Below are 230,686 nucleotides of genomic sequence, written 5' to 3'. Positions count from 1 at the left end.
TTCCTGAATTTTCGTTAATACTTTCATGATCTATACTTGGTTTTAATGTTAATATGAATTTACGAAAATGTTATTTGATTTGCAAACAATAATATTAGCATCATTTAATCGTTTTGGCACGCAATTTCGTAGATCAGTACATGTTCACTAAACTTTCGCTGTCATTCCTGGTTTTCTGCTTTTGCGGCATCACGCTCCGCGCACAGGAAACCGATTCAATAAAAATAAAAAAGGATACATCAGATCACCAGGATAGTATTCATCATAAAAATCGTGGACAGGCCAGATTGAGGGACCAGGGCAAGCTTAAACTGTATGCTTTCATTCCTGCAACTGCAGCAGTAGCTTACGGCTTTACTGCACTCAATGCTGATTTTTTGCGCAGTGCTGATAATCAGATCTATAAATCCATCAAACATGATAACCGTAATTTCTATACCAACGCAGATGATTATCTCCGATATGTGCCGGCAGTGGCAGTATACGGACTGGATCTGTTTGGCGTAAAAGGCAAGAACAATTTCCGCGACAAGACTTCCATTTTGCTGATATCCAGCGCCTTTACCGGGATCACGATCAATGTGCTCAAGAAAAGCAGTAACAGGTTGAGACCCAACAGGCTCAACGATTATTCATTTCCCTCCGGCCATGCCGCTACCGCCTTTGCTTCTGCGGAGTTCCTTCGCCAGGAATACGGAGAAATATCACCATGGTATACTGCAGCTGGTTACAGCGTGGCAACTACAACCGCCGTGCTTAGATTATATAAGAGCTATCACTGGTTTAGTGATGTGGTGGCAGGAGCAGGGATTGGTATTCTGTCCACCAAATTTGCCTACCTGGTGTATCCATCAGTAAAACGTGCAGTGTGGGGCAGGAAAAAATCCAATACCGTGATGATGCCTTCATATCAGAATGGCGTTCCCGGATTGTTTATTTCAGGCAAGTTTTAACTACAAAGGGAGAAAATCCGCGCAACATTCCTTATTATTGGAGTATGAACTCCAGTAGTCAACTCAATCCTGAACAGCAGCGTATCCAAAACAATTATGGAGGAAAAACCAACTGGCTGAAGTGGGGTCCATATGTGACTGACCGTCAGTGGGGAACCGTGAGAGAAGACTACAGCAGCAATGGGGATGTCTGGAACCATGTTACGCATGATATGGCCAGAAGCAAAGCCTACCGCTGGGGAGAGGAAGGTATTGGTGGTTTTAGTGACGATAAACAGTTCCTTTGCGTAGCACTTGCGCTCTGGAACGGTAAAGACCCCATCCTTAAGGAAAGACTATTCGGCCTCACTAATGAACAGGGCAATCACGGCGAAGATGTAAAGGAAATCTATTACCATCTGGATAGCAGTCCTACCCACAGCTACATGAAAATGCTGTACAAGTATCCCTTAAACGCGTTTCCATACCAGGACCTGATTGATGAAAATGCCCGTCGCGACAAAACCAAACCAGAATACGAACTGATAGATACCGGCTTGTTTGACAATGATGAATATGCCGACGTTTTTATAGAATATGCTAAAAATGATATAGAAGACCTGCTCATCAGGTACACGGTATGGAACAGGAGCGCCGGAACAGCTTCCATTGAGGTGATCCCGCAACTCTGGTTCAGAAATACATGGTTTAATGGCGCAGCAAAACCTGAGATCCTCAATCACGGCCATAACACGCTTTTACTTCGCTCCGCTGATATCGGAGACTATCATTGCTGTGCGGACGGAAACCCGGATTTTCTGTTTACAGAAAACGAAAGCAACAACAGGCGTTTATATAATTTCCCCAATGCCACTCCATATGTGAAGGATGGCATTAATGAAGCCATCGTAAATGGCCGTCATTCTGCAGTGAACCCTGACCAGAGCGGTACTAAGGTAGGGCTGCGTTACCAGTTGGAAATTCCGCCGGGGGAAAGCCGGCAAATCAGGCTCAGGTTGTCAAAAGACAAGCAGGCCCTGGCTTTTAAAGATTTCGACCAGATTTTTATACAACGTATTACAGAAACTGATGAGTTTTACAACAGCTGCCAGATGACTGCAGTTGAGGTTGAAGAGAAAAGCATGCAGCGCCAGGCCTGGGCAGGTATGTTCTGGAACAAACAGTTTTATAGTTATGATATCAACCGCTGGCTTAAGGGAGATTCAGGCCAGCCCCGTCCCGATGAAAAAAGGAAAAAGGGACGCAACTCACATTGGAAACACTTTGTTGCAAATGACATCTTATCCATGCCAGATAAATGGGAATACCCCTGGTTTGCGGCATGGGACCTTGCCTTTCACTGCATCAGCTTTGCTGCTGTAGACCCCGACTTTGCGAAAGCGCAGCTCAGGCTGATGGTAAGTGCGAATTATATGCACCCAAGCGGACAGCTGCCTGCATACGAATGGGATTTTGGAGATGTAAACCCACCCGTGCACGCAATGGCTACATGGCATGTTTACCAAATTGATAAAAAAGCCAAGGGCAGGGGCGATGTGACGTTTCTGATCGACCTGTTTAATAAGTTGCTGCTCAACTTCACCTGGTGGGTAAATCAAAAGGACAGTGAGGGCAACAATATCTTTGAAGGAGGATTCCTTGGCCTGGATAATATCGGCGTCTTTAACAGGAGCCAGCCGGTACCGGGAGGAGGATTTCTGGAACAGGCAGACGGCACCAGCTGGATGGCCATGTATGCACTGAATATGCTGGAAATTAGCCTGGAACTGGCATCACATCACCGCGTTTTTGAAGCAATGGCCATTAAGTTTTTTGAACATTTTCTATATATCGCCGGCTCCATCTCTGCAATGGGAGAAGATTCTGCCGGATTATGGGACGAGCAGGATGGATTTTTCTATGACATGCTGAGAAAACCGGACGGAACTGCCGACAGTCTGCGTTTGAGAAGCCTTGTCGGACTGATTCCTTTGTTCTCACAAGTTGTTTTTGAAGAAGCCAAATGGGACAAGCTGCCAAAATTGAAAGAGCAGATGGACTTGTTTACGGAAAAACGGCCCGACCTGGTTAAACTGGTGAGCCACTGGACAGATACTAAAGGCAATAACCAGCATTTGCTATCCCTTTTGCGGGGGCACAGGATGAAACTGCTGCTGAAGAGAATGCTGGATGCCAATGAGTTCCTGTCGGATCACGGCATACGTTCCGTATCTAAAGCCTATTGTGAAAATCCATTTCGGTATCAGCTGGATGGATTTGATTATTCAGTAAGTTACCTTCCGGCAGAAAGTGATTCCAATATGTTTGGTGGCAACAGCAACTGGCGCGGCCCTGTCTGGATGCCGATGAATTACCTGATTATCGAATCGCTGAAGAATTTCCAGGATTACTATACAGATGACTTCAAGGTAGAATTCCCTACCGGGTCCGGTGAATACTTTAGTCTTGCTGAGATTGCAGCCCTGTTGAGCAAACGTTTAAAATCGTTGTTCCTTAAAGACGAAGCGGGAGAACGACCCGTATCGGGTGGTCACCCCAAATTTAACCATGATCCGCATTTTAAAGATTATATACAGTTTTATGAGTATTTTAACGGCGATAACGGAAAAGGGTTGGGAGCGGGCCACCAGACGGGCTGGACAGGATTGATCGCCCTCCTGTAGCAATTAAATACTTTTTTGAAATTTTTACTTTTATCATATGATGGCCGCTGCCTATAAAAGAATCGTTGTAAAAATCGGTTCTAATGTACTTACCCAACCAAATGGTTTTCCGGACGAAGCAAGGATCGCGCACCTCGTAGATCAGATTGTAACCCTTAAAAAACAGGGGAAAACCGTAGTGGTGATCTCTTCCGGTGCTGTAGCCGCCGGAAGGAGCATGATCAGTATCTCTGAGAAACATGACGCTGTAGCAGCGCGTCAGCTGTTGGCCTCCATCGGTCAGATCAAACTGATCAACACCTATTTGTCGCTCTTTGAAAAACATCAGATGTTATGCTCGCAGGTGCTGGTTACCAAAGAAGATTTCCGCGACCGGAAACATTACCTCAATATCAAAAGCTGTCTGTCGATCCTGCTGAAACACCAGGTAATTCCGATAGTTAACGAGAATGACGTGGTTTCAGTGACCGAACTGATGTTTACGGATAACGATGAGCTGGCCGGATTAGTGGCGTCAATGCTGGACGCTGATGCACTGATCATCCTTTCCAACGTGGATGGAATCTATAACGGCGACCCGAAATCCGCCTCCTCGTCGGTCATCAGGGAAATTAAAAGGGATAACGACAGCATCAGCTCTTTCATCAGCACTGCAAAATCAGGCTCAGGTCGTGGTGGCATGGTTACCAAGCTTGGAATGGCCCAGAAAGTTGCCAAACTGGGCATCCCTGTACACATTGCCAATGGCACACGTGCCAACGTATTAACCGACCTGGTAGAAGGAAAGGTGCTGAACACATTTTTTGTGCCCGAAAAGAATACCTCCGGAAAGAAAAAGTGGATCGCACATTCTGAGGATTCTGCAACGGGCATCGTAAAACTGAATGAGGGCGCCGCCAAAGCACTGATCTCCGGACAGGCCAGGAGCTTGTTGCCGGTAGGGCTGCTCGATATATCATCTGATTTTAAAAAAGGCGATATTATTCGTCTGGTAGATGAGAACGGGGTATTAATTGGCTTGGGAATTGCTGAATACGGTTCAGACAAAGCCAGAGAAAGAATAGGACAAAAAGGGGAAAAACCTTTAGTCCATTATAATTATTTTTATGCAGTAGGCTAAAAGGAAATGGAAAAAGATTATAGTATATATTTTGAAAATGCAGTAAAGGCGAGCCGTACCATCCACCGTTTAGCAAAAGAGACCGTAAACACAGTTTTAAATGAGGTTGCTGACCAGGTTGTAGCCAGGGCTGAAAGTATCCTTGCGGCAAACCAAAAGGACCTGGCCAGGATGTCTGCCGATGATCCCAAATATGACAGGCTGCAGCTGACTGCTGCAAGACTAGGCGATATGGCCCTGGAAATGAGAAATGTTGCAGCACTGGACAGTCCGCTGGGTGAACAGATTTCTGCAGACACACTCCCGAATGGGCTTGATCTGACCAAAATCCGCGTCCCTCTGGGGGTAATCGGAGTAATATACGAGGCAAGGCCCAACGTTACCCTCGATGTATTTTCTTTATGTTTTAAAACCGGTAATATTGCAGTGCTGAAGGGCGGGAGCGATGCCGAATTTTCAAATATCGCCCTCACTAAAGTCATTCACGATGTCTTGGAATCGCGTCATATAGATGTCAGTGTAGCAACATTACTTCCTGCAGAAAGGGAAGCAACTGCGGCGCTGCTCAACGCCGTTGGTTTTGTGGATGTACTGATCCCGAGAGGGAGCCAGTCGCTCATTACCTATGTCCGTAACAACAGTAAAATTCCCGTAATTGAGACGGGTGCAGGTATAGTACATACCTATTTTGATCAGTCAGGGGATAAAGAAAAGGGCAAAGGGATTATCTTCAATTCCAAAACCAGACGGGTAAGCGTATGCAATTCGCTGGACTGCCTGCTGGTCCATTCAGCCAGGCTTTCTGATTTGGCTGAACTCATCCTGCCGCTCGCTGATAAATCTGTACAGATCTTTGCTGATGATGCGGCTTTTGCAGCAGTTGAAGGCTCATATCCCCGGGAACTGCTTTATCATGCCAGTCCCGAAGATTATGGCACGGAATTCCTCGATTATAAGATGGCAATCAAAACTGTTGACGGCCTGGAAACCGCTTTGGCACATATATCTGACCACAGTTCCCGGCACAGCGAAGCGATTGTTGCCGAAGATGAGGATATCATCAATACCTTCCTTAACGCAGTTGATGCAGCAGCAGTTTATGCCAATGCTTCCACTGCTTTTACCGATGGCGGGCAGTTTGGCCTGGGTGCAGAAATAGGAATCAGCACGCAGAAACTTCATGCCCGCGGACCAATGGGACTGGCAGAACTGACCAGTTATAAGTGGGTGGTGAGGGGAAATGGACAGATCAGATAATTATATCTCACTTTTATCAGAAATCTTCAAAATATGACGCATAAAATAGAAAATTTAGGCCTAACTATGCGTCATTATATTAATTTTGTGGCCAATATATAAGAATAACCTATCTACCGTTCATGATCAGTAAAAATATTAATTCAAATAAAGTAGTTGATGTAGTGTTAATTGGCGCAGGCATTATGAGTGCGACCCTTGGTGTGCTCTTAAAAGAGCTTGATCCGGAATTAAGCATCGAGATCTTTGAACGGCTGGATGTTGCCGCCGCAGAAAGCTCAGACGCCTGGAATAACGCCGGAACAGGACACTCAGCATTTTGTGAGTTAAATTATACACCACAGCTGGAAGATGGTTCTGTGGAGACTAAAAAGGCTGTAGCAATTGCAGAGTCTTTTGAAATATCCAAACAGTTTTGGTCTTTTCTTGTACAGAATAACCTGGTAGATACACCTGAGACTTTTATCAAGAGCATCCCGCATATGAGTTTTGTATGGGGCCAGGACAATGTGAATTTCCTGAAAGAACGGTATGCAAAATTACAGGAATGTGAGCTGTTTAAGGGGATGACTTACTCTGACGATGCCAAACAATTATCTGAATGGATGCCGCTGGTAATGGCCGGCAGGAATCCTGAAGAAAAGGTTGCGGCAACCAGAATGATGCTGGGCACGGATGTAAACTTTGGTGCACTCACCAGGATGATGTTCAATTCACTGATGACCAAACCTGACGTGGATATGGAATTCAATAAGGAGGTTCGTAAACTGAAACAAAAAGACGGCATCTGGGAAGTGAAAATTAAAGACCAGGAGACCGGTGATAAAAGAACGGTTAAAGCAAAGTTTGTATTTATTGGTGCAGGTGGTGGATCTTTGCCATTACTTGAAAAATCCGATATCCCCGAAGGTAAAGGATTTGGCGGCTTTCCCGTAAGCGGCCAGTGGCTGAAATGTGTAAATCCCGAAGTGATTGAACGCCACAATGCAAAAGTATATGGCAAAGCATCTGTTGGTGCCCCGCCAATGTCTGTTCCTCACCTGGATACCAGGATGATTGATGGAAAGAAAGCTTTGTTATTTGGTCCATACGCCGGATTTTCTACACGTTTCCTGAAAAACGGATCGCTGCTTGACCTACCAATGTCTATCAAAGTAAATAATATCAGGCCAATGATCGCTGCCGGCCTGGATAATATACCATTAACCAAATACCTGATCGACCAGGTAAGACAGTCGCCTGAAGACCGTTTGGACGCACTGAGGGAATATCTTCCTGCTGCCGTAATGGAAGACTGGGAACTGGAAACTGCAGGTCAGCGTGTGCAGGTAATTAAAAAGAGTGCAGAACACGGCGGCATACTGGAGTTTGGTACAGAAGTAGTTACTGCTGCCGATGGATCTATTGCTGCTTTGCTGGGTGCTTCTCCGGGCGCATCTACCGCGGTTTCTATCATGGTAACCCTGATGGAGCGCTGCTTTAAAGATCAAATGAAAACACCTGAATGGACATCCAAACTGAAAGCAATGATCCCTTCATACGGTAAGGCCTTAAGCGACGATGCCGCATTGGCTGCATCCATCAGAAGTCAGACAACAGAAGTATTAAATCTTCAGGTTACTGAATAGGCAGGCTTAACAATCAGTTTTTAAAGAAAAACGGAAACATTAGCCCGGCTGATGTTTCCATCTTTTGTGGCTCCACAGCCAATATTCCGGCCGTTCCCGGATGATCTCTTCGAGCAGGCTGGTGTGAAGCGCCGTGATTTCCTGTTGCGAACTTGCTGCAGGATTAAGACAAATCGGAATACATTCTACCTGGTAATATCCCTTTCTGAGAACTGACAGCTTAAGATAAAACACTGGTCTGTTAGTTTTTATTGCAATCTTCTCCATTCCTTGTTGAACTGACGTATGCTGGTTCAGAAAAGTGATCCATTGATGGGATTCCTCTTTTGGTGGCGCCTGATCATTGCCAAAAAGGTAAAGGCTGGGAATATTTTTAGTTTCGGCCAGCGACCTGTAAGTTTGCCTCATGGCAATCAGCTGATTTCCAAATCTTGTTCTGATATGGTTAAACCACTGATCAAATGCTTTACTGGATAGAGGCTTGTAGATTGGATAGGTATTTCCTTTGAAACTAAGCCCTATAGACAAGGTTCCCCATTCCCAGTTCCCATAGTGCGCAGAACAGGCCAGCACACCAATTCCCTGGTCTGCGTACGCATTCATCTGTTCAATATTTTTCCAGATGAAACGCCGCTTTAATTGTGCTTTAGAGATCGTAGACATTTTAATTATTTCAAAAATCAGTGCTGAAAGATACTTGTAGTAGCGCTTTTCAATCAGCTTGATTTCTTCACTACTCTTTTCCGGAAATGACTTTTTAAGGTTTGTGCTCACCACTGCTCTCCGGTACCCGGTAATGTAATATAAGACGAGGTAGAGCAATGACGCGAAAAGATAGAGTACCCGCAATGGCAGCAGAGAAAGCGCATAAATGAAAAACAAGCCAATATAGGAAGGTATCCTTTTTAACATCACCAAAAATTAAGATGCAAACTTAATTGTTTTTAGCTAGTATATCGGTGTTTTTTGATACGCTGACAGTTTTTATTGGGTTAAACTTCCCGTAACAGGTTATCTGTTACAGGAAGTTTGACCAATCAGCATATCAGAAATCCAGGCCTTTATCCGGTATGATCACCTCCACTTCCATATCGCCATTTAAAACGGTAACATTTGGAATACTCGCAATGGTATCCCTTACATGGTTAAAACTCTTCATGTTCTTAACCGCAATTTCAACCTTGATACTGGCCTGTCCGGTAATGCTCGTACAGGAAACCACACCTTTGATCTTGTTCAGTTCGGATGCCAGTAACTTTTTAGTTTTGCCCGACTGGCGGTCTACACTCAGATATATGCAGCCAATTGCTTCAATACCAAGGGCAGATAAATCAAGCTGAAGCCTGGAACCCCGTATCACCCCCATTTTTTCCATCTTCTTAATGCGGGTACATATGGTAGCTACAGCCTTGTTTAAAATGGCCGCAACTTGCTTGAGAGGCATCCTTGCATCCAGTTGCATCAATCTCAGAATTTTCAGGTCTAAGTCGTCTAATCTGTTTTTCATTTGTTTTTTATTTAAAGTTTTACCTCTAAATTAATTAACATCTATGTTGCGGTTAAATATATGCGATTTATTTAGGTGACAGGTATTGTTGTAAATTTATTATGTAATAAATTTAACTAAATACAGAAATATCTGAAATTTTTTCACGATTAGCCCTATTCACTTTTTTTTCAGATCATAAATACAAAGCTTTGTGTAACTATTATTACCGATGAGAGAATTAAAAATAAATCCATCAATAACAGAAAGAGATGCAGACTCTGTAAACAGGTACCTAGCTGATATCTCACGGATACCGCTGCTCAATATGGAAGAAGAGGTATGGCTGGCAAAAAAGATCCGCGAAGGTGATCAGGCTGCCCTGGACCTTTTGGTGAATGCTAATCTGCGGTTCGTGGTATCTGTGGCTAAAAATTATCAGGGAAGGGGACTGAGTTTGGGCGACCTGATCAACGAAGGCAATATGGGATTGATCAAAGCGGCGGTGAAATTTGATCATACCAAAGGGTTCAAATTTATTTCATTTGCAGTATGGTGGATCAGGCAGACTATTATACTAGCTATATCTGAGCAAAGCCGTGTGATCCGTTTACCGCTTAACCTGATTAATTCCATTTCAAAGATCAACAAGACTTTGTCTAAACTTGAGCAACGTTTGCAACGGCACCCAACGCATGAAGAAATCGCAGCAGAAATCAGCCTTACTGAAATTAAAGTAAAGGACAGTCTCAACCATGCCGCCAGGCCGCTATCCCTTGATGATGCCCTCCATGATGACACAAAAACAACCGTAATCAGTACGCTGGCTGACCGGCATGCCTCTTCAGACCAGCAGCTTACTCATTCAGATAAAATTTATGAAGTTGCTGAAATGCTGAAGCTCCTGTCAGCCAGGGAGGAAACGGTTTTAAAGCTCCACTTCGGCTTATCTGGTGCCTTGCCCATGTCACTGGAGGAGATTGCGTTTCTGTATCATCTGAGCAAGGAAAGAATCAGACAAATCAGGGACCGCGGACTAAAGAAGCTCAGGAGCAAAATCCGGAACAGGAAATATTAAATAAATGCTAACCATTTTATTAAATCAAGACCATGCTATATTATGATCTGGCCGAAAGTTTAAGTGAGCTCGATATGCTGACTTATCTGATCAAGGAACTGCAGGTGATCAGGACACCAATGGCGGAACTAATTGACGACACACGAATAAAGAATGAAATATGGAGGATCAAGACCAGGGCCTCAATGGATATCCTCATTTTTGGACAGTATACAGAAATATATTTCTTCAAAAACGTGAACGAAATTAATATGATGATCCTTACGCTGCTTGAAATGCTGTCCAAACTTCCGGAGCTCAGTTATATGAATGACAGAGAAAGGTACCTGCACAAATATGGAACAATGCTTCGTGCAGAACTGGCGGATTTGTCGGCTTTCTTCTACCGGCTGAAGGACAGCATTTAGGCGAATACTGAACCGGGAACAGCGCGCAAAAAGAAAGAGCAGTATAATTCATAAGCCTGAGGCCGTCTGAACAATACTGCTCTTGTTAATGATATAATTTATCTGCCCCTAAGCTACACAAAGGCAGGTACGGCGCTTGAGGGATCATTACCCTGGATCTGGTTCCTGCGTATCTGTGAAGGTTCCTTAGGCTGTTGCGGATAGGTTTCCTTAATCGTATGGACTGCATCATAAATAAGAAAAATACCGAGAACTGCCTCCTGGATACTTGTTACCGGATGCCTGGCCACACTTCTGATCCCCCTCTGCAAAATATAAGCACCGGCAGCGATAGACAGCAGTCGTTTCGCGGTGCTTAAGGTCTCCTTTTTATTTGTATCCAACAATCTCTTTGCTGCTGAGATAGTTATATTATGTGATATTCTGCTAAACATATTTTTTCAACTTGGTCTGTAAACTGAACATCTGCCCGCATTTTTTGTTTGCTGTTTTTTAATAATGTATGAACTTTTTAAGGGCAAATTCGTTATAAATTGATAACATTCCGACGTAATCAAGGACTCAGAAAGACATTATGAAAGCAGCTACCCCAGACCGCACACTACAATTTTATGATAAAGCTTTTAACTGGATCATCGATAAGGGACCAAATATCCTGATCGGTATTGCAATCCTTTTAACCGGATTATGGCTGATCAGGTTATTCTCCGGATGGATGCAAAGAGGTTTGCACAAAAAAAACGTGGACGATTCTGTAAAGCCCTTTTTTATCAGTGTAGCGGTAGTGGTGCTCCGCATATTGCTTTTTTTTACGGTGATGCAATTTGTAGGTATTCAGATGACCATCTTTGCCGCTCTGATCGGGGCCCTGGGTGTGGCCGCCGGACTGGCGCTTTCAGGAACACTGCAGAATTTTGCCAGCGGCGTTTTAATACTGATGCTTAAACCCTTCAAAGTTGGTGACAATATCATCGCACAGGGCCAGGAGGGGACAGTAACCAATATCGAGATCTTCTATACCACCGTTACTACATTTGATAACAGGTTAGTGATCGTGCCAAACGGCAAATTATCCAATGAAATCATCATCAATATCAGTACACAAGGAAGCAGGCGCCTCGATATCGAAATGAAATTCAGCTATGGTATCGCCTATGATGATGTTTTGAAACTTACCGAACAGGCTATCAGCCTTTCAAAAGACATTCTTAAAACTCCTGAACACCGCATTGGTATTTCAGTTCTTGAAGAGAGCGGTTATAAAGTGATGATCAGTGTATGGCTCAACTCTCACGGTTTTAATGATGCAAGGCTGATTTTCCAGGAAAAACTGATGCAGTCGCTCAAAGAAGGCGGCATTCCTCTGCCCGGTATGCCCGCGAAACAATAATGCCCTAATGAAATGCTACGGCACCGTCCTTGTCTGCTTCTACTTTATTTTTGATAGTCTTTCTTCCAAAATACAGGATCGTTAGTGCCAGTAATGATGTTGATGCCATAATAGATACCAGCGGCAGGGAAGAGCGTGTATCAAACATACTCACCCCAATAGAGGCCAAAGTTCCCAAACCCATTTGGATAGCGCCCATCAGTGCAGAAGCACTCCCTGCATTTTTTGTAAACGGAGTGAGCGATAATGCGGAGGTATTTGGATTGGCCACCCCAAGGCAGCTTAAAAATATAAACAGCAGAAATATAGTTTCCGGAAGGCCAAACCATCCGTTAAAGCTGCCCAGCAGAAAAACGAGGCCGGTAATCGCCTGGCAGATCAGTGCAGCAAATATGAGTTGTTCGCTGCTGTATTTCCTTAGCAACAGGGTATTTACCTGACTTGAGCCAATTAGCCCGATAGACAAAAAGGCAAAGATCCACCCATAAGTTTCTTCTTTCACAGCAAAGATGTCCATAAAAAGCAGCGGGGAGCCCGCCACATAGGCAAACAGACCGGAGAAAGCAACTGCACCGGTTAGGGCATAGGTATAGAATTGAGGTTCGGTAAGTACCGTTAAAAAGTTTTTGAGTATCGGTTTTGGTTTTAAAGAGATGGTACTGTCTGGTTTGTAGCTGTCCGGCAAACCAAAAATACTGGCCAGCAGGTTAATCAGGCCCAACACCATCAATACGATAAACACAGAATGCCATCCAAATGCAGTAGTCACATATCCGCCAACCGTTGGGGCTATCATTGGAGAAACGCCTACAACCAGCATCAGCAAAGCAAATACTTTAGCATTCTCCGACACAGGGAACAGATCTCTTACCATGGCTATCGAAGCCACTGCGGCAGCACAACTGCCTATAGCCTGTACACATCTGAGTATAATCAGCATATTGATCGTTGAGGCATAAGCACAGCCCACGGAGGCAAGAATATAAATCATCAGCCCGATATAAAGTGGTTTCTTTCTGCCAAAACGATCCAGCAAAGGGCCATACAATAGCTGTCCAGCAGAGATCCCGATAAAAAATCCGGACAGAGAGAGGGAAACTTTGGCAACCGTTGTATGCAGATCGGAAGCTATGGCCGGAAAACCGGGAAGATACATGTCAATCGAAAAAGGGCCAAGTGCGGTAAGTGAACCTAGTAGAAGTATAAGGAAAAAGTGTCTTTTCTTAGTCATTGAGGAAGATGGGAAATGAAGCTGCAAAGGTAGATCAATAAATATAAAAATCAGTCTGGCAACTGTACAATTCGTTCAAGAACGAGTTTGATTGCCTGATCTACGATCACGTCGGGCTGCGTACTGAACTGAAAATTTAACCTGCTGGCCAAAATTGCATTGATAGAAATAGCCTGGTGCCCCAGCAGTTTTGCAAGTGCGTAAATACCGGCAGTTTCCATCTCTAGATTGGTAATCCGGAGATTCTGATGGCCAAAGCTGTTCAGCATGCCGATCAGGTCGGGCACACCATTTGCGGCTCTAACCTGCCTTCCCTGCGGCCCGTAAAATCCTGGTGCAGTAGCAGTTATTCCCTGTACCATGCCACGTCCTATGGTGGCCAGTAACCCTGCATCAGCAGAAGTCAAATACGGTTCAATTCCCTGAACATCTGCAAAGTGTTTCTTGATATGACGTAAGATAACTGAATCTTCCAGAGTAGATTGCTGATTATAATAGTGCATCAGTGAATCCATTCCCAGGCCATGAGAAGAAGCAAGAATGGTCCCCAGCGGCAGATCGCTCTGAATCGCACCGGAAGTACCGATCCTGATCAGTTTGAGCGAAGTCAGCTGATCTTTTACCAGCCTGGTTTCAAAGTCGATATTTACCAGGGCATCAAGTTCATTGAAAACAATATCAATGTTATCTGTTCCTATTCCAGTAGATATCACTGTAATCCTCTTTGATCCAATGTAACCCGTCTGTGTTAGAAATTCCCTTTTCCCTTTCCTGAGTTCAATCCGGTCAAAGTATTTGGTCACTGAGGAGATACGGTCAGGATCGCCTACAGTGATCACTGTATCTGCGAGATCGCCGGGCTGTAAGTTTAAATGGTAAATGCTGCCATCAGGATTGATGATCAGGTCCGCTTCCGATAATTTTGACATGACAGGTAATGGTTTTTAAGAGCTAATATTTTGTTGTTGCTGATGGTTGAACGCTCAGCTTGTCCCCAGGTACTTTACTTCAATTCCGTTTTGCTTTTCGATCCTTTGCAGCACCTTGTTCAATTGTGATTTCCTTACTTCAAAGCTTATGCGGCAGTTAGTGTCAAACTGCTGCTCAAGTATATGCAGTTGTTCGTCTTTTACCAGGCGCATGACATCGTTCATCACAAGGTAATCAAACTTTAGTTCATATCTGTCATTCACAGTTCGTTCAACAATCTCAGCTGCGCCGAGCGCTTCTGCAGCAGCCAGCTTGTAAGCGTTGATTAACCCGGGAACACCAAGCAGCGTTCCACCAAAATAGCGAACTACTACAATCAGGATATTTGTAACGTCAGCAGAGAGCAGTGTGTTGAGTATAGGTCTGCCGGCCGTTCCTGAAGGTTCGCCATCATCATTTACACGGTACACATTCCTGTCCGGGCTAAGCCGCCAGGCATAACAAAAATGGTTTGCTTTGGTATGTTCTGTTCGCAGGGATATCAGGATCGGTTTGATATCGGCCTCAGAAAGTATAGGCCGGGCAAATGCAATAAACTTACTGCCCTTATCCCTGAAGAGGCCCTCAGAGGGGTGAATGATGGTTCTGTAGGTGTCATCGAACAGCATTGGCCTGGGATAAGGTGATCAGAAGGATTGCCGCAAGGGCCAGTGTGATCCCGATATAATTGATCCTGGTTACTTTTTCTTTGAACATGATAATGCCTACCAGGCTTCCCAGCAATATTACGCCCATGTTCATCGCTGCGAATACTGTAGAGGGACTATCTGCCAGCGCACGGTGCGCCTTCATATAAAACAGGATATTGCCAAAATTAAAACACCCCAGTACAATTCCGCAGGCAAAATTGATGAGCTGGACTTTCTGCTTCTTTACAACAATGGTGTACAAAAGTATCACCATCGCTACAATAAATGATATACAAAAAACGATCATCAGTGTACTGGTATAGGGAATCAGTTCAATTTTGGATAGCTTTTTAAAAATCACGTCTATCACACCAAATCCGATGAAAACCAGCACAGGGTAGAGGTAGCTGAACTTTTCCTGTTTGCCACTGGATTTGCGGAACAGGGTTAAAAATATGGCGATAAATCCTACGATAAGGCCCGCAATACGCATATTACTGAACTTCTCGCCAAAAATAAATAAGGCTGCGAGGATTGGAATAAAAAGAGAGAGCCGCTGGGCGATATCCGTTTTAACAATACCGATGTTCCTCACCGAAGCTGCAAGTACAAGAAACAGCACCGGCAGAAGGATGCCCAGCACCACTGTCAGTGTTGAAGGCATAACTGCTATGGTCCCGATGGCCGGCCTGAAAAACACAAAACTCAGCAGAATAGCGGCAAGGTAATTCCACATCACTGCCTGTAAAACATTGATCTGATATCTTCTTGCCAGTTTTAACAGCACTGCCACGGTCACACTGCAGCAGATACTTAAAAATATATAAATCATTAGTTTCTGATGTTTTCGTAAATTGTTAAATGGTCCTGATCAACCTCTGTCACGGAAGTGATCTTTCCGTTGATCTGGGGAGAATAGATACCTGTGTCCCAGTTGTTTTTTGAATTAAAAACTCTCGCCTCATCCCATAAGCCGGCAGAGATAAACTGATTCAGGATATTTGCTCCCCCTTCAATAATAATGGACTGTACGTCCATCAGGTATAACTGATAAGCAATCTTTTGCGGAAGATAATACTGCATGTCTTCCATTGATATAAAATGCAGATTATTGATAACATCAGTCTTTAGCTCGTTGAGAATAACCGTCTTCGCACCAGCATCATATAAGTTAATACTTTCCGGAAGCTGAAGTTTGCGGTCTAGCACAATCCTCATAGGGTCTTTGCCTGTCCATTCCCGGACACTCAGCCTGGGATTATCCGCGAAGGCTGTTTGCCTGCCAACCAGCACAGCATCTTCTTCAGTACGCCATTTATGTACCAGTTTTTTTGCCAGTGGTCCGCTGATCCATTGTTGTGTGGTATTCTTTGGGGCAAAGTAGCCATTTGCCGTTCTTGCCCACTTTAATATAATATATGGCCGGTGTTCCGCTATCCTGGTAAAAAAACGGCGGTTAAGATGCCGGCATTCATGATCCATTATTCCATGAACAACTTCGGTTCCGGCAGCTTCCAGCTTTTCAATGCCTTTACCGTTCACATCCGGGAAAGGATCCCTGTTGCCGATAACTACCTTCCGCACCTGGTGACGGATCAACAGATCCGCACATGGAGGTGTTTTTCCAAAGTGCGCACAGGGTTCAAGGCTTACGTAAACAGTGGATTTACGGAGCATTTCTGCAGCTGAATCTCCATATGCGGCCAGCACAACGTTCACAGCATTCACTTCAGCATGTGCTTTTCCATACTGCTGATGATATCCTTCACCGATGATTTTTCCCTCGCTAACAATCACACAGCCAACCATCGGATTCGGGCTCACGCTGCCATTTCCCATTTCTGCTAATTCCAGGCAGCGCTTCATGAATAATTCATCGTTCATACAAGCAAAAGTACCTTCAATTTATGAGATGTTGAAATATTTCAACCATTGACATGCAACATTATTAATTACTTTTGCCTTAATGACACTAAAGCAACTGGAACTATATTTTATTGATGAGCTAAAATTACTGTACGGCACAGAAGAAGCAGCACAATTGTTTTACCTTACGGCAGAACACCTTTCGGCATTAAGCCGCACACAGGTGATGCTGCAAAGTGATTCGCTGGTTGATCATGAGCTGAAGGAGAGTTATCAAAAAATATTATCTGCGCTGAAAGATGGCAGGCCCCTGCAGTATGTTTTTGCTGAAGCCTGGTTTTACGGCTTAAAATTTAAGGTCAGCGGAGCTGTGCTGATCCCGCGCCAGGAAACCGAAGAACTGGTGCACTGGATTTTAGAGACTGCAGAACAGCAAGCTGTTCAAAACTTCCTGGATGTGGGCACAGGAAGTGGCTGTATTGCCGTTGCACTGAAGAAAAACCTGCCGGCGGCAAAGGCCGAGGCCCTTGATATTTCCTCAGAAGCTTTGGAGATAGCCATAGAAAATGCCGCAACCAACCAAACTGTTATTAATTTTATACAGGGGGATATACTGGGTTATGAGAGCATAGCTATGTATGACCTGATAGTCAGCAATCCACCATACATTACACCGAAAGAACGTGCTGACATGCACCAGAACGTACTGGAACATGAACCTGAACTGGCACTGTTTGTTACCGAAGAAGATCCGCTGATTTTTTATCAAAGCATTGCCGAATTTGCCTTGAAGAACCTGAACCCTCAGGGATTTTTGTTTTTTGAGATCAACGAATATCTGGGGAAAGAAATGATAGAGATGTTATCGGTCAAAGGATTTGCAGAGATACAGTTAAGAAAGGATATGCAGGGCAAAGACAGGATGATCAGGTGTGCTGTACCTGAGATCAGATCCTTGGATGAAATTCAGTGATTACACCTTTTAGATAATCGCGGTCGAGATGCGTATAGACCTCTGTAGTAGTGATACTGGAATGCCCCAACATCTCCTGAACAGCCCTCAGATCGGCACCGCCTTCAATCAGGTGGGTAGCAAAGGAATGCCTGAAAGTGTGGGGACTGATACTCTTTTTTAAACCGATTTGATTGGCCAGTGCTTTAATCATCGTAAAAACCGATATCCTGGAGAGTTGGGTGCCGAGCCGGTTTAGAAATATAAAATCCTCATTACCTTTTTTGATATCCTGATGCGCCCGGATCTGGCTGAGATAAATATCGATAAATTTGAGCGCGCTTTCGCCGATAGGAACGATACGTTCTTTATTTCCTTTTCCCGTCACTATGATATACCCCTGTGAAGCATGCAGGTTAGAAATCCTTAAAGTAATCAGCTCGGTGACCCTCAAGCCACAACCATACAATACCTCAATAATCGCTTTACTGCGCATACCTTCCGGTTTGGAGGCATCAATGCCGGCAATCAGATCATTGATCTCTGCCACGTTGAGCACATCGGGCAGTTTCCTGCTTAGCCTTGGTGTTTCCAGCTGTGCAGAAGGATCAATGTCAATCAGACCTTCAAGCATCAGAAAACCAAAAAATGATTTGAGGCCCGATATCACCCTTGCCTGGCTGTTCGGCAGCATGCCCAGCTCGCTCAGCCAAATCACAAAACTATATAAATCCTTATCTTCTATCTCTTTAACCACGAATGGCTTTTGCTGTACTTCATAATACTGGGCCAGTTTCTCTACATCGTTCAGATAGGCTTCTATTGAATTTGCAGATAGTCCGCGCTCCAGTTTCAGAAAGTTTTTAAAGGAGATATGATAGGGGTAATTATTCACACAAAAATTTTAATTGTTGTTTTTTAAAGATTATGTTTGGATGGATGAAGATACAAATTATTAACGGACCAAACCTAAACCTGCTGGGCAGGAGAGAACCAGGCATCTATGGCAGCAGGAGTTTTGAAGAATATTTCAGTGAATTAAAAGATAAATATGCCGGAGTGGCAGAACTGGAATATTATCAAAGCAACGTAGAGGGCGAGCTGATCAATAAACTTCATGAGGTAGGTTTTTCATATGAGGGCATCGTCATCAATATGGGTGCCTATACCCACACTTCGGTAGCCATCGCTGATGCTATTGCAGGCATCAAAGCCCCCGTTATAGAAGTGCATATCTCCAATATTTATGCCCGCGAAGAATTCCGTCATGTTTCGCTGAGCGGCAGGAACTGTAAGGGTGTACTGACAGGTTTTGGCCTTGACGGTTACCGTTTGGCTATCGAAAATCTTTTAGCTGGCTAAAGTACCTGATACCTTTTACAAAAAAAGCCCATACAATACTTGAAGGGTATACCCCGGCGAGTTTGTGATAAGGAGTTTGTGTTTTGCCTCTTTTCAGTGCAGTTTTGCGCAAATTCCTGATGAACTGATAATGGGCCTTGTTCACGGCCGAGGCAAACTTGGTTTCACCTTTCAGTAAAAACTGCAGCAGAGCGATAAAGTCGATGCACATCCGCAGGCTGAGCCCCCAAACGGCTTCCCAAAACGGAAGATTCTTCTGCATGATCATCAGGTTATTTCTGAAATTGAGATAAACTTTGAAAGGACTATTCATTGCCAGCGTGCCTCCGCCAACATGATAGACCTCTGCCGCGGGGCAATAAATAATTTGATAACCAAGGTTTTGCAGGCGCCAGCAGAGATCAATCTCCTCCATATGCGCGAACAATTCGGCATCAAAGCCACCGCTCTCTTCCCAATGCCTGCGTTTGATGAAAAACGCGGCACCACTGGCCCAGAACACTGCAGCTTGGTCGTCATACTGACCATGATCTTCCTCAAGGGTATCAAATATTCTTCCCCTGCAGAAGGGGAATGCATTTCTGTCCATAAAGCCACCGGCACCGCCGGCATGTTCAAATCTGGATTTATCACTGTAACATTTGATTTTCGGCTGTGCAGCAGCAATGCCTGCATCGGCCTCCATAGCCTGAATCACAGGTCTGATCCAGTTTTCAGGCACCTCAACGTCAGAGTTCAATAAAATGTAATAGTCTGCAGTTACTTGGGCAATAATCCGATTATACCCTTCGGCAAAGCCGTAGTTGCGGTCGTTCTCTATAATACGGACAGAAGGGAAGTGGCCCCGAACAAAGCTGACAGAGTCGTCCGTTGACGCATTATCACCCACAATAATCTCCAGATGCCCGTAATCAGACTGAACAATACCCGGCAGGAAACGGGATAACAGTTCTTTACCATTCCAGTTGAGGATAACAACGGCTACATTAGGTTCAGACATCAGGATTGAAAGACGGGATTAAGACATATAAAAACATTTAACACTAGGAGATAGCCTTTTTTTATCATTATTTTGCCTGCATTGAAAATGCAAACATAAATTAACCAATGCACAATTCTGCTATATTTCCACTTTTTTATCTTCCGCCGGTCAGTTATTTCTCTGCCCTCAATGAGGTTGGCTATGATTTCCTGATCGAAAGGGAAGAACATTTTCCCAAACAAACTTACCGCAACAGAACCAGAATATATTCTCCAAACGGGCCTCTCGACCTTTTTCTGCCCGTAATAAAAGGATCCAAGTACCATACGAGGGTGAAAGACGTAAAGATCAGCTACGATTTTAAATGGCAGCGCTTACACTGGCTGAGCCTGGAGAGCTGTTACAGAAACTCGCCTTATTTTGAATACTATGAGGACGAGCTTGCACCGTTTTATCAGAAGAAATTTGAGTTCCTGTTCGATTACAATCTGGAGATCCTGCAATGGATATTCAAACAACTTAAAAAAAGCCCTGAACTGCATTTCACCTCAGAATATATTAAAGAGCTGCCAGCCGAACTGGATTACAGAACAAAACTTCATTTCAAAACCCCGGAGCTGATTTTGCCTGCAAAACCGTATCATCAGGTATTTGAAGACAGGGCGGGATTTTTACCAAACATGAGTATCGTTGATTTGTTATTCAACCAGGGGCCACAGGCAAAAAACTACCTCTAGTTTATGAATAAAAAAAACCGGTTACGGAGAAAAAAACAAAATTACACAGTTCGCGAGGCAGGGACCAGTCCCGGATTGGTATATATTGACGAAAATGCGCTGGAACCGGTTATCACCCTCCACCAGCTCAACGACAAAAGTTATGAGAGCAAAAAGCTGGAGAGTTTAAAAGATATCGCAAAGATACTTGAAGATAAGAGTTATACATTTTGGGTGGACATCAAGGGATTTGGATCTGAGGAAATGTTCGAAATTCTGGGCCGTGATTTGAATATCAATAAGCTGGTACTGGAAGACATTACCGTCACCTATCAGCGGCCTAAAGTGGAAGAGTATGACGGTTATGTTTTCGCCGTCAGCAGGATGCTGCTGCTGGATGAAGACAAACACCTGGACAACTCCCAGCTGTCATTTATTTTAACCGATAACGCGCTGTTTACCTTTAAGGAGAGTTACTCGGACTGCCTGGAGCCTGTAAGACAACGATTAAAAGCCGGCAAGGGAAATATCCGTACTGCAGGCAGCAGCTATATCATGTACGCCATTATGGATATTATCGTAGATACCTATTTTGAAATACTGGGCACCTGGAGCGAGGAGCTCGATGAGATAGAAGACCGCCTGCTGGACAAACCTGATAAGTCTATCATGTATGATACGCAGCTGATCAAAAGAAACCTGATCAATATCAGGAGGGTATCGTGGCCAGAGAGGGATAAGCTCAATGATATACTCCGGAGCGACAGCCCGCTGATTACCGATCAGACTAAACTCTATATCAGGGACGCATATGATCATTGTATACAGATTATTGATATCGTAGAATCACTCAAAGAGATCTCTGCCAGCAATATTGATATGTATTTGTCGCTGATCAGCAACAGGATGAATGAAATTATGAAAGTGCTGACGATCATTTCTTCGATCTTCATTCCGCTAACGTTTATTGCGGGGATTTACGGGATGAATTTCGCCGACAGAGACCCGGTTAGCGGTAAACTCATGCCCGAAAATATGCCGGAATTATATGAACCTCACGGATATTTGTATACCATGCTCATTATGGGACTAATTGCCGTGCTGCAGGTGATCTATTTTTGGCGCAGGGGCTGGTTTAAGTAAAAGCAGGGCGGGTTAAAACCGAAAATATGCTTATCTTAGCCACACATGCAATCCTATGAACTAAACCGAACAGATGTTACGAAGTTAAAATCTGCACTAGCCGGAAGCGACAGCCAGCTGGCTGTAATTTTGGACGAATATCATGCGTCTGAAATTGCGATCCTGTTCGAAAGCCTTACCAAAGAAGACCGTCAGCGGATTATCAACCTGCTCCCTGTAGAAATTGCTTCTGAGATTATCTCCGAAATGCACGAAGAAGCGCATCCGGAAGAACTTTTACTGCAGCTCCATCCTGATAAACGTACTGAAATCGTTGAGGAACTCGATTACGATGATGCTACAGATATTATCTCACAACTCGATGAACATGAGCAGAAGGAGATTCTGGGCGATCTGAGCGAGGATGATGCATCACATATCAGGAACCTGCTCAGTTATGATGAGGATACGGCAGGGGGACTGATGAATACGGAGTTTATCCGCATTCATTTAAATCTGACAAAAAAAGATGCTATAGACGAGATCATCCGCCAAAGTGAAGAGATCGAAGAGTTTTACACCATATTTGTGATTGATGATGACAATGTTTTTCAGGGTATCGTATCCTTAAAAGATATTATCAAAGCAAAAGGCAATGTACAGATCACCGAACTGGTGAAATCTGATGTGGCCTGGGTAAGCCCTGATACGGATCAGGAAGAGGTGGCACGCTTGATTTCCCAATATAATATTACGAGTATTCCGGTTCTGGATACACAGATGAAACTGCTGGGCAGGGTAACATTTGATGATGTGATTGATGTTCTTGAAGATGAAAACACGGAAGATATCCTGAAAATATCAGGGGTGTCTGAAGATGAGGAACTGAGCGGTAACTGGGTGGAGGCTGTTAAATCGCGTTTGCCCTGGCTGATCATTAACCTGGCAACTGCCTTTGCGGCATCAGCGGTAGTACGTCATTTTGAACCTACCATCGCAAAAATAGCAGTGCTGTCCGCCTACATGACCATTATTGCAGGGATGGGCGGAAACGCGGCTACACAGGCCCTTGCCGTTACTGTCCGCAGGATCTCGCTCTATGACCTGACAGACAATCAGGCATACCGTACGGTTTTGAAAGAGTTTACCGTAGGATTAATCAATGGTGCCGTTACCGGTCTTATTGTTTTTATTTTCGCCCTGGTATTTGATAACAACCCATTACTGGGTGTAGTGATCTTTCTGGCAATGACAGGAAACCTGCTGATTGCGGGGATAACAGGAGCGGGGATACCGCTGATACTTAAAGGAGTAGGCATAGACCCTGCGATCGCTTCATCCATCATCATCACTACATTTACAGATGTTTTTGGATTTATGCTGCTGCTTGGCCTGGCCAGCAGATTATTATTGTAAATGACGACGGAGTCTACCAGCACTTCATGCGTACATTCAGGCTGTTACATCTTGAAGAAGTTAAAGCTTGATTTTTTCCGTTAGTTTATAAATGTCATAGGCAACCTTCTGGATCAGATCAAACTGCTCAATGATCAAAGCTTCATTACTATTCAACAATTTCTTATCATCATTTACACTTTTAATCAAAGGAACATTACTTTGATCGTCATTGTGTTTAAGGAGAAATTCTGCAGAGAGGTTCAAAAGATATAAGGTATTGTTCGCAACAGGTTTGAGTTCATCCGGCGTGGAAAACACAAACGCATGTTCTTTACTATACAAAGATAAGGTAGCAATATAGGAAGAAAGTAAATGGTTCAGGGCTGTGAACTGATGCATTTCTTTCATCAGTTTCTGTTTGCTTTTAGGCTCGGAGAACATTCTCTGAAAGATGGAGGCGAGATTGGCGGATGTAACATATACTTCCTTGCGGGCCAGCTTATAATTGGTGAGGTTTTGCTCCGAAGCAAAATACAGCAAAGTGACCTCTTCAAAATAGGCCATATTTGCCTTGAGCGTATTCAGCATTGCTTCCTTAAGGTTCTGGTGCTCCCAGTTAGGGAAAAGTGTATAACTCCCCAGTAAAGCAATTCCTGAGCCGATCAGTGTATCGTAGATCCGTTCCTTTGCTATCGACATACTTCCCATTCCCAGAAAATCAAACAGAACCAGAATGTACGGAGTCATGAACAGAACGCTTACCACATAGTTCTTACGCTGGAAGCTATATGCACCGATCATGCAGAACAACAGGATAAAAAACAGGGTATGTTTGTCATGAATGTATAGTAGAATGCCCATTCCGGCAAATGCCCCGATAATGGTACCGAAGAGCCTTTCATAATTACGCTGTTTGGTTAAACTGAACCCGGGCTTTGATATCACAAGTATGGTTAGCAATATCCAGTAGCTATGGGAAGAATCCAGGAAACGGGCTACAAGAAATCCGATGATCATCACAATGGCCACCCGGAGGGAGTGCCTGAAGGTAGCAGAGCTGAAGGTGAGGTTGTCAAAAAATAATTTGATATCGATGGGCTGTCGCGTCACAAAACGCTCTGTTTCGATTTCCCTTTTCTTCAGGTTCTTTTTCTCAGTTTTATTAAAATAGCTGTTGATGGTTTTAACCCTGCTGAGGATATTTTCTATATTGACTTCTATATTTTTGAGTGCAATGATGCCGAGTGTATTGTATTTACCATCGGTGTTATCCTTCTCCAAATCCAGAATCGCATCTTTGAGGCGTTTGACCTCATCGACCAATACAATTGGTGGGAGAGGGGTTCCACCGGTTTTCAGCGAAAAAGCGATTTCATCCAGTTCAGAGGCAATCCTGTTGATCACTTTTTCATAGTGTAACAAAATCCCGGAAGCATCAAATTGGTCGTGCAGATGCTGATAATCATAATAGGTTGACATCACCTGCTCATACAGGTCAACCGTATCAACAAATACCAGCAATAAAAACCTGCCTTCGGGTGTAGATTCCTTTACGATTTCCCTGGTTTTAAAAAGCAACTCACGTACTGCATCCTGTTTTTCATGCACCTGGACCTGGTGCTGCAGCAAGTCCGCATAATTGGAGTCGTAATCAGTATTCTGATGATAAAATTTTGCTTTTGCACGCAGAAATCCGCTAATCTCATGAATGGATTCGCTAAGTGCCTGCTGCACCACACGGTATGGCCTTAGCTGGTAAAAGAAGAAACTCAGGAACGAATACCAGATACTGCCTGCAAATACCAGTGCAGAATAAACCAGCACATCTCTCCAGGGCCTTACATCATCAATACTTAGGACCATGATCAGCAATACCGCCGTACCAATAGACGCCGCACGCGTACCATACAGGAAAAACATGGAGAAAATAAAACTGCAGGTGACGAGTAACACACCAATGAAATAAGGATTTTTGTTGGTAACGCCAACAATCACAGAGAGCAGTGTGATTAGCACAGATGTTACCAGCATGGCATTTCTGCGGTGCACACTTGGCCCGGGGGTATCAACTACACTGACACATAACGCACCAAGTGACAAAGTCATTCCGAACTTGAGCATATCAAACTGCGCCAGGATCAGGGAAGGAAACAGGACACCGATCGTAATACGTAAACCGTCAGCAAAGTAGGTACTGAGGAGAAAATCTTGTATTGTTCGGATCTGACGGTTACTCATTGTTCGGGCGCTCAAAAAAATATTTATGTAATGGTTTCTGGTATGAACTATGATCATCTCTGATCAATAATCTGACCGAATATTGTGTTTTGTAAAAAACAATTTTAAGAATGGTATTTCCTTAAGGACCTTGTACAGATGATCAGGCCTGCAATCGTAAGCAGAGCAGACAGGATAAAAGGCGCTCCTGGAAAATAGATGGAATTTTTATGATTTGTAAAATGGGCGAAAAGATTGGTCATAATCAGCGGGCCGATGATCGCCGACAGACTCATCAATCCCGCAGTCACTCCCTGTAATTCACCTTGCTCGTTCGCAGGTACATCATTGGAAAGCAATCCCTGCATTGCCGGGCCAAAGATACCTGCCAGACAATAGGGAATTGTAAAAGCAAACATCATCCAGCTCTGGGTAGCAAATGCAAACAAAAGGAAACCAGCTATATACAGCACCAGTCCGTAAAATACAGCTTTTACCTGACCAATCTTTGGGATGATCACCCTAATCAGAACGCCCTGAACAATACCGACCAGCACGCCCACGAATCCCAATGAATAACCAACCCAGGCTTCATTCCAGTGGAATTTCTCCATCGTGTAGTAAGTCCAGCTTGATTGCACAGAGTGACTCGCGATATACAACAGGAAAAGCGCGACCAGCAGTCCGGCAAGCGCAGGATATTTCCTGATATGCAATAGCGCACCAAGAGGATTTGCACGTTTCCAGTCGAAAGCCCGGCGGTTTTCTTTCGCCAGGGATTCCGGCAGAACAAAGTAACCGTAAAGCCAGTTGATCAATGCTAATCCTGCAGAAATCAGAAAAGGAATCCGAAGTCCGAACTGACTAAATAAACCACCGACTACAGGGCCAACAATAAAACCGATCCCAAATGCCGCACCAACCAGTCCGAAATTCTGAGCGCGTTTTTCGGGCTCGCTGACATCAGCAATATAAGCCATCGCAGTAGTGAAGCTGGCACCAGTAATTCCGGCGATAATTCTGCCAACAAAAAGCCATGCAATTGTTGGTGCAAATGCAAGGAACACATAATCCAGTCCCAATCCCAGTAGAGAGGCCAATAATATTGGCCTGCGGCCAAACCTGTCGCTTAGGCCACCAAGGATGGGTGCACCGATAAACTGCATCGCCGAATACGAGATCGTCAGCCAACCACCATAAACTGCCGCAACACTGATACCACCACCGGTAAGTTCTTCAATTAACCTGGGCAATACAGGAATAATAATTCCAAACCCGGTAAAATCTATCAATAACGTGATAAAGATAAATCCAATCGCTGATTTTTTCTGAGAGGCCATATTTAGTTTAAACTGCAAATCTAGTTTTATTTTGACAGAATTATTAAATTAGAGGTATAATTCTCCCGGTTAGCATGTCTTTTAAACTACAGCCTGAAATCATGCCTTCATTCATCCATTCTTCGTATATCGTTCGGTAACAGTCCTGTACAAAGATATGCCCCGGATAGTTTTCGTATAGTTTTAGTATGCTGCTCACAGGCTATTGACAGGCTGTTAACACGGTGTTGACTCGCTCAAATCTGCATTTTAGCCTGTCAACACGCTATTAATAGCTTATCACACGCATTCCAATAGCGAATGAAAATGCTACCAGTATACTACGAAGGGTGAACTTGGACCGAAGACATACAGAAGACAGCATGCACGGTGATTAAAGATGAAGTTTACAAATATAGCGATTTAAAATATTACCGGTGTACCAGACTGGCTGAACTTCTGCGAATACACAGGTATATCAGATTAGCCGAACTTATACAAAACAAACTGCACAGAATTTACAATATTAAAGCCTAAAAAATACAAATAAAATATAGTTACATAATTAATATTATGTTAAGTACGATTTTATAGTGTTTAACCTCTTCCCCTTATTAGACATTAACAGTTCTGTTTCATCCAGGTTGTAAACGAATGAACCGATACTTTCATTGTTGTTAAGTTCGTCTTGATATGCGCAAATGGAATCTCTCTTTCTGCTCCTCTGAATATAATTGACTGAATACAATTTGGACAGCGCCATTTATCATGATATGTGCCATTTTTACTTTTAAAAGCACAACCTTGGGAAGTTAGAAATTTCTCCCAACATCTAACTTTAACAGGCCGATCAATTCCCATTTTATAGTTCCAGTGACCTTTCTTTGATTTTGGTATCTGCCGGGAGATTAAAATTCTTTAAAATGCCCTCTGTATCGATGTGTACTTGGTTACTCAACTCTCCCGAACCGGCCTGGCTTTGTTGCCAGCCCAGAATCCTCAGATGATTGTAAATGACATTTTCAGGCTGATCCAGCAAGTTGTCAAAAAAGTCTTCGATCACAATGTCACTCATCATCTGCAAGGCTTCATCATAGTTGTTTCCGTACGCAGACAGATTCAATGAAGGCACATATACGATGAAGTGTCCGTTATCTTCGAATTCAACGAGTCTGATTATTCCTTTTCCCCGTTTGAATGCAAACGAAATACTTAAGGTATCTTCTGTTTCTTTCATCCTGAAGCCTCTGTATATTTGATCCCTGATCAAATATATTACAAAAAAATAATTACTAAAAGTTTGTTTTTGTTTGGGACCCAGGTCTCGCGGCTGTTTTTACGCGCCGGGAATTTACTTGCTGCTGCAACCATAATTTATATTAAAAAGATTAACAATGATTGGTTAACCAAATATAAGCAATATATCTTAATTAGCAAGTTATTTTACATAATAAACACTAAGGAGTAGTAATAGTGATTATTTCAGCGATAATCGACCCACCATCATTCACATTACACCTTCAGTTAAAACTCGTCTAGTTGTGCTTTAAGTTCCTGTACCCTGTCAAACCTGTTCTTGCGGGTATAGATTTCAATTAGTAAATTAATGGTAGCCTTGTCCTTTGGCTTGGCTTCATGAGCCTGTACGAGAATTACTTCGGCACGGTTAATAAAGGAAGAGTATTTGGCTACGTCCTTATGCTCAGGCACCAATGCATCATTGCCCTGGTTGAGGTAAACCAAACCCAGCTGGTACATGGCATCAAAATAATTTTTGTCGATAGCCAGTGATTTATTATAAGCCAGTTCTGCTGTGCCCATATTTGTGCTTTTCTGGTGCAGGTACCCGTACAGATAATATAGCAGTTTGCTTCGGGTTTCAACTTTTAAAGTTCCTTCCAGAACCTGTTTTGCTTCCGTATATTTTTCAGTATCCAGTAAAATGTTGATGTAATCGTTATTCAGCATCGTATTATACGGATTTGCGCTTAATCCTTCTTCGAGTGTCCTGATTGCTTTATCGGTATCCTGTCTGTTTTTGTAGATCACTGCCAGGCGCTGAAAAACCACAGGGTTTCTTACGCCATTATCTTTGGCACGCTGGTAATAATCAAAAGCTGCGTTATCATTCTTGTTGCCTTCAGCACTTAGTGCTGCATTGATCGCAAGGATGGTATCCTTCGGAAAGAAATCGCTCACTTCCTTCAGATAGTTGTAGGCAGCACCAAAGTCTTTGTTGGCATATGCAACATTACCTTTCTGCTGCTTTTTGATATTAACGTTATAATTTGCGGCAGCAATCAGCCCTGAATTGTCTTCGTAGTTCTCAAATCTTTTTGCAGTATCAATGGCCTTTAGCGTGAGGTCATAATATTTGTTTGAATTATTCTGATCAGAGTCCAGAAGCGCAATGTATGAGCTCAGATAAGATTTAATTGCCCATGTTTCAGGATATTTCCTGGTTTTGGAATCGGCAGCGGTGAGCTCACTGGCTTTTATCCCCTCATTCAGGATCGACATCTTCGCTTTCTGATCTTTCTTGTTAGCGATTGCAGCCTGAAGTTTTCCGACGCTGTTCCGAGCGATCAGCAGTTGTGTTTTTTGTGCAAACACTTGCTGAGAACTCACTATCATAAAAAATGCGGCAGAAAATACAAGTCTTTTATCAATCATATGCTTTAGGGCTTAGCTACAAATTTATACAAAAAAAAAGAGGGATAAAATTTATCCCTCTTTTAATATCGCTGTTTTAACGATTATTTTTTAGCAGCATCTAATAATTTCTTAGTTGCCTCATAGTTTGGCGTGTCATTTTTGAACGCGTAAATGATTTTCAGGTTTTCTAAAGCCGAAGTCATTTTTGTTGGATCAAGCTCATACGCTTTTTTGTAGTAAGGCAATGCCTGATCGATAAAACCGGTCATTTTTGCAGTGATTGCATCAAATTCCTTTTTCTTTTTAGCATCAATTGCATTTCTTTTCCCCTGAAGGTCTAAGGCCTGTTTGTAATAGGTATCCCCCATTGCATACTGGTAAGCCGCATTTTTAGGATCTTTAGCGATCAGTTTGTTCAACATTTCCTGTGATTTCACAATGTCTCCCTTTTTGATGTAAAGGTCTGTCTGCATACCTACGAAATATGGATTTTCAGGATATTTGGCTACCGCTTTTTCTAATAAAGCTGTACCACCTACTGTATCCTTAACCTTTTCGAAAGTTGTAGAGATGACTTCACTGTACAGTGACTCACTGTCTTTGTAGCCCAGATCAATTGCCTTGCTGAAATTTCTAACCATTTCCGGATAGTTTTCAACTTGTTTGGCAGTTACACCAGCATTTACATAAGTAGATGTATCCTGAGGATTTTTGGCAGTTACCTCATTGAAAAATGTTAATGCAGATTTAAAATCTTTTTTATTGTATGCAAAGATTGCCCTGTTTCTCAACGCATTGGACAAAGTAGTTTCTGCTTCAAGGATATTTTCTTTCTCCCCCCCTTTTGTATCTAAAGCTTTGGCTTTTGTAATTGCCTCTTCAGCAATTTTCTCATTAGCTACTGCATTTGGTACGTTCAGTGAATCTACAAAAGCAATTCTTGAGGCAAATAAAGCCCTGTAAGACCAAGCTTCAGGCATATCCTTGGATTTTTCGTTGGCGATAGCGTTATCAGTTGCCTTTAAGCCTTCTCCTAGCGATTTCAAGGTAGCATCAAGCGGGGTTGTTGCAGTAGCAAATTTTGCTAATGCCCAGGCATTTTTAGCTTTTGAAACTTCACTCTTTTGAGCATTCGCAGCATAGGTGGCAGCACCTATAAATAACATACTTAAAAGTACTTTTTTCATATGGGTTGGTTTTTTAATTAATTATAAAACCTGCCTGAGCTGAGAATTGTTTTGATTTTTCTCTTCTCCTGCAGGTTTTACGGGTTCTGTATTTACTATTTAACTCTATTCTTCTTCGTCGCCGCTGTCCTCATCTTCAGCATCTTCATCCCCTTCTTCTTCCTCTTCCTCCTCTGCTTCAGCGTCTTCAGTTTCAGCTGCTGCTCCTTCTTCAGGAAGGGCCGCCGCTTCGCCGGTGATCAGTACATCCTCAGAAACTTCTTCTTCAGGATCATCCTCATGTTCAATTTTAGCAACCGAAGCAATAGCGTCGTTTCCTTTTAAATTGATGAGGCGTACACCCTGTGTAGCTCTTCCGATAACCCTCAGGTGGCTCAGTACAATACGGATTACGATACCCGATTTGTTAATAATCATCAGGTCATCATCGTCAGTAACGCTCTTTATCGCAATCAGGTCACCGGTTTTCTCTGTGATAGTGATGGTTTTTACACCTTTACCACCACGGTTGGTCACTCGGTAATCTTCGATATCGGTACGTTTACCATAACCTTTTTCAGAAACGACCATGACTGTTGCAGTTGGATCATCAACGGCGATCATACCTACCACTTCATCTTTATCATGCGCCAGGGTTACGCCTCTCACACCTGTAGCGGTCCTTCCCATCGGACGGACAGTGCTTTCATTGAACCTGATCGCACGGCCTGAGCGCAATGCCATCACAATTTCACTTGATCCACTGGTTAAACTTGCTTCAAGCAGCTGATCGCCTTCGTTGATGTTGATTGCATTGATACCGTTTACCCTTGGTCTCGAATAAGCTTCAAGTGAAGTTTTCTTAATCGTTCCCTTTTTGGTACACATGATAATGTAATTGTTTTCCAGGTATTCCTGATCTTTCAGATTTTTAACTTTAATATAAGCTTTGATCTTCTCTTCTTTTGGAATATTAATGATATTCTGGATTGCTCTTCCCTTGCTTAAACGTGATCCTTCAGGGATCTCGTAAACCCTGAGCCAGAAACAACGTCCTGTTTCAGTGAAGAACAACATATAATTGTGGTTGCTGGCAATCAGGAGGTGCTCAATAAAATCTTCGTTCCTTGAATCACTTCCTTTAGAGCCTTTTCCGCCCCTGGCCTGCGTACGGTATTCTGTTGCAGGGGTACGTTTGATATAACCTTCATGAGAGATCGTGATCACTACTTCTTCATCTTCGATGAAGTCTTCCATGCTCATGTCTTCTGCAGAGTGTACGATCTGAGTTCTGCGCTCATCACCATACTTCTCTACCATCTCTGCCAGCTCATCTTTGATGATCTGCATTCTCAATCCCTGGTCGGCCAGGATCGAGTTCAGATAGTCAATAGTTTTCATCAGCTCATTGTACTCATCTTTGATCTTGTCTCTTTCCAGACCTGTTAAACGGCGCAGCGTCATGTCCAGGATAGCCCTCGACTGAATATCGCTCAGGCCAAACTGTTCCATCAAACCTAATCTCGCTTCGTCTGGTGTACTTGAGCCCCTGATCAGTTTGATTACTTCGTCAAGGTGATCTAAAGCAATCAGTAAACCTTCCAGGATATGTGCACGTTTCTGCGCTTCGTTCAGTTCAAATTTTGTACGTCGGACAATTACATCATGTCTGTGGTCAACAAAATGCCTGATCAGATCTTTCAGGTTCAGCATCTGCGGCCTGCCGTTTACCAGTGCAATATTATTTACACTGAATGAAGTCTGCAGTGCAGTTTGCTTAAACAGGTTGTTGAGCACGATAGAAGCATTGGCATCTCGTTTAATTTCATAAACGATACGGATACCATCTTTATTGGACTCATCTTTAATATTTGAAATCCCTTCAATTTTCTTCTCTCCGATCAATTCAGCAGTACGCTCAATCATCATTGCTTTGTTCACCTGGTAAGGAATTTCGGTAACAATAATCACCTCCCTGTCCTTCACGGCTTCGATCTCAGCTTTCGCACGCATCACGATACGTCCACGGCCGGTTTCAAAAGCTTCCTGAACACCATTATAACCATAGATCAGAGCACCGGTAGGAAAATCCGGGCCTTTCACAAACTTTGTCAATTCAGGTATGGTGATTTCGTTGTTTTCAATATAAGCTATTGTAGCATTGATCACCTCAGTGATATTGTGAGGCGGCATATTTGTTGCCATACCTACTGCAATACCTGATGCCCCGTTAATTAACAGATTGGGCACTTTAGCAGGCAATACCGTTGGCTCCTGCAGGGAATCATCAAAGTTAAGCTGGAAATCTACCGTATCTTTATTGATATCGGCAAGCATATCTTCAGCGATCTTCTGGAATCTCGCCTCTGTATAACGCATCGCAGCCGGAGAGTCACCGTCAATAGATCCAAAGTTACCCTGGCCATCCACCATCAGGTAACGTAAACTCCATTCCTGGGCCATCCTTACCATGGTCATATAAACCGAGGAATCGCCATGCGGGTGGTACTTACCCAGTACCTCTCCAACAATACGGGCTGATTTCTTGAAGGGTTTGTTATTTGCCAAACCGAGATCAAGCATCCCGTAAAGTACACGACGGTGCACTGGTTTCAATCCATCGCGTACATCAGGTAACGCCCTTGATACGATAACAGACATCGAATAATCGATGTAAGCAGACTTCATCTGCTCATCTATATCAATCTTTATAATCTTGTCGTTTTCCTGATTTTCTAAATCTTCTGCCATAAAAAATTAATGTTCGTTTAAAAACGATTTAAATAAGGTAATGTTATAACCTTGCGAATTTAAGAAAATATTGCTGTTTAAGCGTATTGTGGAAAAAAATTAAGCCCAGTCTATACCTTTTATTAACTTGCTGAGAGTTTCAGCTTCTGGACTGCTTTCTGCGGGTTTGTGATTATAAGCCCACTTTACTGTTGGTGGTAAGCTCATTAGGATGGATTCTATCCTTCCGTTTGTCTCCAGACCGAATTTTGTACCGGAATCATAAACAAGGTTAAATTCTACATAGCGGCTTCTCCTGAGGTATTGCCACTCCTGTTCTTCGGCTGTAAAAGCGGTATCCCTGTTCCTGTCGATCAGTTCTGTATATATAGGTATAAAAGTATTTCCTACACCTAAAGAAAAGTTAAAAAGCTGCTCCCAGTCAAGCCCCGTATTTTCAGGTTTCAGCCGGTCGTAAAAAATGCCGCCGATCCCCCGTGTTTCTTCCCTGTGTTTGATAAAGAAGTAATCATCAGCCTGCTTTTTAAATTTCTGATAAAAAGAAGCGTCAAATTCGTCACAGGTCTGTTTCAGTAAATGATGAAAGAACCTTGCATCTGTGTCGATCACGTAATGAGGGGTAAGATCGATGCCTCCGCCAAACCAGCGGGTCTGCTCATCCATTTCAAAATAGCGGATGTTCATATGAATAATTGGCACAAAAGGATTTGATGGGTGGATCACGATAGAAACACCGGTAGCAAAAAACTCGTCGTTTTCTACTTTAAACGCTTTCTTTACCGCATCAGGCAGCTTGCCATAAACGGCAGAAAAGTTAACGCCGCCTTTTTCAATCACGTTGCCGTTCTGAAAGATGCGTGTGCGTCCTCCGCCCCCGCCGTCCCTGCTCCAAATTTCTTCTTCAAACCTGCCATTCCCATCTGCCAATGCAAGGGCCTGGCAAATTTCATCCTGTATTTTCTTGTATCCTTCTACTACCTGATCTTTAAACATGATTACCGAATATATGCCCAAAGTTAGGTTTTATAAAATTTAATGTCGGATGGATTCAGATTTAAGTGTTTCAATTTTACACTAAAACAAGAAAGGCTATCCGCAGACAGCCTTTCTTATTATACTTTAAACTACATTTTTGGAGTTTTTGTAGTATCAGGTGGCATTGTTTTGGAAGTATCCTTCATTGCGGTGTCAGTTGGAGGTGTAGTTACTGCTGCAGTGTCTGTAGCAGTGCTGTCAGATGAACCTGACACATTTTTTGTTGAATTGCATGCTGATGCGGCTAATAACATTGAACCTGCAAAAACAAGACTTAAAAACGCTTTTTTCATAATGAGTTCTATTTGTTCTGCGTAATCAACAATCTCTTAACTGTATTGTTTTATTTTTGTTACACGCAAGTAACCTAACCGTGGTGCATCTTTAATTTGTCCAGCAATTCAGGTGAAACATTTTCTGCATACACCCCATAGGCATCAATAACCACTCCCTTAAGGTTCCCGACAGGGGAAGATACAGCATAGATAACAGCACTGTCATCCGGGTCAGTCATACCTTCAAACCTGTAAAATTCGTCGATCTCGAACTCCTCGGGCATCAAAAATAAATCAAGGGATTTACACTCAAGCCCATCAGCTGTGAGGTTTAAATCGTATTCGTAGCCCCTCATCTCCAGATCGGCTACTGCTTCCGTTATGGTTTCGTATATATGCATATACTAATTTAAGAAAAAATATTAAAGACATGACGGTGATGAATATTCAAATAATCTTTCTGATATTTAAACGTCATGATCGTATCAGAAAAAACTTTGAAATGGGCACTCTGTCTCTATCCGCCACTTTTCTTTCAGCGCATCCGGGTAAAAAAGTTCCATAAAGGGTTCAGGGGCGTTGATGTAAAAATCAGCAAAAGTATTTTCAACAGGAATTATAACGGCTCCATATTTGGGGGCACCATCTATTCAGCAACAGATCCGTTCTACGCAGTGCTATACTACTATCTGCTGAAGCAACATGGTTTTAAGACCCGGGTATGGCTCAAGAGTGCAAGTATACAGTATCTCAAACCTGGCCGTTCATCCCTTTATTTCACGATTTTAATTACGGATGAGATGCTGAACGAAGCTACAGGCACTTTGAAAAGCAATGGTAAATTTGTTAAAGCGTATCCAATGGAGATTACAGATGAGCACGGCGAGATTTGTGCTACTGCCATGAATGAAGTTTATATCAGAAACCTGCACAGCGGAGAAAATGGGCCGGTAGCTTATTAATGATGCCCGCATAAACCCAGAAAAATGAACATCAGGAAACTAATTTTGCAAGGCGAAGGAACTACACTGGATTTTAAAAAGACCATTACCAATAATGAGAAAATTGCAAAGAGCCTTGTTGCTTTTGCAAATAACAGGGGCGGTCAGTTATTGATCGGTGTGGCAGATGACGGGAGTATTAAAGGTGTGAAATCTGAAGAGGAAGAGAAATACATGATCCTGAAATCAGCACATCAGTTTTGTAAACCAGCCCTGGAACCTGAGTTTGAAGAGGTATATGTAGACAGCAAGCTTGTACTTGTAGCCAAAATTGCAAAGAGCGATATAAAACCCCATTACGCACTGGATGAAAATAAAAAATGGTGGGTATATTTCCGGGTAAAGGATAAAAGCATCTTAGCCAGCAAGATCATTGTGGATGTGCTTAAAAATGAGCATACCCAAACCGGGCAGCTGATCAGCTATACCGAACAGGAAAAGAAATTACTGGAATATCTTGGGGAACAGGGCCGTATCACGTTAAAACAGTTTAGCAAACTCACCAGAAGTTCTTATAAACAGGCGCAAAAAATCCTGGTAAGCTTTATTCTGGCCGACCTGATCCAGCCGCATACTTCTGAGAAAGAAGAATATTTCACCAGGATTGAATCAAAATAGGTTACCTTTGCAGGTTCATTACCTAATCATGCTGCACGCTTTCTACACAAAATACAAGCCTTACTATGCTGATAATTTAAGGCTCGCACTGCCTATAGTGGTGTCGCAACTCGGGCACACTCTTGTCCATCTGGCCGACAGCGTAATCGTTGGTCATTTTGCGGGAACCATACAACTTGCAGCAGTTTCTCTGGTAAACAGTATCTTTATGTTGATCCTGGTGCTTGGACTGGGTATTTCATACGGCCTCACTCCTCTTATTGCCCGTGAAAATGGCAGCGACAATCCTGAAGAATGCGGCAAGCTTTTATCAAACAGTTTGTTGCTGAATATATTTATGGGCGTGCTGCTGTATATTTTTGTAAACTATGGCACACTGCTGATTATAGATCACATGGGGCAATCGCCAGAGGTTGTGGCCTACGCAAAACCTTACCTGCAGTATCTGGGCATCTCAATTATCCCCCTGATGATCTTTCAGACCTTTAAGCAGTTTACTGAAGGCCTGGGATTTACAAAACAGGCGATGTATATTTCGATATGGGGCAACCTGATCAATATCATCGTTGGGATCATCTTTGTAAAAGGGATGTTCGGCATTGCGCCCATGGGCGTAAAGGGCGTAGGATTAAGTACACTGATCGACAGGATCCTGATGTGTGCAGTGATGTCTTACTATGTTTTCCATTCAAAAAACTTTAAGTCTTATCTGAAAGGTTTCAGGTTTGGCTTTTTTGATCAGGTGAGAAGCCTGAAAATCTTGAAGATAGGCGCACCGGTTTCACTCCAGTATTCATTTGAGATCAGTGCCTTTAGCGGGGCTGCAATACTGATCGGAACGATTGGCGCGGTTGAACAGGCTGCCCATCAGGTAGCCATCAACCTGGCATCCATCACTTATATGATTTCCAGTGGTATTGCTTCTGCTGCGACAATCAAAACCGGAAATAACCTGGGCAAAAATAACTTCGGCGATTTAAGAAAGGCTGCGCTTGCAAGCTACCATGTTATTCTGCTGTTTATGGCAGTTACCGCACTCGGGTTTGTCCTGGCCAGTAATGTGCTCCCCTATATCTATACAGAAGACCTGTCCGTAATCCGTATAGCCGCACAGTTACTAATTATTGCCGGATTCTTCCAACTGTTTGACGGTACACAGGTAGTTGGGCTTGGGGTGCTGCGCGGAATGGGCGATGTAAATTACCCAACGATCATTACTTTTGTAGCTTACTGGATTATTGGTATCCCTTTAGGTTATTTTCTTGGTATCAGGCTTGGTCTCGGTGTAAACGGCATATGGTACGGCCTCACTTTTGGATTACTGACAGCCTCCATACTACTTTTCTTCAGGTTTCAAAGCCGCACAAAAAACCTGCTGCTGCAGGTTTAACGATATTTTACTTTGTGAATAAAAAAACATACAGCGCTGTGTATAATTTTCCTGTACATAGGTGTCGATTTTCGTCTGTATTCCGGATTCGCAGAGCTATCTGGAATAGATCAGTGATTAGGCTTGAATTTTGACGTAATCATGACAGACCTAAACACGCTCTTATGTTAACTGTCTTACCTAAGCCTAAAACAAGCCGGCACTTTATTTCCAGCAACCAACCGGAAGGAAATTTAGTTGCATCATTGGTTGCCCGTGACTGTAAAGCACTGGAATTTTTATACTCATCCTATTCTGCCTCGCTTCTTGGAATTGTTTCGAAGGTAGTGAAACAAGATGAAGTTGCGCAGGACGTGCTCCAGGAGTCATTTATCAAAATATGGAATTCTATCGGCCAGTATGATTCCTCAAAAGGCCGGTTATTTACCTGGATGTCAAGACTGGTAAGGAATACCGCGATTGATCATTTGAGAAGCCGCGGAGAAATCAACAGCCACAGGAACGATGACCTTGCAGAATTCACAGTCGAAATCAATGAACGCTACCAGATTATGTATCATCCGGAATTTATTGGGCTGAAACAGTTATTTGACGTGCTTACTCCTGAACAGAAGCTCATTCTGGATATGGTGTATTTTCAGGGTTATACGCAGCTTGAGGTATCTGTGGCACTGAATATTCCCGTGGGCACGATCAAAACACGGATCAGGATGTCGATCAAAGTGCTCCGTTCTTTTTTTATCTAAAATAGAAAATTACCGGTTAAATCGTTTTTAAAAGTAATTTCAGCGATTGTGGTATGCAGTTTGTCCCTTCGCTGTAATTATCACTTATGGCCTCATCCAACAGATCTATTTATAGTGCCCTTGCGGCAAACCTACTTATTGCGATTACAAAATTTGCCGCAGGTGCTTTCAGCAACAGTGCCGCGATGATTTCAGAAGGTATCCACTCACTGGTTGATACCGTAAACCAGATTTTATTGTTGTTTGGGCTCAGGAGAAGCAGAAAGCCTGCGGATGCGCTCAGGCCCTTCGGCTATGGAAGAGAATTGTATTTTTATTCTTTTATCGTCTCCATACTGATCTTTGGACTTGGCGGAGGAATTTCCATCTATCAGGGAATCATTCATATCATCACACCTGAGCCACTGGGGAATCCTACATGGAATTATGCAGTACTGGCGCTGTCTGTAGTTTTTGAAGGTACTTCGCTGATCATTGCGGCTAAAGAGTTTAACAAAACCCGTGATGGTGAGACCTGGTGGAACGCGATCGTGAAAAGTAAAGATCCTTCTACTTTCCTTGTGCTTTTTGAAGATGGTGCAGCGGTACTGGGCCTTTTCATTGTAATGATCTGCATGTTCATCGGGCATAATTACAATATCCCGCAACTCGATGGTTTAGCTTCAATGCTTGTCGGATTACTGCTGGTAGGTGTTTCAATGATCCTGGCCCGGGAAAGCAGAAGCCTGCTGATGGGAGAAGGAATTTCTGACGAGTCAAAAAAGAGAATCATGGAAATCTGTGAAAGTGACCCTGCTGTTTTAAAAGTAATGAAAATTATCTCTACGTATCAATCGCCGGAGGATGTGATGCTGATGCTGATCATCGCTTTTAAAGACGATCTGGATACGCAGGAAATTAATGAAGGTATTGAGCGCGTGCGCTCGGAAATACGAAATGAATTTACGCTGATCCATTTTGTAATTATCCAGCCGGAGGTGATCACCCACAAATTCAGATATTAGCTGTCTTTAAAGCCGGTACCTTCTGCTGCGCAGCGGAAGGTACCGATCAGGTCTATACCGCGTAGATATATAATTTAGCGTTTCTAACCGGCTGTCCTTTTATCGCCAGGTATTCTGCGGCATTGTCTCTTACCGTTTTAATCACAAAGGGATCATTTCCTTTCTCAAACTCCGCAAAAGCAAGTTTCAGACGGTCGATATGGGTGTCAGCATTTACTTTCCATTTTTTGTCCTGGTACATGAAATAGGTAAAAATCACTCTTGTATCGCCTTTCAGTTTGCCGTCAAGGCGTATGTATGATACATTTTCCGCTTTTAAGGGTTCTACGGCTTTTGTATAAAATTCTTTAAAATCCGGGTATGTCTGTTTTGTATTGGTCATTGTGATATTCGTTCTTATTATAATATGATGAGTTATTGTGTATTTATACTTCCTGTTCCTTTACATTACCGGTACGCTTGAGCGCTCCCCATCCTTCCAGCTCACCTTTAAGGGCTTTACGGATAGACCTGAACAGCACCAGGTACATCAGTTGCCTCCAGTAAAAACGTTGCGGGATGATATAGATCAGCTTCCTGAAAGATTCTTTCTCCATTCTGAATGCGATGCCTGCAAACAGGAGATCCACAAGAATAAAGATACAATAATAAAAGAAAACCTGGCCAAATCCATTGTGCAGGCTCAGGAGGCTACTGATCCCTGCCATGTTCAGTGAATGGGCTGAAGAGAGCGAGAACAGCCCGGTGATCATTGACAATACCATAAAGAAATCTGCCAGCGGCGAGAACAGCGGAAGGATAATCTGGTAGATCAGGATGTTGGGCATCCCTACCATTCCAAAGTACCCGTATTTTTTGTTGAACAATGTTTTCCTGTTTTTCCAGAAACTCTGCATCACCCCAAAACTCCATCTGAAACGTTGTTTTAGCAGCATATTTACAGATTCCGGTGCTTCTGTATAAGCAATGGCACGGTCGCAGTTTCTCACCGCATAACCTGCCCGCAGAATGCGCATGGTGAGGTCACAATCTTCGGCAAGGGTGTCTGTGGTAAAACCTCCTACTTCGAGGATTACTTTTTTCCTGAATGCACCGATTGCCCCCGGTACTACAGTAATGGTATTGAGCAGATCAAATGCACGCCTGTCCATATTCTGCGCCGTAATGTATTCGATAGATTGCCAGTTAGTGATCAGATTGGTTTTGTTGCCCACTTTTACCGTGCCGGCCACAGCAGCGGTTTCCTCTTCATAGAAGTAACGCATCAGTTCTGTAATGGCATCGGTCTTCAGTTGCGTATCCGCATCAATACAGATCACAAAATCTGCCGTTGAATGCCCTATACCAAAGTTTAAGGCTGAAGCTTTGCCGCCGTTGGGCTTGGCAAAGATCTTAATGTTCTCCAGATGGCCAAAGTTCTCTTTCACCAGTTCAACGGTACGGTCTTTGGAACCGTCATCTACAAAGATGAATTCTACATTTTTGTATGTGGTTTTCAGCAGGCTCCTGAGAGTTTGCACCACGGTTACTTCTTCATTATATGCCGGAATGATAATGCTCACTTTCATTTCCGGATTTTTCAGCAGGAGTTCCTCTTCATCTTTGGCCAGGCTTTTATGCCTGATCGCAAGAATGGCGATAAAAATGCTTCTGAGCATCGCAAGTATGATGGCGATGATAAAAATAAAGTTCAGCGCCAGTGTACCATATGAAAATGTCCTGAGGAACAGATCATCCCCGGAACTGATAAAATCACTGCTGCTGAGTTGTACCGGGGGCATCAGTTGATCCCGTTTTTTTCCGATCAGCTGACCAACGGTAGCAAACTCATATCCTTTGCTTTTAAAATACTTAATAATCCTTGGCAGGGCCTCCACCGTAGCCTGACGGTTCCCTCCCGCATCATGAAGCAACAGGATATTGCCCAGGTTCTGCTGCTTTACCACGGCATTAAAGATCTCGTCTGCCGTGATTCCGGGCTGCCAGTCTTCGGGGTCAATTGATTCACCGATGTTGATGTAATTTTCTTTCCTGCTCTGCATTACCGGCAGGATCTCAGCAGAAGTTGTAGGTTCTGCATCGGCGTTGTACGGAGGCCTGAACAAAATGGTACTGTGACCGGTTACAGATTCAATAATCTTCCTGGTGGCATTGAGTTCAAAATTGACACGCTCAACCCCCATCTTGGACATATCCGGGTGGAAAAAGGTATGGTTACCGATTTCGTGCCCAAGGTTGTATTCCCTGAGCAGCAAGCCCATATTTTGCTCGGCCATAATGCCGACAACAAAGAAACTTCCCGGCACTTTTTCTTCCTGCAGGATATCCAGAATCTGAGGCGTATATACCGGATCGGGCCCGTCATCGAAGGTGAGCACAATCTTTTTTTCTGCATGTCCGTATCTGCGGATACTGTATTTTGTTGGCAATACCACATATTTCTGGTCTGCAATTTCGTAATTGCTGGTGTCCAGTTTTACATCAATTTCTCCTGCTTTTGGCGTAGATACCAAATCCAGGATTTCTCCGTCACCGGAATAGTCAATTCTGTCGTTTAACCCGATATGGGTAAGTCTTTTAAGGTCTACCCCTGTCTTTTTCACAGAATCAAGGCTCAGGTCTTTGGAGATGAATGTCCATACCCTTGGGTCTTCTGCACCCATTCTCCAGAGCGCCACTCCCGCTACCCCCCAGTCGTCGGCCTTCCTGATCAGGTTAAAGTTCGTAGCCGCATCCGTGAAGAACACCTGGTGATCCACGGATGATTCGTCAGTGTAGGAATAATTCAGGTTGGCAGAGATGGGGTTATATTTTACTTTACCATTGTACCTGTTTGCCGTGGCGATGGACTGCTGATAGGTAATCGTTTTGCCTACATCGCCGTCCGGCCAGTCGTAACCGTAACAGGCAAGGGCAAGAATAACCTTATCGGATGATATTTTTGCGCAGATCTTGTCCAGCTGCTCTTCTACCCATTGCTGGTGCGAAACATCGCCTGCATTGCTGTTCTCACTGTGCTGGTCGTAGGCCATCACAAAAATATAATCATTATATTTTTCGAGCATGCTCAGGTTATAATCGTCATTATCAGGAGATATATCCTGGGAAACGATCAATTTCTGTGCATGAAGTTTTTCATAGAGATTTTTCTGGAAAGCTGCGAGAGGCGCATCAGATGTTTCTTTTATTTCTTCGAAATCTATGTTTACACCATTAAAACCATAGCTTTTTAAAGATTTGATCAGGTTATCGATAAACCTGTTCTGCAGCGACTGGTCCTGCAGCAGTTTATGGATGGCATTACCGTCAAACGTATCGCCGCTGAAATTGGAAACCATCGCAATGGCAGTTTTTTTATTTTTCCTGATCAGTTTCATGGCGTCATCGTCTACCTGATCGATCAGCGTATCTGCACCATTCTTAATAAAAAAAGATTCCGTTACCACCATATCCAGCTGTTTGATATGGTCCTGCAGATCTACCAGCGACTGAGGGTCCCAGTTGACATAGAAACCGGCATTGATCCTTGCTTTATTGTTGGGGTGCTTTAAGCGGTGCACCTGCTGATCGTGCCTGATCTTTTCCAGTTTCTTCTTTGATATCTTAAATTCTTTATAGGGCGTCGACTTCTTGATCTGTTCTATCTGCTTTTTACTCAGTGTAGAGGCAGAACTGATGATCGGCAGGGCCGGATAATGATTGGAGATCAGCGTGTAAGCCACACAGGCCGTAGCCACAATAAAGGTGAAGACCAATAATCTTGTTACCCACTGAAAGGTAATCCAGCGGCTTTTCCCTGAAGTTTGAAAAATTTGTTTTTCTGGCATTTTTAGGATAAAGTTCAAATATAGGTATAGAATTTGATAAAAAAACGGGGTTTAATGAGGAGATTTGCAGACAGCTACCGATATGACAACACCAGAAATCCCGGCCCCTCTTCAGCGCAAGATCATTCATATCGATATGGATGCATTTTATGCTGCCGTGGAGCAGCGCGATTTCCCTCAGTACAAGGGCAAACCCATTGTTGTGGGTGGTTCTCCTGATGGCCGCGGGGTTGTAGCCACCGCAAGTTATGAAGCCAGAAAATTTGGGATACATTCTGCCATGTCTGCCAGAAGGGCCATTCAGTTATGCCCCCAGGCCATCTTTGTGCGCCCGCGGTTTGATGCGTACAAAAGTGTATCCGTGTATATCCGTGAGATATTTAACCGGTACACGGATCTGATTGAGCCGCTGTCGCTGGATGAGGCTTACCTGGATGTAACCGAAGATAAGCTCAATATCGGCTCTGCCCTGGAGATTGCCAAACAGATCAAGGATGCGATCAGGGACGAGCTCAACCTCTCCGCTTCAGCCGGGGTCTCCAGCAATAAATTTATTGCCAAGATTGCTTCTGACATGAACAAGCCCAATGGGCTCACCTTCATCGGCCCTTCCAAAATTGAACGCTTTATGGAGAAGCTCCCGGTAGAGAAGTTCTTTGGCGTGGGAAAGGTAACGGCCGACAGGATGAAGAAAATGGGGCTGCATACCGGGGCAGATCTGAAGCAGCTTTCTGAGCAGGACCTGGTGATGCGCTTTGGCAAGACGGGAAAATTCTATTATAAAATTGTGCGCGGCATAGACGAAAGGCCTGTGCAACCGCACCGTGAAACAAAATCACTGGGTGCCGAAGATACTTTTGAAGAAGACCTCTCCACACAGGAAGAGATGATCACAGAATTGGAGCAGATTGCAGAAAAGGTGACCGCAAGGCTGGAAAAAAACCAGATGAAAGGTAAAACCCTGACGCTCAAGGTCAAATTTCACGATTTTACCCAGATCACCAGAAACCAGTCCTTCGTTACCCCTATCGGAGATTATCTTTCTATTATGGCTGCCGCAAAGGAACTGCTGACCCGTGCCGACCTGGAGAACAGTAAGGTCCGGCTGCTCGGACTCTCGCTCAGTAATTTTGGCAACCTCCCTCCTTCAGCTAAAGTTACCGACCCTGATCAGCTTGAATTATTTTAAATTTTATCGGTTAGTGACTCGATAAAAGCCACAATCTTTTTGACCTCATCATCTGATAAATGCAGCGGCTTTGCGGAGAGCGTTTGCTGCGGCTGGTTGAGGTGAAGGCCTGCACCACCGCCCTGATTGTAAAATTCTACAACTTTATTGAGATCCTTAAACACACCGTTGTGCATATAGGGTGCTGTCATGGCCGCATTGCGAACAGTTGGCGTTTTAAATGCCTCCTGATAATACTCAATCGGAAAAAATCCAAACCTGCCGGAATCTGTGTCCTTTTTAGGATGCTCAAAATCATCATTTGCAGGTGTTCCCAAAATTTCATACTCCGTGCGTTTATACAATGGAGGGATCAGTCCGTTAAATAATGGTGCAAAGTGGCAGCTTCCGCACTGGGCTTTTCCCATAAACAGGTTAAAGCCTTCTACCTCACTGGCGTTCATCGCTTTTTTATCACCGGCAATATAGCGGTCAAAGGATGAGTTCATGGGTGCGAGTTCCATAAGATAGGCTGCCAGTGCATCTGAAAGATTCTTCATACTGACAGGATCAGCCCCTGATGCAGGAAAAGCTTTAAGAAACTCAGCTTTGTATATATTGCTCTTATTCAGCCCGGCAAGCACTACAGCATGGTTTCCGTTCATTTCCAACGGATTGGCGATCACGGCCTTAATCTGTTCTGTAAGGGTCTTCACTCTTCCATCCCAGAACTGGGCATATTGAAATCCCGCATAGAGCAGTGTTGGTGCATTGCGCTGTACAAAAGTTTTGGCATCAAAAGCAAGGCTGGTTTTTAATCCATCACAAAAGTATTGATCAGGCCGGTGGCAGCTGGAGCAGTTCCTTTTCAGGTTTCCTGATAAGGCATTCTCAAAAAAGAGTTTTTTTCCCAGTGCAGCTTTCAGAGGCTTAGATGTTCCCATCGCTGTAAAAGCTTCGGCAGGTATGGCCTCTTTACTGAAAATATGCTTTGCCCCGTAATTTAAACTGCTTTTCTGATTGAAGGATAATGAGAGTGCTGTAATGAACTTGCCCAGCTGTTCCTGCAGCGGTAAGGCATATGTGCTCAGAAACTCCATCCGGTTGAAACTGTCAAAATCAGGATGGGCCTTGAGGTAATCAAGCGTTTTTCCAAGGTTTTCGGATAGTTGTGAGGATAAATCTGATTGTCCATATGCCAGATATGGCTGCAGCACCTGCCGGATAGCAAATACAGACTGATAAGATTCTTCGATCCCGCTCTTCAGTTCGGGCGCATCGTATCCGGTAATACTCAATGTGATCACTTTGACCAGCTCCAGCCGTATGCTCTCCAGCAGCTCTTTGTCTGTACCTTCAAAACCGTAAAGCAAGGCATCCAGATCGGCGGCAGATGAGGCCAACAGTTCTGCCTGTTCCATCAAGGCCTTTTTGTGCGAAAAGGGATCATCATCAAACAGCATCGCCTCCATCACCTGAAAGCCGGAAGGTTCCTGGTATTCCATATAAGGCTCATCCACTTCTACCTTTGCAGGCCGGTTATAGATCAGTGACGAACTTTCAAAGAAATAGTCCATAAAAAACTCAATTCTTTTATAATCCATCCGGCTCTGCTTCAAGTCAAGCCTGGCCTTTAACACAGCAGCGGTATCTTTACCTGACAATAAAGATACAGCTGTTTTTAAAGCTACAGAAGAACTGCCAAAGGCAGCATTATTTTCTTTGAATGCGCTGAGGGCATTGGCTACGCCGATATTGCGCGTGTCTGTTTTTAAGCCCAGCACAATCCCAAGGCAGGTTAGCCAGAGGCTGGCAACAATAAATAGTTTAGTTGGATTTCGCAGCATTTTTGTCCAGCTCCTTTATCATTGTGAACTGGTCGCGCACTACCCCGTCGGCACAGATCCACTTTAGTTCAAGCTTATTATCCTGAATATCCAGTACGCAGGAACCACCATGGTCTGCATCCGAGAAATACATCGCATCATGCGGGTAGGAAGCCTGCTTGCCACCCAGTTTCCCTGCAGATCCGCTCAGCACATATACTGTCCCCTTATCTTTTTTTGCCGTCTTTTTATAGGGTGCAGAATCTTTGCTGCCATCATTCTTTCCGGATGAAGTGCTCAGGTTATGTTTTTTGGGATCAAAGGTTTTTTCCATACCGTAATGCCCCATCATCAGCCTGCTGCGCTCATACCCGTGGCTGTGGCCGTTAAGCACCACATCAACCCCTGCACGTTCAATGATCTGAATAAAGTTTTCCCTGATTTTTACCAGTTCTTCCTCCTGGTCTGAATTGTGGGAGCCCATCGTATATGGCGGATGATGCCAGAAAGCAATTACCCAACCCTTATTTTTATTTGCTGCCAGGTCTTTTTTGATCCATTGTACCTGGGGGCCTATCGTATCATATAAACGGTACGCATTTTCTTCCTTACCATAAGAATCCAGTGAAAGAAAATGAATGTTACCAATATCAAAAGAATAAAATGCCTGTGTATGAGAAGCCACACCGCCTGATTCTCCGTTGGTTGGCATAGAGAAATTCTGATAATATGCAGTCTCGTGCGTTTCCTGTGCATGTTTGGCGCTCAGGTCGGTATCGTGGTAATCATGGTTTCCCGGTGCCGGGAACATCGGGTACTTCTTTAACAGGTCATTCTTGTAGATATTGAAGAACTTGCTCTGGAATTCCGAATCTGTGCCATCCTGGTAGGCATTGTCTCCGAGAAGAATCCATGCGTTCAGTTCATTCGGCCCCAGGTATTTCAGCAGCTGCTCTTTTACATGACGCTGATTAATGGAGTTGTCGCCACAATCGCCCAAAGCAGCAATGCGGTAATGCCCTGGTTTTCCGGGTTCAGGAAGTGTGGTAAAAGAATTGTTTTCATCGCCCTGCAGTGTATCTCTTAAACCACCAATACTGTAATAGTATTTGGTATAAGGTTTTAAACCGCTCAGGCTGACCTTGTGCTCAGTAAGCAGTTTGATATCTTCGGCAGCCTGGTCAAGTTTCCCAGGGGCAGTCCCATAACGTACCCTGCTGCGTGAAGAAACGTCGGTCCTCCAGCGGATCTGTATGCCTGTGCTGCTGGCTACCTGCAAATAAGGGCCACGGATCAGTCTTACCGGTTCAGTAGCGGCGCCCGGTTCTTTTTTATCCTGTGCTAGGGACACCTGCGTACAAAACAGCAGGGCCGAAAAACATAGTAGAAGAGATTTCTTTATCATTGTTTACTATTTTACTGTTAGTTCTGATCCTGCAATATCTTCCCATCGGTAATAATGGAAAGTCCTGTCATCACTCATTACCACAAACAAACCGTGTTTAAAAGTATCGTTCAAAGGTACATTGACCACGTCAGACCCATCACTGTGACCGGCAGTTACCTTCACGATCTTCAGCAGCTGGTGATGAAAGGGATCTTTCGCGCTTCCCTCGCGGCTGAAGACCTGAAAGCGGTTGGCTCCCTGGTCAGACACTAAGATATAACCTTTACGCGAAGAAGTTTTGTAAATTGAGATTCCCTCGTGATCTTCTGTAAATCCGGTAGTACCAAACTGCGCAAGCTGCTGATTTCCTTTTTCCGGGTCAGCATAATACTGGCGAACTCCAAACTGTTCATCAGAATAATAGATATATCCCAGCTCATTATCCACCGCGATAGATTCGATCTCTTTTTTGCCGCTGTAAACACCAAATTTGCGCACCAGCGTAGCTTTCACCTGCCCGGCACCATTGTCAGACAGCAGGTACTGCCAAAGATAAGATCCAGCTGTAGGGCCGGTTTTACGGCCAACAATAGCATACATTTTACCGGATTTAGCGGTGTAAATGGATATGCCCATAAGGTCACGGTATTCTGCTCCCGTTTCCCCTTCAAATACAGGAATGCCGCCGCCATCTACCGCTTTCATGTCTGGTAAAGAATAGATGCGGAGTTTATGTGTGAAGCGTTCTGTGGCAACTGCGATGTCTGTTGAATGGCCATTGAGCTTAAGGCCATAGGCGATATCCACGTTATTTGGTCTTTTCAGCCCCTTTACCACCAGGTTTTGCTGGATTTTGCCTTTCAGGTCAAAAACGTACAATGCACCTGTTGCAGATTTGTCTGTGCCGATGACCAGGCTTTTGGAAGCATCTTTCGGGTTCAGCCAGATCGCAGGATCATCTGAGTCGAAGCCTACCTTTTCCGTGATATACACAGGTTTGACGGCTACGGTATTTTCGGTTACTGCTCCCGGAGCTGCAGGAGAAATATGCTGGCTGCAGGAGGATAAAAGCAATGGAACAGCCAGGTAAAGTATTGATTTATGCTTTAACATGATATAGATTGAAATACAAAAGCATGTCTGTACAAAAAGTTGCACAGACATGCTTAAAAAAGATAAACTAGTTAGTACCAAAAGCGCCGATATACGAAGCTGGCTCCGGTGATGCGTAAACTATATTGTTGATGGTTATTCCATCAGGGAAATTACGTGTAAAAGTTTTGATTCCTTTCCCCAGGGCGGCAGATCCTGTTGATAAATGGAAATCCCAGTTATCATCAAATGTATAGTTTGCCGTTGAGGTGCTCAAAGGATAATTTACAAATTGAGGATCATTGGCGCCAACAACGGTGCTGATCACATCATTAGTGCCTCCAACGATATCTGTTGCCGGCTGGAACTGAGTTACGGTAGCCTGTGCATAACCGTAGTACAGGTTGTTGCTGAATTTTGACCTTGCATCCTGTGGTGCTTTGGTGTCTTTCTTGATACCGAAACGGGTATTGGCAAACAGGTTGTTATACAGCTCAGCGTAAACCGTTGCTTCCAGCCATACCGAACCACCTTTTGCAGTTGGCCTTCTCCATCCTGTGTTCAGCATTGTATTGTTATACACCACCACGTGTGCCTGTGGCGTACGGTCGCCAGTGTTTGACAATTTGAAAGCATTGGTATTGTTAGAGTAAAAGAGGTTGTAAGACAAATCTGCCAGACATCCCGATTTAATATTGATACCTTCGCCACCTACGAGCCCGGTATTGTAAAACTTATTGCCGGTAAAAATAATTTTACCGCCTTCAATATAAGTACAGTCATCCTGAAAATGCCTGAATGTGCTGTTTGCAACTACCAGTTTACCGTTTACATTGGAGAACCAGATTGCCGGTGTATTTTCACCGCTGACAGCCTTATACAAACCCAGTTTTACCGAGGTCGAAGCTTCTGTGGTAGTGGCACCGCCATATTCTACAATCGTATTGTCCAGCAAAAGTTCTGTACATGTTTTTGAAGCCAGGATCCCGCCCCACATTTTTCCAAAAGTGTGGGCTGTATTTCTGTAGTTCTCTTCGATGGTAATCTTCACCGGGCTTGCTGCTGTGCCCATTGAATAAAGGTTCCCGTTTACGATGATCTCCGGTCTCGCCAGTGTATCCATAATCACCAGCACACCTTCTTCTATCGTCAGCGATTTATTTACCGGGATAATGATATCGCCCGTTACACGGATTACACTTCCTTTTGTCCAGATGCCGGAAACTTCACCGGAAACACCGCTGGTGTTGGTTGGTACCGGTGATGTGTCTACATCAACATTTGCCTTTTCGCAACCTGCGAATACTGCCGCACCAAGGGCCACAGATAGTAATAATGCTTTAATCTTCATAGCGTTTATATTTGCTTATATTATAGTTTGTAGCGTACACCTAATAAATAGGTCTGTTCGTAAAAATCTTTTCTGATCAGTGTTTCGTTGCTGTTCAGGTCCTGCTTAGGCAGTCCGGTATTTTCTGTATTGGTACCCTTGATGAATAACTCCGTTGGCGTATTCAGCAAGTTTCCTGCTTTAATAAAGATGCTCAGGTTATTTTTGAACTTTTTCTCCACCGAAGCGTCCATCTGGATAAATCCTTTTTGCCAGATGTCGTTGTCCACAAACTGCGAGACGGTGTTGATCCTTTCACCTGTATAAGATCCTGCGAGCTGTGCGTCCCAGCCATGTTTGGTATCTTTATATAACAATGATAAGTTTCCGATATGTGCGGCCTGGCCGTATAATGGCCTCGACTGCTGTACGATGATCGTTTCCACATCACCCGAAACTGCATTTCTGATCCGCTGTGTTTTATCAGTCGTAATTTTAGAGTGCGTATAGGTGTAGTTGGCCTTGAAACCGAATTTGTTAAAGAATTTGATGTAATCAAGCTCTAAACCGTAGTTTTTTGCATTTCCGAAGTTGCCCGGAGAATAATACTGATCCTGTCCCCTGGTGGCATCGGCCTGAATGGTATACTCGATAGGATCCTTGATGTTTTTGAAGAAGGCGCCTACCAGCAACTGATCAGAGCTGTTAGGGAAGAGCTCATAACGCAAATCAAAGTTATCAGCAATGGCACGTTTCAGATCCGGGTTTCCGCGTTCCTGATACTCTTCAGTCACTACTTTGGAAGGTACAACCTCGTAAAATCCAGGGCGGTTAAGCGAGCGGAAATAACTTGCCCTCAGGTTCTGCTTGTCGGTTAAACCATATTTTAAGTTTAAACTTGGCAGCAGGTCTGTATACACCTGGCTTCCAACAGGGTTGGCCTCTCCTGCCGGAAACAGCAGCTCGTATCCCTGGTTGGTATGCTCTACGCGGGCACCACCGATTACTTCCAGTTTGTTTACCTTGAAGTTGAACATACCGTAACCGGCTGTTGTCTTTTCAGAGGCATTGTAGGTCAGTGAATTTGCAATAGCTCCCTGTGGGTTCTGAACATCCCAGGCGATATCATAATAGTTGTTAAAAACTACGCCATACAATGATGCCGGGACAGATGGTTTAAAGGTATAGTTGTTATAGAAACTGCTTCTTTGTTTATCCCTGTATAAACCACCACCTGTAAAATCAACCTTTGTACCGGCGATTTCAGCAGTGTAGGTAAGGTTAAGGTAACCAGCTTTATCTTCATCGGTATTGCGGGACCACCTGTGGGTCATAGACGAGGCGGTAGTTCTTGTTTCGTTGAAATTGGTACGTAAACCGTTCAGCGTAACCGAAGTTTCATCCGGAACGTCATTCTTTGCAGATGAATAAACGGCCGACCAGTCAACTTTCAGCTTACCCGGGATCATCTTGTGCTCACCATGCAGCGTACTGTTATAGATCTGCTGTTCGGTTAATCTTGAACGGGTATTATAAGTGATCTGCGCATTACCTGCCGCTGCGTTATAGTCTGCATTGGAGAAGTTGGTTGTCAGTACATCACGTGTCTGGATGTTGGTCAGGTTCACATAAGAGTTTACCCATGAGAGCTTATTATTTTCATTGAGGGTGTAATCTACCTTGCCGTGCAAACCGTAACGTTTCTGCTGCTCACTGTATTGTCTGTAATCCATTGACGTGATCCTTGAAATCTTATCGTCATCCACAACAGAGGTATTAAAGAATGTACTGTTTGTGCCCCTGTAGGTATTCTGGTAACTGCCAGCGATCAGCACACCCAGCTTGTTGTTTAAAAAGCGCTGGCCGATTGATAGTCCGCCTACCAGATTTGGTGCAGGCTGTTTAGCTTTGTAGTCTACCACTCCTGTAGAAAAATCTGAGGTCTTGGCATTATAGCTTCGGCCGTTGAGCTCGTACGGGGATTTATAATTTACCGAGCCGGCATCAAAACCAAGGAACTTACGGTCGAAGAACATCTGGCTGTAACCTGAAGCCAGGTTGGCATTGATCTGCAGCTTGGCAGGTGCATCCTTCATTACCATATTTACGACGCCGCCCACGGCATCGCCCTCCATATTTGGCGTAAGCGATTTGTAGATCTCCAGTCTTTCCAGCAATTCTACCGGGAAGATATCGAGAGGTACATACCTGAACTTATTGTCAGGACTCGGGATTTTTATGCCGTTAACCAATGTATAATTGTAACGTTTGTCCATACCCCTCAGGATCGCATATTGTCCGTCCCCGTTGTTACTTCTTTCTACTGAAACACCAGAAACACGTTGTATCGCGTTGGCAACGGTAAGATCCGGAGATATTTCCATCGCACGGCCGGATACCACGTTCATAACGGTCATCGACTTCTGTTCAAGCCTTCTGGCTGTATTTTCTGTTGCACCATCATGCTTTGCAGAAATAGAAATCTCGTTCAGGTCACTGCCGCCCTGTTCTACCAGATAAACATTGATCGAAGGATTATCTTCCTTCAGGATGGCGATCTGTTTCGAAAAAGTTTTGTAGCTGATGTAAGAGACTCTCAGTGTTGCAGGACCGGCATTAACTTTCTTGAACTCGAATGATCCGTCAAGACCAGTCAGTATTGCTCTGTCAGTATTTTCCAGTCTCACCGACGCGCCGATCATCGGCTCACCTGTTTTCTGATCATACACATGCCCTTTGATATTACTTGCTTTTGCAACAGTAACACTTAAGAACAGGCAAAAAATAGTTTTTAGAATTGGCTTCATTTTTTAATTATTTTTTTGGCGCAGATTGTTTTTTAATACGCTGCTGCAAATGTGCGTCACCAGATTTTTGCAGTCAATTTTTTGGCGTGTACAAAACGTAAACACCGTTACAGCAACTGTATACAAAGCGCGTACAGCGTATACAATATTTATCCATCTATTTGAAATACAGATTTTTACGGAGAACATATTCGCGATTATCATTCAGTTAGCGTAACATTAACAAATTGTTAAGCCCTCAGAACTTGCTAGATTGTCTGAATAAAGGATGTCAGGTTGTCCCCTTCTGCGATGTTTAATTTCTTTCTGAGCCTGTACCGTGCAACCCTGAGGCTATCCTGCGAGATGCCAAAGATGGCGGCCATATCCTTAGAGCTCATATTCATCTTCAGCAATGCAATCAAACGGATATCATTCACCGTCAGGTCTTCGCAGTAAGATTTAAGGTTATCAAAAAATGACTGGTGCAGCTGTTCAAAAACCATCGTAAATTCTTTCCATTGCTGGTCATGATTGATGTTCTGGTTGATCTGTTTCACCAGCTGCTGAAGTTGCTTTTTCTGGTCGCGCTTATCGTCACTGATCATGTCATCCAGTTTGCTGCGCATGCTTTCCAGAAACTGGTTATGCTGAATGACCTGTAAGGTATGGGTGGTCAGTTCCCTGCTTTTCAGTTCAAGCTGTTCCTGCTGTGCACGGTTAAGCTGTTCATTTTTTTCCACGATAGCCACATTTTCCCTCAGTTTAAGCCGCTGCCTGGAGATGGTGAGCAATCCCATTACCACCAGTAATCCAATCACCACTACAACCGCTATACTAATGATCATATTTACCTTATGCCCGTTTTCCAAACGTGCGATCTCATCATTTTTCTTATCCGTATCGTAAATGATCTGAAGGAAAGACATCTGCCTGTTATTCTGGTCTGAATAGATGTTTAACAGGTATTTCCTGCTGAGCTCCATATAGTGATAGGCGCTGTCGTTCTTGCCCAGCAGGTTCATTGATTTGGCAATATCCCTGTAGGCAGAAGCCTGCTGGTATTCATTTTTGGTGTTGACAGACATCTGGAGGGCTTTTCTTGAGTATACCAGCCCGGCGCGGTAATCTCCGGTTTTCCTGAGGATATCACCGATATTATTGATTACCTCTATGCTGGACACCTGATTGTTGACCGCTTTATACAGAACGAGCGACTTGTCAAAATATACCCTTGCAGAATCATAGCGTTCCAGATCTTCGAAAATACTGCCCAGGTTCTCATAGATCTTGCCCATTCCGCCCTTATGGTCAGCATTGCTATACGCTGCCAAAGCCTTGCGCTGGTAATAAAAAGCACTGTCATAACGCTGCTGTTTTTCATATAAGTGGCCGATATTTCCATAGGTTTCGCCCAAGCCAACCTTATTGTTCAGTACCTGATACAGGCGCATGGCCTGGTCATACTGTTTGCGGGAAGCTTGCCTGTCCATGTTCTGGTAATAGATAATCCCCAGGTCATTGTAGTTATCGGCAAGCAGGCTTTTGTCATTCAGCTGGCTAAAAATGCGGTTGGCCTGTTGATGGTATTCCAGGGCCTGTGAGTAATGACCCTGTGTATAGCATATTTCTCCCATCTGTTTGAGGCAAATGCCGATGGTACGTTTATCATTCCCGAGCAGGGCATCATGATGCAGGCGCTTAAGAATCAGAAAAGCAGAATCAGGATAACTTTTACTCAGTTCAAGCGTATGCCGCAGTACAGCCGCCGGATCCCCGGATGCACAGAACCCCGATAAGGGGCTGATCAGCAATAAAACCGCGAGGATAAATTTGCCGTAAATGTTTTGGTAAACCGATGTCATTGTAAATGATGGCAGAAAATTGATCAGTTCTGCCTGTTGCAAAGGACGATTTCCTGTATTAACACAATGTTAAGTCAATATTGTCTCAAAGCACATTTCGGTTTTTTATTTTAACAAAAAAATAATATATTAGGAATAGTAAAACGATAAACTATCCGCTACATTTAGGCATAAGTATTGTTATCATAAATTAATAAAACCATTTAACATTTATTGACTATGCTCAGACACACCTATTACGAGAGAGATGAAATGAGAATGACCGACAGGAAATGGATTAACCTGCAGGAATATTACGATGTAGAATATTGGGCTAAAAAGTTTGGTGTAACTCCTGAACTGCTGCAGATGGCGGTAAAGAATTCGGGAACAAATTCGGCTGATGAAGTTGAACAATATCTGACAAGTAAATACCCCTTTAAATAATGAACGAATTAAAACTCAGCGGCATTCTTATATTAGCAGTGCTGCTGATTCTTGTCTTCTATGCGATCAAGTATATCGTCTTTCCACTGCTGCACCTGGCGCTGGGCCTTGCTGCGGGCATTCTCAGTGCTGTGTTTACTGTCCTGATTATTGTGGTGTTGTACTTATGGATCAAACAAGCTTTTGACAGGAAATAAAACCTAATTCCAGCGTATTGCGTAAGCTGAAGTTCAGATCCCGGCGAGCAGAACAAGCTTCCTTAAAAATCTCTTTTGAAAAATTTCTTTAAAGCATAGGAGATAACAACCTAGCTAATTTTTCGGGCAGCTGTTTGTACAACGGGCGTTTTTCCCATTCCACCGGATCAATTTTCCGCGAATCCTTCAGGTCCTGATGAAAAATGCGCGTCATTTCTTCTGCGGTATCAGTATCATAGATCACTGCATTTACTTCAAAGTTGAGTTCGAAGCTTCGGTTGTCCATGTTAGCTGTACCGATCACAGAGAGCTGCTGGTCGGATACCATAGTTTTTGCATGTATGAATCCTTTTTCATATTGATAGATTTCTACCCCTGCGTTCAGCAGTTCTCCATAATAAGAGCGTGCTGCAGCAGCCACCATTGTTGAATCAGATTTATCTGGTACCAGCAGGACCACTTTCACTCCGCTCAATGCCGCAACTACCATCGCATCCAGCAGGCTTTCACCAGGGATAAAGTAAGGAGTAGTAATCAATATCTCCTCTTCGGCCATACCAATTGCCTGGATCAGGGAAAATAAAATCGTAGGATTATCTGAATCCGGCCCGCTTGCCGAGATCTGTACTACTGCATCACCTGCATTTTCCTTGAGTTCATGGAAAAAGCTGGTTTGAGGCGTCAGTGGTTGATCTGCACAGAAGTTCCAGTCGCAAATAAACAGATATTGCAGGTAGAACGCGCCGGTACCCGTGATTTTTACGTGTGTATCCCGCCAGAATACCTGATCTGTATTGTAGCCATTATTGATGTACCTGTCACTTACATTAATACCTCCGGTAAAACCGATACATCCATCAATTACAATGATCTTGCGGTGATTCCTGTAGTTGAGCCGGTTGGCCAGTGCAATAAACAATACCCTGTAAAAGGGATAAGCCTCCACTCCTGCTTCCTTTAACTCCGGAATCACATTTTTCCTGATGCTCCGGCTGCCGAAATCATCATATATCAACCTTACGCTTACTCCCGCCTTTGCCTTTTCAATCAGGATATCCTTGATCGCATTTCCAATGTGGTCATCCTCAAAAATATAATACTCAATATGGATGTGGTGCTTTGCTTCCTTTAGTGCACGGAGCACCTCAGGGAATTTCTGCTCCCCGTTCAGCAGGATATCCACCTTGTTATTGCCGGTAAGGTAACTCATGCCATCGTTGAGCAGCAGTTGTGCAAGCTTCTGGTATTTAAGTATTTCCTCCGGAACGGTATCCCATATTTTTTTTGATTCCAGGTAGATCTGTTCACGTACCCTAAGCTGCATCTGTTCATCCTTGATGATCTTTTTACTGTACAGTTTACGTTTGCGGTAATTGGTACCGATACAGAAGTAGATGATGATTCCCACTACCGGCAGAAAGATTGTGAGCATCAGGTAAGCCAGGGTTTTGGTGGTAGAGCGGGTATCGTAAATAATACGCAGGCAGGTAGCGATAATGGCAAGCGTATATATGATTTCGAGTAAAAGTATCCAGCGTATCTCCTGCATCAGGTTTATAAGGTAAATGATAAATATAGTACATCTGTACCGTCCGCGCAAAAAAGCGGCCCCTGTAATATCACCAAAAGTCACAAAATACGCGAAAAGGGCTTGTTGATCACCGTATTGGCATAGTATTAGTTATCAAAATCAAAAAAATAAGCAAAGTACAATGAATAAGAAAATAGTGATTTTTGATGATGATCAGGAAATTTTAACAGCGTTGGAGTCGGTACTGGATTTTGTAGACTGGGACCTTATGACTTTTTCAAGCGGACTTGATGCCATCAGCGTGATCAGCCGGGAAAAGCCAGACCTAATTTTGATGGATGTATTGCTTGATGGCTTTGACGGCAGGGAAATTTGCAGGTCTATCAAAGAAAACAGCGATTTGAAACATATTCCAATCATCCTGATCTCAGGTGAGCAGGGAGCAGAAAATGCACAACACCAGGATTTTGGCCCGAATGACTTTCTCCCTAAACCATTTAATATTGGCGACCTGATTGATAAAGTGTACTTTCAGCTGGCATCGTAGGGACTAATGACTATAAGGAATCGAGTGCCCGGAGGATAACGGCGCAGGCGGTACTGATTTCCTGTTCAGTAATGATCAGCGGCGGAGCTATCCGCAATGCTGTTTCACAGTGGAGGAACCAGTCGATAATTACCCCTTCAGCAGCACAAAGCTTACTCACCTTTTCGACCTGTTCAAAGGCATCTAGCTGTATGCACATCATCAGTCCTATGCCGCGGACTTCCTTGATCAGCGGGTGCACAAGCAATGATCTGAAGAGTTCCCCTTTGGCAGTGACGTCTTTCACCAGGTTTTCTTCCAGGATTAAGTTCAAACTGGCCAGCCCGGCAACACTTGAAACAGGGTGGCCGCCAAATGTAGTGATATGTCCGAGGATCGGATTTTCTTTTAAAACCCCCATCACGTCCCTGTTGGCTATAAATGCGCCAATGGGCATGCCACCGCCTAAAGCTTTGGCCAGCAGCAATACATCAGGTACAATATTGTAATGTTCAAATGCGAATAATTTACCCGTACGGCCAAAAGCTGCCTGGATCTCATCAAGGATCAGTAAAGTACCTGTCTGCGTACATTTGGCCCTCAGTTTCTGCATGTAATCAGCAGAAGCTACCCTGATTCCTGCTTCGCCCTGTACAGTTTCCATAATCACACAGGCGGTACTGGCATTAATCAGCTCCAGGTCTTCCAACCTGCCGAAAGTTATAAAGCTAACGTCAGGAAGAAGCGGACGGTATTTTTGTTTGAAATCTTCATTGCCCATCACGCTGAGCGCACCATGGGTACTGCCGTGATAAGCATGATGGCAGGAGATGATACCCGATCTGCCGGTATAGCGCTTTGCAAGTTTGAGGGCGCCCTCTGTTGCTTCGGCGCCTGAATTTGTAAAATATACGTTATTGAGCTGCTCAGGCAGTACTGAGAGCAGTTTCTGTGCAAAAAGTACCATGGGCGACTGCACAAACTCTCCGTAAACGGTAAGGTGAAGATATTTATCCAGCTGTTCCCTGATCGCATCCAGTACCCTGGGATGCCTGTGCCCGATATTGCTCACGGCAAAGCCGGACACCAGGTCCATATAACTTTTTCCGCTTTTGTCAAACAAGTACAGGCCTTCGGCGCGTTCTATCTCCAGCATATTCGGACTGGTAGATGTCTGGGCATTGTTGAGCAGAAAAAGTTCTTTATGGCTGATCATAGTTTTTAATTAGGCCACAAAACTATCTATAATTTATTTAAATTTTGTGGAGACAGGTTCGATTCTTCCAAAGGCTCGGCGTCAACGCTCGGGAGGTTAACTGGCCTGATAATCATGCGCAGGCTCTGGTCTCTTGAAAAATAAGCCACTGTCCAGTGATAAAACGTATTGATCCTGTTTCTGTAGGAGATCAGTGACAGCAGGTGGATAAACAACCAGGCACACCAGGCAATAAAGCCCTTCAGGTGAATCTTTGGTTTAGGCAGATCCACTACGGCCTGATTCCTGCCGATGATGGCCATACTGCCTCTGTCGCTATAGGTAAACGCATGCAGCTCTTTATTTTCTGCCAGGCGCTTAAAGTTTGCAGCCAGGTTTTTTCCCTGCTGGATAGCCACCTGTGCCACCTGGGGGTGCCCCTCCGGATACGCGTCATCACCTGACTGGATACAGGTATCGCCAATAGCGTAAATATCTGTTAGCCCTTCTATCTGATGATAAGGGTTCACCATCAGCCTTTTGCCTCTGCCATAACTGGTAATGGGTATTCCTTCAAACTGCATGGCACTTACACCAGCAGCCCAGATCAGGTTTTTTGTCTGGATCTTTGTACCATCAGAAAAGATAACTTCATCATTCACATAATCACTTACATGGCTGTTGAGAATAACTTTTACACCTAATTCGGTAAGCTCTTCGAGGGTGTGCTTCTGAGACTTCACGCTCATCGGCTTTAGCAGGGCAGCTCCGCCATCAACCAGATAAATGTTGGCCCCGGTGTTTTTCAATTCAGGATAATCTTTTCTCATGATCCTGTAGCGCATTTCGGCAAACATTCCTGAGATCTCCACTCCCGTTGGCCCGCCCCCGGCGATCACAATCGTCAGCATTTTTCTGGCTTCGTCCTTATCCTGGGTAATCGTTGCTTCTTCAAAATGAGTGAGTATCCTGTTGCGCATCTGTATGGCATCGCTCAGCGTTTTCATCGGTATGGCATGCTTGCGTACATTTTCCATCCCAAAGTAATTGGTTTCTGCCCCTGTGGCAAAAACAAGCATATCATAATCTACCGTGCCATTGTTCAGGACAATCTGTTTTGCTTCAGGTACAACTTTTAACAGTTCGCCCAGCCTGAAATGCAGGTTGTCTTTACTTCTGAAAAGCTTTCTGATCGGATAACTGATACTTGATGGTTCAAGATAGGCTGTTGCTACCTGGTAAATCAGCGGCGGAAAGAAGTTATAATTGTTTTTGTCTACAAGCGTAACCTGATAATATTTATTTTTTCCAAGTTCAAGGGCCAGGTTGATACCAGCAAATCCCCCGCCTATGATAACTATTCTTTTTTGCATAATTCAATATTTATTCGCATCTTCTAACCTTAGCTAACCTCACGTATGTAGTTAAGGACAGTTAAAAGTAAAGAATGTTTTAAAACCTGAATGTAAAAATATAAGATGATGCAAATCATTGCAAATTGGGCGTTCCTGTTTTAGATATATTTGAGTAAATAAATTTCAGTTCCGCATGCTAAAAGACGAAAGACAGGCTTATATCATTAAACAAATCAACATTCACAATAAAGTGCTTTCTGCTGATCTGAGCAGGCAGCTTGATGTTTCTGAAGATACGATCCGGCGCGACTTAAACGAGATGGCCGAAACCGGAAAAATCTTAAAAGTTTACGGTGGGGCCATCTCCAAATCGTTCCATTATCCCTTCCAGCAGAACGAAGTTTATGCCCGGGATGCCAAAAAAGAAATTGCCCGTAAAGCACTCAAACTGATACAGAACGGCATGGTGATCCTCACCGGCGGCGGAACAACGATGATCGAAATGGCAAGGATGGTGCCCGAAAACATGAGCTGTACGCTCTTTACTGTAAGCCCCCTGCTGGCGCTTGAACTGACGGAACATTCCAATCTCGACGTACACCTGATTGGCGGCCAGCTGGCTAAAAATTCACAGATCTGTGTAGGTGCACAGGTGATCAACCAGTTGTCTGATATCAAAGCCGACCTCTGCTTTATGGGAACCAATGGGATCTCGCTGCAGGATGGGATCACGGATTCAGACTGGGAGGTGATCCAGATCAAAAAGGCAATGATCAATTGTGCAGAAAAAACAGCAGTCATGAGCATTGCCGAAAAAATGAATTCTATACATAAAATGAAGGTCTGCAACCTCAATGCGATCAATTATGTGATCACAGACCTTGAGCCCAAACATCCGCAGTTGAGCCAGTATGCCAAAGCAGTTACGCTGATTTAGTTATTTCCTTTTTTTATCGCCCTGTAGATCACATCCTGGATCCTGCTCCTGATATTCAGGCTCAGCAGTGCATTTCTTTTCGCATCAGGGTAAACCCTGTTTGACAGGAAAATATAGACCAGGTTACAGGATGGGTCTACCCATACACAGGTACCGGTATAACCGGTGTGACCAAAAACCTGCGGTGATGCCAGATATGAAGGATAACCTTTAGACTGGTCGGGATCTTTACGGTCGAACCCATAACCCCTGCGGCTCACCTTAGACTGTCCGGAGGTAAAAGTAGTCACAGTTTCAGGCTTATAATATTGCTGTCCGCCGTAGCTGCCTTTATTCAATAGCATCTGATACAGTATTGCCATATCGTTGGCCGAAGCAAAAAAGCCGGCGTGGCCGCTTACGCCGCCAGCCATTGCGGCGCCGGGGTCATCCACAAAACCCTGCACCAGCATATCCCTGAACCAGCTGTCATTTTCGGTGGTAGGCACAATCCTGTCTTTAGGGAAATGGTCCCTAGGCAGAAAACCTGCACTTTGCATGCCAAGGGGTTTATAGAAATTCAGATCCGTATACACATTGAGCGGTGTGGCAGCAACTTTTTCGACGATCTCCTTCATATAGTACATACTCAGGTCACTATAGATAAACCTGCCGCGGGTAAGGGCTTTATCGGCCAGCATCTGCGGCCACATCACATCCTGATAATAGTTAGCGCGGATGTAGTAATTATCCGCTACCTCAGTTGGGTACTGGTCAGATTTCAGGGTGCTCATGTCACCAGGTTTAAGCTGGGTATAAAAAGGGATAAAAGGCGTAAACCCTGCCTGGTGCAGCATCACTTCCTTCACCATAATATCTTTTTTATCCGGCATACTGCGTGTCCTGGCAATATATTTACTGATCGTGCTGTCCAGTCCCAGTTTTCCCTGTTCCACCAGGCGCATCACTTCCAGTGTGGTGGCCGATGTTTTGGTGAGCGAAGCCATATCAAAAATATCCGTCGTCAGCGTTTTGCGGTTTCCGGTATAGGTATGTTTGCCAAAAGCTTCGTTATAGATCACCTTGCCATCTTTCAGCACCATCACTACGCCTCCGGGCGCAGCGGTGGCCGCAATGGCCTCTTTCATTATAAGGGCAATACTGTCCAGGTTAGCCCGGTTTACTCCGGCATCTTCTGCAACACTATATTTCAAACGAATGGGCTTTTTATCCAGGCTGATCCCGCCAAATATGATTTGTGCAAGTACAGCAGCCCCTTCAGGAATGTCATTTTTACACCACAGTACCGGGGCCTTTAATCCTTTAAAAAAGCCGCTGTGGTCAGTTTTTCCGGAAATAGCCAGAATAACTGTTTTGGTTTTCTCCATTTCCATTAAAAATGCCAGCAGATGCTGATCGTAAACCGTTGCATCTGAAAGCTGAAAGATTGCCGTTCTGCAAAGTTTAAGATCGTCGTTGAGATGCGCATAACCGGTCGGGTCTGAGACAGGATATCCCGGCATGGTGTCCACCTTTACATATTTGCTGAGCATGGCATTGAAGGCCGCACTATTGGCCGCGCCCAGGCTGACACTTGCAGCATCCAGGCCTTCTAGGCTAATGATGGGTATCAAGCCCCTGTCATTATTGATAATAGCCGTATTCTTCTCGGCATTACGCTCCTTTTGAAGCCACAACAGGTTGCCTTGGTGCGTCTCCTGTGCGGCTAAAGTTCCGGTACAGCAGAAAACTGCGTATAAAATAAAACGAGCTGTTTTTTTGTTCATCTGTGTAGTTAAATCGCCGGATCTGCCGGAGTGTTTGGATTATTTAATCTTTCCTGATCAGGATAAGGGTAGAAATTCCTGTTTCGCTCTGTGAAGTTGGTCAGCGAAAACGGGCGCCCGAAACGGCGTGAATCTTCCCATCGCTGACCACTAAGAAACAGCTCTGCACAACGCTGACGATATACTTCTGTCAGCAGATCTGCCTGTGTAACTGCTCCGCTGTACGCAGGCAATCCTGCATTTACCCCGAAGAGATCTCCTGCAGCCTGTGTTCTCACCAGATTAATCTGCGTCAGGGCATCAGTTAACGCACCACCGCTCCTCAGGATCGCTTCTGCCTTGATCAGCTTAATTTCATCCGGCAGGTACACGGGCACATTGCCTGTTTGCGTAATGCCAAAACCTGTAAGCGTTCGTGTGCTGGTATTCACATAAAAATTCAGCCGCTGGTCGGCCGTCTCAAATAAATCTGCAGGCAAGCCAAAACCTGTCCTCGGCGTATAATATTTTAGTGTGTTGATATTATTCCAGATTGGGTTTACGCTTTGGGCATTATACTGATAAGCATTTGCCTTTGTCTGGTCTACCAGATTGGCACTCGCCAGGGCAGCTGCGTAATTTCCTGCCATCAGGTTGTATCTTGCGCTAAAGGCGTACAGCACACTCTTAAGGTCAAAAGTAGATCCTGCCACCAATGTAGTAAACTCTGCAGTAGCGGGCGTAGTATTGGTCCTGGCAATCGCATCATCCAGCAGGCGCACTGCTTCGGCAAGTACCTGTGCCCGCGGTATAAATTTAACTTTCTCCGTAGTACTGGTATTGATATTCGACTGTTCAAAAGACCCGGCAAGCGTAGCCAGTGAGATGGCCTTGAACAGTTCGGCATTGGCCATAATTCCCGAAAGAAGCCCTCCTGTTAAGGTAGTTACCTTGGGTGCATTGTCTATCACATTCTGGCTCATCGTCATCAGGCGCTGCATGTTAGACCAGAGGGTTAAAATGTTTCCGTTGGCCGTAGGCAAGGCTGTGCCGCCCGCTTCCAGTTCAAGTACATTGGTAAAAGTAGCTACGCCCTGTAATTCCCGTGCTGTTACCGCAGGATAAAAATACGCCGCATTGATACCGCTGGTAGATTCAAATTGTCTGAGGCCCACGCTTAAGCCGATAATTCCTTCCCTGGTGGTCAGTACATCCTCTTCTGCCGGTGCGTTCAGGTTCACGGTCTCCATTTTACAGCTTCCTGCAAAAAGCAGCATTCCTGCCAGCAATGTGATTTTGATCGGGTTATATATCTTGTTCATGTTGTTTCGATTGAAGAATTCTTAAAAAGTAATATTTAAACCTGCGATGATCATTCTTGGGATAGGTACCTCCACAAAATCAAAGCCGCGTACCGCAGAACTTTGTCCGGCAGCGTTAACTTCAGGATCATACCCGCTGTACTTATCAAATGATAACAGGTTGCGTCCCGACAGGCTAAACCTCATATTACCGGTTTTTAAGAAGTTAGGTTTAAATTCATAACTCACCGAAGCTTCTCTCAGTTTGACATAGGATCCGTCTTCTATCCAGTTTTCAAAGATGGAGAACAAGGCGGCCGAGGTACCTTTTGGCACTTCGCCCCTCAGTTCCGGCTCATAGCCTTTAAGCCCGCCGTACAGGTCGCGGTCGCCCACACGTTTGGTGAAATTGAATACATCGCCACCAATGGAAGCATCAAACTGTGTGCGGAACGACCAGTGTTTACCGATGCTGATCTCATTGATCAGGGAACCGATCCAGTCCGGATTAGGGTCGCCAATAACCTTTTTCAGTGTTGCACCAGAGGGCTGTCCGCTGGCATCCCTGCCTACTTTTTCTGTTTGAGGCAAACCGCCCGCCGTCAGTAATAATGATCCGTCTGCCTTGCGTGCAAAATAGGTAGAATAAAAAGTTCCCAGGGGCTCTCCGTTCACGGCTGCCACCTGACTAAATCCACCCGCAAACAGCAGTACTCCTCCTGGAATGTTGTTCACCTGGTTGCGGTTTCTTGAATAGGTTGCAGAAATATTCCATCTGAAATTATCCTTCAGGATGGGCACCGCCCTTACCATCAGCTCTATACCTTTATTGGTCATGGTTCCGATATTCAGGTATTGGCTCAGGTATCCCTCAGATGGGGCAAGACTGGCCAGTAAGATCAGGTCTTTGACGTCCTTTTTGTAATAACTAAATTCAAAACTCAGCCTGTCCTTCAGAAAGCTCATATCTGCGCCCAGTTCAAACTCTGTCTGGCGCTCGGGTTTGATATCAGGATTACCGAGCAGGGTTGGCGAGGTAACAGATGGCTGGCCTGATATGTTTACAGGCACATAAGAGGTGGTTTTATCATAGGCACCGATTGCAGTTAAATTTCCGGCCTGTCCGTAGGACGAACGGATCTTAAAGCTGGAGATGATATCGGAAATTTTTGAATCATTCCAGAATTTCTCATTCGAAACCACATAACTACCGCTTACTTTTGGATAGAACTGGCCCCTGAATTTTTCTCCAAAAACCGATGATTCATCATAACGGGCAGCGCCGGTGATGTAAAACTTATTTAAGATGCCGACGGTCTGCTGTACAAACGCGCCCATGATATTGACATCACTGCGGTACTCGGAAGCTACAGAAACCCCGTTATTGATGGTCTGCCCGATCGGGCCAAGCAAGGTTGCCGTGATACCTGTCTGATAAGTCTTCTGGCTTTGCGCTGTGCCCCCGATACCGGAAGTAGATTCCAGCCAGTCGTTGATTTTAGTCTGATACGAGATGTTCAGGTCATTATTCACCAGGAAAGTAGTCTGATCTGCCCTTCTGGAATATCCTGTATTGTAACTTGGAGTGGTATTCCCCACAGGAATGTAGCCTGTACCTATCTGTGTAGCATTGTCGTAACCCAGCACATAGTTGATGTTTAAACCTTTTACCGGATTGGCCATTAACTGGAAATCACCGATAAAACGGCTGGTACGCTGCTGAAAATCAAACCTGTTAATTGCTTCGAGCGGATTAGTCCTGGCTACTGCGGTGGCCAGTGCCGGATACACACCATTAACAGGATTAGGATTGATATAGTTATTGGCGAAGATAAAACCTGTCAGGGCACCGTAAGCCTCGTTGATACCACCGTTTGGCACTTCGTGACTGGTGCTTAAAATATAATTGGTACCGATAGACATCTTTAACCAGTTATTCAGTTTCTGATCGATTTTAGCCCGCACACCTGCCCTTCTGAAGTTTGTAGCATCGATAATTCCCTGGTTGTCCAGGAAGTTGCCGCTTACATAATATTGGGTATTCTCGGTACCACCGGATACAGACATATTGTTTTCTGTTCCGATAGCTGTTCTGAAAATATCATCCTGGTAATCGTAGCGCGTTACCGGTGTCTGGCTCAAATCCGTTACCGTAGTATTGTTATAACGGAAGGGATATTCGTTGATCTCCAGTTTTTTTCTCAGCTGACTCACTTTCAGTTGTGAAGAGAAAGCAAACTGTGTTTTACCGGCTTTGCCTTTTTTCGTGAAAATCTGCACTACCCCATTACTTGCCCTCGATCCATAAATCGCAGCCGCGGCAGCACCCTTGATGATCTCCATATGGTCTATATCATTTGGGTTGATATCTACCATACGGTTCTGGGAATAGCCGCCCAGATCCAATAGCTCTGTAGAGTTGTTATTTACAATCACACCGTCTACGATATACAGCGGATCACCTGATCCGGCTACTGTACTGGTACCTCGCAGCCTTACACTGATACCGCCTGCAGGGTTTCCGGAGTTTTGTGTGATCTGTGCGCCGGAGATTTTTCCGGCCAGAGCCTGATCAATTGATGTTGCAGAACTGTTGGCAATATCGCCCGCATTTACCGTAGAAATGGCATTCCCCAATGTTTTACGGCTTGTTGCTACAGAGGTACCGGTAACAACCACTTCGTTTAAGCGCAGATAATCTTCACTGATCTTTGCGTCAAGCGTTATTGCAGGGCTGCCGCCAAGTACAACATCCTTTAGCAGCGGCGAATAGCCGATGAAACTAAAAGTAAGCTGATACTTGCCCGGTTTGAGCGTAGTGCTCAGCTGATAAGCACCATTACTGCCGGCTACGGCGCCGCCGGCGGCATTACTGATCCTTACCGTGGCACCCGGTATAGTTTGATTTGTACGGGCATCTGTAATTACGCCTTTGATGATGTAGCCCTGGGTTTGGGCCATTCCCATACCTGCGTAACACAGGAACAGGAACACCAGTGCGACAGACCACTGGCAGGGTCGGTTGAGTAAAGTTTTTTTCATACTTCAGGATTGGATAGGTTGGTTTTGTTGATTTATTATATTTGGTAAGCCTTCTTCTTAGGGAAGGCTTATTTTTCCCATGGTTACACTTGGTATTCCCTGCCGCGAGCCATAATCAGTATCACCGCCGGCTACACATTCATTGGCAAGAAGGGCAAAAAGAACGGCCTCTTTGGCATCCGGATCTATACCCAGGTCTGCCGTATCTTTAAGCTTAAGCCCAAGTCCGCCGGCTAGTTTTTCTGCCAGAAGAGGATTGTGCATTCCACCGCCGCTCAGGTATACTTCAAAAGACTGGTCCTGGATCGAATTCCTGATTGCGCCAATGATACTCCTGGCCGTAAATTCACATAAGGAGGCAAGCACATCTTCCGGAGGCAGGGCCTGCTGTGAGGATGCTTTCTGGGCGGCACGGAGATAAGCCATATTGAAAAGCTCCGGCCCTGTGGTTCTCGGGAAGGGGTCATCAAAAAACTCATTTGCCATCAGTGCGGTCACCAGCGCCTCGTTTGCCTTGCCCGTTTTTGCAATTGCCGCATCCTCGTCATAGTACTTACCGGGATAATGCAATTGTATAAACTGGTCCATCATCGTATTGCCCGGACCCACATCTGTAGAAAAAACAAGATCCGCGTGGCGCCCTGCCGGCAGGTAGGTAAAGTTGGAAATACCACCTATATTGAGCAGTATCCTGTTTTCATCCAGACTGGAGAACAACAGATAATCGCCGTATACGGCCAGTGGTGCACCCTCGCCCCCTGCGGCAATATGTTTCTGCCTGAAATCACTCAGGGTAATGATACCGGTTTTTACTGCAATATGGTCGCCATCACCAATCTGCAGTGTAGCATCGGGATACGATATCTTCTGATGAAAGGAAAAGGGCGCATGAAAAATCGTTTGTCCATGACTGGCGATCAGGTCTACAGCATCCACCGGGAAGTCCCATTTTTTTAAGGCTTCCAGTATCAGTTCTGCAGAATATGTTCCAATAACCGCATTGAGCAGGGTTACTTCCTGCAGGCTCACCTCTTTTTTAAAAGATATTGATTTCAGTTGTTCCTTATACGCCTCCTTATAGGGAAAAGTGATAAAGTGCAGCAACTTTACGCGGGTACCAAATCCTGATCCGCTAAATTCACAGAGCGCAATATCAAGTCCGTCCAATGAAGTTCCGGACATTAAACCAGCAATAACCCGCTTAGCAGCACCTGATATATCCGCTAACTTTGAGATTTGATTGTTCATTGTATAAATCCTTTGAGTAAATCAGTAATGCTGCCGGGGTCACGACAAAAAGAACCGCACAGAACAGCAATAAAACCTTTTAATCGTTGATATTTTAAATATATGGATTTATAAATGACAATTCTTGCATACTCTACATAAAAAAATGCAAAAAAACGCAGATTATTTTACAGAATTGGGGAAACGGACAATCAGGGCTTGATCACCTTTGATAAAACGGCAGGAACCTGGATCAGATCGTAATCCTGATCGTATACCAGGTATTTGTTATACCATACAGGCGAAAATTTATCTTTGGCGTCGCGCAGGCCTTTGTAGTGCGAAAAAGACCGGATCTTTTCATAGGCAAACTTCATGGAGCGCTCGGTCAGGTTTTTTGGATCTTCAAGACCGGATAGTGGTGCAAAACCAATATTAACAGAAGTACAGCCGCTATCTTTCAGGTGCTTAAATAATTCTACGAGGATAAAATCGATCACACCGTTTGGAGCATCCTGGGTTTTCCTGATCAGGTCATACGTTCCTTCACCTTCCGCATAATCGGGTATAACATTGAGGAACGCTACGATTTTCTCCTCTGCGTTTTCAACTGTGATAATTGTCTGGTTCTTCAGTTCATCCCAGTCAAACATCCCCTGCGAAAATACAATTTCTTCCCGCTCGGTATCTTCCAGCCATTCATCTGAAACGGATTTGATCTTTTGCAGCAGCCCGTCTTTGATCGGGGCAGTATAAATTTTGCTTTGAAAACCTTTTTCAGCCACCTTTTTCAGCGCATTACGGATAGATTTCCTGCTGCCGCCTTCCAAAGTGAAGGTGCTGAGGTCTACTACTCCCTCCTGTCCAAGGTAAATGCTTTTTTTTCCGCAGGCGGCAAAATGTCCCAGTGTTTCTTCCGCTACGCGATAATAAAAGCTCTTTACACCACTTTCAAAACAATATTGATCAAAGGATTTGATAAAAGGCTTCACGTTTTCCTCTGCAGCAACAGGAGATTCCAGTACTACGGCAAAGTTGCCGGAAATCCGGTATGAAATAAAGCCCTCAAATTCTTCTGAACGGTAAATCAGTTTATCCTGGTAGGTTTTGAAGTAATCCATTGCAGAGTTACCATATTTTGCAAGTTGTGTTTTAGCCCATTCAAACTCTGCCTCCTCGGTAACGTCTTTCAGGATATAGGGACGGATCAGCGTATACACCAGAAAAGCGAGGGAAAGAAATCCGCTGAAATTGATGGAATATAAAAATCCCTGTGCAAAGGAATCCTGCGCGATGAGGTCTTCGCTTTCTACCAGCACAAAGTTCTCAAGGGTATACCTAACCGATTGGAGAAAGCTGAAATCTACATTGAAATGTCTGGCATCCAGAAAATAAAAGCCAATCGTACCATACAGTACAACTGCTGCCACACTCAGTAAGGTAGTCTGTATGCCCAGGTACCGCAGCCTGGAATTGTGTTTAACATAATATTCCTTTCTGGAAGCGATCAGCGCGATAATCACGATTACAGAGAAAGTGGCTTCCTCATAGTCGATAGCCTTGGTCAGGTTACCTATCAGCGATAACAGACACAATGCCAGGGCAAAGTACCATGCCATGCGTAAGCCCTTCAGCATAAATGCGGCCGTTACCAGCAGGAACAGCCCGGCTACCAGCACAAAGTAATTTGAAGCCGCAATCGCGGATACAGGCAGGAAATTTTTGAGAAATACCAGTCTTTCATGAATGGCCGGGGTGAGCACCGAGACAATATTTACGATCCCTAGTGCAAGGATCAGCAATGCCGGAACAATACGCATCAGCAATTTATTGATCTTCAGCAAAAAGCTAAGCGCTCCCAATAGCAAAGGGATCCAGAATTCCATAAAACGGTAAAGGAAGGTGACCGACACAGCTGCAGCCTCAGAATAGCCCATCCTGATCAGCATGAAAGTCATGGATGCCTCTACCGCCCCCAGACCGCGCAAAAAAGGTGAGATAATCAGGAAAACTACGCCCACAACATAACTTACCGTTGCAATCAGCAGTGAAGGCTGGATGTTGAGGGCAACCATGGCGATATAGATATGCACTATCCCGAAAACCTCGATCAGCATGCTCCATAAAAATGTCCTGATGAAACTATTGCGTTCGATCTGATTGTTTTTGAACTCCCCCAGAAAAACATCTGCGATCGGGATATACCTCACCAGCAGCACATACAGCCTTCCGTTAGTGGCTACCGATCTGTAGAGCAGATATATAGCCCCAATCAGTACAAACACTGCAACCAGCCCAAACCATTCTCCTGCGCCAATGCTGCCTTCGAAAATAGCATAGATAAATACAGGGATAGCTATGACTACCACTGATAGTATGCCCACAAAACCATATATAGAGGAAGCAAAATTTACCTGCGACTTGCTCACACCCTTTTTCTCAATATTTCCACTGAAAAATGCCAGTGATGAAACACCGCCTGCGGGCAGAAAAACGCTGACAAAATTTCGTTTCATGTACAGCATGGTGGCATCGCTGAGGCCCACCTGGCTTCCTACAGCTGCAAATGATGCCTTGTACATCTCTCCATGCACAAATACATAGACGATACTCAATATAACCCCCAAAGTAATCCAGTCCCACCTGGAAGTGACTACCAGATGCCTTACCTGCTGAAGTTCTGCTCTTTCATGCTGGATAAACCAGATGCCCAAACCCACAAAAAACAGGGTAAAGACATAACTGAACATGATTTTGTAGTTTTCCCTGATAAAGGGAACAGGATTATATTTTACAGGTAATTTCATTGTGTTATTTCAGCGAGGAAAGATACGCTATAAAAGGCTCATATTCCCAATCGCCGTCATATCTGCTGCCGTTCACAAAGAAAGATGGAGTTCCGTTCACACCGCTCTCCACACCGCTCAGAAAACTCTTTTGTACCTTATCCCTGAATTCTTCATTTTCAAGACTACCGGAAAATTCTGCTGCAGCGATACCAAACTGCTCAGCGTATGCCTGCAGGCTTGCATCATCCAGTGCTTCCTGGTGCTCATATAAATGATCATGATACTCCCAGAACTTACCGGCCTGATCCGCAATTTCCGAAGCCTCTGCCGCGTGCTGGGCATGTGGATGTGATTGCCCAAGCGGAAAATTCCTGAACACAAAACAAAGATCATCTCCAAGGTGGCGCTGTAGTTTCTTAATCACCGGGTATGCGCGCCTGCAATGGATACATTCATAATCACCATATTCTACCAGAACTAACGGAGCATCCGGATTTCCCTGGATATGATCATTTTCATTTACAGGGATGCTTAAATCATTGCCGTTATCAGTCATGCTGCACGCCCTCCTTAATCTCTTTTAATGCTTCGAGGATATGATTTGCCCCGGGATTAACATCCATAGGTGAAAGATAGCTCCAGCGGATCGTGCCTTCCGCATCAATCACAAAAAGTGCCCGTTCTGTAAATCCATCCTGATCGCGGTATACACCATATTGCCTGGCTACCTCTCCCTTTGGTTCAAAATCTGCCAGGAGGCTGATCTTATAATTACGGTCTTCGCGGAAAGCCTGATGGCAGAAAGCACTGTCTACAGAGATGCCGATCAGTTGCGCATCCAGCTGATCAAACATTGGGATCAGCTCATTGTACAAAGCAAGCTGGTCGCCGCAAACAGCACTCCAGTCTGCCGGATAAAACGCCAGAACTACGTTCTTTCCTCTTAAATCACTTAGTTTAATCATTTCACCAGCGTCGCCTGCAGATGTCCCTGCAGTGCTCTGCAGGTTAAAATCGGGTGCTTTGGTACCTGCTGTCAATATATTGCTCATCGGAATATTGTTTAAATTTTACTCTTTCAGAACACCGCGTCCAAAGCAATTGTTTCGCTGAAAAAATTACTTTTTGGAAAAGAAGACAATTCCCAGGGCAATGAAAGACCAGATCAGCATCTGCCAGGTAGACAATTCCCAGCCGCCATGTTTCCAGCAGAGCAAACCAAAAAATGTACCTATGCCCCCACCAATAAAATAGGTAGTCATATAAATCGTGTTGAGCCGGCTGTGTGAATTTTCATCGAGGGAGTATATCTTCGCAAAGTTGGTAATCTGCGTAGCCTGCACACCAATATCCAGTACAAAGATGGCTGCAACCATCGCGATTACCGAAAGCGGAAACACTTTGAGTAAAACCAAACTGCAGATGATCATCGCAACAGTCATCAGCAGTGAACTGCGTGTATTGCCATTGTCGGCAAGCTTGCCAAACCAGGGCGCCACCAAAGCACCGCCTATGGCTACAAGGCCGAATAGTCCGATGGTGTCTGCATGATAGTTAAAGGCAGGGCCACTCAAATAAAATGTGACCGTAGTCCAGAACGAACAGAATATACCAAAAGTGAAAGCACCGAGAATGGCCGATTCGCGCAGGATCCTGTGCTCGCCTACCAGCTTCAGCGTTGATTTAAGCAGCTCCAGGTAATTGCCTGTAAACTTATGCTTAACATCCGGGAGGTATAACTTTAGCAGTATCGTAACAGAAACTACCATTACAGCAGAAATACCGTACACTGCTCTCCAGCCAAACCAGTCGGTAATAAACCCGCTGATCACCCTGGAGCCCAGTATGCCTACCAGGATCCCGCTGAAAACGATCCCCACGGTTTTACCGCGGTTGACCTTATCCAGGCTTGCCGCCATAGGGAGGATAATCTGTGCCGGTGCAGAACAGATCCCAATCAGCAAACTCAGTATCCATACAAAAAAGACGCCTTTTGAAAGCACCATCAGTATCAGCACAAATGCCAGGGCGGCCATCAGCAGCAAAATCAGCTTTTTACGGTTCAGCATATCCCCCATCGGGATCAGGAAGAACATCCCTAAACCATACCCCAGTTGTGAGAACATGGAAACCCGGCCGATTTCCACATCTGTAGCATGCAGCGATATGGCCATTTCCTTCAGGATAGGCTGGTTGTAATAAATATTAGCAACAGTGATCCCTGCAGCAATGGCCATTAATAAGATTGTACCTGATTTTAATGGGGCACCATCCTGGTGAAAGTTTGTGTTTTCCGCTGTCATTGAAAGTATGATTAGTAATACGAAGAATTGAGATTCTTATTGGCTTTTTCGGCTTTTTCAATTGGTGCAAAATCAGAGAGCACCCAGGCCTTCTCCGGCCTGATCACCACGTTGTGTTCAAAATGTACCGACACCGATCCGTCTGCCGTTCTGTAAGAACCGTCTTTCTCTTCGATGGTACCCTGTTTGCCCAGATTTACCATGGGCTCAAGGGCCAGCACCAGGTTCTGCCTCATCTCTATGCCGCTGGCTTTTCTGCCAAAATTAGCTACCTGTGGCATTTCGTACAGGGCCCGTCCAATTCCGTGCCCTCCAATGTCCCTTACCACGCCAAAGCCCTGCTTTTCATTGTAGTGCTGTATGGCACTGGAGATCTCTCCGAGAAAATTTCCCGCTACGGCCATCTCGATGCCGGCAAACAGGGATTCTTTGGCGATCTTTACCAGCCTCAGGATCTCGGGAGATGTTTCGCCCAGGATAAAGGTATAGGCGTGGTCGCCGTGGAATTCATTCATCAGCACTCCCGCAGCAATTGAAACTACGTCCCCCTCGCGCAAAACTCTGCCTGAAGGCCGCCCCTGCGCAATCACATCATTCAATGAGGTACAGATATGAAAGGGATAGCTTTCGAAATTATAAAAAGCAGGTATGCCCTTATTGTCCCTGATATAGGTACCGGCCAGCTCATCCAGGCTAAGCGTAGTGATGCCTGGTTTTATTGCCTGGGCAATTTCTGCAATGGTGCGGCTCACCAGCATGGCGCTGAGGCGCATTAATTCTAATTCTTCTTCTGTTTTAAAAAAAATCATGAGTTTAAAATCTGGTTATTCAATCTTTAAACTGCGGTCGGCAAAGCCGAGAGTTTCCTGTGCATGATGACTTACTATAATGGTGCTGGCTTCAAATTCTTTTAATATTACCTTCAGGTCTGTGATCAGTTCTTCGCGCAGTTCATCGTCCAGCGCAGAAAATGCTTCATCCATCAGCAGCAGCTTTGGGCGCAAAGCCAGGGCACGGAGTATCGCCAGCCGCTGCTGCTGCCCGCCGGACAGCTGCTGTGGTTTGTGACCGGCAAAGGCTTCCATTTTACCGATCTGCAGCAGCCTTTCGATTAAGGGCTGGTCAGCGGTGGCATACCTGAGATGCTCCATCGCTGTCATGTTTGGAAACAGGGCATAATCCTGAAATACAAACCCTGCCCGCCTTTCCTGCGGGGAAAGGTTGAGCTTTACTGCAGCGTCAAACCAAAGCTGGTCGCCCGCTTTTATTCTTCCTCTCTCTGGGCTAACCAAGCCTGCAATCATCCTGAGGAATGTGGTTTTTCCTGCACCCGAAGGCCCGTAAACTTTTGTGACAGATCCCTGCGGGATTTTATCCTTCACTACCAATTCTTTTACGCCCTGGTAGGTCTTTATTTTTTTATATATCTCGATATCGATCATTCCAGTGGCCCTCTTGCAGCATTTCGGTTAAATATAAAGACAAGGATCACAATGACAAAGGTAATGGCAAACAAGACCATCGAATACAGATTTGCCTCATGATACTGGTTGTTGTCTACAGCATCATAAATTGCGATCGATGCTACTTTGGTTGAACCTTCCAGCCTGCCTCCGATCATCAATACCACACCAAATTCACCAAGCGTATGCGCAAAGGTAAGCACTATGGCAGTCCACAGCGATGATTGAATATTAGGCAGCTGTACCCTGAAAAAGGTTTCAAGCTTTGATTTACCCATGGTATAGGATGCCTCTGTGAGTGAGAGCGGTAAATGAGCGAGGGCCGACTTCAGGGGGCTTACCATAAACGGAAGACTATAGATCACTGAGGCCAGTACTAGGCCCTGAAAGGAGAACACCAGGCTAAGGTTGAAATGTTCCTGCAGCCAGTGGCCGGGAAAACCATTGGGACTAAAACTGATCAGCAGGTAAAAACCCAGGACCGAGGGCGGCAGCACAAGCGGCATGGTGAGAATAGCTTCTATAAACACCTTGAACAGCGAACTGCGCCTTGACAGCCAGTATGCCAGAGGGATACTGAGGATTAAAAGTATGATTGTTGTTATGGCCGCAAGCTTTAGGCTTAGCCATATCGGAGTCCATTCCATTAATGTTACGCTATAGTGTAGCCAAACTGCCTGAAAATAGCCTTAGCACCAGCAGAGAAAAGGTAATCAAAAAATTTTTTATTATTCAGATAATTCTTGTTTTTTGAATACTTCAGCAGTACTGCCCCCTGCTCAATCGGAGCATAGGCCAGAGGATTCACTTTTTGCCATTGAAAGCGCTGTGAAGCCGGCAGTTCATACACCAGCGATTGTGTAGTAAAGCCCAGTGAAACAACTCCCTGCAGCACATAGGTATTTACCTGGCTGATACTTTCTGCAAATACCAGTCTTTCGGATGCCTGCTGATAGACTTTATAATAGTTGAGCGCTTCTTCGGCGGCCTTGCCATAAGGGGCCACCTTAGGATTGCCAATCGCAATTTTACCGGGAGATTTGGCTGTGATCAAGGATGTCCAGTTTTTCAAATCTGTACCTGTGGAAGAACAAACAATAAGGCTTCCAAGTGCATAGATCCTGGGCTTGCTGAGGGTAAATCCTTCAGTATACAGGTTTTCTGCAAAATCCATGTCTGCCGATAAAAAAATGTCATAGGGAGCACCATTTTTGATCTGCACAGCCAGTTTACCGGAAGCACCGCTAATTACTTCCACCGATATACCTGTTCGTTTTTTAAAGTCATCTGCCAGTTTTTTGAGTACAAATTGTGCATTTGCCGCTACAGCAACACGCACAGGCTGGGCGTAGGAAGATATACCTGCAAGAGTGATGACTGCGCAAAGGAGGAGTTTTTTAAACATAGCCGGGCTTTTAACGGGCTAAATGTAAACAAAAAGCCGGATATCCATTTGTCACATGAATATCCGGCTTTGCTAAATGAACCTGTTGTTTGATAGCAGGTGTATTATTTTACTTTTCTGATTTCTACACGGCGGTTTAAAACTTTACCTTCTTCGGTATCGTTGGAAGTCATAGGCTGTGTTGCGCCAAAACCCTTGATCGTCATGTTTGCAGCTGGAATACCAGCATTAACCAGGTATGATTTTACAGAATTGGCCCTGTCTACAGACAATGACATGTTATGCTCAGGAGTTCCTTCTGCAGATGAATGGCCGTTTAATACAAATTTAACCGACTCGTCTTTTTTCATCTCAGTTGCAACCTGATCCAGCACGGCAAAGGATGCTGTTTTCAATACTCCTGAATTAAATTCGAACTGGATATTATCAAAAGTATAATTAGATTTTTCAGGTGCCGGAGCTGGCTCTTCTTTCTTTTCTACCGGTGCTGGTTCTGGTGCCTTCGCCGGTTCTTCAACCGCTTTGGTTACCGGTGGTACAGGTTTGGCAGCTAATTTTTTAGTTTTACACGCCTGCAGCGAGATCGTCATTAACCCGATCAGGGCTAATAGTAAATGGGGTCTTAAAATCTTCATTCGTAATTTGTTTTTGTAAACGTATAAAATATCCTTCATATCTATAAAATGATAGATATATTGCATAATTAATAAATTAAACGGATTAGTTTACGGAATAGTGTAAAAAACTATAGCCGGATATTGTAACTGACTATGGCAATGAGAGTTATTCATACCGATGTATTAACAGAAAAACAGAAAAAAGCGATTCTGAAGCTCTGGAATAACGAATATCCCGACCAGCTAAACTATAAAGACCTGACGGATTTAGACTCATATCTGTCAAACCTACCGGGTGCGCAACACTTTTTATGTATGAAAAACACGAAAGTAATGGGCTGGGCATTTAAGTTTTCAAGGGATACTGAAACCTGGTTCGCGATCATCCTTGATGGAAGTATCCAAAAACAGGGCGTCGGCACGATGATGCTGGACCAGCTGAAGACAGGCGAAAAGGCACTTACAGGCTGGGTAGTTGACCATGACCAGTATTTAAAAACAAATGGCGAAACCTATCAGTCGCCGCTCAGCTTCTACCTTAAAAATGGTTTTGGCGTAAACAGGCAGTTGCGCTTGGAATCCCCGAAACTATCTGCCGCCATGGTCAAATGGCAATCACGCCAGGTTTTCACAGAATGCTAAATTATATCGGATAAGCCGTATCACTTTTAGTCTCTGAGAGCACAAAGAAACTTTGCACAGTGCTGATATTGGGCAGTGTGGCCAGTTTATTTCGCAGAAACAGGTGGTATGTATCCATATCGCTGGTAGCAATCCTTAGAATAAAGTCAGACGAGCCGGTGAGCTGGAAACACTCCATTACTTCACTGAATTTTGCAACTTCCTTCTCAAATTCTATCAGTGCCTCTGCCGTATGTTCCTTTAGAAGTACCTGGGGAAATGCAATCAGGCCCTTATCTATCTTTTTGCGGTCCAGTATCGCCACGATCCTCTTGATATACCCCTGCTCCTTCAGTTTTTTTATGCGTTCATGAACTGTAGCTATAGATTTGTTCAGTTTAAACGCCAGCTCTTTATTGGTGAGAGTGGCATCCTTTTGCAGAATGCGTAAAATCTCTTTGTCTGTGGGGTCCAATGCTGTACTCATGACTGTAAAATAAATTTCAAAACGTAAAAAGATTAATAAGCGTTATCAATTGTTCCATGTAACCGAAATTAATGACATCAAAATCACCACTTACCATAAAATTTCTGGTTTTAAAGGTAAGTATTGTTATTATAATTTGCATTATGGAGTTTTACCAAATAATTATACAGCAGGTTTAAGCTGTATTTTGTATTCACGTTAAATAATTCTCAGCAATGATTGCAATTAATATACAGCCTGAAACAGGACTGAGCGAAGCTCTCGCCAGCAAATTTGAACATCTGTGGCATCTGGTAGGAAATACGCCGATGCTGGCGCTGCACTACAGGTACAAAGGTAAGGGAGGCAGGATCTATGTTAAGTGCGAACACTATAACCTCACGGGAAGCATCAAAGACCGCATTGCACTTTTTACGCTGTACAATGCTTACAAAAACAACAAGATCAAACCGGGGGATGAAATCATAGAAGCCACCAGCGGCAATACCGGGATTGCATTTGCTGCAATAGGTAAAGCAATGGGCCATCCAGTAAAAATCATCATGCCCAACTGGCTCAGTAAAGAACGGATAGATATCATCAGGAGCCTTGGCGCCGAAGTTGTCCTGATCAGCAAAGAGGAAGGCGGCTTTCTTGGCAGCATCAGGCTCGCAGAAAAGATGGCCGCTGAGCACAGTAATATCTTTCTTCCGCAGCAGTTTGAGAACGTAGACAATCCCCTCGCGCACCAGCAGACAACGGGCTTTGAAATATGGGAACAGTTGAGGCTCAATAACCTCAGTCCTGAAGCCTTTGTGGCAGGTGTGGGAACAGGAGGAACAATCATGGGTGTTGGCAGATATTTACGCTCAAAAAATCCGGATATCCGGGTTCATCCCCTGGAACCTGCAGAATCCCCAACCCTCACTACCGGGTATAAAGTTGGCAGTCACAGGATTCAGGGCATATCTGATGAATTTATTCCGGAGATCGTCAAACTGAACGAACTGGATCAGGTGCTGCAGGCAAATGATGGCGATTCTATCCTGATGGCACAGAAATTAGCCGCACAGCTTGGCCTGGCGGTAGGTATTTCTTCTGGTGCCAATGTCATCGGTGCGATCAGATTGCAGCAGGAAATGGGAATGGACAGTTGTGTGGTTACGATTTTCTCAGACAGCAACAAGAAATATTTAAGTACGGATCTGATGAAGGAAGAACCTGTTAAGGAAGGTTATATCAGTCCGGATACAGAATTCCTCGATTATCACCCTATTTGCAGGCTAAAATAAGCATTCCGCAACCGACATGAAAACATTCAAAACCAGCATCTATATCCTTATACTTGGATTTTTACTGATAGTATTGCCACAGCAGCATTCCTTTGCGCAGGCTGCCGATACCGCCGGCATTACTTTTACTGAGATTACCGACCCCTCACAGGAAGCTGCCGGGAGCGCTGCGGCAGCAGCAAAGTCGCCCGCTGCAGTAAATTTGCCCGCTGCGGTACAAGCGAAAAAAGCAGTGCATGCTACTGCTTCAAAAACCGGAGATGGTAACGGAACAAAACTGAACATGGAAAAACCAGCTCAGCAATCATTATGGGGTATCTTTATAACTGGATTTGTTGGTGGACTTGCCGCTATACTGATGCCCTGTATTTTTCCCATGCTTCCCCTAACCGTAAGCTTTTTCACCAAGGGAAGCGAGAAAGGACAAGCGTTTGGCAGGGCCGCCTTGTATGGTGTATTCATCATTCTGATTTACGTGGTGCTGGGGCTGCTTGTGACCATATTATTTGGGGCCGATGCACTAAACAGCCTGTCTACAAACGGCATATTCAATTTCTTTTTCTTCCTGATGCTGGTTGCGTTTGCAACATCATTTCTGGGTGCTTTTGAAATCACGCTCCCTTCTTCCTGGGTAAATAAAATGGATGCCAACTCAGATAAAGGTGGCATCGCAGGATTATTCTTTATGGCGGGAACACTGGCACTGGTTTCCTTTTCCTGCACAGGCCCCATCATTGGGACCTTGCTGGTACAGGCAGCTACCAGCGGCGCATTGCTGGGACCGGCCACAGGCATGTTTGGTTTCTCTCTTGCACTGGCCATACCTTTTGTGTTATTTGCCTTATTCCCTTCTACTTTAAATGCATTACCAAAATCGGGTGGCTGGCTCAATAGTGTAAAGGTAGTCCTTGGTTTTCTTGAACTTGCCTTTGCGCTGAAATTTCTGAGCAATGTAGATCTGGCCTATCACTGGGAATGGTTTGACCGGGAACTCTTTTTAGTGCTTTGGATTGTGATCTTCGCTATGATGGGCTTTTACCTGCTAGGCAAACTTAGGTTTTCACACGATAGTACCCTTCCATTTATTTCTGTACCCAGATTATTATTGGCAATCATTGTGCTTGCGTTTACAGTATATATGATTCCCGGCTTATGGGGGGCACCGCTCAAATCAATTTCAGCATTTCTGCCCCCACAGGACACCCAGGATTTTGACCTTTACACTCCAACCCTGATCCCCGGCGCAGGAAATACAGGCTTAAACCCTGCCAGCACGAATTCAGGCCCGCACAAATATGCTGATATCTTTCATGCCCCGCTAAAGCTGGATGCTTTCTTTGATTATGATGAAGGCATGGCCTACGCCAAAAAGGTAAACAAACCTGTGCTGATTGATTTTACGGGCCATGCCTGCGTAAACTGCAGGCAAATGGAAGCCAATGTCTGGCCGGATAAGGAAGTGTATCAAATGCTCAGCAATGATTTTGTACTGATACAACTGTATGTGGACGACAAAACTGAACTGGCACAGGAAGATATCGTTACCACACCGCAAGGAAAAGTATTGAACACCATTGGAAAAAAATGGAGCGACCTTCAGGCATCTAAATTCCAGGCCAATTCACAGCCATTTTATGTACTGCTGCATCCCCTGACTGCCCGGTTGCTCGCAGCACCGCAGGGCGCAGATGATGAAGCTGCAAATTATATCACATTTTTAAAAAGTGGATTAAAAGCCTTTCATCAATAAAATAGAATAAATATCAAAACTGCAAACCCATTCTGACCACCTCCCGGAATGGGTTTTATTTTTTTTGTAAAATAAATAATGTCAATACAAATCAATAAATGCTTTTAGCAACAAAAGCATTGAAATTCCAATCAGAACATGCCTAATATTTGATAATTATTTTTTTTATAATTGTAATAACTAGTGCTCACCTAAACCAAATATGCAGTCAAAATGACCTCATTCTCAGGAGCAAGCGATACTGAATTGATCATTTCAATGAAAGGCGGCAACAGAGCCGCTTACAGTGAAATTTATGAACGCTACTGGAAAAGACTTTATAATGAGACTTTTAAGCGGGTAAAGGACGCAGCACGCGTGGAGGAACTGGTACAGGATGTCTTTATTGATCTTTGGATTAGCCGGGAGCGTAAAAATATTGAACATCTCGGAAAATACCTGGTTGTATCGATGCGGTATACCGTGTACAAGGATTACAGGAGAACCAGGAATGTTCCCAGTTTTGTAGAACCGCTTGAACACATGGCCTTATCGGACCTGGATGCGGATGCACTGCTCAATATTAAAGATATCAAAGGCTGCATCGCCGTATGGTTATCTATGCAGCCGCAAAAACGCGCGGAGATATTCCGACTCAAATATATGGAAGATTTTAGCACCCGGGAGATTGGCACTATGCTGGGGATTTCACAAAAAACGGTACAAAATCAGCTCATCACCTCATTTACAAGCTTGCGTGATTTTCTAAAAAAAATAATGATTCTGCTGGCCATGATTTAGCCATTTATTTCTCTGGATGATGCTATTTTTTGAAAAGATAGTTGGCCACGATCACCACCAGGCCCAGAACATTTGCCGTTGTTGTGGTCAGCAACGTGATAATAACGCTGTCAGAGTAAATCAGTATGCCTTTGCCAACTGAAATAAAGATTCCCAGCACAAGGAAAAGCCAGATGATCGTAACGGTAAAAAGTACATTGGCATAGTCTTTTCTTTCGTTTTTATCCTGTTCAATGATGTCATTCTGAAGACGCTGAGACCGGATGTTCTCAGCTCTCATCTCGTCCACCGCCCTGTCTGCTACCTCCCGTGACGAATTATTGGTATCACCTACAATCGTATCCTCAATACTCATCAGTCTTTTATAAAATTTTCAAAATAACTTTTTATATCATCATCAGAGATGTAGACAGATTTTGGCTGCGCATGAAAAGCTTTGTCCCAGGGCGAATTCTGATTATGTGACCATTTGGAAAGCGTAAGGCCATCCAGATTTTTGGCATTGTCCCAGGCTTCCCTGATGATGGAAAGGTCTTCATCATTTACATTGATTGCTGAGGAATTGACCAGCGTTTTGCCGCCAACAAATACAGGGACATTTTTGGGCTGCGGGATCGTATCTCCGCGGTATTCTTTAAACTCGTGATATACGCTTTCGATGACCGGGCCGTAATCCCAGGCTTCAAAACGCTCATCTATCAGTTTCTGGCCTTTGCGCTTATATGCAATCCCATTGGCCAGATACAACATTTTTTGAAGTTTCATGGGCGTAACAGGAATTTCTTCTGATAATGAAAGTTTGATCAGTTCGTTTGCAATTGTTATAGCTGGATATGACATTGTGCTGCTGTTATAAGATCTTTCTCATACAAAAATACTAAATTATTTAGTTAATAAAAAAACAAAAAAAAAGCCGGATTTTTCCGGCTGTAACAGATAACAATTTGCGTATAAGATCTTGCCCGCTGTTATTTTTGTATTAAGGCTTCTTCAATGCGTAAACTTTCTTTATGCAGCGCATTTAAAAATTCTGTCACAAATTCTTCAGATAACCCTTCTTTTTTTCCGGCGGCAATTGCCCTGTCTAGGACTTGCTGAAAACGCGATGCCTGCAAGGCAGGGATATTGTTTTTGGCTTTATAAATTCCGATTTCTTTAACAATTCTCTCTCTTTCTCCCAGAACTTTTATCAGTGTCTGATCTAAAGAATCGATCTTTTTACGATGCATTTCAAGGGTCATATCTTTGGTTTCTGCTTTTTTCACGGGGACGGATTGCGCGTAAGTACCTAAACAACAAATCATTATTAGAGCTAAAATATACTTAGATTTTTTCATTTTTTAAATTGGTTTAATATAACTGAACACTTATTATACGAAAAACACATAATATTATTGTCAGAGATATACAGTTTAACACTGATGAGATGACTGCGATGTATATTACACTTATGCGTAATATACAGGCCCCTTAACGGATTGACGAAGCGCCATATTTCTGTCCGTATTATTTTTAAGCTATCTTTAAAATTTAATGGATATCAAAGAAATGCTGCCTTTATGGGAAAGGTTCACATTTCTAAAAAATAGCAGTTAATTTATAAACATGGAATTTACGGAATTATGTAAGCCTTTTGAAGCGCTCACACCAAAGGAGCTTTATGCCATACTCAGATTGAGAAGTGAAATATTCGTGGTAGAACAAAACTGTATCTTCCTGGATATGGATAATAAGGATCAGGAATGCCAGCATCTAATGTTATACCAAAACAAGGAACTGATGGCCTACGCCAGGATTGCTCCTGCAGGCCTTACCTTTGTACAGGCTTCCATTGGAAGGATTGTTAGCAGCCAGGCTGCAAGAGGCAAAGGTTTTGGCAAACAGCTGGTACAACTGGCAATCGAAAACTGCATTCGCCTTAATGGCAATAACCCGATCAAAATAGGTGCTCAGTTATATCTGAAAGCTTTTTATGAGTCGTTCGGTTTTGTAAGCGAGGAAGATTTTTATGATGAAGATGGTATTGATCATGTGCACATGATCAGGCCAGCAAACTAATTTACAGATGATGATACAGGGAAATATATTCCAGATTGCAGCAGAAACAGCCTGGCAGGATCTGGGCAATGGTATTCAGCGTCAGGTATTCGGCTATGACGACCGGATCATGATGGTGAAAGTTAAATTTGAGCAAGGCGCCATCGGTGTACTCCACCAGCACCACCATACTCAGATCAGTTATGTTGAAAGCGGGGTTTTTGAAGCCAGTATTGCCGGTGAACAAAAGACGCTGCAGCAGGGCGATGGTTTCTATGTACCACCAAATGCAGAACATGGTGTAATTTGCAAAGAAGCGGGAATTTTAGTGGATGTATTTAGCCCGCACCGGGAAGACTTTTTATAGCAGCAGGTAAAATTCACAGCGGCGGCATCAGGCATTTTCCAGCAGAAAATCGCCGCTGATTCCCAACTTGCCATGAACTGCTTTTAAAAATGGTAGATCAGGCTCTCTCTTGCCACTCAGTATCTGAGAAAGCTTTGAGGTCCCTAAACCCAGCATTTCTGCCATCTTTGCCTGGGTGACGTTTAGTTCACTGATCTTATGCAACACCAGCGAATTGATAGACAATGGTAAGGGCATTAATTTAAGAACGTCATCTTCGTACTGCTCTGCGAGTACGCTCAGCTGCTGCAGTTCATTAGCGTCTGATTCTGAAAGAGAGCTAAAACCCCCGCCTTCTGTTGCTTTTTTGATAAAAGCTTCAATCAGGACCATGATCTGATTGTATTGGGCTTCATTTCTAATTTTATTAATCATCTTTTTTTGAAATTAAATAGTTGAACAATTAATTTGATCATATTGCTTGTGCGTTCCTATAAAACGAATAAACAAGGTGCGTTCGTCAAAAAATATCATCGTAACCAGCCTGTATATATTTCCTTTAATATTAAAGACATACCTGTCATTCCCTACATAATCAACCGTGTTAAAATGCTTTCGTATATCCGACATTTTGCTCCAGTCAGCTGCGCTGACTTCTTTATACCAGTTATTCAAAGATTTTGCGGAGCCCGATAACGGGAGGCAAAATCACTTAATGTCCCTTTCTTAATAATTACCATACAAATTTAAAGCTTAATTTCAATAAATAAAACAAATTTTAAAATATGAAACATGTGGATGAATTCATATCTGCAGGCAACTTAATACCATTCCGACAAAAACTGGTTGAACATTAGGTTTTTCTAAACAGCATCAACTTAAGAATTACATTGGAGTATTGCTTTTCGGATAAAAAGAAGAAAATATTCCAGAAATATATTCACAAGAAGCAATAAAGTGGAATAAACACTTTTTATTTCACTATTTATTCATTAAAGTTACAAAGTAAGGCCTTTTCTATTGCTTCATTAAAACAATTCCTCTCTATATTTACGATTATCTGCAAGATTACGGACCTAATCAACACATAACCTAACCAGTAACGCTTACAATGAAATTATCGCTCACATTTTTGATGGGATTGCTTATTATTGGCAAATTTTCCATCGCACAGGTAAAAAGCCAGGGCAATTCCCCGTCTTCATCTCTCTCCTCGGCAACACAGGGACTAAAAAAGTACGAAGGATACTTTAATTTTTATTATGATGAAAAATCCTCTCGTATCCTCCTTGAGGTTGACAAGCTGGACCAGGAGTTCCTATATGTAAATACGCTGCCTGCAGGTGGCGGAGGTGCTGGCGACAGAGGTAATATCGGTGGCTACCGGATTGCCAAATTCATCCGCGTTGAAAATAAGATCATGCTCACGCTGCCCAATTATGACTACCGTGCAATCAGCAAAAATCCATACGAAACCAAACTTGTTGAAGAATCCTTTCCACAATCCATTATCTGGGGCTTTACGCCTCTGGCCATTGAAGGCAGCAAAGTATTGATAGATATCACGCCCTTTCTGATGCGGGACAGCCATAAGGTTGCAGACAGGATTGGAAAGAACACTTCGGCTTTCTTTCCCGGTGCCCCGAGAACTGCGGCAGCAGCGGGAAGCGCATACCGGATAGATGAATCAAGATCCTCTCTGTATATGGCCAATACAAAAAACTTCCCTAAAAACACCGAATTCGAAGCTATGCTCACTTTTAGCGGTAATGGCGCAGCGGAAAGAAGTTATTTTAGCGGCGGACCAGGAACGCCACAAACGGCGCCAGACCCTTCATCAGTAACGATCAGAACACACCAGTCCTTTATTGAACTGCCAGACAATAATTATAAACCAAGGGTGTATGACCCCCGGTCTGGTTTCAACTCCATGGACTACTTTGATTTTGCTACGCCGCTTGACCAGCCCCTGGTGAAAAAGTTTGTGAGAAGATGGCGCCTGGAGAAAAAGAACCCAAATGAAGCGATAAGTGAAGTGGTAAAGCCCATCGTGTATTATGTTGACCGGGGAGCACCTGACGATATCAAAAAAGCTTTAATAGAAGGGGGCTCCTGGTGGAACCAGGCCTTTGAAGCAGCGGGTTTTAAAAATGCGTTCCAGGTGAAGGAAATGCCTGAAGGTGCCGACCCAATGGACATCCGGTACAGCGTTGTCAACTGGGTACACCGCCCCACGCGAGGGTATTCAAATGGTGTAGGGATCTTTGACCCCCGCACCGGCGAGATCATTAAAGGTGAAGTTTCACTGGGATCGATGCGCGACCGTCAGGATTTCCTGATCTTTCAGGGACTTACACAGATCTATGGCGATGACAAAAATGCCCCTCAGCTGGCCGTAGATATGGCATTGGCCAGGATCAGACAGCTGTCGGCCCATGAAATTGCACATACACTTGGGTTTTACCATAACCACCTTGCCAGCGTGAACAACAGGGCATCTGTTACTGATTACCCCTTTCCAAAAGTAACCCTCAAGGCAGATGGAAAAGTTGATATTTCTGATGCCTATGCAAAAAATATCGGCAGCTGGGACAAACGTGCGGTCATGTGGGCATATGCTCAGTTCCCTGAAGGCACTGATGAAAAGGCCGGTTTGGAGAAAATCATGCAGGAATCCCTCAAGCAAAACCAGGTTTTCATGTTTGACCTCACCGTACATCCGCAGACTGCACAATGGGACAACGGTGCCGACCCTACGGCAGAGCTGACCCGGTTAATGGCAGTGCGCAAAAAAGTACTGGCAGATTTTTCTGAGAAAGCAATTCCTGCAGGTACACCGATGGCTACCATGGAAGAAGTGCTGGTCCCCGTTTATTTGCTGCACCGCTACCAGATCGATGCCACCGCCCATATATTAGGCGGGCTCGATTTCAGGTATGCCCTGCGCGGCGACGGACAAACGCCTACGCAACTGATTGCACCTGCAGCGCAGTGGAAAGCTTTTGATGCGCTGATGAGCACGATTGCTCCGGATGCCCTGGCCCTGCCTGAAAAGCTCATCCGCCAGCTGGCACCTTATCCTGAAGGATATTCGCGCACGAAAGAAAACTTTCAGGGATATACAGGGGTCACCTTTGATCCGATTGGCGCTGCGGAATCTATCGCGGGCGTAACACTCTCCTATCTGCTTGATGCCGAACGTGCGGCGCGCCTGGTAGAATATCACGCAAGAGATGCCGCTCAGCCGGGATTGCTTGCGGTGATCGATAAACTTACAGCTCAGACCTGGAAAGCAACACCTGCCACAGGATATAAGGGTGAATTACAGAAAATGGTGAAAATGACCATGCTCAAGAAATTGCTGACGCTCGCAGCAGATGCGCAGGCGCCCGACTATGTACGGGCACAGGCATTGGCAGAAGTAAATGCGCTGAAAAAATGGATGGGCACAGCAGAAGCAGGCGCAACTGATCTATCTCTTAAGGGCGACTATCTTTTTGGTTTACAGCAGATCGCACAGTTTGAACAAAACCCCGATAAATTTCAGCCCGCCCCGGTAGAAACCATGCCGGCAGGTGCCCCTATCGGTTAATGTAAATCTTACCTGATTACAAAAGGCGCCATTTAGCGCTTTTTGTGTTTAAAATCTGCAGCTGGCTCAGTTTGCGCATCCGGTAGCCATTCATAGCAGTGTCACCTAACTGTGCAATCAGCTTATAGTTGGCAATTGCCCCTACAGCAGCTCCGATGAAGGGAAGAAGCTGCGCCATCTTGGAAAGATCTATATAATCACGGTATTCCTGCTGGAACTTCCGCCAGTCAAACTCTTCAACATTTTCGGGCAGCGACTGGCTATACCCCTGCCAACCCGAGACAAGCTGGTACACGTCATTTCTGTGATGCTGACTTGAAAATGCCAGCTGGAACAAATACAAAAGATAAAGCCTTTCCCTGTAATCTTGAACGTCATAACCATAAGTGGCGGCAATGTCAAACAGCAATTTGAGCTTTAGCGTAAGCAGCAGCGGAAAATCTGCCAGTCCAAGCAATATACCTCCCGCACCGGTTATTGCACCTTCAAGGCTTGCTGTTTTCTGATAAAAACTTATCTGTTTTTTTATCCGGGATTCCCGGAATTGTAAGGAAGCAGTAGGTTCAGGAGAACTGGAAGTGGAATATTTTGCACCAAATAATACTGCTTTGATCATATTCTCAATCGTCGAGGTAATCACTTCATGAACCTTTTCAGGTATAACACTATTGAATTTATCCTGCACAGTTTTAGATACCGTATCTGTAAAAGATGGCTTTTTCAGCATTTTTAGCTGCCAAAACTGTAGCTGCATATAGGCCTGATTTTCATATGGCGTCATACAACCGAACCAGCAAAAACCAAGCCCTATTTTTGCTTAGGTATAGTTTGAGATCCTGAAATATATGCTCCAATTTTTCCGGCAATAGGTTTCAGGATATTATACTCGGTTCGCCAGATCAGCAAGCCATCTTCATCACGCACAGGTTTGATCGAACCCAGAAAATCGGCATCCCAGAATACACGGTATTCCTGCCCTTCATTTAGCAGCAGTACGAGTAATTTTCTTGGCTTGCCTTTGTAGTGATCTTCGTATATATATTGCATGGTTTTTATGCTGTGCTTTTTCATCGCAAAGCTATCACAAAATCCGGGCATGCAATGCAACCTGCTTAATTCTGAGAACCAATATGATCTTTTATGCGTAAGTGAACTTTGAATTAACTATAAACCTGAAAAACATATGTTAAATACAACAATCGCTGCCCTGCTTGGCGGCCCCGAACTGATTATCGTAGCAGTAGCTGTCCTCTTTTTATTTGGGGGAAAGAAAATACCTGAACTGATGAGAGGCCTTGGAAAAGGAATGAAAGAATTTAAAGACGGACAGGAAGGTACCGAAGAACCCAAAGTTCAAAAAGAGGTTTAAAATATTGCCCTGCATCAGGCTGTTCCAGGTTTGATGCAGGGCTCAATAATCTTAGAAATGCCTTTTTTATTAGAATCGGATGATTTTAAATGTTTTCATTTACATTTTAGCGCCGTACCTTTACTGAAACTAAAATGAAAAATATGAGTACTGAAAAAGCCATTCTTGCCGGCGGTTGTTTTTGGGGTGTAGAAGATTTGTTCCGTCATTATCCGGGCGTACTTTCAACTGTTGTTGGATATACTGGTGGTGATGTGCCCAATGCAACCTACCGTAACCATGGAACGCATGCTGAAGGCATTGAAATCACATTTGATCCCGCAATTTTATCATACCGTGGATTGCTGGAATATTTCTTCCAGATCCACGACCCAACTACAAGAAACAGACAAGGCAACGATATAGGCACGTCCTACCGTTCTGCCATTTTCTTTGCTGACGAAACGCAGAAGGAAACTGCAGAAACACTGATTGCTGATATGGAAGCATCAGGTAAGTGGCCGGGTAAAATCGTTACTGAAGTGGTTCCTGTATCAGATTTCTGGAATGCCGAACAGGAACATCAGGATTATCTGCAAAAAAATCCATACGGCTATACCTGCCATTTCGAAAGGCCTGAGTGGACACTGAGCTAAATAACCAACATCTGAATGTGATATAAGTATGAAGCCAAAACGCATACTTATATCACACTCCTAAAGTTGCAAACCTATCATCATGCCTGATATTGCAATTTAAACTGCCAGCACCGCCCTGAACCCTCTTGCAGCATAATACGATTGTGCGCCATTATGATAAACGAAGACCTGTCCATAACGAAATTCTGCAAACAGCCCGCCCCCCAATTTCCTGATATCTGCCGGTGCTTTTATCCAGCTTGAAGTTTTGGTGTCAAATTTCCCCATTTTCTGCAGGTTACGGTATTGCTCCTCAGACAAAACTTCAATCCCCATCGCGGTTGCCATGTCCATAGCGTTATTTTCAGGCCGGTGCTCTTTCCTGGATTCCAGTCCTTCTCTGTCATAACAAACGCTTCTGCGTCCGGCAGGGCTTTTTGCTGAACAGTCACAGAAAATAAAGTCACCCGTTTTCTGATCATAGTCAACAACATCAGGCTCACCACCTGTTTGTTCCATTTCATTCAGTGACCACAGTTTTGAGGGATTTGCTTCAAGCTTTGCCTCAACTTTGTCCCATTCATAGCCTTCATGACGGTGCTGATTTTTTTCAAAACGTGCTTTTAATATACTCAGCAGTTCTTCACGCTGTTTCGCAGATAATTCTGTTGTTTTACTATTGTTCATACCCTGACGGTTTACATGGTTTGTTACATAAATGTATTTATTTCAAATTTGAAAATAAACTGAAAAGTTTTTCAAGATCTTGGTTCACTAAAATTATTAGTATAGATTTGCATGCTGCTGAATTTTGGCGGCTGATCTTATGGAGCCAATTCTATCCCTGTTCATAGACAATACATCCTCCCCTGCGCAATCCGCTCCTGAAAAAAAGATAGTTCTAAGAAATTATCCGGGAGAAACAGAGTGGCATAAAAGCTGGAAAGCTGCCTTTCCGCCAGAATTCAGAGAGGTAAGCTTCTCTGATACAATACTGGGAGAGCTGCACCGTGCAGATGTGCACACCCCATGCGGCACTACGCTGGAATTTCAGAATTCTCCGCTTTGCCTGGAAGAGTTAAAGAGCAGGGAAGCATTTTATCCCAGGCTGATCTGGATTCTGAACGGTAAGAAATTCAAAGGCTTTCGGGTACTTAAAAATTTACCTGATGTGGATGATCCCAGAATTGCAGATTATGATTTTTGCCACACAGACCATTTATCGATGATCAGAAAATCAGATTTTCTGCAGGGAACGCCAAAAGTACTTAACTTTCACCATCCTGAGTTAAGAAAGCTGCCCATTACCTCCTGCTATTATTCCTTCTGCTGGAAACATCCGCACCGGGTGTGGTACCAGGCTCAGAACCCAATCATTGTTGATCTTGGCGGGCATTTTATTTACCAGCTGAAACAACGCCGGCAGTTGTCTGGTGATTATCCTTATCTACATATTATGACAAGGAAATCTTTCATAGCGCAATATACCCGCTGAGATTTTAACCTTTTCCTTCAGACAGTCCTTTGATCGTTCTGTTCAGTGCCCTCAAAGTAATGCCCAGATAGTCTGCCGTATCCTGCTTTGAAAGCACTTGATCCAGATCCGGAAATTTCACTTTCAATCGCCTTAGCTTGTCTTCGATCGTATGTGATTGATTATAGGAATGCCGGGTTGCCTTATACCGTAATTTTAAGATCAGCGCTTCAATAAAAAGGCGGTTGAATTTCTTATCCTGTTCCAGCAAATCAAGGAAATCGTTTTTTTGAATTTTATAGACTTTTACCTCGTCAATAGCTTCAATGGTACAATAACCGGAACTGTCATCCATTAATTCTATCTCACCAAAAATCTCTCCTTCTCCAAAAAACTCCTGTATAAATGTACTCCCCGTATCAGTAGTGAGATAACATTTTACAATTCCGCTCTTCATGATATATACAGAAAATACTTTTTTGCCTTCTATCAGAATTTGCTCTGCCGGCGCAAAAGAGTGCTCGCTAAATAAACTGTCAGATCCGGACTTCACCAGCCTGGTAATATAATTGAATAGTTCTTTATTGGTTCTTATCATTTTCTCATCGGACAAATGTCCTTTACGGTATCATTAAAGAATGCTTTCTTTGCAATACTACAAAGTTAGAATATAATGGAAAAATTGAGCAGGCTGCTGATGCAAATGGAGTTTATTAAAGAAATAGATAAGCTCAAGTATATACAACGTAAAACAAAACTATTTAACAGCGAAAGGCATGAAAATGATGCCGAACACAGCTGGCACCTGGCGATGATGGTAATGGTCTTGTCTGAATATTCCAATGCGCCTGTTGATGTGCTCAAAGTTTTGAAAATGGTATTGATACATGATATTGTGGAGATCGATGCCGGAGACACTTTTCTTTATGATACCACGAAGAACCACACCAATACCGATGAGGAACTCATTGCTGCACACCGTATTTTCGGCATCCTGCCCGAAGAACAGGCCAAAGATTTTTTAGAGATCTGGACGGAGTTTGAAAATGGAGAAACCAGCGATGCTAAATTTGCAAAAGCAATTGACAGGCTGGAGCCTATTCTTCAGAATATCTCCAACCAGGGCGGAACATGGACCGAATATAATGTTCCTTTTGAAGTTGTTTATGAAAAAATTGACAAGATCAAAGATGGATCAGGATTTTTATGGGACCATGTGGATGAGCTGATTGAAGAATTCAGGAAAAAGGTATAGAAAATACTTCGGGTTTATTCGCCCGAAATATTTTCTGCATGGCTAAAGCAGACCTTCCTGTACAGCCTGATAAACTGTCCTCAACGCTGGCTGAAAGCCAAGGCTGCGGGCAACCGAACCGTCAACTTGCAAATACCAGGGTTTAACGAGCGGTTCAGCCGAGGGTTCCATTTCCACACCAACCATGCGGAGGAGCTCATAGATGGATATGGGTGCATCGTCACAGAGATTAACCCTGCGGCCATCCATTGTGCCTTCTAAAGCCATCTGTAAGGCCCTGAAAATATCCAGATGGTGGATAGTGCTCATTCTCGTTGCGGGGTGCCACTTTGCCGGGATCACATGCTTTGGTAAGTCTTCAAGATGTCCGTCGCCATCGCCATACACAAACGGGAACCTCAGTACCGACCAGTTGAGCCCGCTTTGGCTCAGTTCCAGTTCCGCTGCCGCTTTACTCGCGGGATAAGCATGTTCCGGATGAATAGCATCATCTTCCCGGCCGGGATGATTACCATACGCATCATATACATGTGCAGTGCCCGCCATGATGAACCGTGCATCCGGCGACTGCGCTTTTACCGCCTCTATCAGATTTTTAGTACCGTCGAGATTGCTTTTCCAGATCAGGTCCATATCCGGGGAACGAAAAACCGCGGCCAGGTGAATAATAGCCGAAAAAACTGTTACCACCCCTGTGAGTGTTTCCGCATCAAGCAAATCGCCTTCAACTGCAGTAACACCATCAGGTAAATCTTTGGGCCCGCGTACTAAGGCATAGCAGTCGAAACCCGCGGCAACAAGCCTGGGCAATACTCTGGAACCTACAAGTCCTGTGGCACCGGTGACCAATATTTTTTTTGATTCTCTGTTCATATCTTAAAGATTTGTGATTGAACAAAGCTCGGGATGTATTCACAGACAGTGCCGGACTAAAGCCGGTAAATTCAGGACAAATCCTGAAAAGATTCAGCTACGGTTTTCCCCGTGACCTTTTTAAAAACCCGGTTAAAGTAGTCGGGATCATTAAAACCGAGCTCAAAAGCCAGTTCTTTTACTGATGAATGTTCGCCATAATACAGGCGTCGCCTGGCTTCAAGAATCAGCCGGTTTGTAATAAATTCTTTAGGGCTGCATCCGGAATATTGCTTCACTATGTGCTGTAAACTCTCAGTGCTGATGGCAAGTTCTTCTGCAATAGCCTTAATAGAAGGATGATCTGTCAGATTGTTCTCTAAAAATAATTTAAAGGATATAAATTTCTCAAGCTGTGCATCTCCTGGCCTCTTTGCATTGCCAAAATAGGCGCTATCAATTTCAGTCAGCAAACCGTGCAGATGAGCCAGGATCAATTCAGGATCCGTATCGCTGGTTTTTAACAAACTCTTCAGTGTTAAAAAGATGGCCTTCAGCCTGGAGCCGGCAGATTCGGAAATTTTGATTTTAGGCTGGTTAAGTGGGTTCAGGAGAAATGAATATTGCTTTGGAAGTTTTGAAAGGCATTCCTGATCGAAACCCAGTTTAAAATAATCTTTGCCATGAAATGATTCCGGCAAATGCACAATCTGATACGGCAGGGAAAATATCAATTCGTTATCTTCAAGATCAAAGCTTTCCAGATCAACTCTGCGATGGCCGGATCCCTTTAGTACAAACAGAAAAAAATAATATGGCAGCTGGTTAGAGACACCATAGGCGGCTTCAGATTGCGTACCGATGTGCCCAAAATCTGGCGATACGATACGGATCGGTAATTTTTCGTTCTGACTGAGACCTTCAGGAAATAAACTGGCTTTGTACATGCAGATATAATCACCTAAATATAGTTAAAATTCCTTTCTCTATAAACCGGAATAATAGTCATATCCCTTTCTGCCCAATAGTCTCTGAGAAGGATAAACGAAAAAAGCTTGCAATCATGAGATTTGCAAGCTTTTTCTAGTATTGAAACTATACTCTGTGATCCCGCTGGGATTCGAACCCAGGACCACTACATTAAAAGTGTAATGCTCTACCAGCTGAGCTACGGAATCAGTACCCTTTTTGAAGGACTGCAAAGGTAGAAAATTAAATTCTTTATGCAAATCCTCGCATAAATAAAATGCACTTAATCCCCCAACAGGCTGTTTTTCAATAGAATTATTTTTAACGCAAACAAAAAAAGGGCAGGTTGAACAATTCCCCCTGCCCTGATATTATTATTTTGAAGCTTTACTGCTCATATAAAAAGTAAGCTTGCCGCCAGCAATGATATCAGCGTGTTTAATTGTTTGGTTTGTAACAGGTGTACCATTCAACAATACTTTCTGTACATAAACATTTTTGTCACTCTGATTAATGGCTTCGACCGTAAAGGTCTTTCCGTTTTCCAGTTTAACTACTGCAGATTTAACCGCCGGGCTTCCCAGTGAGTATTCGTCAGACCCTGGCGCTACGGGGTAAAAACCCAGTGATGAGAAGATGTACCAGGCACTCATCTGTCCGCAATCATCATTTCCCCCAAGACCGTCAGGTGTATCCTTATACTGCATTTTCAGGATCATCCGCACGCGCGACTGCGTTTTGGAAGGTTGCCCCGCCCAGTTATAAAGATACGCGACATGATGTGCAGGTTCGTTGCCGTGTACATATCCGCCGATAATACCTTCACGGGTAATATCTTCAGTTTCCGCGAAAAACTCATCGGGCAGGTGCATGGTGAATAGTGTATCCAGTTTGCTGGCGAACTTCTTTTTGCCACCCATATGTTCAATCAGGGAATTTGGATCCTGAGGCACAAAAAAGCTGTAATTCCATGAATTTCCTTCAATAAATCCCTGTCCCTGTGTACTCATGATATCAAATTTCTGCTGAAACTTACCGTCAGCCATCTTTGCGCGCATAAAACCAATTGCAGGATCAAAGTTATTCACCCAGTTACCAGACCTTTTCATATACTCCTGATAAACATCCTGTTTATTCAGTTTCTTTGCCAATTGTGCGATGCACCAGTCGTCATAGGCATATTCCAGAGTATTTGAAATTGACGTTCCGCTTTTCTCGGCCGGGATATATCCTTTATCAATGTAATAGCCGATGCCGTCATAGTCCCTGTGGTTAGACGTTACGATACAGGCCTGCAGCGCTGCTTCTGCATCGCCATTGTAAACACCTTTGATGATTGCATCTGTGATGACCGATACACTGTGATATCCGCTCATACACCAGTTGTCGTTGGCAGAGTTAGACCATACCGGCAGCATTTTCAACGAACTCTGATCATAATGAGCCATCATGGATTTTACCATATCATTGTTCCGCGAAGGCTGTATCAGGTTAAAGAAAGGATGCAAAGCCCTATAGGTATCCCAAAGGGAAAATGTTGTATAGTTGGTGAAGCCGCTGGCTTTATGTACACCCTGGTCCAGTCCTTTGTATTCACCATTCACATCGTTATAAGTGGTTGGATTGATAAACGCATGGTACATTGCAGTGTAGAAATTCACTTTATCATCCTCGTCAGTATTAACGGTGATCTTGTTCAGTTCTTTATTCCATTCTCCCCTCGCCTGCTTTCTTACCTGTTCAAAATCCCAGCCCGGGATTTCTGCCTGCATATTCTCCAGTGCATTTTCCTGGCTTACCGGTGAAATCGCCAGTTTGATCTTTATCTTTTCCTGCTCGGCAGTATTGAAATCAAAATACATCCTCAGCTGTTTGCCAGCCAGTTCAGGGAAATTCTTGGTTTGATCAAACTTGCCCCAGAAACCACGATAAGCCTGTTTACGGTCATAGTTCTTCGATCCGTAGGATTTAAACGCTTTGGAAAAGGACATGGCGAAATAAACCGTTCTTGTTCTTGCCCAGCCATTGGTCTGACGGTAACCCGTGATCAGGCTGTCATTTACCACACGAACGTAAGTCCACACATTTTTATCAGGATAATTGTAAATCCCGGACATCAGGTCCAGGATTACATGTGATTCATCCGACTTCTTAAAAGTATACTGATGCATACCTACCCTCTTTGAAGCAGTTAGTTCGGCAGTAATTTGATCATCATCCAGTTTTACCTTGTAATATCCTGCTTCAGCTGTTTCATTCTGATGAGAGAAGGCTGATCTGTAACCGCTCTTTGGATCGGCCGCCGTTCCCGGGTTCATCTGAAGTTTGCCCTGAGTTGGCATCACCAGGAAGTCTCCAAGATCGGAGTGTCCTGTGCCGCTAAAGTGTGTATGGCTAAAACCCACAATTGTACGGTCCTCATATTTGTAACCTGCGCAGTATTTGTACACATCTCCATTATATTTACCGTTCTGCTCGTATGAGAGTGTATCCGTCTCGGGACTCAGCTGTACAGATCCAAATGGTAAGGTAGCCCCGGGATAAGTATGCCCCATCTTTTGAGTACCAATAATAGGCTTCACATATTTTGCCAGATCCTGCTGTGCTGCGGCAATAAATGGAATAAATAACAAACTGCAAATTAATTTTCTCTTCATTTATCCTACGTTTCGTATATTTTTTTAAGCCCCTAATATATTACATTAAGTTTAAAATAGTTAAAGACATCTGCTATATCATTTAAGCGTTACATAAAAGCGCCTTTTTACAAGTATCTGACCGCACAAAAACATAATGTTTCAAAAAATAAGTATTTTTGCACCTTATTAAATTGAAATGAGTAAAAGGGGCAGAATTCTGGTAGCCATGAGTGGCGGTGTTGACAGTTCAGTTGCAGCAGTGATGTTACATGAACAAGGGTACGAGGTGATTGGGTTAACCATGAAGACCTGGGACTATGCTACATCGGGCAGCAGTAGTAAAGAAACGGGATGTTGCAGTCTTGACAGCATCAATGATGCCCGTACTTTAGCTGTAAACTATGGCTTCCCACATTATATATTAGATATCAGGGACGAGTTTGGAGATTATGTAATCGATAATTTCGTAGATGAATACCTTGCAGGGCGCACACCAAATCCGTGTGTACTTTGTAATACGCACATTAAATGGGAAGCCCTGCTGAAACGTGCAAATAAACTGGATTGTGAGTTTATTGCAACAGGACATTATGCAAATATCAGACAGCATACCAATGGCAGACACGTGATATCCAAGGGCCTGGACGAAAATAAAGATCAGTCGTATGTACTGTGGGGCGTTTCTCAGGAAAATCTTGCACGTACCCAATTCCCATTGGGCTCTTTCGCCAAATCTGAGATCAGACAAATGGCAATGGACATGGGACAGGAAGAACTGGCCAAGAAAAGTGAAAGCTATGAGATCTGCTTTGTACCTGAAAATGATTACCGTTCATTCCTGAAACATAAGGTTGAAAACCTGGAAGAACGTGTTGCGGGGGGTAATTTTATCACCAGTGACGGAATGATTGTAGGGCAGCACAAGGGATATCCGTTTTACACTATCGGACAACGCAAGGGATTGGGAATTGCTTTTGGCGAACCCATGTTTGTGACACAAATCCTTCCTGAAAGCAATACTGTGATGCTTGGCAGGGCCGAAGAACTGGAAAGAGGCGAAGCTATGGTACGAAACCTCAACCTGATTAAATACGACAGCATTACAGAACCTATGGACAATGTGATTACCAAAATCAGGTATAAGGACGCAGGAATGCTGAGCACTATTGTTCAGGAAAAAGATAAAATGCGTGTGGTATTTGACCACAACGTTTCTGCCATTGCTCCTGGTCAGTCAGCCGTGTTTTATGAAGGAAATGACCTGCTGGGTGGAGGGTTCCTGATCTAAAAGAAGATTCTTAATACAAAAAAAAGAGAAGCCGCGAAATGCGGCTTCTCTTTTTTTTGCCCCCCTTTGGAGAAGTGTTTTCTTATTACAGGTTCTTTGTAATATCCGGACTCATCGGTACTACCTTAGAGCGGAAACGGTGAACCAGCTGTCCCTTTTCATTGATCAGGAACTTTTCAAAATTCCAGTTGATGTCACCGGTAAAGTCAGGATTGCTGGCAGTAGTCAGATATTTGAAGATCGGATTAATGTCATTTCCTTTCACACTTACTTTTTCGCTTAATAAAAAAGTAACCCCAAAATTCTTTTTACAAAAATCCTGGATTTCTGTGTTTGTAGCTAACTCCTGGCCACCAAAGTTACCTGCCGGGAAGCCAATCAATACAACATCATTGCCGTACTGTTTGTGCAGCTTTTCCAGGTCTTCATACTGTGGAGTATAACCACATTTGGACGCCGTGTTTACAATAAGAATCTTTTTGCCCTTAAATTTCGACAACTTAACCTCTTTACCATCAATCGTTTTCATGGTAAAATCATAAATGCTGGTCGGTGGTGCCGGCGGGGTAAATAATAAACTAAACAGGATAATTAATAGGTTCATAGTTTTTAATTTTTTTGATATAACGAATATATGTACAAATATTTTATCCATATATAATAATATAGTAAACTTATGATTTGTTATGCCGGTTTGTAAGCAGATAGAGCCTTCAGTTTTGAATGATCCTCATTTTTTCTGAAAGGTCAAATGACCCTTTTTCATATTTATTCTCGATAGAATTTGGATTATAGGCTTATTTATAGTTTTATTTGCAGAAAAACGTTCTGAATGGCCAAAAATTTATTAATAGTTGAATCACCGGCGAAAGCTAAAACAATAGAAGGGTATTTGGGTAAAGATTTTCTCGTTAAATCCAGCTATGGCCACATACGTGACCTGGTAAAGGGCGATATGGGTATCGATACCGCAAATGATTTTGCCCAAACCTATGAGGTGCCTGCTGATAAAAAGCAAGTCGTAGCGGAACTTAAAAAACTAGCCAAGGAAGCCGAAATGGTATGGCTCGCATCCGATGAAGACCGTGAAGGGGAAGCTATTTCATGGCACCTTTACGAAACACTGGGATTAAAAGAAAGCAAAACCAAACGCATCGTTTTCCATGAGATCACAAAGCCCGCAATATTAAAAGCGATTGAATCTCCGAGAACAATAGATTATAACCTGGTAAATGCACAACAGGCAAGACGTGTGCTGGACAGACTGGTGGGCTTTGAGCTTTCTCCGGTATTGTGGAAGAAGGTTAAACCATCTTTATCCGCAGGCCGTGTCCAGTCTGTAGCGGTAAGACTGATCGTAGACAGAGAGCGTGAGGTAAATAAATTTAATGCAGCTGCAGCCTTTAGGATCACAGCCAGGTTCAGTACCGGCAAGGGAAAAGAAATCGTGAAAGCAGAATTACCGCAACGCTTTGAAAAGGAAGCCGACGCAGAAAAGTTCCTGAACGACTGTATCAGTGCAAGCTTTAAGGTCAGCAGCCTTGAAACAAAACCTGCCAAACGTAATCCTGCAGCACCTTTTACCACCTCTACCCTGCAGCAGGAAGCGTCAAGGAAACTCGGTTTTCCCGTATCCCGTACAATGCAGGTAGCACAGCGTTTGTATGAAAGCGGAAAGATCACGTACATGAGAACAGACTCTGTAAACCTGTCCGAGACCGCACTTACTGCAGCAGCAAATGAAATCAATTCTGCCTATGGCCAGAAATATCATCAGCCAAGAACTTATAAAACTAAATCCGCAGGCGCTCAGGAAGCACATGAGGCCATCAGACCTACGTACTTTGATCAGCATACCGTAACCGGCGATAGTTCGGAACAGCGCCTCTATGAGCTGATTTGGAAAAGAGCCATCGCATCGCAGATGAGCGAAGCGCTTTTTGAAAAAACCACTGCACATATTACTGTGAGTTCAAGGCCTGAACATCTGGTGGCTGAAGGCGAAGTAATGAAGTTTGACGGTTTTCTTAAAGTTTACCTGGAATCCAGTGACGATGAGGAAACAGAAGAAAGTGACAATGAAAATATCCTGCCCCCTTTAAGCAACGGACAGGAACTTACGCTGAGGGCAATGAACGCCACGGAGCGTTTTTCACGCCCGCCGGCAAGATATACTGAAGCCAGCCTGGTAAAGAAACTGGAAGAACTGGGCATTGGCCGTCCTTCTACCTATGCACCAACGATATCGACCATCCAGAACCGCGGATATGTGGTAAAAGAGGACCGCGACGGAAGAAACCGTTCATTCGGATCTATCGTGCTGGAAGATGGTATGGTTACCAAATCTACTAAAGTTGAAATTACCGGGGCAGAAAAAGCAAAGCTCTTCCCTACTGATATAGGCGAAGTAGTCAATGACTTCCTGGTAGAGCACTTTAAGGGTATTGTAGATTTTAATTTTACGGCCAACGTAGAGAAAGAATTTGATGAGATTGCCCAGGGCCTGCAAAACTGGACTAAAATGCTGCATGCCTTCTACACTCCTTTCCATAAAGAGGTTGAGGTAACTACCGAAACGGCAGACAGGGCAAATGGTGAACGCCTTTTGGGCGTAGATCCGGTGACTGGCAGAAACGTATACGCCAAAGTAGGTAAATTTGGCCCGCTGGTTCAGATCGGCCAGGTAGATGACGAAGAAAAGCCGAAATACGCCAGCCTGATGAAATCTCAGTCGGTAGGAACAGTAACGCTCGAAGATGCACTGGAACAATTCAGGTTACCTTTTCATTTGGACAATTACAAAGATATGGAAGTGTCTGTTGGCGTGGGACGTTTTGGGCCATATGTAAAATGGGGCGAAACCTATATATCAATTCCAAAAAATGAAGATCCTCTCACAGTAGACCAGTCACGTGCGGAAGCGATTATCAATGAAAAAATTACTGCTGATGCTCCTGTAGCACATTATGATGGTTTGCCGGTTACCAAAGGAACGGGCCGTTTTGGTCCTTTTATCAAATGGAACAACTTGTTTATCAATGTGCCAAAGGCCTATAACTTTGATAATCTTTCTGATAACGACATCAGAGAACTGATTGCCAAAAAGGTTGAAAAAGAATCCAACCGTTTTATCCAGCAATGGCCTGATGATAAAATCGCTATTGAAAACGGCAGATGGGGAGCATTTATACGCTTTGGTAAAGACATGCTGAAATTAGGCAGAAACCCTTCAACCAATGAGAAATACACACCTGAAGAGCTTGCCGTGCTTCCTCTGGATGAAGTAAAGAAATTAATTGTGGAACAGGTACCAAATGCCTTTGAGCCAAAAGCAAAAAAGAAAGCTGCTAATGGTACCAAAGTTGCAGGAACAAAGGCGGCAGTTAAAAAAGCACCTGCAAAAAAGAAGGCGGTTGCCAAAAAGAAATAAATTATGAAGAAGGACCTGCCTGAAAATATTGTTGAAGACATGGCCATGGCAGTGGTACTAATGAGCGAAACCCCAGAAGTTAAAAACTGGACAGTATACCTGGTAAACCTTAAAAACGTGCAGATCGAGAATGTGCTCATCAGTTCTAAAGGTTACGGAGAAAAAGATGGCCGGATGGTAAAAACCTCTGTGCTGCGCCATTTCCTGGGAGATATCCCGGCAAATTCCTTTAAAGGCGTAGAGGCAATTGATACAGAAGTTTTTGGCTTAACTAACGAATACTGGTTAAGCTACTATTTAGATGGTACGATATACGACAAGAAATTTATCTTTCTTCCGGAAAGTATAGTAGATGATAACCTGATCCGGATTCCCCTGGTAAATAAACCGGGGGTAATGATCAAATAAATTATACCGGGGTTTGGGTATGAATGAGTTTTCTTTCTACCCCTCCGGTAACGATCAGTCCCTGTGCAATCATGTAGGTTGCACTGATGACCATATCGGCATATGAGAATGCCTTCACAAAGTGCAGCTGTGCCATCAGGGCATCAGTTAAAATAAAGCACAGCACTCCGGCCAGTACGAGCCCGAAACTCAGTTTGTTTACACGCTGATTTCTAAAAACGGCCATCATTACCATCAGTGCCCCCACAAATATACAGATCAGTACAGGGAATTTCATCAGGGGCAGATGAGGCCTCAAATAGAGATAAAAAGCCGTAAAAATAACTGCACAGGCTCCGATTCCTATCCTTGCCCCTCTTTTATCCAGCTCTTTTGCAGAAAGAAAATCAAGATAAAAGGCACTGATATAAAAAATATGGCAGATCAAAAAAGCGCTTAGTCCATAAAGGAAATAAGATGGATTATAATCCATTAACATCAATAATGTATCGCCCGTTAAGGCAAATACCAGTCCTGTAAACAATCTTTGATGAAAACGCCCTTTCAGCTTTGTAGATAAACAAAGAAAAGTGAGGAGTACAAGAGAAATGCAAGGCTTAATCACAAAGTTCAATCTGGACCAGTGCCAGTATTCAGCAGCCAGCACAAGAATGAAAACCAGTGCATAAGCCAGTTTAAATACCGGGTATTTTTTCAGCATAAAAACTAAGCTATAGTACAATGATATCATCATGATGAAATAAGAACAAGGAATTTTTGATTAAATCATTCCTTGTTCTCTATGTGATGATAGAAAATTCAATCCATAAAAAAAGCTAATTAATAGCTTCTTTCTCTGTTATTGTTGTTGCGCTTAAAACCGCCACCACCAGCGTTGCCGCCACCAGTACCTGGTTTTTCCTGTGCTTCAGCAACTTTGATCCGGTTACCGTTGTAATCACCACCATTCATTCTCTTGATCGCTTCTTTAGCCTCTTCGTCAACCGGCATCTCTACGAAACCAAATCCACGGCTCTGACCAGTTTCACGATCTTTGATAATCCTAAGTGATTTTACCTGACCGAAATCGCCGAAAACGGCTGTTAATTCATCTTCCCCTACTTCTAAAGGAAGGCCTGTAATAAATATCTTCATTAATGTCTAAAAGTTTTCCTCAAAGGTACAAAAACCGGACCTCTTATTTACTATGGATTGTAAGGAATCCGTAAAATTAGCTGAATTTAATTTCTTTTCCCACGCTGGGAACTTCAAAATTTCTCTCCATGCAGAAATCCCTGCCTTCATACGTCCATTCCAGCATTACTTTCCACGCGCCTTCCGGGATATCCTCAGCCGGGATCACCAAAGAACCATCTTCGCTGCTGCGCAGGAATTGAATTTCATGCTTTATTCCCGGATCAGAGATACAGTTAAAAAAAACTTTTACTGCTACCGGGTGGTCGAAACAAAAAGTCAGGCTTTTCATACTGGTTAGGTTTTAATGTATTGATAACAAAGCACCTGACCCAATGTTTTAAAATTATTCTCTGCCCGCCATCTTGACCAGTCTGCCCGCCAGATCTTTCCCAAGATAGCTGTCAATGATCGCATGTGCAACATACAAAACAGGTGTCATGATAATGGCAACCAGAAATTTATAGGTATAATTCACTAGTCCTATCGCGGCAACCATTTGCCAGCTCCAGTGATACTGCGGATTCAAATAAAATGCAATAAAGATCACTACAAAGCTGTCAATCAGCTGTGATACCAGTGTAGAGCCGGTTGATCTCAGCCACAAAGCCCGCTCACCCGTGATCCGCTTGATGCGGTGGAAAATAACCACATCTGCAATCTGACCTATCAGAAACGCCACAATAGAACCTACGATGATCCACATTCCCTGACCAAAAATTCCCGCAAAAGCAGCGTTCATATTCAGGTCCTGTCCGTTTATCGTCTGGTGCACCCAGAAATCTGATGCCCTTAAACCCATAGCCCCCCAGATCACCAGAAATGCAAAGGCGATCAAAACAGACGTCAGTACAGACAGAAAACGAACTTGTTTTACCCCAAAATATTCGTTAATGATATCGGTCATGATAAAAATAATAGGCCAGGTTAAAACTCCTGCGGACATATTAAATGATAAATTAGGGACACCCAGTAAATTGATATCAAAATGCTTTATTCCAAGTGTGCCTTCCACACTAAAGATCTTTACACCAATGAATTCAGAAAGAATAGCGTTGGCAACAAAAAAGGTTGCTAAAACGAGCAGCAGCCTGCTCTCTTTTGTTTTAAAAGTCATAGTCCATGAAATTATCAAATAAATCGTAATATCCGGTACGATTTTTTATAATTTCGTATAACATGATAGCTACTTCTTCTAAACTCCCGGGCACATCCACCAGTATTTTTTCCGTGATGTCCCAGTTAGCGGCAGAACACAATGCCATTAACCTTTCTCAGGGATTTCCTGATTACGACTGCGACCCCCGGCTGATCAGTCTTGTTGCAGATGCAATGAAGCAGGGTCATAATCAATATGCCCCGATGACAGGTATCCCTTCCTTAAGAAACCTGGTAGCCGACAAAGTAAATTTGCAATATGGCTCTGATTACCACCCTGATACAGAAGTGACCATTACAGCAGGCGGCACACAGGCAATTTTTACGGTATTAACAGCCTGTATACAGCCTGGTGATGAAGTGATCATCTTTGAACCCGCCTACGATGCCTACGCCCCGATTATCAGGTCACTGGGCGGACTGGTTAAATCGTATGAAATGGCACCGCCGGATTACAGCATTGATTGGGAGATGGTTAAAAAACTGTTTACCTCAAGCACAAAAATGCTGATCCTGAACAGCCCGCACAACCCTACCGGAACCACATTGAAGGAAGAGGATATCCAGGCGATGATCAAACTGGTTAAAAGTAATGATGTGCTGATCCTGAGCGATGAAGTTTATGAACATCTGGTATTTGACGGAGAGCAGCACCGTTCACTGGCCATGTATCCTGAACTGAAAGAACGTACTTTCATTGCAGCTTCATTTGGTAAACTCCTGCACGCAACAGGGTGGAAAACTGGATATTGCCTGGCACCGGAAAATCTTATGAAGGAATTCAGGAAGATCCATCAGTTTAATGTGTTCAGTGTGAACACCCCGATGCAGGTTGGGATTGCCAATTATCTGAAAGATCCTTCTGTTTATCTGGGGCTGGCCGATTTTTTTCAGCAGAAACGCGACTTGTTCCGTAGCCTGATGGCCCAGACGCGATTTAAATTATTACCTTGTAAAGGTTCATACTTTCAATGCGTCAGCTATGATCATTTTAGTGAGGAGACTGATACGGCAATCGCTATGCGCCTGATCACTGATTTTGGTGTGGCTTCGATACCGGTGTCCGCATTTTATATGAGAAATACGGATCATCATGTGCTGCGTTTTTGTTTTGCGAAGAAGCAAGATACACTGGAAAAATCCGTTGAAAGATTAATGAAAGTATAATTTTACACGACCCTTACCTATATAATATATGGAAAGTCCAAGTTATCTCAATATCAATAATCTCAAAATTACCATTTTTCAGGCTTATTTATTTTGGGAAAATGTTGACAAAAACCTGCAGAACATTTCCCTGCGTTTATCAATGGGCGTAAAGGAGAAAACAGACCTGATCGTACTACCCGAAATGTTCAATACCGGGTTTAGTATGAATGCTGACGCGCTCGCAGAAGAGATGGGCGGAAAAACAATGACCTGGATGGCACAGGCTGCTACAAGATATGAATGTGCGGTAACAGGGAGCCTGATTATCAAAGAAAACGGTAACTTTTATAACCGTATGATCTGGATGCTGCCCTCAGGAGAATATCAATACTACGACAAGAGGCATCTTTTTGGTATGGGTCAGGAAGACCAAACCTATTCGGCGGGTCAGGACGAGGTGATCGTAGAGCTGAAAGGCTGGAAAATCAGGCTCGCAATCTGTTACGACCTCAGGTTTCCAGTGTATCTACGCAACCATGATACCAGTTATGATATCCTGCTGATCATTGCCAGCTGGCCCGACAAAAGGATTGCCCACTGGAAAGCACTGATTCCTGCAAGGGCCATAGAAAATCAGAGCTATGTAGTGGCAGTAAACCGGGTGGGACATGATGGAAATGAAGTTTACCATAGTGGCCACTCGATGTGCATCGATGCCTATGGCAATACCGTTTATTACAAGCCTGAAGATGAAGACCTCTATACCTTCAGCGTCAGCTATGAAGAGATGGTCAAGATCAGGCAGAGCTTCCCCTTTCTAAAGGATGCCGATGAATTTTCTATTGATAATTAAATTTATCCTGTCCGGCCACCGAGCCGGATTTTTCTTATAATCGCTTTTAACAACAGATATTTTTGGGTATTCTTGTGCCCAGAAACAACACAAACCTTTTATGTTCGACCGTAGAAAATTTATTAAATCCTCCGCGATTTCTGCTTCGCTGCTGGCAATCGGCAAAAGCAGCATAGCCAATATTATACCCGCTCCCCTTGCTGCTCCTGCTGCAAAACCTCTGGTCATTTCTACATGGGATTTTGGGATCGCTGCAAACCATGCTGCCTGGGGAGTACTTTCTGCGGGAGGCCGCGCCCTTGATGCCGTAGAAAAAGGTGTGCAGGTGCCTGAGTCTGATGTTAAAAACCAGTCGGTTGGCCTCGGCGGACTGCCAGACCGTGACGGAATAGTTACGCTCGACGCCTGTATCATGGACGAAGAAGGAAACTGCGGTTCTGTTGCCGGCCTGGAACATATTGAACATGCCATCTCGGTAGCCAGAATGGTTATGGAGAAAACGCCACATGTGATGCTGGTAGGTGACGGCGCTTTACAGTTTGCACTGGAGAATGGGTTTAAGAAAATCAACCTGCTTACTCCTGAAAGTGAAAAAGCCTGGAAAGAATGGTTAAAAACGGCAAAGTATGCGCCGGTGATGAACATAGAAAATAAATTATACGATAAGGCTTCCCCTACCCGTTTACCGGGCAATCAGTATAACCATGATACAATCGGGATGCTGGCACTTGATGCAAAAGGAAATCTTTCAGGCGCCTGCACCACCAGCGGCATGGCTTATAAACTGCATGGCCGCGTGGGCGACAGTCCTATCATTGGCGCAGGATTATATATTGATAACGAGATTGGCGGCGCTACCTCAACCGGCGTAGGCGAAGAAGTGATACGTAATGTAGGCAGTTTTCTGGTAGTTGAACTGATGCGCCAGGGCTATCCGCCTGAAGAGGCATGCAAGGAAGCAGTGATGAGGATCATCAAGAAGAAACCGGCAAAAGCCAAAGAGATCCAGGTTGGTTTCCTGGCATTGAGTAAAAAAGGACAATATGGTGCCTATGCCATTCAAAAAGGCTTCAGCTATGCCGTATGCAATGAAGAAAACCAGAGCCTGCTGATTCCCGGAAAAAGTTATTACTAAATTCAGCTTATGATAGAAATGGAAGTTTGCGCCAACTCTGTAACCTCAGCGATTGAGGCACAGCTGGGTGGTGCTAAACGTGTTGAACTTTGCGCCAGCCTCACTGAAGGAGGCACTACGCCGAGTTATTCAGAAATTGTAATGGCCAAAAAGATGCTGGATATCGAGGTTTATCCAATTATCAGGCCGCGGGGCGGCGATTTTCTCTACTCCGCTCTGGAATTTGAGCTGATGAAGGAAGATGTAAGACTGTGCAAATCACTCAATTGTGAAGGCATCAGCACCGGCATCCTCACCACTGAGGGAAAAGTGGATAAAGTCCGCTGTGCGGAACTGTTTGAACTGGCCAGTCCGATGAAAGTGACATTCCACCGCGCTTTTGATATGACAGACAACCTTGAAGAGGCACTGGAGGATCTTATTTCTTTAGGCGCCGTACGTGTGCTGACCTCCGGGGGGAAGTCTTCTGCGCTCGTGGGATCTGCGGTACTTGAAAAATTGATACAACAGGCAGCTGGCAGGATCAGTATCATGCCTGGTGCCGGTGTGAATACAGGCAATATCGCAGACATTATCAGTTTAACGGGCGCCAAAGAATTCCATGCTTCGGCAAGGCTGGCCGTAAGCAGCGCAATGACTTACAGGAATGAAGAACTGAACATGGGCGCAGATGCAGATGAGTACAGCACAACGCTAACCAACGCCGCATTGGTCAAAAAATTATTGGAACTGGCAAACAGTGCGGAATAATCAAGCGAATATTCTATATTTGCGGCACTGATGAAGCACATACGTAATTTTTGCATAATTGCACATATTGACCACGGGAAGAGCACTTTGGCCGACCGTTTATTAGAATATACAAATACGATCACTCAGCGCGAGTCTCAGGCTCAGTTGCTGGATGATATGGACCTGGAGCGTGAAAGAGGCATTACCATTAAAAGTCACGCCATCCAGATGGATTATATTCAGGATGGCCAGCCCTATATCTTAAACCTGATCGATACTCCCGGCCACGTGGATTTTTCTTACGAAGTTTCCCGTTCCATTGCGGCCTGTGAAGGTGCTTTACTGATCGTAGATGCTTCGCAGGGTATCCAGGCACAAACCATTTCCAACCTTTATCTTGCTTTAGAGCACGATCTGGAGATTATCCCGATCTTAAATAAAATGGATCTTCCGGGTGCGATGCCCGAGGAAGTGAAAGACCAGATCATTGAACTGATCGGATGTAAAAGAGAAGACATTATTCCGGCATCCGGAAAAACCGGGCTGGGTGTTCATGACATTCTGCGCGCAATTGTAGAACGTGTCCCTGAACCGGTAGGTAATCCTGACGGGGAGCTGCAGGCATTGATCTTCGATTCCGTGTTTGATTCATTCCGCGGTATCGTAGCCTACTTTAAAGTACTTAACGGCGAAATCCGCAAAAAAGATAAAGTTAAATTTGTAGCTACCGGTAAAGAATATATTGCTGAAGAAGTAGGTACATTAAAACTGAAACAGTCTCCTAAAGACGTGATCAGAACCGGCGACGTAGGATATATTATTTCTGGTATCAAAGAAGCCAGGGAAGTAAAAGTTGGAGATACCATCACCCATAAAGACCGCCCGAGCCTTGAACCTATCAAAGGATTTGAAGAGGTAAAACCAATGGTATTTGCGGGTATCTACCCCGTGGATACAGATGAATTTGAGGAACTGAGAGAAGCCATGCACAAGCTGCAGCTGAATGATGCCTCGATCGTTTTCGAACCTGAATCTTCTGCTGCTTTAGGTTTTGGTTTCCGTTGCGGATTCCTCGGAATGCTGCATATGGAGATCATCCAGGAGCGTCTGGAGCGTGAATTTGATATGACGGTGATCACTACCGTGCCCAACGTATCCTATCAGGCAATGACTACCAAAGGCGAACTGATCATCGTAAATAATCCTTCAGATTTGCCTGATCCAAGTAAAATGGAATATGTGGAAGAACCATATATCAAGGCCAACATCATTACCAAATCGGAGTTTGTTGGCCCGGTGATGTCATTGTGTATCCAAAAAAGGGGAACGATCGTAAACCAGTCCTATTTAACATCAGACCGTGTAGAGCTGGTGTTTGAAATTCCGATGGGAGAAATTGTATTTGATTTCTACGACCGCCTGAAAACGATCTCAAAAGGTTATGCCTCTTTTGATTACCACCAGATCGGTTACCGTAAATCTGACCTGGTAAGATTGGACATCCTGCTGAATGCAGAGCCGGTTGATGCTTTATCATCACTGATCCACCGTAGCAATTCATATGATTTTGGCAAAAAGATCTGTGAAAAACTAAGGGAATTGATTCCGCGTCAGCAGTTTGAAATTATTATCCAGGCTTCTATCGGTGCAAAAATCATCGCGCGCGAAACAGTCAAGGCCCTGCGTAAGGACGTTACCGCCAAATGTTATGGTGGTGATATTTCCCGTAAACGCAAGCTGCTGGAGAAACAGAAAAAAGGTAAGAAGCGTATGCGCCAGGTAGGAAATGTGGAAATTCCGCAAACTGCATTTATGGCAGTACTGAAATTAGATTAATCGATAGCAATAAAATATAGCATTGATATGCAATTACTGGACGGAAAATTCGCATCAGAAAAGATTAAGCTGGAAATAGCGGCAGAAGCTGCAGAATTTTTTCAGCAAACAGGCAGAAAACCTCATTTACTGGCCATACTGGTTGGAAATGATGGTGGAAGTGAAACATACGTGGCCAGCAAGATGAAAAACTGCGAAAAAGTAGGTTTTGAATCTTCACTGGTCAGATATGATAATGATGTTACCGAAGAGGAGCTGATCAAAAAGGTTTTGGAAATTAATGCCGACGCAGGTGTTGATGGAATGATCGTTCAGCTTCCGCTTCCAAAACATATCGATCCTGAGAAAATTACAGAAGCAATAGACTACCGCAAGGATGTGGATGGTTTCCACCCTGTTAACCTTGGGCGCATGATGCGCAACCAGCCATGTTTTATTCCTGCCACCCCATATGGTATTTTACTGATGCTGCAGGCTTATGGAATAGATACTACCGGTAAACACTGTGTAGTTGTTGGCCGCAGTAACATTGTGGGCAGCCCGATGAGTATCCTGATGGCACGCAATGCCAATCCAGGAAACTGTACAGTAACCCTTACGCACAGCAGGACCGCAAATCTTAAAGAAATGGTACTGCAGGGAGACATTGTTGTAGCTGCAATTGGCAAAAAGAACTTCGTTACTGCCGATATGGTAAAACCAGGTGCAATCATCATTGATGTGGGTATCAACAGGGAAACTTCTGAGACCACAAAATCAGGCTACAAGCTGTATGGTGATGTAGATTTTGAGAATGTAGCTCCTTTGGCTTCCTGGATCACCCCTGTTCCTGGTGGCGTTGGGTTAATGACGATCGTTGGTTTGCTGAAAAATACATTGGCATCCGCTAAAAAAGAGATTTACAAGTAAAGCTTTTCAAGATAACATAAGCCTTCTCAGTAATGAGAGGGCTTTTTTTTTGGACCTACATTCCAAAATTGTAATAATTTAGAATACATATACCATAATATTATCGTTTAGCTATAAATTTCCAATTTAAATATCATCATCGGGATAATAACAAAAATCAAAGTTAATGTTCTCATTTAGAGAACTATTACTTACCTTTACTTTTAATTACATGAGCGTTTATTTAATAAGAAAACAAACACTTGAAAATTATGTAAGATTCAATGCGCGGAGCGCGGGTTCTCTGCAAGAATAGTTTACAAAGATCAACCGCTCAGACTGGAACGTGCCCGGTGTTATCAAAAGAACATTCAATTCTGCTGATCTTCTGGGGAAAGGCAGCAATAGGGTGATCTTCGATCTTGGGGAAAACAATTACAGGATGATTTGTAAATATGCCTTTGGCAAAAAGCAGGTGCACCTTTTTATTTCCTGGATCGGAACGCACGCGGAATACGATAAAGTATGTAAAGAGAAAATGCAGTTCACAATTGATATATATTAACATGGAAAAACTAAAATACACGCTTATTAAAAACCAAAAACAGTATTTTGACTACTGCAATGCGCTTGAATCACTGGTAGATGTGAAAGATAAAACCGTAGCTATCGACGATGAAATTGACCTGCTTAGCCTCCTCATTGAAAAATATGATGAAGAGCATAATAATTTTGATGCATTGGATCCAATTTCTTTGCTGAGATCGCTGATGACTGATCACCATTTAACAGCGACTGCGCTGGCAGATATGCTTCAGGTGAGCAAAGGTTATGTCTCTGATATTTTAAACTATAAGAAAGGCTTGTCAAAAGATATGATCCGAAAACTTGCTGAATACTTTAAGCTACGTCAGGATGCGTTTAACAGACCATATCCGCTTAACAATGTCATGAAACAAAGCCTGATGAATGCAGGCTAATTTGAGTTATTGCCAAAGAACCTGCTGAAGAGACTCCGCCTGAATCCGGCATACAGGCCATCGCTCTCCTCACGTACAGGATAGATATTTACATAATCTCCCTGTCCTTCCGCCCCCCTGCCATTTTCAAGGCTATAGCCATACCTGTGAATGGGGCAAATGATCATTCCATTACTGCACCAGCCTCCGCTCAGGATCCCTCCCGCATGAGGACAGGTATTTTGCAGCAGATAGATTTTCCCCTCATTCCTTAGCAGGCATAGCTTCTTCCCGGCAACAACTACCTGACGGATGAAATCATCCTCCGGAATTTCTTCCTCTATTTTATACCATTGCAGATCGCCCATTTAGATGAATGTTATTCACAGATTAGTCATATATACAACTCCAATATACAGTAATTCCCCTTTTCCGTTCATATTTTATTTAACTTCGCGGATTAATATGGCACACAATATTCCAGCTGACGGCACATTGCTTCCTTTAATGGAAGAATTTTACACTATACAGGGTGAAGGTTTTAATACGGGCAAAGCAGCCTACTTTATCCGTTTGGGAGGATGTGACGTAGGTTGCCACTGGTGTGACGTGAAGGAAAGCTGGGATGCTGAACTTCATCCCCTGACTGCTGCTGATGCCATTGCTGAAAAAGCGGATACTTTTCCGGGAAAGGCTGTGGTGATTACCGGGGGTGAACCGCTGATCTATAATATGGATTACCTGACGAAAAAACTGCACGAAAGAAATATCCTCACATTTATCGAAACTTCCGGCGCATATCCTTTATCGGGCGACTGGGACTGGATCTGCCTTTCTCCCAAAAAGTTTAAAGCACCGCGCCCGGATATTACACCTTTTGCCAATGAGCTCAAAGTAATCGTGTTCAATAAAAGTGATTTTGAATGGGCAGAGCGGTATGCAGAAACCGTTTCTCCGACCTGTAAATTATACCTGCAGCCGGAATGGTCTAAATCTAGGGAGATGACTCCCCTGATTATCGATTATGTAATGGCAAACCCTAAATGGGAAATCTCACTGCAAACGCATAAGTACCTGAATATTCCTTAGTAACCATTCTTTTTCCTTAAGTTTATCCATCAGAAGATCTCAGCCTCATCATGGAAAAACGTACGCTACTCATCTGCTGCCTCATGCTCCTATTTGCAGCATTTGCGGCTGCGCAGGAATCTGCAGTAAAAAAAGCACAGCAAAATTTTGACTCTGCACAAAAATCCCTGCAGAACCGTGAATATGATGCTGCCATAAAATCTCTCGCTGAAGCAACAGCGGCAGACCCTGCATTTCAACTGGCCTTTGTTCAGTTAGGCGATGTTTACAGGTTGAAAAAAGATTTTGAGCAAGCGAAATCAAGTTATCATAAAGCTATCGCATTATCCGGTACCGGAACAGACGCCCGGGTGTATTATTCGCTGGGCGATGTTGAACTGAAAAGCGGTGATTATGAAAATGCCGGAAAAGATTTCAGGACTTTTAAAAACAACTATAAAGGCAAGGATCAGGACCTGCTGATCAGGACTGACAAGTATATCAGGGACTGTGATTTTTCAGTACTCGCCATCAAAAACCCGGAAAAATATCAGCCGCTAAACCTTGGCAATGCGGTCAATACAAAAGACAGGGAATATTTCCCTGCACTAACGGCCGACGGATCAAGTTTAATCTTCAGCCGCACGGTAGATGGGAATGAAGATTTCTATGTGTCCCATCAGTCTGCAGACAGGAAATGGACAGCTGCCGCCCCACTCAGTACGAGTATCAATACGGCACTGAATGAAGGTGCCCAATCTATTTCACCGGATGGAATGTACCTGTTCTTCACAGGATGCAATCGTGAAGATGGATTAGGAAGCTGTGATCTCTATGTGAGCCATAAAAACGGTAAAGACTGGGACAAACCTTTCAACCTTGGTGCAGCCGTGAATTCTGCTGCCTGGGATTCGCAGCCGGCTGTTACACCAGATGGCAGCACACTCTATTTTGTAAGCAACCGTCCGGGCGGCCTCGGCGGATATGATATCTGGAAAACGATGCTAAACGCTGAAGGCGAATGGAGCAAGCCGGTGAATCTGGGCCCTGAGATCAATACGGCGTTCGATGAAATGACCCCTTTCGTCCATCCTGACGGCAGGACGCTTTATTTTTCTTCAAACGGATGGCCCGGACTGGGCAATATGGATATTTACTATTCAAGGGCGCAGGAAAATGGCAGCTGGGGAAAGCCCGTGAATATCGGGTATCCTATCAATACTTTTAGCGAAGAAACCGGTTTGATCGTCACTCCCGACGGCAGCACAGGGATGTTTTCGTCCGTCCTGAAAGATGGATTTGGCGATATGGACATCTACCGGTTTGATCTTCCCACAGCAGCCAAACCGCTTCCAATCACCTATGTAAAAGGAATTGTCAGGGATAAAGAGACAAAGAATTTCCTGGAGGCAAAAGTGCAGGTAGTGAATCTGAAGACAAAGGAAATGAAGTTCAATGATTTTACATCCAAAGATAACGGAGAATTTCTGGCAGTAATGCCTTTAGGCAGTTCCTATGCATTCAATGCAATTTCAGATGGATACCTGTTTTATTCTGATAATTTTGAACTGACTACCACTGCGGCCGGTCGCCCCTATGTACTGGAGATCTTTCTGGATAAACTCAAACCTGGCGGAAATGTAATCCTAAAAAACATTTTTTTTGATACCAATAAATACGAGTTGCTGACAGCTTCGGTCACAGAACTGACCAGCTTGCTGGAACTGCTGCAGGCAAATCAAACAATAGGTATAGAGATTCAGGGACATACTGACAATGTCGGAAATGCCGCAGATAACCAGAAATTATCTCTTCAGCGTGCAGAAGCAGTATACGATTACCTCATAAACAATAAGATCGAAGCCGACCGTTTAAGCTTTAAAGGATTCGGAGCTACAGTACCGATAGCTAAAAATGATACTGCAGAAGGCCGTCAGAAAAACCGCAGGACCTCCTTCCTCATCACAAAAATTTAGAGGGAGGCGCTGTTGCCAGAAATATGCCAGGGAACTGGGAAAGTTAAATTATCGCTTGTCTGATTCTCAGTAGTTTTACCATTAAATCCTCCAGCAGGTCAATCTGCAGCATGTTCGCACCATCAGACTTTGCATTTGCAGGATCGGGATGTGTTTCGATAAACAAGCCATCAGCCCCAACAGCAATTGCAGCTTTGGCGATCGTTTCTATCAGCTGTGGTTTTCCGCCCGTTACTCCTGAACTCTGGTTAGGTTGCTGTAATGAATGCGTCACATCCATCACCACAGGTACGCCAAAACCCTGCATTTCGGGTAAGCCCCTGTAATCCACAATCAAATCCTGATATCCAAAAGTATTGCCTCTGTCGGTAAGAATTACCTTCTTATTGCCTGAATCATAGATCTTTTCTACAGCAAACTTCATTGAACCTGCAGACAGAAACTGTCCTTTTTTAACGTTCACTACTTTTCCCGTTTTTGCAGCTGCAATCAGCAAATCGGTTTGACGGCATAAAAACGCGGGAATCTGTAAAACATCCACATATGCTGCAGCCATCGCGGCTTCGTCACTTTCATGGATATCTGTTACGGTAGGCACACCAAATGTGTTCCCAACTTTCTCCAGGATTTTCAATGCCTTTTCATCACCAATACCCGTAAAGCTGTCCCCTTTAGAACGGTTGGCTTTTCGGTAAGAACCTTTAAAGATAAAAGGGATTTCAAGTTTATTGGTAATAGTTACGAGTTTTTCCGCAATTCTTAAGGCAATCTCCTCCCCTTCAATTGCACAGGGGCCAGCCATTAAAAAGAAATTTCCGGATGTTGTATATTTTAGTTTTTCTAATTCGAAATTAATCATTCTTAGCTTTAGTTTCCAAGTTCAGACATGAACTTGATACGCATTAATTGTATTTCTTCACGGGTGTAGTCCGTTTCGCCCAAATCCTTCAGTGCCTCGTCGATAGAGTCGTTCTCTGCCGAGCGGAAGTAATCAAATACTTCGTCCTGCCGGTCGTCATCCATGATTTCATCTACAAAATAGTTCAGGTTAAGTTTCGTGCCTGAATTCACAATTGCCTCGATTTCCTTCAGGATCTCAAAATAAGTGATCCCCTTGGACTTGGCAATATCTTCCAGTCCGATCTGCCTGTCTACATTCTGAATGATAGACACTTTCAGCTGCGATTTATTGGCCTGTGTTTTAATGATCAGGTCAATCGGCCTTTCAATATCATTATCAGCCACATATTTTTTAATCAGCTCCAGAAATGGCGTACCAAATTTAAGCGCTTTACCATTTCCAACACCAGAGATCTGTTTCAGCTCATCCATAGCAATCGGATAATGCGTACACATCTCTTCGAGGGAAGGATCCTGGAATACCACAAAGGGAGGGACATTCTTTTGCTTGGCGATCTTTTTACGCAGATCTTTCAGCAATTGAAGCAGCTGCGTGTCTAAAGTTCCGCTGCCATGTTTCACATCATCTTCATCATCATCAGAGGCGCTGTCGATAGGCTCATTCAGAATGAATTTCAGTGCATAGGGATTTGCAATAAAGTCTGCACCAGAATTGGTGAGCCTAAGCAAACCATAGTTATCGATATCCTTGGAGAGAAAATTATTGAGCACGGCCTGCCTTACCAGTGATTTCCAAAGGTTTTCACCTTCTACCTTGCCTAAGCCAAATTCAGGCAGTTTGCTGTGTTCGTAGGCAATAGTCTGTGCGGTTTCCGAACCCATGAGTACATTCAGGATATGGGCATCATCAAACTTCTCTCCGATATCCCTGATCATCAGCAGTAAAGTTTTCAGGTGCTCTTCGGCCTCAAAAAGCTGTTTGGGCTTCTTGCAGTTATCACACATGCAGTTACAGCCGGCTTCATTAAAGTTCTCACCAAAATAATGCAGGATCTGCTTTCTGCGGCATACGCCGGATTCGGCATAATCGATCACTTCCTTGAGGATCTGCGTACCGATCTCACGTTCGGCCACAGGTTTATCCTTCATGAATTTCGCCAGCTTATCTACATCCTTTTGCGCATAAAATGCAATACATACCCCTTCACCGCCATCACGCCCGGCCCTGCCTGTTTCCTGATAGTAGCCCTCCATACTTTTGGGAATATCATGGTGGATCACAAAACGCACATCAGGTTTATCGATCCCCATACCAAAAGCGATAGTTGCAACGATGACTTCAGCATCTTCCATCAGGAATTTATCCTGGGTGTCAGCACGCACCTTCGGTTCAAGCCCGGCGTGGTAAGGAAGGGCTTTGATCCCGTTCAGGTTCAATGCTTCTGCTACCTCCTCAACCTTTTTGCGGCTGAGGCAGTAAATGATACCTGATTTGCCTGTATTGTATTTGATATACCGGATAATTTCTTTGAGCACGTCCCTCTTGGGGCGGATCTCATAAAACAGGTTTGGCCTGTTAAATGAAGATTTGAACAGTGTGGCATCATTCATCTGCAGGTTCTTGATAATGTCCTGCTGTACTTTAGGTGTAGCTGTTGCCGTTAAGGCAATAATTGGAATATCAGGGCCAAGGCCACTGATCACCTGTCTGATCCGCCGGTACTCCGGGCGAAAATCATGTCCCCATTCCGAAATACAATGGGCTTCATCAACCGCAACAAAAGAAATAGTAATGAGCTTAAGGAATTCAATATTATCCGCTTTGGACAAAGATTCTGGTGCCACATATAATAACTTAGTCTGTCCACTCAGAAGGTCATTTTTTACCTGTGTAATTTCTGATTTGTTCAGAGAAGAATTCAGAAAATGTGCTATGCTGTCACTACCGCCAAATGCCCTGAGCTGGTCCACCTGATTTTTCATCAGCGCAATCAGCGGCGATATCACGATGGCAGTACCCTCAGACATGAGTGCCGGTAATTGATAACAGATAGATTTACCTCCACCTGTGGGCATAATCACGAAGGTGTTTTTGCGCTCAAGAACATTAGTAATAATTGATTCCTGATCGCCTTTAAAGTTGTCGAAACCAAAGAAGGTTTGCAAGTTGTCAAACAACGACTTTTTCACGTCCATTTTGTGTATAAAATATTCAGTGCTATTTTTGATTCAAAATAACATAATTTTGCGTCAATTAAAGCATCAATATACTAATAATTTCTCTTTGAAAAGTAAAAAATCGATTATTGAGGCGGGGATCAACACTTTACACGCCGAGGCCCAGGCCATTCTTGGGCTAATTCCATACATAAATGATGATTTCGTGTCCATCGTGGAGCAGATTCTTGCCGGAAAAGGGCGCGTGATTGTCACAGGAATTGGTAAAAGCGCTATAATTGCTCAAAAAATTGTGGCTACTTTTAATTCTACGGGCACACCTGCAAGCTATATGCACGCCTCAGACGCAGTGCACGGAGACCTGGGAATGATCCAGAAAAACGACATCATTATCTGCATCTCCAAGAGCGGGAACACACCCGAAATTAAGGTGCTCACTCCCCTGCTGAAGCATGCCGGGAACCTCCTGATCGGTATGGTTGGGCAGATGGAATCTGAACTGGCAAAACATGCCGATCTGATCCTCAATACATCCATCGACAAAGAGGCCTGCCCCAATAATCTGGCTCCAACCACAAGCACTACAGCACAGCTTGCCATGGGCGATGCGCTTGCAGTAAGTCTGCTGATGGCACGCGATTTCAATGCCGACGATTTTGCACGTTTTCATCCCGGCGGCTCGCTGGGCAAAAAGCTTTACCTCAAAGTATCTGAACTGGCAGAACGCAATGCCAAACCCAGCGTTTCCGGGGATGCCTCAGTAAAAGACGTGATTATTGCAATTAGTAAAAACCGTTTGGGCGCCGTGGTTGTTGTTGATGAAAATCATCAGGTAAAAGGTATCATTACCGACGGCGATATCAGAAGGATGCTGGAAAAATATACGAGCCTGACTGATCTCACAGCGAGTGACATTATGAACAACAATCCTAAAAAAATAGACAAAGATACCCTAGCTGTTACTGCTTTTGAGCTGATCCGTGAATATAATATTACCCAATTATTAGTTACAGATGCTGAAAATTACTTTGGTATTGTACATTTGCACGACCTTTTACATGAAGGTTTAATATAATTATGTCTAACCCCATTATGAACAAAGATAATTTTGTCTTAATTATGGCAGGCGGCGTTGGAAGCCGTTTCTGGCCCGTAAGCAGAATAGAACACCCTAAGCAGTTCATTGATTTTTTTGGTGTCGGAAAAACACTGATCCAAAGTACGTACGACAGATTTTTAAAGATCTGTCCCCCGGAAAATATATTTGTAGTGACCAATGAGATCTATACTGATCTTGTCAGAAAGCAGTTGCCCGGCCTTTCTGAAAATCAGATCCTGGCCGAACCGATCATGCGCAATACGGCACCATGCATTGCATATGGTTCGATGAAAATTGCGGAGATCAACCCCAATGCCACAATTATTGTAGCACCCTCCGATCATACAATAGCCAATCTCGACAGTTTTATCGCTTCTGTAGAAGAAGCAATAGTTGCTGCCCGGGAAAACGACTGTCTTATTACCCTCGGGATTAAGCCAAGCCGTCCGGACACCAGTTACGGATACATTCAGTTTATGGACAATACGCTTCCTGGTGACGACCGTATACATAAAGTGAAACTGATCACAGAAAAGCCTAATCTGGATCTGGCCAAGTCATTTGTACAGAGTGGTGACTTTCTCTGGAATGCAGGGATCTTTATTTGGTCTGTCAATGCGATAAGCGATGCATTCAGTACCCATCTGCCTGAAATGTATGATATCTTCCACCTGGGCGCCTCTTCTTACAATACATCCGATGAGAAAGATTTCATCGCCAACGCTTATACACAGTGCACCAATATCTCCATTGATTTGGGAATTATGGAAAAAGCCGATAATGTTTATGTGCTCCCAACTGATTTCGGCTGGTCTGATCTTGGCACCTGGGCTTCCGTGTATGACATGGCCGATAAAGATTATGTGGGCAATGCCGTTATGCCTTCAGAGCAGGTGATGATGTTCAACTCTTCCAACTGTATGGTAAACGTACCGGAAGATAAACTGGTTATCCTTCAGGGCTTACACGATTATATCGTAGTTGAATCCAATAATACACTGCTGATCTGTCCCAGAACAGAAGAACAGAGCGTCAAGCAGATTGTAGCAGATGTAAAATCCAATTTCGGAATAAAGTTCATCTAAAAATGCGAGTTGCTGTTTAAGGCTTAATTGATAAGCCTTAAACAGCAACTCGCATTTTTAGATTGTACGTTGTCTGATCGCCTCATACAGGATTACCCCTGTAGACACAGAAACATTCAGGGAACCAATCTCTCCGAACATCGGGATCTTTGCCAGATGATTGGCCATCCGCATAATATCATTTGAAATACCCTCATCCTCTGCTCCCATCACAATTGCCGTAGGTGCGGTATAATCTGGTGCATAGATTAAATCACTTGTTTTTTCTGTACAGGCAACAATCTGAAGGCCGCATTCCTGCAGGTATAAAGCTGTTTTGTGGAGGTTCTGATGGCGGCAAACCGGGATTGTAAACAAAGCACCGGCAGAAGTTTTGATTGCATCAGCATTGATCTGCGCAGAATTTTTAGCCGGAACAACAATCGCATGTACACCCGTGCAGGCCGCAGTTCTTGCTATGGCGCCCATATTTCTTACATCAGTGATACCATCCAGGATCAGGATCAGGGGAACCTCTCCTTTTTCGTAAATCAGCGGGATGATATCTTCAATTTTCTGAAAGGTGATGGATGATATCACAGCAATCACGCCCTGGTGATTTTTCTGAGTCATCCTGTTTAGTTTTTCTACAGGTACATTGTGAACCGGGATATCTGTATCTTTTAATAAGCCTTTTAATTCAGGAATAATCTCACCTGTAAGGCCCCTTTGCATATATAAGCTCTCTATATCTTTCCCCGCCTTAATCGCCTCAATTACAGCGCGGATACCAAAAACGAATTCATTATTTTCTTTAGGTCTGGGAGACCTTCTAAAGTTTTCCATTTATTTTATTTTACGTGCAAAAATAGCTGAAATAATGGGAACTGAAGCATTGATCATGCAAATGATAGAATGTTCAAAAACAATTCTTAACTGGACTGTATTTTTGCATATTTTTGTATATATGAATATGGATAACGGATCACAAGGTCAGGAGAGACAAAATTATACATCTTCCAAAAAAAACAGACTGGCACTGCCAACCATGGGCCAGGGTAAGATTCCGCCGCAGGCGCTGGATCTGGAACAAGCCGTGCTTGGTGCACTGATGCTGGAAAAAGATGCCTTGTCTACCGTAATTGATATCCTGAAGCCTGATGTTTTTTATGATGAAGCACATAAAAAGATTTTTGAGGCCATCGCGCTCCTTTTTCAGAAGTCTAAGCCGGTAGATATTTTAACCGTCACTTCAGAACTGAGAACACTTGGTACACTGGAAATGGTAGGCGGTGCCTATTATGTAACCAATCTCACCAACCGTGTTGCTTCGGCAGCAAATATAGAGTACCATGCCAGGATTATATCCCAGAAATATATTCAGCGCGAGCTGATCCGCATCTCTTCAGAGATCATCCAGAATGCCTACGAAGATACCACAGATATATTTGACCTGCTGGATACGGCAGAAAAAGGTCTGTTTGATATCGCCCAGAATAACCTTCGCAGGGATACCCAGAAGATGGACGAGATTATTAAACAGTCTCTGGCCACCCTTGAAGAGCTCAGGACCAAATCTGATGGCTTAACCGGCGTACCATCCGGCTTTACCGCCCTGGACAGGATCACAGGCGGCTGGCAGCCTTCAGATCTTGTGATCATTGCTGCCCGTCCGGCGATGGGTAAAACAGCCTTTGTCCTAACCTGTGCCAGAAACGCATCGGTAGATTTTAAAAGACCGGTTGTGGTTTTCTCACTCGAGATGTCTTCAGTACAGCTGGTCAATCGTTTGATCTCAGGAGAAACAGAAATTGAGCAGGAGAAGATCAGAAAGGGAAACCTTGCAGAATGGGAATGGCAGCAGCTCCACAGTAAAATTGGCACGCTCACAGAAGCCCCATTGCTGATTGATGATACACCGGCGCTGAACATCTTTGAATTCAGGGCTAAATGCAGAAGATTAAAATCACAATACGACATACAGATGATCATCATCGATTACCTGCAGCTGATGCACGGTAAAGGTGAAGGCCAAAGCGGTGGCGGTAACCGTGAGCAGGAAATCGGTAGTATCTCAAGGGCACTGAAATCAGTAGCCAAAGAGCTCAATATCCCGGTACTCGCACTCTCGCAGTTAAGCCGTGCCGTAGAATCCAGGCCGGGTGTAAACGGTAAACGTCCGCTCCTATCCGATTTGAGGGAATCCGGTTCCATCGAGCAGGATGCGGATATGGTACTTTTCCTTTACCGCCCGGAATATTATGGTATCACAGAAGATGAACAGGGAAGGTCGCAGGCCGGTGTTGGTGAGGTAATTATCGCCAAGCACAGGAATGGTGAAACCGGTATTGTTCCATTAAGGTTCATCGGTAAGTATGTGAAATTTACAGATCTGGAGGAAGACTTTATGCCACCAAATTCATTCTCTATGGATAGTCCTAGTGCAGGAATGCTGCCTTCAGCAGATTTTGACAAACCATCCGGCAACGTGATCATCAAACCTTCGCGTATGGATGATTTCAATGATGATGACGCACCATTCTAATATCATGATGATTGTATTGTTAGGTTAAATAAAATAACCTAACAATATACCTGCAAGCACGATAAACGGGGGACTGATCTTTGTAAAATTCAGGATCAGGAAAGTAAGCACAATCAGCGCGATCTCCAGCAGATCAAACCCGATAGGTTTTGCCAGTAAAATAAATGCGGCAATAATAAATCCTACGCTGACAGCACTGATACCTGAGAGTGAATGTTTAATCCTGGTGATTTTTTTCAGGTCTTCCCAAAAAGGAACGATAAATAAGACCAGGATCAGCCCGGGCAGATTAATCCCGATTACACCGATCACACCTCCCACGATCTGCCCGTAAATACCATAACCAAAATTCTTCATGCTCAGCGTTCCCAGATAGCTGGTGAAAGAGAATGTTGGTCCGGGAAGGGCCTGCTGCAGCGCAAAACCCGACAAAAATCCACTTGAAGTAAGATAATGCTTCATCTGCACAAACTCCGTGAACATCAGCGGCACCAGCACCTGCCCACCGCCAAAAATCAGGATGCCGTTCCTGTAAAAGTTTTCAAAAAGCCTGATGGGCAAACTAAAGGGCGAAGTCCTGTTGATAATCGCCCCCAGCATCGCCATCACCAGCAAAACGCCAAGGTAATACGAAAGTTTTTTGGGGTTGATATTGGCAAACAGTTTGGTCCTGATCTCGGTTTCCTCCTTTGGCGTTTCCAGTGCCGAAGAGATCATTCCCCCTACCAGAATGGCCAGTGGGAATACATAGGCATTTCTGAGTACCAGCGTCACGATTACAGCGGCAATAGCCAGGAAAACCGCCGTCTGTGAAACCAACACCTTGCGCGACAGATTGTAGGCCCCAAAGGCAACGATGCCAAGGGCAATCGGCTGAATATATTTTAAGATCTCAATAAACTTTTCCTTCTGATCAAGCTGCGCAAAGCTGATGCCGGCAAAGGTCATCACAGCTGCCGAAGGAATGATCCAGATCAGAAAAGTGATCAGTGCCAGTTTTAAACCACCAACTTTATGCGCTATGCCTACAAGCGTCTGTGTTGACGCAGGCCCTGGCAGGATCTGTGCCAGAGCATTCAGTTCCAGCAGCTCTTCTTCCGAAATAAACGGCAGGTCTTTCACAAAATATTTCAGCAAAAGGGATATGTGTGCCTGTGCGCCCCCAAATGCTGTAAAAGTAAAGAGGAAAACATTCCTGATAAATAATAACTGACGGTTTGCCATTACAATAGGTTAGTCATCTTCATAATCCAGTCCGGCAGCCATATTGTAGGCACCCTGCAATTCAGAAAACGCATGCCCGTCGCCTTTTTCCCGCGCGCGCTTCATGCCCAGCTGATAAATGGCTATGGCTTTTTCTGTTTCAGCCTGTTTCTGGTACAATTTACCCAAATGATAGTATGTTCCTACATAGGAAGGGTGTTCTTCAACAAGTTTCAAATAATAATGAAAAGCCTGTTCCGTATCATTAAGCGAGTTATATTCGGTCGCCAGGGCATATAATATAAAGGGGTCATTAGGTTCTGTGGTTAAAAACGCCAATAACTTGTTTAATCGGGTACTTTGCATTTTAATTCCCTGCTTTTTTAATTAGATTTGCAAAAAGACATTTTGAAGAAGCTGTATAATAATTGCCGGACTTAAGCATAACATGCAGACAGCAAATCAAAATTCATTATCAATCAGACCTTTAAAAATCAATATATAAATTATGAAAATATTAGTTTGTATCAGTAACGTGCCCGACACCACCACAAAAATAACTTTTACTAACGATAATACACAATTCAATACCGCAGGCGTACAATTTATTGTAAACCCTTACGATGAGATCGCCCTGTCTAAAGCTATTGAACTTTGTGAAGGCGGTAAAGGAACCGTAACTGTTCTGAACGTTGGCGAAGCTGCAACTGACCCTACCATCAGAAAGGCGCTGGCTATTGGTGCCGATGATGCAGTTAGGATCAATGCCGTACCGCGCGATGCTTATTTTACAGCATACCAGATTGCCGAATACGCCAGGACTGCTGATTTTGATATCATCCTGACCGGCCGTGAGTCGATTGATTACAATGGTAACCAGGTAGCTGCCATGATTGGCGAGTTTCTGGAAATCCCTTCTATATCCATCATCAAAAAATTAGAATATGATGGTACCACAGCCACTATCGAGCGTGAAATCGAAGGCGGTAAGGAAATCGTAACTGTAAGCGGTAAATTTGTAGCCAGTTGTGCCGAAGGCGTTGCTGAACCAAAGATACCTAATATGAGGGGCATTATGTCTGCCAGAACAAAACCCCTGACCGTTGTTGAAGCCAAAGATATTGCAGAAGTAGCAAAGGTAGTGTCCTTTGAGACCCCTGCCCCGCGCGGTGCCGTGAAGTTAATTCCGGCTGATGATGCAACAAGCCTGATCGGATTATTGCACACAGAAGCAAAAGTGATCTAAATACATTGATAAACCAATTGAATTAAACAGCAGTAAAAGCCGGGAGAACCAGATGATCCGCCCTAAAGAGGTGATCAGCACCGGCTGGAACTATATAAAAGAAGAAAGAAATATGTCAGTTTTAGTATATGTAGAACAAGTAGATGGCAAGTTTAAGAAATCTGTATTTGAAGCGGTTTCTTATGCAAAAGCCATTGCCGCTCAAACAGGAACAAACCTAACCGCTATTGCAATAGGAGACGTTGCCGAAAGCGAACTTCAGGAATTGGGAAAATACGGCGCAGAAAAAATACTGAGCGTAAACAATACTGAATTAAAGAATTTTGTGAACCAGGCCTATGCTGCCGTAGTTACAGAAGCTGCGCAAAAAGAAGCTGCGGATGTAATTGTGCTGTCCAACTCCTTTTCAGGAAAGGGCCTTGCTCCGCGTATCGCCGTAAAACTTAAAGCCGGACTGGTAGATGGTGCTATAGAACTTCCAAAGCTGGACGGCGGAAAATTCCTGGTGAAGAAAAATGCGTTTTCAGGAAAAGCCTTTGCTGTAACTGAATTAACCTCAGACATCAAGGTAATTGCTTTAAACCCGAATGCATTTGGCGTGAAAGAGAACTCGGTTAGCCCGGCAATTGAAGCCTTCTCTCCTGCTGTACAGTCTACAGACCTGGCAGCGATCGTGAAAGAAATCGTCAGAGCTACAGACAAGGTATCCCTTCCTGATGCAGAACTGGTAGTTTCAGCAGGACGTGGGTTAAAAGGCCCTGAAAACTGGGGCATGATCGAAGAACTTGCAGGCCTGCTGGGCGCTGCAACAGCTTGTTCAAAACCTGTTTCTGATGCCGACTGGAGACCACATTCAGAACACGTAGGTCAAACCGGTATTGCCATCAGCCCAAACTTATATATCGCGATCGGCATATCAGGAGCTATCCAGCATCTTGCTGGTGTGAGCTCGTCAAAAGTAATCGTAGTGATCAACAAAGACCCCGAAGCACCTTTCTTTAAGGTTGCGGATTATGGGATTGTTGGCGATGCCTTTGAAGTAGTTCCAAAATTAATTGAGGCATTAAAAGCACACCAAGCTTAAAAATATCCGGCGGAGATTCCTTCTCCGCCAGGTATTCCAATATATGAAAAAAGTAAAACTAGATATTGTTGGCTTGTCTTACAGCCAAACCCAATCCGGAGCCTATGCGCTGGTGCTCGGAGAAGTAAATGGCAGAAGACGCTTACCGATCATCATCGGTGCGTTCGAAGCCCAGGCTATCGCTATAGAGATCGAAAAGATGACTCCAAGCCGGCCATTAACGCACGACCTCTTCAAAACATTTGCCCAAACCTATAATATAGAGATCAAGGAAATCCTGATTTATAACCTGGTAGACGGCGTATTTTTTGCCAAGCTGATTTGTACTGACGGTGAAAAAACACAGGAAATTGATGCCAGGACATCTGATGCAATAGCATTGGCCGTCCGTTTCAATTCTTCTATTTATACCTACGAGTTTATCCTGTCATCAGCAGGCATCGTAATTGAAGGAAACGATTTTGTATTTCTTGAAAACATGGACAACCTGAGCAAAGAACAGGGACAGGAAGATATCGATACTTCTATACCTGGGACCGGTTACAGCAATCTGAGCGTAGAAGAACTCAACCAGAAATTACAGGAGGCCATTACTGATGAGGCCTATGAAAAAGCAGCCAGGATCAGGGATGAACTCAACAAAAGAAATTCATCACAATAGCAGTTTTCTGCAAGTTTATACACATCTTTATTACCTCAACACCTAACAAATCTTATCTGATCAATTTTTATGGAGCGTTTTCACGGAATCATTGGTATCCTTTTTATATTGGGCCTCGCATATCTGTTTTCTAATAACAGAAAAAAGATAAATTACAGGCTTGTTGCCAGTGGTCTTACGCTCCAGGTACTGATCGCCGTTCTGATCCTAAGGGTAAGTCCGGTACAGCATTTCTTTGAGTTTTTGGGTAAGGGAATGCAGAAAATCGAGCAGTTTGCCAAAAAAGGTGTGGATTTTGTCTACGGCGGCATTGCCGTAATCGGTTATGATGGTCAGCCACATGCCTACGCAGCCCCTGAAGGTTTTGTTTTTGCCTTTAACGTTACTGCAACAATTATTCTGGTCTGCGTACTGGTAGCCATATTCTACCATTTTGGGATCATGCAAAAAATTGTGGCTGTGATTGCCAAAGGGATGAATTTTGTGATGCGTGTGAGTGGTGCCGAAGCCTTAAGTAATGTAGCCAGTGCATTTGTAGGACAGGTTGAAGCGCAGGTAATGATCAAGCCATATCTGAAAGGGATGACAAAAAGTGAGCTGCTGGCCTCCATGAGCGGTAGTTTGGCCTGTATTGCGGGCGGAATCCTGATTGTATACGCCAACATGGGCGCACAGGCAGGAATGAACCTTGCACCAAAACTAATTATGGCAAGTCTGATGGCAGCACCCGGTGCACTGATCATCGCCAAGATTGTTTTTCCAGAAACCGAAGTCTCACAAACGATGGGCAAAGTAAAACTGGAAGTGAAGAGCGAATATACCAACCTGATCGACGCCATCTCTCATGGTGCCGGTGAAGGGTTTAAAATTGCAATGAATGTAATTGCTATGCTGATTGGGTTTATTGCCCTGATTGCCCTTGTAGATTATATTTTTATCCATATCGGGCACTTGTTTAATCCTGATTTTAACCTTTCGCTCGACTGGATATTTGGTAAATTGTTTTACCCTTTCGCCTGGTCTATGGGTATCCCTGATGCCGATGTAAACAATGCAGCAACCCTGCTCGGACAAAAACTAACGGTCAATGAATTTCTGGCCTTTAAAAACCTCACCACCAAAGCTGTGCCTATTGTTACTGAAAAAGGTATCCTGATTATCAGTATAGCGATCTGCGGATTTGCAAATTTCAGCAGTGTGGGCATGCAGATTGGCGGAATTGGTGAACTTGCACCGGAACGTCGCGCCGATTTGGCCAAACTGGGACTTAAAGCGCTGATGTGCGGTACACTTGCCTCTTATCTTTCGGCATCTATAGCCGGAATTTTGATGTAATTCATAATAATTAGTTTTTTATTGGCATCAGTCCCATTTTCCCATGGGATAGTGATTACATTTTATCAGAAATTTAATATCTTTCAGCAGAAATCTATTGCTCTTATAGCTGATGAAGCGTGGATGAGCTTTCGGTGTCGCCCGGGAGTATAAACTCATGAAGATTCATCAGATATTTTACTAATTAACTATGTCAGGACATTATCGGAAAGAAAAAAACTGTCTCAATTGCGGGCATCATGTTGAGGAACACTATTGCACGCACTGCGGTCAACCAAATCTGGAATTAAAAGAGCCTTTCTGGCACTTTATCGGCCATAGCATTGGTCACTATTTTCATTTTGATTCCAAATTTTTTCATACACTGGTTCCGCTGCTGAGTAAACCGGGGCAAATTACGCTGGATTACCTTGCCGGCAAAAGGGCACGTTATATTCATCCGGTTAGTCTGTACATCTTTGTATCTATCGTTTATTTTATCATCGTTCCCCATTCGCTGAAAGAAAAGACAAAACCCGCAGAACTATCGACAGCACAGAAAGACAGTGCTGCTACAGCCATAAGAAAAAGCAAAACGACACTCAATTCCATATCACCGGGTTTAGGCGATGCGGTCAGAGTTAACTTAAATACAGACTCACAGTTCAATTCGCTGGATCTTAAATCGCAGGTACATTATGTAGACAGCTTAAAAAAGATCTATCAGGCAAAGCCGAGTGACAACCTTGAAAACAGAATAGATGATTATCAGGATATCATTGACGACAGGCAGGATACTTCTTACGCTACCTATCTGGCCAGGCAAAAAATACTGCCGGCAGATCAACAGGATTCCTGGTGGGTAAGACGTGTACAGAAACTGAAGTATGACAAAAGAGCAAAAAAACATGCTGTCAAATCTTCTGAGCGTGAAGAAGATGGTCACAAAGTAAATATCGAAGAAGAAGTGAAGAAATACCAGCCGAAGCAATATTTTCTGCTGATGCCACTGCTTGCCCTGTTTATCATGATCAACTTCAGAAAAAACAGGATCTATTATATCGACCATCTGGTTTTTACCATTCATGGGATGACGGCTTACTTTATCGTATCGATCATTACCAAGCCTATTGAGAAATATATCTTCGGTATAGATTCCTATATCAGCCAACTGATGGAATTTGTTGTGTTTATAGGGATAGTCTGGTATCTCTATTCAGGGTTAAAATTATTCTACCAGCGTTCAAGGGCTGTAACCATACGTAAAACAATAGCGGTTATGCTCATGTACTCCATTACTTTTTATATTTCCGAAGAAATTATCAGACAGATCATTATACTGATCATGACCTGATACTGTTAAAACATTATTAACCCTACCTGCAATAATGTCGTACATTATGTTAAGTTTTATAAAATAACATATTTTAACATTTTTTAAGAGTAAAATATTTTTATGACTAATGATTTAGTTTTATATTAGGCTTACCAAAGTCAATGTATGAAACTAAACTGTCTCTCCCTGCTCCTGCTTTTCCTGCTTTCTGTTAATGCTTCTGCACAAAGTCCGCATACAATCAAAGGTACTGTGGTTGATACCCTGGGCAATAAAAAATTATTGAACACATCTGTCAGTGTGCTGCGCAGCAAGGACTCTACCCTGGTGAGGTTTACCCGTGCCGGCGAAAATGGTTCCTTTTCTGTCAGCGGTCTTCCCCGCGGAAAATTGTTCCTGCTGGTAACGTACCCTGGTTATGCAGACTATGTGGAACCCTTTACGCTCGACAGCTCCAAGAAAGACATAGACTTTGGCAATATCAAGCTTACACTTAAGGCTAGGTTGCTTGCTGATGTAATTATCAAAGGCAAAGCAGCCGCCATCAGGTTAAAAGGCGACACAACAGAGTTTGATGCTGCTGCCTATACCATCCAGCCCAATTCCAAAGTAGAAGATCTGCTTAAACAGTTGCCAGGCATTCAGATCGATAAGGATGGCAATATTACCGCACAAGGGCAAAAAGTAAGCAAGGTACTGGTAGACGGAGAAGAGTTTTTCGGGGACGATCCTACCCTGGTCACCAAAAATATCCGTGGCGATATGGTAGATAAAGTTCAGCTGTTTGATAAAAAAAGTGATCAGGCTGCTTTTACCGGTGTAGATGATGGCAAAACCAGTAAAACGATCAACCTTAAACTAAAGGACGACAAAAAAGACGGATATTTTGGAAAGCTGGATGCCGGAGGCGCCACAGACAGTTATTACCAGGCACAGGGAATGTTCAATGCCTTTAAAGGAAAGAAAAAATTCTCTGCCTATGGTACCGTTGCCAATACCGGAAAAATTGGACTTGGCTGGCAGGACAATTCCAAATACGGCTCATCGGACAATGTTGAAGTTGGGGACGGCTATATTTATATCAATAACGATGGCAGTGATGACCTGTCAAGCTTCAATGGGCAGTACAACAATCAGGGAATTCCTGTTGCAAGAACCGGCGGCACGCATTATGACGCAAAATGGAACAGCGATAAACAGGCAATCAATGCCAACTATAAGATTGGCTCCCTTAATGTTGAAGGTGATAACTCTACAGAAACACAGAATAACCTGCCTGCCGGTACAATCGTGAGCAGCTCTAACGAGCATTTTGATAATTATATGTTCCGCCAAAAACTGGATGGAACCTACACCATTAAACTGGATACCAATACCACCCTGAAAATTTCTGCCGACGGCATGCTTAAGAACAGTGAGGCAAAAAGTGATTTTTATACCCGCGGTGTTCGCGGAAATGGTATCCTGCTCAATGAAACGGAGCGGAATGTTTCCAATGATGTCCATAATAAGGTGTTTAATGCCAAAGCATTATGGACAAAGAAACTGAATAAACCACGCCGTACGCTATCGGTAGATCTCAGGGAGTCTGTCAGCCAGACTGAAAGCAAGGGCTTCCTCAGATCGGCCAGTGAATTCTATACTCCAGAAGCTGTGCTTGAAAGCGATACACTGACAGATCAGTATAAGACCAGCCTGGTCAAAACTTCAGCATTCAATGCTAATATTGCCTATACAGAACCTCTCGCCAAATATCTGGCGCTGGTGATCAATTACGGTTTTGGCAGCAACAACAGCAGGGCCGACAGGAGATCTTTTAACGCCTCCGGCAATGGGCAGTACAATACGCTGGATAGTTTGTTCAGTAATAACTATCAGTTCAATCAGCTCTCCAACCAGGGAGGTGCCATATTTAATTTCAAAAAAGCCAAAACTACCCTTAATTTCGGTACCAGGATTGCCAGTGTCAATTTCAGGCAGAAAGACCTCAATCATAATTCGGTATTCAAACGGGATTTTGTCAACTGGTCGCCACAGCTTAAGTACAGTTACAAGATCTCTAATCAGGGGGAATTCGGTATCGATTATGACGGAACAAATGTGCAGCCCACGATAGATCAGATTCAGCCTGTCAGGGTAAATAATGATCCCTTAAATGTTATACTTGGTAATCCGGATTTAAAACCATCTTTCAGACATTCTGTTCAGGGCCACTATTACTCCTACAAAGTGATCAGCGGAACAAGTTTTTCGGCCTTTGGCCATTATTCTACAGCTTCCAATCCGATCGTGAGCAATGTTACCACTGATTCTGCTGGTAAAAGCACCTATCAGTCGTTCAACCTTTCCGGTAAAAGGGCAACCTCCTTCGGACTTTACTTTTCCGGAGGCCAGAAGATAAAGCCGATAGACGTCACGGTGGGAATGAATGCCAATGTAAGCAATAATGTCTCTTATAATTATGTCAATAACGAGCTGAACAAAATCCGCTCTACCGTCTATTCTGCCCAGATTTATGCCTATAAGTTTAAGGAGAAAAAATATGATACCTATTTCACTGCCGGCCCTACTTATACTACAAATCAATCATCCCTGCAAAAGACCATCAATGATAACGGCTGGGGGGGTAAAGGAGAAGGCAATGTCAATGTAATGCTTCCCGGGAAATTTGAAATCGGGACCAGCGGTCAGTATGAGTACAGGGCAAAAACACAATCCTTTGATACCAACTTCCACCGCTTTATATGGAACGCCAGCATCAGCAGGAAGTTCCTCAAATCTGACGGACTAAAACTATCCCTTACTGCAAACGACCTGCTCAACCAGAACGTAGGCTTTAACAGGTCTGCTTATGGAAATGTGATCACACAAAGCAATTACACTACAATAAAAAGATATTTTATGGGCTCAATTTCATGGGATTTTAACAAAATGGGCGGAACCGCAAAAAAATAAAAGGATGATGAAAAAACTAATCAAAATGCTGCTGGTGTTGCAGGCGATCAGTTACACTGTAGCTGCACAGAATGCAAGGTTCCCCGCTGAGGGGGTAATAGAATTTGAGCGCAACACAAACATGTATGCGGTCATCCAGAAGAAAATCAAATCAGATAATGAATTTGGGGCACGGATATTTGAAGAATATAAAAAGGCCAATCCCCAGTTTAAGATATTGAAAAGCACTTTGTATTTTTCAAAAGACAAAACACTATTTAAACCAACCGAAGATGCCAATCCAACAAGCTCATATTACGGATCGGGACCGGATGTTACACAAATCAATACCATTTATGCCGACCTGAAAACCAAGCAGCAGACCACCAGGAAAACGGTATTTGAAGATAACTTCCTGGTTAAGGACAGTATCAGGGCAATCAACTGGAAGATCACCAGTGAAACACGTGAAATTGCCGGTTACATGTGCAGGAGAGCTAATGCGATCGTGATGGATTCTATTTATGTAGTCGCGTTTTACACAGATCAGATCCCGGTATCCGGCGGGCCTGAATCTTTCACGGGACTGCCCGGAATGATTTTGGGTGTGGCCCTGCCCCACGACAACATCTCCTGGTTTGCAAAAACGGTAACGGATAAACCAATAGATGCTCCTGTGATCATTCCCCCGTCAAAGGGTAAACCTACAGACAATAAAGGCCTGCTCGTAATTATTAATAATGCGATGAAAGATTGGGGCGAATACGGAAAAGCATATCTGAAGGCCCTTATGTTCTAGTGTATAGGATGTACTGGATAAATCGCTATGATTTATCCAGTACATCTTCCGCCTGATCCGAAACCGGGTGATCAGGTAAATTTTTCTTGGGAAAATTGAAAAGCAGAGAGCTCAGCACCGGAAGCACAAAAATTGCAACGGTAAATATGGAAACAAACAGATCTGTTTTTTCCCCTTCTATCGCCTGCGATATGGGCGACTCAGGATAAAAATGCGTGATCACCGAGGAAGTAAGTTTTACGCCCAGCACCCCTATTACGATGAAAGCCACGGTTTCAAGAAATGTAAATTTCTCCATCAGCTTTACAAAAGCCTGAGCAACAAATCTCATCGCCAGGATTCCGATAAATACCCCGATATAAATCAGCCAGATATGATCAGTAAATGCTACTGCCGCAAAAACATTGTCAATAGAAAAGGCAAGGTCCATCACCTCCACCAGGGCAACAGTGGCCCAAAAGTTGCCTACCAAACCTACTGTTGATTTATAAATCCAGCTTTTGCTTTTGTCTATTTCTTCTTCCTCAGGATTATCCTTGGCATTCTTTTTCCTGAAATAGTCAAAGGCCAGATATAAGAGATAAAGGCCTCCCAGTGGTTTAAGCCACCAGATCTTTACCAGCCATGCCGCCAGGAATAAACAAATCCCACGAAATACATAAGCGCCGATAATTCCATATTTTAGGGCTTTATCCCGCTGGCTTTTAGGTAAATCCATTACCATCGTAGCTAATACAGCTGCATTGTCTACAGACAGCAAGCTCTCAATTACGATCAGGTTTAGAATAATAAGGAGACCTGCCTGTATATCATCTCCCAGAATAGTGTGTAAAAAATCCATTTATATAGCGTTGTTTGGCTTCTAATTTACTAAAAAATTAATGAAAGGGAATTAGAACGACATTAGAATCTTAGGTTTGCGATCATATTGTATATGGGTCATGCTGTGTTTGGATCATGCTACAGATCATATCAAAAAAAAATGATACCCTGTATGGTGCAGTGCCCCCAAAAAGTGTCTAACTTTTTGGGGGCAGTCCATCGATACAGGGTATCATTTTTTTTTGAAGCCAGGAGACACTCAACCTGCCTTGTCAAGGCAGCATTCTCAAGACAATTATCTGTTTTCAGCCTCTACGAAAGTCCTGTTGGTATGGCCAACATAAATCTGGCGCGGACGGCCAATTGGCTCTTTATTTTCGTGCATTTCTTTCCACTGTGCAATCCATCCCGGTAAGCGTCCCAGTGCAAACAGCACTGTAAACATGTCTGTAGGGAACCCTAAAGCACGATAGATAATTCCTGAATAAAAATCTACATTCGGATATAACTTACGTTCTACAAAGTAAGGATCGCTTAAAGCTGCTTCTTCAAGTTTCTTTGCAATTTCCAGCACAGGGTCATTGATACCTAATTTCTCCAGGATATCATCACATGCTTTCTTAATAATCTTTGCACGCGGATCAAAGTTTTTATAAACGCGGTGACCAAAACCCATCATACGGAAAGGGTCATTCTTATCTTTTGCCTTATTGATCCACTTCTCGGTATCACCACCATCTTCCTTGATACGCTCAAGCATCTCGATTACAGCCTGGTTGGCACCACCATGCAGCGGGCCCCACAGCGCAGCAATACCTGCTGATACTGAAGCATAGATATTACAGTCTGATGATCCCACCATTCTCACTGTTGAAGCTGAACAATTCTGCTCATGATCAGCGTGAAGGATCAGCAGCGTGTTCATTGCTTTTACAACAACAGGGTCTATTTCAATTTCTTCTGTACGCTGACCAAAAGTCATGTTCAGATAATTGCTTACATAGTCATATTTATTTTTTGGATAGATCAGCGGGTGACCTAAAGATTTCTTGTAGATAAAAGATACGATCGTCGGGAATTTAGCAAGCAGCTTGATCATCTCACGGTTCATCGTTTCTGTAGATGAATTTGCATCCAGTGATTCAGGATAGAAAGTAGAGAGTGAGCAAACCAGCGAGGCCAATTGCGCCATTGGGTGCGATTTTGAAGGATATCCGTCAAGGAATTTTTTCATATCCTCATGGATCAGCGTATGCTTGGTAATCTGTGCCTGAAAATTTTCAAGCTGCTCCGATTTAGGAAGATCACCGTAAATCAGCAGATATGCAACTTCAAGAAAAGTAGATTTTTCAGCAAGTTCTTCAATCGGATAGCCCCTGTATTTTAAAATCCCTTTTTCACCATCTAAAAAGGTAATTGCACTTTTTGTAGATCCTGTATTCTTATATCCGAAATCCAGCGTAATGTGGCCTGTTAAATCCCGTAATTTTGAAATATCAATTGACTTTTCTCCTTCAGTACCAGTTACAATGGGAAATTCATATACTTTTCCATCAATCTTAATCTCTGCAATATCTGACATATATCTTCTAATTTATAAATAACAAAAATAACTATTCTACTGATAATAGCCTATAAACAATCATAACAATGCTGTTAAATTATTGTTAACCGCTAATTATCACCCTTAAAAAATTAACTTACTTTTTGGGTTTAATTTCTTCAACAACTCCACCACATTCCAGCATCTCTTTTCCGTAATACGGATTTTTGATTGTTTTGTCTGAAGAAAGCCAGTCACCACCGTCACCATTATTGGACATAGGGCAATGCTGCACGTATATCGTGCCTTTCTGCAGGTCTACATGTTTAAACAGGGCAATCACATCAGAACTCAATGAAGTGAATTCCTTGCGCTGTACCTTAATATCTTCTGTGCCGGCAATCTTATCAGCGATCAAAGCTGTGTTTTCACAACCTGAAAAGGCAGAAAGTGATTTAGACAAATCCGCAGCCGTCTGATGTGCAGCAGCGGCATTACCTGCCACCAGCGTATTTTTCAGGCTGATATACCCATTGTATATATTCGCAATTTTGGGATCGGCCAGCTGCACCTCAGCGGAGGAAGTGCCAGTCTCTTTGACAACAGTACTGTCTGCAGTTGTATCTTCTTTTTTGGCAGCGTTTGTACAGGCAACCAGGGCCGACAAAATCACTATTCCAATATATTTTTTCATTTAATTATATTTATTTTTAAAGATCACCGCAGCAGTATAAAATTAGCTGTAAGTTTTACAGGATACATCCTGATACGGATTTCATCAATTTCGTTTTTTGCTCAAAATACTATTTTAATTCTAAATAAGTAAAAAAGCACAACATAATTGACCTTCCTTTTTGAAAATATTGCAATTCATATAGATGTCGCATTGCAGCGCATAAAAAAGCAGCCCTGATCAAGACCAGAGCTGCTCTCAACATTCCCCTGAAGGGAACGCCTATGCTTTATTAAAGTTTAAATCCGTAGGCAATACGCAGGGCGATTTGTCCTGTACGGTTTTTGTCGTCAACCAGGCGCAGGGCATCACCTTTACCTGCATTTTCATATTTCAGGCCAAGGTCAAGACCATTGCTCCATGAATAACCAATAGTTGGGGCGTAAAGGAAAGTTGTTTTTGCATTATCAGTTACACCAAAAGCTGCACCTACTTCGCCCATCGCATATACACCTGATCCAGACGGATCAAGAAAATACTTCAAACCTGTTTTCAAAGGAATATAGCCGTAATCAGGAACGTCTGTAATTGCGTTACCATTAAAATACGATCTGTCTTTTGCAAAAAAGTTTGTATAACCTGTAGCAACAGGAACTGATAATTGTTTTGTCACATCAAATTGCATACGTACATCAAGTCCTGCTGCAAAGCTGTAAGCATCATCGGTAGGCAAACCTAAGTTGGCGCCTATACCAATTTTTTGTGCACTTACATTTGTTGAGAAGAAGATTGCTACCGCAGCTACTGCTGAAGCAAAAAGTTTAGTAGATTTTTTCATTGCTGTGTTTAATTTGTTATAAAATTCCAGAACAGGTCTGTTATGGCCACATTTACAAACAGCATGCCAATAGCAAAAAAAGATTTTTTATATCTCCTGAAACAACAGCTGTACAGCCAGACAGTACAGAATTTCTAAAAAATAAAAAGAGCCCGTGTCCGGCGTAATCCCAGAGGATTCCGGAATACAGCAATCACGATTATTCAATTATCCCACAGGGCTTTACAACCGGTATTTTTCCGCGTGCAATTTCAATACCTCTTCCCTTAAAAGCCCCTGGTCAAGATCAGAATCCAACCAGTTTATCATGATACCGTCCTTTTCCATTTTCCTGAAAAAAGTCATCTGTCTTTTGGCAAACTGTCGTATCGCAATGTATAGTTTCTCCTTCATATCTTCCATGCTGAGCTCCTTTTGAAGGTAAGAGGTTACAAATTTATATTCCATACCGTAGAAAATCAGCGTTTCTGCGGGCACTCCCTGCTGTAAAAGGCTTTGTACTTCTTCGATCAGGCCTTCCTTAAACCTGTCTTCCAGCCTTTTGCGGATGTGCTCCCGGCGGGTCTCCACCTCTCCGCCCAGGCCCAGGATCAGCGGATCAAATTGCGGGCGCGGTTCTTCCCGGAAAGCGTTAAACTGCAGGAACTCCGCAATTTCTATTGCCCTTACCAGCCTTTTTGCAGACGAAAGATCTGCCTGGGCAGTTAGCTCCGGCGGATAAGCCGCCAGCATACGCCTAAGCTCCACAATATCATGATGCGGAAGGCCTGCCCTCAGCTGCTCATTTACAGGAACCGCGGTATACTGATGATTTTGCAAAACACTATGGATGTACATCCCTGTGCCCCCGCACAGTACCGGAAGCTTGCCGAGCTGAATGATTTTATCATATGCTTCATAAAAATCATCCTTAAAAGCATTCACGTTATACTGGTCACCGGCGTCCCTGATATTGATCAGATGATAAGGTATCTGTTTTCCCGCAGCAGCGTATTCCTGCAGGTCTTTGCCCGTACCGATATCCATCCCCCTGAAAACCTGTCTGCTATCCGCACTGATGATCTCCCCGTTGAGCGCAGCGGCAACAGCAACTGCAAGCCTCGTTTTACCGGAAGCCGTAGGGCCAAGAATAATGAGCAGAGGATGAGAAGACATGTTATGGGGACTTATAATGGGAGAATATATTTGAGATTGCCTGTATTAAAGATGCGGATATAGTTTTTCGATTTCATATAGGCCGCCGCTTCATCAGGGCTTAATAGACTAAGGGCAGACCTGAGCTCATCCGGCAGGCGGTGCGGAAAATACCTTGTCATGTTCGCTGTATCCAGCCAGATTTCAGCAGGTGCAGAAGTGTCAGCGAGTTCAAAACCCAGCTTCACATAACCTTTTCCAGACGACCAGTCCATATCAGTATAGGTCATCACATCATTTGGGGCTATTGTTTTTACCAAATGCCTGATCAGCTTGCTCAGCCCACCCTGCACCGTTATACCATCAATAGTGGCAAACCTGATCAGTTCTACGGATGTGTATCCCTCCCGGGCCCTTCTTGTCATTTTTCTTTTCGCGCTGAACGAAGCCATGGCCACAACCTCCTCTCCCAGCGTTAAAGCATATTTGTACCTGGCACTGGCTGATCCCTGCAGATGAAAATGATCAAAGAAATGATCAGCATCAGTCTGTGTTACTGATTTCACTTTGGTTTTACGTCCGTGTACCGTACTGTTCCTGCCCAGCATAGACGAGATTCTGCTGAGAACCTGCAAAGGCCGGTTCAGCCAGATATCTTCCCAAAGCTGTACCAGCATAACACCTTCAGTAAGATAAACAGATTGCAATTGCTTCAGGTCTTCGGGCGTTAACCCGGGCAAAAGAGGTATCAGGTTCAGCACCAGCTGTTCATGACCTTTGAATCTGATAAAACAAGCATTGCCGGCATAGTAAAGCGCTGCGTCTATACCCTTCAGCATTAAACTGTCCAGTAAATTTTCCTGCCAGGCGGCAACCTTTATACCCACTCCTGCTCTTTAAAGATTTTGTATCCCGATGCTACCTTGTTTTCAATGAGGTCCATGCCAGGTTCATCCAGTTCTTTGATCACCATTGTTTCTTCATGTTGCGGCAAACCTTCCGGCAGAAGTTCCAGCGCTACATGATCATCGTTAATACTTACCGAAACAAAAAATGTCTCCGTTCGCTTTTCTCCGTCAATTTCAAGATTTTTTTCAGACCACAGATCGTATTTTTCTTCGCTGCTGGTCCTGTTGTTAAAACCTAGAGCAGCATAGGGCTGTAATGCTGCCCTAATGGTTTGAAATATTTCTATCAGATCAGTCTTCATACATTTATAATTTTATAGATAACACTGCCGGAAAATTATTGTTTAACTGCAGCTACATTTAGCCACCATTTGCTGTCCGGATAACTTTCACCCAAAACTACTGTTTCTCCAAGCTGAGGCGTGGTAATCTTTTGCTGCTGCTCTTCTGCGCTCTTCACCACCCGGCGTATAGAATCGTCCCAGTCATGCAGGGCCAGAGAAAACTTGCCCCAGTGCACAGGCAACAGCACTTTTGCTTCCAGATCTTTCGCCGCCTGTACCACTTGCTCAGGGAACATGTGTATATACGGCCAGTACGCATTGTATTGACCGCATTCCAGTATGGCAAGATCAAATGAGCCATATTTATCATGGATCATTTTGAAATGACTTCCATAGCCCGAATCACCGCCTAAAAATATTTTATATGATGGCGTTTGAATAATAAAAGCCGACCAGAGGGTTTGGCCCCTTTTGAATTTACGGCCGCTAAAATGCCTGGCGATAGTGCCTGTGAAATTCAGCCCCAGCAGGCTCGTGCTCTCCGCCCATGAAAGCTCAGTAATTTTTTCTGCGGGAACTCCCCAGCGCTCAAGATGGGCACCAACCCCCAGAGAGGTAACAAAGTGCCCTGCCTTGTCTTTTAACTTCAGGATACTGTCCATATCGAGGTGATCGTAATGATCGTGTGTAATCAGAATGATATCAATCTTTCCAAAGTCTTCTGCATGGATAAAATCAGTTCCGTCGTAACTTTTGTTGCCAACAAAAGAAAAGGGCGAGGTACTCCGGCTGAATACCGGGTCTACCAGGATTTTAATTTTGTCTATCTGCAGCAAATAGCTGGAATGTCCAAACCAGGTTACCTTGGTACCTTCAACAGAATCAATCTCAGGCTTAACAAAAGGCAGTGGTGCCGGTGGTTTTGTATGGGCATTCCCTTTGATCATTGCCTTCATGATATCAAGGTAAGTAACCCCCTCGCCAAGGTCGGGCGTATTGGCAAAATTTCTGATCTGCCCATTGTTGTAGGTAGGAAGTATTTTGATCCTGTCACGTCTTGCGCCACCCGGAAGGCGACCAAATGCCGGGATATTGAGTATCAGATAGATAATCAATACGGAAATTAATATGATGGTAAAGCTGATATACATAATATACGTTAAAGATGAAATAATACGCAGATGTAGCGAATATAGGTATTGCGGCATATAGCGCGCGTAAAATTTTTATTATTATTGCAAATCTTAAACTAACAGGTAATGGCACCTAAATACGTATATATCAATGATACCTTTGTAGCCGCGGATCAAGCATCCCTGCTGATCACAGATCTCGCTATCCAGCGCGGTTATGGGATATTTGATTTCTTCAAAACTATTGGCGGAAAACCAATCTTTTTGCAGGACCATATAGAACGCTTTTACAACTCTGCACGCAAAATGCATATGGAAATTCCGTATACACACGAAGAACTGAAAGCGATACTGGCCCAACTGATGGAGAAAAATGACCTGCCGGATTCCGGGATCAGGCTCACACTGTGCGGCGGATATTCTCCTGACGGATTTACGATGCCGGCAAAACAGAACCTGATCATCACCCAATTGCCCTTCAAGATGGATCTCAGCCTGAATACCAAGGGGATTAAAATTGTGACCCGCAACTACCAGCGCCAGTTATCTGGTATGAAAACCATAGATTATTCCATGGCCATCTGGCTACAACCTTTTATCAAAGAAAATAACGCTGATGATGTGCTTTACCATGACAACGGACAGGTGAAAGAAGTACCAAGGGCAAACTTCTTCATGGTCAGTCAGGCAAACGAAATCATCACCGCAAAAACGAATATCCTGCCAGGTGTGATCAGGAAAAACCTGCTTGCGCTAAAAAACCATGATTTTAACATCATAGAACGTGATTTTAGCCTGGAGGAACTGTATCATGCCAATGAAGCCTTTATTACCAGTACCACAAAGCATATTATGCCTGTGGTCCAGATAGACGGCAAAGCGGTTGGAGATGGCAAAGCAGGAAAAATTTCTGCTGCACTGCTTGATTTGCTGGTACAAAAAGTGAGAGAGCACCAGGCTTAAATCAAAGCATATCTGTATTCAGCATTGTCTTTAGTATATTAGCCTGAACGTCAAAATTATTCAGGTTATTAAGGAAATGAATATCTGATATCTTCAGATAGTTTTCTTCAAGGAGTTTAATGATCTCAGCAGGTATGTATGTTCTTACTGACGCTGCATTACTTTGCAGTTTATCATTTTTATAGGCCATTTCCTGGATCAGCTTTGCTTTCTCTGAAGAAGTGCCTGAAAATTCCATTCCTGCAAGATCTTCCGGATGGTAAAAGAGGAAAAGGTTCCTCGAAGGATAAAACAGAAAGTGCTGATCAGTATCCAGGAATTTATAGACTTCGATAATGAGTGTGCCCGACTTTAGCCCGTACAAAAATTCGGTTTTAAAATCATGCTTGCAAAGCAGCCCCATTAGCCTGCGCTCAATCGTAGCATATTGATTTGTATAAACTTTATCAGCATCATAATCAACCATCTGCGCCAGCTGTTCTGAAGAAACAGTATAATAAAAATCCTTAGCGAAGCGTGCGCTGAACTGGGTAATATTTCGTACAAAAGGGAAATCAGAAGTCAGGTCAGAAAGCACCTCATACAGGTTACGGAGCGAATTATTGATCTTCAAAGCCTGGCGCTGCTTGCCTGCGATAAAACTCTGTTCAGTAACCAGCGTTTCATTCAGTTTGGCAATCACCTCCCTGTTCAGCCGGATCTCATCATCGATCAGCGATACATTCTTCTCATTGTTTTTCTTGATCTTCTTCAGCAGTTCTACCACGCTTGCCGTAAACTGCAGATGAAAAAGCTCCAGCTTATCAATAGAGAGATCAGCGTTATCAGCAAATAACTGATGGATGACCTGGCTGCGCAGAAAGATTTTATAAACTACCTCTTCCTGAAAAAACACCGACAGGAGCTGCAGGCGGCTAATCATCTGATCAGATTCCTTCAAAATACTTGCAGCATGTTCATCCATCCTTTACTATTTAACCTGCGTAACGTTTTTCTTGAGCTCAGTTTCCAGGTTTTTCAATTCAGTATCCAGTACCCTTCTGCTCTTCTCTCCCTCTTCATGAATCTTTTTCACTTCATCCAATGTGGAAATCAGCGAAGCGGTAGTCATTTTAAGCGTTTCCAAAGATACGACAGTTTTTTCATTCTCCTTAGCCACATCGATACTGTTTTGTTTCAGCATATCGGCGTTTTTTTGCAGAATTGTATTAGTGGTATCGCTCACCTTTTTCTGCATCTCTACATTTGCTTTCTGGCGCTGTAAGGCTACAGCGATCGTCAGCTGGTTTTTCCAGACAGGAATAGTTGTAGAAATGATAGACTGTGCTTTCTCTGCTACAGAAGTATTGTTGTTTTGTACCAGGCGGATCTGGGCAAGGGACTGCATCATGATAAAACGTACAATCTTCATATCAGCCAGCCTCTTATCCAGCCTGCTTACAAAATCGCGCAGATCGGCAATCTCATAATCTTCAAAGTCGGCCGGTCTCCCTTCCATTTCTGCAAGCTGTATACTCAGCTCATTGTATTTCAGCTGACCCGAAATAATCAGCTCTTCCATCTGATGAATATAGTTTACATTGCTCTCAAACATGGTCTGCAGAGAGCTGTTATCCTTCAGTGAGTTTAGTCGCCCTGCCTTGATCTTATTGGTGATCTTATCAATATTGTTTACCACTACATCATACTTCTGGAACAGCTTTTTTACATCCACCACCAGGTTCTTCAGGAACGGGATTTTGGCAATAAAGGATTTGAAGCCGCCCTGCTCCAGTTCAGACACATCAATATAATTCAGTTCCGTCAGCAGTTCATTGATCAGCCCGCCTACATCGCCGCTGTTATAAGTGCGTACAGAGGCCAGAAATTCATTGCTGTATTTTTCCATGGAATTCTGCGCATCCGCTCCATAATTCAGAATAGAATTTACATCAGAGGGCTGCAGTGACTTATTGAGATCATTATACTTTGATATCTCCTGCGGAGAAAGATTGGTTATATCTACATTTCCTTCTTTATCCAGCTTTGCCGGAACATTTTCAGGGATATTGTTGGATGGCTCCAGAGCGTTTGTTTCCATAATACTAATTTAATATGCTAAACTATAAATAGCTTTGTGTAACCGTCTGCACAGTTTGTTCAAGCTTTCTGTCTTTGGTAGGTTCCCCGATGGCATTGAACTTCCATTCCCCGTTCTTTTTGTAAAACACGCCCAGTACCATTGATACATGTCCCGCAAAACCTGCGCCATGAGCAATGTCGTACGTAGCAAACACCTCATTTACCCGGGTTGCTGATCCTTCATAGATCCGGATCGAGGCAAATGGGATCGAAGCAAAATCCTGTCCCTGGAAGCTGTTCAGCACAAAAGCCACATAACCTGCCGTAGCCGGAAGCCTTGATAAATCTACCGTAATCACTTCATTATCCAAACCGTCATCACCGCCGGTATCGCCGGTACGGTCGTCACCACTGTGTTTGATCGAGCCGTCTTTGGAAGCCAGGTTACCAAAGTAAACTACCTCCATCAACTGTTTGCTTTCACTGTATACTGCACAACTAGCGTCGAGGTCTACCGCAACTTTCGAAGAGCCAAAACCAAAGAGGCCTTTCTTTTCAATTGCGCCCCAGTTGATCCCTACACAAACCTGCTGTAATTTGGTGCCGTTAGTCTTTTCAAGACTGATCCGTTGACCTTTTTGAAGATTAATTGCCATAACAACTTATTGATATTTATTTAAATAATCCTGCAGGCCACCTTTCATTCCCACGCCTACAGCTTCAAATTTCCATTTTCCTTCGCGTTTGTAAATCCTGCCAAACTCTACCGCAGTTTCAATAGAAAAGTCTTCTTCCAGTTCGTATTTCAGGATCTCCTGATTGGTTAGGGCATCAAAAATACGGATGAACGAATTTCTCACCTGTCCAAAGTTCTGTCTGCGCGCTTCAGCTTCGTGTATCGTTACCACAATACAGATCTCAGCAACTTTGGCATCAATCTTTGACAGGTCTACCTTTACCTGTTCATCATCCCCGTCGCCGTCACCGGTTAAGTTATCACCGGTATGTTCTACTGAACCGTCCGGGGATATCAGGTTATTATAAAACACGAAATGTTCATCAGATACAATCTTTTTGTTATCGCCCAGTAAAAACAGGGAAGCATCAAGGTCAAAATCGGTGCCTGTAGAAGAGCTGTTTGTGTCCCATCCCAGTCCTATCGTAAATTTAGGGGCATCCAGATTTTCACGCTGCCCTTTTTGCAAGTTTATAGCCATTTTTATATCAATTTATATTTTTTAGTATTGATCTTATTTTTAATGTAATTCAGGTTGAGTATATAGGCATCAATCGTATGGTACCCATTTCCTAACGCCAAATTATATAACATATTGATAAATTCTTCTGTTTGATTTGCAATAAATATAGAAAAACTGTTAAAATCAGCATTCAGTATGTATTTAACAATCCTGGTATTGAAACAGAAAGAACCACTTTTGACAATCCCGTCAAGATCAAATATAGATTTTACCTGGTGATAATTAAGCAAATTTTCTACGTTTGGGTGAATATCCTTATTAGCAAGTTCAGCAAAATAAAGTAAATGGATATCGTTCTTCATCTGAAACTCTTCTACCATTCTGAGGATCATGCGTTCATGACTACCCGTGATCCTGATATCGTCCAGAAAAAGCAGTGTTTTGTGATCCAGAAAGTGTTTGTCAATGTGAAATGAATCGTTCCCAATCAGGTTCATCCGTTCTTCGGCGCTTAGTGCCCCGTAATCTTCCTTATAGGTAATCGTCCGGTGCACCTTTGCTTCCTGCACCACCAATCCGCCCTGATCTGCCAGCCAGCGGTTCAACTGATGAACAAAGTAGTTCTTCATGGCAAATGTTGCGGTAGGAATAAAAGAATACGGACTGGATATCACCACGATCTGATTAGCTATAAAATGATCCTGCAGATAGCCGGAGATAAAACCCTCCGCCAGCTGTTCCCCAAATTCCTTTGCCACCTGGTCGTCGCCAAACTTAAACCTTGAATAAGCGTTGGGATCAAATCCAAATACTTCTGCATGATGGATCTGATGTAGTGCATATGATTTTGTTAAATTCATTGTAAACAAGTTATAGTTTGATGATTTGAGTTAATAAGTATACTGTGTATACCCAGCAGGCTGGCACCATGGATATCTGCCACCGGATTGTCGCCTACGTGGACAATCTCATGCAGTTCCAGTTCATTGTGCTGCCGCCCCCTGTTTACCTGATCCAGCATCAGCCGGAAAAACTCAGTATTGGGTTTAGACAGCCGCACTTCGTCTGAATACAGCTGAAAATCAAGGTACTGGTCTAATTCCAGCGCTGTCAGTACTTTTCGCAGCGTTCCTCCCCTGATAAAACCTGTATTGCTCAGAAGGCTTACTGTTGACGCATTCTCTTTCAGCGTATGCAAAATACCGGCTGTGTTTCCGCAATAGATCTGCGGCATATAATTGAATAACAACTCCTCCATTTCCATGTATAACGCTTCTGTATCAACAGCAGCAAATCCCGGATGATAATCGTTCAGGATGCTGATCACCATCAGGTACATTTCGTCTGCATCGATATTCTTACCGGTTCTTTCATTGATACTGTTGCACATTAGATCTACGTTCCGGAAAATTGTAACAACTTCTGCAAAAGATTTATTCCGGGGGTTATACCGGGCATGAAAGATCCTGGCCCTTTCCTGTTTAAAATCGGGGTTGGATTTGATTAAAGTGAGCCAAAGATCGAAGGAATAATGTTTATAGCGGTTCATTAATTTAGTTTTAGAGTATACAAAATACAAAAAATTAAGAGAAGATGAACAAGGCAGATAAAACTTAACTTATTCTTTATAAGAAGTTTATTTTGGGATTTTTTCACCGCAACAAAACCCGTGTTTTTGAAGATGTTAAAACGCGGTAGCCGGAAAGTTATTGTGAAATAATGTCGTTACACGGTCGCGGTATCCTCTTTTTTAGGTTCCAGACGTGCAGCAAGGCCTGCTCCTGCGGCAAGCAGCTCATTGGTGATCGCGCGTGTATATTCTGAGATCTCAGCCTTGAAATCTGTAACAGAAGCACCTGAACGGATTTCTTCCAGCCGTTTCTCCCAGGAGCCCGTCAGCTCTGCCTGTGCAATCTTTTGGTCCTTTACCACATCATACACAGCGAGGCCTTTGTGTGTGGGCACCAGGTTCCTTTTTTCCCTTTGTATATATTCCCTGGTAATCAGGGTTTCAATAATCGAAGCCCGTGTAGCCGGAGTGCCCAGTCCACTGTCTTTCATGGCATAACGAAGCTCTTCATCTTCAATTTCTTTGCCCGAAGTTTCGAGGGCCTTCAGCAATGAAGCCTCATTGTATAATGATTTTGGTTTGGTCTGTTTTTCAAGGAAAACCTTTTCCACAATCGGCAGTTCCTCCCCTTTTTTTACCTTTGGCAGCGAGGGGTTGTCCTCGTCCTTTTTCTCTTCATCCTTATCATTCAGCACAGAACGCCATCCCGCAGATCGGATCACTGTTCCATTGGCAATAAATACAGAGCCTGATTCAATCGTGATTTTCGTTACTTCCTTTACGCATTCCTGGTGAAACGCTTCCAGCATCCGTGCAACCACCATATCATAAACGGCCTGCCGGTCTGAACTCAGTCCCTGAGGGCTAACTCCGGTGGGCAGTATAGCGTGGTGATCTGTCACCTTCTTTGCATTTACACTTCTTTTGTTCAGCGGAACGGTCTGTAGAAACTCGGCCGACTTCCCAAAATCGGGATGCGAGGCCAGTTGGGCAATCAGCTGTGGCACGCCCGCAAAAACATCGTCTCCGATATACCTGCTTCCGGTACGCGGATAGGATACCAGCTTGCTCTCATACAGGTTCTGTAACAGGTTCAGCGTCTGGTCGGCCGTGTACCCCTTGCGTTTATTGGCCTCCTGCTGCAAACTGCTCAGGTCGTGCAGCAGTGGCGGCGGTTCTTTTCTGGGCTTGGCTTCCACATCAAGAATCCTCCCGCCCCTGGGAAATCCGGAAGGAACATCTTCGATTTTATCAAATAGGGCCTGCGCTTCTTCCTTTACGTTAAAATTTGCAACAGATACCGCTTTAAAAAGCTGTCCGTCTTTATCAAGCTGAATGCCCAGCTGATAATACAGCTGTGGAACAAAGTTTTTGATTTCTATATACCTGGAGCAGATCATGGCCAGCGTTGGGGTCTGTACCCTGCCCAGCGACAATACCGAGCGTGAACCCGCAGAAATACTTAGAGCCTGCGTGGCATTCATCCCTACCAGCCAGTCAGATTCCGACCTGCAATGTGCGGAGTTGAACAAAGTGTCGTAATCAGTGCCGGGTTTAAGGTTTCTGAAGCCTTCTTTGATTGCTTCATCAGTTTGTGATGAGATCCACAGCCGTTTGAAAGGTTTTTTACATTTCAGGAAGTAATAGATGTAACGGAAAATCAGTTCACCTTCCCTCCCGGCATCCGTTGCTACGATGATCTCCGTAGATTCATCAAAAAGCTTTTTGATAATATCCAGCTGTTTCCTTACCCCGGGATCCTCTACAAAGCCATCTTTGGTTTTGATCTTGCGGATTGCCAGTTTGAATTTCGCAGGCAACATAGGCAAATGTTGTCTTCTCCAACCGATAAAGCCATATTCCTGCGGAGGTGCCAGTTGCAGCAGATGGCCAAATGCCCAGGTAAAAGAATATCCTTTACCCTCGATATATCCATCTTTTTTGGCCGTTGCGCCAAATACTTTGGCAAGTTCCCGTGCAACGGATGGTTTTTCTGCAATAACAATCTTCATCAGCAATCATTCAGTTTGGAACCGATAAATCTCATCAAAATTATCTGGATAAGGAACAAATGTGTAAAACTAACAGCACGTGTTTAATCACCGAGCAGATCAATACCCACCTTATAGGTATTGCAATGCGCATCCACAATATCCCTGATTTCTGGGGAATACCCTCCGCCCATACTCACCTGCACCGGCAGTGCATGATCTTTACAAAACTGGAAAACCATCCTGTCCCTCTCCCTGCAGCCGGCTTTGCTGAGGGCAAGTTTTCCAAGTTTGTCTGTAGCCAGAACATCCACGCCAGAAAGATAAAAGACAAATTCCGGCTGGTGCAGTTCATATAAATGTGGTAATGTTTCTTCCAGGATAGAAAGATAACGGGCATCTTCAATACCTTCGTCCAGGCCAATATCCAGATCAGAAATTTCCTTTCTGAAGGGGAAGTTCTTCTCGCCATGCATCGAAAATGTAAAAATGCGCGGTTCATTCTGCAGCATCTCCGCCGTACCGTTGCCCTGGTGCACATCTAAATCGATAATTAATATACGATCATATATGTGATTAGCTATCAAATGATTGGCGGCAATAGCCTGGTCGTTCAGAATGCAGAAACCTTCGCCCCAGTCAGACCCTGCATGATGTGTGCCGCCAGCTACATTAAAAGCAATCCCGTGCTGACTTGCATACATCGCGCCGTCGATCGTGCCCTGCGCAATCCTCAGCTCCCTTTCCAGCAATTGCGCATTCAGCGGAAAGCCTATCCTCCGCTGTTCCCTTGCCGGCAATGTAAAGTCTTTCAGCTGCTGCCAGTAGGCAGGATCATGTGAACGCAGTACTTCTGCTTCGGGCAGCAGTTCCGGGGCAAATAAATTATCCTGCGTAATCACCCCCTCATGCAGCAGCTGCGCCGGGATCAGTTCATACTTAAGCATAGGGAAGCGGTGCCCTTCGGGCAGCGGATGCGCGTACAGATCATGATAGGCAATCTTTACCATCAGCCCAGGATCTCCCCGATGTGTTTCTCGATATTGTTGCAGATGTCATCCACCGGAAGGTCATTTGCATCATGTCCAAAGGGATCTTCTATTTCTTCAGCTATCAGCTCCAAACTCGCTAATACATAGAGGATAAAAGGTACAATCAGCACCACAAAAAACCCCAGACTGAACACCCATCCAAAAGGAAGAGTGATCACATAAAGGAAGAGGAATTTTTTGATAAAGGCACTGTATGAAAATGGAATCGGTGTTTTCTTTATCCGCTCACAGCCTCCGCAGATATCTGTAAAGCGGCTCAGGTCGGCACTGAGAATAATCAGCTGTTCACCTGATAGCTTGCCTGCGGCAGCTAAGTCGTAAATTCTGGCCGACAAACTTGCTGCGATCTGATTGGGGATATGCTTACCGCCATCTACTTCAATCAGGAAACTGTTTTTGCCAAAGTATTGCTTCTCGCGGAGATGCTCCTTTAAAGCAAAGGCATATTTGGGAATGCCATAGGTAAAAAACTCATGTTCTTCATGATCCAGTTTAAGGGATTTAATCTTGATGGCCAGATTTCTGCTCACATTGGTAAGCTCTCCAAGCAGGCGCCTTCCTTCCCACCACCTGTCGTATGATGTATTGGTGCGGAAAACCAGCAGCAGTGAGATCACAAAGCCCAGAATACTGTGCATCATATTGATATTGCTTACTGAATTGCTTTCAGAAAGTTTAAAGAAATGCAGTTCCAGAAAGGCAACAAGACCAGAAAACACTCCCACACTCAGCATGAGGGGCCATAATTTTCTAAAAGTATCTGCCTTATGGATATGAAAGATAAAGGTAAACCAGGCTTTGGGATTGTAGTTGATCATATTGCTGCTGCTTTGCTCAGCTGCAGCAGCAGCTCGCCGGTATGGTAAATATCCTCAAAAGAATTGTATAATGGTGCAGGGCCAAAACGAATTACATTGGGTTCGCGCCAGTCGCCCAGCACATTGTTCTCCACCAGCTTGTTAAATATGGCTTTGGCATCCCCTTTTGCGATAACAGAGAGCTGCGCACCATGGGCATCATCATTTTCTGGCGTAATCACCTGATATTGCTCGTCGCCAATGGCCAGGTTAACCTCCCTGATCACGTATCGCAGATAAGCCGTTAAGGTCAGGCTTTTACGGCGCAGGGGCTCCATAAAGCCGGCTTTTTCAAAGATTTGCAGCGAAGCATGATAGAGCGCCATCGGGATCACCTGTGTGCAGCTTACCTGCCAGCCATCCGCTCCCGGTTCGGCAATAAAGCCTTTCTCCATTTTAAAACGGATAGATTCCTGGTATCCCCACCATCCGGCAAAACGACTCATGTCTTGATCGCCAAAATGTTTTTCATGGACAAAAATTGCACCTATGCCACCCGGGCCGCTGTTCTGGTATTTATAGGTGCACCAGCAGGCAAAATCCACCTGCCAGTCGTGCAGTTGTAAGGGAACATTGCCGGCAGCATGTGCAAGGTCAAAACCTACAATGGCACCTGCCGCATGTCCTGCCCTGGTAATTGCCTCCATATCAAACCACTGACCGGAAAAATAATTGATACCTCCAAACAGCACCATTGCCAGTTCATCTTTATTGTCTGCAATTGCCCGCGTAATATCCTCTGTCCGCAGTGTATACTCTCCGGCTCTGGGCGCAATTTCTATAATGGCCTCTGCAGGATCAAATCCATGAAAGCGGACCTGGCTTTCCAGCGCGTACTGATCTGAAGGAAAAGCCCCGGCCTCCATTATAATCTTGTATTTTTTTTCATCAGGGCGGTAAAAGCTCACCATGAGTAAATGAAGATTTACGGTAAGCGTATTCATCGGGCAAACTTCTTCTGCCCTGGCACCGACGATGGGCGCCATCAGTTTTTTCAGTTCCTTATGATAGTACATCCATGGCGTTTCGCCTTCAAACCATCCCTCTACTGCCAGATCCTGCCAGTTATCGAGCTGCTTGTTAAGTACTGCTCTCGCCGATTTGGGCTGTAAGCCCAGGGAATTGCCGCAGAGATAAATAAAAGGTTTACCGTTTTGTTGCGGGAATAAAAATTCATCCCGGAACGATCGCAGCGGATCCTGTGCATCCAGTTCCTTTGCAAAATTGAGGCTGTTTTGAAACTCCATAGATTTCAAATATCTAAAAAAATCAGCAGGATTACGGAAGACAGCCGGAAATTACAGGGGCCATCACCAGGAGTTGTACATCTTCAGTTGATATTTTAGTAATTTTGCGGAATGAAGATCTACCAGCAACAGATACGCCTGCATGAAAGGCGGCGGGGCTTTCACCTGATCACCGCGGATATCATCCATTCATTTCCGCAGATCAGCGATATACAAACAGGCATATGCCAGGTTTTTATCCAGCATACTTCCGCCTCGCTGAGCATCAATGAAAATGCCGATCCAACAGTAAGACATGATTTTGAAATGTTTTTTAATAAGGCCGTTCCTGAAAACGATCCTGATTACCTGCATGACGACGAAGGGTCGGACGACATGCCCGCCCATCTCAAAGCATCCCTGCTGGATACATCCCTGATGATCCCGATCCGTAACGGAAGACTGGCACTGGGAATGTGGCAGGGTATTTACCTTTGCGAGCACCGTAATCATGGAGGTGCCAGAAATCTGATGCTCACGGCATGGGGCCAGTAAATGCAGGACCGAAAAGTATAAATTAAGAACATCCCTAATTTAGGGGATAGACCATACAAGATATAGCTGATTTGAATATATTTGAAGCTATAATTAAAAAGGCCTTTATTTAGGCTACACCATCCTTGCTCAAAACATATATGAAGACAATAGTTGAGGTTAAATCAAAAAAGGAACTCGCAGCGTTTATTGATTTCCCGCATGATCTGTACAAAAACGATCCCATGTACGTCCCTGAAATATTCATCGGACAGCGGGATCTCCTGACCACACATCCATTCCATAAACATTCACCGTTACAATGCTTTTTATTGTATGAAGATGGCAAAATAACAGGCCGCATTGCTGCGATCCTTAACAACCGTCATAATGAATTCAATAACGTTAAAGACGGTTTCTTTGGTTTCTTTGATGTGATCAATGATGCAGAAAGTGCAAAACTGCTGATTGATACCGCAGTAAACTGGCTTAAAACAAAAGACAGCCTGGTGAATAACCTTGTGGGCCCGGTAAACCTCACTACCAATGATACCTCGGGGCTCCTTGTTAAAGGTTATGATTATCCGCCTGTAATCCTTACGCCCTATAATGCTCCCTATTACGAGCAACTGCTCGAAAACACAGGGCTTAAAAAACAGGTAGACCTTATTTCCTGGAGATGGGACAAAACCTCATACGATGACAGGTCTGTAAGAATTTCTGATAAATTGGAAGAAAGGATAAATACGCGCGGGGTAACGATACGGAAGCTGAACATGAAGAAATTCAAGGAAGAAGCAGAAAAACTTAAACACGTATATAATAGTGCCTGGGATAAAAACATGGGTTTTGTACCTCCAACTGATGAGGAGTTCGATTTTATTGCAAAAGACCTGAAGCTGATTGCAGATCCTGATTTTGTATATATCGCAGAAAAGGACGGCAAATTTGTAGGTGTGGCAGTAGCGCTTCCTGATGTGAACCAGATACAAAAAAAGATTTCAAGGGGACGGCTCTTCCCCACAGGTATTTTTAAATTGCTTCTCGGCCTGAAAAAAATCAGGGGTATCAGGATTTTTATGCTTGGTGTAATCGAGGGATACCGTCATATGGGGATTGAAGCGGTATTGTACGCTAAAATTATCAAAACTTATAGAGAAAAGGATTACGATTATGCTGAGGCCGGATGGACATTGGAACATAACCATGCCGTTAACAATGCCATCAAAGCGATCAAAGGCGATCCTTATAAAATCCACAGGATCTACGAGAAAGCAATATAAAATATATTGTATGCGTTTTGTTACATTTGTAGCATAATCCTACCTAAACTTAAATGAAGATAAAAAACCCTTTTGCGATTGGCCGGTTCCAGTTTTTATTGTTACTGCTCAGCACGCTCTGTTTTTACAGTTTAAATGTAACTGCACAAAGTGCAAGGTCACAGCAAAAGGCAAGGGATAAAGCTGCTGATGTATCCTATCTTTCTGATTCAACAGTGCTCACCAGGGGGGATTATCTGGCGCGGCTACAAAAAGTATTTGAGGCCATCAATAAAGTAAAGGTAACTACTGCCTCTTTCTACAAGATGGCCCCGATCTCGGGCTATTTAACACAGGATGAAGCGGCAATAGCGCTGATCAAAGAAAGGCTTAACCAAAGCGACCGGACGCTCAACCTGCAGAATGTACAGATGTACCAAACGCTGCTGGACGAACTTGAAAGCAGCAATACAGAGTGCCTGGCAGACCTTAGCCATTATGAACAAAAATTAAACGGGCTGAAAACTGAAATCCTCAGTCTCCGCAAAGATACCGTACTGCTCAAAATCTTTACTGTCGATTCCCTTAAGCGGATCTTCAAACCTCAGCTGATCGAACTCAGAAATAAAAAGCTGGTGATGGACAGCCTCATCAAGAGCAATACCAACCTCATTAATTCCCTGCAAGCCAGGACTTCGGCAAATATCATCAACGTAAAAGAACTCCAGTACACCACAGACAGCCAGCTGAAAACAGTCGGCATCAAGGCATTCGGAAAAGAAAGACGGTACCTCTGGGAAAGCGTAAACAAGTCGGCCAACCGCAGTATGGGCTTCAAACGCTTTATGCAGAGTGAACAGCAGATCTCCAAATATTACTTTGTGTATACAAGAAGCAGCCGTGCCTTACTGATCTTTCTCGGTGCAGTGTTCTTCTTCTGGGTCTTTTTCAATTTCAAAAGCCTGATTAACCGTAAAAAGCTGGATGCCGTAGAATCATTCAACTTCATATTCATCAGGCCCAGGCCCTATCAGATCTCCATCATCTTTATTTTAACCCTTGCTCCTGTTTTCGACCTGCTGGCACCGGCCCTATATATCGAGGCGGTACATATCTTTTTGGCACTAAGCCTCACTACACTACTTTATAAAAGATTGCCCCGGGAAGTCTTTGTACAGTGGTGCATCTTTGTGGTTCTGCTGATGGCACCTGTTGTGCTCAGGTTACTGGGCATTCCGCCGCGTTACCAGCGCTGGAACCTTTTGGTGTTCAGCATTGCGTCCACGGCCTTCGGTATGCTCAGTTACCTCAAGCTGAGAACAAAAACAGGCAAGTACAGGATCCTGCTGCCGGTGGCAGTTATCTTTATCATTTTTAACCTCCTGGCTATTTTCTGTAATCTGTTCGGGCGTTTTACGCTCACCCAAATATTTTACACTACAGCAGTGAGTGCTTTTCTGCATGCCCTTTCCCTGATTATCCTCGCGGGCATGATCACAGAGGCCTTCCTGTTACAAATCAAAAGCAGCAGGATCCGCAAGCATTACCCGGAGCATTTTGACTGGGAGCCGGTTGTAAAAAGCATCCGCGGGCTGCTTAATATTGTTGCATTTCTGATCTGGCTTACGTTATTTCTGGTAAACCTCAATATATTCAATGAACTCTATACTACCATTCTAACCGTCCTTACGGAAAAAAGAAAAATAGGTACGCTTGCATTCACCCTGGGCGGTATCGTCCTGTTCCTGCTGATCATCTGGACGGCCAACTTCCTCCAAAAATACATTGCCTATTTCTTTGGGGATACCGGTGATGATTCACTGGACGACAATAAGGGCGAGCGCTCAAAACTGATTGTTACCCGACTGGTTTTACTGATCGGAGGATTTCTCCTTGCTGTAGCAGCTTCAGGTTTGCCGATCGACAAGATTACGGTGGTACTGGGTGCTCTGGGCGTTGGTATCGGTCTCGGTCTTCAGAACATCGTCAGCAATTTTGTATCAGGTATCATCCTGATTTTCGATAAAACTTTGCGCATAGGTGATGTTGTGGAACTCAGCGATAAAAAAGGCAGGGTAAAAGAGATTGGTATCCGTGCCAGCACACTGTTAACAGATGAAGGTGCAGAGATCATCATTCCCAATGGAAACATTTTGTCCAATAACATTATCAACTGGACCCTCAGCAATAACCAGATGAGGATCACTATTTCCTTTACTTTAGCCAAACCTTTTGTGAGAGAAGAGGTAGAAAAGCTGATCAAAGACGCAATTGCCTCTAATGATAACATAATGCTTAATAAAGAAGCAAAGCTGATCATGACCCCAAAAACTAAAACCAGCACAACAGTAAACATCTATTTCTGGTGCAAAGATATTTCGGTTGCCGAAAGCACCCGGAGCAGCATTAATGCGATGATCTATGACCAGTTGGAGGAAAAGGGAATTGAAGTCCTTTAATGGATAAAATGAACATGCATATCTGTCAAATAAAACATACATTAGTAGGATAGTAATCCCCTACAACTGTTATAATGCGTGTTGCCCACTTAATTCTTACGTATACCAATCCTGCACAGACTGAACGAATGATCAGAGCCATGTGGCATAAAGATTTTGATTTTTATATCCATGTAGATAAAAAATTTGATATCACTCCGCATCTGATCCTGGCCAATATACCCAATGTCTATTTTATACAGAACAGGATTAAGGTTAACTGGGGCGGATTTAGCACCATCGCCACAGAATTTGAAGGTATTAAGGAGATTATAGCCAGCGGGACCAGGTATAGCTTTATTAATCTGCTGAGCGGACAAGGCTATCCCCTGCGCAGCCCCGATCATCTGGCGCGTTTCTTCAGCGACAATGCAGGCAAGGAATTCCTAAGTTTCTACGACTATAAAAATCAATGGCCGGAAGGAATGCTAAGGATTGAGCAATACTGCTTTTCCGATTATTCTTTCAAAGGCAAATATACGCTTGAAAGGCTACTTACCGCAGTTCTGCCGAAACGAAAGCTTCCATACCATATGCATCCCTATGGAAAATCGATGTTCTGGATGCTCAGTCCGGAGGCCGCCATGTATGTTGTGAAGCAGATTGAAGGTGATACCAGATTAAAGCGCTTTTTTGCCTGGAGCTGGGCAAGTGATGAATTTCTGTTTCCCACGATCCTGATGAATTCACCTTACCGGGATAAGATTGTCAACAACAATTACAGATATATCGACTGGTCTGAGGGAGGTGCCAACCCCCGGGTTTTAGACCTCGGAGATTTCGATGCAATGATGCGTTCCGATAACTGGTGGGCGCGTAAATTTGATGCTGTGAAAAGCGCCGGGCTGATGGATAAAATTGATGAGGTCATCAGTACAGGTATTTCGGCTAACTCTCTTTAACTGCCTGGCTCAGGATACTCACGGCTTCCTCAAGCTCTGCCGTGCTCAGGTTGCCAAAGCCCAGCCGCATTGCTGTAAAGCTTTCATTCTGGTACAGCAGTTCCTGTGGCAAATGCAGGTTTCTTTTCATACAGCCTTTGCTGATTCGCATCAGGTTTAACCGCGGGTTCCAGTGCGTCCACACTGACAACCCTCCCGGCGGAGAAACAAAAGTAAGCTCCCCGCCCAGCTGCTCAGTCAATAATCCCGTAAAAACATCCCTTCGCTCCTGGTAGATCTTTACCGCTTTTTTTAAATGCCGCTGGATCTCTCTTTCTTCCAGCAACTCTGCCAGCGCCTGCTCCATCAGCATATCGCCCTGCCGGTCTACCAGCCGGCGGAACTTTGCCATTTCTGTGATCAGGTTTTCAGGTGCGATCAGGTAACCCGACCTGAAACCCGGTGCCAGCGACTTACAAAACGATCCGATATAAACCACCATGCCGCTTGTATCTGCACTTGCCAGCGGCAGTACAGAGTTGCCATTGTAATGGAAATCATAGTCATAATCATCTTCAAGAATAATAAAACCATAGGTTGATGCCAGCTGCAGCAAGGCCACCCTCCGCTCGGCACTCAGCGTTACCGTTGTAGGATAGTGATGATGAGGAGTTAAATATAACATCCTGATCTTTTTAGTCTTACAGAGCTCACGTATAGCATCTACAGAGATCCCGTCCTGGTGTACAGGTACAGAAATGATCTTGCCACCGCACTGCTGAAAACACATGTTGGCCAGGTAATAGCTCAGGTCGCCCACAATCACCAGATCTCCGGCCTCAATCAGCATACTGGATGCCATATAAATACTCATGTGAATTCCCCTTGTAGTAAGGATATTGCTTTTGTTGATATGAAGCCCCCGGGTATTGTTCAGGTAAGAAGCCAGGGTCTCTCTGAAATACTCATTTCCTTCTACATGTGAGTATCCGAAATGCCGGTAGTTCGTTTTACTTTTCAGAATTCCGCCATACACTTTAGATAATCTTTCCAATGGCAGCAGCCTTATGTCAGGCAGTCCGTCATTAAATTCCAGCCCCGTACCGGCCGTTACCGGCAGTACATCCAGAAGAATGCTTTGTTTAAACCCATAGCCGGTCTTAGCCGGATAACTGTTCAGGAATTTATCATGATTATGTTCGCCGGCATCCCCGGAAGGTACAGCTTTATTTGTACCATATCCTGGCAGCGAAATCACTGCCTGGGGCACTTTATTGCGCACAAAAGTTCCCTTATTGGGCCTGATCTCTGTCCAGCCCTGCGCATCGAGCTCGTCGTAAGCAGCAATAACAGTTTTGCGGTGCACTTCAAGGTCTTCAGAAAGACTTCTGGTGCCGGGCAGCTGTATACCGTTTAGCAGTACCCCCCGCTGTATCGCATTGATCATCTGATGGGCAATCTGCAGATATACCGGCCTGTCCAGCGACTTGTCAATGCGGATCACACTTTTAAAAGGAATTCTAACCGGACTACTCATAAACTACAAACTGGTACCGTTAAACTATCCGGCAAGATAATACTTTTGGATAAACAATCTATCATATGAAATTAGAAGAGCTCATCAAAAACATTGTGAATGATGACCAGATACACGCACGTTTTCTCAACACGCTGTCTTTACAGGAGAACATCGGGGCCAGGAAAATCTCTGCAAATGAATTGCCCGAGACCTCTACGTATATGGTCCTCAAGCATGCCGCAGAAGAGCACCGTCATGCTTTTTACCTGAAAAAACAGATTGGCAAACTCAGCAGCAGCGCCTGCCCTACATATGAACCGGACTACCTGCTCGCCCCTTACAGCAGCAAATACTATCTGAACAAGCTCGATGTAGCAACGAGCCGCTATTTAATGGAGCAACTGGGGCTGAAAGGTGCAAAGCTCAAGTTTGGCGCCTATCTCCTGGTTACCTACGCCATTGAAGTGAGGGCAGATGAAATTTATCCCATTTATCAGGATGTACTCAACAGCGCGGGCAGTAAAGTGAGTGTCAGATCGATCATTCTTGAAGAACAGGGCCATCTGGAGGAAATGACAGCGCAGCTGAAAAGCTTCTCTCCGGACTGGGAATTCCATGCCGGCAATATCGTCTCCATAGAAAAGGACCTGTATCAGAACTGGATCAATGATCTTGCCATAGCAATACAGCAGGAACATCAGGTATCATAGAAATGAATACAGCTATACAGCATATATTATCTGATAAACTGGAGGTCAGAACTTTGTCTGAAACCAGACGTAAGCTACAGTACGAAAACAGTTTATATGATTTCAGCTCAAATGATTATTTAGGTTTTGCAAGATCTCCGGAGCTTAAAAAAGCGATTAATGAACAATTGGAGAAACACCCGCTGAGCTTGCTGGGATCTACCGGCTCAAGGCTGCTGAGCGGCAATACTGAGTTTGCAGAACAGCTTGAAGAAGATCTTGCCCTTATTCACCAGGCGGAGCACGGGCTGATCTTTAATTCCGGATATACCGCAAATCTGGCCTTAATTTCCAGCCTTCCTCAAAAAAACGATACGATTATCTGTGATGAACTGATCCATGCTTCGGTAATCGACGGGGCCAGGCTCAGCCACGCAAAAAGATTAAAATTCAGGCACAATGACCTCGAAGACCTGGAGAAGAAAATCAGGATAGGTACTGGGCAGTGCTATGTAGCTGTTGAAAGTGTTTATTCAATGGATGGTGACCTTGCGGATCTGATCCATATCGCCATTCTCTGCAGAGATCTTAATGCGCATCTGATTGTCGACGAAGCCCATGCCTTTGGTGTGTTTGGTACCGGGCTCGTCGACCTTCTGCATCTTCACCATGCTGTTTTTGCCAGGGTAATTACCTTTGGTAAAGCCCTGGGACTGCATGGCGCAATCATATTGGGCAGCAGCCTGCTCAGAGATTACCTGATTAACTTCGCGCGGCCTTTTATTTATACTACCGCCCCATCTTTTGCACAGCTCCTGGCTGTCTGGCTTGCCTATCAGCATCTTTTGAGCCGTCCGCATGACCAGTTGGCCCTGCAGCGTAAATCATCGCTGCTGAAGGACAATATGCCGGCAAGGACAATACTCCCCAGCAGCCTTAATCCTTCGGCCATCCAATGTGTTTATCCTGGCACCAATGCCGCTGTTGTGCATTTGAGCAGCCAGCTGCAAAAAAGGGGCTTTGATGTAAGAGCGATCCGCAGCCCCACAGTGGCCGCTGGCACTGAACGCTTAAGAATATGTGTTCACCTACACAATACAGACGAAGAGATTCTTGCGCTCTGTGACCATTTCCATCAACTTACCCATAAAATTTATGCAGACTAAACCCCTGTTTGTTACCGGCATAGGAACTTACGTTGGCAAAACAATTGTTTCTGCAGTCCTTTGCGAACAGCTGAAAGCTGATTACTGGAAACCTGTACAATCAGGAGATCTTGACAATACAGACAGCGATCAGGTAAAAAAAATGCTCAGCAATACACGCACAGTGATCCACCCTGAAACATTCAGGCTCGATCTTGCCGCATCTCCGCATCAGTCGGCAAAAGCGCAGGGCCTTGAAATTACGCCTGCGGCATTCAGCCTGCCCCAAACTGAAAACCAGCTGCTGGTAGAAGGCGCAGGTGGATTGTTTGTGCCCCTTTCCACGTCTTTTCTGATGACCGACCTGATCCGGCAGTTGGGTGCAGAGGTTGTACTCGTAGTCCGCAATTATCTCGGCTGCATCAACCATACCTTACTGAGCCTTCAGACACTCGCCGGTTTACAGATCCCGCTAAAGCATGTGATCCTCAACGGTGATTTTAATACAGATACCAGAGATGTAATCATCCACCATATACCAGAGGGCGTCACCTGGAGCGAGCTCCCGGAATTAAGCACCCTCAACAGATGGTCAGTAGCAGAAGCGCCGGTACAAATTCCTTTACAGTCAACATTCTAACACCATTTATATGAACAATTACTCAACAATAAGAAACGACTGGAGCATCCAGGAAATAGAAAACATTTATCATTTGCCTTTGCTGGAACTGGTATATCAGGCTGCTACCGTGCACAGGTTATTTCATCAGCCAGACGAAGTACAGGTGTGCACACTGCTCTCAGTTAAAACCGGTGGCTGTCCTGAGGACTGTTCCTACTGCGGTCAGGCTGCACGCTATCATACTGGCATTACAGTAAAATCCCTGATGTCTAAAGAAGATGTAGTTGCGATCGCGCAGCGCGCAAAAGACGCAGGCTCTTCCCGATTCTGTATGGCCGCTGCCTGGCGTGAAGTGCGCGACAACCGCGACTTCGACAATATCCTGGAAATGGTGGAAGGCGTGAATGAGCTGGGACTGGAAGTTTGCTGTACGCTGGGCATGCTTACCGAAAGCCAGGCACAAAGACTGCAGGAAGCCGGTTTATACGCCTACAACCACAATCTCGATTCTTCCAAGGAATATTATGAAGAAATCATCACTACCCGCACATACGATAACAGGCTTGACACCTTAAAAAATGTCCGTAAGGCAGGAATTACGGTGTGCTCAGGCGGGATTATAGGACTGGGAGAAACTCATGCCGACCGGATCAATATGCTGCATACCCTGTCAACCCTGCCCAAACACCCCGAGTCTGTACCTGTCAATGCCCTGGCACGGGTTAAAGGTACGCCGCTGGCCGACCTGCCAAAAGTAGATTCCTGGGAAATGGTAAGGATGATTGCAACGGCAAGGATCCTGATGCCTGAGTCGATGGTAAGGCTCAGTGCCGGGCGTGCAGAAATGAGTACCGAGGAACAGTCATGGTGTTTCATGGCCGGCGCAAACTCGATCTTCACCAGTGAAAGCGAAGAGCTGCTGGTTACACCAAATCCAAGGCTTGACGACGACAGAAAAATGTTTAACCTCCTCGGCTTAAAACCGATGGTAAAAGAAAAATCAGTACAGATAATCCCAGCAGTATGACCTTAATAAACAGAGATGCCCAGGTAATATGGCATCCTTATACACAGCAATTTATGGCGAGGCCTCCACTCCCGGTTGTACGCGGTGAAGGGGCATCTCTTTATGATGAAGACGGCCACCGGTACATCGATGCGATCTCCTCCTGGTGGGTTACCCTGCATGGTCACTCACATCCTTACATCGTTGCAAAGGTTGTTGCCCAACTGGAAAAGCTGGACCAGGTCATATTTGCAGGCTTCACCCATGAACCGGCAATTGCACTGGCAGAAAGCCTCCTTGCGATCCTGCCTGATACGCAGCAAAAGGTTTTTTATACAGACAATGGATCTACTGCGGTAGAAGTGGCTTTAAAGATGTGCGTTCAGTACTGGTTTAACAAAGGCAGACCAAAGAAAAAAGTCCTGGCCTTCAATAACGGCTATCACGGTGATACCTTTGGGGCGATGTCAGTAAGCGGCAGAAGCGCATGGACTGCGCCTTTTGACAATCTGCTGTTCGAGGTGATCTTTATAGATACGCCAACAGCAGAAAATCTGGCATCCATCAAAAGGAGTGTCTCAGCACATGCTGCTGACCTTGCCTGCTTCGTATATGAACCCCTGGTGCAGGGATCTGCAGGCATGCTGATGTATGAAGCCGCCGATCTGGATGAGTTGCTGGCACACTGCCGCCACGAAGGCGTGCTGATGATACAGGACGAAGTATTCACCGGTTTTGGCCGTACCGGTAAAAATTTCGCTGCTGATCATCTTCAGGTAAAACCGGATGTCATGTGTTTCTCAAAGGGGCTCACGGGCGGCGCGATGCCTCTGGGTGCAACAACCTGCTCGCTGGAGATTTATAATGCCTTTGTGTCGCAGGATAAAATGAAGACATTGTTCCATGGCCACTCCTTCACCGCCAATCCACTCGCCTGTACCGCAGCACTGGCCAGCATCGAACTTTTACTGCAGGTACCAGCGCAGGAAAATATCCGGAGAATTTGCCAGAGGCATGAGGCATTTTTAGAGGAGATTAAAGATCACCGTAAAGTAGCGGCAGTAAGACAGACAGGGACAATCATTGCTGTAGAATGGAAAACCGGAACAGGCACGTCTTATTTTTCCGACTTGAGAAACCAGTTATATGACTATTTCATGGATAAAAGAATCCTGATGAGGCCATTGGGCAATATCATTTACATCCTGCCGCCATATTGTATCAGCGACGAGGATCTTGATAAAATCTACACAGAGATCATTAATGCGCTGGAGATTTTTTAAATTAGTAATAACGTTCAGGCTGTCTGCACATTTACCATGTTGGAAGAGATGGTAACTGTTTCGTATGCTTGCAGGGGTAATTAGCAATCGGGTACGGCTCATATGCCAACCGTATTTTAGCCGTATGCCGTTCGTATACTGGTCGTATACTGCTTTGTAATGGGCCGGGAGTAAAAGGGCACTGGAAGCCCTTTTAATACAAAACGGTACACGAACAGTGTACGGACAGTCTACGAACAGTATAAAGATCATACGACCATATATTAAGGATGGCTGAGACCCGTAGCCCAGAATGGGAAAGTATCGCACTCCCTGATGAAGTCAAAGAAATATTCCTTCATGGGAACGATATCAACCCCATAGATCTTACGGATCACACTAAATATACTCTGATCATATCTGTGGGCAATAAAGTCGTTATCCTGTGGTAAAATTCGCAATTCATCAGTAAATAAAAAAGGATAAAAACAAGCGGTATCAAACCATTTATCAACCATACTGCAGGTATGGCTGCATTTTCTTAACATTACAATAGTTGCCATCAGCTGATTCGACCGGATAATTTCTTCAGAACAGTTGAAATGGCTAAATACTTCCAGCTTGGTATACTCACTTTCTTTATGGGGCAGCTCAAAAGCCAGCGCACCAGTTCTGCAGTCAATCAGCCGGTCAATATATCCATCAAATCTGGGTTTGCCCCAGGGATTTACAATGCAGTTTGCCCCGCAGTAAATTAACAGATCTCCTTCGTCAATACAGTCCAGCATCTTTTTGATAAAGTATGGTTTCCATAACCAAAAACCCCCACCCTTTGCCAGGTTCAGCGTATTTCTCATTTTTGATGCAAATTCCGCATCAAAATCCTCCGGTGTAAATACCGTCACTTCATCAAAAAATTCTGATGATGAGGCAATAGCTTTAAACAATTCTCTTTGCAGAGAATACTTTTCGCAGCCATAGCTGATTAAATGTTTCTTCATGGATTCGTTGCTCAGCTTAAAAGCTGCTTCGTAGATATTTGGTTGAACGAATATATAGAGATAAATCCCGAAAAAAAAAGAGGCAGAACACTATAAACATGAGTCATCAGGATTAAACTGATTTAGCGTTATCAGAAATTGTGTTAAAATTATTAAGATAAATAAATTAAAGGTTCACGTCACAGGCAGATTCTGCCTTAGCATTGTATTACTCACCCTCAGCACTGTTTTTCATTTTCATCAGGATGGCATAAGCATTCTTTACGACCAAAAGACCGATCTTCTGTTTCGCTTTTATTTCGGTAAAGCCATCAACACTGGTACCGGTTTCTACCGGGATCATTTTATAGCGGTTGTCGCTAACCGGTGAAAAAACGTAATGTTTATTCTCCCATTTCACAATGGATTCATCGGGCACAGCTTCCGTATGCTTTGGGGCTACAGCAATAGCTGCATTCAGAAAAGTTCCCGGCAGCAGATCGGTCCCGTTCTCCAGGTCACAATGTACACTTGTAGTGCGATCGTCTTCAATACTACGTTTGATCAGTTCAACTCTTGCAATATATTTGTGATCAGGATCTGCTGTTGTAGTGCAAACAATCTTTTGTCCCACTTTAAGATTAACCGCATCTCCTTCAAAGACAGTGAGCGCTACATGTAGTGCGCCAGGGCTGATCAGTTCAAAGAGAATATCAGCAGCACTCACGTACTTTCCGCGGTTTACATTGACTTTGGTTATATACCCACTGATCGGGGCATACACTTTGATTGTTCTGCTGATAGTATTCTCATTCAGGTTATCCGGACTGATCCCTATTAATCTCAACTTTTCTGCAAGCGCATTTACCATCACTTTTTGATTGTTAAACTCGCTTTCTGTCTGCTGGAAAATCTTGTCACTGGTTGCCTTGGTCTGGTTTAAACCCTTCTGCCTGTGGTAATCATCGGACGCGAATTTTAGTTTGTTCTTTGCGGTAAGATAATCCTGTTGCAGTTGTATGTACTGCTGATCCTCAGCTGTGGCCAAAACGCTTCCTTTTCTAACGCTCATTCCCGGGATCAGCATCATTTGTTTGATGTAACCGCCCATGGGCACACTTACTGAGTAGGTATTCTCCGGCGGGACATCTACAACACCGTTCACATTGATCGTACTGTGCATACCTTTTGATTCTGGTTTGCCGATCAGTATACCTGCATTTTTAACCTGTTCTGTACTCAGCTGTACCTCATCACTACTGATAACCCTTACGTTGTCAGTATTTGCTCCTTCTTCCTTTTTATCGGGCTGGTTGCAGGCAGCAAACAAAGCCAGACAGATCATTCCGCATGTTAGTATATTTTTCATTTGTTTATTTCTATAGTTTATCCTTGGCTGTAATTCTTTCTATTTCAAATGCGGCTTCATTTAACTGCATTACTTTATCATAATATTCGCTTCGAAGCTGTATGGACTGGTTGATTAAAATCACCCAGTCCAGGTAAGCAATTTCTCCTGCGCCGAGTTTCAGGGTTGCCGTTTTAACGATATCACTCGCATTGCTCAGTGTCACTGTCCGGTAAGACCGGATCAGCTTTTCCAGTTGCTGATACCTATCCGTGGCATTCACCAGGTCATTATACAGTGTTTTTTGCTGAAGTTCCAGCTCACGCTCTTTCTGTTGTACTGCGATAGCAGCAGCTTTGACGCGGGACTGCTGGGCACCGTAGAAGAGCGGAATACCCAATCCTATGCTAACAGACGAAAATCTCTTGCTGCCATCATAATATTGAGAAACTCCCGCCTTGTTTGCCTGTGCCCCGATTATACTCATATTGTTATAACCAAAGATCAGAGATGGCAACAGCTTGGTTCTCTCCAGCAATTTTTCCTGTTTAGCCAATAAAACCTGACCTGCACCCTGTTTCAATAAAGGGTTTTCAGCGGTTTCAGCCATCGGATTGCCCTCAGCTTGTCCTGCGGAAATATGAAATAAGGTATAAACAATGCTGTCTGCAGCAGGTTCCATCAAGCTGCTTCCGTTGATTAGGAAGTTGAAACGGTTTAAAACCTGTTTATAATCCGTCTTCAACAATTCCAGCTGATTGTTTACCTGCTGTTTTTGATTCTCTGCCGTACGCAGTTCCAGTACATCCACATCGCCGGATTTGAACCTTTGGGAAGATTTTTCGAGAAAAGCACCATAAATACTGTCAGCCCAGACGAGCAGCTTTCGCTTTTCACTGAGTAAAAGCAAAGTATAATAACTGACCTTTACCTCAGCCCTTAGATTCAACTGCTCAGTATTCGTTTGCATTTCGCTGATGTGTATACTGGTTTTCAAGACCTGCTTTTGCCGGGAATATACGGCGGGGAAGTCCATGCTTTGCACGATGGAAAACTTGTTATCATTCGCAAGGCTATTGAGCTTACCGTAATCAAAAGCTAGCGATGTTTTAGGCAAATCAAATGCAGTCTTTGATAATTGCTCACGGTATTTAGTCTGGTTTTTGGAGATCTGCATCGCCAGGTTATTCTTAAATGCAGAATCCAGGGCCGCTTTTAGCGCAACCTGCTGCTGTGCTTTGGCAGGAAACGTTGCAGCGATCAGCAGCAAAGCGATCATAGCGAGCTGCTTTTTAGGACGGAAATAACCGAATCCCTTTTCAAATAATATATATAGCATTGGTAAAACAAATAAGGTAAGTAGTGTAGATACCAGTAAGCCTCCGATAACTACGGTAGCCAGCGGTTTTTGCACTGCCCCACCTGCTCCTGTACTGATGGCCATTGGGATAAATCCGAGTGAGGGAACCAGGGCAGTCATGAGCACGGCCCGGAGCTTGGATTTGGTCGCATGGATCACGATTCTTTTGACATCTGTCCAGCCTGCCTGTTTTAAACGGTTAAACTCGGTCACCAACAGGATTCCGTTCAGTACTGCCACGCCGAAAAGTGCAATAAAACCTACTCCGGCAGAAATACTGAAAGGCAGGCCCCGGATCCAGAGCGCCAGGATCCCACCGATGGCGGATAAGGGAATGGCCGAGTAAATCAGCAATCCCTGTTTGACAGAACTGAAAGCGAAATAAAGCAGCAGGAAAATCAGCAGCAATGCTATGGGTACAACAATAGTCAAACGCGCTTTGGCAGCCGTCATATTTTCAAAGGATCCACCATAAGAAATGGTATAACCTCTGGAAAGGTTCAGTTGCTGTCCTGCTTTCAACTGCAGCTCTTCCACAATCGACTGCACATCGCGGTCTTTCACATTAAAACCTACAATGATCCTTCTTTTCGTATCCTCCCGCTGGATTTGGTTTACGCCCTCAACTTCCGCAATCGTTGCAACCATCTTCAGAGGGATCTGGTTGCCCGATTTAGTCAGTATCATCAGCTCTTCCACATCGCCGATATTTCTCCGGGCTTTTTCATCAAGTCTTACCACCATATCGAAACGTTTCTCCCCTTCATACACCTGTCCGGCAACCTGACCGGCGAAAGCAGTATTGACTACACGGTTAACATCACCCACGTTCAAACCATATTTTGCCATCCCGTCCCGGTTGTATTGAATCACTACCTGCGGCATACCTGTTACCTGCTCTTCGTAAATATTGACAGCACCTTTTACATTACCAATAATACTACCTAGCTTCTTGGCGTAAACAGCAAGAGAATCCAGGTCTTCCCCGAAGATCTTGCACACCACATCCTGCCTTGCCCCTGTCATCAGTTCATTGAAACGCATTTGTACCGGGAACTGAAACCCTACGGTAATACCAGGTACAGCTTCAAGAGCTTTGGTCATTTTGGCGCTGAGCTCCGGAAAGGTTCTGGCAGATACCCATTCTTTTTTCGGCTTCAGGATCACCATCATGTCGCCTGCTTCAAAAGGCATAGGATCAGTGGGCACTTCAGCGCTGCCTATTTTGGTAACGATCTTCTGCACCTCAGGAAATTTCGCCAGCAGGATTTTTGACGCTTTCTGCGTCGTTTCAATCGTATTGTTCAGGTTACTGCCTGTCAGCAATCGTGTCTCTACCGCAAAATCACCCTCTTCCAGCTGCGGAATAAACTCCCCTCCAAGTGTGCCCATCAACAATAGGGCGATAACAAACAAGGAAAGTGTAACAGCCAGGATCATCTTCGGGAAGTTAAGCACCTTATTTAAAGCGGGTTGATAACGTCGCTCGATCCAGGCCATCAGCCTGTCGGTTAAGTTCTTTTGATGACTGATCTTCTTGTTCAGACACAATGCAGACATCATTGGGACGTAGGTAATCGACATGATGAACGCTCCGAGGATCGCAAATGCGATTGTCCAGGCCATTGGTTTAAACATTTTGCCTTCAACCCCTTCCAGTGAGAGGATCGGGAGATAAACAATCAGGATAATAATCTGGCTGAAAACAGCTGACTTGATCATTGATCCTGTGGATTTTTCAACTTCATTGTCCATTTGTTCCTGGTCGATACCATCCAGTTTCCTGAAATGCTTGCTATGTGAAAAGCGGTGCAGAATCGCTTCAACGATAATGACAGAACCATCTACGATCAAACCAAAATCGATAGCACCCAAAGACATCAGATTGCCGCCGACACCAAATTTATTCATCAGAATGATCGCAAACAGCATCGATAACGGGATTACTGAAGATACAATGAGTCCTGCACGAAGGTTTCCGAGGAAAAATACGAGTACAAAGATTACGATCAGGGCACCTTCCATCAGATTGGTTTCTACCGTACTGATGGCATTGTCAACCATCTTGGTACGGTCTAGGAATGGCTCAATTACTACCCCTTCGGGAACCATCTTCTGAATTTCTGCAATCTTTTCTTTTACCCTTTTCACTACCACAGAGGAGTTTTCACCCTTGAGCATCATCACTACTGCTCCGGCAACTTCACCCTGTGCATTATAGGTCATTGCCCCGTACCGTATCGCGGCACCATACTGCACTTTTGCAATCTGGCCCATCAGCACCGGCATTCCGTTGTCAAGAGTTTTAACTACAATCTTTTCGATGTCGGCCAGACTGGTAGTCAGTCCTTCACTGCGGATGTACAATACGGTGGGCCCTTTTTCAATATAAGCACCTCCGGTATTCTCATTGTTGTTTTCCAGGGCTGTAAAAATATCTCCTATTGTCAGTCCGTAAGCCTTCAGCTGATCTTGTCTGACAGCTACCTCATACTGTTTCAGCTTACCACCAAAGCTGGAAACCTCTGCAACACCCGGTGTTCCCAGCAGCTGACGACGGACAATCCAGTCCTGAATGGTACGAAGCTCGCGTTCATCATACTTGTCTTCGTAGCCTCTTTTAGGCCGCACCACATACTGGTAAATTTCACCAAGGCCAGTGGATACTGGCGCCATGGCAGGTGTTCCGATGCCATCCGGGATTTCCTGCTGCACCTGCTGCAGGCGTTCGGCAATCTGCTGCCTGGCCCAGTATACATCAGTTTCCTCATTAAAAACAATGGTAACAAGTGAAAGTCCGAAACGGGAGAAACTGCGGATCTGTTTCAGTCCGGAGATACTACTGCAGGCCTGTTCAATGGGAAAAGTAATTAACCGCTCTATATCCGGCGCACCCAGCGAAGGCGAAACCGTAATCACCTGCACCTGGTTGTCCGTAATATCCGGCAGGGCATCAATAGGTAGTCTGGTAACTTCATAAGCACCCCAGCCAACGAGCGAAAGCACAAATAAAGCAATGATCAGCTTATTCCGGATGGAAAAGCCAATAATTTGATTTAACATAATCAGTAAATTAAAGCGTAGACATAAAACTCCGTACCCGACGGCATGTCAGGCAGGAAATAAACTAGAATTAAGATTTATGCCAGGGAAATGGGAGGACGGAAGAGGTTCCCGCATATCGGGTTGACATGGGAACGGTGGAAATCGAATAGCAAAGTGTGTAGTAAACTAATGCTTACAGCCTTTATCATTACCAGTTTTTCGGCAGGAACACCAATGGAGATGTGCAGATGCCCATCCATCTTTTTAAAGGGCAGCTTCATGTCCTCGTCGTCATCGTTATCGTCCAGATCATGCCCAAAATAATGCATATCCAGAAATTCTATAAACCCAATTTCGGCGTCAAGCTGATGGTGATGTATAAAATGCAGGAATATCTGAGGCGTTTTCAATATTTCACGAACAGACGTGTTAAAGAAAAGTATGGGAAGCATGAAGAAGAGTACAGCTTTGCTCACCTGCCAAATATAACAAAGTGTGCAATTAAATCAAACAGTACACTTTATCATGTCTGTTACGTTGAACTTTTAAACAATGTTTAGGTATGAGGCAATCTTTCGGCCTGCTTCAGTCTGAATTGTTGGATGTTTATGTACTGTGAATGCATCCAAGGCCATTTGCAGATTAAATGTTGTTCAAATTAAAAAAACATGGGTTACCTTTTTCACTTTAGGGCATTAATCTGTGAACAAAAGATATATATAAACATAGATTATGAAAAACGGATTCAAATTTGGCTTTTTAGCTCTGGCAATTTCTCTTTCAGTTGCAGCATGTGGTGGTAACAAAGAAACTTCAAGCACTGATTCAACTTCAACTACTGTTGATTCTACAATCACTACTGTTGATACTACTGCAAAAGACACAACTGTAAAAGATACAACTGTAAAAGATACTACTGTAAAAATGTAATCCTGGTATAACCAGATATAAAAAGCGCCCTGATGATTTATCAGGGCGCTTTTTTTGTGTGAATAGTATGGTGCGGCAGTTGACCGGTTTACTGTCTCCCTCCTCCTCCCGATTCCTCGGTAATTCCACGTTTATTCTTTTTAATTTCGCTATTGAGCCTTCCAAATTTGTAGTTAAAGCTGATATTGAACTTGCGGGAGTAGATGTCGAAGTAATTGCTTTGCCTGAAATCCGGCGTATTACTATAAAAATCAAGTCTTTTATATTTCCTGAATGGCATATCCGTATTAAACGAAATACTGCCTTTTTTATTAAGGATTTCTTTCTGCACACTGCCCGAATAAAAGAAGAATTCATTATCACGCCCCTGCAGCATCACATAACGGCTGTCATAACCAAGATTAAGGCCAACGGTATAGCCTCTCTCAAACTTATAGGTAGTATAAGTAAAGGCATGGCCCTGATAACCTTTGGTGTTATAAAATTCTCCCGCATACGTTCCGGATAACCAGACCCTGATCAGCTCAAGATTTAAATTGATACTCATCTTTTTGGTAAGCTGCAGATTTGTATTTGCATCTATACCCACCCTGCGGTTCTTGCCAACATTGGCAAAGGTAGTAGTGGTTACCGTATCCGGGCTTAAGGTCATCAGGCTTTCTACAGTTTTATTGGCAAAAGCATAATTTAACCCAATGTTGATCGCGCTTTTTTTAAATGTACTGTAATTCAATTCGAAAGTATGATTGGTCACAGGTTGAAGATCCGGATTTCCAGTAGTCACATATTTTGGATTGGTCCGGTTAATAAATGGATTTAGTTGATAAAGCCCCGGGCGCTGTATTCGGTTTGTAAAACCCAGTGTCAGGTTATTGGTACTGTCCAGTTTACGCTGTACCGATACAGAGGGCACAAAGTTATTATACCGCTGGTTCAGTGGGATCCCACCGAAATCAGCATCAATTGTCGTCCGCTCTGCACGCAACCCACTCTTCATTACCCAGTTTTTTAGTTTCAGCTGATACGTATTATAGATACCATACACATTCTGCTGATAGTTAAAATGGTTGGATTGTGAAGGGTCTATGAGGTAATCACTCGTGGTACGGTCCTGGTTAAGACTTTCAAAATCACTGTAACTGTGCCTCAGAACACTTTTTGCACCAGCTTCTATCGTCAATGACTTAACAGGATGGACGTAATCCAGCTGCATCGTGTGCGCCTTGCTGCCAGAGTTGTTGTATTGTTTATAGTTACTGGCGAGCACGTCAGGATAATTGTAATTAACGTCCTGCAGATAATCAGCAGCATTATCCCGGCGTTGCGACCAAACGGTATATTTATATGAAGCCGTTAAGAGCTGCTCTTTATTCCTCTTAAACCCGCGCTGATAATTTGTGCCCAGGTCAAATCCTCTGTTGCCTGATTCCTGATGACTGAGGAGGTTGTAATATCGTGATGCAGACTGATCGCCGTTCAGTTCAGTGGAGAAAAGATCAGACTGCTCGTAGTTTTTGTTGGTATAGCCACTAAACATACCTGTAATCAGGTCAAGGGTATCAATCTCGTAGCTAAGTTCTGCATTACCATAAGAGTTCCTCCAATTATTTTCTTCCGTTCCATTCTGGAATAAACTGGAAACCACCGGATTTGTAATGATATTCTGATTGCCAAAAGCGGTAGATTGTTTGTCACGCCTGCTGGTCCCGATATAGCCGTTCATCCCGAACTTACCTTGTTTTACCGTTCCGTTCAGATTTGTGCCATAGCCATTACGTGTATTATAACGGGTATTTATGCCCACATTATAACCCTGGTCGAGATCCTTTTTTGTAATGATATTGATAATCCCGGCTAAACCTTCAGCATCATATTTTGCCGGTGGTGTAGTAATGACTTCAATTTTCTGAATGTTGCTTGCAGGCATTGATTTAAAAACATCGGCCGGATTGATAGCCACCAGAGCAGATTCTTTCCCATTGATCAATATTTTATAATTACCGGTTCCCTTCAGTTTAATATTGTCGCTGGCATCTACAGAAACCATGGGTACCTTTCTCAGCATATCCAGCACGGTAAGCACTTTACTTTCCGCATCGCTCTGCACATCATAACTGATTCTGTCTACCTCCTGCTTGATCACAGACCTGTTGGCTGTTACGGCAACTTCAGTAAGCTGGTTGGCTGTAGCTTTCAGCTTGATCCTGCCCAGGTCACCCGCCGCCTTAAGTGGATTAATAATTTTGTTCTGATAACCTATAGAACCAACAACAAGTTTGTAAGTGCCGCTCCGGATCGCCGTAATTTCAAATGAACCGTCATCTTTGCTGATCGTACTTTTAACTTGTGTGCCCGTGGATGCATCCTGTAAGGATATCGTAACATAACCTACCGGTACATTTTTTAAGGAATCTATGATAACTCCCTTAATTGCAGATGGTTCTTTGGTTTGGGCAGAAGAAAAATAGACAGTGTTAACCGATAAAAAGAACACTAAAATTAAGGATAGTTGCTTCATATGAAGATTGATTTTCATATAGGACACAATCCAATCTGAATTGTTGCAGCAAAACTTATTTTTTAAAAGAAATGATGAAGGTACTGCCCTCATTTACGTTGCTTTCTACACTGATGTGGCCGCCCATGGCAGTTACATGCGTATAAACCAGGTGCAGGCCAATCCCTTTACTGTCAGGGCGGTTATGGAAGACATGGTACAGGCCAAATATTTTATCTTTTACTTTGTCCATATCAAAGCCCAGTCCGTTATCCGAGATCATCAGCTGCTTTGTGCCATCTAGGGTTCTTGTAGAAATTGAGATAACCGGTTTTCTGTCAGGATGGGTATATTTGATGGCATTGGTTATCAGATTGAGAAATATACTTTCCAGATAAAGCGTATTAAAAACTACCTGGTCAAACGCCGAAAAATCTTCGCTGATCGTTGCGCCGGCATCAGAAATAATTGAGCTCTCCGAGTTTTTTACGGTAGACAGCGCGGCACTCAGCATCAATTTTTCTACCGGGACATTCAATTTGTCGCCCTTTATCATCACATCCACAAAGTTATCCAGGGTTGCGTGCAGGCGTTCACTGGTGCTCTTCAACAATTTTACCAGTTCTACTGTTTCAGCATCATCGATTTTAGAGAGGTCCAGGAGATTAAATATGGCCAGGAGGTTACTTACCGGCGATCTCATATCATGTGAGGTCATTCTCGTAAACTGCTTGAGGTCTTCATTAATTTTAGTCAGGTTATCGATAAAAATATTCCTTTCCTCTTCCTGCAGTTTTTTCTCGGTGACATTTTTTGCAATAGCAATCACCAGCTTTTGATCCAGTAAGGGCATCGAAGTCCAGGACAGCCAGACAATTTCGCCGGCCTTTGTTAAATACCGGTTTTCAAAGTTGCGCAAAGGCTTTCCGCTGTATACGTGGTGCCTGGAATCGATCGTCGAGTTTTTATCATCTGCAAATACAAATTCATTGATCGGCTTTGAAAACAACTCCTCTTCGGTGTAGCCCAGCAACTGGGAAACCGCCGGGTTTATTCTTTTAAAGTAACCATCAAAACCTGCAATGCACAGCAAATCCCCCGAAAGCATAAAAAATTCATTTAACTGCTTGTACTCAAGAAACTGTTTCTTTAAAATATTGACAAACTCCGGACCATTCTCCATACCCCTCTAATGTAGCAGTTTTAAATTATTATCCGGCATTCCAGTGCTTCTAAAGGAAACCGCAATTTAAAGGCTCAAAATAAGGATTTTTCTCTACTTTATGATTTTATCTTTTTATAGATTACTGAAAGATTACTGCAGGTGTCAGGGTAAGTGCTGATCTGGGTACTATCAATCTTAACAAAACTATTTACCGGCCCCGGGCATGATCCGTTGTCATATATTACACGTTCAGCAGCGCCTTTTTTTGAATGTGCGGCACATGGCTGTATGGAATATTTACCGCATTTGATGAATTTTTCATGAGAATAAAATTCATAATCAGTGCCCGTAAATTTTATGATCGTGCCGTTCCCGGGAAGATAATTTGTAGATGCGCCTGTTTTTCTGTTGAGTTCAGTCCTTAATTCCCACTCGCCATTTAAAGCAGATACAGGACTGCCCCTGTGACAGCCTGCAATAAAGAAGGTGGTGATCAGCAGTGCCAGGCAAAAGTTATTTGTCATATCGTAGAGCTAAAACGTTTAAAGTAATGATTACGCTACAAGCCCAACCGAAATTTATTAACAAATGATCATACGCATCATTTAATCTGCAGATGAAAAAATAAAAACCTGATCAATAACACCGTATTTGGGGATATATGATTTAAAGTCAGATCGTCAACTTTGTCATATTCGGGCGCTGAATGACAGCCTGTTCAAAGTATTAATCTCATATGTTATGATCGAGGCCCTTTACGGAAAGAAAATATTATTTGCTACGGTACCCAATGAAGCACACTTCAACCCGCTTACAGGCCTGGCAAAATATTTGCAGGACGCAGGTTGCGACGTGCGCTGGTATACATCGAGGATATTCGAAAATCAGCTCCGGAGGTTATCGATCCCTCATTATGTTTTCACTAAAGCGCTTGACATCAACCCGGTAAACATAGATTATATGTTCCCGGAGCGGATGTATATTTCCGATCAGCCTGAAAAACTGAATTTCGACCTGGTAAACGTTTTTGCAAAACGTTCTCCGGAATATTTTGCAGACATCAAAAAGATCTGCAAATCATTTCCTTTCGACCTGATGGTGTCCGACTGTATGTTCTCTGCCGTTCCATTTGTAAAAGCCAAACTAAAGGTTCCCGTGGTAACGGTTGGCGTAGTGCCGCTTGCCTCAGATTCAGTAGATCTCGGTTCATATGGAATGGCGCTTAAACCTGCAGTTACTGCAGATCAGCACGATGAATATGCCAGATTGCGCGATTTTGTATCTTCGGTACTTTTTAAACGGTCTATAGAGGTTTATGATGCAATTCTAAAAGAGAACAACATCTTCATCAAACCTTCCATTCTTTTCGACCTGCTGATCAGGCAGTCTGATCTGCATCTGCAGATCGGGACAAAGGATTTTGAGTTTAAGCGCAGTGATCTTGGAAATAATATTCGTTTTGCAGGCGCATTACTGCCATATGCAGAGAGGATCAAACCATGGTTTGATCCCCGTTTAACAAAATATAACAAAATTGTATTGCTGAGCCAGGGAAATGCAGAAACTGATACCAAAAAGATATTGGAGCCCACCCTTGAAGCTTTTAAAGATACCGATACACTTGTGATTGCTTCCACAGGCGGAAGCGGGACTGTGGCATTACGCGAAAAATATCCGGCAGAAAACCTGATCATTGAAAGTTTTATTCCTTTTGAACAGGTAATGCCCTATGCCTCGGTGTGTATCACCAACGGAGGTTACATGACTACGCTTCTGAGTATCCGCCATAAGCTGCCGGTAGTTTCGGCCGGTATCTATCATGGCAAAAATGAAGTCGGTGCCAGGGTAGCCTATTTTAATTGCGGGGTAAACCTCAATACGGAATCACCCTCCCCGCAGGAGATCAGGGATGCCGTAAACGAAGTAATTGCCAATGAGGAGTACAGGAACAGTATCCAGCGGATCAGTGAAGGATTTAAGCATAAAGATGCAAATAAGCTATGTGCAAATCATATCGCCAGTCTGATCAACGGTAAAGTATCGCTGCAGGCCAATGAAAATTGAGCGGCCGCACAAAATGATAAAAGGCTCAATTCATCTTTAACCAGCCGGTGATACTCATTCGTGGCTGGTTGGTCACCAGCACTTCATGTTCCAGTTCACTGCTCTTAAAAAAAACACTTTTGCCATTTACAGGCGAGATATTCTGTAAATTATCCCTGTGGTGAATACAGAGTTCACCCCCATCTTCTTTCTGCCAGTCGGTATTGAGGTACATAATCATGGAATACTGTCTGCTGGCATTGTTGCCGAACTGGTCTACGTGTTTAGTGTAAAAGCTTCCTTTTTCATATAAAGTATAGTGAAACTCATACCCCGTGATACCCGTATAACAACTGCTGTTTAGATAACTTACAAAGCTGTCCATCAGGTCAAAGAAGTCATTTTCCCAGATATTGTTGTTTTTACGGTCCAGCCAGTAGATCATGTCGCTTCTCACCAGTTTATTGTGGACGATCAGTGCGTCATTTCCTGTGCCCGCAGCGCGCATGAGTTTTTCACGGAACAGGCTGATCAGGTTTTCTTTCAAATGAGCGGCGAGCGATTCATTTAAAAAATTTTCGGCGATGCCTACTTTATCATTTATAAAACTATCAATGAGCGTATTAAATATTTTTTCCAAAAGGAATGTTGATCAGATACTGGCGGATTGCCAGTATCCTGTCAAGGTAGCTTTAAATAACGGGGGATTTCCCGAAACAGGAACTTATTTGTTTTCCGGATGTGCATTCCCGTTGTGGCAGGTATAACAACTCACTGCAAGAACAGCTTTTGTATCGTCAGCATCTTTAATATGAAAATATTTTTTGTTGATCTTCGCCGTCATCCGCATCATATCCCTGGCAATCTCTTTTTCATGTTTGGCGTCACTTGCAAAATCCAGGCGCTTGGGATCTGTTTCACTGGCCGCATGGCAAAAATTACATTTCACCCCCAGCGCAACTTTAAATCCGTCCATGATCTTATCCAGATCCTCATGGCTGATATTTTTGGGCAGGACTTTCAGGTTACTGGCCTTTTTTGGTGCCTGGGGCATAAAGGCACTAAGCCCTATAACGGTGATGATCAAGGTTGAAAGCGTGATTAAAGTTCTGAAACGCATGTGGTCTGGATTAAGTTTATCTAATGTACTCTGCAAATAACAATATTGTCTTGCCAATGTCATACAAAAAAGCAATTTGTAATTGGTCTTAACATATATACAAATCCTGATGAGTTTATTGTTGCTGTACGTCCTGCTATTGATTGCCGCGGCCTAATCAGGCTAATGATCAGAAACGATCACATTCCCTCCTTTCCGTTTTCCTCTGCCAACGACCAGCAATAACAAAGGAAGTGTGATGGCAAAGAAAATACCTACCAGGAAATACGCGTCCTTATAACTGAGCAGCGCTGATTGTTTTACAACTACTGTGTCTATGACCTTCAATGCTTTTATTTTGGCATCAAATAAGCCGATGCCCCTGCGCTGGAAATATTCCGTATAGTTCCTGATCCGCTCTGTAAATGCCGGATTATACAGCGTAATATTGGAGATCAGATCCGTCCTGTGCGAAGCCGTTCGTCTTGCGAGATAGGTATTGACGATGGAGATCCCGAAGGAGCCGCCCAACTGACGCATCATATTGTTGAGTGCTGCGCCCTGGGGAATATCTTTGGCATCCAGCGAAGAAACTGCCAGCGCCGTGAGCGGAACCGTCAGCAATGACAGACCCAGACCCCGGAACAGCAATGCCATGGTAATTTCACTTGCAGATGTATCCAGCGAGATACCAGACATCCGGTAATTGAAATAGATAAAAAATAGAAATCCTGCAGTAATAATGATGAGTGGCGATACACCGCTCTGCAGCAGCTTCCCCGAAACTACCAATGCAAACAGGGCGAGGATTGCGCCAGGGAGCAACAACATTCCTGTCTGTGAAGGTGTCAGGCCCAGCAGGCGCTGGGCAACTACGGGGGTCAGATAGATCGAGGTGAGAATGCCCAGTCCGGCAACAAAAGTAAGCACAGCCGCTATGCTCAGTGTTTTGCTCTTCAGCACCCGCAGGTTCACAACAGGATGATCAATTCGCAGTTCCCAGATGACAAAGCTGACCAGGCTGACCACAGTGATGACCGTTAGCCATATAATATAGGTAGCGGCAAACCAGTCGTCCGTCTCGCCTCTCTCCAGAATAGTCTGTAAACATCCGATACCTACAGCCAGCAGGATAATACCAGTCCAGTCTATCCCTCCCGTTTTCTGTTTTACAGTGGGCTCAGTTAAAAGGAAGTAACAGGATATAGCCACCGCAATCCCTATAGGTATATTGATATAGAATATCCATGGCCACGAATAGTTTTCGGTAATGTAACCGCCCAGCGTAGGGCCGATTGTTGGACCGATAAAAACCCCCACCCCAAACAAAGCAGCGGCCACCCCCTGTTTTGCTTTGGAAAACTGTTCAAATACAACAACCTGTGATACAGACAGCAGCGCCCCTCCGCCTATCCCCTGCATAAACCTAAAAAAAACAAGTTCCCAGATATTGCTTGCCTGCCCGCACATAAAGGAACATATTGTAAACAGCACTATAGAACCAATATAATATTTCCGGCGGCCAAGTTTGGAAGTCAGAAAACTCGTGATCGGAATGATGATTACGTTTGCAATTGCATAAGATGTGATTACCCAGGATATATCTTCGAGCGTAGCGCCGAGGTTACCGCTCATATAATTCAGTGCAACATTTACAATAGAGGTGTCAATCAGTTCCATGATGGCGGCGGCAATTACGGTAACGATCAGTATTTTTCTTTTCAGGGGGCTCATGAGATGGTGGATATCGTATGTAAGATTAATTTGTGTGGTTCGGAGTGTTATTGAATAAGCTTAAGCTGACCAAGGTGGTATGCCAGATGCCTGGTTCGGCTCATCAGCACATTGAGTTTGTTCCGCATCGGCTCCATCGCGAAATCTTTATCCGTCATTGCCATATGCCGGCCAAACCATTCCTCATCTGAAATCGTCAGAAAACTATACCGCAATCCCTCATGCACCTTAAACCAGTGTGTTTTTAAGATGCCGGGATCCGGCATATCAAGGCCTGACCGATCTGGATTGCGAATAAAAGCTGCCTCCAGCTCCGGATAAAGTCTTTGTCCCACACCAAGTATCTCAAACAGCGAATCATTGGATGCGATCAGATGTCCGATCAGATAAATGACCCTGTTTCTGCCCGGAGAAACTTCGCTATACCATTTTTCATCCGGCAGATCAAAGATATACTGGTCGGCTTTTGCCACTTCGCCATCCCACGCACGGATGGTCATTTGAATAAGAACTTGCTGCTGCTTCATTTGGTCAGTTGTCATTTTTAATTGTTTAGTCATCGTATTCGTTTTCAAATAACGATCAGTATATAAAAGATCGTAGTAAAATGCATGCAGTGCAATGGGTTGGTTTACCATATAACAATCAGTATATGTAAGATTAAAAAATATATCAGGGCAGACAGATTTGTTCGATGTACTGATGTACAGATTCCAGAATAGTTTTCAAAGCCGAATGGTCTTGTGTTGTCCTGCTGATCAAAATTGCGCCCTCAATCATTGCTATAAAAGTAAGTGCCACTTTTTCTGTATCCACATCTTTCCTGAATTCGCCTGCCTCAACTCCCTTATGCAGAAGTTGCACCACGTTTCCTTTAAAAGAAATGATACCCTCGGCGGCTCTCTGCCGCAGCCCTTCATGTGTGTCATCAGCTTCTACACCAGTGTTCTGGATCGGGCAGCCGCCCCCAAGCATTTGCGGATTGTTATAAAATTGCAGGTAAGCCATCAGCTTGCCCTTCGCAGTTGTCGCAGCATCAACAGCGATCCTGATCTTTTTGCGAAGCATCGCGAGGTTGTAATCAAATGCCGCAATTGCAACCTGCTCTTTGTTTTCAAAATTACCATATATACTCCCTTTGGTAAGTTTGGTCGCCTTTTCAAGGTCTGTGATCGAAGTACCCGCATAGCCCTGCTTATTAAAAAGCTCGGCAGTGGCTTTAATAATAAAATCGCGTGTTGCTTCAGACCTGGGCACAAATTTCATAAGGCAAATATACCGATTGTTATATAGCTTCCAAATATAATTGTCCGCTGATGTGTAAAGTATTTGTCAATTAATGAAATTCCAGCAATGCGCTTCATACCCTTACCAGCAATGCCCTTCATACCCTTAAAGGATCTGGAGATTTTTCACCCTGTACTTTTCCAGCTTTTCATCTGTAGACGCAAGCTCTGTTACCAGGTAGTCTATATTTTCCAGTGATGCCACCTTAAGTCGTGAAGAGATGTCCATTTTTTCTGAGATACAGAGGACAGCAGATTTGCTCGACGACTTGAGCATTGTTTTTTTAAGATGATTGATCTCCCAGTCCACATCTGTTAGACCATCTTCAGGATGTATCGCATTGGTACCCATCAAACACAGGTCTGCCTTGATCTCTGAAATTTGATTGATCGCATTGCTTCCGTAAGTAACCTGCGAATTTTGTGAAAACAGCCCCCCGATCAGAATTACTTCTACGTTCACATATTTCGCCAGCTCAATCGCCACAAAGGGACTGATCGTAAAGAAAGTAGCATGCAGGTTCTCGGGCAGTTGTTTCATCAGTTCGATGATCGTTGTTCCCCCACCGGTCAGAATAACCATTCCTTCCCTGATCAGCGGGATTGTCTTTTTAGCGATCATTCTTTTTGCTTCCCTGGCATATACATCAGTGTCATCATAGCTGGTCTGATAAGATTTGGATAATGCACCGCCATGTACCTTATGCAATTGGTTAGATTCAAACAGCTCCTGCAGGTCGCGCCTGATGGTATCTTCAGATACGGAAAGCAGCTGGACAAGATCGGCCGACAATACCCTGTTATGTAAATGAATCTGGCGCATGATAAACTCATGCCTTTCTTTTTTCAACATTATACTTTTTGTGCTAAAGTAGTAAAATAATTAAATTTCTGGTGTCTTGCAGTTTTTTGCAGTGTTTTGCAGGTTTATCTTGAAATATGTTACATAAAAAGTTTATTATGCTGTTTTATTAGTGAAAAACAACTTATATATTTATAACACAGTTATATTATGCGTTTATATGCGTGTTTATAATCACCAAAACAATTAACCTAAACCAATTCTCTTACCCTAATCAAAATTTCATGAAAAAAAAGCTACTCCTGTTATTATGGGGAACTATTTTGCTGGCTGCACAAGTGTTTGCCCAACAAATTACCGTGACCGGACGGGTCACGTCTCCAGATGGGCTGCCTATGCCCGGTGTGTCTGTCAGAGTGAAAGGCAGCACAACTATTGCCCTCACCGAAGTTTCGGGTAACTACACCATCCGCACGCAAAAAGGTGATGTACTTGCATTTTCCTATATCGGAACCCTTTCGCAGGAAAGGACTGTAGGAAACAGTACAAAAATTGACCTGGTGCTCAAAGACGATGAAAACTCCCTCAATGAGGTGGTGGTAACCGCCCTCGGGCAAAAAGTTTCCAAACGTTCCCTGGGAAGTTCGCAGCAAACCGTAAAAGGAGCTGACATTGCCGGCACCCAGAGAGAAAATTTCATTAACGCGCTGCAGGGCCGCGTAGCCGGTGTAGAGGTAACCAGCACTTCGGGCGTTCCGGGAGCATCTTCCGCTATTACCATCCGTGGAGTAAGCTCGATCAGCGGCAGCAACTCTCCTCTTTTTATCGTAGATGGCTTACCGGTCGACAACAAAACGCTGAACACTTCAGCCTTTGTATCTGATGCCAGTTCTACCACCTCGTTTGCAAACAGGGGTGTCGATTTCACCAACAGGGCTGCAGATATCAACCCCGAAGACATTGAATCACTGGTAGTGCTCAAAGGGCCTGAGGCCGCAGCACTGTACGGTATTGATGCGGCGAACGGCGCAATTGTGATCACTACCAAAAGAGGTAAAGCCGGTGCCGGATCTGTAAATTACAGTAACAGCTTCAGAGTAGAGGCCATACGCTCAAAACCAGAAATCCAGCATGTTTACGGTGTGGGCACCAACGGACAAAGCAATACCGTTACCTCGCTGGCCAGTGGGGCTTATACAAACTTCGGGACTCCTTTTGCCCCCGGTACACAGCTATATAATAATATAGACGATTTTTTCCAGAAGGGATTTACACAAAAGCATAACCTGTCATTTGACGGCGGATCAGACAAAGTTAATTACCGTATCTCCACCTCATATACAAACCAGGAAGGTGTTGTGCCCAATTCAAAGTATGACAGGTTTAATTTAAACGGTTCTTCACAGGGCCAGGTAAACAGCTGGCTGAAAACAGACCTGTCCATGTCTTATACGTATTCGGATAACGACCAGTCTTTCAAGGGCGGTAACGGCCCGCTGATCGGTTTATTGGTTTGGCCGCAAACCGATGATGCCAGGAATTACCTTACACCAGCCGGAACCAAAAGACCAATCTCATTACCAGGCTTCCCGAACGGACTACTCAATGATATCGACAACCCATATTTCAGCTTAAACAAAAACATCATCAATTCCAAGGTGAACAGGATTATTTCCAACTTTGGCTTAACGATCACTCCATTCAGCTGGGTAAACTTTAAAACAAACATCGGTATTGATGCCTATACTTCTCAGAACCTGATCATCAAACACCCCGAAAGCTCGGCGGGTTATTCACGGGGAGGTACAATTGATGTAGCCAATGACATTACCAGGAACCTGAACATGCAGAATCTGCTGAATTTCACAAAACGAAACATCACCAAAGACCTGTCATTTACGGTTACCCTGGGCAATGCGATCCAGGATGCCAAATCAAATATCGACTCCGGATACGGAGAGAATTTCCTTGACCCCAACTTTGTATCGCTGAATAACACAGCCACAAGATTAAACAGAACAACCATTGCACAGCGCAGACTGGTTAGTTTTTTTGGTACCACAACACTGAACTACAAGGACTACCTGTACCTGAATGTTTCGGGACGTAACGACAGGACATCTACGATTCCAATCGACTCTTATTCATTCTTCTATCCTGCAGTAACCGGTAGTTTTGTATTCACAGATGTTCCTGCATTCAGCGGACTCAAAAAAATCTTTACGTCTGGTAAGTTAAGAGCAGCATATGCTGAAGTAGGCAAGGATGCCAGGCCATATGCCTATCAGCCTTCGCTGGAGAACAAGCTCACCACTGGTGGCGGCTACGGTTACGGATTTACCGGCCCAAACCCAACCCTAAAACCTGAGTTTGCAAGATCCTATGAGTTTGGTACTGAACTTGCATTCCTGAATGACCGTTTAGGTGTAGACGTTGCAGTATACCGTAAAGAAACCAAAGACCAGATTGTTAATGATATCCGCGGCAGTTATGCTACAGGATTTATCCTCCTGAACCTCAATGGCGGTGTAACGCGGAATAATGGTATTGAAGTTTCGCTCAGAGGCACGCCTGTCCAGAGCACAAACTTCAGCTGGGACATCCTGGCTAACTTTGAGCATGCCAAAGGTACCGTCATCAGCCTTCCAAACAGCCTTCCTGAATCATATGTATCAGATACCTGGCTGTACGCAAACGTAAGGAACGGCAATACGCCAGGGAATTCTACCCGGTCATTGTCAGGATTGTTTTACCTGAGAAATGATAAGGGCGATATCCTGATCAACCCCACCACAGGGCTGCCGGTAAGATCTACGACCTTTATCGACAGAGGGTACGACAGGCAGCCAGATTTCAGTATCGGATTAACCAATACCTTCAGGTATAAAGATTTCTCCCTTTCATTTCTGATCGATACACGTAAAGGCGGCGACATCCTCAATGCTACCGAACATTACCTGACCACGCTGGGATTAAGCACCCGCACACTTGACAGAAACACTCCGCGCGTAATTTCAGGGGTTTTACAGGATGGAAAAGAAAACAGCAGTACGCCAACCAAAAACACAATCGTGATCAATCCCAATCTCCAGAATACTTACTACACCAGCACAAGTGAAGAACAATTTATAGAAAAGGACATCAACTGGGTGAGGCTAAAAGACGTTACGCTTTCCTACAAACTTCCGGCTAAAATGTTAAAGCGCCAGAAATTCTTCAAAGACGTAAGTGTATTTGTTACCGGAACAGACTTGTTCCTGATCACCAACTATACAGGCCTAGACCCTGTGGTCAACGGAAACTCAGCTGCTGTAGGTGGTTCCGGAGGACAGGGTATTGATTTTGGTAACTTCCCTATGCCTATCGGGATCAACTTTGGCCTAAAAGTAAGTTTATAATATTTAAGAGATATCATTATGAAAAAATTATATACAGTTGTTTTTATCGCCTGTTTGCTCCTCAGCGGAACTGGCTGTAAGAAATACTTGGATGTGAACACCAATCCAAACGCACCGCAATCGGTTACAGCAAATCTTTATCTGGCACCCATGTTACACTGGATGGCTACTGCACCGCAGTACGATAGCCGCTTTATCAATCGTTACACGCAAAATATGACGGTAAACAGTACCATCAGCACCTGGGACCGTCATGGATATGATCCGGTATCCGACAACGGGGCCGAACTCTGGAGAGATGTGTACTGGTCTTTCGGCCAGAACCTGGTTGACATGATGACCAAAGCCGAAGCAGAACAAAGATGGGACCTGCTCGGCGTAGGATATGCTCTAAAAGCCTGGGGATGGCAGTCGCTCACTGACGTACACGGTGAGATTATCATTAAAGAAGCGATTGACCCCACAAAAACTACGTTCAATTACGACAGCCAGGAGTTTGCCTACCAGGAGATCCAGCGCCTGCTCAATCTGGCGATCACAAATTTGCAGCGCACAGATGGTGCGGTAGATGCTGCCTTTCTTGGTAAAACAGATATCATCTACAAGGGCGACCGCACTAAATGGTTAAAGTTTGCCTATGGCCTCCTTGCCGTCAATCTCAATCATTACAGTAATAAAACCTCGCTGTACAAACCTGATGACGTCATCGCTGCAGTCGACAAGTCTTTCGCAGGTAATATTGACGACGCTTTGGTAGCATACACCGGCATATCCAATGACGACAGAAACTTCTTAGGCCCCTCCAGAGCCAACATGGGCAGTTACAGGCAAACACTGTTTATCCTGGGCCTCCTCAACGGAACGCAGTTTGCAGGAGCACCAGACCCGCGGTTAAAAAGAATGCTGTCTCCTTCGCCTGATGGCCAATACAGGGGGCTCAATCCAACCTTTGGTAACGGTGCCTTATTGACAGCCCAGATTCCAAATAATATCTGGGGTTATGCATCAGCCACCATTGCAGCCGGCACACCTACTATTTATATTTTTGATGATAAAACCAAAATGCCGGTAATGACCTATTCCCAGCTGCAGTTTATCAAGGCCGAAGCAGCCTACAAAAAGGGCGACAAGGCAACCGCATTGACCGCCTATATCAATGGGATTTCTACACACATTGATTTTGTGAATGCAAGGAATCAGGACGCATCACAGCTGCCTGCACAGATCACCGCTGCTGAAAAACTGGCCTATCTGTCATTGCCATCCGTGGTACCTACTCCTGCTGCTTTAACTTTAACACAGATCATGGAGCAAAAATATATTGCCCAATGGGGATGGGGATGTTTGGAGCAATGGATGGACCTGCGGAGATACCATTATACCGATGCAGATCCTGTTACAGGGCAGCAGGTATTTGCAGGTTTTGTTATTCCTACGGATATCTATCCTGACAATGTAGGCAAACCTGTATACCGCATCAGGCCGCGCTACAATTCAGAATATATCTGGAACCGCGCAGGACTCGATAAAATAGGTGGCCTGGCACCGGATTACCATACCAAACAAACCTGGATCGTTCAACCTTAAATCTCAGTCATGAAAAAAATAAATATATTCACTACAGCATTACTGCTTTCAGCGCTTTTCTCTTCCTGCAAAAAAGATGGCGTACACGAGATTGCTACCACTACTACAGATAATGCGGCACAAATTAAACTCTACAATTTCGGAATCAACTCACCTTCCCTGAATTTTTATGCCAATGATGCCAAAGTCTCAGCAATCAGCAGCGTCACGGGTGTAGAAGCCACCACTGGCGTAGCATATGGAAGTATATTTCCAGCATCAAACTATAGTTTTTTAACCGGGGGAACTTATACTTTAAAAGGGATCACGCCAACCCTTGCGGCAACAGATCCAAATGTAACGGTTGCTACACTGCAGACAACTCTGGTCAACGGAAAGTTCTATTCACTGTATACCAGCGGGTTTTTTAACACGGCTACCAAAACAACGGATGCGTTTATTGTAGAAGACAAAATCCCTGAGGCAAACGCTACCTCTGCCAATGTTAGATTTGTAAATACGGTCCCTAATGCCACACAGGGTTTTGACCTGATTGTAAAAAACACGACTACCTTAACAGAGACAGTGATCGCAAGAAATATCGCTTACAAAGGGGTGTCTGATTTTGCACTGGTTCCAAATGGCGTATATGAAATTTATGCACGTTATGCCAATGGTACTACAAATGTAATCAGCAGAAACGGTACCTCTGTAGTGTCATTCATTTATGGAAGAACATACACAGTAAGCTCGAGAGGCGATATCACAGTAACCAGTACCACTGCCGTTAACCGTCCGTTCCTGGACAATACGTCTAACAGGCCATAAGTGATTACCAAGCGGAGTTTCCAGGGGCTGTTTCATCGATGATATTGAGCCGCTGAGAATTGAATATCTGAATTGCTCCCTTAGGGTGTACAAGTAAAAATAGCAAAAAAGAGGCTGTATTATTTACAGCCTCTTTTTGGTGGTTATGAGATATACATTTTCTCATAGTATTCTGCAGCCATCCTGCCAGCTTCAAAAACAGGCTCTACATCTGCTGCCGACTTTTTGAGAATAGTTAACCAATCCGCCTGACGGTGATAATACATCGGCAAAATTGTTTGCTCTATCACCTCCAGCAGACTGCTGTTTTCTGCGGCATCGATTGCCTCATCCGACTTTCTGTCGGCGGCAACCGCTATGAGAAAGCAGTTCTCTTTATCCCTGGCAAATTCGGGCACCCAGCCATCCGGTAATGACAGGTTGATACTTCCGTTCATGGCAGCAGTCATTCCACTGGTACCAGATGCTTCACGATACATTTTTGGGTTGTTCAACCATACATCAGAGCCTTTTTTCAGCAATGCTGAAAGCCCCAGTTCGTAGCCGGTTAGTACCGCGCAATTTGCAAATGCTTTGGTACGGGTGATAATCTCATTAAAAAGCTCGTTTGCGCCCGTATCTTCAGGATAAGGCTTTCCTGCCCATATGAACTGCACAGGGAATTGTGCATTGCTGATGAGATTCAGAAACCGGCTCCAGTCGTACATCACCAGGTCTGCCCGCTTGTATCCGGCAAAGCGCCTCGACCAAACGATGGTGAGCACATTTTCATCAAACAGCTTTCCGCACTGGTCTGCCACAGTTTTGAATAATTCTTTCTTTAATGCTTTCTTGCGGCCCGCAATTGCCTGGTCATCGTCTTCATTTATCGCGCGCGCAATCTCCGGGTCTTTCCAGTAAGCGCCGTTCTGCGCGTTTGTGATCGACGTGATCTCCGGTACGCCCGCATTGGCGCCCCACATCTCTCTTGCTACCTCGCCATGCAGCCTGGATACGCCATTGGCTTTACCAGAAAATTTCAGGGCAGCCAGGGTATAGCTAAACATATCCCCTTCAAGATTTAGAACATGCTTTACTTCATGATCCTGCAGATGATAGAAAAAAGACATCTCCTTCAGCAGTGCGTAACTGTGCTCCTCGTTTCCTGCCATCTCAGGCGTATGGGTAGTAAAGACCACGCGTTTTTTTATCGCTTGCAGGTCCCTGTACTTTGCATAAAGATAAAAGTTAAGGCATACCGAATGTCCTTCATTCATATGGTAAAAATCGGGTTCCATTTTCAGCTGATCAAGCAGCGTTGCGCCGCCAATCCCAAGGATAATGCTCTGCGCAATCCGCGTTGCTTCGTTCGGATCGTATAAACGATGGGTGATCGTACGCGAAATCTCGTCATTCTCAGGAATATCCGTGCTTAGTAAAAACAAGGGAGCAGAACCAAAAGTCTCCGGTTTTAATAGGAAAGCTTTTACGTGTACCGGCGTATCATGTACCTGCACGGTAAAAACAATTCCCGTATCATGTAAAAACGAATAATCCTTTTCTACAAACGAGGGCACCATCAAACCTTCTTTATCCCTGGCCTGATCATAATAGCCGTATTTCCACAGCATCCCGATCCCTACCAGGTTTTGTTTGAGCTCGTATGCGCTCCTGAAATGAGATCCGGCAAGAAAGCCGAGCCCGCCGCTGTATATTTTAAGCGCCTGGTCTATTGCAAACTCCATTGAGAAGTAAGCTACTGAAGCACTGTATTTTGGATCCGGAGTATAGCCGAATATATCGTCTCTTGTTAACATAGATGGTTTTAGATGTATGAACTTATATGATGACAAATTTAAGGCTATGATGTTTCATCTGGCGTTAAGTTTATATTAAGAGACGAATGTCCGCTAACTGCAGTGGAGCATATGAGCTTTAATATCATTCTACCAGACCTAAAATCATTTATATTTGAATATGAAAAAAAGCGCCGGGATACTCCTTTTCCGAAAATCGAAGCTTGCAACTGAATTTTTCCTGGTTCACCCGGGAGGGCCTTTCTTTGCGAAAAAAAATGAAGGCTGGTGGACGATCCCAAAGGGAGAACTACTGGAGGAAGAAGAGCCCTTAAGTGCTGCAATCAGAGAATTTGAAGAAGAAACAGGCTATCGCCCCAGCGGTGATTTTATCCCCCTGCAGGCCATTCAGCAAAAAGGCGGAAAAACCGTTCTGTGCTGGGCGGCGGAAGGAGACCTGGATGCGGATGCCATAAAAAGCAACACTTTTGAAATCGAATGGCCGCCCCGTTCAGGAAAAATGAAAAGCTTTCCGGAAGTAGATCACGCTGCCTGGTATACTCTCGCAGAGGCTGCTGTCATGATCAATGAAAGACAGAAATCCTTTTTAGAGGAACTGACAGCGATAATAAGAGCCTAATCCAGCCCCCAGCCTTTATCTGGTTGATCCTGCAGCTCTACTTCTATTTTACCGCCCTGCATTAGCTTTTCGTAAGTAAGGTAATTGGGCTGATATGCTTTCCCATTCCATTTCACACTGGTAATATAGCCTGAGTTTTTAGATTTTTTGCGCGAAATGATTTGTAAGGATTTTGCCCCCGGCAATCCGATGGTCACACTGTCAAACAGCGGTGTTGTAAAAGTATAACGATTGGATACCGGATCTAAAGGATAAAAACCCATTGAGGCAAATACATACCAGGCAGACATCTGCCCGGCATCATCATTTCCGCTCAAACCACCCGGCCCGTCACTGTATTCATCGGCCAGGATCTCCTTTACCCGCAGATGAGTTTTCCAGGGAGAAGAGGTAAAATTATACATGAACGGGATCTGGTGACCAGGCTCATTGCCATGCCAGTACTCATGTTTATCAAATAATAAATCCAGGGATTTCTCCAGTCCTGATTTTCCTCCCATCAGTTTGCTCAGTCCCGGAACATCCTGTGGTACATAAAAAGTATATTGCTGTGGTGTTCCCTCGGTGATGTATGGCTCTTTGGCATTCCCCTTAAATGGCTGGTACCAGCTTTTATCAATATACCTGCCCCTCATCATGTTCACCTCCGGATCAAATACATTACGGTAGTTTTTGCTTCTCGCCAGCAGGGTATTGTAGTCGGCAGTCTTGCCCATTCCCTTAGCTACCATCGCCAGGGCGTAATCATTATAGGCATATTCAAGTGTGCGGCTTACCTGTTCTTTCTTGTGGAAAGCTTCCTGAACACTGTCTTCCATAGGGATATAGCCGTATTTGAGATACGAGCTTAGTGCCCTTCGGCCCTTGCCATTCACATAGTCTTCCTTGCCTGGCGTATCAAAAGCATTCTGGCGCATCAAACGGTAAGCTTCTTTCACATCATAATTACGGATGCCTTTGGTATACGCAGAGGAGATAAATGAAGTACCATGGTCGCCAACCATTGCCGCTGTATAACTGTTCCAGCAGGGGAAAATAGGCAGCCATCCGCCCTGCTGTCCTTTGAGGATCATAGACTGTACACAGTCATTGATCAGGCCCGGTTTCAGCAATTCAAAAAGGGGCAGCTGTGCGCGATAGATATCCCACATAGAGAAATCATCATAGTAATTGCCTTTGCTTATTTTTTTTAGCTGGTAGTCTCCTGCAAACTGCGGATAGGTTCCATCAATATCATTAAATAATCTTGGGTGCTGCATCGCATGGTAAAGCGAGGTATAAAAAATGCGCTTATCCTTTTCCACCGGCGTTGTCACCTGTATCTGGCCCAGTGCCTTTTGCCAAACCTGCCTGTTTTTCGCTACCAGCGCAGTAAAATCCCAGTTGCCAATTTCGGCCTGTAAATTTGCGCGCGCTCCTTCCAGGCTGCTGAATGAGGTACCGATCCTTATCCGGAGCTGATCGCCCTTATTAACCTTAAAGCCCAGGTACGCGCCAATATCCTTGCGGTCTTTTACACTATTTGCTGATAAGATCGTATCTCCGCTAAATGTTCCACCGGTTCCGGCAACCCTGTCCAGCTTGATATAGAAATATCCGCTAAATCCCGCGGGCTTGCCCCAGCCCTGGTAGATCCGATGGGCAGGGTTATATCCCCATACCTCTCCCTTTTCCAGATCCACTTGAATAAATCCCTGTCCCTGATCGCTGTTGGGCATGATCAGCAGATATAAACTATCAGCTTTCTTTGCTGTGAACTGCATCATTCCCGCCCTCAGCGTAGATGTAAATTCTGCATCCAGCTGATACGAAGGCAAACTTACTTTATAATAATGAGGGGCTGTAATCTCATCCTTGTGAAAGAATTTCGTGCCGTATTGGTCCGCTGTGGTTTTCAGGCTTCCCGTAAGCGGCATCACCGTAAAACTTCCATAATCCTGCGTGCAGGATCCGCTCAGCCAGTGCGTAGCCCTAAACCCATTGATCACATTGTCCTGATAAAAGTAGGGCGGCTGGCACTTGGTTTCAGACAGCCGTGTCTGCGGTGTAAACTGCGTCATGCCAAATGGCAATCCTACAGCCGGAATGGTATTGGCATTTAATTCAGTTCCGCCGCCATGTTTCAACGACGCAGCGGTAGTACTGGCTGCAGTACCTGCCAATGGCTGTACATACTGAACAACATCCTGTGCGTTTACACTAAAATTTATAAGAGCTGCGGATAGAAATGCTAAATATTTGGTTTTCAATTGATACACAGATGAGGGGGCTAATACAGAGCCTAAAGTAATTATTTTTGTATTAAAACCGCCTCTTTACTCCCGCTTAAAGTAAGATATTGTTTAATCCGGGTTAGGCCAGAAAATTATCAGATTCACGGTAAGCCTGGATCACCCTCAGCTCTCCTTCCTTGCCTTTAACAGAATTACCATGCTCCATGCCCATTACACCTTTATAGCCTTTCTCATGGAGGTGCCTGAAGATGTTCTTATAGTTGATCTCTCCGGTTGTAGGTTCCTTTCTGCCCGGATTATCGCCGATCTGGATGTAGGCGATCTCTTCCCAGCAGCGGTCCAGATTAACGATCAGGTTACCCTCTGTGCGCTGCATATGATAGATATCGAAAAGTATTTTACAGGAAGGACTGTTTACAGCCTTGCACAAACTGTAGGTTTCATGCGTCTGCTGCAGGAACAACTCAGGGGTATCGCTTAAAGTTTCCAGTACCATCACCAGCCCATGAGGTTCAAACACCTCAGCGCCCGCACGCATCGCGTCCATTATATTTGACATCTGTATACCGTAAGGAAGCTTTCTTTCGTAAAATCCCGGAACAACCGTAAGCCATTTCGCATTGCACCGTTTCGCGGCCTCTACTGATCGCTTGCAGGTGTCTACAAAATGATCCCTGAATTCTTTCCTGCCTGTAGCAAGAGAGGACTTCCAATTATCTCCGCCATCCACTACAAAAACGCCCATTCGCATGCCCAGTTTCGCAAGAAGGTTCCCAATCTTTGTTTGCTCATCAAGCGGTCTCGCCAGAAAACCATTGTCCTCTATAGCCCGAAAACCCTGGTCATACATAAACTGAATCTGATCAGTAAAACTTTTGCCCGCATGGTTTGCAAACATCCCTTCATGGGGCGCATAATCAAGGTTAAAAGTTTTACCTCCCATCGATGGATAAGCTGCTGGTTTAGCCGCCCCTTCAGCCATCGCATTAACCGATGAACCTGCCAGCAGCGTTCCTGTAGCAAGTAAACTGTTTTTGATAAATTCTGTTCTGTTCATATTTCAAATATATCATTGATATGTCTCTTTTCGCTAATCTCAACAGTTAATTTATTCATAAATATACAATAGTCTGATTATAAAGTTTATAAACATAAATAAAAGCACAAAAAAGCCTAATGTAAGAATGAGCTTAACAACAAAGTAATCTGATCAAAAACACGCTTAAATGTGAAATAAGGCATATTTAATCGTATTTCCGGCACAATTCTGTTTATTACTCAAATCCTGTTAGATTACCTTGGTTTTACCAGGCATTGGCACAGGATATAACCCACTTTCATCCGGCAAAACTTTTGGGCGCGCAGTCCAGCTTAACTGGTCTGGCATCAGGCTATTCTCTGCCTTCAGTGCATCGTCCCATTTAATCGTTTCGCCAGAATAGGTGGCATATCTCCCGATAATAGCCGTAAAACAGCTTTTGGCACCGCGTTCTGCATCACTGAATTTATGTTCGCGCCTGCTCACTGCGGCAAACAGCTCATCATGTTCAGTTTGATATGGATTGGCATTGCCCTTTGCCGGATGCCTGTAGATTTCCCGACCTGTATGATCCCATATCACAGCCTGGTTAGAGCCAGATAAGTAAACCTTTCCTTTAGTTCCCTGAAAGCTTTCATCCACACGGTTAGCGGTTCCTTCAAAATGCCTGCACTGGCTATGGATCACAGCACCATCTGCATAGCTGAGCTCCACCGAATGGTTATCGTAGATCTCGCCATAATCTTTGCCTGTCCTCCAGGCCCGGCTCCCCGTCCCCTGTACCGACACAGGATAAGCTCCTTTCACCCAGTTGGCAATATCGATATTGTGAACATGCTGCTCAACAATATGGTCGCCGCAAAGCCAGTTAAAATAATACCAGTTCCGCATCTGGTATTCCATCTCTGTCTGGTTTGCCAAACGTTTCTTTACCCATACTCCGCCACTGTTCCAGTAAACCTGCCCTCCAAATATATCTCCTATCTCTCCGTTATGGATTCGCTGCAGCGCCTCCCGATAATTGGCCTGATAACGGCGCTGCAGCCCCACAACAACATTGAGTTTTTTCTGCTTTGCAGTTTCTGCCGCGGCCAGTACCCTTCTGATCCCTGGTGCATCTACAGCTACAGGTTTTTCCATAAAAATATGCTTTCCCTGTTTTACGGCTTCTTCAAAATGCACAGGCCTGAAACCAGGAGGTGTAGTAAGCAGCACTACATCTGCGAGCGCAATCGCTTTCTGGTAAGCATCAAACCCGATAAACCTGCGTTCCTGCGGAACATCCACCTTTTGTTTGAACTTTTCAGAAAGCGCTTTATGGCTGCTGTCCATCCGGTCCTGAAAGGCGTCTGCCATCGCTACCAGCTTTACGTTTGCCGAAGTGCTCAATGCCTGAAAAGCTGCGCCCGTGCCCCGGTCGCCACAACCGATCAGCGCAATTTTAATCGTATCATCAACGGACGAATGCCCGCCGGCAAAAGAGAAGTTATTCAACAATACACCTCCCGCAATCAAAGCAGAGGCTTTGATAAACTCACGGCGTTTTCCGTTTAAATCTTCATTGTTCATATCTTTCATATTTTTAAGGTTAATAATCAGGGATCACAGGCTGGTCATAGTAGGCATCAATCTCAGACTTTGAAGGTGTAGGCAGAGGCCGTACGAGCCTCATACCTACAAAAGGCGCTTCAGGGAACCACCAGTTGCTTTTAGGGATCTGCGGGTCCAGTTGTTTCCACGAAGGATCTGAGGCATGGCGGGCCGCCGAACGCAGGTCCGCAGCCATATCTTCGTAACTGCCGCCACGGATCACATGTGCATATAACTTGTCGGGCACAGCCACCGGATTGCGTGCCGATGCTTTGGGAAGACTGTAAAAACCAGGTATATACTGATCGTAAGTCCACTCCGCTACATTGCCGTACAGATCATATAAGCCCCATCTGTTTGGCTTCTTCTTTCCAACCTCATGTGTTTTACCACCACTGTTCAGCTGGTACCAGGCATATTGATCAATATCCTTCAGCTCACCAAAAGCATATTCGGCACTGCTCCCTGCGCGGCAGGCATACTCCCATTCAGCTTCAGTTGGAAGACGATAAAACACTCCTGTTCTGGCATATAACCACTTGCAGTACTGTATCGCATTGTATTGCGTCATCGCAAGCGCCGGATGGTTTTCCTTTCCCATGCCAAAGGTCATATCCAGATAAGGCTTGGTTGGCCTGGTAACCGCATCCACCTTCGGAGGGACTATCCCCGTACTATGGCTTACTTCAAAATCCCTGTAAAGAAAGGGCTCATATAAATCCCAGGTCAGCTCAAAGGCAGCCATCCAGAAGGCATCCAGCTTTACAGGATGCAGGGGAAGTTCATCTGCTTTGCCATGCGCACTGCCCATCATAAATTCACCCGCTGGCACAGGCTGCATCGTAAAAGCAAGTCCAGTTCCTTCAATCTGTTGCCGATACGACTCCAGTTTCTGCTGTCCAATGCAGAAAAAGGAGTTGATCAGCAGAACGAACGTTAATAATGCTTTCATCTTTAGTAACCGGGATTCTGTTTCAGGTCTTTGTTTCGGTTGATCTCATCACGGCTAAAGGGCCTGAAATAGATCTTATCATCCCATCTGCGGTCTTCCTGTGCCGTTTCTGTTGTAGGCGTATAAGTATAATCGTACACTGAAGGATCATAATGATAGGGGGCCGACATCGTTTTTCCAGTTTTGAATTTACCGGTGATTTTGATGTAGGTCGTTTTCCTGCCCAGTGTCTCCGGTGCAATCATCCAGCGCCGCGTGTCATGATAACGCTGTTCTTCATATGCCATCTCTATCCGCCGCTCGTGACGATAGATATCCCTTAACGCTGACTGGGAACCTGCCGTTACCGCCGGCATACCCGCCCTGAAACGGATCCGGTTTAACCACAATACCGCCTCGGGCAGCTGGTTAAGTTCTATACTCGCTTCAATATAATTCAGAACCGCTTCTGTATACCTGAAAAATGGCCAGGGCACAAACTGGGGCTGGTTGGCATCTACAATATTGGGATCCGGGTCAATAAACTTCTGGGTGTAATAACCTGTCCAGCTGCCGTTCCAGTTCTCTATAGAGCTTCCGCGGGTATCCAGTCCTTTCAGGGTGATTACGCTGCCCCCTTCCAGCAAGTCATATTCCCCGGTCTGGATCTGGTTGGCAGGATCTACATTTCCCGAGACCTTGTCGCGCGGTTTCCATCCCGCACCATCGTAGAGTATGGTTGCATATAAACGCGGATCACGGTTAAGGTATGGAGCCGACTTCTGTGCCGGATTAGTCCAGCTAAACGCAGTACCATCGGCCATTTCATAATCATCAACCAGCAAACCAATGGGCGTATTTCCTGCCCAGTTGTGGTAGCCGTTCGGCCCGTTCGCCCGCCCATAACGCATATCACTGAGATCTATAAAATACCTGGCGAGGATCAGTTCCGATGCGGCTGCCGCATCAATCCCCGGCGCCTTGCTTCCTCCGCCCATGGCGACACTTTTATAATTCAACCGGCCTTCTTCGGCAGATGCTTTAGTGCTAAGGTTTAGCCTGTAACCAGTACCTGCATCAACTACCGCTTTAGCCGCATCAAGCGCTGCTTTCCATCTCAGATTACGGTCGCCGCTAACGTAGCCCAGGTATTCCGGGTTGCTGTATCCTGAGATCACCGGTGATTTGGATTTTGCCGTTGGAATGTCATGTAGATCGCTTGCCGCATACAGCAGCACCCGGGATTTAAGCGCCATGGCAGCCAGGGAGGAACCACGTCCGGATGGCAGCGTTTTCCCGCGCAGCATCATAATTGCATCCTCACAATCTTTTATGATCAGGTTGATGCATTCCTCATAGGTAGACCTCTTGATCGTGAAATCATCATCCAGTGCATAACTTTTTGTTACGAGCGGCACACTGCCCTGGTAGCGCACAAGCTGCTGGTAAAAGTAGGCCCTCAGGAAATGCGCCTCGCCAAGCAGCTGATCTTTCAGCTGCTGGTCAGTGATACTGTTATCCGTGCCTGATAGCTTCTCAATAGTGATATTGCAGGCACGGATCCTGTTATACATCAGGTTATAGCTCCAGGAATCATCTACCCAGCCCAGTGTGGTCGGGTTGATCGTACTGGCGTTCACCAAATCGATACCCCTGTTAGGATGCGTAAAAAGGCTTTCATCAGACACCGAAGATAGCATCTGCTCGGCAAAACCGCCAACGCTCAGCCCGTTATAGATATCAGTTACAAAAGCCTGCGCCAGGGCCGGGTCTTTCCACACCAGTTCTGCCTGGATCTGGTCAGGCGGGTCTACAGCAAGAAAATCTTTTTTACAGCCGGCCGCTAGCAGCAGCAGGATAAATAAAAAGTAAATATATTTATACTTAATCATCTGTTTCATAGAACAATATATTAATATCTTCATGGACATAGGGTTAGAAAGTTGCTTTAATACCAGAGTTGATCACCCGCGCCTGGGGATAATACTGGGCACTGGAGTTTGTAGATTCAGGGTCCCAGATCTTGATCTTGTCAAACGTAAACAGGTTAAGGCCGTTCACATAAACCCTTAATGCAGAGAGACCTATTTTCTTACAGATTTCTCCCGGAAACGTATATCCCAGCTCCACATTTTTTACACGCACATAATTATTGTTACGGATCCAGTAAGTATTATTTCCTGCGATATTTAAATCAGTAAAATAAGTTTGCCCGCGGTTGGAAAGGCGGGGATATTCACTGCTGGGCCGGTCGATTGTCCACCTGTTTCTATACGACCATTCCAGGAAATTGCCAATATCCCCTGATTCCGTAAGCCCTACGCTCTGTACTCCGCCTGTTGCTCCCTGGATCAACGCTGAGAAGTCAAAATTGCGGTACTGCAGGCTGAGGTTAAAACCACCGGTAAAAGTGGGCGTACTGGTCCTGTCCAGGCGTACCTGATCATCTCCGTTAATCTTTCCATCACCATTTACATCCACAAATTTCATATCGCCCGGCAGTAGCTTTCCGGTAAAGGCACTATAGTTAACCATATTGGCATCAATTTCTGCCTGGTCCTTAAACACGCCTGCATACTGGTAAACCAGCCCTGTTCCTGTTGGCATACCTGTAGAACGCTGCCATTCGGGCGCCCCCGGAGTTTCGTCCCAGAAAATGATCTTGTTCTTCGCATACCCTCCGTTTACACTAACATTATAGCTGAGCTCACCGATCTTATCATTGAAGCCCAGTTTAAATTCAAAGCCCTTGTTGTTTACCTTGCCCAGATTTACCGGGGGCAGTTTATCGGTAATCCCGGAGCTGCCCGGAACAGAATTTGCACGGCTGATCAGGATCTTAGTCCGCTTATTATAAAAATAATCAAATTCCAGGTTGAGCCTGTTGCCCAGAAAAGCTGCATCTAAACCCACATTGGCATTATTGGCTACTTCCCAGCCAAAGGAAAGGTTGGGCACCCTGTTTTCATGCAGTGTTTGCGTTTGCTGGTTATTGGTCACATAATTTCCAAAACCTATGGTACTGAGGTACTGATATTCGGCCAGTGCATCACCAAAGTAGGCTTCTGCGCCCATCTGCCCCCAGGAAGCCCTTAATTTGAGGTTATCTACAAAAGGCACTCCCTCCTTAAAGAACTGTTCCTCGGAAATACGCCAGCCTGCCGACAAACCGGGAAAGAACCCAAACCGCTTGTCTTCCGGAAAGATATAAGACCCGTCTGCGCGCCATAGAAATTCTGCAAGGTACTTTTCCTTATAATTATAACCCACTCTTCCAAAATAGCTTAACCTTGCTCTCCTGAACAGACTGTACGGATCAGAAGCCGGATTGGTGATCGTTTGTTCTTTGTCACTTCCCGCCAGCAGCTCCTGCAAAGCAGTAGAGAGAAAATACCTTCTGGCCGCGGCAAAGGCATCATTGTCTACCTTTTCGCGCGTTACCCCCGCCATTAGTGCCAGGCTGTGTTCCCCGATCTTTTTATCATAGTTTAGCATCCCCATCAGGTTTACCGCCAGCTGATCTCCCGCGGTTTCAGATAAACTGGCATCTGTACGCTGTGAGCGCACGGATCCTGTCAGCACAGGCGTTACACCATCCGGCTCAAAGCTCTTCTTGTCCCAGTAGTATAACGTCCATGGTGTCTGCCAGTTCTTTTGCCTGCCCGAGAATTTATCTATGGCCGCAGTTCCGGTCAATTTCAGACCCTCCACACCGGGAACCCTGATTTCTATTTTGCCGGTCGACTGGAAATAGTCTCTCCTGTCGCGGTTATATCCGGTAAGGTCTGTGGTGATCACATAAGGGTTAAAGCCATATTCTATATCCGGCCCGGGCAGGCCGTTTGGCCATACTTCAGGCTCAGTGGGCTTTCCGCGTACCAGCATCCTGAAAATATCAGCAGCTGCCACCGTAGGATAATTGCGCATTTCTTCCCTCCCGGTAATCCCCAGGCTTGCAGTAACATATTTGCTGAGATTGGTTTCCAGGTTCAGCCGCAGGTCATACTGCTGGTAACCGGTGGCAGATTTTTCATAGTACCCGTCCTGGTCCAAATATCCCAGCGAGATCAGGTACCTGATGTTTTCTGCGCCCCCGTTGATCTGCACGTTGTGTCTTTGCTGGGGCGACCAGGTTTTGAGGGTAGTACCAAACCAATCCGTATTCGGATAGCGCAAAGGGTCAGAACCATCTTTGAACTTCTGCAGCTCATCCGGACGGTATGCCGGACTCAGCAAACTGCCATTATCGGGCCTGGTGTAAGAGCCGGTAGTGTTAAATGCCTGCCAGGCAGCATTCCACTGACTCGTTGGCAAATCCGCACCAAAGATCTTCAGCTCGTTCAGTATCTCTGCATACTGTGAGGAGCTCGACATCTTTGGTGTCCTTGTAGGCTGCTGCAGCCCATAGCTAAACTCATACGTTAGTTGTGGCTTGCCCGACTTCCCCTGTTTGGTAGTAATAAGGATTACTCCGTTTGCTGCCCGCGAACCATAAATTGCAGCAGAAGCATCTTTAAGCACAGATACGCTTTCCACATCATTGGGATTGATCCGCTCAAGTCCCCCGGCGCGGTTGGGAACCCCATCAATCACAATGAGTGCATTATTATTTCCCAGTGAGTTTACGCCGCGGATGCGAATCGTAGAGCCATCATAGCCCGGTTCCCCGCTGGTTTGTACTGCGGTAACGCCGGGAAGCCGGCCTGCAAGGGAATTGGATAAATTAGCGGTTGGTGTTTTGGCAAGTTCAGACCCCTTCACAGCCGTCACCGCTCCAGATACCACGGCTTTCTTCTGCGTACCATAACCCACTACCACGATTTCGGACAATGCCTGACTATTTTCCATCAGCTTCACATTGATTACAGACTGTCCGCCAACAGCCACCTCCTGGGTAACAAAACCCATAAAAGAAAAAACAAGCGTCCCGTTCTCAGGTACTTTCAGGCTGAACTTACCCGCAGCATCGGTGCTGATCGCTATTGGTGTATTCTTTAACTTTACGCTCACGCCCGGTAATGCCTGGCCTCTGGCATCAGTAACAGTTCCCTTCACAATAACATCTGCCGCTGCAGTTGTGGGACGGATCACAACCAACCCGTCTTCCAGCAGCTGAAATTTCAGCCCGGTATCCTTCAGCAGCATATCCAATGCATCCGCAATCAATATATTACTGTTTACCAGATCAATGACCTTATCTGCCGGAAGATCTTCTTCACTGTACAGCAGCCGCAACTGCCCTTTATTTTCCAGCGTGGTCAGCGCGTCCTTCAGCTTCAGGTGCCGGAATTCCAGATCAACTTTCCTGACCTGGGCGTAGCCGGCCGCAGCAGCCTGAAGACAGCAGGCAAACGACAAAACGAAAATCCAGTTTAACATGATCAATAGTTTTTTTGTGGAAAATCGGATGCATACGCCTGCATTGAACAATCCCTTTTTTTTCATAGATTAGTTTTTCAAAGTTTAGCAATCGAACAATGGTAGTTTTACTACCGTTTGAAGGTTAAAGGGGAAGAATGTTGGTCGCATTCTCCCCTTTTTTAATGGATAATCACGTCATGTGCTGAAAGTTTAAAGGTGAATGGTTTGATGAGCTGCATAGCCGTTAAGGCTTCTGTAATACTTTCTTTTGTAAATACGCCGGTAAACCGGTAAGTGCCTGTTAAAGGCGATTCCATACTGATCTTCACATTAAACCAGCGTTCAAACTTTGGCTTCAGTTCAGCCAGGGACTCATTTTTGAATACCAGCCTGTTATCCTTCCATGATGTTTCTTCAATGTATTCTGAGCTGCCTATTTTCAGCGGCTTCACATGGTCAATCAGTATCAGGTTCCTTGTGCCCTTAGTACGGATATTGCTTTTCTGTCGGGAACGCTCCTCCCTGAAAGCAAATTTCTCCGAGGGGCTTAGGATCACTTTTTGTTTAGCACTGCCATTCACATACAATTCGATAGAGCCACGCAGCAGTGTGGCTTCAGAAGTCCTGTCTTCGGGATAAGCCTGGATATTGAAGGCTGTCCCCAGTACTTTGACAGATATTTTTTCCGTATGCACGATAAAAGGCCTGCCAGCAAGATGTTTCACATCAAAGAAAGCCTCTCCCTCCAGATGTACCTTCCGGGCATCTTTTTGATTAAAATCAGCAGCATAGGAAAGCTTACTGCCTGAGTTGAGCCAAACCAGCGTACCATCGGGCAGCACAAAATTCCTGCGCATTCCCTTAGCAACAGAAATCCGGATTTCCGGCCCGCCTTTGTCCCGTACATTCCAGTAGGTAAAACAAACCAGCAATACGATCAGCATGCCCACAGCGAGCGAAAACATATTTTCAGAAGGTTCTGCAGATTTTGTGGCATGGTCTGCCTGAACAGGAAAGTCCTGATGGTATTTAAGCTGGTGCAAGAGATAAGCCTGTCCCGGATCAGGGACATCCTCCGCATTGCCGGCAGATGCTTCCCAGATCTCTTTCAGGATCTCCTCATAATAAACAGCATCGGGATATCTCAAAATCAGTTCATCCAGCTGTTTAAGTTCTTCGGCCGTAGCTTCACCAGCCATTTTCCTGGCCAATAATTCTATGATTTTGTTGGTATCCATCACACCGCAGAAAGTTTATTTTTGGTTTGCAGGTAATAGGACACCAAATATTCAAAAACTCCCTAGTACAATTTGAAAAAAAATTACATAAGCTTAAACTCGGCCTTCAGAATGGCCGTTAATTTTTTAACTGCCGTAACCAAATGTGCATCAACAGTTTTAACAGAAATATTCAGGATTTCTGCGGTTTCTTTGTAGCTCAGGCCGTCTTCCCTGATCAGTTTAAAAACCAGTTTACTGCGGGCAGGGAGCGCGCTGGTTGCGTTCTCCAGTTTTTTCTTCAGTTCGCCGTTAATCAGGAGCTGTTCCGGATTGGGCGTATCCAGTTCAATCTCTATCATGATATCCTCCAGTGCAACCATATCTCTCTTCCTGCCCCTGTTCAGGACATTCAGCGAAAGGTTACGCGCAATTACAAAACTATACACCCTCACATTTTGAATTTCACTGAGATGTTGCCTGTTACGCCAAAGCGTGATCATGACGTCATTGGCCGTCTCTTCCGCCAGCTCCCTCGACTTCAGCAGACAGTGGCAAAATCTGTATAATGATGGATAGAGCAGTTTAAAAAGCTGCCTGTATGCTTTCTCGCTATTGTATAAAGTGATATGGCTGATCAATTCAGCCAGGTTGGGCAGAGATGTAGACATAGGTAAATATTTGGTTAAATCAAATTTAAGATTTTAACTCAAACATCCAAATTTATAATCAAAGGAATAATCCACATGTTATCCACACCTGAATTGATATAAATTAACTATCAAAAGGCACTTATCGTTAATACAATGGATAATTTGCGATATAAGTTGACTCAGATTCACAAAAACAAGAAAGCACAGTAATAAACCTAAAATTATCCTGATTAAAACAATAGTTTTTCCTGTTTGATTTACCATAAAATATAAACGTCAAACCACAGAAGTCACAGTTATTAATGCCTGTCAGTATAATCTTGAACTGGCAGATTTTAACGGATATCTGAATCAGATGGCCGGTCTGATCCCTCAGCTGGTACCTTCTCATGAACTGATCATTACCATGGATGAAAGCCGGATGGTCAGCATTGGTAAGCTGAGGATGGAACAGGTGCTTATAAAGATCGTGTGCAATGCAGCCAAATATTCGCCCGGGGCCAAACAGATTCTGCTGGACGCCAGATTTATGGAGAATGGCGACCTGCTGTTTTCGGTAACTGACCAGAGAATAGGCATTTCTGAATAAGAACTGCACAAAATATTTGATAAATTTTACCGCGTTGAGGATATCACCAGTGTGTTTAACGGAAGGGAATGAGTTTATTTATCTGTTCCCGGATCATCGGTGATCACGGTGGCCGGAACTGGGTGGAAAGTATCAAAGGGCAGGGAAGTACTTTTTTCTTTACGCTCCCTGCCCCTGTTATTCAAACAACTTAATTCATTTTCAGCAAATTATTCCTGCGGTTTACATCCGGCAGTTTATGCTCAGGATCCAATTCCACGGATTTTACTTTTTTCTCCGAGGCAATTCTCAGCACATGTATTTTATTGATCAGCCAGGTTTCAACCGGCAGCACCTGTGTATAAACAGTACCATCCGTAAATGTAACGGCAATGTTTACAGGCATCACCATTTTCTCCAGGTTGGCAACCCTAACCTGTACAAATTTCTTCCCGGAATTGCCGCTGTAAGTCACATCCAGTACCGATTGGTCCAGTTTCCAGTTATGATAAAACCAGCCTTTCCAGAACCAGGAGAGATCTTCGCCCGCACCATTTTCCATAGCATGGAAAAAATCATATGGTGTAGGGTGTTTATACGCCCAATCTGCAATATACTGACGGAAAGCATAATCAAACCGTTCAGGCCCCAGGATTTGTTCCCTCAGCAGGATCATCCCGAAAGCAGGTTTAAAATAAGCATAGGCATGTCTGTATTTCTCCGGAATCGCGTCAGCAGCAGTCATAATCACAGGCGCCTCAGGGTCAGTGATGAAAGGAATGATTTCATCTGCCGGATTTCCCTGGTTTTCAGCATACTCACTGTCCCTTTTTGGTGCATATTCTCCTTTGTTAAACACATCCGAGGCATAAACATCAATAAAAGTATTGAAGCCCTCATCCATCCATGGATAGCGGCGTTCGTCTGAGCCAACGATCATCGGGAACCAGTTGTGCCCTATTTCGTGCGCAGTTACCCAAAACAGTTCTTTTCCTTTATCGTTAATGCCATCGAAAAGAATCCCCGGATACTCCATGCCGCCGGCTATTCCTGCTTCATTGATCGCAACCGGGTAAGGATAGGGATACCATTTCTCAGAAAAATGTTCGATTGAGCCTTTCAGGTATTCTGTTGAGCGCCCCCACCTGTCATTGCCCGCGCTCTCCACAGGATAAACAGACATGGCCAGTGATTTTTTTCCTTCCGGAAGGTTAATCCTTGCTGCGTCCCATATAAATGCTTTTGAAGCGCCAAAGGCCACATCGCGGGTATTTCTCATGATAAAGTGCCATGTGAGGCTTCCCTTTTGTACAGGTCTCGATGCAGGGTCATTCAATTCTGCCGCTGTCCTGATCATCACTGTCTGGTCACTGCTCTTTGCGGCTTCCATTCTTTTGTTCTGGAGCGCAGTAAGCACCTCCCTGGGATTTTGCAACTCGCCGGAGCCGGCCACAATCACATCCCAGGGTACCGTAATTTTATAATCAAAATCGCCATATTCAAGATAAAACTCGCCGCTGCCTAAAAATGGCAGTGTGTCCCATCCTCTTGAATCGTCGTATACGCACATCCTTGGGTACCACTGTGCAATTTCAAAGATCTTTCCGTTTTTTGTAACCGCAAAATCCGTGCGGCTGCCAAATGCTCCCGGCACCGTATATGCATATTCGATCAGGATATTAATCTTAGCCCCGCCTGCTGCCAGCGCCTCGGGCAAACGGATCTGCATCCGTGTATCCGTGATCACATAATTTGCAGGCTGTTTTTTGCCATTCACCACAATATGGACAGATTTGAACTGGTTCCCTTCCGTAGTGTCATCAAAAGTGTAGCTTCCACCAGAAGACTTGGAGCGCGCACCTTTTTTATAGATCTGCTGATCAATTTGCAGCCACAGCGAGCTCAGCACATTCGGGCTGTTATTGGTATAGGTAATATTTTCTGCCGCAGTCAGTGTGTTGCTCAGCGTATCCAGGGTAGCACTGATTTGGTAATCAGCATGATTTTGCCAGTACCTTGGCCCCGGCCGGCCTTCTGCCGTGCGGAACTCATCGCCCCTATGGGTGTAAAAGTTTGGAGAGAAAATCCCCGATGGCTGGTAATTTCCGGCTGCAGGTTTGGTTTGCGCGCAAACAGAAGACAACATCGCGCCGCAAACAGCGGTAAGTAAGAGAGTTTTGTTCATATTTCAATTCGGAAAGCTAAAAGTACAGAATGAAATACAAATCAATGGCCTGTTTACACGCAAATTGTTAAGCCACCTGGCTAAACTCCAGTTCAATCATTTCTGAGATACGTTTGCAGAGCACTCTCATCCTGTGTTTTTGTGTAGCGCTCAGTTCTTTTGGTATTCTCCCCAGCACACAGATACTTCCAACCCTGATGCCGCTTCGGGTGATCAGTGGCATTCCTGCATAAAACCGGATAAAGGGCGCCTTTACCACCAAAGGGTTATCAAAGAAACGCTGGTCTTTAGTCGCATCCGGAATAATCAGCATCTGCTGTGCTTCGCTGATATACTGACAGAATGTATCCTCCTTCAATTGTTCCTGCAGATCTATGCCCACTTTAAATTTGATGTATTGTTTATCACGTCCTGTCAGGCTAATCATGGCTATGGGAGTATGGCAGATAAATGACAGCAATTCGGTCATTTCCTGGAATTCCTTTTTTCTTGTAATTTCTGTTGCCAACAATCGTGTTACGGCGTCAAAATTATCGGGATGAGTGGAGCGCATTCTGAATAATCGTTTTAGTACCAATAATAAACTGGTTTTGAGCGATAAAAGTTTTTCAAATGATCAAACAATCTAACTTTGATCACATATATAGACGTAATTTAAACACTGTGTACCCTCCCGAAACACCACAATGCTGGTCGGTAAACAAATTGACCTGAAAGAAAAACAGAATAGAAAGGGGAATAATGTAAAAGATCGGTTTACAGGTTTTTTTTTTCAAATAAAAGCCGCAAGTTTGCCATCACTGTTAAAATGAAAAGAAATGAACGATAAAAAAGGATTTACAACCACTATATTACATTCAGACCGTCTTCTAAAACCAGAATTTGGTGCGCTCCACCAGCCCATCCATACTGCTGTTACCTGGGGCTTTGAAGACGTTCAGGGATTGGTTAATGTATTTCAGAATAAGGCTAAAGGCTATGCTTACTCCCGTCAGGGCAATCCAACAGTAACAGCGCTGGAACATAAAGTTACACAAATGGAAGATGGAATGGCTACTGTAGCATTCTCTACAGGTATGGCAGCCATTTCTGCCACGCTGCTTGCTTTACTGAAGGCCGGCGACCATATCATTGCCAGTTCTTATTTATTTGGCAACACCCGCAGTGTAATGCAGACCTATATGGACATGGGGCTTGCAATTACTTTTGTGGATGCAACCTCAGTTGAAGAAATCAAAAATGCCTATCAGGAAAATACCAAAATGGTATTTGTAGAAACTATCGCTAACCCGGCTACGCAGGTAGCAGCCCTGGGGCCCATCGGTGACTTCTGTGAAGAAAAGGCAATCATTTACATGGTAGATAATACCATGACTTCGCCATATATCTTCCGTCCCGTAACGGTAAAGGCAAGCCTGGTGATCAACTCACTTACGAAATATATCGGTGGCCATGCCGATGCACTGGGCGGCAGTGTAACAGATACAGGTTTATATAACTGGGTAAACTTCCCCAACATTGCAGATGTTCTGCGCGAGCAGATCCGTCCGGAGATGCTTGGCATCACCCAGATCAGGAAAAGAGGCCTGCGCGACAGTGGCGGAACTCTTGCACCAGAAGCAGCGCATACGATTTCGGTTGGTTCAGAAACCATCGCCCTGAGGCTTAACCGGGCCTGCTCCAATGCAATGGCACTGGCAGAATTTCTGGAAGCCCACCCGCTTGTCAGCAAGGTGTACTATCCTGGTTTAACCAGCCACCCGCAGCATGAACTGGCCGGCAGCCTTTTTAATGGTTATGGCGGACTGATGAGTTTTGCGCTCAATGACGGTGTGGATTGTTTTGCCTTTCTAAACAGGCTCAAGCTCGTGATCAAGTCCAGCAATCTCGGTGATACCAGAACACTGGCCATCCCTGTTGCACATACGATTTTCTTCGAACTTGGGGCAGAAAGACGTGCAGAAATGGGCATCCCCGACTCTATGGTCAGATTGTCGGTAGGCATAGAAGATCAGGAAGATATCCTGCAAGATTTTAAACAAGCACTAGAGCATTCATCATAAATTCATGTTCGCGCTGAAATTTTCTAAACCATAACAAAAATTATATCTTAGTAGCTACATAAGATATCTATGGCAAGCTTAAATTCAGAGCAGGAATTATTTAAATCGCTGGTTGAGGCATCTGCTGTACCAACGGCAATTTATATCGGACAAGATATCGTCATCGCAGCAGTCAATGCCGGTATGCTCAGTTTTTTGGGAAAAGATGCTTCCCTTATTGGAAAACCAGTGAGGGAAGCAATGCCCGATGCAGGCTTGCAGCATATTGTTGCACACATCAGACTTGTATTCAGTACAGGTATCGCCTACCATAAGAAGGAAGACAAAACAGAAATCCTGATTGACGGAACACCGCAGGATTTTTATTTCAGCCATACCATCAAAGCGCTGAGAAACTCCCAGGGAGAACCAGCAGGCGTGGTACAAACCATAGTGGACATTACTGCGCTGGTACTGGCAAGAAAAAAGATCGCAGAAACAGAAGAACATCTTGCATTTGCACTTTCCACAGCCAGAATGCGTGAGCAGCAGCTGTTATGCCTGGTAGACCATAATGCCGACCATATGTCTGTAGCAGATATGGAGGGCAACCTGATCTATATGAACGCAGCTGCGCGAAAATTACTGGGGGTAGATCCTGATGAGGACGTCACTACCCTCAGCGCCAACGACTTTTACTCAGCTGCAGAACTTAAACGCGTACAGGAAACCGTGATCCAGCAAATTAAGGAGCAAACGGGATGGCAGGGAACCATTCGTTTAAGGAACCGCCTTACCCACGAAGATATTCCCTGTCAGGTGAACTATATCCTCACTAAGGACCCGGAAAGCGGAGAGGTCATAGGCCGGGGCGCCACAGTGCGCGACCTGCGGCCGGAGATCAGAGCTAAGGCGGAACTACAGCGCCTGGGGATGATCGTTGATATCAGCGAGGACTTTTGCAACTATTCTGATATTGAGGGTAACACCATTTACCTGAATGCTGCAGGACTCAGGCTCATCGGGATGGATAAAGAAGATATGGGCACAACTAATCTCTTTCAGTACCATACAGAACATTCCGCTGCCGCGATCAGGGATGTGATCATGCCGCAGCTGCACCGCAGTGGCAAATGGTCTGGAACCCTGGAACTGGTACATCAGCAGACCGGCGAAGTAATCCCAATACATAAACAGCTTTTTATTATCCGCGAGGACATCACTGATCTGCCCATTGCAATTGCCGGCATAGCGCGCGACCTCCGTCCGGAGCTGAAAGCCGGAAAAGCACTGGATTTTAAAAATACACAACTCCAGATAGCCATCAGGGAACTTGAATTCCTTGCCAATTCAGTTCCGGTAGTGGTCTGGAGGAGCGACCCGCAGGGCCAGCTGGATTATATCAACCAGCGCTGGAACGAGAAAAGCCCTATCGCCATCAGCAAAGCGCTGGGAAACGGCTGGGCAGAGACCATACATCCGGATGACGAAAAGCGCGCCTGGGCGGCCTGGCGCCTGTGTTTAAACACGGGCAGCCCCTATCAGATTGAATTTCGCCTGCTGGATAAATTTGGTACTTACCGCTGGTGGATGGTACGTGCTATTGCCCTAAAAGATGATAACGGACATATTATCAAATGGTATGGTTCCAATATTGATATCACTGATCAGAAAGAACTGGAAAAGCAAAAAGATAATTTCCTCGGTGTGGCCAGTCACGAATTAAAAACACCGGTCACGAGCATCAAAGCATATGTACAGGTGATGGAAATGATGTTCAGGCGGGCGGGCGATACAAAAAATGCCGAACTGCTGGCCAAGATGGATCACCAGATCAACCGGCTGAGCAATCTCATTGCAGACCTCCTCGAAGTGACTAAAATCAGCACCGGACGGCTGCAGGTGGCCAGTTCAGTATTTAGTTTCAACCAGATGGTGGAAGAAGTGATCGAAGAAGTACAGCGTACCTCCGTCAATCACGAGATACAGAGAAACCTGCACTTTGACAAAGAAATCACCGGGGATAAAGAAAGGATCTGCCAGGTCATCATCAACCTCCTCACCAATGCCATTAAATATTCCCCGGATGCAAGCCGCATCATCATTTCAACGGAGGGGAACGACAGCGAGGTAAAAATATGTGTACAGGATTTTGGTATTGGTATCAGAAAAGATCAGCAGGAGCGCATCTTTGAACAATTTTACCGCGTAAACGGAAACCGGGAGTATACTTTCCCGGGTTTGGGTTTAGGCCTGTACATCTCATCAGAGATCGTAAAACATTTAAACGGGAGGATCTGGGTAGATTCTGTAGAAGGAAAGGGCTCTACCTTCTGTTTTTCGCTGCCCCTGAATTAATCAGGCATACCTGTTGATCACTGCAGTGAGTTCCTCAAGGTCAAACGGTTTCCTGATAAATCCATCAGCGCCTGCCTGTACAGAAAACTGCTGAACAGACATCAGTGCAGATAGCAGGATCACAGGAATACCGGCAGTACTGGCATTGGCTTTCAGCTTTCTGCACAGGTCGCTCCCCCTCTCGTTGCAAAGCCACTCGTCCAGAAAGATAATATCAGGATTTATTTCTGCCAGGCTGTCCAGGATCGTCCCGTCTTTCGCCATGATCACGTCATGGCCATCGTAGTTCAATACCAATTTCAGCATTTCCCTAACGCCTTCGTCATCCTCTACAACCAGCAGCTTTAAACCCATAATTTCCGAAAGTTAATTATCTGTTGTTTGAACAACAGACGATAAAGTTAAAAATAAATAACGCAAAAAATCAATATAAAACAATTAGTATAACACATATACGTTTAATATTGATGCAATACTATTAGCATGTGATAATGATATAAATACTGCAGTTTAGCAGCTAAATTCAGGGATGTCCATAAAAATGTACAAGTCTTTCCGCGGTATTGGGGCCAGGCCTCTATAGGACCAGATCATAATTGCTCCTGGAAACACCCATCCGCGTAAAAAAATGAAATATTGTTAGATCCCAGGATTTTGGCACAATCTCTGTTTAAGAAGAAATATCTATCTGTGAAAAATAACGGGGAGTGTCTTAGGGATGCTCCCTTTTTATTTAAAAGGGGTTTTCGCGGTTTCACCACTTTTGGGTATTTTATTGCAGGCCCAGCCGCCCTAATTTTACCATGGTTAATCACAGAGCAAAAGCGCTGTGATTGCAATTCCAATTTTATAAATCATGGTAAAAAAAATCGTAACAACTTTCTTTCTGTTATCCGGATTAATCCTTTTTGGCCTGTCCACAAAATCACAAACAAAAAAAACATGGACAGCCCCTGTTGAAGTTACAGAAATGAACGGAGGCAAGATCTACGTGAGCTTTTGCAATAACAGTACCGACAGCATCCGCTACCGCATCAAATCTGAATGCAAAGGACTTAAAAATATCTACACCTGCTTTGCCTTCAAATACATGGACAGGAACCAGGTGGAACGCACCCAGATGGTACGGGATATCCCACTGGCAGAAGATTTTCAAAAAGAATACAGCATACCGGCAGAAAATGGCATCAGTAGGGTAAGCGTTCCCTTTTTGCCCGAAACCGTGGTAGCCTATGTAACTGACCGTTCAGATCAGACAGATATCAGGGAGAACTGAGGGCACGTAGCCAAATTTATTGATGACTGCATACAGAAGAACGACAGGCAGATCGGATGATTACCAGCCTGTCAACCATCAGCGCTGCAGGGAGATCATTCACCAGTTTTTCTTTGGTGCCACTTTAAAATTACTGAGCTTTTCAATTGCCGGCAAAACATACTGATAAAAGCTGTTCATTACGGCAGCAGCATTGCCGGGAAGCCCAAAAATAACCTGATGATCAGTCTCGCCAAAGTACAATGGCCTGCCGGGCTTCTGTCTCACCTTATTAAATATCTGCCTGATGCCTGCCTGCTCTGCCCCACGGATCACAAAATCTTAACAACCAACGCTCATGCCACAAGTAAGGATCAGCACATCATTTGCCAGTAGTGCTTCAGTCAAAGCGGAGGTCATGCCCTCCAGGGTATCCTGGGCATTATAAAAGTTAATCCTGTTGATATCGTGCTGCTTCAAAGCTGCAGTAAGTGCATGCGAATTCGATGCTGATACTTTTCCGAAGATTTCGGCCCTCCCCGGCTGCCTCAGGTCCTGTGCCGCCACGATGATCCCTACCCGGGGCTGTCGGAAAACCTGCACCTCGGTATGGCCCATACCCCTCAAATATCCTATGGCATCATCCGTCAGTTCGCATCCCCGCGTATATCCGGACGATGTATGGTGCTGGTAAAGATCGGTGGCCAGTGTAGCTCCTAAAGCCATTGCCAGCGGGATAGGGTGAACCGGAACTTTCCTAGAATGTTCCAGTATGATCAACTTTGCTTCTTTGATTGAAATCATGGCGTCCGGGGCTTGTAAATGTCAGCTTGCTTATATCCGCCGGCTTAAACGGCCGGCAGATATAAATTTAGATTTCAATCCTCAGATAAAATTTGCAAATCGTTGAACGGGCAGGATCGCTCGTTCAACAAAACTTTTTAAATGTTATAAATGGTTGATGCAGGAGAACCTTCTATCCTATTTCACATTTAAAAAGTTGTTGTTATCAAATTTATCCGGAACATGTACACTGCCCAGCAATATACGTTTTAGTTTCTTTGTCGTTTTCAGCGGAACAGAGATCGTTTTGTCACCTTTCTCCCAGACACCTACAGACTGATGCAGCTTTTCTGTAGAATCATCCGAATACGTTAAGCTCAGGTCTACAGGCAATGGCCTGCCGCCCTTATTTTCTACTTTGATGAGATACCCTCCCTCTGTTTTATCTGCAGAAACAAGGCCGAGGTCGTTCACACCGCCTTCGAAAAACCAGCGCTTCCAGAACCAGTCCAGGTTCCTGCCCGCACCCTCATTCATGCTGTAGAAGAAATCCTGGGGCATCGGGTGCTTACCATGCCATTGTTCAATATAATGGTGCAAAGCTTTTGTAAACAATTCATCGCCCAGCTCATCTTTGATAAAAAGATAGCCCATGCCCGGCTTGGGATAAGAATTTGTAAAACTCCCTACGCCCTTAAGATCGGGTGTTAATGTCATAATGGGTGTATCGCTTGCTGTACCGGATGAGATTGCCGTAGCAGAGATGCCGTAATCATCCACGATTGAGGGATCAATCATTGGTGAGATCAGCCACTCGCCAATTGTTGCCCATCCTTCGTCCATCCAGCCATATTTTGTTTCATTGATGCCCATATAAAAAGGAAACATGGTATGAAAAATCTCATGGTCAGTCAGTGTAATTGCATCTGCCCGTTTCGCGGTAGGGTTATCATTTACCATCATCGGATATTCCATCTGGTCAAGACCATCAAACACCGTTTCGTGCTGATACGGGAAAGGCCATTTCGGGAAATTATAGCTCATCGCCTCTACAGATTTTCTGGCAAAGCCGATCACCTCGTAATAGTCTTTATGATCAGGATTAAAAACCGCATCCACGCGCGTCCTTCTGCCTGTCTTCGGATCAACGACCAGGCTGCTGGATTTCCACAGATAGTGATTGCTCAGCGCAAAAACAAAATCCGTCACGTTTTCTGCTTCAAACTTCCAGGTATGATGGTCCTGTTTGGTGGTCACTGTGCCCGCAGAAAGCTCTGCTGGGGTAATGACATCAACTACAGAATCAACTTTTCCGGCAAGGGCAATCCTGTCAGCAATCACCGGTGTAAACACATTTTTAGTATTTACAAGGTCTCCCGTTGCCCAAACCGCATAATCTCCGGGAACCGTTACAGCTGCTTTAAAATTACAAAAGTCGTTGTAAAACTCTGCATCTCCCAAATAAGGATATTTATTCCAGCCATCTACATCATCGTAAACGGCAATCCTTGGAAAAAAGTAAGCGATAAAAAAAGCACCATCGTCTACCTGCCCGGTACGGGTGTGAGAACCTTTATTAAGGATATACTGGTAGCTGATATTTAACTTCGCAGTTGCGCCCGGTGCCAGACCGGCAATAGCGGTATGCATATTTGTGCCCTCAATCGCAATTGCTGCAGCAGGCACTGCTTTCCCATTCAGTTCCAATTCGCTGATGGCAACGCCCTCGCCCAGGTCTTTCTCGGCGATTTTTGATGTTCTGGGAGCACCTTTCTGATAAAGGTTAGGGTACAGTTTAAACCAGATTTCCTTTAGCGTATCCGGGCTTTGATTTTTGTAACTGATTGCAACGGTGCCTTTGAGGACCCTCGTTGAGGGATCAAAATCAACCTTCAGGTCATAGTCAGCAGTATTCTGCCAGTACTTAGGCCCGGGTTTACCATTTTTATTTCTTGTTTGCTTTGCATATGCCTGCTGAACGGTTGCCGTTGCAGGCAAAACCTGCTGACCAAAAGCAGACAGCCCCATCGTACTGATGAGGCTGACTAATATTAATTTATTCATTGAAGATTATTTACCAAATTTCATTTTAAGCTGTTCAAGCATATCAGGAGTTACTTCTGCTGCCGGTTTTTCCTTTTTAGGCTGCTGGAAAGATTTCCTGGGCTGGTCGTTTCTTGTCTGGGCCGGAGCAGTACGATCTGTTCCTGCAGGCTTGTTTACATCCGCGTCTTTTACAGCGTCAGCAGATTTTACAGCCTCAGCAGATTTTACTGCATCAGCATGTTTAACGCCCTCGTTGGATCTTGCTGCTTCAGCAGGTTTTGGTGTCTGGTGCTTTGCGGCCCTGGCCAAATCTTTCTTTTTATTCCAGCGCAGCCAGATTTCTTCCAGTTTTTTCTTGGTGTATAACGGAAAATCTCCCTGTTTCATCCAGGCGTAATAACTTGGCTCCGAATCGAAAACAGACTCAACCGTACGGTTCTTGTGTTTGCCGAAATTAAAAACTTCCTCACCATTGTCATTGAATACCATTCTTCCGGCAAAATCCACCGGTTTGTTCATATTGGTGAAAGTATGCAATGCATGTACATCGTTTTTAACAGGCTGGCTGATATTTCCCTGCTTGTCTTCAAAATCAGCATTTTCATAACGGTCAAGCTGTGCCAGCAATACATGGTACGTAGCCGTGATATCAGCTTCTGCTGAATGCGCATTGATAATATCTTTATCACAGTAGAACTTATAAGCCGCACGCAATGTACGCTGCTCCATCTGGTGAAAAATATTCTGTACATCAACAAACTTCCTGTCGGCCATTTCAAAATCCACACCTGCACGAAGAAACTCTTCCAGCAGGACAGGGATATCAAAGCGGTTGGAATTGTATCCCGCAAGGTCTGCATCCCCAATAAATTCGGCCAGCTCCGCCGCCACTTCCTTAAACTTGGGTGCATCGGCGATATGCTCATCATAGATCCCGTGGATCAGGGATGATTGTAAAGGAATGGGCATCTCAGGATGAATACGCATTGTTTTTACCAGCTCAGTTCCATCTGGCATGGCTTTTAAAATTGCAATTTCAACGATACGGTCAGCACCTACATTAACGCCGGTAGTTTCCAGATCAAAAAAAGCAAGAGGGCGGATTAAATTTAACTTCATCAGTATTTTAGTTTTTTTTTATCGATTTTATATTAGCTAAGAAAAATAATCCCTAACCCTATACCTATGATCATAATAAGATACATCAATATTTCGGTTGTAGCAAATTTTTTATATTTAGTCCAAAAGGAGATATCGTGCTTAGGTTCCATTTCTATTTATTTATCGTTTAATTTTTCACCGGCCCTGCTTTAACCAGCACATGCTGATAGGCAGGCAGGCTCATGTCATCAACGATCACTCCCCGGGTTGTTGAGGCATGCACAAAGAACCCGTGGTTAAGGTAAACGCCAACATGGTCGATTTCATTGCCCCCGAAAGCGAAAAATACCAGATCTCCCTCTTTCAGCTGCGCCGGATCCTTTTCCCTGATCACATCTGCCTGGTCCCTGGACCGCCTAGGGAGTTCCAGTCCGTAAATTTCCCTGTTCAAAAGTAAGGCAAATCCTGAACAATCTATGCCCCTTTTGTCCAATCCTCCCAATTTATACCTTACCCCTGTCCAGTCTGTAATAAACCTGTATAAAGCCTTACTTTTCAGGTCGGCCATTGCTTCGGCAGCTTTCGCCGCTTTTGTGGTACTATAGGCAGACGGCCTTCTGATACCGCATGCAGACAGCAAGGCCAGCGCGGCCATGATGATCACAAAATTGAGAGAGCAGTGGCGGCGCAGGCTACAAGTATCCATATTATTGTTTGATTAGTCTTTGGATCTCATCCAGTTTCAGCAGGGCCTCTACCGGCGTCAGTACATTTACATCCAGGTTATTCAGCATATCCCTGATCTGTACCAGTACAGGGTCATCTACAGCAAACATATGCAGCTGATAGGCCTGGTTCTGCACTTTTTTGATACTGTCCTTGATGCTCTGCCCTTCGGTGCGGTCAATCTCCAGTTTTTTCAGGATCTCATTGGCACGGCTGATCAGCTTTGGCGGCATCCCGGCCATTTTGGCTACATGGATACCAAAGCTATGCTCACTGCCGCCCGGCACCAGTTTACGCAGGAAAATCACCTTGTTGGACATTTCTTTCACAGACACATTAAAGTTCCTGATCCTCGGCATGGTAGATGCCAGTTCATTCAGTTCATGATAATGCGTGGCAAATAAAGTTTTTGGGCGTGCTGTAGGATGTGTATGCAGGAACTCTGCAATCGCCCATGCAATAGAAATACCGTCATAGGTACTTGTACCCCTGCCAATCTCATCCAGGAGGATTAAACTGCGGTCTGAAATATTATTCAGGATACTCGCCGTTTCATTCATTTCTACCATGAAGGTACTCTCTCCTGAAGAAAGATTGTCAGAAGCGCCAACACGGGTAAAGATCTTGTCTACCAGCCCAAAATTTGCAGCCTTCGCCGGAACAAATGAGCCCATTTGCCCCATCAGCACAATCAGCGCAGTTTGCCTCAGAATGGCCGACTTACCCGACATGTTAGGGCCGGTAATAATGATGATCTGCTGAGTATCATTATCCAGGTACACATCATTGGTAATATATTCATCACCTGTAGCCAGGCGTTTTTCGATTACAGGGTGCCTGCCGCCTTTAATATCAAGTATCTTTGAGCGGTCAAGTTCCGGTTTCACATAGTGATTGCTGATCGCCAGCTGTGCAAAACACAGCAGTACGTCCAGCTGGGCAGTCAGGTAAGCATTCAGCTGGATCGGCCTGATGTAGGCCGCAACCTGTTTTACCAGGGCTTCATACATCCGCACCTCGATCATCTGGATTTTATCCTCTGCGCCCAGGATCTGCTCTTCGTACTCCTTTAGCTCAGGCGTGATATAACGTTCGGCATTTACCAGTGTCTGCTTGCGCGTCCAGTCGGCCGGAACCTTGTCCTTATGCGTATGCGTTACCTCAAGGTAATAGCCAAATACATTATTAAAAGAGATCTTCAGTGAAGGAATGCCGGTTTTTGCCGCTTCGCGCTTTTGGATCTCCACAAGGAAATCTTTACCGCCCAGCGAGATCGCGCGGAGCTTATCCAGTTCCTCATCCACCCCGTCCGCAATCACATTTCCTTTAACCAGCAATGCAGGCGGATCCTTCTGGAGCTCTCTCTCCAGCAGGTCACGGATACTCAGACAAGGATCAAGCTGATCTGCGAGCTGTTTTAAATAAGGATTATTTGTATTTAAGGCTATATTTTTTACTTCTTCAATAGAATAGAGCGATTTTTTCAGCTGGCATAACTCACGCGGGCCGCAACGCTGCAGCCCTACTTTGGAAATCAGCCTTTCCAGGTCACCAATCTGTTTGATATGCAGGAGAAAATCGGCCATCAGCTCTTCATGCCCAACCATAAATTCTACCACGCCCAAACGTTCCTGTATCGGCTTCAGTTCCTTTAAAGGCATCACGATCCATTTGTGCAGCATCCTGGCGCCCATCGGCGTAGAAGTTTGGTCCAGCACATTAAACAGCGTCATCGCATTCTCGTTCGCCGAGCTTACCAGCTCCAGGTTGCGGACAGTAAAGCGGTCCAGCCACATATAATTATCTTCTTCCAGGCGTGAAATCGAAGAAATATGCTTCAGGTTGCGGTGTTCCGTTTCATTCAGGTAATGGAGCACAATACCTGCTGCAACAATACCCGTTTGTAATTTATCCACGCCAAAGCCTTTCAGGGAAGTAACTTCGAAGTGTTTGTTCAGGATCTCATTGGCGTAATCGCTGGTAAAAGCCCAGTCATCCAGCGGATAGGTATAGAATTTATCCCCAAACAGCTCCATAAATTCGTGCCGTTTACTTTTCTGGAAAACAACCTCTGTAGGTTTAAAGCCCAGCAAAAGTTTGTCGATATATTCTGCATTACCCTGTGCAACATGGAATTCGCCCGTAGAAATATCTGCAAACGACACACCAATGTTTGATTTATCAAAATAGACTGCGGCGAGATAGTTGTTGGATTTCTGGCTCAGGATGTTATCTCCGTAGGCCACACCGGGCGTAACAAGCTCCGTTACACCTCTTTTTACGATTGTCTTTGTGGTTTTGGGATCTTCCAGCTGATCGCAGATGGCCACGCGCTGCCCTGCCCTTACCAGTTTTGACAGATAGGTATCAAGTGAATGATGCGGAAAACCGGCCAGTTCGCTGTTGTCCGAACCATTGGCACGGCGCGTCAGTGTAATTCCAAGAATCTGAGAGGTTTTGATGGCGTCGGCGCCAAAAGTCTCATAAAAATCACCTACTCTAAACAATAACAATGCGCCAGGATATTTAGCCTTTATCGTATTGTACTGACCCATTAACGGTGTTTCCTTAGTCTTATCTTTAGCCAAAATATATGTTACGTTACAAAAATGTAAATATACTACGTCTGATTTACCTTTAGGTTTTTTTTTGAAAAATAGAATTTAAGCGTAAAACCAGGCTGATAAAGCGTATCCCGCGAATGCTATTTGATTTGGCTGCATGACATAAGTTCCAGATGCGGTTTATTTATACCACTATCACCTAACCAACAAATTGTACCATTCCAAAATATGATTTTAATACAATTTATCACTACTATTAAATATCTGAAAATTTTATTTTATTAAATAGAAATCTAATGTTAACTTTAACGACATAATTTAGTGATTATACCAGAAATCAATATCGTATGCATTCGAACCAAATTACATCTCCACATATTCGGGAATATTTGAGAAATAACCACACTGACCTTTTTCCTACTCATTCCAGGCTTTGCCTGCCTATTATCCGTCGCATTTATAACAAAATGCAGTTTGGAATCAGATTTAGCGAAATCAAGGTAGCTAACAATGTAATCATCGACGGTCATCACAGATATATAAGTTCTCTTCTCAGCCGCTATCAGATTGCCCGGGTTCCGGGCTTACTCACCTCAGCCACTCAAATTGATGACTGGATGAATGTAGAGTTTGACCTGAAGGACTGGGATGCTGCATCCAGGATTAAATATTTGAATCAACAGGATTCTGCATATAACGAAATCGATATTGAAATTATAAAAGAAATTAACCGGATTGAATAAAAGTTTTAAATTTGTGTTATGTACGTTTTATTGGATATTGATGGTGTAATGGTTCCTGCTCAATCCTGGAAAAGTCCTGAATTTCTTCAGGATGGCTTTCCCGTGTTCAGTAGTCAGTCCATCGCTGCTCTTCAGAAGATCATTGATCAGACCGGAGCGACATTGGTTTTAACAAGTTCGCACAAATCAAGTTACAGCATACCTGAGTGGAAGGATATTTTCAAATTAAGGGGTATCAATACCAGCATGATTGAACGTCTGCCTGCTAACAATTTAAACCTGAACCGCAGAGAGGAGATTTTGAATTGGTATCATATGAGAAATCGCGCTAACGATCAGATTGCGATATTAGATGATGACAAATCTCTGAATGCACTACCAGCTGAGATTAAACAGTATTTGGTGATGCCAAGCCCGATGATAGGATTAACAAATGAACTTGCAGACCATGCGATTTCCATTCTGCAGGCAGGGCCAGTTATCTCTGCCTGATCAGATACATCAGTGCTGTAACACTTATAACTGCTGAATATAAGATAAGAATAAGGTTAATGCCTCACGTTTTTTATCGGTCAGTTCAAAATCCAGTTTATTCATCAGGTAGTCTTCCAGATCAAATAAGGGATTTTCCGGCAATGTTTTCAGCACTTCTGCACGGTTAGCCAGTCCCATTTTCAGTGCGGCGTTAAATTCAGTAACAAATGCTTCCGGAATCTCTTTGTTGGCAACCCAGGCTGCATACACAAAAGGCAATCCTGTAAAGTTCATCCACTCTTCGCCCATATCATAGGCAAAATTGTAGTCGCCCTTTTTCCCGAAAGTCCTGTCGCCGATCAGCACAATGGCATCCGTTACCGCCTCAGGATCGCTGGTAACCGTAAATTCGGTTTTAAAAAAGAATTTTAATAGCACCTGAGCAAGGTTGTTTGAAGTCCTGGAATGGCTGTCCAGTTTCAGTGTCCTGATTTCCTTTGCAGGCACATTGCTAAAAATAAATACAGAGTTTACAGCGCCCACAGAGCCTATACAATAATCTGATATGATTTGTGCATTGGCTACATCAGGGATACCGGCAACAGGCATTAAGCCCATATCTACTGTTCCGTCAATCACTTTTGCCGCGCAGTCGGATGGTATATCCAGACTTAAGTCTATCTGTTCAAGTACCGGCGAATGTTCAATACCATAAATAAAAGCCTTGGTATTGGTATAGGCAACGGCAGAAATTTTAATCTTTTCCATTTAAATGATCGGTGTTGTTTGCATCGGTGATCGTAAAGGTATCACCTGTTAAACTTACCCTGTAAAGGCCAGTGTTCTGATGGGGGAAATCGTACATGGCCGACATCGGTTTGCCACTAAAGAGGCACATCAGCAAACGCAGGGCGCGTCCGTGCATGCAGACCAGGATTAATTTTTCATCGGTCCTGCTTTTGATAATATCGATGATCACCTTCAGGCGGCGTGCTACATCGTTCGGGCTCTCTCCACCTTTGAAATGCGCATCGAAGTCGCCCCCCTGCCATTTCTCCGTCATGTCCTTAAATGCACCGATCGTATGTTCACTGGTTTGTGTGCCTTCCCATTCTCCCCAGGCAAGCTCATCAAGTTCTTCATGCTTTTCCCAGGGAAGCCCTGCATCAATAAAAGCCTGGACCGTCTGTTGTGTCCGTTTAAGCGCAGATGTATACACCTTATCAAATGGGAGATCTTTGTATAAAGCATAAAAGGCGGCACCCTGTGCCCTGCCGGTATCGTTCAGGTCACTGTCGATCCCCCGGCCCTGTATAATCCCCTGTTTATTCAAATCCGTCTCTCCGTGACGGATGATATATAGTTCTTTATCCATTAATTAATTGATGACCGGCAACTTATAAAATTGGGGCTTAACATCTTCTTCGAATACAAAGTCTGTATAGTCAGTAACTACATTATATAAGGTATCCCGCTCAATAGGCTGGCGTTTCACCTGTTTGATCAGGTTTACCAGATCTTTTGTGCTCATACCCGGCGTTTGCTCCTCGGCACCTGCCATAGAATAGATTTTTGTGGTATCATCAAGCGTACCATCAATATCATCCACACCAAAGTTAAGTGAAAGCTGCGCGGTTTGCCTGCTGATCATCGCCCAGTATGCTTTGATATGGTCAAAGTTATCCATGTATATCCTGGCAATCGCGTAATTCCTCAGGTCTTCAATTACAGAAACTTCCGGTACATGGTCCATCTGGTTATTCTGATTCCTGAATTTCAGCGGTATAAATGCCTGGAATCCGCCGGTCTTGTCCTGCAGCTGGCGCAAGCGTTCCATATGGTCTACCCGGTGCCAGAACTGCTCAATGTGGCCGTACAGCATTGTAGCATTTGTGCGCATATTCAATTTGTGCGCCTGTTCGTGGATATCCAGCCACTGTTCCGCGTTGCACTTATCGTTGGCAATCTTCTCCCTTACTTCGGGATGAAAGATCTCTGCACCACCTCCCGGCATCGAATCCAGTCCGGCTTCCTGCATGTATTTCATGCCATCATAATGGCTCAGCTTCGCCTTTTTAAATATATAATAATATTCTACAGGTGTAAGTGCCTTGATGTGAAGGTCAGGCCTGTGTGCTTTTGTCCGTCTGAAAAACTCTGCATAAAAATCGAGGTTTTGCTTTGGTACCACACCACCGGTAATATGTACCTCGGTAACGGGTTCATTATCGTATTTCTTTAGCGCATCCATCATCTGGTCTACACTCATTTCCCATCCTTCTTCCTTGTTTTTGATCAGCCGGGAGTAAGAACAGAAATTGCAGGTATACACACAGACATTGGTAGGCTCAATATGAAAATTACGGTTAAAATATGTTCTGTCACCGTGTTTTTGTTCTCTGATATAATTAGCTAAAACGCCTAGAAACCCCAGCTCAGCATGTTCGTAAAGATAAACACCTTCATCAAATGTGATTCTTTCGCTATTCCGGACTTTTAACGCGATATCTTTTAATTGCTGTGCCAAACCGGCATCATTCAATATATACGTTAATTTTTGCTTGGTATCCATATGATTGATTATAGCTCAAAAGTAAGATAAAATCATCGGATGAATGCGTCACAAGCCCGTTAAGCTGTCAGACTTATGTCAAAGCTGGGGAAGGGCAGCTATTTAGAACTGCGCAATGCCTCCTTAAAGTACCTTAGAGGAACAAACAACATTCCGAAACACTCTCCCTCTTCTTTTCCAAGGTGTTTGTGGTGTACCTTATGCGCCTTGCGCAAGGCGCGAAAGTAAAAGTTATTTGTCCTGCTAAAGAGTTTAAAGCGCTGGTGGATCAGGATATCATGCACCATAAAGTACGCCAAACCATAAAGTGTAATTCCTATGCCGATGTAAAATAGGAAATCCAGGCCGGCAATGAATGTACCGAGCAGGAAAAACCCCATCGAGATGCAGGCAAAAATCACAAAAAAGTAATCGTTTTTCTCAAAAAAAGTATGTGCCTTATTGTGGTGATCGTCGTGCAGTACCCAAAGCAGCCCATGCATAATATATTTATGTGTGAGCCAGGTAACGCATTCCATCAAACAAAATGTCAGCAATACAATTCCTATATTAATCAGTATGGTCATTCCGAACGGTTTTTATTTTATCTAACATCAATTTAAACCAGCTTGTGTAAATGGCAGGGTTCTTTTCCATATCCTTTTCGATCTCCTGCAGCGGCATATATTTCCAATCGGCCACCTCAGCAGGATCAGGCTGCGGATGCGCATTGCTTTCACCAAAAAAAACATGGTCGAGCTCATGCTCCGTCAGTTCTTCTGTCAGCACAGCTTTGTAGGTAAAACTAAACTCGTATGTCAAATTACAGGCCATTTTCATTTCTTCCATCAGCCTTCGTTTCGCTGCCTCAATTACCACCTCCCCCGGCCTTGGATGCGAGCAGCAGGTGTTTGTCCACAACAATCCTGAATGATACTTTTCAGCTGCCCTTTGCTGCAGTAATAGCTCATTCCTGTCATTAAAAACAAATACGGAGATGGCACGGTGCAACAATGCTTCCTGGTGCACCAGCATTTTTTCCATTACCCCTATTTCATTGTCCTGCTCATCTACCAGAGAAACGTATTCAATCATATTATTGGTATAATCGGTATTCATTATCAAATGTTAAGTATTACTTTCCTGTAAAATCTGTCCTGATGTCAGCAACCGTATTCTACAATCTTGTAATTAATGCTTTTTCTTCGGCACTGCAGTATTGGCTGATCAGCAAATAGCTTTTAATCCGCTTGTGCAGATCTTTATCAGTATGTATTTTATCCTGGGCAGTCTCTAAATAACTGATCAGGTTTTGCGTATCCCCTTTAATATTACCGCTGTAATTCAACAGTGCAGGCACATTGCTTTGTGTAGTTAACCTGAAAAAAAGCAGCTCAGGCGAATCACGGTCCCTCGCTATTGCAGATTCCAGAAGTTTCCTGCCCCGGTTAAAGTGGTTAATCCGGCTGAAAGGATTCAGCAGATGCTTACAAAGCATAAATTCAGACATCGCCCTGAAGCCAGACATGACCGGCAGGTCGGCATCCTTCACCCCCTTCATCTGCTCATAAAACGCGTTTGCAGCTTTTTGATTACTAAAAGACTGGTCCAGTATGTTACGTAACGATGGAAGGTCCGGAGCAGATAAATCAAGCAGGCACACCAGCAGCAGCAACACAAATTTCATATCATTCTCAAACTGTGTTTCACATAAGAGCCGGCAAGAAGGCTCAGCTTCCTGGCATTGGGAATACGGATCCTTTCAGACATCACGCGGACTGAAGATACAGATTTAATTTTGTTGAACAGGTTCCTGTAATAGATATATGCAACATACACGCCAAACCTTGAGCTGCGCGGCAGCTGCCTGATTCCGGCCAGGGCTGCAGCAAAGTCCTCTTCGATATCCTGCTCAATTTCCTTCTTCTCCTTTTCCGAAAACACTGACAGATCAACCTGCGGAAAATACACCCTGCCCAAAACCTCATAATCATTCTTAAGGTCGCGCAGAAAGTTAACCTTCTGAAAAGCGGCGCCCAGCTTTCTTGCCGATGGCTTTAGCTGCTCATACATCTCCCGGTTATTTTCCGTAAACACCCGCAGGCACATCAGGCCTACCACTTCGGCAGAGCCCAGTATATAGGTATCATATGAATCTGCACAATGAGCGGTCTGCTTTAGGTCCATCTCCATACTGGCCAGAAAGCAGTCTGTCAGCTCCTGCTCTATTCCGTACTCATTCACAACCAGCTGAAAACTGTTGAGAATGGGATTCAGGCTAATCCCCTGCGCTATCGCTTTGTAGGTGCCTTCCTTAAAATCAGCCAGTAACACTGCCTTGTCATAGCCGTGAAAAGAATCTACAATCTCATCAGCAAGACGCACAAAACCATATATGCTGTAAATTGCATTGTGAAATTTCTTGTGCAGGCAACGGATGCCCAGCGAAAAACTTGTGCTGTACGTCCGGGTTACAATTGTACTGGATGCTATGGAAATGCGATCGAACAGTTCTTTCATAATAATAGATTACTTTTTAAAATATTGCGCCAGCTCATTTGCAGCTACCTGGCCCGAAATCAATGCAGGAGGTACCCCGGGGCCAGGCACAGTCAGTTGACCTGCATAGAACATGTTTTTTATCTGTTTGTTTTTAAGACTTGGTTTCAGCACTGCAGTTTGCATCAGCGTATTGGCCAATCCATAGGCATTGCCTTTGTATGCATTGTAATCTTCCGTAAAATCGCTGATCGCGTATGTTTTTTTATAAACCACCTGATCTGCAAAATCTTCTCCGCAAAAGCTTTCCATTCTGCTGATAATCCCTTTAAAATATTGCTCCCTGGTTTGCTCGTCGTCTTTCAGGCCCGCGGCCACGGGAACAAGGATAAAAATATTCTCCATCCCTTCGGGCGCTGTCCCGGGATCAGTTTTTGAAGGACAGCATACGTAAAACAATGGTTTTTCAGGCCATTGAGGGGTACTGTATATATCATTTGCATGCTGATTAAAATCGGCATCAAAAAATAAATTGTGGTGCAGTAGCCTGTTCAGTTTTTTGCTTACGCCTACATAATAGATCAGGCATGAAGGTGCAAAAGTCTTTTTCTCCCAATACTTCTCATCATAGTTTCTGTAGCGTTCGTCCAGCAGCTGCTGTTCCACATGATGGTAATCTGCCGCTGCAATCAGTCCCTCTGTCTCAAAAAGGCCTTTGTTTGTTCTCAGGCCCGACACCAATCCGCCAGAAACCTCTATCTGCTCTACCTGCAGCCCGGTGTGAAATTGCACGCCCAGAGATTCTGCAAGCTCCTGCATGCCGCTTACGATCCTGCACATGCCGCCAACAGGATAAAATGTTCCCTGCACCAGGGCAGAATAATTCATCATCGTATATAAGGCTGGGATCTTGCTGGCCATGGCGCCAAGGAAAAGTACCGGAAATTCCATCAGGGCTACCAGCCGCTTGTCTTTAAAGTACTTGCCCACATAGCTGCTTACGGAGCTGAAAAGATTAGATTGCAGCATTCCTTTTACTACATCCATATTTGCATATTCCAGCCATGAAAAAGCCGGTTTATACACCAGGTCTTTCATTCCCACCTGGTACTTAAATTCGGCTTCTTTGAGAAATTTGCGCAGGGCCAGGGCACTCCCGGCTTCTATAGATTCAAAAACCTGTTCCAGTTCATCCATGCTGGCCGGCACCTCAATCACATCCTCCCTGCCAAAGATGATCTGAAATCCGGGATCAAGCTGTTTCAGCTCGTAATAATCGGATGCAGACTTGCCAAAGGCGCCAAAAAAGTTTTCAAATACATCTGGCATCCAGTACCAGCTGGGGCCCATATCAAAAGTAAAGCCCTCTGCACTGTAAACCCTGGCCCTACCACCTATGGTGCTGTTCTTTTCAAAAACAGTAACCTGATGCCCCTCCTTTGCCGCAAAACAGGAGGCTGCAAGTCCGGAAAAACCGCTACCAATAATGGAAATTTTTGCCATAAAATGAATTATCTCCACATGGGGTTAATAATATTGCCCATGTGTATTAAGTGTATTAAAGTACAGATTTTAAGCTGTAAAAAAAAGCTGCCCTCAGAATATCTGAAGGCAGTCCTTTAATTATTTATTTGAAATCTCTGAAAGACCAGAAAAACTATTTGCTGGCTTTGGTAAAGTTCAGTACAATATTAGCAGGGGCACTGCCATATTCAACAGGTGATTTCAGGATCAGCTGATCTCCCGAAGTTGAAGCAAGTACCAGTCTGTAGCCATCTGCGATATTTTTTGCTTTATCACCTTCATTCAGTTTTTTGAACTGGAAAGTTTCATCAGCGGTGCTTACCGACCAGAAAATATCCTGTGTCCTGGTAGGGCAGTCTGCAGTTCCCGGAAGGGTATAACTACCGTTTCCGCTGTTTGTAAGCCTCCAGGTACTGCCAATAAAACATTTGTAGGAAGCTTCGTTAAACAGCGACCTTACGTTTGCTGCGGGAACACCTTCGAATGTAATATCATTCAGTACCCAGTTACCTGTTACGGCTCCCCTTCTCAGGCTTGCACTTGCAGTGGTACTTTTTGTGCTGGAGCAACTTTGTAAAACCATCAATGAACTACATAAGATGGCTGCTATTACTAATATTCTTTTCATATATGTCTATTTAGGAATTTGAACTTACACAAATCCTGCCAAAAAACTAAGATCTGATTTCCCTGATACAATTCACTATTGCCGTAGCCGATCAAAAATTTAACAATCAGTAAGACAGCTGAATTCCATTTTGGAAAATACAACAGCAAACTGTCCAGAAAAATGCATGGCATGTTGGCTTGACAGGTCAACTGCGAAATGAAAGCAATTTTATGGGACAGAATTAAATTTTGCAGTTGATACACATAAATGCCATCTGACAGTTTGTTGATTGGTTTTATCATTTATCATACCATACAGGGGGCTGATTTTCCACTCTATAGATGAAGCAAGATCAAACTACAGAAGATCAAATATTTTAAACACCTCAATTACAGATATATAATAAATTATCAGAATAATATTTTGAAAATAAAAAGAGTAGCACTACATTTGTACGCACAAAGCGAAAGCTTTTCGAGTCAACCCCGGCATTGCAGAGGTTTGATTTATAAAGAAGTGGCGAGAGACAGGCTCCCTGACCCACTGGCAACCCTCCCATATGGAGAAGGTGCCAATTCCTGACCAGTCGGCATATTGCTTTCTGGAAAGATAAATTGAAACAAATGAAAACAAGAACAAAACTATCGCTAACCAGCGGAAACAACCAGAAAATTTCTCACACGCAGGCTTTTGCCTATATGTGCTGTTGCCTGAATTAATCCATTTCCATTACACCACCCAAACGGAAATCCTCTGAGCAGAGGTATGTAACCAGATCAGGATCATTCAAAATCAATGTCAACTCAAATAATTTTAACGTCACAGCCCTATGCATGTTTTAACACGCAAGCTGCCTGCTATATTCAAGCTTAACCTAATGTCATCAACAGCCATATACCATCACAAAAAATCATTCAACTTAGAAAACGGGAAACAGCTGCGCGAACTACGCGTTGCCTATCAAACCTATGGCACATTAAATGCCAACAAGGATAACGTAATCTGGGCTTGCCATGCTTTAACTGCAAATGCGGATGTGGCCGACTGGTGGAAGGGATTATTTGGTGACAAATATTTGTTTAACCCGGCAGAGCATTTTATCATCTGCGCCAATGTACTGGGTTCGCACTATGGTACCACCAGTCCGCTGGACACTGATCCGGTAACGGGCAACCCCTACTACCTTTCTTTTCCTGAATTTACGATCAGGGACCTGGCACAGGTACACCAGCTGCTTGCAGAACATCTGGGCATCAGCAAAATAAAGGTGCTGATCGGTGGCTCGCTGGGCGGTCAGCAGGCAGCAGAATGGGCAATTTCAAATCAGATCGAGATTGAAAACCTGATCCTTGTAGCCTGCAACGCTTACCAGACACCATGGGGAATTGCATTTAATGAGAGCCAGCGCCTGGCCATCAGTGCCGACCGCAGTTTCTTTAGCCAGCAGCCCGATGGCGGGATGAAGGGTTTACAGGCCGCCAGAAGTATCGCCCTGCTTTCTTACCGTACCTATGAAGCGTATAACGCAACGCAGGTAGAAAGCGTAAACGAGAAAACCGGAGATTTCCGCGCAGCATCCTATCAGAAATACCAGGGAGAAAAACTGTGCAGAAGGTTTAACGCGTACAGCTACTGGTACCTGACAAAAGCCATGGACAGCCATAATGTTGGCCGCGGGCGCACAAGCGTGATCGATGCTTTAAAGTCGATCAAATCCAACACGCTGGTCATCGGGATTGAGAACGACTTCCTCTTCCCTATCAATGAACAGGAATTTCTTGGAAAACACATTCCGGGAGCCGAATTCCACAGCATCAAATCTGCCTATGGGCACGATGGCTTTTTGATTGAAACCGATATCCTCACCAATATGATCGGAACTTTCCTAAAGGATAGCGTAAATAAAAAAATTGTTAAACTGCATAAAATAGCATAATGAGTAAGAAACTTAAAATTGGAATATTCGGTTTTGGAGTAGTTGGACAGGGCCTGCACGATATTATCCGTGGTCAGGACCTCAACCTGGAAGTCATCAAAATAGCAATAAAAAACCCTGATAAGAAACGGAGCCTTGACGCTAAACTTTTCACAACAGACCATGATGAAATCCTGAACAATGAGGAGATCAATACCATCGTTGAGCTGATTGATGATGCAGATGCGGCTTTTGAAATCACAAAGAAAGCACTAATCAACGGTAAACACGTAGTTTCTGCCAATAAAAAAATGATTGCGAACCATCTCGAAGAGCTGGTAGAACTGCAGGAGAAATATGGTACCTCCCTCCTGTATGAAGGTGCAGTATGCGGCAGTATCCCAATCATTCGCAACCTTGAAGAGTATTATGATAATGAATTGCTGCATGGAATCAGCGGTATCTTTAACGGGTCTTCAAATTATATACTGTCCAAAATATTTAATGAAAATATGCCCTATGCTGATGCCTTAAAGCAGGCACAGGACCTTGGTTTTGCAGAGACTGATCCTATTATGGATGTTGGTGGCTATGATCCCAAGTTTAAACTGGCGATTGCCACTGCACATGCTTACGGTTTATTCATTAATCCCGATAAGATCCTGAACGTGGGTATCCAGAACCTTTCAGAACATGACATTCAATATGCAAGGGAGAAGAATTTTAAGATCAAACTGGTGCCTACAGCGCGTAAGATTAGTACCAAGCAGGTTGTAACCTATGTGTTGCCAAAGTTCGTTAAATCTGATGATTTCCTTTTCAACGTAGAGAATGAATACAATGGCGTTACGGTTCAGGCTGCATTTGCTGATAAACAGTTTTTCTTTGGAAAAGGTGCAGGCGGGCATCCGACAGGCGCGGCAGTACTGTCTGATATCGCTGCCTTAAGATATGGTTACCGTTATGAATACAAAAAATATCACCAGCACAACGGGCTGATCCATACCGATAATGTGAATATCGAAGTTTACCTCAGATATACGCACGAATACACAGTAGAGAAACTGAAGATCGAAAATATCGTGGAGCGCTTCTCCAGAAACGATTACAAATATGTGATTGGAAGTGTGAGCCTGAAATCTTTACTGGCAAATAAAGAGTTGCTGGTGCAGAAAGATGTGTTTATTGCCAATACCGGCCGTTTTACGTATACTGAACAGCAGATACAGGCGATTGCTGCCGAAGAAGTATTAGTTAGTTAGTAGGTAAAAATAGCTGCATGCTATTACGGCTGCATTAATTTGCTACGCAAATGAACGCTAGGCCGTAATAGCATGCAGCTATTTTTTTGAGAGTTTATCCAGTCAGATTTTCTAAACATGCGCTTTAAGCATGATTCATAAGCATTATTTACAAGCATCATTCATAAGCATCATTCATAAGCATCATTCATAAGCGTGATTCATAAGCGTGATTCATAAACATTATTTACAAGCATCCTTCATTAGCATGATTCATAAGCGTGATTCATAAGCATTATTTACGAGCATCCTTCATCAGCATGATTCATAAGCGTGATTCATAAGCATCCTTCATCAGCATCATTCATCAGCATCATTCATCAGCATGATTCATAAGCATGATTCATCAGCATGATTGATAATCATGATTCATAAGCATGATTCATAAGGATGATTCACCGCATGAGCCCCAGCTGAATTTCAATCAGCCTCCTTAGGCATCATCGTGAGCCGTATTCTTAGAAGCAGGTTTAATTTTCATGAGCACTTACGTCTAAGCTTAAACATGGTAATTAATGCCGGCTGGCATGGCCTGAGGAATACTGTCTGCTGAATTGAATTTATTCAAAAGTTATGATGTCAAAGAACCAGCTCCCTTCTTCTGGATTCTTTCGGCGGGGATACCATCCGGAATTTTGCAATTGAGTTATTTCACATAGACGGACAAGACTGAAATTTCAATTGCACCGATAGCTAACGGTTGCAATACAAAGATAAGCACAGTCAGCACGAAAAGTATTGATTTTCAGAAGCATGGCTTCAATCGTCCGTTAAGTTCCTCACACGTCCGTTACTAGCCGGCTTAACCGGCCATATTTTATTTCAATTGAAGGTAATTTTGTAAATCACGAAGAACTTATAAGCTGATTGCTATGAATTGCAGCCTGGCAAAACCCGCATAAGTGGGACCACATTGCTGCGAAGATCACACTTTTTAACTTGTCTTCATTGGGCTTGATCTCTTATGATTTGGAATTGCAACAATAAAGTAGACATTTAGTTAAGCGGCAATATTTTGTTTATTTAAATTTCTACCAAATTCTTCCGGGGACAGATATCCCAGTG

General features: G+C 44.1%; 209 protein-coding genes, 1 tRNA gene and 1 riboswitch (1 of these 211 cut by a window edge). Of the genes, 82 read left to right on the top strand and 128 right to left on the bottom strand.

Features of this window, described 5'->3' with window-relative positions; genetic code table 11:
* Positions 1–27: the 5' portion of a DoxX family protein gene (locus tag FN831_RS22285; RefSeq protein WP_142530407.1), read on the bottom strand. It extends 414 nt beyond the left edge of the window; only the first 27 of its 441 coding nucleotides appear in the window; its start codon is at positions 25–27; the stop codon falls past the left edge of the window.
* Between the two features lie 86 nt (positions 28–113).
* Here FN831_RS22285 and FN831_RS22280 point away from each other — a divergent pair, with 86 nt between their 5' ends.
* From FN831_RS22280 to FN831_RS22260, 5 genes are all read left to right on the top strand, one after another.
* Positions 114–953 carry a phosphatase PAP2 family protein gene (locus FN831_RS22280; protein WP_142530406.1) on the top strand — a complete coding sequence of 280 codons (840 nt, stop codon included), beginning with the start codon at positions 114–116 and terminating at the stop codon, positions 951–953.
* Positions 954–997: 44 nt separating this feature from the next.
* Entirely contained in the window at positions 998–3,616 is a 2,619-nt protein-coding gene (locus tag FN831_RS22275) for an MGH1-like glycoside hydrolase domain-containing protein (protein WP_142530405.1), read from the top strand.
* A gap of 37 nt (positions 3,617–3,653) precedes the next feature.
* On the top strand, positions 3,654–4,736 hold the full coding sequence (proB, locus tag FN831_RS22270) for a glutamate 5-kinase (protein ID WP_246101686.1): 1,083 nt from the start codon (positions 3,654–3,656) through the stop codon (positions 4,734–4,736).
* Between the two features lie 6 nt (positions 4,737–4,742).
* A complete protein-coding gene (locus FN831_RS22265; RefSeq protein WP_142530404.1) occupies positions 4,743–5,993 on the top strand; it encodes a glutamate-5-semialdehyde dehydrogenase in 1,251 nt (416 codons plus the stop codon).
* Between the two features lie 122 nt (positions 5,994–6,115).
* Positions 6,116–7,621 (top strand): malate:quinone oxidoreductase, encoded by a 1,506-nt coding sequence (locus FN831_RS22260; RefSeq protein WP_142530403.1) that lies wholly within the window; start codon positions 6,116–6,118, stop codon positions 7,619–7,621.
* A gap of 39 nt (positions 7,622–7,660) precedes the next feature.
* Here FN831_RS22260 and FN831_RS22255 read toward each other — a convergent pair whose 3' ends face one another.
* Complete coding sequence (locus tag FN831_RS22255; RefSeq protein ID WP_142530402.1) at positions 7,661–8,533, bottom strand: lysophospholipid acyltransferase family protein; 873 nt, start codon at positions 8,531–8,533, stop codon at positions 7,661–7,663.
* Between the two features lie 133 nt (positions 8,534–8,666).
* Positions 8,667–9,128 (bottom strand): Lrp/AsnC family transcriptional regulator, encoded by a 462-nt coding sequence (locus FN831_RS22250; RefSeq protein ID WP_142530401.1) that lies wholly within the window; start codon positions 9,126–9,128, stop codon positions 8,667–8,669.
* A 211-nt stretch (positions 9,129–9,339) separates the two neighbouring features.
* On the opposite strand from FN831_RS22250, the gene FN831_RS22245 reads away from it, so the two are divergent.
* Together FN831_RS22245 and FN831_RS22240 are read left to right on the top strand one after the other, a co-directional pair.
* Positions 9,340–10,185, top strand: a complete 846-nt coding sequence (locus FN831_RS22245) for a sigma-70 family RNA polymerase sigma factor (RefSeq protein ID WP_142530400.1) — start codon at positions 9,340–9,342, stop codon at positions 10,183–10,185.
* A 32-nt stretch (positions 10,186–10,217) separates the two neighbouring features.
* A complete protein-coding gene (locus FN831_RS22240) occupies positions 10,218–10,592 on the top strand; it encodes a hypothetical protein (protein WP_142530399.1) in 375 nt (124 codons plus the stop codon).
* A gap of 113 nt (positions 10,593–10,705) precedes the next feature.
* Here the strand turns inward: FN831_RS22240 and FN831_RS22235 are convergent, their stop codons facing one another.
* Positions 10,706–11,026 (bottom strand): hypothetical protein, encoded by a 321-nt coding sequence (locus FN831_RS22235; protein ID WP_221931384.1) that lies wholly within the window; start codon positions 11,024–11,026, stop codon positions 10,706–10,708.
* Between the two features lie 140 nt (positions 11,027–11,166).
* On the opposite strand from FN831_RS22235, the gene FN831_RS22230 reads away from it, so the two are divergent.
* A complete protein-coding gene (locus FN831_RS22230; protein ID WP_142530397.1) occupies positions 11,167–11,982 on the top strand; it encodes a mechanosensitive ion channel family protein in 816 nt (271 codons plus the stop codon).
* Between the two features lie 4 nt (positions 11,983–11,986).
* Here FN831_RS22230 and FN831_RS22225 read toward each other — a convergent pair whose 3' ends face one another.
* Genes FN831_RS22225 through ribD form a run of 5 tightly spaced genes read right to left on the bottom strand, consistent with a single transcriptional unit; the run spans position 11,987 to position 16,716 of the window.
* The gene (locus tag FN831_RS22225; protein WP_142530396.1) at positions 11,987–13,213 is read right to left on the bottom strand and encodes a multidrug effflux MFS transporter; all 1,227 of its coding nucleotides are present in this window, start codon (positions 13,211–13,213) and stop codon (positions 11,987–11,989) included.
* A gap of 50 nt (positions 13,214–13,263) precedes the next feature.
* The gene (locus FN831_RS22220; protein WP_142530395.1) at positions 13,264–14,142 is read right to left on the bottom strand and encodes a nucleoside phosphorylase; all 879 of its coding nucleotides are present in this window, start codon (positions 14,140–14,142) and stop codon (positions 13,264–13,266) included.
* Between the two features lie 54 nt (positions 14,143–14,196).
* Positions 14,197–14,811, bottom strand: a complete 615-nt coding sequence (locus FN831_RS22215; protein ID WP_142530394.1) for an IMPACT family protein — start codon at positions 14,809–14,811, stop codon at positions 14,197–14,199.
* Positions 14,798–15,664 (bottom strand): DMT family transporter, encoded by an 867-nt coding sequence (locus FN831_RS22210; RefSeq protein ID WP_142530393.1) that lies wholly within the window; start codon positions 15,662–15,664, stop codon positions 14,798–14,800. The genes FN831_RS22215 and FN831_RS22210 overlap by 14 nt, the downstream gene beginning before the upstream one ends.
* Positions 15,664–16,716, bottom strand: a complete 1,053-nt coding sequence (ribD, locus tag FN831_RS22205; protein ID WP_142530392.1) for a bifunctional diaminohydroxyphosphoribosylaminopyrimidine deaminase/5-amino-6-(5-phosphoribosylamino)uracil reductase RibD — start codon at positions 16,714–16,716, stop codon at positions 15,664–15,666. The genes FN831_RS22210 and ribD overlap by 1 nt, the downstream gene beginning before the upstream one ends.
* 82 nt (positions 16,717–16,798) lie before the next feature.
* Here ribD and prmC point away from each other — a divergent pair, with 82 nt between their 5' ends.
* Positions 16,799–17,671, top strand: coding sequence for a peptide chain release factor N(5)-glutamine methyltransferase (gene prmC, locus FN831_RS22200; RefSeq protein WP_142530391.1), 873 nt, complete (start codon positions 16,799–16,801; stop codon positions 17,669–17,671).
* Here prmC and xerD read toward each other — a convergent pair.
* Positions 17,646–18,545 carry a site-specific tyrosine recombinase XerD gene (gene xerD / locus FN831_RS22195; protein ID WP_246101684.1) on the bottom strand — a complete coding sequence of 300 codons (900 nt, stop codon included), beginning with the start codon at positions 18,543–18,545 and terminating at the stop codon, positions 17,646–17,648. The genes prmC and xerD overlap by 26 nt on opposite strands.
* A gap of 44 nt (positions 18,546–18,589) precedes the next feature.
* Between xerD and aroQ the strand changes: the two genes are divergently transcribed.
* A complete protein-coding gene (aroQ, locus tag FN831_RS22190; RefSeq protein ID WP_142530390.1) occupies positions 18,590–19,012 on the top strand; it encodes a type II 3-dehydroquinate dehydratase in 423 nt (140 codons plus the stop codon).
* Here the strand turns inward: aroQ and FN831_RS22185 are convergent.
* On the bottom strand, positions 18,987–20,012 hold the full coding sequence (locus FN831_RS22185) for a glycosyltransferase family 2 protein (protein ID WP_142530389.1): 1,026 nt from the start codon (positions 20,010–20,012) through the stop codon (positions 18,987–18,989). The genes aroQ and FN831_RS22185 overlap by 26 nt on opposite strands.
* 107 nt (positions 20,013–20,119) lie before the next feature.
* Between FN831_RS22185 and FN831_RS22180 the strand changes: the two genes are divergently transcribed.
* Genes FN831_RS22180 through mgtE form a run of 3 tightly spaced genes read left to right on the top strand, consistent with a single transcriptional unit; the run spans position 20,120 to position 23,248 of the window.
* Positions 20,120–20,731: a WbqC family protein gene (locus FN831_RS22180; protein ID WP_142530388.1), complete on the top strand. Its 612-nt coding sequence runs from the start codon at positions 20,120–20,122 to the stop codon at positions 20,729–20,731.
* A gap of 3 nt (positions 20,732–20,734) precedes the next feature.
* Positions 20,735–21,853, top strand: a complete 1,119-nt coding sequence (corA, locus tag FN831_RS22175) for a magnesium/cobalt transporter CorA (RefSeq protein WP_142530387.1) — start codon at positions 20,735–20,737, stop codon at positions 21,851–21,853.
* Between the two features lie 45 nt (positions 21,854–21,898).
* The gene (mgtE, locus tag FN831_RS22170) at positions 21,899–23,248 is read left to right on the top strand and encodes a magnesium transporter (RefSeq protein ID WP_142530386.1); all 1,350 of its coding nucleotides are present in this window, start codon (positions 21,899–21,901) and stop codon (positions 23,246–23,248) included.
* A gap of 60 nt (positions 23,249–23,308) precedes the next feature.
* Here mgtE and FN831_RS22165 read toward each other — a convergent pair whose 3' ends face one another.
* From FN831_RS22165 to FN831_RS22125, 9 genes are all read right to left on the bottom strand, one after another.
* Entirely contained in the window at positions 23,309–25,468 is a 2,160-nt protein-coding gene (locus FN831_RS22165; RefSeq protein ID WP_142530385.1) for an FUSC family protein, read from the bottom strand.
* A 104-nt stretch (positions 25,469–25,572) separates the two neighbouring features.
* Positions 25,573–26,787, bottom strand: a complete 1,215-nt coding sequence (locus FN831_RS22160; RefSeq protein WP_142530384.1) for a TCR/Tet family MFS transporter — start codon at positions 26,785–26,787, stop codon at positions 25,573–25,575.
* Positions 26,788–27,628: 841 nt separating this feature from the next.
* Entirely contained in the window at positions 27,629–28,003 is a 375-nt protein-coding gene (locus FN831_RS22155) for a hypothetical protein (RefSeq protein ID WP_142530383.1), read from the bottom strand.
* A gap of 287 nt (positions 28,004–28,290) precedes the next feature.
* Positions 28,291–29,439, bottom strand: a complete 1,149-nt coding sequence (locus tag FN831_RS22150) for a tetratricopeptide repeat protein (RefSeq protein ID WP_142530382.1) — start codon at positions 29,437–29,439, stop codon at positions 28,291–28,293.
* Between the two features lie 83 nt (positions 29,440–29,522).
* Positions 29,523–30,608, bottom strand: a complete 1,086-nt coding sequence (locus FN831_RS22145; RefSeq protein WP_142530381.1) for a tetratricopeptide repeat protein — start codon at positions 30,606–30,608, stop codon at positions 29,523–29,525.
* Between the two features lie 105 nt (positions 30,609–30,713).
* Complete coding sequence (gyrA, locus tag FN831_RS22140; RefSeq protein WP_142530380.1) at positions 30,714–33,338, bottom strand: DNA gyrase subunit A; 2,625 nt, start codon at positions 33,336–33,338, stop codon at positions 30,714–30,716.
* 99 nt (positions 33,339–33,437) lie between these two features.
* Positions 33,438–34,334, bottom strand: coding sequence for an oxygen-dependent coproporphyrinogen oxidase (gene hemF, locus FN831_RS22135; RefSeq protein ID WP_142530437.1), 897 nt, complete (start codon positions 34,332–34,334; stop codon positions 33,438–33,440).
* A gap of 128 nt (positions 34,335–34,462) precedes the next feature.
* Complete coding sequence (locus FN831_RS22130) at positions 34,463–34,666, bottom strand: coproporphyrinogen III oxidase (protein ID WP_142530379.1); 204 nt, start codon at positions 34,664–34,666, stop codon at positions 34,463–34,465.
* Positions 34,667–34,740: 74 nt separating this feature from the next.
* Positions 34,741–35,049, bottom strand: a complete 309-nt coding sequence (locus FN831_RS22125; RefSeq protein ID WP_142530378.1) for a phosphoribosylpyrophosphate synthetase — start codon at positions 35,047–35,049, stop codon at positions 34,741–34,743.
* A gap of 75 nt (positions 35,050–35,124) precedes the next feature.
* On the opposite strand from FN831_RS22125, the gene FN831_RS22120 reads away from it, so the two are divergent.
* The 5 genes from FN831_RS22120 (at position 35,125) to FN831_RS22100 (ending at position 39,407) form a co-directional block, all read left to right on the top strand.
* Positions 35,125–35,610: a PaaI family thioesterase gene (locus FN831_RS22120; protein ID WP_142530377.1), complete on the top strand. Its 486-nt coding sequence runs from the start codon at positions 35,125–35,127 to the stop codon at positions 35,608–35,610.
* A gap of 24 nt (positions 35,611–35,634) precedes the next feature.
* Positions 35,635–36,267, top strand: a complete 633-nt coding sequence (locus FN831_RS22115; protein WP_142530376.1) for an AlbA family DNA-binding domain-containing protein — start codon at positions 35,635–35,637, stop codon at positions 36,265–36,267.
* Positions 36,268–36,295: 28 nt separating this feature from the next.
* Complete coding sequence (locus FN831_RS22110) at positions 36,296–37,657, top strand: MATE family efflux transporter (protein ID WP_142530375.1); 1,362 nt, start codon at positions 36,296–36,298, stop codon at positions 37,655–37,657.
* A 164-nt stretch (positions 37,658–37,821) separates the two neighbouring features.
* The gene (locus FN831_RS22105; protein WP_142530374.1) at positions 37,822–38,403 is read left to right on the top strand and encodes an RNA polymerase sigma factor; all 582 of its coding nucleotides are present in this window, start codon (positions 37,822–37,824) and stop codon (positions 38,401–38,403) included.
* An 86-nt stretch (positions 38,404–38,489) separates the two neighbouring features.
* The gene (locus tag FN831_RS22100; RefSeq protein WP_142530373.1) at positions 38,490–39,407 is read left to right on the top strand and encodes a cation diffusion facilitator family transporter; all 918 of its coding nucleotides are present in this window, start codon (positions 38,490–38,492) and stop codon (positions 39,405–39,407) included.
* A 52-nt stretch (positions 39,408–39,459) separates the two neighbouring features.
* On the opposite strand, the gene FN831_RS22095 is transcribed toward FN831_RS22100, so the two are convergent.
* The gene (locus FN831_RS22095) at positions 39,460–39,789 is read right to left on the bottom strand and encodes a hypothetical protein (protein WP_142530372.1); all 330 of its coding nucleotides are present in this window, start codon (positions 39,787–39,789) and stop codon (positions 39,460–39,462) included.
* A 43-nt stretch (positions 39,790–39,832) separates the two neighbouring features.
* Positions 39,833–43,234, bottom strand: coding sequence for a glycosyltransferase (locus tag FN831_RS22090; RefSeq protein WP_142530371.1), 3,402 nt, complete (start codon positions 43,232–43,234; stop codon positions 39,833–39,835).
* Between the two features lie 82 nt (positions 43,235–43,316).
* On the opposite strand from FN831_RS22090, the gene dinB reads away from it, so the two are divergent.
* The gene (gene dinB, locus FN831_RS22085; protein WP_142530370.1) at positions 43,317–44,423 is read left to right on the top strand and encodes a DNA polymerase IV; all 1,107 of its coding nucleotides are present in this window, start codon (positions 43,317–43,319) and stop codon (positions 44,421–44,423) included.
* Here dinB and FN831_RS22080 read toward each other — a convergent pair.
* From FN831_RS22080 to FN831_RS22055, 6 genes are all read right to left on the bottom strand, one after another.
* On the bottom strand, positions 44,420–46,249 hold the full coding sequence (locus FN831_RS22080; RefSeq protein ID WP_221931383.1) for a cytochrome c peroxidase: 1,830 nt from the start codon (positions 46,247–46,249) through the stop codon (positions 44,420–44,422). The two genes, dinB and FN831_RS22080, sit on opposite strands and share 4 nt — an antisense overlap.
* Positions 46,230–47,633 carry a purple acid phosphatase family protein gene (locus FN831_RS22075; RefSeq protein ID WP_142530369.1) on the bottom strand — a complete coding sequence of 468 codons (1,404 nt, stop codon included), beginning with the start codon at positions 47,631–47,633 and terminating at the stop codon, positions 46,230–46,232. Before FN831_RS22075 ends, FN831_RS22080 begins: the two co-directional genes overlap by 20 nt.
* Positions 47,634–47,639: 6 nt before the next feature.
* Positions 47,640–48,728, bottom strand: coding sequence for a phytase (locus FN831_RS22070; RefSeq protein ID WP_142530368.1), 1,089 nt, complete (start codon positions 48,726–48,728; stop codon positions 47,640–47,642).
* Positions 48,729–48,795: 67 nt separating this feature from the next.
* Positions 48,796–50,058: a right-handed parallel beta-helix repeat-containing protein gene (locus FN831_RS22065; protein ID WP_142530367.1), complete on the bottom strand. Its 1,263-nt coding sequence runs from the start codon at positions 50,056–50,058 to the stop codon at positions 48,796–48,798.
* 20 nt (positions 50,059–50,078) lie between these two features.
* A complete protein-coding gene (locus FN831_RS22060; protein WP_142530366.1) occupies positions 50,079–52,844 on the bottom strand; it encodes a TonB-dependent receptor in 2,766 nt (921 codons plus the stop codon).
* Positions 52,845–53,092: 248 nt separating this feature from the next.
* Positions 53,093–54,730 (bottom strand): tetratricopeptide repeat protein, encoded by a 1,638-nt coding sequence (locus tag FN831_RS22055; RefSeq protein WP_246101682.1) that lies wholly within the window; start codon positions 54,728–54,730, stop codon positions 53,093–53,095.
* Between the two features lie 177 nt (positions 54,731–54,907).
* Between FN831_RS22055 and FN831_RS22050 the strand changes: the two genes are divergently transcribed.
* Positions 54,908–55,114: a DUF3606 domain-containing protein gene (locus tag FN831_RS22050; protein WP_246101681.1), complete on the top strand. Its 207-nt coding sequence runs from the start codon at positions 54,908–54,910 to the stop codon at positions 55,112–55,114.
* Complete coding sequence (locus FN831_RS22045) at positions 55,114–55,311, top strand: hypothetical protein (RefSeq protein ID WP_142530365.1); 198 nt, start codon at positions 55,114–55,116, stop codon at positions 55,309–55,311. Before FN831_RS22050 ends, FN831_RS22045 begins: the two co-directional genes overlap by 1 nt.
* An 88-nt stretch (positions 55,312–55,399) precedes the next feature.
* Here the strand turns inward: FN831_RS22045 and cls are convergent, their stop codons facing one another.
* The gene (cls, locus tag FN831_RS22040) at positions 55,400–56,860 is read right to left on the bottom strand and encodes a cardiolipin synthase (RefSeq protein ID WP_185960572.1); all 1,461 of its coding nucleotides are present in this window, start codon (positions 56,858–56,860) and stop codon (positions 55,400–55,402) included.
* Positions 56,861–57,023: 163 nt separating this feature from the next.
* Between cls and FN831_RS22035 the strand changes: the two genes are divergently transcribed.
* Entirely contained in the window at positions 57,024–57,389 is a 366-nt protein-coding gene (locus FN831_RS22035; protein WP_142530364.1) for a response regulator, read from the top strand.
* Positions 57,390–57,399: 10 nt separating this feature from the next.
* On the opposite strand, the gene FN831_RS22030 is transcribed toward FN831_RS22035, so the two are convergent.
* Entirely contained in the window at positions 57,400–58,584 is a 1,185-nt protein-coding gene (locus FN831_RS22030) for an aspartate aminotransferase family protein (RefSeq protein WP_142530363.1), read from the bottom strand.
* 26 nt (positions 58,585–58,610) lie between these two features.
* Positions 58,611–59,936 (bottom strand): NAD(P)/FAD-dependent oxidoreductase, encoded by a 1,326-nt coding sequence (locus FN831_RS22025; protein ID WP_142530362.1) that lies wholly within the window; start codon positions 59,934–59,936, stop codon positions 58,611–58,613.
* A 175-nt stretch (positions 59,937–60,111) separates the two neighbouring features.
* Here FN831_RS22025 and FN831_RS22020 point away from each other — a divergent pair, with 175 nt between their 5' ends.
* Positions 60,112–60,855, top strand: a complete 744-nt coding sequence (locus tag FN831_RS22020) for a DeoR/GlpR family DNA-binding transcription regulator (protein WP_142530361.1) — start codon at positions 60,112–60,114, stop codon at positions 60,853–60,855.
* Here the strand turns inward: FN831_RS22020 and FN831_RS22015 are convergent.
* From FN831_RS22015 to FN831_RS21955, 13 genes are all read right to left on the bottom strand, one after another.
* Positions 60,852–62,621 (bottom strand): serine hydrolase domain-containing protein, encoded by a 1,770-nt coding sequence (locus FN831_RS22015; RefSeq protein WP_142530360.1) that lies wholly within the window; start codon positions 62,619–62,621, stop codon positions 60,852–60,854. The two genes, FN831_RS22020 and FN831_RS22015, sit on opposite strands and share 4 nt — an antisense overlap.
* Before the next feature lie 8 nt (positions 62,622–62,629).
* On the bottom strand, positions 62,630–63,922 hold the full coding sequence (locus FN831_RS22010) for a RagB/SusD family nutrient uptake outer membrane protein (RefSeq protein ID WP_142530359.1): 1,293 nt from the start codon (positions 63,920–63,922) through the stop codon (positions 62,630–62,632).
* Positions 63,923–63,943: 21 nt separating this feature from the next.
* Positions 63,944–66,943 (bottom strand): SusC/RagA family TonB-linked outer membrane protein, encoded by a 3,000-nt coding sequence (locus FN831_RS22005; protein ID WP_142530358.1) that lies wholly within the window; start codon positions 66,941–66,943, stop codon positions 63,944–63,946.
* 57 nt (positions 66,944–67,000) lie between these two features.
* Positions 67,001–68,191, bottom strand: coding sequence for an anhydro-N-acetylmuramic acid kinase (locus FN831_RS22000; RefSeq protein WP_142530357.1), 1,191 nt, complete (start codon positions 68,189–68,191; stop codon positions 67,001–67,003).
* Between the two features lie 191 nt (positions 68,192–68,382).
* Positions 68,383–70,977 (bottom strand): phosphatidylglycerol lysyltransferase domain-containing protein, encoded by a 2,595-nt coding sequence (locus tag FN831_RS21995; protein ID WP_142530356.1) that lies wholly within the window; start codon positions 70,975–70,977, stop codon positions 68,383–68,385.
* A gap of 4 nt (positions 70,978–70,981) precedes the next feature.
* The gene (locus FN831_RS21990) at positions 70,982–71,515 is read right to left on the bottom strand and encodes a DsbA family protein (RefSeq protein WP_142530355.1); all 534 of its coding nucleotides are present in this window, start codon (positions 71,513–71,515) and stop codon (positions 70,982–70,984) included.
* Positions 71,508–72,011: a redoxin domain-containing protein gene (locus FN831_RS21985; protein WP_142530354.1), complete on the bottom strand. Its 504-nt coding sequence runs from the start codon at positions 72,009–72,011 to the stop codon at positions 71,508–71,510. Before FN831_RS21985 ends, FN831_RS21990 begins: the two co-directional genes overlap by 8 nt.
* Before the next feature lie 66 nt (positions 72,012–72,077).
* Positions 72,078–73,262, bottom strand: a complete 1,185-nt coding sequence (locus tag FN831_RS21980; protein WP_142530353.1) for an MFS transporter — start codon at positions 73,260–73,262, stop codon at positions 72,078–72,080.
* A gap of 11 nt (positions 73,263–73,273) precedes the next feature.
* On the bottom strand, positions 73,274–74,071 hold the full coding sequence (gene map / locus FN831_RS21975; RefSeq protein WP_142530352.1) for a type I methionyl aminopeptidase: 798 nt from the start codon (positions 74,069–74,071) through the stop codon (positions 73,274–73,276).
* Positions 74,072–74,086: 15 nt separating this feature from the next.
* A complete protein-coding gene (locus FN831_RS21970) occupies positions 74,087–74,704 on the bottom strand; it encodes an ABC transporter ATP-binding protein (RefSeq protein ID WP_142530351.1) in 618 nt (205 codons plus the stop codon).
* The gene (modB, locus tag FN831_RS21965) at positions 74,701–75,372 is read right to left on the bottom strand and encodes a molybdate ABC transporter permease subunit (protein WP_142530350.1); all 672 of its coding nucleotides are present in this window, start codon (positions 75,370–75,372) and stop codon (positions 74,701–74,703) included. The genes FN831_RS21970 and modB overlap by 4 nt, the downstream gene beginning before the upstream one ends.
* Positions 75,373–75,377: 5 nt before the next feature.
* The gene (modA, locus tag FN831_RS21960) at positions 75,378–76,130 is read right to left on the bottom strand and encodes a molybdate ABC transporter substrate-binding protein (protein WP_142530349.1); all 753 of its coding nucleotides are present in this window, start codon (positions 76,128–76,130) and stop codon (positions 75,378–75,380) included.
* A 104-nt stretch (positions 76,131–76,234) separates the two neighbouring features.
* The gene (locus FN831_RS21955; protein ID WP_142530348.1) at positions 76,235–76,765 is read right to left on the bottom strand and encodes an OmpA family protein; all 531 of its coding nucleotides are present in this window, start codon (positions 76,763–76,765) and stop codon (positions 76,235–76,237) included.
* Positions 76,766–76,906: 141 nt separating this feature from the next.
* Between FN831_RS21955 and FN831_RS21950 the strand changes: the two genes are divergently transcribed.
* Complete coding sequence (locus FN831_RS21950) at positions 76,907–77,389, top strand: GNAT family N-acetyltransferase (protein WP_142530347.1); 483 nt, start codon at positions 76,907–76,909, stop codon at positions 77,387–77,389.
* A gap of 1 nt (position 77,390) precedes the next feature.
* On the opposite strand, the gene FN831_RS21945 is transcribed toward FN831_RS21950, so the two are convergent.
* Positions 77,391–77,855 (bottom strand): Lrp/AsnC family transcriptional regulator, encoded by a 465-nt coding sequence (locus FN831_RS21945; protein ID WP_142530346.1) that lies wholly within the window; start codon positions 77,853–77,855, stop codon positions 77,391–77,393.
* Between the two features lie 215 nt (positions 77,856–78,070).
* On the opposite strand from FN831_RS21945, the gene FN831_RS21940 reads away from it, so the two are divergent.
* The 3 genes from FN831_RS21940 (at position 78,071) to FN831_RS21930 (ending at position 81,656) form a co-directional block, all read left to right on the top strand.
* Complete coding sequence (locus FN831_RS21940) at positions 78,071–79,126, top strand: PLP-dependent cysteine synthase family protein (RefSeq protein ID WP_142530345.1); 1,056 nt, start codon at positions 78,071–78,073, stop codon at positions 79,124–79,126.
* Between the two features lie 16 nt (positions 79,127–79,142).
* A complete protein-coding gene (locus FN831_RS21935; RefSeq protein WP_142530344.1) occupies positions 79,143–80,876 on the top strand; it encodes a protein-disulfide reductase DsbD family protein in 1,734 nt (577 codons plus the stop codon).
* 213 nt (positions 80,877–81,089) lie between these two features.
* A complete protein-coding gene (locus FN831_RS21930) occupies positions 81,090–81,656 on the top strand; it encodes an RNA polymerase sigma factor (RefSeq protein ID WP_142530343.1) in 567 nt (188 codons plus the stop codon).
* Between the two features lie 22 nt (positions 81,657–81,678).
* Here the strand turns inward: FN831_RS21930 and FN831_RS21925 are convergent, their stop codons facing one another.
* The 3 genes from FN831_RS21925 to FN831_RS21915 form a co-directional block, all read right to left on the bottom strand.
* Positions 81,679–82,011: a hypothetical protein gene (locus FN831_RS21925; RefSeq protein WP_142530342.1), complete on the bottom strand. Its 333-nt coding sequence runs from the start codon at positions 82,009–82,011 to the stop codon at positions 81,679–81,681.
* Positions 82,011–82,496 (bottom strand): Panacea domain-containing protein, encoded by a 486-nt coding sequence (locus FN831_RS21920; RefSeq protein WP_142530341.1) that lies wholly within the window; start codon positions 82,494–82,496, stop codon positions 82,011–82,013. Before FN831_RS21920 ends, FN831_RS21925 begins: the two co-directional genes overlap by 1 nt.
* Positions 82,497–82,624: 128 nt before the next feature.
* Positions 82,625–82,993: a chorismate mutase gene (locus tag FN831_RS21915; protein WP_142530340.1), complete on the bottom strand. Its 369-nt coding sequence runs from the start codon at positions 82,991–82,993 to the stop codon at positions 82,625–82,627.
* Between the two features lie 268 nt (positions 82,994–83,261).
* Between FN831_RS21915 and FN831_RS21910 the strand changes: the two genes are divergently transcribed.
* The gene (locus FN831_RS21910; RefSeq protein ID WP_142530339.1) at positions 83,262–83,714 is read left to right on the top strand and encodes a GNAT family N-acetyltransferase; all 453 of its coding nucleotides are present in this window, start codon (positions 83,262–83,264) and stop codon (positions 83,712–83,714) included.
* Between the two features lie 10 nt (positions 83,715–83,724).
* Positions 83,725–84,060, top strand: a complete 336-nt coding sequence (locus FN831_RS21905; protein ID WP_142530432.1) for a cupin domain-containing protein — start codon at positions 83,725–83,727, stop codon at positions 84,058–84,060.
* Positions 84,061–84,087: 27 nt separating this feature from the next.
* Here the strand turns inward: FN831_RS21905 and FN831_RS21900 are convergent, their stop codons facing one another.
* Together FN831_RS21900 and FN831_RS28185 are read right to left on the bottom strand one after the other, a co-directional pair.
* A complete protein-coding gene (locus FN831_RS21900; RefSeq protein ID WP_142530338.1) occupies positions 84,088–84,474 on the bottom strand; it encodes a helix-turn-helix domain-containing protein in 387 nt (128 codons plus the stop codon).
* A 12-nt stretch (positions 84,475–84,486) separates the two neighbouring features.
* On the bottom strand, positions 84,487–84,669 hold the full coding sequence (locus FN831_RS28185) for a type II toxin-antitoxin system HigB family toxin (RefSeq protein ID WP_246101688.1): 183 nt from the start codon (positions 84,667–84,669) through the stop codon (positions 84,487–84,489).
* Between the two features lie 481 nt (positions 84,670–85,150).
* Here FN831_RS28185 and FN831_RS21890 point away from each other — a divergent pair, with 481 nt between their 5' ends.
* Complete coding sequence (locus FN831_RS21890) at positions 85,151–87,631, top strand: zinc-dependent metalloprotease (RefSeq protein ID WP_142530337.1); 2,481 nt, start codon at positions 85,151–85,153, stop codon at positions 87,629–87,631.
* 16 nt (positions 87,632–87,647) lie between these two features.
* Here the strand turns inward: FN831_RS21890 and FN831_RS21885 are convergent, their stop codons facing one another.
* On the bottom strand, positions 87,648–88,385 hold the full coding sequence (locus FN831_RS21885; RefSeq protein WP_246101680.1) for an EcsC family protein: 738 nt from the start codon (positions 88,383–88,385) through the stop codon (positions 87,648–87,650).
* 53 nt (positions 88,386–88,438) lie between these two features.
* Positions 88,439–88,678 (bottom strand): hypothetical protein, encoded by a 240-nt coding sequence (locus FN831_RS21880; protein ID WP_142530335.1) that lies wholly within the window; start codon positions 88,676–88,678, stop codon positions 88,439–88,441.
* 136 nt (positions 88,679–88,814) lie between these two features.
* On the opposite strand from FN831_RS21880, the gene FN831_RS21875 reads away from it, so the two are divergent.
* On the top strand, positions 88,815–89,000 hold the full coding sequence (locus tag FN831_RS21875) for a Sec-independent protein translocase subunit TatA/TatB (protein WP_185960571.1): 186 nt from the start codon (positions 88,815–88,817) through the stop codon (positions 88,998–89,000).
* A 143-nt stretch (positions 89,001–89,143) separates the two neighbouring features.
* Positions 89,144–89,635, top strand: a complete 492-nt coding sequence (msrA, locus tag FN831_RS21870) for a peptide-methionine (S)-S-oxide reductase MsrA (RefSeq protein WP_142530334.1) — start codon at positions 89,144–89,146, stop codon at positions 89,633–89,635.
* A 99-nt stretch (positions 89,636–89,734) separates the two neighbouring features.
* Here msrA and FN831_RS21865 read toward each other — a convergent pair whose 3' ends face one another.
* On the bottom strand, positions 89,735–90,304 hold the full coding sequence (locus FN831_RS21865; protein ID WP_142530333.1) for a DUF4256 domain-containing protein: 570 nt from the start codon (positions 90,302–90,304) through the stop codon (positions 89,735–89,737).
* 139 nt (positions 90,305–90,443) lie between these two features.
* On the opposite strand from FN831_RS21865, the gene FN831_RS21860 reads away from it, so the two are divergent.
* Positions 90,444–91,112 (top strand): competence protein, encoded by a 669-nt coding sequence (locus tag FN831_RS21860; protein WP_142530332.1) that lies wholly within the window; start codon positions 90,444–90,446, stop codon positions 91,110–91,112.
* A 4-nt stretch (positions 91,113–91,116) separates the two neighbouring features.
* Here FN831_RS21860 and FN831_RS21855 read toward each other — a convergent pair whose 3' ends face one another.
* Positions 91,117–91,689, bottom strand: coding sequence for a Crp/Fnr family transcriptional regulator (locus FN831_RS21855; protein ID WP_142530331.1), 573 nt, complete (start codon positions 91,687–91,689; stop codon positions 91,117–91,119).
* A 75-nt stretch (positions 91,690–91,764) separates the two neighbouring features.
* Here FN831_RS21855 and FN831_RS21850 point away from each other — a divergent pair, with 75 nt between their 5' ends.
* Positions 91,765–92,346: an HD domain-containing protein gene (locus FN831_RS21850; RefSeq protein ID WP_142530330.1), complete on the top strand. Its 582-nt coding sequence runs from the start codon at positions 91,765–91,767 to the stop codon at positions 92,344–92,346.
* A gap of 42 nt (positions 92,347–92,388) precedes the next feature.
* Here the strand turns inward: FN831_RS21850 and FN831_RS21845 are convergent, their stop codons facing one another.
* From FN831_RS21845 to FN831_RS21830, 4 genes are all read right to left on the bottom strand, one after another.
* Positions 92,389–93,219 carry an NAD-dependent epimerase/dehydratase family protein gene (locus FN831_RS21845; RefSeq protein WP_142530329.1) on the bottom strand — a complete coding sequence of 277 codons (831 nt, stop codon included), beginning with the start codon at positions 93,217–93,219 and terminating at the stop codon, positions 92,389–92,391.
* A gap of 71 nt (positions 93,220–93,290) precedes the next feature.
* A complete protein-coding gene (locus tag FN831_RS21840) occupies positions 93,291–94,145 on the bottom strand; it encodes a helix-turn-helix domain-containing protein (RefSeq protein WP_142530328.1) in 855 nt (284 codons plus the stop codon).
* 158 nt (positions 94,146–94,303) lie between these two features.
* Positions 94,304–94,376: transfer RNA gene (locus FN831_RS21835), tRNA-Lys, on the bottom strand.
* 165 nt (positions 94,377–94,541) lie between these two features.
* Positions 94,542–96,824, bottom strand: a complete 2,283-nt coding sequence (locus tag FN831_RS21830) for a GH92 family glycosyl hydrolase (RefSeq protein WP_142530327.1) — start codon at positions 96,822–96,824, stop codon at positions 94,542–94,544.
* Positions 96,825–97,002: 178 nt separating this feature from the next.
* On the opposite strand from FN831_RS21830, the gene mnmA reads away from it, so the two are divergent.
* On the top strand, positions 97,003–98,094 hold the full coding sequence (mnmA, locus tag FN831_RS21825; RefSeq protein WP_142530326.1) for a tRNA 2-thiouridine(34) synthase MnmA: 1,092 nt from the start codon (positions 97,003–97,005) through the stop codon (positions 98,092–98,094).
* 85 nt (positions 98,095–98,179) lie between these two features.
* On the opposite strand, the gene FN831_RS21820 is transcribed toward mnmA, so the two are convergent.
* Positions 98,180–98,698 carry a glutathione peroxidase gene (locus FN831_RS21820; RefSeq protein ID WP_142530325.1) on the bottom strand — a complete coding sequence of 173 codons (519 nt, stop codon included), beginning with the start codon at positions 98,696–98,698 and terminating at the stop codon, positions 98,180–98,182.
* 228 nt (positions 98,699–98,926) lie between these two features.
* Here FN831_RS21820 and topA point away from each other — a divergent pair, with 228 nt between their 5' ends.
* Positions 98,927–101,524 carry a type I DNA topoisomerase gene (topA, locus tag FN831_RS21815; protein ID WP_142530324.1) on the top strand — a complete coding sequence of 866 codons (2,598 nt, stop codon included), beginning with the start codon at positions 98,927–98,929 and terminating at the stop codon, positions 101,522–101,524.
* 3 nt (positions 101,525–101,527) lie between these two features.
* A complete protein-coding gene (locus FN831_RS21810; protein ID WP_142530323.1) occupies positions 101,528–101,932 on the top strand; it encodes a hypothetical protein in 405 nt (134 codons plus the stop codon).
* Position 101,933: 1 nt separating this feature from the next.
* On the opposite strand, the gene FN831_RS21805 is transcribed toward FN831_RS21810, so the two are convergent.
* The 4 genes from FN831_RS21805 to FN831_RS21790 form a co-directional block, all read right to left on the bottom strand.
* Complete coding sequence (locus FN831_RS21805; RefSeq protein ID WP_142530322.1) at positions 101,934–102,632, bottom strand: lysoplasmalogenase; 699 nt, start codon at positions 102,630–102,632, stop codon at positions 101,934–101,936.
* 119 nt (positions 102,633–102,751) lie between these two features.
* Positions 102,752–103,066 (bottom strand): RNA recognition motif domain-containing protein, encoded by a 315-nt coding sequence (locus FN831_RS21800; RefSeq protein WP_090559919.1) that lies wholly within the window; start codon positions 103,064–103,066, stop codon positions 102,752–102,754.
* 76 nt (positions 103,067–103,142) lie between these two features.
* The gene (locus FN831_RS21795; RefSeq protein ID WP_142530321.1) at positions 103,143–103,397 is read right to left on the bottom strand and encodes a hypothetical protein; all 255 of its coding nucleotides are present in this window, start codon (positions 103,395–103,397) and stop codon (positions 103,143–103,145) included.
* Positions 103,398–103,451: 54 nt separating this feature from the next.
* Positions 103,452–104,222, bottom strand: a complete 771-nt coding sequence (locus tag FN831_RS21790; protein ID WP_142530320.1) for a queuosine precursor transporter — start codon at positions 104,220–104,222, stop codon at positions 103,452–103,454.
* A gap of 62 nt (positions 104,223–104,284) precedes the next feature.
* On the opposite strand from FN831_RS21790, the gene FN831_RS21785 reads away from it, so the two are divergent.
* The 8 genes from FN831_RS21785 to FN831_RS21750 all read left to right on the top strand — a co-directional run bounded on the left by FN831_RS21785 (position 104,285) and on the right by FN831_RS21750 (position 111,836).
* Positions 104,285–105,430: a methionine aminotransferase gene (locus FN831_RS21785; protein ID WP_142530319.1), complete on the top strand. Its 1,146-nt coding sequence runs from the start codon at positions 104,285–104,287 to the stop codon at positions 105,428–105,430.
* A gap of 28 nt (positions 105,431–105,458) precedes the next feature.
* Complete coding sequence (locus tag FN831_RS21780) at positions 105,459–106,265, top strand: nitrilase family protein (protein WP_185960570.1); 807 nt, start codon at positions 105,459–105,461, stop codon at positions 106,263–106,265.
* Positions 106,266–106,365: 100 nt separating this feature from the next.
* Positions 106,366–107,400 (top strand): N(4)-(beta-N-acetylglucosaminyl)-L-asparaginase, encoded by a 1,035-nt coding sequence (locus FN831_RS21775; RefSeq protein WP_142530318.1) that lies wholly within the window; start codon positions 106,366–106,368, stop codon positions 107,398–107,400.
* A gap of 9 nt (positions 107,401–107,409) precedes the next feature.
* Positions 107,410–108,150 carry a copper homeostasis protein CutC gene (locus FN831_RS21770; protein ID WP_142530317.1) on the top strand — a complete coding sequence of 247 codons (741 nt, stop codon included), beginning with the start codon at positions 107,410–107,412 and terminating at the stop codon, positions 108,148–108,150.
* A 30-nt stretch (positions 108,151–108,180) separates the two neighbouring features.
* The gene (gene lepA, locus FN831_RS21765; RefSeq protein WP_142530316.1) at positions 108,181–109,968 is read left to right on the top strand and encodes a translation elongation factor 4; all 1,788 of its coding nucleotides are present in this window, start codon (positions 108,181–108,183) and stop codon (positions 109,966–109,968) included.
* Between the two features lie 27 nt (positions 109,969–109,995).
* Positions 109,996–110,877: a bifunctional 5,10-methylenetetrahydrofolate dehydrogenase/5,10-methenyltetrahydrofolate cyclohydrolase gene (locus FN831_RS21760; RefSeq protein WP_142530315.1), complete on the top strand. Its 882-nt coding sequence runs from the start codon at positions 109,996–109,998 to the stop codon at positions 110,875–110,877.
* A gap of 304 nt (positions 110,878–111,181) precedes the next feature.
* A complete protein-coding gene (locus tag FN831_RS28480; protein ID WP_394348335.1) occupies positions 111,182–111,421 on the top strand; it encodes a type II toxin-antitoxin system HigB family toxin in 240 nt (79 codons plus the stop codon).
* Position 111,422: 1 nt separating this feature from the next.
* Positions 111,423–111,836 (top strand): helix-turn-helix domain-containing protein, encoded by a 414-nt coding sequence (locus tag FN831_RS21750; protein ID WP_142530314.1) that lies wholly within the window; start codon positions 111,423–111,425, stop codon positions 111,834–111,836.
* Here the strand turns inward: FN831_RS21750 and FN831_RS21745 are convergent.
* Positions 111,833–112,183, bottom strand: coding sequence for a Rieske (2Fe-2S) protein (locus FN831_RS21745; protein WP_142530313.1), 351 nt, complete (start codon positions 112,181–112,183; stop codon positions 111,833–111,835). The genes FN831_RS21750 and FN831_RS21745 overlap by 4 nt on opposite strands.
* A gap of 97 nt (positions 112,184–112,280) precedes the next feature.
* Between FN831_RS21745 and FN831_RS21740 the strand changes: the two genes are divergently transcribed.
* Positions 112,281–112,904 carry a 7-carboxy-7-deazaguanine synthase QueE gene (locus tag FN831_RS21740; protein ID WP_142530312.1) on the top strand — a complete coding sequence of 208 codons (624 nt, stop codon included), beginning with the start codon at positions 112,281–112,283 and terminating at the stop codon, positions 112,902–112,904.
* Between the two features lie 50 nt (positions 112,905–112,954).
* On the top strand, positions 112,955–114,859 hold the full coding sequence (locus FN831_RS21735; RefSeq protein WP_142530311.1) for an OmpA family protein: 1,905 nt from the start codon (positions 112,955–112,957) through the stop codon (positions 114,857–114,859).
* Positions 114,860–114,902: 43 nt separating this feature from the next.
* On the opposite strand, the gene kdsA is transcribed toward FN831_RS21735, so the two are convergent.
* Together kdsA and recQ are read right to left on the bottom strand one after the other, a co-directional pair.
* Positions 114,903–115,718 (bottom strand): 3-deoxy-8-phosphooctulonate synthase, encoded by an 816-nt coding sequence (gene kdsA, locus FN831_RS21730; RefSeq protein WP_142530310.1) that lies wholly within the window; start codon positions 115,716–115,718, stop codon positions 114,903–114,905.
* A gap of 8 nt (positions 115,719–115,726) precedes the next feature.
* Positions 115,727–117,916, bottom strand: a complete 2,190-nt coding sequence (gene recQ / locus FN831_RS21725; protein ID WP_142530309.1) for a DNA helicase RecQ — start codon at positions 117,914–117,916, stop codon at positions 115,727–115,729.
* Between the two features lie 88 nt (positions 117,917–118,004).
* Between recQ and FN831_RS21720 the strand changes: the two genes are divergently transcribed.
* Entirely contained in the window at positions 118,005–118,973 is a 969-nt protein-coding gene (locus FN831_RS21720) for a KpsF/GutQ family sugar-phosphate isomerase (RefSeq protein WP_142530308.1), read from the top strand.
* A gap of 17 nt (positions 118,974–118,990) precedes the next feature.
* On the top strand, positions 118,991–120,082 hold the full coding sequence (locus FN831_RS21715) for a mannose-1-phosphate guanylyltransferase (protein ID WP_142530307.1): 1,092 nt from the start codon (positions 118,991–118,993) through the stop codon (positions 120,080–120,082).
* A 57-nt stretch (positions 120,083–120,139) separates the two neighbouring features.
* Here the strand turns inward: FN831_RS21715 and rlmB are convergent, their stop codons facing one another.
* Complete coding sequence (rlmB, locus tag FN831_RS21710) at positions 120,140–120,907, bottom strand: 23S rRNA (guanosine(2251)-2'-O)-methyltransferase RlmB (protein WP_142530306.1); 768 nt, start codon at positions 120,905–120,907, stop codon at positions 120,140–120,142.
* A gap of 127 nt (positions 120,908–121,034) precedes the next feature.
* Between rlmB and dnaB the strand changes: the two genes are divergently transcribed.
* Complete coding sequence (gene dnaB / locus FN831_RS21705) at positions 121,035–122,606, top strand: replicative DNA helicase (protein ID WP_142530429.1); 1,572 nt, start codon at positions 121,035–121,037, stop codon at positions 122,604–122,606.
* A 24-nt stretch (positions 122,607–122,630) separates the two neighbouring features.
* Here the strand turns inward: dnaB and chrA are convergent, their stop codons facing one another.
* Together chrA and FN831_RS21695 are read right to left on the bottom strand one after the other, a co-directional pair.
* On the bottom strand, positions 122,631–123,830 hold the full coding sequence (chrA, locus tag FN831_RS21700) for a chromate efflux transporter (RefSeq protein ID WP_142530305.1): 1,200 nt from the start codon (positions 123,828–123,830) through the stop codon (positions 122,631–122,633).
* 9 nt (positions 123,831–123,839) lie between these two features.
* A complete protein-coding gene (locus FN831_RS21695; protein ID WP_142530304.1) occupies positions 123,840–124,175 on the bottom strand; it encodes a tetratricopeptide repeat protein in 336 nt (111 codons plus the stop codon).
* A 142-nt stretch (positions 124,176–124,317) separates the two neighbouring features.
* Here FN831_RS21695 and FN831_RS21690 point away from each other — a divergent pair, with 142 nt between their 5' ends.
* The 7 genes from FN831_RS21690 (at position 124,318) to FN831_RS21660 (ending at position 133,183) form a co-directional block, all read left to right on the top strand.
* Positions 124,318–125,055: an electron transfer flavoprotein subunit beta/FixA family protein gene (locus tag FN831_RS21690; RefSeq protein ID WP_142530303.1), complete on the top strand. Its 738-nt coding sequence runs from the start codon at positions 124,318–124,320 to the stop codon at positions 125,053–125,055.
* A 112-nt stretch (positions 125,056–125,167) separates the two neighbouring features.
* Positions 125,168–126,139: an electron transfer flavoprotein subunit alpha/FixB family protein gene (locus tag FN831_RS21685; protein WP_142530428.1), complete on the top strand. Its 972-nt coding sequence runs from the start codon at positions 125,168–125,170 to the stop codon at positions 126,137–126,139.
* Between the two features lie 43 nt (positions 126,140–126,182).
* Entirely contained in the window at positions 126,183–126,800 is a 618-nt protein-coding gene (locus FN831_RS21680) for a bifunctional nuclease family protein (protein WP_142530302.1), read from the top strand.
* 69 nt (positions 126,801–126,869) lie between these two features.
* A complete protein-coding gene (locus tag FN831_RS21675) occupies positions 126,870–128,135 on the top strand; it encodes a NupC/NupG family nucleoside CNT transporter (RefSeq protein ID WP_142530301.1) in 1,266 nt (421 codons plus the stop codon).
* Positions 128,136–128,325: 190 nt separating this feature from the next.
* The gene (locus tag FN831_RS21670; protein ID WP_142530300.1) at positions 128,326–129,468 is read left to right on the top strand and encodes a DUF3667 domain-containing protein; all 1,143 of its coding nucleotides are present in this window, start codon (positions 128,326–128,328) and stop codon (positions 129,466–129,468) included.
* Positions 129,469–129,615: 147 nt separating this feature from the next.
* Positions 129,616–132,405, top strand: a complete 2,790-nt coding sequence (locus FN831_RS21665; protein WP_142530299.1) for a TonB-dependent receptor — start codon at positions 129,616–129,618, stop codon at positions 132,403–132,405.
* Positions 132,406–132,409: 4 nt separating this feature from the next.
* Entirely contained in the window at positions 132,410–133,183 is a 774-nt protein-coding gene (locus tag FN831_RS21660) for a GLPGLI family protein (RefSeq protein WP_246101679.1), read from the top strand.
* 25 nt (positions 133,184–133,208) lie between these two features.
* Here FN831_RS21660 and FN831_RS21655 read toward each other — a convergent pair whose 3' ends face one another.
* From FN831_RS21655 to FN831_RS21620, 8 genes are all read right to left on the bottom strand, one after another.
* The gene (locus FN831_RS21655; protein ID WP_142530298.1) at positions 133,209–134,024 is read right to left on the bottom strand and encodes a TerC family protein; all 816 of its coding nucleotides are present in this window, start codon (positions 134,022–134,024) and stop codon (positions 133,209–133,211) included.
* 276 nt (positions 134,025–134,300) lie between these two features.
* Positions 134,301–135,587 (bottom strand): citrate synthase, encoded by a 1,287-nt coding sequence (locus tag FN831_RS21650; RefSeq protein ID WP_142530297.1) that lies wholly within the window; start codon positions 135,585–135,587, stop codon positions 134,301–134,303.
* A gap of 118 nt (positions 135,588–135,705) precedes the next feature.
* The gene (locus FN831_RS21645) at positions 135,706–136,242 is read right to left on the bottom strand and encodes a DUF3347 domain-containing protein (protein ID WP_142530296.1); all 537 of its coding nucleotides are present in this window, start codon (positions 136,240–136,242) and stop codon (positions 135,706–135,708) included.
* A gap of 271 nt (positions 136,243–136,513) precedes the next feature.
* On the bottom strand, positions 136,514–137,059 hold the full coding sequence (locus FN831_RS21640) for a hypothetical protein (protein ID WP_142530295.1): 546 nt from the start codon (positions 137,057–137,059) through the stop codon (positions 136,514–136,516).
* Between the two features lie 222 nt (positions 137,060–137,281).
* Entirely contained in the window at positions 137,282–138,214 is a 933-nt protein-coding gene (gene miaA / locus FN831_RS21635) for a tRNA (adenosine(37)-N6)-dimethylallyltransferase MiaA (RefSeq protein ID WP_142530294.1), read from the bottom strand.
* Between the two features lie 11 nt (positions 138,215–138,225).
* Positions 138,226–139,080, bottom strand: coding sequence for a hypothetical protein (locus tag FN831_RS21630; RefSeq protein ID WP_142530293.1), 855 nt, complete (start codon positions 139,078–139,080; stop codon positions 138,226–138,228).
* Positions 139,071–139,403, bottom strand: a complete 333-nt coding sequence (locus tag FN831_RS21625; protein WP_142530292.1) for a hypothetical protein — start codon at positions 139,401–139,403, stop codon at positions 139,071–139,073. The genes FN831_RS21630 and FN831_RS21625 overlap by 10 nt, the downstream gene beginning before the upstream one ends.
* Positions 139,404–139,438: 35 nt before the next feature.
* Entirely contained in the window at positions 139,439–140,536 is a 1,098-nt protein-coding gene (locus FN831_RS21620) for an MBL fold metallo-hydrolase (RefSeq protein WP_185960569.1), read from the bottom strand.
* Between the two features lie 108 nt (positions 140,537–140,644).
* On the opposite strand from FN831_RS21620, the gene FN831_RS21615 reads away from it, so the two are divergent.
* A complete protein-coding gene (locus FN831_RS21615) occupies positions 140,645–141,481 on the top strand; it encodes an aminotransferase class IV (protein ID WP_142530290.1) in 837 nt (278 codons plus the stop codon).
* Position 141,482: 1 nt separating this feature from the next.
* Here FN831_RS21615 and FN831_RS21610 read toward each other — a convergent pair whose 3' ends face one another.
* The 10 genes from FN831_RS21610 to kynU all read right to left on the bottom strand — a co-directional run bounded on the left by FN831_RS21610 (position 141,483) and on the right by kynU (position 151,458).
* On the bottom strand, positions 141,483–142,445 hold the full coding sequence (locus FN831_RS21610) for a hypothetical protein (protein ID WP_142530289.1): 963 nt from the start codon (positions 142,443–142,445) through the stop codon (positions 141,483–141,485).
* 6 nt (positions 142,446–142,451) lie between these two features.
* Positions 142,452–143,561 (bottom strand): toxic anion resistance protein, encoded by a 1,110-nt coding sequence (locus tag FN831_RS21605; RefSeq protein WP_142530288.1) that lies wholly within the window; start codon positions 143,559–143,561, stop codon positions 142,452–142,454.
* 22 nt (positions 143,562–143,583) lie between these two features.
* Positions 143,584–144,198, bottom strand: coding sequence for a TerD family protein (locus FN831_RS21600; RefSeq protein ID WP_142530287.1), 615 nt, complete (start codon positions 144,196–144,198; stop codon positions 143,584–143,586).
* 6 nt (positions 144,199–144,204) lie between these two features.
* Positions 144,205–144,759 (bottom strand): TerD family protein, encoded by a 555-nt coding sequence (locus FN831_RS21595; RefSeq protein ID WP_142530286.1) that lies wholly within the window; start codon positions 144,757–144,759, stop codon positions 144,205–144,207.
* A 2-nt stretch (positions 144,760–144,761) separates the two neighbouring features.
* Complete coding sequence (locus FN831_RS21590) at positions 144,762–145,601, bottom strand: phosphoribosyltransferase family protein (RefSeq protein WP_142530285.1); 840 nt, start codon at positions 145,599–145,601, stop codon at positions 144,762–144,764.
* Positions 145,598–146,290 (bottom strand): HAD family hydrolase, encoded by a 693-nt coding sequence (locus tag FN831_RS21585; RefSeq protein WP_142530284.1) that lies wholly within the window; start codon positions 146,288–146,290, stop codon positions 145,598–145,600. The genes FN831_RS21590 and FN831_RS21585 overlap by 4 nt, the downstream gene beginning before the upstream one ends.
* A 176-nt stretch (positions 146,291–146,466) precedes the next feature.
* Entirely contained in the window at positions 146,467–148,323 is a 1,857-nt protein-coding gene (locus tag FN831_RS21580; protein ID WP_142530283.1) for a DNA topoisomerase, read from the bottom strand.
* Positions 148,324–148,406: 83 nt separating this feature from the next.
* Positions 148,407–149,312 carry a histone deacetylase family protein gene (locus tag FN831_RS21575; RefSeq protein WP_142530282.1) on the bottom strand — a complete coding sequence of 302 codons (906 nt, stop codon included), beginning with the start codon at positions 149,310–149,312 and terminating at the stop codon, positions 148,407–148,409.
* The gene (locus FN831_RS21570; RefSeq protein ID WP_142530281.1) at positions 149,312–150,172 is read right to left on the bottom strand and encodes a bestrophin family protein; all 861 of its coding nucleotides are present in this window, start codon (positions 150,170–150,172) and stop codon (positions 149,312–149,314) included. Before FN831_RS21570 ends, FN831_RS21575 begins: the two co-directional genes overlap by 1 nt.
* Positions 150,169–151,458, bottom strand: a complete 1,290-nt coding sequence (gene kynU / locus FN831_RS21565) for a kynureninase (protein WP_142530280.1) — start codon at positions 151,456–151,458, stop codon at positions 150,169–150,171. Before kynU ends, FN831_RS21570 begins: the two co-directional genes overlap by 4 nt.
* A 111-nt stretch (positions 151,459–151,569) precedes the next feature.
* On the opposite strand from kynU, the gene FN831_RS21560 reads away from it, so the two are divergent.
* The 4 genes from FN831_RS21560 (at position 151,570) to FN831_RS21545 (ending at position 156,633) form a co-directional block, all read left to right on the top strand.
* Complete coding sequence (locus FN831_RS21560) at positions 151,570–151,992, top strand: secondary thiamine-phosphate synthase enzyme YjbQ (protein ID WP_142530279.1); 423 nt, start codon at positions 151,570–151,572, stop codon at positions 151,990–151,992.
* 140 nt (positions 151,993–152,132) lie between these two features.
* Positions 152,133–153,254: a GNAT family N-acetyltransferase gene (locus FN831_RS21555; RefSeq protein ID WP_142530278.1), complete on the top strand. Its 1,122-nt coding sequence runs from the start codon at positions 152,133–152,135 to the stop codon at positions 153,252–153,254.
* 53 nt (positions 153,255–153,307) lie between these two features.
* Positions 153,308–155,692 (top strand): mechanosensitive ion channel family protein, encoded by a 2,385-nt coding sequence (locus tag FN831_RS21550; RefSeq protein WP_142530277.1) that lies wholly within the window; start codon positions 153,308–153,310, stop codon positions 155,690–155,692.
* A 74-nt stretch (positions 155,693–155,766) separates the two neighbouring features.
* The gene (locus FN831_RS21545; protein ID WP_142530276.1) at positions 155,767–156,633 is read left to right on the top strand and encodes a beta-1,6-N-acetylglucosaminyltransferase; all 867 of its coding nucleotides are present in this window, start codon (positions 155,767–155,769) and stop codon (positions 156,631–156,633) included.
* Here FN831_RS21545 and FN831_RS21540 read toward each other — a convergent pair.
* Entirely contained in the window at positions 156,620–158,149 is a 1,530-nt protein-coding gene (locus FN831_RS21540) for an aminotransferase-like domain-containing protein (protein ID WP_142530275.1), read from the bottom strand. The genes FN831_RS21545 and FN831_RS21540 overlap by 14 nt on opposite strands.
* A gap of 65 nt (positions 158,150–158,214) precedes the next feature.
* On the opposite strand from FN831_RS21540, the gene FN831_RS21535 reads away from it, so the two are divergent.
* The 5 genes from FN831_RS21535 to bioA are packed head-to-tail and all read left to right on the top strand — an operon-like array spanning position 158,215 to position 162,876.
* Entirely contained in the window at positions 158,215–158,841 is a 627-nt protein-coding gene (locus FN831_RS21535; RefSeq protein WP_142530274.1) for a hypothetical protein, read from the top strand.
* A 2-nt stretch (positions 158,842–158,843) separates the two neighbouring features.
* The gene (locus FN831_RS21530; RefSeq protein ID WP_142530273.1) at positions 158,844–159,986 is read left to right on the top strand and encodes an aminotransferase class I/II-fold pyridoxal phosphate-dependent enzyme; all 1,143 of its coding nucleotides are present in this window, start codon (positions 158,844–158,846) and stop codon (positions 159,984–159,986) included.
* Positions 159,976–160,605, top strand: a complete 630-nt coding sequence (gene bioD / locus FN831_RS21525) for a dethiobiotin synthase (RefSeq protein WP_142530272.1) — start codon at positions 159,976–159,978, stop codon at positions 160,603–160,605. The genes FN831_RS21530 and bioD overlap by 11 nt, the downstream gene beginning before the upstream one ends.
* A 10-nt stretch (positions 160,606–160,615) precedes the next feature.
* Positions 160,616–161,614 (top strand): biotin synthase BioB, encoded by a 999-nt coding sequence (gene bioB / locus FN831_RS21520; RefSeq protein WP_142530271.1) that lies wholly within the window; start codon positions 160,616–160,618, stop codon positions 161,612–161,614.
* Positions 161,611–162,876: an adenosylmethionine--8-amino-7-oxononanoate transaminase gene (gene bioA / locus FN831_RS21515; RefSeq protein ID WP_142530270.1), complete on the top strand. Its 1,266-nt coding sequence runs from the start codon at positions 161,611–161,613 to the stop codon at positions 162,874–162,876. Before bioB ends, bioA begins: the two co-directional genes overlap by 4 nt.
* Positions 162,877–163,139: 263 nt before the next feature.
* Here bioA and FN831_RS21510 read toward each other — a convergent pair whose 3' ends face one another.
* From FN831_RS21510 to FN831_RS21495, 4 genes are all read right to left on the bottom strand, one after another.
* Complete coding sequence (locus FN831_RS21510; RefSeq protein ID WP_142530269.1) at positions 163,140–163,856, bottom strand: hypothetical protein; 717 nt, start codon at positions 163,854–163,856, stop codon at positions 163,140–163,142.
* Positions 163,857–164,064: 208 nt separating this feature from the next.
* A complete protein-coding gene (locus FN831_RS21505; RefSeq protein ID WP_142530268.1) occupies positions 164,065–165,204 on the bottom strand; it encodes an efflux RND transporter periplasmic adaptor subunit in 1,140 nt (379 codons plus the stop codon).
* A 10-nt stretch (positions 165,205–165,214) separates the two neighbouring features.
* Positions 165,215–169,606, bottom strand: coding sequence for a CusA/CzcA family heavy metal efflux RND transporter (locus tag FN831_RS21500; RefSeq protein WP_142530267.1), 4,392 nt, complete (start codon positions 169,604–169,606; stop codon positions 165,215–165,217).
* 77 nt (positions 169,607–169,683) lie between these two features.
* Positions 169,684–170,064 (bottom strand): hypothetical protein, encoded by a 381-nt coding sequence (locus tag FN831_RS21495; protein WP_185960568.1) that lies wholly within the window; start codon positions 170,062–170,064, stop codon positions 169,684–169,686.
* 256 nt (positions 170,065–170,320) lie between these two features.
* On the opposite strand from FN831_RS21495, the gene FN831_RS21490 reads away from it, so the two are divergent.
* The gene (locus FN831_RS21490) at positions 170,321–170,518 is read left to right on the top strand and encodes a hypothetical protein (protein ID WP_142530265.1); all 198 of its coding nucleotides are present in this window, start codon (positions 170,321–170,323) and stop codon (positions 170,516–170,518) included.
* 88 nt (positions 170,519–170,606) lie between these two features.
* On the opposite strand, the gene FN831_RS21485 is transcribed toward FN831_RS21490, so the two are convergent.
* From FN831_RS21485 to FN831_RS21475, 3 genes are all read right to left on the bottom strand, one after another.
* Positions 170,607–173,036 (bottom strand): outer membrane beta-barrel protein, encoded by a 2,430-nt coding sequence (locus FN831_RS21485; RefSeq protein ID WP_185960567.1) that lies wholly within the window; start codon positions 173,034–173,036, stop codon positions 170,607–170,609.
* Positions 173,037–173,091: 55 nt separating this feature from the next.
* Positions 173,092–174,198 (bottom strand): PAS domain-containing sensor histidine kinase, encoded by a 1,107-nt coding sequence (locus tag FN831_RS21480; RefSeq protein WP_142530263.1) that lies wholly within the window; start codon positions 174,196–174,198, stop codon positions 173,092–173,094.
* A gap of 98 nt (positions 174,199–174,296) precedes the next feature.
* Complete coding sequence (locus FN831_RS21475) at positions 174,297–174,704, bottom strand: hypothetical protein (protein ID WP_142530262.1); 408 nt, start codon at positions 174,702–174,704, stop codon at positions 174,297–174,299.
* 217 nt (positions 174,705–174,921) lie between these two features.
* On the opposite strand from FN831_RS21475, the gene FN831_RS21470 reads away from it, so the two are divergent.
* Entirely contained in the window at positions 174,922–176,244 is a 1,323-nt protein-coding gene (locus FN831_RS21470) for a glycosyltransferase (protein WP_142530261.1), read from the top strand.
* A gap of 25 nt (positions 176,245–176,269) precedes the next feature.
* Here FN831_RS21470 and FN831_RS21465 read toward each other — a convergent pair whose 3' ends face one another.
* From FN831_RS21465 to FN831_RS21440, 6 genes are all read right to left on the bottom strand, one after another.
* Positions 176,270–176,863, bottom strand: coding sequence for a 2OG-Fe(II) oxygenase (locus tag FN831_RS21465; RefSeq protein ID WP_142530260.1), 594 nt, complete (start codon positions 176,861–176,863; stop codon positions 176,270–176,272).
* An 84-nt stretch (positions 176,864–176,947) separates the two neighbouring features.
* On the bottom strand, positions 176,948–177,343 hold the full coding sequence (locus FN831_RS21460; protein WP_142530259.1) for a c-type cytochrome: 396 nt from the start codon (positions 177,341–177,343) through the stop codon (positions 176,948–176,950).
* A gap of 162 nt (positions 177,344–177,505) precedes the next feature.
* Positions 177,506–179,056 (bottom strand): DHA2 family efflux MFS transporter permease subunit, encoded by a 1,551-nt coding sequence (locus FN831_RS21455; protein WP_142530258.1) that lies wholly within the window; start codon positions 179,054–179,056, stop codon positions 177,506–177,508.
* Between the two features lie 47 nt (positions 179,057–179,103).
* On the bottom strand, positions 179,104–179,598 hold the full coding sequence (locus FN831_RS21450; RefSeq protein WP_185960566.1) for a DinB family protein: 495 nt from the start codon (positions 179,596–179,598) through the stop codon (positions 179,104–179,106).
* A gap of 130 nt (positions 179,599–179,728) precedes the next feature.
* Positions 179,729–180,322 (bottom strand): TetR/AcrR family transcriptional regulator, encoded by a 594-nt coding sequence (locus tag FN831_RS21445; RefSeq protein WP_142530256.1) that lies wholly within the window; start codon positions 180,320–180,322, stop codon positions 179,729–179,731.
* Positions 180,323–180,448: 126 nt separating this feature from the next.
* Positions 180,449–181,195, bottom strand: coding sequence for a DeoR/GlpR family DNA-binding transcription regulator (locus FN831_RS21440; protein WP_142530255.1), 747 nt, complete (start codon positions 181,193–181,195; stop codon positions 180,449–180,451).
* Positions 181,196–181,428: 233 nt separating this feature from the next.
* Between FN831_RS21440 and FN831_RS21435 the strand changes: the two genes are divergently transcribed.
* Genes FN831_RS21435 through FN831_RS21425 form a run of 3 tightly spaced genes read left to right on the top strand, consistent with a single transcriptional unit; the run spans position 181,429 to position 186,936 of the window.
* Positions 181,429–184,542, top strand: a complete 3,114-nt coding sequence (locus FN831_RS21435) for a SusC/RagA family TonB-linked outer membrane protein (protein ID WP_142530254.1) — start codon at positions 181,429–181,431, stop codon at positions 184,540–184,542.
* 18 nt (positions 184,543–184,560) lie between these two features.
* Entirely contained in the window at positions 184,561–186,129 is a 1,569-nt protein-coding gene (locus FN831_RS21430; RefSeq protein WP_142530253.1) for a RagB/SusD family nutrient uptake outer membrane protein, read from the top strand.
* Positions 186,130–186,138: 9 nt separating this feature from the next.
* Positions 186,139–186,936 carry a DUF4397 domain-containing protein gene (locus FN831_RS21425; protein WP_142530252.1) on the top strand — a complete coding sequence of 266 codons (798 nt, stop codon included), beginning with the start codon at positions 186,139–186,141 and terminating at the stop codon, positions 186,934–186,936.
* A gap of 143 nt (positions 186,937–187,079) precedes the next feature.
* On the opposite strand, the gene glgP is transcribed toward FN831_RS21425, so the two are convergent.
* Positions 187,080–188,732 carry an alpha-glucan family phosphorylase gene (gene glgP / locus FN831_RS21420; protein WP_142530251.1) on the bottom strand — a complete coding sequence of 551 codons (1,653 nt, stop codon included), beginning with the start codon at positions 188,730–188,732 and terminating at the stop codon, positions 187,080–187,082.
* Positions 188,733–188,892: 160 nt separating this feature from the next.
* Between glgP and FN831_RS21415 the strand changes: the two genes are divergently transcribed.
* Positions 188,893–189,351: an NUDIX domain-containing protein gene (locus FN831_RS21415; protein ID WP_142530250.1), complete on the top strand. Its 459-nt coding sequence runs from the start codon at positions 188,893–188,895 to the stop codon at positions 189,349–189,351.
* Here FN831_RS21415 and FN831_RS21410 read toward each other — a convergent pair.
* The 8 genes from FN831_RS21410 to FN831_RS21375 all read right to left on the bottom strand — a co-directional run bounded on the left by FN831_RS21410 (position 189,348) and on the right by FN831_RS21375 (position 202,394).
* Complete coding sequence (locus FN831_RS21410) at positions 189,348–191,609, bottom strand: GH92 family glycosyl hydrolase (RefSeq protein ID WP_394348332.1); 2,262 nt, start codon at positions 191,607–191,609, stop codon at positions 189,348–189,350. The genes FN831_RS21415 and FN831_RS21410 overlap by 4 nt on opposite strands.
* A gap of 94 nt (positions 191,610–191,703) precedes the next feature.
* Positions 191,704–192,642, bottom strand: coding sequence for a hydroxypyruvate isomerase family protein (locus FN831_RS21405; protein ID WP_142530248.1), 939 nt, complete (start codon positions 192,640–192,642; stop codon positions 191,704–191,706).
* A gap of 231 nt (positions 192,643–192,873) precedes the next feature.
* A complete protein-coding gene (locus FN831_RS21400) occupies positions 192,874–194,202 on the bottom strand; it encodes a Gfo/Idh/MocA family protein (protein ID WP_317132107.1) in 1,329 nt (442 codons plus the stop codon).
* Positions 194,203–194,212: 10 nt separating this feature from the next.
* Positions 194,213–195,166: a formylglycine-generating enzyme family protein gene (locus FN831_RS21395; RefSeq protein WP_142530247.1), complete on the bottom strand. Its 954-nt coding sequence runs from the start codon at positions 195,164–195,166 to the stop codon at positions 194,213–194,215.
* Between the two features lie 2 nt (positions 195,167–195,168).
* On the bottom strand, positions 195,169–197,046 hold the full coding sequence (locus FN831_RS21390) for a RagB/SusD family nutrient uptake outer membrane protein (RefSeq protein WP_142530246.1): 1,878 nt from the start codon (positions 197,044–197,046) through the stop codon (positions 195,169–195,171).
* A 34-nt stretch (positions 197,047–197,080) separates the two neighbouring features.
* Complete coding sequence (locus tag FN831_RS21385; protein WP_246101678.1) at positions 197,081–200,524, bottom strand: SusC/RagA family TonB-linked outer membrane protein; 3,444 nt, start codon at positions 200,522–200,524, stop codon at positions 197,081–197,083.
* A 161-nt stretch (positions 200,525–200,685) separates the two neighbouring features.
* Positions 200,686–201,744 carry a FecR family protein gene (locus FN831_RS21380; RefSeq protein WP_142530245.1) on the bottom strand — a complete coding sequence of 353 codons (1,059 nt, stop codon included), beginning with the start codon at positions 201,742–201,744 and terminating at the stop codon, positions 200,686–200,688.
* Between the two features lie 83 nt (positions 201,745–201,827).
* Positions 201,828–202,394 (bottom strand): RNA polymerase sigma factor, encoded by a 567-nt coding sequence (locus FN831_RS21375; protein WP_142530244.1) that lies wholly within the window; start codon positions 202,392–202,394, stop codon positions 201,828–201,830.
* 337 nt (positions 202,395–202,731) lie between these two features.
* Between FN831_RS21375 and FN831_RS21370 the strand changes: the two genes are divergently transcribed.
* Both FN831_RS21370 and FN831_RS28295 read left to right on the top strand, forming a co-directional pair.
* Positions 202,732–202,965 carry a histidine kinase gene (locus FN831_RS21370; RefSeq protein WP_142530243.1) on the top strand — a complete coding sequence of 78 codons (234 nt, stop codon included), beginning with the start codon at positions 202,732–202,734 and terminating at the stop codon, positions 202,963–202,965.
* Positions 202,966–203,033: 68 nt separating this feature from the next.
* The gene (locus FN831_RS28295; protein ID WP_262711895.1) at positions 203,034–203,159 is read left to right on the top strand and encodes a hypothetical protein; all 126 of its coding nucleotides are present in this window, start codon (positions 203,034–203,036) and stop codon (positions 203,157–203,159) included.
* Here FN831_RS28295 and FN831_RS21365 read toward each other — a convergent pair.
* Positions 203,156–205,129, bottom strand: coding sequence for a M1 family metallopeptidase (locus FN831_RS21365; RefSeq protein WP_142530242.1), 1,974 nt, complete (start codon positions 205,127–205,129; stop codon positions 203,156–203,158). The genes FN831_RS28295 and FN831_RS21365 overlap by 4 nt on opposite strands.
* Positions 205,130–205,196: 67 nt before the next feature.
* Positions 205,197–205,682, bottom strand: coding sequence for a GAF domain-containing protein (locus FN831_RS21360; protein ID WP_142530241.1), 486 nt, complete (start codon positions 205,680–205,682; stop codon positions 205,197–205,199).
* Between the two features lie 265 nt (positions 205,683–205,947).
* Between FN831_RS21360 and FN831_RS21355 the strand changes: the two genes are divergently transcribed.
* Together FN831_RS21355 and FN831_RS21350 are read left to right on the top strand one after the other, a co-directional pair.
* The gene (locus tag FN831_RS21355; protein WP_142530240.1) at positions 205,948–207,192 is read left to right on the top strand and encodes a cystathionine gamma-synthase family protein; all 1,245 of its coding nucleotides are present in this window, start codon (positions 205,948–205,950) and stop codon (positions 207,190–207,192) included.
* Between the two features lie 69 nt (positions 207,193–207,261).
* Entirely contained in the window at positions 207,262–209,529 is a 2,268-nt protein-coding gene (locus FN831_RS21350; RefSeq protein WP_142530239.1) for a PAS domain-containing sensor histidine kinase, read from the top strand.
* Here the strand turns inward: FN831_RS21350 and FN831_RS21345 are convergent, their stop codons facing one another.
* A complete protein-coding gene (locus tag FN831_RS21345) occupies positions 209,530–209,883 on the bottom strand; it encodes a response regulator transcription factor (RefSeq protein WP_142530238.1) in 354 nt (117 codons plus the stop codon).
* A 502-nt stretch (positions 209,884–210,385) separates the two neighbouring features.
* Between FN831_RS21345 and FN831_RS21340 the strand changes: the two genes are divergently transcribed.
* The gene (locus FN831_RS21340; RefSeq protein WP_142530237.1) at positions 210,386–210,805 is read left to right on the top strand and encodes a hypothetical protein; all 420 of its coding nucleotides are present in this window, start codon (positions 210,386–210,388) and stop codon (positions 210,803–210,805) included.
* 99 nt (positions 210,806–210,904) lie between these two features.
* Here FN831_RS21340 and FN831_RS21335 read toward each other — a convergent pair whose 3' ends face one another.
* The 6 genes from FN831_RS21335 to mutS form a co-directional block, all read right to left on the bottom strand.
* Complete coding sequence (locus FN831_RS21335) at positions 210,905–211,120, bottom strand: molybdopterin-binding protein (RefSeq protein WP_142530236.1); 216 nt, start codon at positions 211,118–211,120, stop codon at positions 210,905–210,907.
* Between the two features lie 6 nt (positions 211,121–211,126).
* Positions 211,127–211,588 carry a MoeA family protein gene (locus FN831_RS21330; RefSeq protein ID WP_142530235.1) on the bottom strand — a complete coding sequence of 154 codons (462 nt, stop codon included), beginning with the start codon at positions 211,586–211,588 and terminating at the stop codon, positions 211,127–211,129.
* Positions 211,589–211,765: 177 nt separating this feature from the next.
* Positions 211,766–213,631, bottom strand: coding sequence for a M1 family metallopeptidase (locus FN831_RS21325; RefSeq protein WP_142530234.1), 1,866 nt, complete (start codon positions 213,629–213,631; stop codon positions 211,766–211,768).
* Positions 213,632–213,637: 6 nt separating this feature from the next.
* Positions 213,638–214,732, bottom strand: a complete 1,095-nt coding sequence (locus FN831_RS21320; protein ID WP_142530233.1) for a 3'-5' exonuclease — start codon at positions 214,730–214,732, stop codon at positions 213,638–213,640.
* A 169-nt stretch (positions 214,733–214,901) separates the two neighbouring features.
* Entirely contained in the window at positions 214,902–215,420 is a 519-nt protein-coding gene (locus FN831_RS21315; protein WP_142530232.1) for an NlpC/P60 family protein, read from the bottom strand.
* A 1-nt stretch (position 215,421) separates the two neighbouring features.
* On the bottom strand, positions 215,422–218,028 hold the full coding sequence (gene mutS / locus FN831_RS21310; RefSeq protein WP_142530231.1) for a DNA mismatch repair protein MutS: 2,607 nt from the start codon (positions 218,026–218,028) through the stop codon (positions 215,422–215,424).
* A 443-nt stretch (positions 218,029–218,471) separates the two neighbouring features.
* Between mutS and FN831_RS21305 the strand changes: the two genes are divergently transcribed.
* Positions 218,472–218,747, top strand: a complete 276-nt coding sequence (locus FN831_RS21305) for a hypothetical protein (RefSeq protein ID WP_142530230.1) — start codon at positions 218,472–218,474, stop codon at positions 218,745–218,747.
* An 18-nt stretch (positions 218,748–218,765) separates the two neighbouring features.
* Positions 218,766–219,239, top strand: a complete 474-nt coding sequence (locus FN831_RS21300) for an HAD domain-containing protein (RefSeq protein ID WP_142530229.1) — start codon at positions 218,766–218,768, stop codon at positions 219,237–219,239.
* A 24-nt stretch (positions 219,240–219,263) separates the two neighbouring features.
* Here the strand turns inward: FN831_RS21300 and FN831_RS21295 are convergent, their stop codons facing one another.
* From FN831_RS21295 to FN831_RS21255, 9 genes are all read right to left on the bottom strand, one after another.
* Complete coding sequence (locus tag FN831_RS21295) at positions 219,264–219,989, bottom strand: menaquinone biosynthetic enzyme MqnA/MqnD family protein (RefSeq protein WP_142530228.1); 726 nt, start codon at positions 219,987–219,989, stop codon at positions 219,264–219,266.
* Complete coding sequence (locus tag FN831_RS21290) at positions 219,976–220,596, bottom strand: histidine phosphatase family protein (protein ID WP_142530227.1); 621 nt, start codon at positions 220,594–220,596, stop codon at positions 219,976–219,978. Before FN831_RS21290 ends, FN831_RS21295 begins: the two co-directional genes overlap by 14 nt.
* A 3-nt stretch (positions 220,597–220,599) precedes the next feature.
* Positions 220,600–221,793, bottom strand: a complete 1,194-nt coding sequence (gene mqnE, locus FN831_RS21285; protein ID WP_142530226.1) for an aminofutalosine synthase MqnE — start codon at positions 221,791–221,793, stop codon at positions 220,600–220,602.
* A gap of 98 nt (positions 221,794–221,891) precedes the next feature.
* Positions 221,892–222,359, bottom strand: a complete 468-nt coding sequence (locus FN831_RS21280; protein WP_142530225.1) for a sterol desaturase family protein — start codon at positions 222,357–222,359, stop codon at positions 221,892–221,894.
* Entirely contained in the window at positions 222,343–222,891 is a 549-nt protein-coding gene (gene idi, locus FN831_RS21275) for an isopentenyl-diphosphate Delta-isomerase (RefSeq protein ID WP_246101677.1), read from the bottom strand. Before idi ends, FN831_RS21280 begins: the two co-directional genes overlap by 17 nt.
* Before the next feature lie 58 nt (positions 222,892–222,949).
* A complete protein-coding gene (locus FN831_RS21270; RefSeq protein WP_142530224.1) occupies positions 222,950–223,459 on the bottom strand; it encodes a hypothetical protein in 510 nt (169 codons plus the stop codon).
* Complete coding sequence (locus FN831_RS21265) at positions 223,456–224,292, bottom strand: phytoene/squalene synthase family protein (RefSeq protein WP_142530223.1); 837 nt, start codon at positions 224,290–224,292, stop codon at positions 223,456–223,458. Before FN831_RS21265 ends, FN831_RS21270 begins: the two co-directional genes overlap by 4 nt.
* Before the next feature lie 9 nt (positions 224,293–224,301).
* Positions 224,302–225,774, bottom strand: coding sequence for a phytoene desaturase family protein (locus FN831_RS21260; protein ID WP_142530222.1), 1,473 nt, complete (start codon positions 225,772–225,774; stop codon positions 224,302–224,304).
* Positions 225,775–225,928: 154 nt separating this feature from the next.
* Positions 225,929–226,423 carry a lipocalin family protein gene (locus FN831_RS21255; protein ID WP_142530221.1) on the bottom strand — a complete coding sequence of 165 codons (495 nt, stop codon included), beginning with the start codon at positions 226,421–226,423 and terminating at the stop codon, positions 225,929–225,931.
* A gap of 485 nt (positions 226,424–226,908) precedes the next feature.
* A riboswitch (SAM riboswitch) is annotated at positions 226,909–227,021 on the top strand.
* 261 nt (positions 227,022–227,282) lie between these two features.
* Between FN831_RS21255 and FN831_RS21250 the strand changes: the two genes are divergently transcribed.
* Both FN831_RS21250 and FN831_RS21245 read left to right on the top strand, forming a co-directional pair.
* Entirely contained in the window at positions 227,283–228,341 is a 1,059-nt protein-coding gene (locus FN831_RS21250) for a homoserine O-acetyltransferase family protein (protein WP_142530220.1), read from the top strand.
* Positions 228,341–229,582, top strand: a complete 1,242-nt coding sequence (locus FN831_RS21245; RefSeq protein WP_142530219.1) for a homoserine dehydrogenase — start codon at positions 228,341–228,343, stop codon at positions 229,580–229,582. Before FN831_RS21250 ends, FN831_RS21245 begins: the two co-directional genes overlap by 1 nt.
* Positions 229,583–230,686: the final 1,104 nt, after the last annotated feature.

Source organism: Pedobacter westerhofensis, assembly GCF_900182595.1.
Lineage (GTDB): Bacteria > Bacteroidota > Bacteroidia > Sphingobacteriales > Sphingobacteriaceae > Pedobacter > Pedobacter westerhofensis.
Note: the sequence above shows the minus strand (reverse complement) of the source record. Positions and strands in the feature narration are given on the sequence as shown.

What these genes read in the sequence shown, in the direction of transcription:
- FN831_RS21300 (WP_142530229.1), top strand. Translation starts at nt 218,766, where the DNA reads ATGTACGTTTTATTGGATATTGATGGTGTAATGGTTCCTGCTCAATCC.
- FN831_RS21865 (WP_142530333.1), bottom strand. Translation starts at nt 90,304, where the DNA reads ATGAACAATAGTAAAACAACAGAATTATCTGCGAAACAGCGTGAAGAA.
- FN831_RS21885 (WP_246101680.1), bottom strand. Translation starts at nt 88,385, where the DNA reads ATGCAGCTACAGTTTTGGCAGCTAAAAATGCTGAAAAAGCCATCTTTT.
- FN831_RS22155 (WP_142530383.1), bottom strand. Translation starts at nt 28,003, where the DNA reads ATGAAAGAAACAGAAGATACCTTAAGTATTTCGTTTGCATTCAAACGG.
- FN831_RS21650 (WP_142530297.1), bottom strand. Translation starts at nt 135,587, where the DNA reads ATGTCAGATATTGCAGAGATTAAGATTGATGGAAAAGTATATGAATTT.
- bioD (WP_142530272.1), top strand. Translation starts at nt 159,976, where the DNA reads ATGCAGACTAAACCCCTGTTTGTTACCGGCATAGGAACTTACGTTGGC.
- FN831_RS22120 (WP_142530377.1), top strand. Translation starts at nt 35,125, where the DNA reads ATGATCGTATCAGAAAAAACTTTGAAATGGGCACTCTGTCTCTATCCG.
- FN831_RS21375 (WP_142530244.1), bottom strand. Translation starts at nt 202,394, where the DNA reads ATGTCTACATCTCTGCCCAACCTGGCTGAATTGATCAGCCATATCACT.
- FN831_RS21785 (WP_142530319.1), top strand. Translation starts at nt 104,285, where the DNA reads ATGATAGCTACTTCTTCTAAACTCCCGGGCACATCCACCAGTATTTTT.
- FN831_RS21695 (WP_142530304.1), bottom strand. Translation starts at nt 124,175, where the DNA reads ATGCAAAGTACCCGATTAAACAAGTTATTGGCGTTTTTAACCACAGAA.
- mqnE (WP_142530226.1), bottom strand. Translation starts at nt 221,793, where the DNA reads ATGGATACCAAGCAAAAATTAACGTATATATTGAATGATGCCGGTTTG.
- FN831_RS21405 (WP_142530248.1), bottom strand. Translation starts at nt 192,642, where the DNA reads ATGAACAGAACAGAATTTATCAAAAACAGTTTACTTGCTACAGGAACG.
- FN831_RS22165 (WP_142530385.1), bottom strand. Translation starts at nt 25,468, where the DNA reads ATGAGTAACCGTCAGATCCGAACAATACAAGATTTTCTCCTCAGTACC.
- FN831_RS28295 (WP_262711895.1), top strand. Translation starts at nt 203,034, where the DNA reads ATGAGTTTATTTATCTGTTCCCGGATCATCGGTGATCACGGTGGCCGG.
- FN831_RS21890 (WP_142530337.1), top strand. Translation starts at nt 85,151, where the DNA reads ATGAAATTATCGCTCACATTTTTGATGGGATTGCTTATTATTGGCAAA.
- FN831_RS21590 (WP_142530285.1), bottom strand. Translation starts at nt 145,601, where the DNA reads ATGAATTTAACAAAATCATATGCACTACATCAGATCCATCATGCAGAA.
- FN831_RS21780 (WP_185960570.1), top strand. Translation starts at nt 105,459, where the DNA reads ATGGAAAGTCCAAGTTATCTCAATATCAATAATCTCAAAATTACCATT.
- FN831_RS21905 (WP_142530432.1), top strand. Translation starts at nt 83,725, where the DNA reads ATGATACAGGGAAATATATTCCAGATTGCAGCAGAAACAGCCTGGCAG.
- FN831_RS21545 (WP_142530276.1), top strand. Translation starts at nt 155,767, where the DNA reads ATGCGTGTTGCCCACTTAATTCTTACGTATACCAATCCTGCACAGACT.
- FN831_RS22015 (WP_142530360.1), bottom strand. Translation starts at nt 62,621, where the DNA reads ATGAACAAAAAAACAGCTCGTTTTATTTTATACGCAGTTTTCTGCTGT.
- FN831_RS22035 (WP_142530364.1), top strand. Translation starts at nt 57,024, where the DNA reads ATGAATAAGAAAATAGTGATTTTTGATGATGATCAGGAAATTTTAACA.
- FN831_RS22025 (WP_142530362.1), bottom strand. Translation starts at nt 59,936, where the DNA reads ATGCAAAAAAGAATAGTTATCATAGGCGGGGGATTTGCTGGTATCAAC.
- FN831_RS21625 (WP_142530292.1), bottom strand. Translation starts at nt 139,403, where the DNA reads ATGAAGACTGATCTGATAGAAATATTTCAAACCATTAGGGCAGCATTA.
- FN831_RS22250 (WP_142530401.1), bottom strand. Translation starts at nt 9,128, where the DNA reads ATGAAAAACAGATTAGACGACTTAGACCTGAAAATTCTGAGATTGATG.
- FN831_RS21810 (WP_142530323.1), top strand. Translation starts at nt 101,528, where the DNA reads ATGAAGAAGGACCTGCCTGAAAATATTGTTGAAGACATGGCCATGGCA.
- FN831_RS21585 (WP_142530284.1), bottom strand. Translation starts at nt 146,290, where the DNA reads ATGAACCGCTATAAACATTATTCCTTCGATCTTTGGCTCACTTTAATC.
- FN831_RS21315 (WP_142530232.1), bottom strand. Translation starts at nt 215,420, where the DNA reads ATGGATACTTGTAGCCTGCGCCGCCACTGCTCTCTCAATTTTGTGATC.
- gyrA (WP_142530380.1), bottom strand. Translation starts at nt 33,338, where the DNA reads ATGGCAGAAGATTTAGAAAATCAGGAAAACGACAAGATTATAAAGATT.
- FN831_RS21260 (WP_142530222.1), bottom strand. Translation starts at nt 225,774, where the DNA reads ATGGCAAAAATTTCCATTATTGGTAGCGGTTTTTCCGGACTTGCAGCC.
- FN831_RS21570 (WP_142530281.1), bottom strand. Translation starts at nt 150,172, where the DNA reads ATGATCAACTACAATCCCAAAGCCTGGTTTACCTTTATCTTTCATATC.
- FN831_RS21990 (WP_142530355.1), bottom strand. Translation starts at nt 71,515, where the DNA reads ATGACTGATAACGGCAATGATTTAAGCATCCCTGTAAATGAAAATGAT.
- FN831_RS22255 (WP_142530402.1), bottom strand. Translation starts at nt 8,533, where the DNA reads ATGTTAAAAAGGATACCTTCCTATATTGGCTTGTTTTTCATTTATGCG.
- FN831_RS22145 (WP_142530381.1), bottom strand. Translation starts at nt 30,608, where the DNA reads ATGAAAAAAGTACTTTTAAGTATGTTATTTATAGGTGCTGCCACCTAT.
- FN831_RS22210 (WP_142530393.1), bottom strand. Translation starts at nt 15,664, where the DNA reads ATGATTTATATATTTTTAAGTATCTGCTGCAGTGTGACCGTGGCAGTG.
- FN831_RS21445 (WP_142530256.1), bottom strand. Translation starts at nt 180,322, where the DNA reads ATGAAATTTGTGCCCAGGTCTGAAGCAACACGCGATTTTATTATTAAA.
- FN831_RS21385 (WP_246101678.1), bottom strand. Translation starts at nt 200,524, where the DNA reads ATGTTAAACTGGATTTTCGTTTTGTCGTTTGCCTGCTGTCTTCAGGCT.
- FN831_RS22225 (WP_142530396.1), bottom strand. Translation starts at nt 13,213, where the DNA reads ATGACTAAGAAAAGACACTTTTTCCTTATACTTCTACTAGGTTCACTT.
- FN831_RS21995 (WP_142530356.1), bottom strand. Translation starts at nt 70,977, where the DNA reads ATGAAATTACCTGTAAAATATAATCCTGTTCCCTTTATCAGGGAAAAC.
- FN831_RS21530 (WP_142530273.1), top strand. Translation starts at nt 158,844, where the DNA reads ATGAATACAGCTATACAGCATATATTATCTGATAAACTGGAGGTCAGA.
- dnaB (WP_142530429.1), top strand. Translation starts at nt 121,035, where the DNA reads ATGGATAACGGATCACAAGGTCAGGAGAGACAAAATTATACATCTTCC.
- FN831_RS22045 (WP_142530365.1), top strand. Translation starts at nt 55,114, where the DNA reads ATGAACGAATTAAAACTCAGCGGCATTCTTATATTAGCAGTGCTGCTG.
- FN831_RS22065 (WP_142530367.1), bottom strand. Translation starts at nt 50,058, where the DNA reads ATGAAGATTAAAGCATTATTACTATCTGTGGCCCTTGGTGCGGCAGTA.
- FN831_RS21675 (WP_142530301.1), top strand. Translation starts at nt 126,870, where the DNA reads ATGGAGCGTTTTCACGGAATCATTGGTATCCTTTTTATATTGGGCCTC.
- FN831_RS21745 (WP_142530313.1), bottom strand. Translation starts at nt 112,183, where the DNA reads ATGGGCGATCTGCAATGGTATAAAATAGAGGAAGAAATTCCGGAGGAT.
- FN831_RS22005 (WP_142530358.1), bottom strand. Translation starts at nt 66,943, where the DNA reads ATGAAAAAAACTTTACTCAACCGACCCTGCCAGTGGTCTGTCGCACTG.
- FN831_RS21970 (WP_142530351.1), bottom strand. Translation starts at nt 74,704, where the DNA reads ATGATCGATATCGAGATATATAAAAAAATAAAGACCTACCAGGGCGTA.
- FN831_RS21390 (WP_142530246.1), bottom strand. Translation starts at nt 197,046, where the DNA reads ATGAAACAGATGATTAAGTATAAATATATTTACTTTTTATTTATCCTG.
- FN831_RS21750 (WP_142530314.1), top strand. Translation starts at nt 111,423, where the DNA reads ATGGAAAAACTAAAATACACGCTTATTAAAAACCAAAAACAGTATTTT.
- FN831_RS21475 (WP_142530262.1), bottom strand. Translation starts at nt 174,704, where the DNA reads ATGACAAATAACTTTTGCCTGGCACTGCTGATCACCACCTTCTTTATT.
- rlmB (WP_142530306.1), bottom strand. Translation starts at nt 120,907, where the DNA reads ATGGAAAACTTTAGAAGGTCTCCCAGACCTAAAGAAAATAATGAATTC.
- FN831_RS21665 (WP_142530299.1), top strand. Translation starts at nt 129,616, where the DNA reads ATGAAACTAAACTGTCTCTCCCTGCTCCTGCTTTTCCTGCTTTCTGTT.
- FN831_RS21415 (WP_142530250.1), top strand. Translation starts at nt 188,893, where the DNA reads ATGAAAAAAAGCGCCGGGATACTCCTTTTCCGAAAATCGAAGCTTGCA.
- FN831_RS22220 (WP_142530395.1), bottom strand. Translation starts at nt 14,142, where the DNA reads ATGTCAAAATTATCGGAAGCGGACCTGATCATCAATCCTGATGGCAGC.
- FN831_RS22100 (WP_142530373.1), top strand. Translation starts at nt 38,490, where the DNA reads ATGGCCTCATCCAACAGATCTATTTATAGTGCCCTTGCGGCAAACCTA.
- FN831_RS22185 (WP_142530389.1), bottom strand. Translation starts at nt 20,012, where the DNA reads ATGTCTGAACCTAATGTAGCCGTTGTTATCCTCAACTGGAATGGTAAA.
- FN831_RS22125 (WP_142530378.1), bottom strand. Translation starts at nt 35,049, where the DNA reads ATGCATATATACGAAACCATAACGGAAGCAGTAGCCGATCTGGAGATG.
- FN831_RS21770 (WP_142530317.1), top strand. Translation starts at nt 107,410, where the DNA reads ATGATAGAAATGGAAGTTTGCGCCAACTCTGTAACCTCAGCGATTGAG.
- FN831_RS21610 (WP_142530289.1), bottom strand. Translation starts at nt 142,445, where the DNA reads ATGGATGAACATGCTGCAAGTATTTTGAAGGAATCTGATCAGATGATT.
- FN831_RS21875 (WP_185960571.1), top strand. Translation starts at nt 88,815, where the DNA reads ATGTTAAATACAACAATCGCTGCCCTGCTTGGCGGCCCCGAACTGATT.
- proB (WP_246101686.1), top strand. Translation starts at nt 3,654, where the DNA reads ATGATGGCCGCTGCCTATAAAAGAATCGTTGTAAAAATCGGTTCTAAT.
- FN831_RS21945 (WP_142530346.1), bottom strand. Translation starts at nt 77,855, where the DNA reads ATGAGTACAGCATTGGACCCCACAGACAAAGAGATTTTACGCATTCTG.
- FN831_RS21450 (WP_185960566.1), bottom strand. Translation starts at nt 179,598, where the DNA reads ATGACAACTGACCAAATGAAGCAGCAGCAAGTTCTTATTCAAATGACC.
- mnmA (WP_142530326.1), top strand. Translation starts at nt 97,003, where the DNA reads ATGAGTAAAAGGGGCAGAATTCTGGTAGCCATGAGTGGCGGTGTTGAC.
- FN831_RS21915 (WP_142530340.1), bottom strand. Translation starts at nt 82,993, where the DNA reads ATGAAAAAATCTAAGTATATTTTAGCTCTAATAATGATTTGTTGTTTA.
- FN831_RS22105 (WP_142530374.1), top strand. Translation starts at nt 37,822, where the DNA reads ATGTTAACTGTCTTACCTAAGCCTAAAACAAGCCGGCACTTTATTTCC.
- FN831_RS21360 (WP_142530241.1), bottom strand. Translation starts at nt 205,682, where the DNA reads ATGCGCTCCACTCATCCCGATAATTTTGACGCCGTAACACGATTGTTG.
- mgtE (WP_142530386.1), top strand. Translation starts at nt 21,899, where the DNA reads ATGCAATCCTATGAACTAAACCGAACAGATGTTACGAAGTTAAAATCT.
- FN831_RS21860 (WP_142530332.1), top strand. Translation starts at nt 90,444, where the DNA reads ATGGAGCCAATTCTATCCCTGTTCATAGACAATACATCCTCCCCTGCG.
- FN831_RS21830 (WP_142530327.1), bottom strand. Translation starts at nt 96,824, where the DNA reads ATGAAGAGAAAATTAATTTGCAGTTTGTTATTTATTCCATTTATTGCC.
- cls (WP_185960572.1), bottom strand. Translation starts at nt 56,860, where the DNA reads ATGCAGGAGATACGCTGGATACTTTTACTCGAAATCATATATACGCTT.
- FN831_RS21845 (WP_142530329.1), bottom strand. Translation starts at nt 93,219, where the DNA reads ATGAACAGAGAATCAAAAAAAATATTGGTCACCGGTGCCACAGGACTT.
- FN831_RS21795 (WP_142530321.1), bottom strand. Translation starts at nt 103,397, where the DNA reads ATGAAAAGCCTGACTTTTTGTTTCGACCACCCGGTAGCAGTAAAAGTT.
- FN831_RS21305 (WP_142530230.1), top strand. Translation starts at nt 218,472, where the DNA reads ATGCAGTTTGGAATCAGATTTAGCGAAATCAAGGTAGCTAACAATGTA.
- FN831_RS21425 (WP_142530252.1), top strand. Translation starts at nt 186,139, where the DNA reads ATGAAAAAAATAAATATATTCACTACAGCATTACTGCTTTCAGCGCTT.
- FN831_RS22095 (WP_142530372.1), bottom strand. Translation starts at nt 39,789, where the DNA reads ATGACCAATACAAAACAGACATACCCGGATTTTAAAGAATTTTATACA.
- FN831_RS21950 (WP_142530347.1), top strand. Translation starts at nt 76,907, where the DNA reads ATGAGAGTTATTCATACCGATGTATTAACAGAAAAACAGAAAAAAGCG.
- FN831_RS21775 (WP_142530318.1), top strand. Translation starts at nt 106,366, where the DNA reads ATGTTCGACCGTAGAAAATTTATTAAATCCTCCGCGATTTCTGCTTCG.
- FN831_RS21550 (WP_142530277.1), top strand. Translation starts at nt 153,308, where the DNA reads ATGAAGATAAAAAACCCTTTTGCGATTGGCCGGTTCCAGTTTTTATTG.
- FN831_RS22275 (WP_142530405.1), top strand. Translation starts at nt 998, where the DNA reads ATGAACTCCAGTAGTCAACTCAATCCTGAACAGCAGCGTATCCAAAAC.
- FN831_RS22130 (WP_142530379.1), bottom strand. Translation starts at nt 34,666, where the DNA reads ATGAAAAAAGCGTTTTTAAGTCTTGTTTTTGCAGGTTCAATGTTATTA.
- FN831_RS21430 (WP_142530253.1), top strand. Translation starts at nt 184,561, where the DNA reads ATGAAAAAATTATATACAGTTGTTTTTATCGCCTGTTTGCTCCTCAGC.
- FN831_RS22115 (WP_142530376.1), top strand. Translation starts at nt 35,635, where the DNA reads ATGAACATCAGGAAACTAATTTTGCAAGGCGAAGGAACTACACTGGAT.
- FN831_RS21355 (WP_142530240.1), top strand. Translation starts at nt 205,948, where the DNA reads ATGAACGATAAAAAAGGATTTACAACCACTATATTACATTCAGACCGT.
- FN831_RS22235 (WP_221931384.1), bottom strand. Translation starts at nt 11,026, where the DNA reads ATGTTTAGCAGAATATCACATAATATAACTATCTCAGCAGCAAAGAGA.
- FN831_RS21600 (WP_142530287.1), bottom strand. Translation starts at nt 144,198, where the DNA reads ATGGCAATTAATCTTCAAAAAGGTCAACGGATCAGTCTTGAAAAGACT.
- FN831_RS21320 (WP_142530233.1), bottom strand. Translation starts at nt 214,732, where the DNA reads ATGAAGTTAAATTTAATCCGCCCTCTTGCTTTTTTTGATCTGGAAACT.
- FN831_RS21685 (WP_142530428.1), top strand. Translation starts at nt 125,168, where the DNA reads ATGTCAGTTTTAGTATATGTAGAACAAGTAGATGGCAAGTTTAAGAAA.
- FN831_RS21575 (WP_142530282.1), bottom strand. Translation starts at nt 149,312, where the DNA reads ATGGTAAAGATTGCCTATCATGATCTGTACGCGCATCCGCTGCCCGAA.
- FN831_RS22070 (WP_142530368.1), bottom strand. Translation starts at nt 48,728, where the DNA reads ATGTTAAAGCATAAATCAATACTTTACCTGGCTGTTCCATTGCTTTTA.
- FN831_RS21540 (WP_142530275.1), bottom strand. Translation starts at nt 158,149, where the DNA reads ATGAGTAGTCCGGTTAGAATTCCTTTTAAAAGTGTGATCCGCATTGAC.
- FN831_RS21295 (WP_142530228.1), bottom strand. Translation starts at nt 219,989, where the DNA reads ATGGAAAAGATTAAAATTTCTGCCGTTGCCTATACCAATACCAAGGCT.
- FN831_RS21940 (WP_142530345.1), top strand. Translation starts at nt 78,071, where the DNA reads ATGATTGCAATTAATATACAGCCTGAAACAGGACTGAGCGAAGCTCTC.
- FN831_RS21820 (WP_142530325.1), bottom strand. Translation starts at nt 98,698, where the DNA reads ATGAACCTATTAATTATCCTGTTTAGTTTATTATTTACCCCGCCGGCA.
- FN831_RS21985 (WP_142530354.1), bottom strand. Translation starts at nt 72,011, where the DNA reads ATGAGCAATATATTGACAGCAGGTACCAAAGCACCCGATTTTAACCTG.
- FN831_RS21510 (WP_142530269.1), bottom strand. Translation starts at nt 163,856, where the DNA reads ATGAAGAAACATTTAATCAGCTATGGCTGCGAAAAGTATTCTCTGCAA.
- topA (WP_142530324.1), top strand. Translation starts at nt 98,927, where the DNA reads ATGGCCAAAAATTTATTAATAGTTGAATCACCGGCGAAAGCTAAAACA.
- FN831_RS21670 (WP_142530300.1), top strand. Translation starts at nt 128,326, where the DNA reads ATGTCAGGACATTATCGGAAAGAAAAAAACTGTCTCAATTGCGGGCAT.
- FN831_RS22240 (WP_142530399.1), top strand. Translation starts at nt 10,218, where the DNA reads ATGCTATATTATGATCTGGCCGAAAGTTTAAGTGAGCTCGATATGCTG.
- FN831_RS21460 (WP_142530259.1), bottom strand. Translation starts at nt 177,343, where the DNA reads ATGCGTTTCAGAACTTTAATCACGCTTTCAACCTTGATCATCACCGTT.
- FN831_RS21645 (WP_142530296.1), bottom strand. Translation starts at nt 136,242, where the DNA reads ATGAAAAAATATATTGGAATAGTGATTTTGTCGGCCCTGGTTGCCTGT.
- FN831_RS22160 (WP_142530384.1), bottom strand. Translation starts at nt 26,787, where the DNA reads ATGGCCTCTCAGAAAAAATCAGCGATTGGATTTATCTTTATCACGTTA.
- FN831_RS21615 (WP_142530290.1), top strand. Translation starts at nt 140,645, where the DNA reads ATGGCACCTAAATACGTATATATCAATGATACCTTTGTAGCCGCGGAT.
- FN831_RS21500 (WP_142530267.1), bottom strand. Translation starts at nt 169,606, where the DNA reads ATGTTAAATCAAATTATTGGCTTTTCCATCCGGAATAAGCTGATCATT.
- FN831_RS21925 (WP_142530342.1), bottom strand. Translation starts at nt 82,011, where the DNA reads ATGAGTATTGAGGATACGATTGTAGGTGATACCAATAATTCGTCACGG.
- corA (WP_142530387.1), top strand. Translation starts at nt 20,735, where the DNA reads ATGAATAAAAAAAACCGGTTACGGAGAAAAAAACAAAATTACACAGTT.
- FN831_RS21980 (WP_142530353.1), bottom strand. Translation starts at nt 73,262, where the DNA reads ATGACAGCGGAAAACACAAACTTTCACCAGGATGGTGCCCCATTAAAA.
- FN831_RS21900 (WP_142530338.1), bottom strand. Translation starts at nt 84,474, where the DNA reads ATGATTAATAAAATTAGAAATGAAGCCCAATACAATCAGATCATGGTC.
- FN831_RS21480 (WP_142530263.1), bottom strand. Translation starts at nt 174,198, where the DNA reads ATGGAGAATGGTCCGGAGTTTGTCAATATTTTAAAGAAACAGTTTCTT.
- FN831_RS21270 (WP_142530224.1), bottom strand. Translation starts at nt 223,459, where the DNA reads ATGAAATTTGTGTTGCTGCTGCTGGTGTGCCTGCTTGATTTATCTGCT.
- FN831_RS21880 (WP_142530335.1), bottom strand. Translation starts at nt 88,678, where the DNA reads ATGCAATATATATACGAAGATCACTACAAAGGCAAGCCAAGAAAATTA.
- FN831_RS21395 (WP_142530247.1), bottom strand. Translation starts at nt 195,166, where the DNA reads ATGAAAGCATTATTAACGTTCGTTCTGCTGATCAACTCCTTTTTCTGC.
- FN831_RS22110 (WP_142530375.1), top strand. Translation starts at nt 36,296, where the DNA reads ATGCTGCACGCTTTCTACACAAAATACAAGCCTTACTATGCTGATAAT.
- FN831_RS22090 (WP_142530371.1), bottom strand. Translation starts at nt 43,234, where the DNA reads ATGCCAGAAAAACAAATTTTTCAAACTTCAGGGAAAAGCCGCTGGATT.
- msrA (WP_142530334.1), top strand. Translation starts at nt 89,144, where the DNA reads ATGAGTACTGAAAAAGCCATTCTTGCCGGCGGTTGTTTTTGGGGTGTA.
- FN831_RS21370 (WP_142530243.1), top strand. Translation starts at nt 202,732, where the DNA reads ATGGCCGGTCTGATCCCTCAGCTGGTACCTTCTCATGAACTGATCATT.
- FN831_RS21855 (WP_142530331.1), bottom strand. Translation starts at nt 91,689, where the DNA reads ATGATAAGAACCAATAAAGAACTATTCAATTATATTACCAGGCTGGTG.
- FN831_RS22215 (WP_142530394.1), bottom strand. Translation starts at nt 14,811, where the DNA reads ATGCTGTTCGATGACACCTACAGAACCATCATTCACCCCTCTGAGGGC.
- FN831_RS28185 (WP_246101688.1), bottom strand. Translation starts at nt 84,669, where the DNA reads ATGTCGGATATACGAAAGCATTTTAACACGGTTGATTATGTAGGGAAT.
- FN831_RS21715 (WP_142530307.1), top strand. Translation starts at nt 118,991, where the DNA reads ATGAACAAAGATAATTTTGTCTTAATTATGGCAGGCGGCGTTGGAAGC.
- FN831_RS21595 (WP_142530286.1), bottom strand. Translation starts at nt 144,759, where the DNA reads ATGGCTATAAACTTGCAAAAAGGGCAGCGTGAAAATCTGGATGCCCCT.
- FN831_RS22010 (WP_142530359.1), bottom strand. Translation starts at nt 63,922, where the DNA reads ATGAACAAGATATATAACCCGATCAAAATCACATTGCTGGCAGGAATG.
- kynU (WP_142530280.1), bottom strand. Translation starts at nt 151,458, where the DNA reads ATGGAGTTTCAAAACAGCCTCAATTTTGCAAAGGAACTGGATGCACAG.
- FN831_RS21690 (WP_142530303.1), top strand. Translation starts at nt 124,318, where the DNA reads ATGAAAATATTAGTTTGTATCAGTAACGTGCCCGACACCACCACAAAA.
- FN831_RS21250 (WP_142530220.1), top strand. Translation starts at nt 227,283, where the DNA reads ATGTCATCAACAGCCATATACCATCACAAAAAATCATTCAACTTAGAA.
- FN831_RS21470 (WP_142530261.1), top strand. Translation starts at nt 174,922, where the DNA reads ATGATCGAGGCCCTTTACGGAAAGAAAATATTATTTGCTACGGTACCC.
- FN831_RS21850 (WP_142530330.1), top strand. Translation starts at nt 91,765, where the DNA reads ATGGAAAAATTGAGCAGGCTGCTGATGCAAATGGAGTTTATTAAAGAA.
- FN831_RS21760 (WP_142530315.1), top strand. Translation starts at nt 109,996, where the DNA reads ATGCAATTACTGGACGGAAAATTCGCATCAGAAAAGATTAAGCTGGAA.
- map (WP_142530352.1), bottom strand. Translation starts at nt 74,071, where the DNA reads ATGATTTTTTTTAAAACAGAAGAAGAATTAGAATTAATGCGCCTCAGC.
- FN831_RS21440 (WP_142530255.1), bottom strand. Translation starts at nt 181,195, where the DNA reads ATGTTGAAAAAAGAAAGGCATGAGTTTATCATGCGCCAGATTCATTTA.
- FN831_RS22075 (WP_142530369.1), bottom strand. Translation starts at nt 47,633, where the DNA reads ATGATAAAGAAATCTCTTCTACTATGTTTTTCGGCCCTGCTGTTTTGT.
- FN831_RS21400 (WP_317132107.1), bottom strand. Translation starts at nt 194,202, where the DNA reads ATGAAAGATATGAACAATGAAGATTTAAACGGAAAACGCCGTGAGTTT.
- dinB (WP_142530370.1), top strand. Translation starts at nt 43,317, where the DNA reads ATGACAACACCAGAAATCCCGGCCCCTCTTCAGCGCAAGATCATTCAT.
- FN831_RS21930 (WP_142530343.1), top strand. Translation starts at nt 81,090, where the DNA reads ATGACCTCATTCTCAGGAGCAAGCGATACTGAATTGATCATTTCAATG.
- FN831_RS22060 (WP_142530366.1), bottom strand. Translation starts at nt 52,844, where the DNA reads ATGAAGCCAATTCTAAAAACTATTTTTTGCCTGTTCTTAAGTGTTACT.
- modA (WP_142530349.1), bottom strand. Translation starts at nt 76,130, where the DNA reads ATGTTTAAAAAACTCCTCCTTTGCGCAGTCATCACTCTTGCAGGTATA.
- FN831_RS21800 (WP_090559919.1), bottom strand. Translation starts at nt 103,066, where the DNA reads ATGAAGATATTTATTACAGGCCTTCCTTTAGAAGTAGGGGAAGATGAA.
- FN831_RS21580 (WP_142530283.1), bottom strand. Translation starts at nt 148,323, where the DNA reads ATGAAGATTGTTATTGCAGAAAAACCATCCGTTGCACGGGAACTTGCC.
- FN831_RS21505 (WP_142530268.1), bottom strand. Translation starts at nt 165,204, where the DNA reads ATGAAAAATATACTAACATGCGGAATGATCTGTCTGGCTTTGTTTGCT.
- FN831_RS21435 (WP_142530254.1), top strand. Translation starts at nt 181,429, where the DNA reads ATGAAAAAAAAGCTACTCCTGTTATTATGGGGAACTATTTTGCTGGCT.
- FN831_RS21910 (WP_142530339.1), top strand. Translation starts at nt 83,262, where the DNA reads ATGGAATTTACGGAATTATGTAAGCCTTTTGAAGCGCTCACACCAAAG.
- FN831_RS21560 (WP_142530279.1), top strand. Translation starts at nt 151,570, where the DNA reads ATGAAGATCTACCAGCAACAGATACGCCTGCATGAAAGGCGGCGGGGC.
- recQ (WP_142530309.1), bottom strand. Translation starts at nt 117,916, where the DNA reads ATGGACGTGAAAAAGTCGTTGTTTGACAACTTGCAAACCTTCTTTGGT.
- bioB (WP_142530271.1), top strand. Translation starts at nt 160,616, where the DNA reads ATGAACAATTACTCAACAATAAGAAACGACTGGAGCATCCAGGAAATA.
- FN831_RS21805 (WP_142530322.1), bottom strand. Translation starts at nt 102,632, where the DNA reads ATGCTGAAAAAATACCCGGTATTTAAACTGGCTTATGCACTGGTTTTC.
- FN831_RS22180 (WP_142530388.1), top strand. Translation starts at nt 20,120, where the DNA reads ATGCACAATTCTGCTATATTTCCACTTTTTTATCTTCCGCCGGTCAGT.
- FN831_RS21605 (WP_142530288.1), bottom strand. Translation starts at nt 143,561, where the DNA reads ATGGAAACAAACGCTCTGGAGCCATCCAACAATATCCCTGAAAATGTT.
- FN831_RS21330 (WP_142530235.1), bottom strand. Translation starts at nt 211,588, where the DNA reads ATGATTTCAATCAAAGAAGCAAAGTTGATCATACTGGAACATTCTAGG.
- FN831_RS21485 (WP_185960567.1), bottom strand. Translation starts at nt 173,036, where the DNA reads ATGAAGCAACTATCCTTAATTTTAGTGTTCTTTTTATCGGTTAACACT.
- FN831_RS21790 (WP_142530320.1), bottom strand. Translation starts at nt 104,222, where the DNA reads ATGACTTTTAAAACAAAAGAGAGCAGGCTGCTGCTCGTTTTAGCAACC.
- FN831_RS21655 (WP_142530298.1), bottom strand. Translation starts at nt 134,024, where the DNA reads ATGGATTTTTTACACACTATTCTGGGAGATGATATACAGGCAGGTCTC.
- FN831_RS21955 (WP_142530348.1), bottom strand. Translation starts at nt 76,765, where the DNA reads ATGAAGATTTTAAGACCCCATTTACTATTAGCCCTGATCGGGTTAATG.
- FN831_RS21640 (WP_142530295.1), bottom strand. Translation starts at nt 137,059, where the DNA reads ATGAAAAAATCTACTAAACTTTTTGCTTCAGCAGTAGCTGCGGTAGCA.
- FN831_RS21920 (WP_142530341.1), bottom strand. Translation starts at nt 82,496, where the DNA reads ATGTCATATCCAGCTATAACAATTGCAAACGAACTGATCAAACTTTCA.
- FN831_RS21740 (WP_142530312.1), top strand. Translation starts at nt 112,281, where the DNA reads ATGGCACACAATATTCCAGCTGACGGCACATTGCTTCCTTTAATGGAA.
- idi (WP_246101677.1), bottom strand. Translation starts at nt 222,891, where the DNA reads ATGAATACCGATTATACCAATAATATGATTGAATACGTTTCTCTGGTA.
- miaA (WP_142530294.1), bottom strand. Translation starts at nt 138,214, where the DNA reads ATGTCTTCTCATCCTCTGCTCATTATTCTTGGCCCTACGGCTTCCGGT.
- prmC (WP_142530391.1), top strand. Translation starts at nt 16,799, where the DNA reads ATGACACTAAAGCAACTGGAACTATATTTTATTGATGAGCTAAAATTA.
- kdsA (WP_142530310.1), bottom strand. Translation starts at nt 115,718, where the DNA reads ATGATTAATTTCGAATTAGAAAAACTAAAATATACAACATCCGGAAAT.
- modB (WP_142530350.1), bottom strand. Translation starts at nt 75,372, where the DNA reads ATGGAATGGACTCCGATATGGCTAAGCCTAAAGCTTGCGGCCATAACA.
- FN831_RS21255 (WP_142530221.1), bottom strand. Translation starts at nt 226,423, where the DNA reads ATGAAAAGAATATTAGTAATAGCAGCCATCTTATGTAGTTCATTGATG.
- FN831_RS22080 (WP_221931383.1), bottom strand. Translation starts at nt 46,249, where the DNA reads ATGCTGCGAAATCCAACTAAACTATTTATTGTTGCCAGCCTCTGGCTA.
- FN831_RS21245 (WP_142530219.1), top strand. Translation starts at nt 228,341, where the DNA reads ATGAGTAAGAAACTTAAAATTGGAATATTCGGTTTTGGAGTAGTTGGA.
- FN831_RS21380 (WP_142530245.1), bottom strand. Translation starts at nt 201,744, where the DNA reads ATGGATACCAACAAAATCATAGAATTATTGGCCAGGAAAATGGCTGGT.
- FN831_RS21490 (WP_142530265.1), top strand. Translation starts at nt 170,321, where the DNA reads ATGAAAAACGGATTCAAATTTGGCTTTTTAGCTCTGGCAATTTCTCTT.
- FN831_RS21325 (WP_142530234.1), bottom strand. Translation starts at nt 213,631, where the DNA reads ATGAATAAATTAATATTAGTCAGCCTCATCAGTACGATGGGGCTGTCT.
- FN831_RS21555 (WP_142530278.1), top strand. Translation starts at nt 152,133, where the DNA reads ATGAAGACAATAGTTGAGGTTAAATCAAAAAAGGAACTCGCAGCGTTT.
- bioA (WP_142530270.1), top strand. Translation starts at nt 161,611, where the DNA reads ATGACCTTAATAAACAGAGATGCCCAGGTAATATGGCATCCTTATACA.
- lepA (WP_142530316.1), top strand. Translation starts at nt 108,181, where the DNA reads ATGAAGCACATACGTAATTTTTGCATAATTGCACATATTGACCACGGG.
- FN831_RS22265 (WP_142530404.1), top strand. Translation starts at nt 4,743, where the DNA reads ATGGAAAAAGATTATAGTATATATTTTGAAAATGCAGTAAAGGCGAGC.
- FN831_RS21680 (WP_142530302.1), top strand. Translation starts at nt 126,183, where the DNA reads ATGAAAAAAGTAAAACTAGATATTGTTGGCTTGTCTTACAGCCAAACC.
- FN831_RS21350 (WP_142530239.1), top strand. Translation starts at nt 207,262, where the DNA reads ATGGCAAGCTTAAATTCAGAGCAGGAATTATTTAAATCGCTGGTTGAG.
- FN831_RS22150 (WP_142530382.1), bottom strand. Translation starts at nt 29,439, where the DNA reads ATGATTGATAAAAGACTTGTATTTTCTGCCGCATTTTTTATGATAGTG.
- FN831_RS22050 (WP_246101681.1), top strand. Translation starts at nt 54,908, where the DNA reads ATGCTCAGACACACCTATTACGAGAGAGATGAAATGAGAATGACCGAC.
- FN831_RS22245 (WP_142530400.1), top strand. Translation starts at nt 9,340, where the DNA reads ATGAGAGAATTAAAAATAAATCCATCAATAACAGAAAGAGATGCAGAC.
- chrA (WP_142530305.1), bottom strand. Translation starts at nt 123,830, where the DNA reads ATGGCAAACCGTCAGTTATTATTTATCAGGAATGTTTTCCTCTTTACT.
- FN831_RS22020 (WP_142530361.1), top strand. Translation starts at nt 60,112, where the DNA reads ATGCTAAAAGACGAAAGACAGGCTTATATCATTAAACAAATCAACATT.
- FN831_RS21535 (WP_142530274.1), top strand. Translation starts at nt 158,215, where the DNA reads ATGAAATTAGAAGAGCTCATCAAAAACATTGTGAATGATGACCAGATA.
- FN831_RS21455 (WP_142530258.1), bottom strand. Translation starts at nt 179,056, where the DNA reads ATGAGCCCCCTGAAAAGAAAAATACTGATCGTTACCGTAATTGCCGCC.
- FN831_RS21935 (WP_142530344.1), top strand. Translation starts at nt 79,143, where the DNA reads ATGAAAACATTCAAAACCAGCATCTATATCCTTATACTTGGATTTTTA.
- FN831_RS21340 (WP_142530237.1), top strand. Translation starts at nt 210,386, where the DNA reads ATGGTAAAAAAAATCGTAACAACTTTCTTTCTGTTATCCGGATTAATC.
- aroQ (WP_142530390.1), top strand. Translation starts at nt 18,590, where the DNA reads ATGAAGATACAAATTATTAACGGACCAAACCTAAACCTGCTGGGCAGG.
- FN831_RS21840 (WP_142530328.1), bottom strand. Translation starts at nt 94,145, where the DNA reads ATGTACAAAGCCAGTTTATTTCCTGAAGGTCTCAGTCAGAACGAAAAA.
- FN831_RS21365 (WP_142530242.1), bottom strand. Translation starts at nt 205,129, where the DNA reads ATGAACAAAACTCTCTTACTTACCGCTGTTTGCGGCGCGATGTTGTCT.
- FN831_RS21280 (WP_142530225.1), bottom strand. Translation starts at nt 222,359, where the DNA reads ATGACCATACTGATTAATATAGGAATTGTATTGCTGACATTTTGTTTG.
- FN831_RS21290 (WP_142530227.1), bottom strand. Translation starts at nt 220,596, where the DNA reads ATGGATAAAGAACTATATATCATCCGTCACGGAGAGACGGATTTGAAT.
- glgP (WP_142530251.1), bottom strand. Translation starts at nt 188,732, where the DNA reads ATGTTAACAAGAGACGATATATTCGGCTATACTCCGGATCCAAAATAC.
- FN831_RS22260 (WP_142530403.1), top strand. Translation starts at nt 6,116, where the DNA reads ATGATCAGTAAAAATATTAATTCAAATAAAGTAGTTGATGTAGTGTTA.
- FN831_RS21660 (WP_246101679.1), top strand. Translation starts at nt 132,410, where the DNA reads ATGATGAAAAAACTAATCAAAATGCTGCTGGTGTTGCAGGCGATCAGT.
- FN831_RS21735 (WP_142530311.1), top strand. Translation starts at nt 112,955, where the DNA reads ATGGAAAAACGTACGCTACTCATCTGCTGCCTCATGCTCCTATTTGCA.
- FN831_RS21345 (WP_142530238.1), bottom strand. Translation starts at nt 209,883, where the DNA reads ATGGGTTTAAAGCTGCTGGTTGTAGAGGATGACGAAGGCGTTAGGGAA.
- FN831_RS22030 (WP_142530363.1), bottom strand. Translation starts at nt 58,584, where the DNA reads ATGATCAGCCATAAAGAACTTTTTCTGCTCAACAATGCCCAGACATCT.
- FN831_RS21620 (WP_185960569.1), bottom strand. Translation starts at nt 140,536, where the DNA reads ATGTATATCAGCTTTACCATCATATTAATTTCCGTATTGATTATCTAT.
- FN831_RS22230 (WP_142530397.1), top strand. Translation starts at nt 11,167, where the DNA reads ATGAAAGCAGCTACCCCAGACCGCACACTACAATTTTATGATAAAGCT.
- FN831_RS22000 (WP_142530357.1), bottom strand. Translation starts at nt 68,191, where the DNA reads ATGAACAATCAAATCTCAAAGTTAGCGGATATATCAGGTGCTGCTAAG.
- ribD (WP_142530392.1), bottom strand. Translation starts at nt 16,716, where the DNA reads ATGAACGATGAATTATTCATGAAGCGCTGCCTGGAATTAGCAGAAATG.
- FN831_RS21265 (WP_142530223.1), bottom strand. Translation starts at nt 224,292, where the DNA reads ATGAAAGAACTGTTCGATCGCATTTCCATAGCATCCAGTACAATTGTA.